Genomic DNA, 185039 nt, shown 5'->3' on the forward strand with positions numbered 1-185039 from the left:
TTCACCCGTCGCCGTCCCCCCCCACTCTTTTTCGGCCCGGCGTTGTTTGATTCACCCCCCCCCGCACGGCCCCGCACCCTTTCCGACCACCGTCCCGTACGGTAAAAGCACGGCAAAACACGCACGTCAAGCGGCTACCCGGACCTCCTGAGCGATTCTTTTCGGACTTTCACGTCCGCCACAGCCCCACGGCTCCGGAAGCCTCATCACCGGCCCTATGCTCTACATATCTGTAGAGAACGGGAGCCGCCGTCGGCGTTCCCGGACTCCCCGCAACCCTCGTACGCACATAAGGGAGTGAACGCCGCGATGGTGTTCAAACGACTGCTCGGCTCGCTCGGCGTGGGCGGACCCACCGTCGACACCGTCCTCACCACCGGGGCCGCCGTTCCCGGCGGCCCCCTGTCCGGCCAGGTCCATCTCAAGGGCGGCAGCGCCGACTTCGACATCGACCACATCGCGCTGGAACTCGTCGCGCGGGTGGAGGACGAGCGCGGGGAGGATGAGGAAGAGCGCTTCGTGGCCTTCGAGCGCTTCACCGTCGGCGGCGGCTTCCGGCTGGCCGAGGGCGAGCAGCTGAGCGTTCCGTTCACGGTCGCGCTGCCCTGGGAGACGCCGGTCACCGAGCTGTACGGGCAGGGCCTGGGCATCGTGCTCGGTGTACGCACGGAGGTGTCGGTCGCCGGGGCCAAGGACAAGGGCGATCTCGACCGGCTCGCGGTGGGCCCGCTGCCGGTGCAGGAGGCGATCCTCGAAGCGTTCGGCCGGCTCGGCTTCGGCTTCGGGTCCGCCGATCTGGAGTACGGCCGCATCGGCGGCACCGGCCAGCAACTCCCCTTCTACCAGGAGATCGAGCTGACCCCGTCGCCGCAGTACGCGCACGCGGTCAACGAGATCGAGGTGACCTTCCTCGCCACCGCCGGCGGCATGGAAGTGGTCCTGGAGGCCGACAGGCGCGGCGGGTTCCTCTCCGGCGGACATGACGCGCTCACCCGGTTCACGGTCGCCCACGACGGCGTCCACCACCAGGACTGGCAGGCCCTGGTCGACGGCTGGCTCCGGCAGTTGGTCGAGCACCGGTCGGCGTACGCGGAAGGCTCCGCGTACGGCCACGGCGACCCGTACGCCGGGCACCATCCCCACCACGGCGACCACCATCACGACGGCGGTCACCGCTCCGGTCCGGGCCTGGGCACGGCCGTCGCGGTGGGCGCGGCAGGTCTCGCGGTCGGCGTCGTCGGAGGCATGGTCGCCGCCGAAGTCGTGGACGAGGTGGGGGACTTCTTCGAGGACGACAACGACGACGAGGACGGGGACGACTGATGTTCGGAATCAGCGAGATCGCGATCATCCTGATCGTGGTGATCGTCCTCCTGGGCGCCAAGAGACTCCCCGAACTGGCCCGCTCCGCAGGCAAGTCGGCCCGCATCCTCAAGGCCGAGGCCAAGGCGATGAAGGAGCCGAAGGGTACCGAGGGGGAAACGGGAGCGCCGCGTGTCATCCGCGGCGAGACCGTGACCCGGCACGAGGCCGGGGACCCCGGGCCCGCTGCGGGGCCGCGCCCCTGAAGCCGCACGGGCGGCACCGGAAGCGGTAGCCGCCCACCCCGTCAGGGGGTGCACGCCTCCGCGATCGACAGGCTGTTCTCGTACAGATGCAGTCGGGCGATCCGGCCTTCCTCGACGGTGAGACGCATCGCGAAGGGGCCCTCGAAGGACTTGCCCGTGGCGCGGACGGTCCCCGAGAGGTGCCCCATCAGGACGGCGTCGGCGCCGTCGACGAGGAAGGTGTCGACGGATGCCCGGGAGTCCTCGGGCACGGTGTACGCCATCAACTCCTCGAACTGGGCCGCGCATTCGGCGGCGGTGGAGCGGGGCCGTATCCATGGGGCCGTGGGGTTCTCCGCGAGCAGCCAGTCGACCTGGTCGGTGAAGAGCGCAGTGAGCCCCTCGGTGTCCCCGGAGAGACGGAGGGCGAGGAACTTCCGGACGGTGGTGCGGGTGGTGTCCGCGAGCGTGCTGTGCGTCATGCGGCCCAGCCTGCCCGCGCGCTGACGGTGCGTCGATTACTCCGGAGGTAAGTGGGGCGGGGACGGAGCGGGCCCGGCGCGTCGGCTATGTCCTGAGGCCGGCGGCGACCGGACGGTGGTCGCTGCCGGTGGCCGGGAGGGTCCAGGCATCGACCGGGGTGATGCCCCGGGCGAGAATGTGGTCGATGCGGGCGAGGGGGAAGGCCGCGGGCCAGCTGAAACCGAAGCCGGTGCCGGCCTTGTCCTTGACCGGCGTCAGCCGGGACGTCAGTGGTGCGAGCCGGCGGTCGGTGGTGGTGCCGTTGAGGTCGCCCAGCAGAAGGATCTTCTTCTGCTGTTCGTGGTCGAGGGCCCGGACGAGAGCGGTGAGGGTGTCATCGCGCCGGGCCGTGGCGAAACCGGATGCGCCGACGCGGACCGAGGGCAGGTGGACCACATAGACGGCGAGGGGGCCCTTCGGTCCCCGGACCAGGGCGCGCAGGGAGCGGCTCCAGCCGGGATCGATGGTGACGCGCCGGGATTCGGTGATGGGGTAGCGGCTCCACAGTGCGACGGTGCCGATGTGCACGAAGTGGGTGAGCCGGCGGTCCAGCACCTTCCGGTAGGCGGGCAGCGTCTCGTCGGTGATCTCCTCCAGGGCCACCAGGTCGGGTTCGGCGGCGAGCAGTGTCCGGGCGGTGGCGCCGGGGTCGGGGTTGGCGGCATTGACGTTGTGGGTCACCACGGTCAGGTTCGGCTCGCCGTCGCCGCGCCCGCCGAGGATCAGCGACCCGAACAGGGCGGACCACACGGCACCGAGCAGGAGGGCGGCCACGACCGCCGGCACGGACCTGCGGTACAGCGCGGCCAGGAGCAGCACCGGTACGGCCAGGCCGGTCCAGGGCAGCACGGTTTCGAGCAGGCTGCCCGGGTTGCCCGGAGCGTCCGGCACGAACGAGTGGCAGACCAGTACGAGCCCCGTCGCCACTGCGACGGCGCTCAGGAGCCGGTCCCCGCGCCACCCCGGGCCGAGCCGGCCGAAACCGGGACCGGGACCGGCGGTCGGTGTCTCGGCGGGATCGGAGAATCCGCCTCCGATGTGTACATCCGGGTAGGGGTCCTCGCGCAGATCTGCCATGGCATGTCCTTCGGAAGGGGGCGGCGTCGACTCACGGGCTGAACGCATCGCCGGTCAGCCGGCCGCGTTGCTCAGGGGCGCCGGACAGGTGCCACCGGGGCCGGTCAGCAGCTCGAAGTGCCACATCTCGTTGCTGTAGACCTGGCACAGGCCGTAGTCGGAGCCGTGGCGTATGAGCCAGTCGTCGGCGTCGGTGGGGCCGATGTCGACCGCCTTCCCGGACACATGTGTCGACTTCTGCGGAGTGTTCACGAATTGCCTCGCCTTCTCGGCGCTCCCGTACTTCTCGATGCCCTCGTCCAGCAGTCGCTGCTGGTGCGCCTTGCTCCGCCATCCCGAGGTGACCCGGAATTCGATGCCGTCCTCGCGGGCGTCCCGGGCCGCTTTCTGCACGGCCTTCAGCAGGCGTTCGTCCAGGCGGGCCACGGCCGGGTAGCCCGTGTCGAAGGGGGTGAGCTCACGGCCGTCCGGGCGATCGCCTCCGCCGGTGCCTTCCGGGGCGGCGGCCCGCGTGCCCGATCCGACGGCGTCCGGCTCGTGCTCCGCGGCGGTGGCCCGCGCGGCCGGTTCGCTCCGGGCCGTCACGCCCCAGATCACGGCCAGCGCCACCACCGCGGCCACGCCGGCTCCTGCCGCCGCCCGGCCGGGGAGGCGCCGCGCCGCCGTGGTGGAGCTGTTCGCGGTGGGGTCGTCGTGCATGGTCGCCTCCGGGCATCTCGTACGGGCGGCGGATGCCGCGAACCGATGCCACGAGTGAACGGCGGACCGTGTTGTCGGGCCGTTTCGATTTCCCGATACATTTTCGATATGCCCGTACTGTTCCCATGGGGGTGGTACGCGTGGGCCGACGACCGGCCGGGTGAGGCGCAGAGCAGGAGAGAGACCGTATGCGGGTGCTGATTGTCGAGGACGAGCTGTATCTCGCCGAGGCGGTACAGGCGGGACTGCGGCTCGAAGCCATCGCCTCCGACATCGCCACGGACGGGGACACCGCCCTGGAGCGCCTCGATGTGAACGAGTACGACGTCGTCGTGCTCGACCGGGACATCCCCGGGACGCACGGGGACGATGTGTGCCGGATCATCGTCGAGCGGCGCCTCGGCTGCCGTGTACTCATGCTGACCGCGGCGGGCCTGATCAACGAGAAGGTCACCGGGTTCGAGATCGGCGCCGACGACTACCTGACGAAACCCTTCGATCTGAAGGAGCTGGTCGTACGTCTGCGCTCGCTTGCCCGCCGGCCCAAGGACGGCACGCCCCCCGTCATCGACTACGCCGGAATCCGGCTGGACCCGTTCCGGCGTGAGGTCTTCCGCGACGGCAGGTACGTGGCACTCACCAGGAAGCAGTTCGCCGTCCTGGAAGTCCTCATGACCGCGCGAGGCGGCGTCGTCAGCGCGGAGACGCTGCTGGAACGGGCCTGGGACGAGAACGCCGACCCGTTCACCAACGCGGTGCGCATCACCATGTCCACGCTCCGCAAACGGCTCGGTGAACCGTCGGCCATCCACACCGTGCCCGGGGTCGGCTACCGTCTCGACGAGCCGGCGGGGCACCACGGGGCGACGGGGCAGAAGCAGTGAGCCGCGGGCCCGCACCCCACCGGTCCGGAGGAGCGGACACGGCCGAGGGCCCGGCCCGGCCCAGGCGGCCGCGGCGGCTGACCGCCAGGATGAAGCTCACCCTCACCTACGCCCTCTTCGTCGTCGTCGCCGGAGCGTTCAGCCTGGTCATGGTCTACCTGGCCATGCGCTTCGTGCCCAACTACCCGCTGGGCGACGTGAACCCGCAGGCCGCGGCCGTCGCCACACGCCCGGACATCCTTCAGGCCCTGGTCAAGGCCTCCGGCGTCACTCTGCTGCTGCTGGCACTGATCGGGCTCGGCGCCGGCTGGCTCATCGCGGGCCGCGTCCTGCGCCCCCTCCAGGACATCACGCGGGCGGCCCGCCGGGCCGCCGACGGCTCCCTGGACCACCGCATCGGACTCACCGGTCCCCGCGACGAGTTCACCGAGCTCTCCGACACCTTCGACGACATGCTCGCCCGCCTGCAGCGATCGTTCGACGCCCAGCAGCGCTTCGCCGCCAACGCCTCGCACGAACTGCGCACCCCGCTCGCCGTCAGCCGCACCATGCTCGACGTGGCCGTCGCCGACCCCGACGGCCAGGACTACCACCGGCTCGTCTCCCGGCTCCGCGAGACCAACCAGCGCGGCATCGACATCACCGACGCCCTGCTGCAGCTCTCCGCCCTCGACAACACCCCGCCGGCCATGGAACGGCTCGACCTCGCCGACATCGCCCGGGGCGCCGTCGACACCGTCCGCGAGGAGGCCGGGACACGCGGCATCGCCCTCTTCGCCGACCCCCGCACGGCCCCGGTCACCGGCAATGGCGTACTGCTGCGCCAGCTCGTCCTGAACCTGCTCCACAACGCCGTACGGCACAACGTGCCCACGGGTGGATCGCTCTCCCTGACCACCGGCCCCGACCCGGCCCGGCCCGGCCGCACGCTCCTGACGGTCACCAACACCGGACCTTCCGTGTCCGACACCGTCGACCGCCTCACCGAGCCGTTCCTGCGCGGCAGCGGCCGCCTGGCCGAGAAGGACCCCACGCGCCGCGGCCACGGTCTCGGCCTGGCGATCGTCTCCAGCATCGTCCGCGCCCACCACGCCGAGCTGGCCCTGACCCCCAATCCCGGCGGGGGACTCACCGTCCGGGTGGCGCTGCCCGGCGTCGGGTAGGGACGAATCCCCGATCCGCAGTCCGGTGCCACACCCCCTCGCGGAACCCCTGCCCTCCGACGGTCGACCCGCCCGTTGTGGATGCCGCATGCCCCGATGCGACCCCGACAGGTGACCGCCGACACCTTCTACGACACCACGGACCCAACCGCGCCAATTGTTGGAACAATACAATCTCTCGCTCCCGACTCAGTCGGCCCCTGCCCTGATTCCGCTTCTTCACGCTGGCATGATCCTCGTGAGGGAAAGTCAGACACTATGTAGCATCCAAACAATTCAAGGGGGCTCGTGTGACCCGTAACGGTCATGTGCTGGTGACGGGCGTCGGTGCGATGACGCCACTGGGAGCCGATGCGCCGTCCTCATGGGCGGGGCTGCTGGACGGTAAGTCGGGGGTGCGTTTCCTGGAGGAGGAGTGGGCCACGGACCTGCCCGTGCATGTTGCGGCCGGGCTCACGGTGGACCCTGCCTCCCTGCTCCCGAGGGTCGAGGCCAGGAAGCTGGACCGCGGCGAGCAGGTCGCCGTCCTCAGCGCGCGCGAGGCTTGGCAGGACGCCGGTGCCCCACAGGTCGAGCCGGAGAGGTTCGCCGTCGTCATCGGTACGGGGACCGGTGGCGTCCTCACCACGCTGGGGCAGGACGACATCTTCGAACGCGCCGGGATTCGCCGGCTGTCGCCGTTCACGGTCCCCATGCTGATGCCCAACGGGCCGGCTGCCTGGGTGAGCATGGACCTGGGCGCGAGGGGAGGCGCCAGGACTCCGGTGAGCGCCTGCTCGTCCGGGGCGGAGGCCCTCGCCCTGGGGCAGGATCTGATCCGCAGCGGGCGGGCGGACGTGGTCGTCGCAGGCGGGGTGGAGGCATGCCTGCACCCCTTCACCATCGCGGCATTCGCCCAGATGAAGGCCCTGTCGACGCAGTCCGCGGACCCGGAGGCCGTGTCCCGCCCGTTCGACGTCAAGCGGTCCGGGTTCGTCATGGGCGAGGGCGCGGCGATGATGGTGCTCGAACGCGCCGAGTTCGCCCGGGCCCGTGGAGCACGCGCCCACGGCACACTGGCCGGCAGTGCCGTGAGTTCGAGCGCGAACCACATCACTGCCTCCGACTCGGAAGGCCAGGCCTTCGCCATGGGGCTGGCGCTGCGCGACGCCGGCCTGGCCCCGGCGGACATCGGGGTCGTGCACGCCCACGCCACCTCGACGGAGTCCGGTGACCTGGCGGAGGCCGAGGCGATCGGCCGGGTGATCGGCAGCCACGCCGCGGTGACGGCGACGAAGTCGATGACAGGTCACATGATGGGGGCGTCCGGAACGGTGGGTGCCATGGCCGCTCTGTTCGCACTCAAGGACGGCACGGTGCCGGCCACGCGCAACCTCGACGAGCTCGACCCCCGCGTGGAACTGGACGTGGTGCGCGGCGAGCGTCGCACCGGTCAGTGGTCCGCCGCGCTGGCCAACTCGTTCGGGTTCGGCGGACACAACGTGAGTCTCGTCCTCACCAGGTGACGACGGGAGCTGGGGTCGGGTTGCCGCCCATCGGTGATGCCGAGCCGTCGCTCCCGACGAACGGTCGAGTCCGCGGTGCACGGGGTCATTGCACGTGTGGCCTCGCCCGTCGCACCGCGCGCCCATGCCGCTCCGGCGGCATCGAGGCCGCGTGGCCGCTCGTCACGGGCGAGCGTTAAAGTGCGATGCGAAGTATGTGCGCGTCCGTCCCGCGTCGGAGCAACCGGCTCAGGATCCACGCCGCGCACGGGAAGGGGACAGAGCCGTGCATGGCGAGTACAAGATGCCCGGCGGCAAGCTTGTCGTCGTGGATCTGGATGTCGAGGAAGGCGTACTGCGCAATGTGCGCGTCGCCGGCGACTTCTTCCTGGAGCCCGACGAGGCGATCCTCTCGATCGACAGGGCCCTGGAAGGTACCCCTTCTTCGACGGACACCGCGGGTCTGGCGGCGCGGATCACGGCAGCTCTGCCGGAGTCGACCGTCATGTTCGGGCTGACCGCGGAGGGCGTCGGCATCGCTGTTCGGCGGGCGCTGGCCCGTGCGACCGAGTGGAGCGACTACGACTGGCAGCTGGTGCACACACAGGCGCAGGCCCCGGCCCTGCACATGGCACTGGACGAGGTCCTCACTGCCGAGGTGGCCGCCGGGCGGCGGGCTCCCACGCTGCGGGTCTGGGAATGGGCCTCGCCCGCCGTGGTCATCGGCAGCTTCCAGTCGCTGCGCAACGAGGTGGACCCCGAAGGGGCGGCGAAGCACGGAATGACCGTGGTACGCCGCATTTCCGGCGGTGGGGCCATGTTCGTGGAGCCCATGAGTACCATCACGTACTCCCTCTCCGTGCCGGAGTCCCTGGTCTCCGGCCTCTCCTTCGCCGACAGCTACGCCTACCTCGACGACTGGGTGCTGGGCGCGCTCGGCGACATGGGCATCAAGGCCTGGTACCAGCCGCTCAACGACATCGCCACCGACGCCGGCAAGATCGCCGGTGCCGCCCAGAAGCGGATGGTGGGCCCCGACGGTGGTCCTGGAGCCGTCCTGCACCACGTGACCATGTCGTACGACATCGACGCCGACAAGATGCTCGAAGTGCTGCGGATCGGCAAGGAGAAGCTCTCCGACAAGGGCACCAGGAGCGCCAAGAAGCGCGTCGACCCGCTGCGCCGTCAGACGGGGCTGGCACGCGAGGCCGTCATCGAGCGGATGATCGACTCCTTCCGCGCTCGGCACGGTCTCACCCCGGGCAGGGTGACGGCCGAGGAGATGGCGCGGGCCGAGGAGCTCGTACGGACGAAGTTCGGCACCGAGGAGTGGACCGCCCGGGTGCCGTGAGCCGGGCCGTGAGCCGGGCCGCAGGGGCCGGGCCTCCCGCGGAGGCCTTTCCGGGAGGTGTCAGGTTTCCGTCGCCGGGAGTTCCTGTTCGGTCCAGATGATCTTGCCTTCGGCCGTGTAGCGGGTGCCCCAGCGGCGGGTGAGCTGGGCGACGAGAAAGAGACCGCGGCCGCCCTCGTCCGTGGTGCGGGCGTGCCTGAGCCGCGGCGAGGTGCTGCTGGCGTCGGAGACCTCGCAGATCAGGACGGACTGGCGCAGCAGCCGGAGCCGGATCGGCCCGGTGGCGTAACGCACCGCGTTGGTGACCAGCTCGCTGACGATCAGTTCGGTCGTCATCTCCAGTTCCTCCAGGCCCCAGCTCCGCAGCAGGCGGCCGGTCCGGGCGCGGACGCCGGCGACGGCGGCCGGGTCGTCGGGGATCTCCCAGGAGGCGACGTGGTCGGCGCCCAGTTCGTGGGTGCGGGCGAGCAGCAGGGCGACGTCGTCGGGCTGGGGCACCGGGACCAGTTGGTCCACGACCGACGCGCACAGGGCGTCGAGCGGCAGACCGCGCTGGGCCAGGGCGCCGCCGAGGCGGGACATCCCGAGTTCGGCGTCGCGGTCGCGGCCCTCGATGAGCCCGTCGGTGTAGAGACCGATCAGGCTTCCCTCCGGGAGGGTGATCTCCGCCGTCTCGAACGGCATCCCGCCCAGGCCCAGCGGGGGTCCGGCGGGCAGTTCGGGGAAGCTGACGCGCCCGTCCGGGGCGACGACGACGGGCGGCGGATGACCTGCGCGCGCCATGGTGCACTGCTGGGTGACGGGGTCGTAGACGGCGTACAGGCAGGTGGCGCCGAGCACGGGGGTGCCGTGCTCCTCGCCCTCGGGTTCCTCGTCGCTCAGGCGGAGCACGAGGTCGTCGAGGTGGGCGAGGAGCTCGTCGGGCGGCAGGTCCATGTCGGCGAGGGTGTGGACGGCGGTGCGGAGCCGGCCCATGGTGGCGGCGGCGCCGATGCCGTGGCCGACGACGTCGCCGACGACGAGGGCGACCCGGGCGCCGGACAGCGGGATCACGTCGAACCAGTCGCCCCCGACCCCGTCCTTGGCGTCCGCCGGGAGGTAGGAGGAGGCCACGTCCAGGGCCATTCCGCCGGGCAGGGTGTGCGGAAGCAGGCTGCGCTGGAGGGTGAGCGCCGCGGTGTGTTCGCGGGTGTAGCGCCGGGCGTTGTCCACGCACACGGCGGCCCTGGCGACCATCTCGCGGGCCGGGAGCACGTCGTCCGGTTCGAAAGGGGCGGGATTCACCGAGCGGATGAAGGTGGTCAGCCCGAGCACGGTGTCCCGGGCCCGCATCGGTACGGAGATGAGGGAGTGGAGCCCGTACTCGCGGATCCTCGCCGCCCTGTCGGGCTGCTCGACCGCCCACATGTGGTCATCGGGGTCGAGAACCGGGATGAGGACGGGTTCGCCGTCGATCAGGAACCGGATGTCGTGCGGCGGGGGCACGGAGTCCACCGGATCACCGACCCGGCGGACCGCCTCCGGGCAGCCCTCGCGCACCGAGCTCATGCCGGCCCGGCGCATCCTCGGCCGACCGGAGCCGGTGACGGTACCGGACCGGGCGAGGTCCTGGCCGGACAGCCCCACGCCCAGGGGCCACGGAGCGGGTTCATCGGGGTTGGCGACCGGCTCCAGCAGGTCGACGACGACGAAGTCGGCGAACCGCGGCACCGCGAAGTCGGCCAGCTCCTGAGCCGTACGCATCACGTCCAGGGTGGAGCCGATGCTGGCTCCGGCGTCGTTGACCAGGGCCAGGCGTTGCTGGGCGTTCCACCGGTCGGTGACGTCCAGCACCATGTAGCACAGGCCGGTGACGCTGCCGTCGCTGTCGGTCAGCGGAAGGTACGAGGTGGAGTAGGCGCGCTTGCGGCGCGGATCGGCCCAGGTCCAGCCGAGGTACTCGTAGTCGATGACGGGGACCCCGGTGTCCAGCACACCGCGCATCAGGGTCTCCAGGGCCTCGGTCTCCAGCCCCGGGAGCACCTCGCTCAGCCGGCGGCCCATCCGGTGCTCGCGCGGTACGCCGCTGAAGCGTTCCAGGGTGTCGTTCATCCAGGTGTAGCGCAGGTTCGGGTTCATCACCGCCATGCCGATCGGCGAACCGCTCAGGAACGCCTCCAGCACGGACTGCCCGACCGTCCACTCCGGCCTGCGTTCGCGTCCGGAGACCAGGAAGCACTCCCGGCCGTCCATGTGGAACGAGGCCGAGACCCGCAGGTCCAGCTCGATCCGGCCGCCGTCGCGCCGCCGTACGTCGGCGACGCCCCGCCACCCCACGCCCGCACGGCACCGCTCGGCGATCCCGGCCACCCGGACCGGGTCCTCGGGCATGGCGAGCAGGAACCCGGCGGGCCGCCCGACCACGTCCGCGGCCCGGTACCCCAGCAGCTCCTGCGCACTGTTCGTCCAGCCGACGACCGTTCCGGTGCCGGAGACCACCGCGGTCGCGTCGTTCGCGGTGTCGTAGGAGTGCCGGGGCGTGCTGGGCGGCGACGGCTCGGCGTCAGGCGCCGGCTGCGGACCTGCACACGCCATACTGGCCACCACCCATCGACTCGTTGTCCATGATCCCGCCTCCCGCGCCGAGGTGCGAGCGACCGGGGCGGGCGTGGACCCGTGCGGGGCGGTCAGCGCCCGCCGGCCGTCGGGGACGGGTCGTACGGGGCCGGGGGCCGGTGCTCGTACCAGCGCCGGTCGGACTCCAGCTGGGCGGCGAGGGAGACCAGCCGTTCCTCGCTGCGGGACGGGCCGAGCAGCTGCGCCCCGACGGGCAGCCCGTCGGCGGTGAACCCGGCCGGTACGTTGACGCCGGGCCAGCCCAGTACGTTCCAGGGCCAGGCGTACGGGCATGCCTCGGTCATCGCCAGGTCGGTGCGCCAGGCGCTCAGCCCGTCGAACCGGCCGATCGGGGGCGGTGGCAGGGCGGTCGTCGGGGTGAGCAGTACGTCGTACCCGGTGTCGCCCCGGGACGTGTGGAAGAACGCGCCGATCCTGCGGTGCTGACGCACCTCGCGCTCCCTGGCCGCCCGTACCACCCGGCCGCCCAGCCGGGTGCCGGTGCGCAGTGCGCTGCGGGTGCGCGGGTCGAGGAGGGCGGGGTCGGGGTGGCGGGCCGCGAGTTCGGCGATCCCGGCGGTGGCGCGGGGGACGAAGCCGAGGCCGATCAGCCCGTACCGGGGCCTTGCCTCCTCGACGTCGTGGCCCAGGCGGGCGAGGGACTCGGCCAGGGCGAGGACGGCCCGGCGCACGTCGGGGTGGGGTGCGGAGCCGGTGAGGGTGAGCGGGGGGCGCCAGGCGAGCGCGATGCGGAGCCGGCCGGGGTCACGGCGGGCGGCGGCCGCGGCGGCGACGGGGGGCGGCCGGTGCGGGTCGTCGGGGTGGGATCCGGCGACCGCGTCGAGCAGCAGCGCGGCGTCGGCGACGGTCCTGGCGAGAGGCCCGTTGACGGTCAGTCCCTGGAAGGCGTCGATGTGCGGGTGGCCGGAGATCCTGCCGCGCTGGGGCTTGATGCCGACGAGATGGGTCCAGGCCGCCGGGATACGGACGGACCCCGCGCCGTCCGAGCCGAGCGCGGCGGGCACGAGTCCGGCCGCGACGGCCGCCGCGGAGCCGCCGGACGAGCCGCCGGGGGTGTGGCCGGTGTGCCACGGGTTGCGGGTGGCGCCGAAGGCGGGGCCCTCGGTGAACGGCCACTGGCCGAGTTCGCAGGAGTTCGTCTTCCCGACGATCACGGCCCCGGCCGCCCGCAGCCGGCGTACGGCCTCGCTGTCCGCGGTCGCGGGGGGCAGTTCGCCGTCGCAGCCGAAGTAGGTCGGCATCCCGAGGACGTCCGTGTCGTCCTTGACGGCGACCGGCACGCCGAGCAGCGGCAGCCGCTCCCCCGCCGCGAGCCGGCGGTCGGCCTCGGCGGCCTCGGCGAGCGCGGCCTCGGCGCGCAGGTGCCTGAAGGCGTTGAGGGTGCCCTGGCTCGCTTCGATACGGGCCAGCGCGGCGGACACCTGCTCGACCGAGGTGGTGCGGCCCTCGGTCAGCTCCCGTGCGCTGTCGGCCAGTCCCGGGGGTCCGGCCGGTCCGGTGGTTTCCACGGCTTCCGTCGAGGACATGGGCCGACCGCCTTCCTCGTATCGGCACGGGCGCGCGAGGCGTCTGTGTGCCTGAAGCATCTGTCCGCCCGAACGAACTTACCGGAGGGTAACGAGTTGTGAGCGGTCCGCTCAACCGTTCGGTGGAATATGGCCGGGCATCGCTCCGGGTGGTATCAGTGCCGCTTGCTACGTTCCCCGGTGGAAACGGGCGGCGAAAGCACTGCTGGAGGGGTACGTGGAAGCGGAGTTCGAGGGCGAGTTCGAGACGCATCTGACGGTGCGGTTCGATCCCCGCGCCGACGAGGCGGAGGAGGGCGCCCGGCTGGCGCGCTGGGCGGAGCGGCACGGCCTGAAGCTCACCCGCATCGTGCTGGACCGCGGTGCCGTGCCGGACCAGCCCATGCTGACCGAGCGGGGCCGCGGTTCGCTCTCCCGGCAGCGGGCCGCCGCCGAGCTCAGGGCGGACGCTCTGCGCGCGGCGGGCTTCCCCGTCGTACGCGTGAAGATCGAGGCCGCCCCCTGGAACGAGGACATACCCCGGACGGCAGGCGAGGCCGCCGCGCTGTCCCCCGACTGCCACTTCGAGCACCACGTGAAACTGCTGCTCTCCGGCGATCGGGACCTCGCCGCCGCCCGGGCCGCGGCCGAACGCCACAGCGCGCACCTGTCGCACAACGCCCGCCGCACCGACGGGCGGGGCCGCCACGAGCGGTTCGTCACCCAGCGCTGCCGTGCGATCGGCCGGTCCGGGGCGCGGGCCCGACTCGACGCGCTGCTGCGCGCGCTCGACGATGCCGGACTCGAAGTACTGGAGACCGAGGAGGAGTTCGTGGTGCACGACGACCATCCGGCGGTGGACGCGGGCTGGATCGTCGAACGGGCCGGGGCTGCGCTGTGAGCACGGGCGACCGCCCCGTTCCCGGGGAGCCGGCCTTCGACGACCCGGCGCTCGCTGCGCGCTGGCGGGCCGCCCGGCGCGCTGTCCAGGACCATCTGCTGTCCGTGATCGCCGGGTCGCCGTGGGGCGAGCAGCTGGTTCTGCGCGGCAGCCTCCCGCTCCAGGCCTGGGTGGGCGCGGCGGCACGGGAGCCGGGCGATCTGGACTGGATCGTGTACGGCCCCTCGACGGATGAATTCGTCGACCGCCTCGATCCCTACCCGTACGTCGACGGGATCGAGGCGGTCCAGCACTGGCCGGAGGCCGCGCACGGAGCGGCCGCTCCCGAGCTGTGGACCGACGAGGACAGCCACGAGACCGCCGGTACCCGGCCCGCGCTCGCGCCCGAGGGGCTCTGCTGGGTCGAGATCGAGAACCCCGACGACATCGATCCGCCCTCCTCCCCCACCGAGGAGGTCGTCGCCGCCCTGACGGCCGGACCGCTGCCGCCCGAGGGGATAAGCGTCGATCCGGACCGGGTCACGTCGGATGGCGTGTGGATGTACCGGGAGTACGAGACGCCCGGCGTGCGGGTCGTCGTCCCCTGGCAGGCCGACGGGCTGCCGCCGGGCGAGCTGCGGATGGACTTCGCCCAGGACGAGCGGATGCCCCGGGCACCGGTGTGGACGGCCTGCCCCCGCGGCGACGGCGGACCGCCGACGCCGGTCCGCACCGCGGACCCGGGGCTCTCGCTCGCCTGGAAGCTGCTGTGGCTCGCCGAGGACCAGGAGGCGGAGGGCCGGTCGGGGGCGAAGGACCTGTACGACGCGGTGCTGCTCGCGGAGTACGACCGGACACGGCTCCCGCCCCGTCTGCTGCACACCGTGCTCGGCCCGCACGCGGAGGGCTTCACGCCCCGGGCGGTGCTGGACTGGCCGGTGGACTGGTCCGCGTTCCACGCCGCGCACCCGTGGGTGGACGACGGTCCGGACCGGTTGCGGGAGAGGCTGGCCGCCGCGCTGCCACGGCTGCTGGAGCGGAGCGCCCCGTGACCGGGCTGCCGGACCGGCCACCGGGACACGGCGGCCGGTCCGGCAGGGGCCGGGCGCGCCCTACGGCTGGACGCTGATCTCGCCGATCCCGGTGCCGAGGGCCGAGCAGTGCGCGGTGGACTGACCGGACTGGCCGGGGGCCAGTGTGACGTGCTCGCCGTCCACGTCCGGGGACCAGCCGCAGACCAGATGCACCCAGAAGGTCTGCGTCGCGCTGCCGTCGTTGCGGCACAGCGCGAAGCCCGTGTAGTCGTCGATCTCGTGCTTTCCGGTGTCGCAGGACAGACCGGGCGGCGTCGCCACGGCCGTCACGGCGGTGGCGACGGTCGCCGGAACGGCGAGTGCGGCGGCCGTCCCCGCCACCACGGCGCCCCGGAGCACGGCCCTGGTCACACTCCTCATCGACAGCTTCATGTCTCCCTGTTCCTCCTCGCTGGTGATGAACCCGGTGCGCCGACAACCGTCCCTCACCACCCATGACCCAAAACGAGGCAAAACATCACACTGTGTATGCGCTGGGGCGGCGTTCTCCGCCGCGCGGCCCATGCGCCCCCGGCGTACGCTCGGAGGAATCCGATGACGTGCGAACGGCCGGCATCGGAGGGCACCTGAACAGGCCCGACGGGTTTCGCGCCCGTCGGTTCTACGAGGGAGGCGACGTGACCGGTCGACACAGCGGCACCCGCCGGGTCGCCTGGACGGCGGTCGTCGTGCTGGCACTCACCGGCGGCAGCGCCCTGGGCGGTGCGGCCCGGGCGGACGACGGGAACGGCATCGAGAAACTCACCGCGCAGCAGATCGCGGACCGTTCGCGCGACGCCCTCCTGAGCGCCCGTTCCCTGCATCTCAGCGTGCGCGGTGACCTCGGCGGCGACCAGCCGTCGATGGCTCTGGAGCTCACCCTGGACCGGGACGGGAACTGCAACGGATCGGTGGATCTCGGCCGCGGCCAGGGCTCGGTCCGGATCGTGAAGCGTGGCGACGAGGTCTGGGTCAAGCCGGACGCGAACTTCTGGAAGAACCAGGTCCCGGGCGATGGTTCGGCCTTCGCCGCGATCCTCCACGGACGGTACATGAAGGGTTCCGCCTCCGACCCGCGGCTGCTCGGCGTGACGAACGGCTGCGATCTGGACACCTTCCAGAAGCTCGTCAGCGACAACGCGAACAATGACCGGGGGACGTTGAACAAGGGCAGGAGGACCACCCTCGACGGGGCTCCGGTGGTGCCGCTGACCAGGATGCGCGACGGGCAGACGCTGATGACGTACGTCGCCGCCACCGGCAAGCCGTACCCCCTGAGGCTCACGGCTCAGGGTGGCGGGGCGGACGCGGTCGTGGGCTTCTCGGCCTTCGACAAGCCGGTGCCCACGACCACGCCTCCGCCGGACCAGACGTACGACATCAGTGCTCTGCTGGGCCGTACGTCCGCTCCGGTGTGACACCGGACCGGCCGCTGAGCGCCACGTACAGCAGCAGCGACGAGGCCAGCCCGACCGCCCAGCCGTAGTCCGCGAGCGGTTTGAGGAACGGGATCAGACCATCGGCCGGGAACGGGCCCTGACCTGGGACGGAGTGGGAGCCCCCGATCGCCAGGACCCCGCCGACGGCGAACGCGACGACGGCCCGCCGGTTCCAGCCGTTCGTGTACCAGTAGCGTCCGCCGGGGCGGTAGAGGTCGGCCAGGTCGAGCACGGTGCGGCGGACGATCCAGTAGTCGGCGATCAGGATGCCCGCGACCGTGCCGAGCAGTCCGCCGACCAGCCCGAGCCAGGTGAAGATGTAGAGCTCGGGGGTCTCGGTGAGCTTCCACGGCATGATCAGGACGCCGACGACGCCCGTGATCAGAGCGCCCGTACGGAAGTTGATGAACCGGGGCGCGAGGTTCGCCAGGTCGTACGCGGGTGACACGACGTTCGCCGCGATGTTCACGGAGACGGTCGCGACCAGCACCGTCACCAGGGCGAAGAGGAGCCCGAAGACGCTGTCGGTCCTCGACACGAGCTGGACCGGGTCCCAGATCGCCTCGCCGTACACCGCCTGCGAACCGGAGGTGACCAGGACCGAGAGGAGGGCGAACAGCGTCATCGTGGTGGGCAGGCCGAGCACCTGGCCCCGGATCTGGGCACGTTGGCCGGCCCCGAAGCGGGTGAAATCGGGAATGTTCAGCGAGAGCGTGGCCCAGAACGCGATCATGCCCATCAGCGAGGGGAAGAAGACCGGCCAGAACTCCTTGCCCCAGCCGAGCTTCGAGGGCTGGTCCAGCAGCGGGCCGAAGCCGCCCGCCTTGACGGCGATCCAGACCAGCAGCACGAGGGCACCGACGATGACGAACGGCGCCGCCCAGTTCTCGAACCGCCGCAGCGCGTCCATCCCCCGGTAGATGATGGCGAGTTCGAGCGCCCAGAAGAGGACGAAGCAGAGCCAGAGCGTCCACGGCTGCCCGCCGATCTCGGACGCCTTCGCCCAGCCGCCGAAGATCTTCCCCAGGAGGGTGAAGATGCCGACGCCGCCGATCCAGGTCTGGATGCCGAACCAGGCACAGGCCACCGCGGCCCGGATCAGCGCGGGCAGATTGGCGCCGCGCAGCCCGAAGGAGGCGCGGGCCAGCACCGGGAAGGGAATGCCGTACTTGGGCCCGGCGTGCCCGGTGAGCAGCATGGGCCCGAGCACGATGAGGTTGGCCAGCGCGATGGTGAACACGGCCTGTTTCCAGTCCATGCCGAGGGCCACCAGGCCGGAGGCGAGCAGCCAGGACGGGATGTTGTGGGCCATGCCCACCCAGAGCGCGGCGAAGTTGTACGTCGTCCAGCGGCGCCGTTCCAGCGGTACGGGCAACAGGTCCTCGTTGACGAACCGGTTGTCGGCGGGAACGGCGCCGGGGGCGAGTTCGACGCGCCCCGAGGGATCGGATATCGGGTCCTGCGGTGGAATCGGTGGGACGGTCGAGGTCATGGCGGCTGGACCCTTCGCTCGGGAACGGTGCCGTGCGGGGCGGGGCGCGGGGTGTACGGGGGGTACGGGGAGGTACGGGGACGGGGGTGCGGACAGCCCGGCGGGGAGGGGACGGGTCAGTCGGACAGGGCGGGGATGATCTGCGCGCCGTAGGCGTCGATCGTCGCCTCCCGCGCGTCGTGCATGTTGTATACGGCGAACTGGTCGACGCCCAGGTCGCGCAGGGCCCGCAGCTTCTCGATGTGCGCCTCGGCGGGGCCCAGCAGGCAGAACCGGTCGACGATCTCGTCCGGCACGAAGTTCGTGTCGGGGTTCCCGGCCCGGCCGTGGTGGCTGTAGTCGTAACCCTGCCGGTCCTTGATGTAGGCGGTCAGGGCCTCGGGGACGAGCCCGGAGTGCGCGCCGTACCGGGAGACGAGGTCCGCGACGTGGTTGCCGACCATGCCGCCGAACCAACGGCACTGCTCGCGGGCGTGGTCGAGGTCGTCGCCCACGTAGGCCGGGGCGGCGACGCAGATCGTCACGGAGTCCGGGTCGCGGCCCGCCTCCGCGGCCGCGTCCCGTACCGCCTTGATCATCCACTCGGTGAGGAACGGGTCGGCGAGCTGGAGGATGAAGCCGTCGGCCTTCTGTCCGGCGAGGGCGAGCGCCTTCGGGCCGTAGGCGCCCATCCAGACGGGCAGTCTGCCGTCCTTCACCCAGGGGATCTGGACCGGCTGCCCGTCGACGGTCGCCTCGCGCCCCTCGGCGAGGTCACGGATGACGTCGATGGCCTCGCCGAGCCGGGCCAGGGTGTTGGGTCTGCGTCCGGCGACGCGCATCGCCGAGTCGCCCCGTCCGATGCCGCAGACGGTGCGGTTGCCGTACATGTCGTTGAGAGTGGCGAAGGTGGAGGCGGTCACCTCCCAGGTGCGGGTGCCGGGGTTGGTGACCATGGGGCCGACGATGAGGTGTTCGGTGTGTTCGAGGATCCGGCTGTAGATGACGAACGGTTCCTGCCAGAGCACCGTCGAGTCGAAGGTCCAGCCGTAGCGGAAGCCGTTGCGTTCGGCGCGGCGCATCAGGCCGACGACGGCCGAGGCGGGCGGGTCGGTCTGGAGGACGAGTCCGAAGTCCATGACGGGTGCTCCTAGTCCAGGTACTGACAGGTGGCGCGCGGGGTGTAGCTGCCGTGTCCGGCCCGGCCGGTGAACTTCCTCGCGTCGATGACGACTTCACCGCGCGAGAGGACCGTTTCGACCTGGCCGGTGATCCGCTTTCCCTCGTACGCCGAGTAGTCGACGTTCATGTGATGGGTCTCGGCGGAGATGGTCTGCTCGGCCGCCGGGTCGTAGATGACGACATCGGCGTCGGCGCCCGGGGCGATGGTGCCCTTCTTCGGGTAGAGGCCGAACATCCGGGCCGGGGAGGCGCAGGCGATCTCGATCCAGCGGCGGCGCGAGATGCGGCCGTCCACGACCGCCTGGTGGAGGAGGTCCATCCGGTTCTCCACACCGGGCATTCCGTTGGGGATCTTGGAGAAGTCGCCCCGGCCCATCTCCTTCTGGCCGGAGAAGCAGAAGGGGCAGTGGTCGGTGGAGACGACCTGGAGTTCGTTGTTCCTGAGCCCCCGCCAGAGCGCTTCCTGGTGTTCCCTGGGCCGCAACGGGGTGGAGCAGACGTACTTGGCGCCCTCGAAGTCCGGCTCGGCGAGGTTGTCGGTGGAGAGGAAGAGGTACTGCGGGCAGGTCTCGCCGAAGACCGGAAGTCCCTTGTGGCGGGCGGCGGCGACCTCGGCGACGGCCTCGTCCGCGGAGACGTGCACGACGTACAGCGGGGAGCCGGCGACGCGGGCGAGCTGGATGGCACGGTGGGTGGCCTCGGCCTCCAGCGCGACCTTGCGCACGTCGCCGTGGTGGCGGGGGTCGGTGCGGCCCTCGGCGAGGGCCTGTTCGACGAGTACGTCGATGGCGATGCCGTTCTCCGCGTGCATCATGATCAGGCCGCCGTTGTGGGAGGCCCGTTGCATGGCGCGCAGGATCTGGCCGTCGTCGCTGTAGAAGACACCGGGATACGCCATGAACAATTTGAAGGAGGTCACGCCCTCCGACACCAGCAGGTCCATCTCCTTGAGCGTGGACTCGTTCACATCGGAGAGGATCATGTGGAAGGCGTAGTCGATGGCGCATGTGCCGTCGGCCTTCGCGTACCAGGCGTCGAGCCCCTCGCGGACCGCGCGGCCCACGGACTGAATGGCGAAGTCGACGATCGTGGTCGTGCCGCCCCAGGCGGCCGCACGCGTGCCGGTCTCGAAGGTGTCGGCGGCATAGGTGCCGCCGAACGGCATCTCCATGTGGGTATGCGCGTCGACACCGCCGGGGATGACGTATTTGCCGGTGGCGTCGATCCTCCGGTCGGCGCTCCAGCTCTCGGCCGCGTCGGTGCCGTGCGCCGCGAGGGCCACGATGCGGCCGCCCTCGATGAGTACGTCGGCATGGATTTCGTCGGACGCGGTGATGACGAGACCACCGTGGATGACGGTGCGGCTCATGTACCCCTCCTCACTGTGGCGGAATGGGTCTACGCACGTAGACAAGATGCGTGGTGAAGAACGTAGAAGCGGGTTACCCACTGTGGCAATACCGCTGCCGCTAACCGCTGAAGACGTTTCTGTTTCATCCGCCCGGCACTCCACCGGCCCACAGCCGCGACGACGACCGGCACGGCGACCGCCACTGGATAACGGAATGATTACGGGTCTGGTCCAAATGTTGGGTACGGTTCATGCGCCCGTCCCGTACCCGGTGCGAATCGATCACCGCCGACGGCCAGCCTCGGACACGCCACCGGACGCCCCCGTTGTCCGGTGTCCACCGACCGATCCCGGAGGATCACGTGTCCCTGTCGCGCTCCGCGCGTACGGTGCTGGCCGCCACCACCGTCGCCGCCGTCGCACTGCCGCTCGCCACCACCGCCGCCCACGCCCAGGGGTCCAAGGCCCCGGCCGCGGCCCCGTACGCCGGTCTGCCGTCCGGCACCAAGCAGGCGAAGACCCTGGTCATCGGCATCGACGGCGCCACCTTCGACGCCTTCTCCCGCGCCGACATTCCGCACATCGAGCAGTTGATGGCCAAGGGGCTGACCGCCCGGAGCAATCTGTACGCCGACCCGATGGCCCCGACCGTCTCCGGCGCCGGCTGGTCGTCCATCGCCACCGGTGTGTGGCCCGACAAGCACAACGTGAAGGACAACAACTTCACGGCCCCGAACTACGGCCGGTACCCCGACTACGCGACCCGGCTGGAGACCGCCGACCCGGCCACGTCCACCCTGGTCGTCGGCACCTGGAGCCCGATCCCCCAGACCGTCTTCGGCGCGAGGACCGATCTGCGGATCGCCGGCGGCAACGACGAGGGCACCACCGCCAAGGCCGCCGACTACCTCGCGCACGGCAACCCCGACTCCACCTTCGTCCACCTCGACGAGGTCGACGGCGCCGGCCACAGCACCGGCTCCGCGAGCGACGCCTACCTCAAGGCCCTGAACACCGCCGACGCCCAGGTCGGCCGGCTGCTCGACGCCGTGACCTCGCGTCCGACGTACGCGAAGGAGGACTGGCTCGTCGTCGTCACCGCCGACCACGGCCACACCCCCACCGGCGGGCACGGCGGCAACACCCCGCTGGAGCGCGGCACGTTCGTGATCGCCCAGGGCAAGGGCATCCGCCCAGGTTCGGTACGCGACGACGTCAAGATCACCGACATCGCGCCCACGGTCCTGCGCCACGAGGGCGTCGCCACCGACCCCGCCTGGAACCTCGACGGCACCTCGCTCGCCGAGCTGAAGCCGGACGCCTTCGACGCACTGCGCCCCGCGCTGCGCACCCCTGTCGACGAGACCGGGCTCCCGGCCGGCACGAAGGGGTGGACGAACACCGCGCCCGAGGGCTGGTCCATCGACAACTCGAAGATGCCGGCCGGCGGCGTCACCGAGTGGCGCGGCTGGTCCTTCGCCACCGACGAGTTCTGGACCAATGCCGAGCGCGGCCAGGGCCGCGAGACCAACGTCCGTGCCCGCGACGTGTTCGCGGTCGCCGACTCCGACGAGTGGGACGACAAGGCGCACGGCGCCGGACAGTTCGACTCCACCCTGGTCAGCCCCGCGTACCGGCTGAACGGCGCGGCCGCGGCGACCGTCTCGTACGCGACGAACTACCGGGTCGACGGTCCGCAGACCGGCGATGTGTACGTCTCCTACGACGGCGGCGCCCCGCAGCTCGTGAAGTCCTACCGGGCCGACAGCAACACCGTCGAGCACCTTGAGCTCGCCGTCCCGGCGGGTGCGAGGACGGCCCGGCTGAGCTTCCGCTACACCGGCACGAACAGCGCCTTCTGGACGGTCGACCAGGTCGCCTTCGAACAGCCCGGCCCGCCCTCGCAGCTCGCCGTCACCTCGCTGGAGGCCGGCACCCGGCTCCTCGGCCGGCCCGGCTCCGACGCGGCCTGGAAGGTCGACGCGAAGGGCGTGGTGAAGACCGCGCAGGGCGAGCCCGTGAAGGGCGCGAAGGTCACGGCCGAGCTGACGGCCGGCGGCAAGGTGCGGAAGCTGACCGGCACGACGAAGAAGGACGGCTCGGTCCGCTTCGGGGCCACGGTGCGCCGCGGCGTCGCCGAGGCCACACTGAAGGTCACCGAGGTGCGCTACCGGCACCTCGCGTACTACGGCGAGCTCGACCCGGTCCACGGCCTGGAGCTGACCCGCCCCACCGGTCACCGGGGCTGACCGGCCGGCCGGGCCCCTGTACCCGCCGGCCGGGGCCCGGCCACCGCTCGGCCCGCCGGCCTCGGCCGGCCCGCCTCAGCCGACCGACCGGAGAGCCTCGGCAAGGATCTTCGCGCCCTCCTCCGCCTCCGGGATGGTCAGCGAGAGCGGTGGTGCGATCCGCAGCACGCTGGTGTCGTGGCCGCCGCCCTTGCCGATGAGCAGACCTCCTTCGCGGGCCGCTTCGAGCACGGCCGCGGCCGCTTCCGGGTTCGCCTCGTCGGTGCCGGGCCTCACCAGCTCGATGCCGATCATCAGGCCCCGGCCGCGCACTTCGCGTACGCACTCGCAACCCGCGCCGATCGCCCGCAGCCGCTCGATCAGCAGACCGCCGACGCGCCGGGCGTTGCCCTGCAGATCGTGTTCGAGGAGGTAGGAGAGGTTGGCGAGACCGGCCGCCATGGTGACCGGGGAACCGCCGAAGGTCGAAATGGAGTTGGCGTCCAGGCAGTTCATGACCTCGGCACGGGCCACGACACCGCCGATCGACATGCCGTTGCCGATGCCCTTGGCGAAGGTGAGGATGTCCGGCGGGCCGTTCTGCCCGTGCGCCTGCCAGCCCCAGAAGTGGTCGCCGGTGCGGCCCCAGCCGGTCTGCACCTCGTCGGAGATCCACAGGACGCCGTGCCGGTCCAGGACCCGGCGGAACGCCGCGTAGAGGCCGTCGGGCGGTGAGGTGAACCCCCCGACGCCCTGGATGGGTTCGGCGATCAGGGCGGCCGGTGTCCGGGTGTGCCCGAGCAGGTCCTCCAGGTCGGCGACGCACGCCTCGGTGAACTCCGCGTCGCCGAGGTGCGCGTAGGGCCCCCGGGTGCGCACCCCGCCGTGCACGTACAGCGTCTGCAGCGGCGACAGACCGGTCGGCGACCAGGCGTTGTTGCCGGTGATGGAGACCGCGGAGAACGACCTGCCGTGGTAGCTGTTGCGCATCGCGAGGATCTGGTTCGACCCGCGGTACGCGGTGGCGAGCAGCAGCGCCGTGTCGTTGGCCTCGGTGCCGGAGGTGGTGAAGAAGACCCGGGCGTCGGGGATGCCGGAGAGCGTGGCGACGCGTTCGGCCAGCTCGACCATGGGCCGGTTGAGATAGAGCGTGGAGCTGTGGATGATGCGGCCGGCCTGCTCGCTGACCGCCTTGGTCACCTCGGGCAGGGCATGGGCGGTCATGGTGGTGAGGATGCCGCCGAAGAAGTCGAGGTAGCGCCTGCCGTCGGCGTCCCAGACGTGCCGGCCCTCGCCGTGGGTGAGCTCCAGCGGGTGCTTGTAGTAGAGCGCCAGCCAGTCGGGGCTGACGGCGAGGTGGCGATGGTGCAGGCTGCTCACGGCTCCACCAGTCCTTCGTACGCGTCGGGGCGGCGGTCCCGGTAGAAGGCCCACTGCTGTCTGACCTCGTCGATGAGCCCGAAGTCGAGGTCGCGGACGAGGAGTTCCTCCTCCTTGTCGCTGGCGACCTCGCCGACGAACTGCCCGCGCGGGTCGACGAAGTAGCTGGTCCCGTAGAAGTCGTTGTCGCCGTACTCCTCCTGGCCGACGCGGTTGATCGCGGCGACGAAGTACTCGTTGGCCACGGCGGACGCGGGCTGCTCCAGCTGCCAGAGATAGCCGGAGAGGCCGCGCGAGGTGGCGGACGGGTTGTAGACCAACTGGGCTCCGTTGAGACCGAGTTGACGCCAGCCCTCGGGGAAGTGCCGGTCGTAGCAGATATAGACGCCGACCTTGCCGACGGCGGTGTCGAAGACCGGCCAGCCGACGTTCCCGGGCTTGAAGTAGTACTTCTCCCAGAACCCCTTGACCTGGGGGATGTGGTGTTTGCGGTACTTGCCGAGATAGGAGCCGTCGGCGTCGATCACGGCGGCGGTGTTGTAGTAGAAGCCGGACTGCTCGACCTCGAAGACCGGCACGACGATCACCATGCCGGTCTCACGGGCGAGTTCCTGCATCCGGCGGACGGTCGGCCCGTCCGGGACGGCCTCGGCCCAGCGGTAGTGCTCGGGTTCCTGTACCTGGCAGAAGTAGGGGGCGTTGAACACCTCCTGGAAGCCGATGATCTTCGCGCCCTGACGGGCGGCCTCGCGCGCATGCTCCTCATGCTTGGCGATCATGGATTCGGTGTCGCCGGTCCAGGTCGCCTGGACGAGTGCGGCGCGAACGACTGGGGACATGAGCTGCTCCTTCGACGCGGCGTCAGAGAGCCTCAACGCGTTTCTACGCCCGTAGACACGTGCGTAGAGGAGAACGTAAGCCCCGTCACACAGCGGGGCAAGACCATCGCCGTGAACCGGCGGAGTCGATCATGTTTCACACCCGTGCGGTCCACACACCCGGCCGGCCGGGTGTGCGGGGGCGGCCGGGGCGCAGCCCGTCGTCTCCACCCGGGGGCCGCCGGCGGTGCCACCAGGACTTCTCCTGCTCGCCATGGCCGCAGTCCGCCACCAGGTCCTCGTCGATCCCCCTGCACCGGCTCCCGGGCCGTCGCTCCCCCGCACCGGTTTGTATTCTCGGCAGGAGCCCCCTTCCGAGCGGCACCTGCGAGAGGAAACACCACCATGACCACCGAGCTGAGCCCCGACGCCCTGTCCGGGCTCCTCGACCGGGCCCGCCAGGACTACCAGGACCTGGCGGATCTGGGCCTCTCGCTCGACCTCACCCGGGGCAAGCCCGCCCCCGAGCAGCTCGACCTCTCCGAGGACCTGCTGAGCCTGCCCGGCGGACGGCACACCTCCGCCGACGGCACCGACGTACGCAACTACGGCGGGCTGCAGGGGCTGCCCGAGCTCCGGGAGATCTTCGCCGGGGTGCTCCAGGTGCCGGCCGACCAGCTGATCGCGGCCGGGAACTCCAGCCTCGAGCTGATGCACGACTGCCTGGTGCATGCACTGCTGAGCGTGGTGCCGGGCGCCGAGTCGCGCTGGGTGGACCAGGAGCGGATCGCGTTCCTGTGTCCGGTGCCCGGCTACGACCGGCACTTCGCGCTCTGCGAGCGCTTCGGGATCGACATGATCCCGGTGCCGATGACCGCCGACGGCCCGGACATGGAGGTCGTGGAGCGGCTCGTGGCCGAGGACCCGACGGTCAAGGGCATCTGGTGCGTGCCGAAGTACAGCAACCCCGACGGCGCCTGCTACAGCGATGCGACCGTGGCCCGGCTCGCCTCGATGGACACCGCCGCTCCCGACTTCCGGATCTTCTGGGACAACGCCTACGCCGCCCACCACCTCACCGACGAACCCGTCGGGATCGCCGATCTGCTGGCCGCCTGCGCCGGGGCCGGCAACCCGGACCGGGCCTTCGTGTTCGGCTCCACCTCGAAGATCACCACGGCGGGCTCGGGCGTCGCGTTCTTCGGCTCGTCGCCCGCGAACCTCCAGTGGCTGCTCGGCAACAACTCCAAGCGTGCGATCGGCCCGGACAAGGTCAACCAGCTGCGGCACGTGCTGTTCCTGCGCGACGCCGACGGGGTGCGGGGCCACATGGAGCGCCAGCGCGCCCTGCTGCAGCCCAAGTTCGAGGCGGTGGCCCGGATCCTGGACGCCGAGCTCGGCTCCACCGGGCTCGCGGCCTGGACCTCGCCCAAGGGCGGGTACTTCGTCACTCTGGAAGTGCCGGACGGCTGCGCCAAGGAGGTCGTACGCCGTGCCGCCGAGGCGGGCATCGTGCTGACCCCGGCCGGTGCCACGCACCCGTACGGCGACGACCCGCGCGACGCGGTCATCCGGATCGCGCCCAGCTACCCGGGGCTCGCGGAGCTGGAGCAGGCGATCGCGGGGCTCGCCGTCTGCGTCAGGCTCGTGGGGTACGAGCAGCGGGCACGCTGAGCATCCCGTCAACTCCCGCCGCCTTTCTTCCCGTCCGGGTGATCTGCGGTATTTCGGGAGGATTCCGGATCGGTCTGGGCAGGCTCCGGGCGACCGAATCCGGAAGGGGATGTGGTGGGACAGTCACGCGAGTACGGGCGCGCCATCAGCGAGGGGCCGACACCGGCCGATGCTGCGGGCGCGCCCGCCTTGCCCTATCCGAGCGGCTGGGCCGCGCTGGCGTTCTCCGAGGAGCTGCGGCCGGGCACCGTGCTCACCCGCCCGCTGGCGGGTCAGGACGTGGTGCTGTACCGGCTGGGCACGGGGGCGGTCCGCGCCGTCCGCCCGTACTGCCCGCATCTGGGCGCCCACCTCGGGCTGGCGAGGGTCGACGGGGACGATCTCGTGTGCCCCTTCCACTTCTTCGCGTTCGGCCCGGACGGCACGTGCGTGCGCACGGGCTATGACACGACGCCGCCGCGGTCGCCGTTGTCGCAGCTGCCGGTGCACGAGGTCAACGGCGCCGTGTTCGTCTGGCGGCATCACGACGGACGTTCTCCGGACTGGTTCATCCCCGACTGGCACAGGATCGGTCACCGGCCCGCGCGGAGCGCGGCCTGGGAGTTGGCCGGCAATGTCCAGGAAGTCATCGAGAACTCGGTGGACCTCGGGCATTTCGCCACCCTGCACGGCTGGGAAAGGGCCGAGATCGGCGGGCCCGTGATCTACGACGACGCCGCTTTCCATGTGTCCATGCGGGCCCACGAGTCGGCACCGCTGCTGGGCAGTTTCGTCGTCGATGTGGACGTGGACGGCTACGGACTCGGCTGTCTGCACGCCGATGTGCACACGCCCCGGCTGGGACTGCGGATGTGCACGATGGTGATGCCGACGGCGATCGCACCCAACCGGATGCAGTTCCGCCAGCTCAACCGCATCTCCTTCGCCGAGCCGGCCAGGCTGCCGGCCCCGCTCGCCCGCATGGTGAGCCGCACCGCCGCCAGGCTGCTGGACCGCGCGGTTTTCCGGTCCAGTTGTGAGTTCACCGCCGCGGACTTCCCGATCTGGCACCACAAGCAGTACCAGCAGCCGCCCCGGCTCGCTCCCGGCGACGGCCCGATCGGCCCCTTCCGGCGCTGGGCCCGGCGGTTCTACCCACCGCAGCCCGGGAAGGACCGCGTGACGCGGCTCGATCACATCGCGCAGGCCGACGGGGCCGAGGTGTCCTGAGAGCCGGTGGCGGACCGCGCTGCGCTTCGGGCAGGATCTCGCGCATGGTTTCGGTATTGCAGAATGTGGCGATCGACTGTGCGGATGCCTATGAGCTGGCCCGGTTCTGGAGTGAGGTGCTCGGTCGTCCGCTGCATCGGGACGACAATCCGGGTGATCCGGAGACCGAGGTGATGCTGCCGGAGGGCCCGCTGCTGCACTTCAACCAGGTGCCGGAACCGAAGACGAGCAAGAACAGGTTTCATCTGTGCCTGCGTCCGAAGACCACGCGCGAGGAGGAGGTCGAGCGGCTGCTGGGCCTCGGGGCCACTCTCGTCGACGATCGCCGGGAACCCGACGGCGCCGGCTGGGCCGTTCTCGCAGACCCGGAGGGCAATGAGTTCTGCGTTCTGCGCAGTGATTCCGACCGTGCGGCGATGTGCTCCTGAGGCTCGCGCGCGCAACGGCCGGAGGTTCCGGGGGGTGCACGCAGTCATGCGCCGATGGCCGCGCATCGCCTCGTGACGCACCGCGGCCTGTGCGGCGCTCCCTCAGGGCGCGCCCGCGATGCCCGCCACCCGCAGCGCGTGGGCGATGTCCCGCTCCGTGGCCGGTGACACCGCTCGGGCCGCATCCAGCAGTCGCGGGACGAGACGGCGCGGATCGCCCGCCGCGATCCGCGCCGCGTCCCGGGGAGTCCGTACGCGGACGAAGGCGCCCAGCAACGCCCGCGCCTGCGCCCCCTGCCCCGCCCGCTCCAGGGCCACCACCGCGTCGGCGATCTCCCCGGCCGGCCTCGCCACCCCCTGGCGCAGCAGTTGCCCGCAGTCCTCGGGGCGTCCCGCGGCGTCCAACGCACCGGCGGCCGCGGCCAGTCCGGCGGGCGGCAGCGAGGACACCTCCCACAGCAGGGTCGCCCAGTCCGCTCCGAGGCCCGCGCGGTGCAGTTCGACGGCGAGCGCCGGCAGCCGCTGCGCGGGCCAGCCGGCCGCCTCGCAGAGCACCGCGTGGGCCTCGCCGCTGCGGCCCGCGGCCCGCAGCCGGCTGAGCCGCTCGACCACCCCCGCCACGGCCCGGCGCGCTTCCGGGTCCGGGGCCGCGGCACGGAAAGGGGGCGCGGACGCGTCGTCGTCGGCCGGGGCGGCGGCGAAGCGGGCTCCGCGCGGAACGGCGGCGGTGGCGGGCAGGACGGGGGCCGTCACGGCCGGGGCGTCGTCGGAGTCATCCACGTCGAGCCCCGCGAACCGGGCACCGCGCGGCTTCCCACGCCCGGGGGCGGCGGACCGAGGGGACTGCGCCGGGACTTCCGGGGCGGGCGCGGCCTCGCCGGCCCCGGCCGGCGACTCCGTACGGAACCAGGTCTTCGGCACCGACACCGCGGCCAGCCGTGCGCGCAGTTCCGAGCAGCGGGCCGTGGCGCGTTCGTGGTCGTCCCTGGCCCAGGCGACCGTCCGAGTGTCGGGGTCGGTCGTGCCGTCGGCACCGGCTGCCCGGAGGCGCCCGGCCGCGTGCTCCTGCTCCCGCAGCATCAGCTCCAGCCGCTCGACGAGCATCTGCCGCCCGCCGGGGCGCCGGTCATGGGCGGCCACCGAAGCGGAGTACAGCTCGGCGCCCCGTACCGACTCGCGTTGCGCGAAGGCCGTACCGCGCACGGCCGCCAGGTCCTGGAGGAGGGACTCCATCACGTCCCAGGGCGGAATCTCGACGCCGTCGAGGCAGGCGCGCATCCCGGCAGGATCGCGCCTGCGGAAGAGGCCGTACCAGCCGCTCCCCTGATCCAGCAGCCCCACGACATCCCGCAGGTACTGTGCGAACTCCCGTACTTCCCCAGCATATTGATGCTCTGTCATTTTCGCCCTCGCCGACGTCGGCCGGAGCCTTCCAGTCCGCGAGCATTCGACATCAGCCGTGTTACGCCACGGCTACGCGGGGTTTTCGGGCGCGATGCGGACCCGATCGGGCCGCCGGGACCCTACCCCGCCAGTGGCACCGCTTCCGGCTCCGGGGCGCAGCGGGTGAGGATCTCGTCCATCGAGAGCCCGAGCGCCCCGGCCAGCGCCGCGACCGTGAAGAAGGCGGGGGTGGGGGCGCGGCCCGTCTCGATCTTGCGCAGCGTCTCGGCCGAGATTCCGGCGCTCGCCGCGATCTCGATCATGCTGCGGCCGCCGCGCGCCTCACGCAGCAGCGCTCCGAGCCGCTCGCCGCGGCGGCGCTCTTCCGGGGTCAGGGGCGTTCGTACCATGCCGTCATTCTAATACCGCCGAGACCGGCATAGTAATTGGCATGGTGCAGCTCAAGGCGGACACATCCGTCGAAGCCATGCGCGAGACCGGCCGGGTCGTCGCCCAGGTCCTGACCGCCGCGCGGCAAGCCGCGACGGTCGGCACTTCCCTGCGCGAACTGGACGAGGTCGCCCGCGAGGTCCTGCGCGAGGCCGGCGCCGGGTCGCCGTTCCTGAACCACCGGCCGCATTTCGCGCCCACCCCCCTTCCCCGCCGTGATCTGCGCGTCGGTCAACGACGCGATCGTGCAGGGCATCCCGACCGACCAGCGGCTGCGCGACGGCGATCTGGTGAGCATCGACGCGGGCGCGACGCTGGGCGGCCGGGCCGGCGACTCGGCGATCAGTTTCACCGTCGGGCGCGCCCGGCCCGCCGACACCCGGCTCGTCGAGACGGTCTACGAGGCGCTGGACGCGGGCATCGCGGCAGCGGTCGTCGGCAATCGGATCGGTGACATCGCGCATGCGATCGGCACGGTCTGCCGCGGTGCGGGATACGGCATCCCGGAGGGCTTCGGCGGCCACGGCGTGGGCCGTTCGATGCACGAGGACCCGGGCGTCCCCAACGAGGGACGACCGGGTCGCGGCATGCCGCTGCGGCACGGGATGGTGCTGGCGATCGAACCGATGCCGATCGGCGGCGGAACGGATGCCTTCCACCCGGACCGGGACGGCTGGACGCTGCGCACGACCGACGGCAGCCGCGCCGCGCACGCCGAGCACACGGTGGCGATCACCGACGACGGCCCGCGCATCCTGACCGCGCCGTGACGCCCCGGTACCGGCTCCGGCCCCGCTCTAGTTGTTCTGGATGAACTGCTTGGCGAGGGCGTCGCCGGCGGTGACGGCCGCACTGTGGCTCTCGATCGGCGACACCTTGGAGTTCTTGAACAGGATGTAGGTGACGCCGGACTCGGCGCCTCCGGTCTCCGGGTCCGGGTCGATGCCGAGGGCCTTGGCGGTGGCGTACGAGGCCTCACCGATGATCTTGTCGGGTCCGGTGTCGCCGACGACCGCGTACTCGACCTTGTTGTTGTAGATGACGGCGACGACGCCACCGCCCTTGATGCCGGCATCGCTGTAGTTCCAGATGCCGCTGATGCTCGGCACGACGACGTACGGCAGCTTCTCGGCGTTCAGCGGCTTTCCGGCGGAGGTCTCGAACGCCGTCCCGTTCTGGAACCACGGGTCGGTGTCCTCGTTGCAGGCGGCGGTGATCTCACCGTCGCAGTCGATGTCCATGTCGGCCTTCCAGAACACGGCACCGTTCTTGCCGCAGACCGGGATGGTCGCCGAAGTCTCCTCGTCCGTCCGGTACTTGCCGTTGGATATCTGCGAACACGAGGTGACCTTGGCCAGCAGATCGGCCGCGCTGACGGAACCCTCCCTGAGGTCCGCCCCGGCGGGGTTCGCGCCCCGGACCGGACCGGCGTGGGCGACAGGGGTCAGGGTGACGGCCGCGAGCAGGGCGGCGCCGGAGGCAGCGAGGGCGAGCGTTCGAGTACGCACAGTGGGGGTGCCCTTCCATTAGGAAACTTTCCTTACCGACGCGCACAACATGGCCCCGGTCGGATGCCGCCGTCAAGACCACGGGGCCGGTTCCCCGTGAACGATCACGGAGAACCGGCCCCGCATGAAGCGCTATTGACTGTTCGTCAGCTCAAGCGGTCGCGCGCCGTCACGGGCGTCCGCTCGGGTTGACGACCATCGCCGAGCCCCCGCCCCGGCGCACCTTCTCCGCGGCCGCCAGCCACCGTCCGTCCGGCAGTCGCTGCACACCCGTGGCCGCTCCGATCTCCGGGTTGAGCTTGAAGGCATGCCCCAGCGACTCCAGTTGCGCCCGGAGCGGGCTGTTCCACAGCTCCGGTTCGAGCTCCGTCGTCGCCGAGTTGCGCTGGCTGGCGCGCGGTGCCGCGATGGCGTCGACCAGCGGGAGTCCCCGGTCGACCGTGCCGATGAGCGACTGGAGCACGGTGGTGATGATCGTGGCGCCTCCCGGCGACCCCAGCGCCAGCACCGGCTCACCGTGCTTCAGCACGATGGTCGGCGAGATGGACGAGCGCGGGCGCTTGCCCGGACCGGGCAGGTTCGGGTCGTGGACGGCGGGGTTGGCGGGCGCGAACGAGAAGTCCGTCAGCTCGTTGTTGAGCAGGAAGCCACGCCCCGGCACGGTGATGCCGCTGCCGCCGGTCTGCTCGATCGTCAGGGTGTACGCGACGACGTTGCCCCACTTGTCGGCCGCGGTCAGATGGGTGGTGTTCTCCCCCTCGTACGTCGTCGGGGCGGCTGTTCCGCCGGCCTCGCAGTCGGCCGGATGGATCGGGTCGCCCGGCGCGAGCGGGCTGGTCAGCACCGCGTCGTCCTTGATCAGGCACTCCCGCGCGTCGGCGAACCGCTGGCTGAGCAGTTCCCGCGTCGGCACGTCCTCGAACGCCGGGTCGCCCACCCAGCGCCCGCGGTCCGCGAAGGCGATCCGGCTCGCCTCGATGTAGCGGTGCAGATACCGCGCCTCGCTCGCCTTCGAAAGGTCCGTGGACTCAAGGATGTTGAGCGCCTCGCCGACACTCGTGCCGCCGGACGAGGAGGGCGCCATGCCGTACACGTCCAGGCCGCGGTAGCCGGTCCTCGTCGGAGCCTGCCGCAGCGCCCGGTAGGACCTCAGGTCCTTCGTGGTGAGGTCACCGGGCCGCACCACCCGGGTGGCGTTCGGGTCGACGGGCGGGTTGCGGACGGTCCGTACGACGTCGTCGGCCAGCTTGCCCCGGTACAGCTCGTCGACACCCTTGCGGCCCACCTCTTCATAGGTGCGCGCCAGGTCGGGATTCTTGAACACGGATCCGACCACCGGCAGTCGGCCGCCGGGGAGGAAGAGCTTCCTGGTCGCCGGGAAGTCGGCGAACCGGGCCTGATTGCCCTCGGTCTGCGAACGGAACGTGCTGTCGACGACGAAGCCGTCCCGGGCCAGCCGCTCGGCCGGCTTCAGCACCTGTCGCAGCGACTTGCTTCCCCAGGTGTCGAGCGCGGTGTCCCAGGTGGCCGGGGTGCCCGGGGTGCCCACAGCCAGGCCGCTGGTCACCGCCTCGTCGAAGGCGAGCGGTTTGCCGTTCTCCAGGAACAGCGAGGAGTCCGCGCTGCGCGGCGCGGTCTCCCGGCCATCGATCGTCTCCACGGTGTGTTTCTTGGCGTTGTAGTAGACGAAGTAGCCGCCTCCGCCGAGCCCCGCCGAATAGGGCTCGGTCACACCGAGCGCCGCCGCGGTCGCCACGGCCGCGTCCACCGCGTTGCCGCCCTTGCGGAGCACCTCGATTCCGGCGGCCGAGGCGTCGGCGTCGACACTGGCCACCGCCCCTCCGTAGCCCACCGCGACAGGTGACTTGGGCGGCGGAGCCGACGGTGGCGCGGACGAGGACGGGGCAGCCGCCCCGACCGTGACGACAGCGGCGAGAACAGCCGACAACGACACATTCCGCGCAACGGAACGTCGCATGCGCACCTCCAGTGCAGGATCGTCCGCGCAGGGTAGCGCCGTGCCGCCCGCCCCGTCAGGACCGCCGTGAAGCCGAGCCCGCACATGCCCGGTGCGGGCCTGCCGCCGAGGCGGTCCCCGCACCGGCGCAGGCTTTTGGCCCGTCGCCGGTGCCCTCGGTCGCCGCTGCCTGCGGGTACGCACGGCCACAGGTCACTTGCGGGCGACGAACCCCCACTGATCGACGGGCTCGGCACCGTCTTCGACCGGGTCGGCACGCCACAGGGAGATGGACCCGAACCCCGGGTCGACCAGCTCCATCCCGTCGGCGCTCGCGAGGATCTCCTCGGGCCGGCGCACCAGGTAGGCCGGAGTGTCTCCGGCCGCGTAGGCCTCCTGGGCCGCCAGTGTCTGCGGGGTGGCGACCGTGTCGCACAGGACCAGGTAGCTTCCTGCCACCGTGCCTGCCATGTAACGGCGCATGAGGTCGATACCGGCCTGGGGCTCGACGTGTCCCAGCGTGGACAGCACCATGACGGCCACGGGCTGTGTCATGTCCAGGGTGCGGGACGCCTCCTGGAGTACTCGCTCGGCTTCCAGCATGTCCGCGTGCACATAGTCCGTGACCCCGTCCGGCGCGCTCGTCAGCAGGGCGCGGGCATGCGCCAGGACCAGCGGGTCGTTGTCGACGTAGACGATGCGTGCCTTCGGCTGGACGCTCTGGGCGACCTCATGGGTGCTGTTCTGGACGGGGAGCCCGGTTCCGATGTCGAGGAACTGGGTGATTCCCGCTTCGTCGGCCAAATACCGCACCGCACGTGCCTGGAAGGCCCGTGACGCACGGGCGAGATCCCTGGTCTGGGGGTAGCTCGCTATGACCTGGTCCCCCAGTTCCTGGTCGACCGGGTAGTGGTCCTTGCCTCCGATCCAGTAGTTCCATACGCGGGCCGAGTGCGGGACGCCGCTGCGGATCCGGGCTTCGAGCTCTGTCTGCTCAGTCATTTCGGTTCTCGTCTCGTAGTGTCTGAAGGGCCGCCGCGGCGGCCGACGCCCCGTGTGATCGCCCCCGTACGTCCCGGACGGACGGAGCGCCGGGTTCAGCTGATCGACAAGGTACCCGAACCGTCGCCGGCCCCGTCCGGCACGTCTCCCCCTTTGGTGCACACCCGAGTTGACCGTGCGTGTGACACCGGCGGGCGCGGGCACGGATCACACCGAGCAGCGGGCCGGTCCGATGACGCCGTCGGTGCCGACCACCTTCACCGCCTCGCCCCGGTCCGCGGTGCGGGCCTGTGCGGCGGTGCAGATCAGCTGCTGGCGGGCGACCTCGGAGAGTGTGGTGACGGCCGTCTTCAACAGGACCAGGACCCCGTCCGGGCCCAGCTCGATGTTCAGATCGACGCGGGCGTAGGGGAGTTCGGTGCGCAGGCCGCTCGCGATCTCGCTCTTGTTCGGTCCCTCGAAGAGCTGGGAGACGGCCCGGCCGGGCCCGCGCCACGCCGTGTCCGTACCGCCCGCCCAGGTGTCTTCCTGCGGCATCTCGATGGGCCGTACGACGGGCATCAGCCGGTTCGCGGACGAGGAGGAGACGAAGTAGAGCAGCGTGCTCTGCTCGCGTCCCGGAGCCACCTCTACGATCGCCGGGTCGCCCACCTCGACGACGTCCGTGGCCCGTATCCCGCACCCGGTCGCCAGCAGGGCGAGGGGCAGCAGGGCGCCGAGGGCGCGTACGCCTCTCATGGCCCCTCCAGCGGCAGTTCCACGGTGAGGACCGCACCGCCCCCGGGCCCGCCCGCGGCGCGCACGGTGCCGCCGTGCAGCCGTACGTTCTCCTGGGTGATCGCCAGTCCGAGTCCGCTGCCGGCCGAGCGGGTACGGGCGGCGTCGGCCTTGTAGAACCGGTCGAAGATGTGGGGCAGCACGGCGGGGTCGATACCGGGGCCGCTGTCCGCGACGTCGACCACCAGCCGGTCCGCCGCGCCGCTCCGCTCGGTGCGCAGCCGTACGGTGACGGGCTCCGCACCGTGCCGCAGGGCGTTGCCGACGAGGTTGGCGATGACGACGTCGAAGCGGCGCGGATCGATCATCGCCCGTGTTCCGTCGGGGAGTTCGGCGCCGACCCGGTCCTCCCAGTGCCTGTTCTGCAGGGTCTTGCGGATCGCCTCGGCGACATCGACCTCGTCCAGGTGGAGGTCCGCGGCCCCGGCGTCGAAGCGGGAGATCTCCATCAGGTCCTCGACGAGGGTGGCGAGCTTGCCCGTCTCGGCGCTGATCAGCCGGACGGCCGCCGCGGTGTCGGGGTTCAGCTGGGCCGCGTCCTCGTCGAGCACCTCGGTGACGGCGAGCATGCCGGCGAGCGGGGTGCGCAGCTCGTGCGAGACGTCGGAGGCGAAGCGCCGGGCCCGCACCTCCGCCTGCCGGAGCTCGGCCACCGACTCCTGCAGCTTCGTCGAGGAGTCGTTGAACGTCCGGGCGAGTCCGGCGAGTTCGTCGGAGCCCCGGACCTCGATCCGGGTGTCGAGCTCGCCCCGGCCGATGCCCGCTGCGGCCCGCCGCAGATCGCGTACCGGGCGCAGCACACTGCGGGCCGCGAGCAGTGCCGGCACCAGTGCGATCAGGAGGGCGGGCAGGGCTCCGTCGCGGGCCGCGGTGACCATGGCTTCGACATTGGCCTCCTCGGTGGCGAGCCGCATCACCGCGTAGAGGACCAGCCCGGTGGGCTGGCCCCCGTCGCCGCGGTCGATGAGGGCGGGCATCCCGACGGTCAGCCAGGGCTCGCCGTCCTTGACGACCCGTTGGAAGGAGCCGTGCGCGCTGCCGCGGGCGGCGGCCTGCAGTTCGGGCGTGATCACCTCGGAGGTGGGCCGGTTCGAGGAGGAGACCCGGATCGTCCCGTACTCGGCGAAGACGACCCAGGGATGCGGCTTGCCCTCATTGGCCAGGCTCCGGCAGGCCCGCCGCAGCTGTTCCTCGTCCACCGGCAGGGTCACGGCCTGGGCGCCGATCCGGTCGCGGAACTGGTCGACGGCCGTGTCCTGGGCCTGCTGGAGGATGGCGGAGCGGGCCTCGCGGTAGGTGAGGGTGGCGGTGGTGGCGGCGCTGATCGCCGCCACCAGGAGGAAGGCGCCGACGAGTCGGGTGCGCAGTCCGAACCGGGCGGCGAAGAGCTTCATCCGAGCGGTCCGAAGCGGTACCCGAAGCCGCGGACGGTCTGGATGTAGCGCGGGCTGCCCGCCACGTCCTCGATCTTCTGCCGCAGCCGCCGTACACAGGCGTCGACCAGGCGGGCGTCCCCGTGGTAGCTGTGCTCCCAGACGTATTCGAGGAGCTGCTGCCTGCTGAAGACCTGCTCGGGCGAGGCCGACAGGTGGAGCAGCAGTTTCAGTTCGGAGGGGGCGAGCAGGACGCGCCGACCGGCCTTGGCGACCGAGAGCCCGGCCCGGTCGACGGCCAGTTCGCCGTGGATCTCGGTGCCGCCGCGTCCGGCCGGTTCGGCGAGCCTGCGCAGTACGGCACGGATCCTGGCCTCGATCACTTCGGTACGGGCCGGCTTGACGATGTAGTCGTCGGCGCCGGCCTCCAGCCCGACGACCACGTCGAAGTCGTCGCCCCGGGCCGTGAGCATGATGATCGGCAGCTGGCTGGTCTCACGTATCCGGCGGCAGACCTGCACGCCGTTCATGGCGGGGAGCATCAGATCGAGGAGGACCAGATCGGGCCGGAACTCCCCCAGCGCGGCCAGCCCCGCCTCACCGCTCTCCACGGCGCGCAGTTCGTGGCCGCGCCGCCGCAGCCCCAGCTCGACCCCTTCCCGTACGGAGGGGTCGTCTTCGATCAGCAACACGCGAGGCATGGCAGCAGTATCCCAGCGATCAAGAAATGGATTCGAATGGGTGAGCGGGCGGGTCCGTCCGGCGGGGTCACGCCCGCCGCAGCCGCTCCCGGCCCGCCTCGATCACGGCGCCGACCTCCCGCAGTCGCAGCGGCCGGGCCAGCAGCGCCACCGTGAGCAGGAGCACGAAGGAGCCCGCGCCCACCGCCGCGAAGTCCCCGAGCCCCGCGCAGCTCCGGGCGGCCAGGTACCCCAGCAGCCCGGCGGGCACGGACGCCGCCACCAGCCGGAGCTGCGCCCACAGCGCGGACGAACGCAGCGGTGAGGTCGCGGCGGCGCCGCCCCGGCCGAGCCTGCGGTGCAGCACGTACGCGGTGGCCGCGAAGCCGGCGAACAGCGCCACGGAGTAGGCGCCGGCCATCCCCGTCACGGCCCAGCGGACCGGCAGCAGGAGGTACGCGGCGGCCGAGAGGCCTGCGTTGAGCGCCGCGATCACCAGATTGAGGAAGAACGGCGTGCGGGTGTCGCTCATGGCGTAGAAGGCCCGGGAGAGCACGTACTGCCCCGAGTAGGCGACGAGTCCCGGCGCGAACGCCATCGTCATGCCCGCCATCACGGCGATGTCCGCGTCGTCCGTGGCCCCGTACCCGTACACCGCTCCCATCACCCACGGCGCCAGCGCGAACAGCAGCGCCACCGCGGGCACCACCACGGCGGCCGAGGTGCGCAGGGCGTACGAGACGTCGCGCCGCAGGCCCGGCAGGTCGTTGTCGGCGGCCGCCCGGCTCATCCGGGGCATCAGCGCGGTGACGAGCGAGACGGTCACGATGCCGTGCGGCACCACCCACAGCTGATAGGCGTAGCTGTACGCGGTGTAGCCGGCGCCGCCCGCCAGTTCCATGTCGGCGGCGCGCTGGCCGATGGTGGTGGAGAGCCGGGTCACCACCCAGTAGGCGATCTGATTGGTCAGTACGAGGGTGACCAGCCAGCCGGCCGCGCGCAGTGGCCGGGTGAGGCCGCTGCCCCGCCAGTCGAACCGGGGCCGCCAGCGGAACTCGGCGGCGCGCAGCGCGGGCACCAGAGCGAGGGTCTGGACGATGATCCCGGCCGTCGTGCCCCAGCCCAGCCACCGGGTCTGTGCCGGGGTGAGCGTGCCGTGGGAGCCCGCCGCGACGGCGAGGTAGATCCCGAACACGGCGATGATGACGATGTTGTTGAGGACCGGGCTCCACATCATCGCGCCGAACCGGCCCCGGGCGTTGAGTACTTGCCCGAGGAGGGTGAACAGCCCGTAGAAGAGGATCTGCGGCAGGCAGTAGCGGGCCAGGGCGACGGTCGTGTCCGCCTGTGCGCCGTGGTAGCCGGGGGCGTAGACCGCGACGATCCACGGGGCGGCGAGGACGGTGATGCCGGTGAGGGCGAGGAGGCCGACGGTGCAGAGGGTGAGCAGCCGGTCGGTGTACGCGGCCCCGCCGTCGGCGTGGTCCTTCGCCGCCCGCACCAGCTCCGGGACGAACACCGCGTTGAGCGCGCCGCCGATGAGCAGGACGTAGAGGATGTTGGGCACGGTGTTGGCGACGTTGTAACCGTCTGCCTCGAGTCCGGTGCCGAGCGCGGCGACGACGACCGCCGAGCGTATGAAGCCGGTCGCCCGGGAGACGACGGAGCCGGCCGCCATGACGGCGCCGTTGCGCAGCACCGAGCGGGGTTTGTCCTCCGCGACCGTCGCGGTGGTCGCTCCGGTGGCCGTCATCGGCGGGCCAGGTACGCCTGGAACGCCCGGTACAGGGTGTTGTTCGTGGCTCCGCCCACCGATGTCTCCCACTCTCCGAGCGTCTCGACGACCTGACCGCCGGTGCCGAGTTTCCAGCGGAGCAGCCCGAAGGGACGGTCGTCGGGGTCAAGGGTGGAGGGTACCCCGCGCATGTCGTGCACATCGGCGCCGAGCCCGTGGGCATCGAGCATCATCCGCCACTGCAGCGCGTTGCTGGGGCGGACCTCGCGACGGTGGTCGGCGGAGGCCCCGGTCTGGTACCAGACCCGCCGGCCGGTGCTGATCATGGTGTGGGCGGCCAGGATCTCGCCCTGGTGGACGGCGAGGTAGAGCCGCATCCGGCCGGGCTGTTCGGCGTTGAGAACGGCGTACTGCCGCTGGTAGTAGGCGAGGGAGCGGCCGAGCCGGAAGCCGTCGCGCTCCTCGGTGATCCGCAGCAGCCGGTGGAACTCGGGGAGCTCGGACTCGCCGCCGATGACGATCCGCACCCCGGACTTCTCGGCCCTGCGGACATTGCGGCGCCATTCCTGGTTGAGCCCCGACCAGAGCCGGCCGGGGGTCCGTCCGGCGAGCGGCACGTGGAAGACATGGCGTGGCTGCGCGTCGGCGTCCTCGCCGGCGTCGCCGCCGCAGCGCTGCCAGCCGCGCGCCCTCAGCCGTTCGGCGACGGCCGCGCCGAGCGGGTCCACCTCGCTCGCCAGCACGTCGGAGAGCTTCCGGCCCGGCCCGGTGGCCGCCTTGAGGCGGCCGGTGTCCCAGCGGCGGTACGCCGGTGAGGGGCCTATCCGTACGGCGAAGGCGCCGGCCCTGCGCAGATGCGCCATGAGCGGACCGAGCCAGTCGTCGAGGTCCGGGTCGGCCCAGTCGGCCACCGGGCCCTCGGGCAGATACGCGAAGTACTTGCGGGTTCCCGGGAATTGCCGGTAGAGCACCAGGGCGGCGCCGGTCAGTTCACCGGATCCGCCGTGCCAGCCGACCATTTCGGAGGTCCAGCGGTCCTTCACCCCGGCCCAGGACGGGTACTGCAGAAAGCTCGCCCCGGGACGGGTGGCCAGGAACGCCCGGTGCTCGGCGGCGGTCAGTCCGCGTATCCGCGGCTCCTGGTCATGGCGGCGGTCTCCGGTCGCGAGCAGCGCTGACATGATTCGTGGCCCTCCCTGGTCCGCCCCGCTGTCGGCTCCGCGGGGCCGCACAGGATGCTCACAGCGGTCCGTGACGGAGCCGAGCGGCGTATGTGACCGGACGGTGACCGTTGTGCTGCGGTACATGTCACACAGGGCATTTCCCGGTTTTCGGCTGATTTGCGGAACCTATCGTCGGATGAACGCCTCTCCCTCGACGAAAAGCAATGCCTTGGAGGTTTTTCCGTTGATCGCTGCACCTCGGTCCGTACGCCGTACCGCTCCGTTCGGCCGCCCGGTCCGGCTCACCCTGATCGCCGGTACCGCGGTGCTCGGTACCGCGCTCACCGCCTGTTCCGGCGCCGCCGCGTCGGACTCGGGCAAGGACTCGGGCAAGGGCAGCGCGGCCGCGCAGGCCGCGGAGGCCAGGATCTCGGTGAACCTGCGGGGCAGCCGGGCCGCCGCGGGGACGCCGGTGAAGGTGACGCTCGCCGACGGGAAGCTGAAGACGGTCACGGTGAGCGCGAAGGGGGGCGAGGCGCTGACCGGCCGGATATCCGCCGACGGCAGGACGTGGACCTCCGACCGGCCGGCCGCGCCCGGCACCGCGTACGGCGTCGAGGCGAAGAACACCGAGGGCGGCAGCGCCGAGGCCGCCTTCACCACCGCCGCCGCGGACAAGGTCAACAAGCTGACACTGGCCCCCGGCAAGAACACCACGGTCGGCATCGCCCAGCCGCTCTCGATCGTCTTCGACAACCCGGTCAAGGACAGGGCGGCGGTCGAGAAGGCCCTGAAGGTCTCCACCTCGAACAACACCGAGGGCTCCTGGGGCTGGCTGCAGGACTACTCCGGCAAGGACCGCGTCGACTGGCGGCCCAAGGAGTACTGGAAGCCCGGTACGAAGGTCACGCTCGACGCCGGTCTCAACGGCATCGACTCGGGCCCGTCCGGCGGCTGGTTCGTACGCGACTACCGGACCACCTTCACGATCGGCGCCGACCAGGTGGTCAAGGTCGACCTCGACCGTCACCGGCTGGCGCTGAGGCGGGACGGGAAGACCGTCATGGACGTGCCCATGTCGGCCGGCACCCCCGGCGGCGAGAAGGCGTCCTGGCGCGGCACCGCCGTGCTGATGGCCAAGGAGGGCACGATCAACATGCGCTCCGAGACGGTCGGCCTCGGCGACGCCTACGACAAGATGGTCGACTCCTCGATGCGGCTGACCTGGTCGGGGATGTACGCCCACGCGGCGCCGTGGAACTCGGCCTACTTCGGGGTGGCCAACCACAGTTCGGGCTGCGTCGGGATGAGCGACGCCAACGCCGCCGCGCTCTACCAGCAGGTGCGGGTCGGCGACCCGTTCGAGATCACCGGCGCGGACGCCAAGGGCACGGTCGCGGAGGGCAACGGATACGGGGCGTGGAACGTGTCGTGGTCCGACTGGCAGGCCAAGAGCGCGCTGTAGCGGGCCCCGAGCCGCGACGGGCAGAGGAAAGCGGCACCTTCGTCGCGCATCTCCACGACGAAGGGCTGCTCGGCCTCGGCAAGCCGGTCGGCAACGCCCCCTGTACCTTCCACGGACGGACGCAGGGCCGGCCGTTCCCCGCAGGCCTGGAGCCGTTCTCCACCGCCTGCGGCGTTCCGGCCGGTCACCGTCCCACCCTGGTGATCGACACCGTCGACCCGCTGTACACCGAGCACGGCCCGACCGGATCACAGCTGACCTTCTCCTCGTCCCCGGCGGACCCGTCGTACGTGTCCGTACCGTTGCGCGAGAAGTGATCACCGGCTGCTGCCGGGCGGGCAATGCTCTGCTGGGACCGCCTCGCGGCGGACCCCGGCTACTGCACTCCCGGCAGCAGCGTTCCTGGTTCGGCCGGTGCGATCTCCACGGCCTTCATCTTCGGATTGCGCCGTTCCCGCTTGGCCACCCAGGTCGCGAACCAGGAGAGCAGCATGCACATCCCGATGTAGATCGGCGAGATCACCATCACCACGGGGATGAAGGGAAGATCGTAGTCGAGGTTGGACGCGATGAGCTTGCCCGCGTGGAGGAATTCCTCGTAGGTGATCAGATAGCCGAGCGAGGTGTCCTTCAGCGCCACGACCAACTGGCTGATGATCGTGGGCAGCATGGCCCGCACCGCCTGCGGGGCCAGTACGAAGGTGGTGACCTGCGTCTTGCGCAGGCCCAGGGCGTACGCCGCCTCGGACTGGCCGCGCTCCACCGAGACGATCCCGGTACGGAACACCTCGGCGAGCACCGAGCCGTTGTACAGGGTCAGACCGGTGACCAGGGCGGGCAGCGGCTGCACCTTCAGCGCCACGAAGATGAAGAAGATCATCACCAGTACGGGCATGGCCCGGAAGAACTCCACGAACACCGTGGCGATCCAGCGCACCGGCCGGTGATCGGAGAGCCGGCCCACGGCGAGGATCGCGCCGAGCAGGAGGGAGAGCACCGCGGCGTACGCGAACGCCTTGAGGGTGTTGCCCAGTCCTCGCAGCAGCAGTTCCTGGATTCCCTTGTACGTGAAGGGGGTCCATTTGGCGCTGGTGAACTGTTCGGTGTCGAAGAGCAGATAGACGACCCAGCCGACCAGGGCGAGGATCAGAACCGTCGAGACGATCCCGTACAGGAGGTGGCGCTTGCGGGTCGCGGGGCCCGGGATGTCGTAGAGCGCCGTGGCGGACGGCGCGGTGCGGGTGGTCATCGGGCGACTCCCCAGCGCTTTTCCATCACGTTGAAGAGCGCACTGATGGACAGGGTGATGATCAGGTAGCCGACGGCGATCCAGACGAAGGTCCAGATGATGCTGTAGCCCAGCTCGTTGAGGGTCTTGTAGGTGCCGAGCAGCTCGGTGACGCTGAACGCCCCGGCGATCGCCGAGTTCTTGGCGAGGGCGATGAGCGTCGAGCCGACCGGCGGGATCACCGAACGGAATGCCTGGGGCAGCACCACGGTGTTCAGCGTCTGGCCGAACGTCATGCCGAGGCTGCGGGCCGCCTCGCCCTGTCCCGTCGGCACGGTGTTGATGCCCGAGCGCAGCACCTCGCAGATGAACGCGGAGGTGTAGCAGCCGAGAGCCAGGACCGCGAAGACCTTGAAGGGAAGGACCAGGCCGAAGCGCGGCAGTCCGAGCAGGACCGCGAAGAAGAGCAGGGTCAGCGGGGTGTTGCGCAGCACCATCACCCAGACCGTGCCGAGCACCCGCAACGAACCGACGGGGGCCACCCGGAAGGAGGCCATGATGAAGCCGAGGAGCAGGGCGAGGATCGAGGAGTAGACGGTCAGTTCGACCGTGCCCAGGAAACCCTTGCCGTAGAGCGAGAAATTCTCGGTGAGTACGTCCATGGTCGATGCCCGCCCTCTCAGGTGGCCGGGTAGCGGTCGATGGGCGGCGGCTTCGGCGCGGGCACCCCGGACAGGCCGAGCGTCGCCTCGAACGCCTTCTTCCAGTTGCCGTTCTTCTCGTTCGCCTCCAGGGCGTCGTTGAGGGCGAACCGCAGCGCGTTGTCGCTGCGCGGGACGCCGATGCCGTACGGCTCCTGGGAGAACGGCTTGCCCACGACCTTCATCTCCTTGGGCGCCTTGGCCGCGAAGCCCAGCAGGATGGCGTCGTCGGTGGTGACGGCGTCGACCTGGTAGGTCAGCAGGTTGTCGACGCAGATCGAGTACGTGTCGTAGGCGACCAGGATCGCCTTCGGGTAGTCGGCGGCGATGCGCTGGTACGGGGTCGACCCGGCGGCCGAGCAGACCGTCTTGCCGGCCAGGTCCTGCGGGCCGTTGATGTCGTGCTCGTCGGTGCGGACGAGGAGACTCTGTCCGGCCATGTAGTAGGGACCGGCGAAGCCGACGAGCTTCTTGCGCATCGCGTTGATGGTGTAGGTGCCGACGTAGTAGTCGATCTGCCCGTTCTGCAGCGCCGTCTCGCGGTTGGCGGAGGCGATCGTCCTGAAGCGGATCGTCTTCGGGTCGAAGCCGAGCGAGGCCGACATCATCTTGGCGATCTCGATGTCGAAGCCGGAGTAGACGCCGGTGGCCGGGTCCTTCTCGCCCAGGTAGGGCTGGTCCTCCTTGGCCCCGACCCGGAGGTAGCCGCGCTTCTTCGCCTTCGTCCAGGTCGGCGAGGCGGGCAGCCGGAATGCGGTGTCGACCTCGTACACCGGCAGTTGCTCGGGCCTGGGGCCCTTCACCGGCGGGCTGCCCTCCTTGCCGCACGCGGTGGCGAGCACGGCCAGCAGGAGGCCGGCGCAGGCGGCCAGAACTCTTCTCGTACGCAACACGGAGCTCCCCGTCAGTGCTTGAGGATCTTGGACAGGAAGTCCTTGGCGCGGTCGCTCTCCGGAGCGGTGAAGAACGCCTCGGGAGTGCGGTCCTCGATGATGCGTCCGTCGGCCATGAACACCACGCGGTTGGCGGCGGAGCGGGCGAAGCCCATCTCGTGCGTGACGACGACCATGGTCATGCCGTCCCGGGCGAGTTGCTGCATGACCTCCAGCACCTCGTTGATCATCTCCGGGTCGAGCGCCGAGGTGGGCTCGTCGAAGAGCAGCGCCTTGGGGTCCATGGCGAGGGCGCGGGCGATGGCGACACGCTGCTGCTGTCCGCCGGAGAGCTGTGCGGGGAACTTGTCGGCCTGCGAGGCCAGTCCGACCCGCTCCAGCAGTTCGCGGGAACGCCGGTCCGCGTCGTCCTTCTTGCGCTTGCGGACCTTGAGCTGGGCGAGCGAGACATTGGCCAGCACGGTCCGGTGTGCGAACAGGTTGAACGACTGGAAGACCATGCCCACTTCGGCCCGGAGCTGGGCGAGGCCCTTCCCCTCCTCGGGGAGAGGTCTGCCGTCGATCGCGATATGGCCGGACTCGATCGTCTCCAGCCGGTTGATGGTCCGGCAGAGCGTCGATTTGCCGGAGCCGGAGGGGCCGATGACCACCACCACCTCCCCGCGGCCGACGGTGAGATTGATGTCCCGCAGTACGTGCAACTGTCCGTAGTACTTGTTGACGTCCCGCAGCTCGATCAACGGATCGACGGCCATACGCTGCCCTACCCACTTTTCGCTGTGTCGAGGTCAGCGCAAACTATCCAGCCGTCAAAGGGACTTCGTCACCGACACGCACAAATGGGGCATAAGGCTTCTTATTCGGTTGTAGTGAAATTCCTACCTCTCGGCCGACTCCGAGTACACCTGGGAGAGTTCGGGGCTGCCCGCCATCGCCCAGTCCAGCCCGGCCTCGACCACATCGATCTCCCGCCCCGAGGCGAGCCGCACCACGGGCTGCCCACTGGGCCGGATCCCCCAGACCGCGCCGGGTACATGACGCACCAGGACTGTCCCGAGGTACAGACCCGCGTCGTTGCCCAGCCAGGGCAGCTCCTCGGGGTCGTCGCGCCAGCGTGGCGGCAACTGGTCGAGAGCCACCAACGAGGCCGGACTGTCGTCGAGTTCGAGCCCGCGCTGCCCCGCCCGGACCCGCAACAGCTCGCACTCGGCGAGGAGCTCGGCCATGCCATCGGGATCGGCCGCGACGGTGGCGGCGAGCCCGGCTCCCCGCACTCCGTCGTGACGCTTGCGCCAGCCGTCCAGGAAGGGGATGTTCATGACCGGATCCCCACGGGGCCGCCGCCGCCCGATCCGGATCGCACCAGGGGGGCGCTCGGCGCGGGTGACCGCCGGCAGTCGGCTCCCGTCGGTGTCAGTTGCCTCACGCTCACCATGATCATCTCCCGCTCGACTCCCACCGGACCCCACCAGGCCGTCACGGCGAAGTGCGACCATCAGCTCACCATGACACAAAACCGGCCCCGGGTCGCTGCACCTCGGGGGTGTGGATCGCGACCCGGGACCGGCGGGCCGGCCGACGGCGGAGACGACCGCACCGTGATCACTCACCCGAATGAACACGCGTACGAGTCACCCTGTGCGTCGTTCTGCATGGCCGGCCGTGAAGCGCGGAGAGGGAGTGCTCCTAGGACGGAGGCATGAGGACCGAGTCGACGAGGTAGACCGTGGCGTTGGCCGTCTTGATGTCTCCACAGACGATCTTCGCGGTGTCGTTGACCTTGAACGACGTGCCCGACCCGGAGGTCTTGAGCGTGGAGCCCTCCAGCGTCTTGAAGCTGCCGTTGGGAAGGTCGTTCGGGGTGATGGTCTTGTCCACGACGTGGTAGGTCAGGACCTTCTTCAGCTGCGCCTTGTCCTTGAGGAGGCCGGCCAGCTGCATCTTGGAGATCTTGTCGAAGGCCGCGTTCGTGGGGGCGAAGACCGTGATGTGCTTCGCGTCGTTGAGCTTGGTGGTGAGCCCGGCATCCTTCAACGCGAGTGCCAGCTTGGTCAGTTTCGGGTTGTTGGCCGCTGCCGTGGCCACGCGTTCCTTGGACATGGCGGTGGCACTGCCCTTGCCGCCGTGCGGCAGTTGGGAGCACCCCGGTCCGAAGGGGCTCGGTGTGCTGGACGGGCTGGACGCCGCGTCACCGGCGAACGCCTGCGGCGCGAACGCACCGAGCGAGAGCGGAAGGGCCACCACAGCGGTGACCGCTGCGGCGCTCGTGCGGATGCGATGTGACCTCATACCGGTCCCTCTTTCCTCTGGGCGGAAATCCGTGGGGTGTCGATGGCGACCCTCATGGGACGAGGACTGTGGCCGACCTGACCGGGGTGTCGTCTGCACCGCTCCGGCATACCTCGTGGACCACCGCATCAACCTTAGACATCACGCAGCGGAAAGCGCACCCGGAGACCTCGCCCATGGCAGGCGCGGCCGTGTACCCCATGGCGGGCACAGGCAGCCGAGCGGGCACGCCCTGGAGGGACGAAGGCCCGATGGGCATTCGACGCCTCTCCCACCGGTGGCCGGCCACTCACCCTCGGTGACCGGTTTGCGATTCTCCGTGGCAAGTCCGGGCGCCGTGTGCCCCGATTCGCGGTTCCGGCCGGAAAAGGGTGGAGGCCGACCGGTCCGGACTGGTAGCTTCACGATCATGTCCAGCCCCGAGTCCGACAGAGGCTAGCCACCGGTCCGCCGGTGGCCGATCCCCCGCGGAATCGCTGCTCTCACGCCGGGTAGGTACCGGTTCGGAGCCGATTCCCACCGGCTGCCGCCGCAGGACCACCGCTGTGTGGGCCGCGCTCTTCCCGTCCTCGCTCACGGACCGCTCTCGATGCGGCCGTGCACGGATTCCCCGGCTCCGGCGCCTGCCGCCGTCGCCGGGTCACGTCCATGAACTCCCCGGACGTTCTTCCGCGTTGCCGCCCGTCGCGACGGGCGGGCGTGGGCCCACACCCCCTGCCTGGTCCATCCATCTGCCGTCCATGGGGTTCCTTCATGCCATTCGCCGTCTACGCGCTCGGGCTCGCCGTCTTCGCCCAGGGCACCTCCGAATTCATGCTCTCCGGTCTGCTCTCGGACATCGCCGCCGACCTGAACGTGTCCATCCCCGCTGCAGGGCTGCTGACCTCGGCCTTCGCGATCGGAATGATCGTCGGGGCGCCGTTGATGGCGCTCTTCAGCCGGAACTGGCCGCGCCGCCGTGCCCTCCTGTTCTTCCTCTGTGTCTTCGCCGCCGTCCATGTCGTCGGCGCGCTCACTCCCGGCTACGGGCTGCTCCTCGCGACCCGGGTCGTCGGGGCGCTGGCCAATGCGGGCTTCTGGGCGGTGGCCCTGGTGACCGCGGTCTCCATGGTCGGGCCCGAGGCCCGGGCACGCGCCACCTCGGTGGTGGTCGGGGGCGTCACCGTCGCCTGTGTGGCCGGAGTGCCGGCCGGTGCGGCGCTGGGCGGGCACTGGGGGTGGCGGTCGGCGTTCTGGGCCGTGGCCCTGGTCTCCGTACCGGCCGTCCTCGTGATCGCCAGGACCGTTCCGGCGGGGCGGCCGGAATCCGCCCCCGCCCCCGCGAGCGTCGAGCTGCGCACCCTGGCCGGTCCGCGGCTGCTGCTGACCCTGCTGACCAGCGCCCTCGTGCAGGGGGCGACGTTCTGCGCGTTCTCCTACGTGGAACCGCTCGCCACCCATGTCACCGGGCTCACCGCGGGCTGGGTCCCCGGGCTGCTGGCACTCTTCGGACTGGGCTCGTTCATCGGCGTCACGGTTGCCGGCCGGCTCGTCGACACCAGGCCGGTCACCTTCACCGCGACCGGTCTGGTGGCGCTGGTCGTCGGCTGGATCGGGCTGGCCATGACCGCGGGCAGCCCGTCGGCGACGGTGGTGCTCGTCCTCGTCCAGGGAATGCTCGCGTTCGGCACCGGTACGGCGCTGATCTCCTGGGTGTTCCGGCTGGCGGCCGAGGCACCGACCCTGTCGGGCTCGTTCGCCACGGCCGCGTTCAATGTGGGCGCCGCGCTCGGCCCCTGGCTGGGCGGCCTGGCGATCGGCGCGGGCTACGGCTTCCGGTCGCCGCTTTGGGTGAGCGCCCTGCTGATGGTCCTGGCCCTGGGCAGCGCCGGGGCGGTCCTGGTGATGGGCCGTGCCTCCGATCGCAGCCGGGACGGCATCGCCGCGGTCTGACGGACCGCGGTGGATGAAGCCCCGCCCGGCGCTGAACGGGCGGGGCCGTCCTGGTCACGGCAAGCAGCCAGCAAGCGGAACAGGGACGGGAAACACGCTATCGGCCGCCACTGACAACGGGCCTCAGATGTCGAGGTCCACGACCACCGGGGCGTGGTCGGACGCGCCCTTGCCCTTGCGCTCCTCGCGGTCCACATAGCTGTCCCCGACCGCCGCGACGAAGGGCGCGTTGCCGTAGACCAGGTCGATCCGCATGCCCTTGTTCTTCGGGAAGCGCAGCTCCCGGTAGTCCCAGAAGGTGTACGGGCGGTCGTACTTGAGCGGGCGCGGCATCACGTCCGACAGCCCTTCCTCGCGCAGTGCGGCGAGGGCGGCGCGCTCGGCGGGGGTGACATGCGTGGCCCCCTCGAACAGCGCCGGGTCCCAGACGTCCTCGTCGGTCGGAGCCACATTGAAGTCGCCCAGGACCGCGAACGGCCGCGAGCCGGCGGCGTCCGCCGCGACGGCCTTCTGCAGGGCCTCGAACCAGCGCAGTTTGTACGCGTAGTGCGCGTGCTCGACCTCGCGGCCGTTGGGCACGTAGACCGACCAGACCCGGACCGGGCCACAGGTCGCGGAGATCGCCCGCGGCTCCTGCACCCCGTCGTAGTCCGGGCCGTCGGGCAGTCCCTCGACCACGTCGGACAGACCGGCCCGGGAGACCAGCGCCACGCCGTTCCACCGGCCGGTGGCGTTGACCGCGGACTCGTAGCCGAGCTCGCGGAGCGCGTCCGCCGGGAACTGTTCGGCGGTGCACTTGGTCTCCTGGATGCACAGCACATCCGTGCCGCTGCTCTCCAGCCAGGCCAGCAGCCTCGGGAGCCGGGCGGTGATCGAATTGACGTTCCAGGTGGCGATGCGCATGTACGTAAACCTAGCGGCTGGCACTGACAGCCGCCGGACGGGCACCGCTCACAGCCCGGTCGAGTCCCCCGGGGCCAGCCGGCCGTGGTCGGCGCCGCCGAGGCTGCCGATCTGGCTGTCGTAGATCGGGCGGGCGAGATCGGTGAGCAGTGCGTCGTGGATGTCGATGGCGCGTCGCGGCCCGACCTCGCGTACGTAGTCGATGACCTCGGAGATCTTGTTCCAGGGGGCCATCACCGGGAGCAGCAGGGTGTCGACCGGCCGGTCGGGGACGGTGAGCGCGTCGCCCGGGTGGAAGAGCGAGCCGTCCACCAGGAAGCCGATGTTGGTGATCCTCGGGATGTCCGGGTGGATGACGGCGTGCAGCTCGCCGTGGACCTGCACGTCGAAGCCCGCCGCGGTGAAGGTGTCGCCGTGGCCGACGGTGTGGACCCGGCCGGGGAAGGCCGCCGTGAGCCGCTCGGCGACGCTGCGCAGCGTCCAGATCTCGGCGGCGGGGTTGGCCTCCATGCCCGCGCGCAGCCGTCCCTCGTCGAAGTGGTCGGGGTGCTCGTGCGTCACCAGCATCGCGTCGGCGCCGACGGCGGCGTCCTGCTCGGAGAAGGCGCCCGGGTCGATGACGAGCGTCCGCCCGTCCTTCTCCAGACGGACGCAGGAGTGCGTCTTCTTGGTCAGTGTCGGGTTCATGGGGTTCACGGCGTCCATGGCTCCCATCCTGCTACGGGCGGGGCCGTGTTTCCTCCTCGATCACGGTCCGGGCGACGGAGAAGGCGGCACCGGCGGCGGGCACACCGCAGTACACGGCGGTCTGCATCAGCACTTCCTTGATCTCGGTGGGGGTGAGGCCGTTGCGCAGGGCGGCCCTGACATGTGCGGCCAGGCTCTCCAGACGGCCGGAGGCGACCAGTGCGGTGAGCGTGACGCAGCTGCGGGTGCGGCGGTCCAGGCCCTCCCGGGTCCACACCTCGCCCCATGCGTAGCGGGTGACCAGCTCCTGGAAGTCCCCGGTGAAGTCGTCGGCGGCGGCCAGGGCCCCGTCCACATGGGCGTCGCCCAGCACCTCGCGGCGCATCTTCAGGCCGGGCTCGTACGGGTCGGGGCGCCCACCGGCCACGGGCTGGGGCTGCGGGGTGGCGGCGGTGATCTCCGCGACGGGCAGCACGGGTGCGGAGAGCTGCGGGGTGGACGGCGGGACGGGGATGGCGGCGAGGGTGTCCTGCCAGGCCGTCGAGAAGTGGGTGAGCAGCAGATCGGTGACGGCTCCGGGCTGCTCGACCGGGGCGAGGTGGGAGGCACCGGGGACGAGGGCGAGCCGGGCGTCCGGTATGCCCGCGACCAGGACGCGGGCGTCGCCCGGGCCGGTGACCCGGTCCTCGGCGCCGACCAGGACGAGGGTCGGGGCGGTGATGCGGGCGAGTTCGCCGCGGATGTCGAAGGCGGCGAGTGCCTCGCAGGCGGCGATGTAGCAGCCGGGGTCGGTGGTGCGGACCATCTGGACGGCCCAGTCGACGATGGCGGGCTGGCCGGCGGCGAACCCGGGGGTGAACCAGCGCTCGGGTGCGGTGCGTGCCATCGGCTCCAGCCCGTTGGTACGCACCACCACCCCGCGCTGACGGAACTCGTCGGCGCTGCCGAACCGGGGCGAGGCGGCGACCAGGGCCAGCGAGGCGACCCGGTGCGGGTGGCGCAGCGCCAGATCGGCGCCGATCGCGCCGCCGATGGAGCAGCCCGCGTATCCGAAGCGCTGGACGCCGAGTCCGTCGAGGGTGGCGAGCAGCCGGTCGGAGAGGTCACCGATGGCGGTGGCGGGGTGGGCGGGGGCGCCGCCGTGCCCGGGGAGGTCGTAACGGAAGACCCTCCAGTGCGGGATGAGCTCCGGTATCTGCCGGTCCCACATGTGCCACGAGGTGCCGAGGGAGGGGCCCAGGACCAGGATCGGCGCGTCCTCGGGCCCGTCAAAGCGGTACTGCAGGGTTTCAGTCGTCGTCTCACTCACCCGCTCACGCTCCCATATCTCACGAGGTCTCACGTCGCCGGGGGAACCCAGCGGTTTCTGACCTTCTCCTGGCGACAGGCCCGGGCACTGCCGGGACCCCGGGGACCAGGTATGTGGTTGCCTGGCGTGTGTCGACGGTGGATCTTCCAGGCGCGCGCCCGCCTCCCGGTCGCTGCACCCCAAGAGCCTGCTCGGTCCCGGCTTCCGGGCAACCCGGTGGCAGCATCACTTGTCGTGGCTTCCCCGCGGCCTGTGAAGCGGTGGCCCGGATGCCGATGGCCGTGCCCGTCGTCGCCTTGTCGAACGTCACGTACCGGGACGAACGTGAGAGCGATGTCGTGTGCCTCCTCGCGCCTCAGGTCAGATGCCACTACCCATCCGCCGCACCGGACCCGCGGGCGGTGCAGACTGTTGCCCACCGGCACGATGTGCACCTGTCAGAGGTGCTCCACGTCGGCGACAGCCTTGCGTATGACGTGCGCGGGCTCTGTGGATCACCTTGCGGGCCCCCTCCGGAGAGGACCGGCAGTCAGTGGCGGCTCCCCGGGAGAGTCACCGTCGTGCCGGACCCGGCTTCAGCGGTCGTGCACATCGAGCGGGTGGCGGAGGCCGACAGTCCGATGGGCCGACGGGCCCTGCCGGAACCCCTCCGGCAGGGCCCGTGCCACGGATCGGCCCGGGCTCGGCCTCCCCGGAGAGCGGCGTTCGTGGATGGCTCCGCCCACGGTCCACGGACCGATGGACGGCCGGGTCGTACCGCCTGGCGTTGGGCCGACCCGGGTCACGCGCCCCGAGGAGTCGCGGCGCGCTTCTCGACGGTCGAGATCAGGGCCTCGACCGTGGCGTCGAAGATCTGCTCGTCCGTCACCTCGGCGAGTTCGCCACTGAGGCCGGTGATGTGGGGGAAGCGCTGCGGGTCGACCAGCCGGTACTCGCGGTTCCACGCGGAGTCGTCGGCCGCGCGGGCGTCCGCGTCGAACAGCAGGAAAGCGGCCTGCTGACCCACGTACGCGAGGAGGGTGTCCCCGATCATGCGGTAGTGGACGGCCGCCTCGGATCCCTCCAGGCCTGCCTCCTGGACGGCACCGAGGATGAGTTCGACGACCCGGAACTCGTTGGAGCGGCGCGTGGTCCGGCTCGCCATGGCGGAACCCACCACCGGGTACTTGAGGGCGACCGCGAGGGAGGCGTCGGCGAGTGCCCGGATGCGGGCCTTCCAGTCGAGGCCGTCGGGGATGGCGTCGAGCGCCTCGCCGAGCATGTGGTCGGCGACCGACAGCAACAGCTCGTCCTTGTCACGGAAGTGCCGGTAGATCGCGGTCGGATCCGCCCCGAGTTCCTCGCCCAAGCGCCGGACGGTGAAGGCGTCCTCGCTTCCTCGGGCGGCAATGCGCAGGCTCGCGTCGATGATCGCACCGGGCGTGAGCTGACTGCCGGCGCGCTTGCTCCGGGCCTTGGCGGCGGGTGACTTCGGCATGGTGCGGCCAGTGTATCGGTTCGGGATCCAGTGGGCGCAACGTTGTTGACAGCTCTGTTGCGCTGTCGTTCACTCCTCCTCAACGAACGCGTCGGGCGGGTCATTCCGCCCTGCTGGAGGTTGAATCGATGGCGCACAGCAGCGAACGGGCCGACACCGTCTTCGTCGGGGGCCAGGTCTTCACCGGAGCGGGCCCCGTCCCGGTGGACGCCGCCGTCGCCGTCAGGGGCGGCAAGATCATCGCCGTCGCCGACGTGGGTACGGTGCGCGCGCTGACCGGTGCCGGTACGGAGGTCGTCGACCTGGAGGGCGGCCTGCTCGTCCCCGGATTCCAGGACGCGCACATCCACCCCGTGATGGGTGGCACCCAGATGCTCGGCTGCGACCAGAGCGAGCAGACCACCGCCGAGGGCTGTCTCGACGTGGTGGCCCAGTACGCCGAGGACCACCCGGACGTGGCCTGGATCCGTGGCGGCGGCTGGTCGATGGACTGCTTCCCGGGCGGCACGCCGACGCGCTCCATGCTCGACGCGGTGGTGCCCGACCGGCCCGTGCTGCTCGTGAACTGCGACGGCCACGGCGCCTGGGTCAACACCCGCGCGCTGGAGATCGCCGGTGTCGACCGGCACACCTCCGACCCGGCCGACGGCCGTATCGAGCGGGAGGCGGACGGCACCCCGGCCGGCACCCTGCACGAGGGCGCGGTGGAGCTGGTGGCCCGTCATGTTCCGGTCGCGACCGAGGACGAGACGTACGCCGGGCTGCTCGCCGCGCAGGAGTACCTGTTCTCACTCGGGGTGACCGGGTGGCAGGACGCCATGATCGGCTCGTTCCACGGCTACCCGGACAACCTGCCCGTCTACCTGCGTGCGGCCCGCGAAGGTTCGCTGCTCGCCCGGGTCGTCGGCGCCCTGTGGTGGGACCGTAACCGCGGAATGGAGCAGCTTCCGGAGCTGGAGGAGCGCCGCCGCACCGGGCAGGCGGGCCGTTTCGCGGCCACCAGCATCAAGATCATGCAGGACGGCGTCGCGGAGAACTTCACCGCCGGGATGCTGGAGCCCTATCTGGACGGCTGCGGCTGCTCAACCGGCAACTCCGGCCTGAGCTTCGTCGAGCCCGGACTGCTGAAGGAAGCGGTGTGTGCGCTCGACCGCTCCGGCTTCCAGGTCCACTTCCACGCGCTCGGCGACCGTGCCGTGCGCGAGGCACTCGACGCGCTCGGCGAGGCCCGTGCAGCCAACGGTGCCAACGACCACCGGCACCACCTGGCCCACCTCCAGGTCGTGCACCCCGATGACATCGCGCGTTTCGCGGAACTGGGCGTCGCCGCGAACATCCAGCCGCTGTGGGCCGCCCACGAACCCCAGATGGACGAGCTGACCATCCCGTTCCTCGGGCCCGAACGCGCCGCCCAGCAGTACCCCTTCGGGGATCTGCGCCGTGCCGGCGCCCACCTCGCCGCCGGCAGCGACTGGTCGGTGAGCAGCCCCAACCCGCTGTGGGGCATCCACGTCGCGGTCAACCGTGCCGCCCCCGCCCAGGAGCTCCCCGAGGGCGAGACCTATCCGCCGTTCTACCCCGAACAGGCACTGACCCTGGCCGAGGCGCTCACCGCGTACACCGCGGGCACCGCCTGGGTGAACCACCTCGACGACGTGACCGGCACGGTCGAGGTGGGCAAGTTCGCCGACCTCGTCGTCCTCGACCGCGACCCTTTCACGCGCCCCGCCGACGAGATCGGCGACGTCCGGGTGCGCCGGACGTACGTCGAAGGCCGCCTCGTGTTCGACGCGAACACGACAGCGCCCACCGCGCCGACCGACTGACGCCCCTCCCCACGCACTTCATCGAGCCCACCCCGGACGGAGACAGACAGTGCCAACGCAGAGTGCAGGATCCAGACGGCCGACACGGATGCGGGCGGTGCGCCGCGTGGCGGGGCCCCTCCTCGCGGCGAGCGCCGTTCTCATCACCAGTGCGTGCAGCGGCACGGCGAACCCGGACAAGGACGCCGACGCCGGCACGTCGTACGAACTGACCGAGCAGACGCCCGCCGCCGCGGGCGACATCGACTCCTTCACCTGGTCCATCTACGCCGAGCCCTCCTCGCTCGACTACGCCTACGCCTACGACTACCCGCCGAACCAGATCCTCGCCAACGTCTGCGAGAGCCTGCTGCGCTGGAACCCGGACCTGACGACGTCGCCGAACCTGGCGTCCTCGTTCACCAATCCGACTCCCACCACGTGGGTCTACAAGATCCGTCCCGGCGTGCGCTTCCACGACGGGACGGTCCTCACCGCGAAGGACGTCGTCGCCTCCCTGCGCCGCCACATGGACCCCGCCGTGGGCAGCGCATGGGAGAACACGTTCCGCAACGTGAAGTCGATCGACATGACCGGGCCGCTGGAAGTCACCGTCAAGCTGACGAAGCCGGACGCGGTCTTCAACCAGGAGATGGCCACCAGCTCGGGAACCGTCGAGTCGGCCGCGACGCTCGCCAAGGCGGGCAAGGACTACGGCAGTCCCAAGGGCGGGGTGAACTGCACGGGCCCGTTCTCGTTCGGGTCCTGGGCGTCGGGCCAGTCGCTCACCCTGAAGAAGTTCGACGGCTACTGGAACACCGAGCTGAAGCCCAAGGCGGGCCAGGTCAAGTTCGTGTTCCTGAGCGACGCGACGACCCGCGTCAACGCCTTCCAGAGCGGTGAGGTGGACGGTGGCTGGATGGTCCCGGCCGACGCCTACGACCAGCTCGGCTCGTCCACGGCCGGCAAGCTCTACTACGGCGTCAACAGCACCGTCGCCGAGGAGATCGTCGGCAACCTCAAGGGCCCGCTCGGTGACACCGAGGTGCGCAAGGCCCTGCTCATGGCCATCGACCGCAAGGGCATCGTCAAGGCCGGCGCCGGCGGGATGGGCGAGGTCGCCGACTCCCTCGTCACCGACAACATGTGGGACCAGGCGCCCCCTGCGGACCGCAAGGCCATCATCGAGGACGTGCCGCACTACCCGTACGACCCGGCGAAGGCCAAGGAGATCGCGGAGAAGGCCGGGGTGAAGGGGGAGCGGATCGTCATCGCGACCAGCCCCCTCGACTCGCAGACCACGATCGTCGCGCAGGCCGTCGAGCAGGCCGCCAAGGCCATCGGCCTCGACCCCGAGATCGAGACGCTGTCGCCGGAGAAGTACTCGACGCTCTTCACCGACGCCGCCGCCCGCAAGGGAATCGACCTCTTCCTGACCTTCTGGTACACGTCGATCACCGACCCGCTGGATGTGTACGGCTCCCTGGAGACCGGCATGTTCACCAACTACGGCGGCTGGTCGAACAAGGAGTTCGACCAGGCGGTCGAGGACGCCGCAGGCACCTACGACCCGGCCGCGCGGGCCGCGGCGGGCGCGAAGGCGCAGAAGATCGCCCTGCGGGAACTGCCCTGGCTGCCCCTGTACACGCAGCCCACGAGCGTCTTCCTCGGCAACCGGATCACCGGCGTCCAGCCGTCGGTCGCCTACCTCTACTACCCGTGGGCTGCCGAGATCGGGGCCAAGAAGTGAGCCGTACGACCGCCCGGGCGCTCGGGGTCCTGAGCCGCCTGGCCGGGATGGCGGCGACCTTGCTGGCCACCTCCTTCCTGGTGTTCTCCTCGCTCTACCTGGCGCCCGGCGACCCGGCGAGCTTCCTCGTGCGCGGGCGCAGCGCCGGCCCCGACGAACTCGCCCAGATCCGCCACAGATACGGCTTCGACGAGCCGTTCTTCGTCCGGTACTGGGACTGGCTGGGCGGCGTACTGCACGGCGACTTCGGCCGCTCCTACGTCTTCCACCAGGACGTCAGCTCGGTCATCTGGTCGCGGCTGCCGGCCACCCTGCTGCTGATCGCCGCCTCCGCCCTGCTGATCGCGGTGGTCGGTGTCGCGGCCGGCATCGTCGGCGCGCTGCGCCGCGGCACACGCACCGACTCGATGCTGATGCTGCTGGTGACGGTGGGGGCCGCGGCCCCCGCCTTCGTCGCCGCGCTGCTGCTGCGGTCACTGTTCGGCGTAAAGCTGGGCTGGTTCCCGACCATCGGCAACGGCACCGGCGTTCTCGACCGGCTGCACCACGTCGTACTGCCGGCGATCGCCCTGTCCGTCACGTTCATGGCGATGGTCACCCGGGTGACCCGCTCGTCGATGCTGGAGGAACTGGGCCGTGAGCACGTCGAGGTCGCGGTCAGCCGCGGCACCCCGCGGTGGACCGTGATCCGGCGGCACGTACTGCGCAACGCCCTCGGCCCGATCGTCACCGTCTCCGCGCTCCTCATCTCCGGAATGCTGGTGAGCACCTCGATCGTGGAGACCGCGTTCGGCATGTCGGGCGTGGGATCCCTGCTGGTGACCTCGGTCAACCAGATGGACTTCCAGGTGGTGCAGGCGATCGTGCTGCTCGTGGTTGCCGCGTTCGTCGTGGTCAACTTCCTGGTGGACCTGGTGCATCCGCTGATCGATCCGCGGGTGGCGGCAGCGGGGAGTGCACGATGAGCGCTCCGATGGCGGGGCTGACCCGCAGACCGGTCGCCAAGCTGCGCTCCATGGGGGGTAGCCGGCTGGAGAACCTGTGCCTGGGCCTTCTCGTCCTGTTCGTGCTGGTCGCAGTGTTCGCACCGTGGCTGTCACCGCAGGACCCGACGTACGGAGAGCTGGGCACGGGGCTCGTCGGCCCGAGCGCCGACCACTGGCTGGGCACCGACCAGGGCGGGCACGACACCTTCTCGGCCCTCGTCGAAGGAAGCCGTACGAGTCTGGTCGGACCCCTGCTGGTGGTACTGGTCTCGACCGTCGCCGGCATCGCCATCGGCCTGTTCTCCGCGTGGCGGGGCGGCTGGGCCGACACCGTGATCGGGCGGCTGCTCGATGTCGTCTTCGCCTTCCCGGCGCTGCTCGTCGCGATTCTCGCGGTGGCGGTCTTCGGCAAGGGGATGACGGCGCCGGTGATCGCCATGTCCGTGGCCTACATGCCGTACACCGCACGCCTGGTGCGCGGCCTCGCGATGCAGGAGCAGGCCAGGCCGTACATCGCGGCCTACCGTGTGCAGGGGCACTCCGCCCTGTACGTCACCGTCCGCAGGCTGCTGCCGAACATCGGCCCGACCGTGCTCGCCCAGTCCACCGTCAACTTCGGCTACGCGCTGCTCGACCTCGCCGCCCTGTCCTTCCTGGGCCTGGGCGTGCAGGCGCCGACACCGGACTGGGGAGCCATGATCAACCAGTCCCAGGCCGCCGTCCTGCGCGGCCAGCCGCTGTCCGCGGTCGTGCCCGCCCTCGCCGTCGTGGTGGTCGTCGTCGCCTTCAACATCGTCGGGGAGAACGTCGGCGACCGGCTCGCAGGGAGGAAGACCTGATGGCGCTGCTGGAGTACGAGAACCTGGGCATCGCCCTGCCCGGCATGGCACGGCCGGTACTCGACGGCATCGACCTGACCGTGTCGGCGGGTGAAATCGTCGCGCTGGTGGGCGAATCCGGTTCCGGGAAGTCGGTCACCGCACGGTCGGCCCTCGGGCTGTTCCCCACCGGGGCCGACATCGACGGCCACGTGCGCGTCGACGGAACGGAGGTGGTGGGCGCCGGCCCGGCAGCCCTACGGTCGATCCGTACCGGCACGGCCTCGATGATCTTCCAGGACCCCCGGGCAGGCATCAACCCGGTCCGCCGCATCGGCGACTTCCTCACCGAGTCGCTGCGCGTCAACAACGGCTGGGACAAGGGCCGCGCCAACGCCCGCGCCGCCGAACTGCTCGCCGCGGTCGGACTCCCGGACCCGGAGCGGCATCTGCGCCAGTACCCGTACGAGCTCTCCGGCGGCATGCTGCAACGCGTCATGATCGCCGGAGCGCTCACCGCCGGGCCCAGGCTGCTGCTCTGCGACGAACCCACCACCGCGCTCGACGTCTCCACCCAGGCCGAGATCATGGCCGTCCTCGGGCGGCTGCAGCGCGAACGCGACCTGGGCATGCTCCTCATCACGCACGACATCGAACTCGCGGCCGCGGTCTGCGACCGCATCTACGTGATGTACGCCGGCCGGATCGTCGAGACCGCTCCCACCGCACAGCTCTTCGAAACACCCCGCCACCCCTACACCGCGGGCCTGCTCGGCTCGTCGCCGCCCCTCCAGGCCCCGGACGGACCGCCCGCCCGGCTCACCCCGATCCCGGGTTCCCCCATGGGACTGCTCGACTCGGCACCCGGCTGCTCCTTCGCGGCGCGCTGCCGCTTTGCCCGGCCCGGAGTCTGCGACCGGACAGCGCCGCGGCTGGAGCGGCACGGCGAGGCGCTGGTCGCCTGCCACCTCGCGGAGGAGTCACTCACCTCCATGGACAACACCGCTACAAGGGAGGGCAGTTGACCGACGAGAACAGCGCCCGCACACTGCTCCGGGTCAGCGGGCTGCGCAAGACCTACCGGACGGGACAGACGGAGGTCGTCGCCGTCGACGGCCTGTCGTTCTCACTGCGGGCCGGCGGCGCCCTCGGCATCGTGGGGGAGTCGGGCTCCGGCAAGACGACCACGGCCCGGATGCTGATCGGCCTCGAACGCCCCGACGCCGGCCAGATCCTCGTCCAGGGTGAACCACTGGCCCCGACCGTACGCGGCAGGGCGGCCCGGCTCGCCCGTGCCAAGGCGGTGCAGATCGTCTTCCAGGACCCGTACCTCTCACTGGACGCACGGATCACCATCGGCGCCACCATCGACGGAGCGCTGCGCCTGCACGGTCTCGCCGACCCCGCCACCCGGGCCGCCAGGATGCGGGAACTCCTCGCCCAGGTGGGCCTCGGAGAGCGGGAGGCGGCGGCCCTGCCGCGCAGACTCTCCGGCGGTCAGCGTCAACGCGCCGCCATCGCACGCGCGCTGGCGGTCGAACCCGCGGTGCTCGTACTGGACGAGGCGGTGTCCGCGCTCGACGTCTCGGTCCAGGCCCAGGTGCTCAACCTCCTGTCGGACATCCGCCGCGACACCGGCATCGGCCTGGTCTTCGTCAGCCACGACCTGGCCGTCGTGCGGTACGTGTGCGACGAGGCGCTCGTCCTGTACCGGGGCCGCACCGTGGAACACCGCCCCGTCGCGGAGCTGCTCTCCGACCCCGGACACCCGTACACACAGCTGCTGCTGGCATCCGTTCCCCGGCCGGACTGGGACCCCGACTCCATCAGCCGACGGCGCAGGGAACTCGTTCCGCCGGCGGCGGGAGGCACGGACTGACGGGCCCGACGCCGTCGACGTCGGACGTCACCTGGTCCTCGTGGCACCCCCAGGTCTCGCCGGGTTCGCAGGAGCGGATGAGGGGGTGCCCCGTGGCCTCGCGGTGCGCGGTGGCGTGCTTGTCGCGGGCGCCAGGCGTTCGAGGACTGAGCCGATCCGGTTCCGCGCCGGACCCGACGGCCGGGGTCGCAAACTGAACTCTCATGGGCGGCTTGATGAAAACTGTTCGATCTTGATCGAGAAGCCGCGACCGTTGGTTAGCGTCCGCTTATATGAAACGTATACGCACAGCGGCCGGGCTCTGTCTGGCGCTGCTGTTCCTCGCACTGGGAGTCGGCACCCAGCCGGCCCTGGCGCATGTCTCGCGCCAGCATGCGGAACTCGTCGTCGCCACCGGGAACAATGTCACCAGCGGCCGTCTCGTCGTCCACCGCGGCCTCGTGTCCCCGGAGCAGGCCGGAGCATGGGCGACCCGGTTGCTCGCGGTCGACTGCCCGGCCACCGGCTCCGGCGTTCCGGGCGACAACGGCGGGGTGCCCGGCGGGGTCGTGATCGAGTTGGCGTGGAGCTGCCACGTCGACGCGCTCGATCTGAGCCCGCTCATCGACAAGGGCGGACTGACCCAGGTCGTCGTCGAGTTCGACGGCACTGCGGTCGACGCCACCGCTGCCACACCACTGGTCGACGCCGAAGGCGCGCACGCCCTGCCCGGCTTCCCGTGGCTCACCGTCGTACTCGCGGCGGCCGTTCTCGCGCTGGTACTCGCCGCGCTGCGACTGCCGGCCCTGCTGCGGTCGTCGCGGACACGCCGCCGGTTCCAGCTCGCCACCACGGGCGCCATCGCTCTGTCCTGCCTCGCTCCGCAGGCGGCTTTCGCCGACGACGCGGCACCGTCCACCGTCATCGTCGAGGGCACCGTCTTCAAGGACGCCGACGGCAACGGCAGGCAAGACAAGGGGGACCGTGCCATGTCCGGCGTCGATGTCACCGACGGCGCCGTGTGGACCACGACCGGCGCCGACGGCTCGTACTCCCTCGCCATCGATCCGAGCCGGCGCGAGAGCGACATCGTCAGCATCGTCTCGCCCGACGGCTATACGCCTGTCCTGCGCAAGGACTACATCCCGCAGTTCTTCCACAAGGTCCCCGAGACCGGAGGCAGGGGCGTCGACTTCGCGCTCGTACCGGACCGCCATGCCTCCGACCCGACCGAGACCTGGGTCATGAACTCCGACCCCGAGGTCAGCAACGTCAGCGACGCCCAGGCGCGCACGGCGCTGCCCCAGTGGACGGGGCAGGTCCAGGCGATGTCCGAGGTCGACGGTGCGACGATGCAGATCGCGACCGGCGACCTCACCGTCACGGACTACGCCGCCGAGCCGCGCCGCCAGGCCGCGTACGACATCTTCAGCAAGGGCCTGGAACAGGGGCGGCTCGGCCACCCCTTCTACCCGGTCATGGGCAACCACGACTTCGGCGGCACGGCCACCTCCCAGGGCTACGCCGGCAGTCTGGAGTACTACCGCCGCAACATGGCCCCGGAGTGGTACAGCTTCGACCGCAACGGCCGCCACATCGTCGTCCTGGAGGACAACTACGACGCAAGCGGACTGAAGCCGCAGCTGGAGTGGCTGCGCAGGGACCTGGCCCGGCACGCGGTCGGCAAGCAGGTGCTCGTCTTCGCGCATCGCTCGCTGTTCACCCAGTGGGGCCCCGGCGCGGGCATGCAGCCGACGATCGACGAGCTGGCCGAGTACGACGTCCGGCTGGTCGCGGCGGGCCACAACCAGCAGGCCGAGTTCCGCCGTGGTGCCTTCGAACGGTCCGTGGAGATCAACAACCAGGGCACCTACGGAATCGACGGCGCCCACCCCGATTACAAGGTGCTGGACTTCAGCGGAATCACGGACGATCCGCACACCCGACGCAACGAGGACACCGGCCATGTCACCGGCGTCCACCGGCAGTTCGACATCGACGACGACAGCGCGCTGGTCAGCCCCGCACCGCGCAGCGTGCACGGCTCGGCAGACGGAGTCCCCGTCGAGGTGTACGCCGAGGACGACGGCCGCACCCCGGCCAGGGCCTCGCTGACCGTACGGGACAGCCGCGGGCACGTCGTGAAGCGGACCGGCCTGCGCTTCGGCCGGGAACCCGGCAGGCCCGGCATCGAGAACTGCTACACCCCACCGGGCGGCAGGCCCGAACCGTGCCCCGACGCACGCGGGGCGTGGACCCGGGCGAGCAGCACACTGCACGGGCTGCGGCCCGGCACGTACTCCGCCAGGACGATCGTGTACGACACCCGGGGCAAGGCGTTTCCCGCGCTCCCCGCACTCGGGAGCACCTTCGACGTCGTACGGCAGTCCGAGCTCTCCGAGCCGAGGGCCGGGCAGAACTGGCTCCGGCAGGGCGGCGACGAGGCCGGGCGGTCCTCGGCCGCCGACGAGCCGGGCCCCGCACTGGATCTGAAGTGGGTCCGGCACACCGGCGAGCAGTTCAACCTGAACGGCTCGGTGGTCGCGGACGGCAAGGTGATCGTCTCGTCCCGCGCGTTCGACTCCCCGTACAGCATGATGCTGGCCTACGACATCGGGTCCGGGCGGGAGATCTGGCGTACCTATCTGGACGGCGACGCCGAATCGGCGCCCACGCTCCACGAGGGACGGGTGTATCTGACGACCGGGGTCGGACGGATCTATGCGCTGGACGTCCGGGACGGTCATGTTGCCTGGGAGTCGATCGACCGTGAGGAGCACCACGGCGACACGGTGCGCCGCTACGGCCGTGCGGGCGGACCGGTCAGTGTCTTCGCACTCACCGGACAGGACCGCACGGTGGCCGTCTACCAGGACTGGGACACCGTCCGCTGCCGTGACGCGAAGACCGGCACCCCTCTGCCCGGCGGCTTCGGTGCCGCCGCCTCCTGGGGGCAGTCCCACAGCACGGCGGTGCGCGAGCCCGGTTCCGACACCGCCTATCTGCACTCCTCGTCGAGCAACACGGTCATCGCCATGGACCTGACGAGCTGCAGGCAGCTGTGGGCCAAGGACACCGCGGGCGACATCGACAGCCACTCGTCGCCCGTGCTCACCGATCCCGCGTCGGGCCCGGCCCAGCTGGTCACCTTCACCGCCTCCGGCGTCCGCGGGCACGACCCGGCGACGGGTGCGGTGACCTGGGAGTCCGGGCTGGGTGGCTCCAGCACCTGCGAGCCGGGCCGCGCCCCGCTCACCAGCCCTGCCGTCCGGGGCGGCATGGCCTACGTGGCGGGACGGGACGGTGTCGTACGCGCCTACGACACGAGCGCGGCCGATCCCTCGAAGCCGGTGTGGGAGACCAAGTCCGGCTATCTGCCCGGGAAGAGTCCGCTGGACGACAAATGGCGTGTCGCCATGGGATGTTCGGCCGGGGACGGTTCGCCGACGACGCATCCGCTGGTGACCGGGGCGCTGGTGTACGTGGGGACGTGGGACGGGCGTCTTCTCGTCCTGGACCGTGCCACCGGCCGGCAGCTCGCCGCGTACAACCTCGGCGCAGGCGTCGCCTCGGCCCTCTCCGTCAGCGGTGACCGGGTATTCGTCCTCACGGACGACGGCACGGTCCACGCGCTGGCCGCGCGCCGGAACTGAGAGGAAGCACCACCGTGCGATCACTCCGCACCGGGGTGCTGCTCCTGCCGGCCGCCGTCCCCGCGCTGCTGTTCGGCAGCGCGGGGACGGCCCAGGCGCACCCCTTCGGCACACCCCCCGTCGTCAGGGTCGAGGCGGCGGGCCCCTCCGCCGTGAACGCGACCTGGTCCGCGCAGCAGGACGACGTCGCCGTCCTGCGCAGGAGCTCAGGCGGCGATGTGACGGGCTATCTGCGCGCACACATCGTCGTACGCCAGGATGGCAGCTCCTGCCCGGTGGACCGGGTGGACGGCATGACGCTCCACTTCTCCTGCCCGCATCCGGTGGACCGGATCACACTGACGGTCACCGCGCTGACGGACACCGATGCCGCCTACCGAACGCTGTCGGTGACCGATGCGGGCAGCGGAGGACTGCACACGGCGAAGGAGCCGACGCGCACACTCGCGCTGAAATCTGATGCACGAGCCGACTCGAACTCTTCTGACGGGAGTTGGACCACTGATCTGAGCTCGCTTCTGGACCGCAGGGTGGCCCTTTGGACGGCGCTGCTCGTGGCGACGGCCGTGGGCGCGCTGCATGCCTGTGCTCCCGGGCACGGCAAGTCGCTGGCCGCCGGATACCTGGTGGGCGGCCGGGGCAGACCGCGGGACGCGGTGTGGCTCGGGGGCGTCGTCGCCGTGATGCACACGCTCTCGGTCACCGTCCTCGCGATCGGCTGGTGGCTGGCGGCGAAGAGTGCGCCGGACATGAAGGCGCTGACGGAATGGCTGCAACTGGCCGCCGCGCTGGTGGTGGCAGGGGTGGGTGCGGGCCTGCTGCGGCGGAATCTGCGTCACCGCGGCCACCGTCACGAGCACGGGCAGGAGCACGGGCACGGTCAGTCGCCCGATGGCCACGATGCGAGTGGGCACGGCCACGGGCACAGCCACGAGATCCCCGACGCCCCCTCGCTGCTCACCTGGCGCGGTCTGGCCCTTCTCGGGGCGTCCGGCGGCCTGTTGCCCTCGCCCTCTGCCTTCCTGGTCCTGCTCACCGGGCTGCTCACGGACAAGGTCGGTTTCGCCCTCGCGATGGTGGCCTCCTTCGGCGCGGGTATGGCCCTCACCCTGACGGGTGTCGGACTGATCGTGCTGCGCGGCCGTGACGCGCTGCTGGACCGTGTCTCCCGTTCTTCGCTGCTGCGCATCTGGGCCCCGAGGATTCCGCTGTTCGCCGCTTCGGCGGTGGTGGCCGGAGGCACGGTGGCCTCGGCGCTCGCGGCGGTACGGCTTCTGGCGCCGTAAAGGGGTTCGCAGGGACCGGCGACCGACCCACGGGCGGAGCCCGGCCGACGGAACCGGCCGATGGAGCGGTACCGGCGGACGGAGATCCTCCACATCCGGCTTCGTCCTCCGGCGCTCCGTGGTCCCGGTCCCGGTCCGAACCGCTCACCGCTCGTCCCCGGTACTCCCGGCCCGGCCGGAGGTCCGTACCGGAAAGAGCGTGGACCAGCGCGCTTCCTCCTCACGCTGCTCCTGCCCCCGTCGCAGCCGCGCCTGGACGGCCAGGCACACCACGGTGGTGGTGCCGGCGACCGCCGGCAGCGCGGCCAGGACCGGAGTGATCGGCATGAGCAGCAGAAACATCGTGAGGGCCGCCGCTCCCCACCCGGTCAGCACGGCGGCCGCGGCCGGCCGCCGGGAGCGCGGCCGGTCCTGGCCCGCCCGCAGGTCGACATAGGCGGGCAGGTACCAGACATTGCCGGCTGCGAGGAGCACGACGACACCGGCCGCCAGAACACCGTGGGACATCGGCAGCACTCTCCTGAGGGCGGGGCTTGCGGGGGCGGGGGTTGCGGGGACGGGGGTTGCGGGGCGGGGCCGGGAGGGTCAGTGCGGTACGGCGGGTTCGAGTTCGAGCGCGGCGATCTCCGGGTGGTGCAGATCCAGGGCCGGCGACTCGCTGCGGATACGGGGCAGGGAGGTGAAGTTGTGCCGGGGCGGAGGGCAGGACGTGGCCCATTCCAGGGAGCGGCCGTATCCCCAGGGATCGTCGACGGTGACCTTCCTGCCGTACTGGCTGGTCTTCCAGACGTTGTAGAAGAAGGGCAGGAAGGACAGCCCCAGCAGGAACGATCCGATGGTGGAGAGGGTGTTGAGAGCGGTGAAACCGTCGGCGGCGAGATAGTCCGCGTACCGGCGCGGCATTCCCTCGGCTCCGAGCCAGTGCTGGACGAGGAACGTGAGGTGGAAACCGACCGTCAGCACCCAGAAAGTGATCTTGCCGAGGCGCTCGTCGAGCATCTTGCCGGTGAACTTCGGCCACCAGAAATGGAATCCGGCGAACATCGCGTACACGACCGTACCGAAGAGCGTGTAGTGGAAATGCGCGACGACGAAGTACGAGTCGGAGACATGGAAGTCGAGTGGCGGTGAGGCCAGGATGACACCGGTGATTCCACCGAAGACGAAGGTGATCAGGAATCCGGTGGTCCACAGCATCGGTGTCTCGAAGGAGAGCGATCCCTTCCACATCGTGCCGATCCAGTTGAAGAACTTCACCCCGGTCGGTACGGCGATCAGGAAGGTCATGAAGGAGAAGAAGGGCAGCAGCACACCACCGGTCACATACATGTGGTGCGCCCAGACGGTGACGGAAAGACCGGCGATGGCGATCGTGGCGGCGACGAGACCGATGTAGCCGAACATCGGCTTCCGGGAGAAGACCGGGACGATCTCGGAGACGATTCCGAAGAACGGCAGGGCCAGTACGTAGACCTCGGGATGACCGAAGAACCAGAAGAGGTGCTGCCACAGCAGCGCGCCCCCGTTGGCGGGATCGAAGATGTGCGAGCCGAATTTACGGTCCATCTCCAGCGCGAAGAGCGCCGCGGCCAGCACCGGGAAGACCAGGAGGATGAGCACGGCGGTCAGCAGCACGTTCCAGGTGAAGATCGACATCCGGAACATGGTCATTCCCGGGGCACGCATGCAGATGATGGTGGTGATGAAGTTGACCGCTCCGAGAATGGAACCGAAGCCGGAGAGCGCCACGCCCATGATCCACATATCGGCGCCGATTCCCGGTGAATGCGTGGCGTCTGACAGCGGGGCGTAGGCGAACCACCCGAAGTCGGCGGCGCCCTGAGGAGTGAGGAACCCCGCGGCGGCGATCAGTGAGCCGAAGAGGAACAGCCAGTACGCCAGCATGTTCAGCCGCGGGAACGCCACATCGGGCGCGCCTATCTGGAGCGGCATGAGCCAGTTGGCGAATCCGGTGAACAGCGGCATCGCGAACAGCAGCAGCATCACCGAACCGTGCATGGTGAATGCCTGGTTGAACTGCTCGTTGGAAATGATCTGTGTCCCGGGACGGGCGAGTTCCGCGCGCATCACGAGAGCCATCGCACCGCCGATGATGAAGAAGACGAACGCGGTGACGAGATAGAGCGTGCCGATCTGCTTGTGGTCGGTCGTGGTGAGCCACGAGACGACGATCCGTCCGCGGGACGGACGGCCCTTCCCGGTGGGGGGCGTGTCGGCGGTGGCGGCTTGGGGGCCGGGGGGCTTGGGCCCCTGTGCGGGGGCGGCTCGATTGCCCTGCGTTTCCATTGCGTCCACCGGACCGTGTCCTCCAGCTCTTGCGGTTCTTCGAGCGCTCCCCGGCCGCACGGGCGGCGGGGAGCGGTCGGAAAGGTCCGGCGAATCACGGGGGGACGGGACCGGACCTTCCCGGCCGCACCATGCTGGCCGCCCGCCTCGAAGCCCTCCAGGGACCGACGGGGTACGTCGCGCCGGGCCGACCGGCCCTACTCGCCGGGGTGTCGGGGAGCCGATCGGCCTCACCGGGCCGAGGGCGAACGGCCGGACCCGCCCTGCGGCTGCCGTAGGCTGACCGTCCGTGGACCGGTCCCAGCCCTGCGGTGATCCGGTGAGCGATTTCCCGGCATACGGCACACGGATCCTGAGAGCGGCGCCCGATGACAGAGACAGCACCCAGGGCCTTGCCCGACTCCCCCTGTGCCGGCCCGGCGGCCTGGCCCCAGCCCAGCCGGCCGGACAGGATGCGAGGTCTGCTGGATGCCGTGATGAGCCTGGGGCGGGGCCTGGAACTGCCCGAGGTGCTCCGTGGGATCGTGGAGGCCGCGGTGACCCTGACCGACGCGGAGTACGGGGCGCTGGGCATCGTCGGGGACGGGGAGAAGCTGCTGGAGTTCCTGCCGGTCGGCATATCGGAGCAGCTCGCCGCCGTGATCGGCCAGACGCCGTGCGGGCGCGGCATCCTCGGTGAACTGATCCGGCATCCGGAACCGCTGCGGCTCACCGATCTCAGCAGCCATCCGCGCAGCTTCGGATTTCCGCCCCACCATCCCCCGATGCGCACCTTCCTCGGGGTACCGGTGCGGGTGCGCGACGAGGTGTTCGGCAACCTCTACCTCACCGAGAAGCGGGGCGGGGTGAGCTTCGACGCCGACGACGAGGCGGTGCTGACCACCCTGTCGATCGCGGCCGGGGTCGCCATCGACAACGCCCGCATGTACGACGAGAGCCGTCGCCGGGAGCGGCGGCTGGAGGCGCTGGGCGAGATCACCCGCACCCTGCTCTCGGGGACGGACGCCGACGAGGTGCTGCACCTGATCGCCGAGCGGGCGATGGAGGTGGCGGGGGCCGACCGGGCCGCGATCCTGCTGCCGACACCCCCCGCGCCCCGCTCCGGGGCTTCGGATGCCTCCGGGGCCGAGGCGCGTCTGACCGTTGCCGTCGCCCACGGCAGGGACTCCGAACGCGTCACGGGGCTGTCCGTACCCGCGCAGGGTTCACTGGCCGGGCTCGCCGCCCGTACCGGGACCCCGGTGCACTGCGCCGATGTGCGTACCGATCCCCGGGCCCACCCGTTCGGAGACGGCGCCGAGGACGGTCTGGGGCCGGTGGTGACGGTGCCTCTGCGGGTCGACGCGGAGACCAGGGGCGCCCTGCGCCTGGGGCGGCCGGTGGACCGGCCGCCGTTCGACGACACCGAGGTCGCGCTCGTCTCGGGCTTCGCCGACCAGGCGGCCATCGCCCTGGAACTGGCCCGCAGACGGGCCGAGTCCGAGGAACTCGCCGTCATGCACGACCGGGACCGGATCGCCCGCGATCTGCACGATCTGGCGATCCAGCGTCTCTTCGCGACCGGGATGACCCTGCAGAGCACCACGCGCGCCATCGCGGACCGGCCGGACGCGGCCGAGCGGGTCAGCCGGGCGGTGGACGATCTGGACACCACGATCCGGATCATCCGGTCCACCATCTTCGATCTGCGGACGGCGGACGGTCCGGGCCGCGGCGGGCTGCGGCACCGGATGGCGGAGACCGCCCGCACGGCGGCCCACGCCCTCGGCTTCCGGCCCTCCCTGCGGATCGACGGACCGGTGGACACCACGGTCCCGGACGAGCTGGCCGAACACGTGGTGGCGGTCGCCGCCGAGGCGGTGTCCAACGCCTCCCGCCATGCCCGTGCCACACGTATCGGCATCGTGCTGTCGGCCGACGACACGGTGACCCTGACCGTCACCGACAACGGCATCGGAATCGGTGTCCGGGACGGCGTCACGACCGCGCCCGGGACAGGAGCCGCGGCCGAGCGTCCCGGAGGGCTGGCCAACATGCGTACGCGGGCGGAACTGTGCGGCGGGACCCTGGCCGTCGAACGGCCGGCGGACGGCGGCACCCGGATCATCTGGAGCGCACCGCTCCACGACTGACGGACGAGGCCGGGGCCTGAGCACCCGTCAGCCCCCGGAGCCTGAGCCCCAGGGGTCTCCCGTCCGGATCACGCCCGGCGTGATCCGGACGGGAGGCACTAGCGGTCCTTGACCCGGCCGACGAGCATCGCCGCCTGGATCCGGCGGCCCACGCCCAGTTTGGCGAGGATCGAGGAGATGCGGTTCTTGACGGTCTTCTCGGCCAGGAAGAGGCGTTCCGCGATCTCGCGGTTGGTGAGACCCTCACCGATGAGATCGAGGATCTGCCGCTCCCTGGGCGTGAGTCCGTCCAGTTCCGATCCCGCCGACGTCTCGGCGGGCGGCCGCTCGGTGCCCCGCAGCCGCTCCATCACGCGGGCGGTCGTCCGCGGATCGAGCATCGAGGTGCCCGAAGCGACCCTGCGTACGGCGGTGATCAGGTCGGCTCCGTTGATCTGCTTGAGCACATACCCCGCCGCGCCCGCCATGATGGCGTCGAACAGCGCCTCGTCGTCGTCGAACGACGTCAGCATCAGGCAGGCGAGTTCGGGCATCAGCGCGCGCAGCTCCCGGCACACCTCGATGCCGGCGTGATCACCGCCCCGGTCGTCGCCGAGGCGTACGTCCAGCACGGCGACCTGCGGTCTGCTGGCCGGTACCCGGGCCAGCGCCTCCCGGGCGTCGGAAGCCTCGCCGACGACCTCGATGTCGTCCTCGGCCTCCAGCAGATCGCGTACGCCGCGCCGGACGACCTCGTGGTCGTCGAGGATGAAGACACGTACGGGGGCCGCGGGCCGGGGCGGATCCGCGCTCGGCGGAGTCGTGCTCGGTGGGGTGTTCGCGAACTCATTCACCACATGCTCGATCGGTTCGGGGAGAGGGCCGGAAACAGTATGTGCCCGTCCGCGGGACAGTCCCCGCCGGGGGGCGACAGCATGGAAAACAGCGCGTGAACAGGGCCGAAAGGCCCTGTGGCCAGGGGCCGGTCAGCGGGTGGGGCGCGGTGCCATACTGACGCCGCCAAGATCGTCCGGGCGCCACGGACATCTCCCTTCCCGGCCACCCCACTGTGCTGCAACGAGGAGCAACCGGCCCATGAACACCCCGAGCGAGGACTACCACGCACTGCTCGCACGGCATGACGCGATGCGGCTGCGGCGACGCATCCTGGCCCCGTCCGGCAGCCGTGCCGGGGAGTGGAGCGCCGAGGCTCCGCAGGCGTACGACGGAACGGCCGACCAGCGGCTGATCGGTGACTCGCTGTCGCTGGTGAACCCGTTGGAGGAGCTGATCGCCGAGCTGTACCGGATCCTGTTCGAGCGGCACCCGTATCTGCGGTCGCTGTTCCCCGAGTCGATGGCCTTCCAGCAGGCCCATCTCGCCGGGATCTTCCGCTATCTGATCGGCAATCTGCACCGTACGGACGAAATGATCGGCGTCTTCGGGCAGTTGGGGCGCGACCACCGCAAGCTCGGTGTGCGCCCCGCGCACTTCGAGGCCTTCGAGGCGGCGCTGATCGAGGCGCTGCGCGTGCGCGCGGGCGCCCGGTGGACCCACGCGCTGGAGCAGGCCTGGCTGCGGATGCTGCGGCTGGCCGTCTCGGCGATGGTCAGGGGCGCGGACGAGGCGATCGCCGAACCGCCCAGCTGGGAGGCGACGGTGACCTCGCACGAGGTGCGCGCCCCCGGGCTCGCGGTGCTGCGGGTACGGCCGCATCAGCCCTATGCCTTCGAGGCCGGGCAGTACGCGTCCCTGGAGTCGCCGCTGCTGGAGCAGGCCTGGCGTCCGTACTACCTGGCCCGCGCCCCGCATCCGGACGGTGAACTGGAGTTCCACGTACGGGCCCGGGGCGCCGACGGGGTGAGCGATGCGCTGGTGCACGGGACGCGGGAGGGCGGCGCCGTACGGCTCAGTGCCCCGCGCGGCGCACTGGCGCTGCCGGACCACCTGCCGGCCGCGGACCTTCTGCTCATCGCCTCCGGTACGGGCTGGGCCCCGATGAAGGCGCTGCTCCAGCGGATCGACGCCGACCGCTCCCGCGCGCACCGGGTACGGCTGCTGCTGGGGCCCGCACTGGAGACGGCGGCGGCCGGGGAGATGTACGACGCGGCGTATCTGGAAGCGTTCCGGCGCAAGCGTCCCTGGCTGACCGTCATCGCGGCCGACACCGCGGGTACCCGCTTCGCGGGTGCCGGACTGCGGGCCCTGAACGGAATACTGCCCCCGCAGCCCGGGGCCGCCGCCCGGCAGCACGCTTTTCTGGCCCTGGACCCCGAGGCCGCCACGACCGGGCCGGTGCAGGCCGTCGCCGCCCGGCTGGCCGCCGCCGGAGTACCGGCCGAGCAGATCCGTCATGACGCCACCGGCGTGGTCGCGGTCACAGAAATGTCTGCCAGTACGACCAGAACCGGATTGCTATCAGCATGACGATGGCCAGACACCAGGTCACCGGCACCACGAGGGGGAACTCCAGCACCGCCGCGACCAGGGCGCGCGGCGCGGGCAGGACGCCGTGGCGCAGATTGTGCACCGTGGTGTGCCAGAACATGAAGACGGTGGCCACCCACACGAGCACGCACCACAGGCAGAGTGCGCCGATCTCGAACAGCGCCTGGGTCATCAGCCACATGCAGAAGCCGGCACCGAACAGCGTGCCGAGGTTCAGTCCCCACCAGTACCAGCGCCGGTAGCGCGCACCCGCGAGCAGGCCCGCGCCGGTCCCCAGCACCGTCCCGAAGGCGACCAGCCCGATGAGCGGATTGGGAAAGCCGAACGCCGACGCCTGCTCGCTGCGCATCACACTGGTGCAGGACACCACGGGGCTCAGCGAGCAGGCGGGTACGAAGCCGGGGTCGGCGAGCAGTTCGTACTTGTCGATCGTGATCACGAACGAGCCGAGCAGCCCGAGCGCGGCGGTGACGACCAGCAGCCACCCGAACCCCCGCCTCGCCCCGGCGCACTCCCGTTCGTCGCCCTCCCCGGACACGTCGGCGCATTCCCGCTCCCCGGCCCCGGAGCCTTCCGCCACCCTCCCCGCACCACACTCCGGCAGCTTCATGCCCGCCCCCGTACGGAACCGTCCGGCCAGACGACCTCCACCCGGATTCCCCGCGCACGCGCGAAGGCGACCAGATGCGCCGTGGCGTCACGTCCGTCGGACGGCGATCCGTCCCACACGGCGAGCACGGTCCGGCAGGTCTCCACCAGCCGTTCATCGGCGCCGACACACGCGTCGCGGTCGGCCGGATCGAAGGGCAACAGCCGTACGTGTTCGGCCAGGACCAGCAGTTCGCCCGCGGCCGACCGGTCCCGCTCGGGCAGTACGGCGGGGACCGCGCCCTGAGCCGGCAGCAGCACCGTCAGCTTCCGCCCGGCCTCCCGGGCGGCCCGCCCGAACACCAACGGCAGCCCCGCCCCGACCCGGACCAGGGCGGCGGCACCTTCCGCCAAGCGGTCCAGCCGCGCTCTCAGTTCGGCTTCCACCAGCTCCAGGGTCCTGTTGCCGAGGTCCCTGTGCCCGACGACTGCGATCACCATGATTCCCTCCTCGCGCACCCGCGGCGTGCGACGCATCGCAGTGAACCCATCGGAGGCCGGGCGCCACTAGGGCCGATCGGCCCTGTCGGCCGGAACCCGGCGGCAGCGTGCCCGGGGCGAACGGCAACTCCCCTCATTCATACGGAATCACGGCAATTTAGGTTAGGCTAAGCTAAGTTCGTGGACAGGGTGCGAGGCGGCGCGGTCGTCGTCAAGTTCGGCGGGAACGCCATGGTGGACGCGAGCCTGAAGCGGTCGTTCGCCCAAGATGTCGTGGAGCTGTGGCGGACGGGCCTGCGCCCGGTCGTCGTGCACGGGGGCGGGCCGCAGATCAGCGCGATGCTGGATCTCCTGGGCCTGGACTCCCGCTTCGAGGCGGGACTACGGGTGACCACTCCGGAGACCATGGACGTGGTGCGCATGGTGCTGAGCGGCCGGGTCCAGCGGGAGCTGGTCGGCCACATCAATGAGCACGGGCCCTTCGCCGTGGGGATGACCGGCGAGGACGCGCACACGATGACGGCGGTGCGGCGGCCGGCCTGGGTGGACGGGCGGCCGGTGGACATCGGCCTCGTCGGCGATGTCGTGGACGTGAACCCGGGCATGGTGCGCACGCTCCTGACGGAGGGGCACATACCGGTGGTCTCCCCCGTGGCGCGCGGCGAGGACGGACAGGTCTACAACGTCAACGCCGATCTCGCGGCGTCGGCCCTGGCCGTGGCACTCGGGGCCGAGCGGCTGGTGATGCTCACCGATGTGGCGGGGCTGTACGCCGACTGGCCGCACAGCACCGAGGTGATCGAGCATCTGACGGCCGATGCGCTGGACGGGATGCTGCCGGGGCTGGCGAGCGGGATGCTGCCGAAGATGGAGGGCTGCCTGCGGGCCGTACGCGGCGGGGTGGGCAGGGCCCAGGTGCTCGACGGGCGCGTACCGCACGCGGTGCTGCGCGGTGTCCTCGGCGAGACCGGCCCCGGCACCACCGTGGTTCCGGGCAGCAGCGCGGACCACTGCGGCAGCACCGCATGACCGCGGCGGCCGGCGCGCACGGGCGGGCCGGCCGTCACAGGGTCTTGGTGAGGATCCGCGCGTTGCGCCGGGGGTCAAGGGACCGCGCCCAGGACGCAGGCACCCGGCGTGCGGTCGTGGGCGCGAAACCGTACCGGAGGAACAGGCCGCCACCGCCGGTCGTCGCCGTGAACAGCGCGCCGAGCGACCGGGCGTGCGCCATGGCCAGCGCGGCCCGCAGGAGCCCGGCCCCCACCCCGCTCCCCTGCCGGTGACCGGCCACGCAGAAGTTGTACAGCACACCCACGGGACCGCGCCCCTCCCCCGGGCCGGCCGGATGCACGCGCAGGCCGACGGAGCCCTCGATGGGCCCGGAGGGGGCCTGCGCCACGAGGAAGTCGGCCGCGTGGGCGGCGTAGAGGGAGACGGGCCGCTCCCGCAGCGCGCCCGAGCGCACGAACGGCCGGGACAGTTCGGCGAGTTCGGCGGCGTCCTCCTCACGGGCCGAGCGTACGCAGTACGCCGGCACGGGGAGCCCGGGCGGCAGCGGGGCGGGGCGCGGCGCGGCCGTGATCAGGACGTTCCCCACCGGGTTCAGTCGGTGGACGCGGCGAGGGACCGGGGGCGCAGGTCGGTCCAGTTGGCCTCGATGTACTCCAGGCACGCCTCCCGGCTGTTCTCGGCGAGAACGGTCGTCCATCCTCCGGGAACCTCTGCGAAGGACGGCCAGAGCGAGTGCTGTCCCTCGTCGTTCACCAGGACCAGGAAGCGGCCTTCGGGGTCGTCGAAAGGGTTGGTGCTCATGTGTCGGTGTCTCCTCGGGCCCGACGGGCCGGTGACGGCCGCGTCGTGACTGTGCGTCGGATCCGGCGGCGGATCGGGGATGGGGGGAGCAAACCACATTAGGTTAGGCTCACCTAATACAGGATGAGCCTAACCTCTCCCCTCCCCTCTCACAAGGAGACCGGTCATGACCTCTCCCGGCCACGGCCCCGCGGCCGACGGGGAAAGCCCCTTCGCGGCGTTCGGGCTGCCCGGCAGGCCCGGCACCGAGGCGTTCTGGGCGGCGGCGCGGACACCCGCGCCGGTGCCCGACGGCGACGGCGGCTGGCGGACCCTGTTCCTGTGGCGCGGGTCCGGGGCCCGCATCGATTTCGAGAGCTGGTCGCAGCCGGTTCCGCTGCGCCGGTGGGCGGACACGGACTGCTGGTACGCCGAAGTGCGCATGCCCGCGCGGCTGCGGGTGACCTACCGGATCGTCGAGGGCGACGCGGCCCACGCGGATCCGTTCAACCCGGTCGGTGCCGGCGCGGACCGGTCCATCGCCGCGGCCCCGGACGCCCCGGCGCAGCCGCACTGGCCCGTCGTCGGCCCCGACGACATCCTGCCCCTGCCGTCGTCCCGGCTCCGCTGGAACAGCGCGCGGCTGGGCGGGCGGCGCACCGTGCGCGTCCACCCGGCGGGCGGCGGCGGGCCGGTGGTCCTGCTGCTCGACGGGGACGACTGGCTGTATCTGCACCCGGCCATGGCCGCGTTCGACTCGGCGGTCGCCGGTGGCGCGATGCCCCCGGTGACGCTCGTCTTCGTTCCGGCCAGGGACCGGGCGGCCGAGTTCGGGTGCGGGCCCGGGCTGTGGGAGGCGGTCCGGGACGAACTCCTGCCGCTGGTTGCGGGATTTGGCGTCCCGGCCGACCTGGACCGGCTGGTGGTGGCCGGGCAGAGCCTGGGCGGACTGAGCGCGCTGTACGCGGCGCTGGAGTTCCCGGACCTGGTCTCTCGGGTCGCTGTCCAGTCGGGGTCCTTCTGGTGGGCTCCCGGCGCCATGGACCTGGCTGACCCCCTGGGCGGCCCGGTCGGCGGCGCCGTCGCCGCGCGGCTGCGCCGGGGCCCCGATCTGTCCGGTCTGCGCTGCGCGTTCGACGTGGGGGAGCACGAGACGCGGATGCTGCCCCACTGCGAGCTGGCGGAGACCCTGACCGAACGGGCCGGCGCGACGGTGCGGGTCTCCCGGTCGCCCTCGGACCACGACCGGGCGGGCTGGCGGCACGCCCTGCTCAGGGATGTCGCCTGGGCCCTGGGCTGAGCGGTTCCGGGGAGGTGTCCGGCCACGTCCCCGGAGCTGCCCGGCGCCTCACCGGGCCACGGCCAGACAGTAACCGGCGTCGCGGGCCAGCAGGTTGCGGTGGGTGTCCTCGGCGGTGACGACGCCCTCGTCCAGGACGAGGACACGGTCGGCGGCGTCCAGCAGGGCCGGGCTGCTGGTGATCACGACGGTGGTGCGGCCGCGGCGCGACTTCGCGACGTTGCGCGCGATGAGCTGCTCGGTGACCGCGTCGACCGCCGTCGTCGGGTTGTGCAGGACCAGTACGTCGGTGTCGGCGGCCAGGGCGCGGGCCAGGGACAGCCGCTGACGCTGCCCGCCGGAGAGGTTCGCCCCGCGGTCGCGGACCACGTGGTCGAGGCCGTCGCGGTGCAGGGCGACGACGTCCGTCAGCATCGACGCCTCGACGGCCTCGGGAATCGTCCGGCTGGTGCCCGACGGATCGATGTTCGTGCGGAGCGTGCCCGCGAAGATCTCGCCGTCGTACGGATTCACCAGCATGTGTTCGCGGACCGCCTCGACCGACAGCTCCGCGATCGGCTGCTCGCCGAGCCGCACCACTCCCTCGTACACGTCCGGCGCGACGTTCACCGCGAGGACCGCCGCGAGGTCGGCCGCCGCGCGCGGCTGATAGACGGCGATCGCGACGAACTCCCCCGCCGCCACCCGGAACTTCAGCCCGCGCAGCGACCCGTGCCGCACACCGTCCACCGCGAGTCCTCCGCCCGGTGCCGGGCGCTGCGATCCCGGGGTCGTCACCGGGGGCGCGGAGAGCACCAGGGCCATCCGCTCGGCCGAGGCGCGCGCCGTCATCACGTACTTGGGCATCTCCGAGAACATCTTGAGCGGCTCGATGATGAACTGCGCCAGGCCCACGGCCATGACCAGTTCCCCGATGGTGATCCGGCCGTCGAAGGCCAGCCAGCCCGCCGTCAGGGAGACGGCGGCGGCGAGGACCGCGTTCAGTGCCAGCGCGGTGCCCGCGTACGCGCCGTTGGCCCGGGCGACGGTGATCGCCTGGCGTTTCGCGTCCGTGCTGACCTTCCGGTACGACCCGAACGCGGCGTGGTTGCCGCCGAAGCCGTGCAGCGGGCGCAGGCCGATGATGAGGTCGGCGACCTTCGCGCCCGCCCGCGCCACCCGGGCCTGCTGTTCGCGGGTACTGGCTCCGATCCGCCTGGACATCACGGCCAGGACCGACAGGATCGCGACGGTCCCCACGATGACCAGCAGGCCGAGCCGGATGTCGGCCAGGCCCAGCGCGATGGCCGCGACCACCACCGCGACCAGCGAGCTGACCAGCAGCGGCACCACCTCGACGATGTCGGCGGTCTGGTCGGCGTCCTCGGTGGCGATGGTCAGCACCTCGCCGGACTTCAGGTCGACGTCCCTGGCCACCGGCTGGAGCCCGCAGGCGGCCACCTGCACCCGCCAGCGGTGCGCCTCGGTCGTGTTGGCCTTCTGCAGGACCCGCATCCCGAACCGCCACGACAGCGACACCGTCGTGATGATCACGGCCAGCGCGCCGATCGACAGGCCTAGCGCGGCCGGGCTGCGGTCCTGCAGCGCGTGCTCGACGATCAGGCCGAGCGCGATGGGGAAGGCGGTCTCCCCCGCCTGGTACAGGCCCATGAGGACGGTGCCCCGGACCATGGCGCCGATGTTGCGGCGCAGCGCGGTGCGCAGGATGTCCGCCCCCGGCCGGGGGCGCTGCGTGTCAGGAGTTCTCATCGAGGTGACGGGCAATCGCTTCCGGGGTTCGCAGGGTGAACAGATCACGGATGGTGATCACGGGACCGTACTCGCGGCGGAGCAGCCCGGTCAGCCGCACCGCCAGCATGGAGTGTCCTCCGAGGGACACGAAGTCGCTCACCGCGCTCACCTCGTCGTCTTCCAGGTCCAGTGCTTCGGCGAAGAACTCGCACACCAGGGTCTCGGTCGCGGTCTCCGGGCCGCGTTCTCCCGCCGTGGTCAGCGCGCCGAGCGGCCTGGCCTCCGGCAGCGCTCTGGTGTCGGCCTTCCCGTTCACGGTGAGCGGGATGCTGTCGACCCGGGCGAAGTGCGTCGGGCGCAGGAAGTCCGGGAGCCCGGCGCCCACTTCGGCGGCGACCCGCGCCAGGTCGGCGCCGTCCAGTACGAGATAGGCGGCCAGCCGGTACGCGCCGTCGACCTGGGGGTCGGGCTGGGCGACCGCGGCGACGAACCGCACCGCCGGGTGCGCCGCGAACACCGCCTCGACCTCGCCGGGTTCGACCCGGTGCCCGCGGATCTTGACCTGCTGGTCGGTACGGCCCAGGTACGTCAGGTTCCCGTCGGGCCGGCGGACCACCAGGTCGCCGGTGCGGTACATCCGTTCGCCGGGTCCGGCGAACGGGCAGGCGACGAAGCGGTGCGCGGTCTGGGCGCTCTGCCCGAGGTAGCCGCGGGCGATGCCGATGCCCGATACGTACAGCTCGCCGGGGACCCCGTCGGGCAGCGGGCGCAGCCACGGGTCCAGCACGTACACCTCGGTGTTGTCGATCGCCACGCCCACCACCGGGTCCTGGCACTCGAAGGTGCCGACGCCGAGGGTGTTGATGGTGTACTCGGTGGGCCCGTACAGGTTGTAGCCGACCGTGCCCTCGGTCCCGGCGAGCCGCTGCCAGAGCGTCGGGGTGACGGCCTCGCCGCCCAGCAGCACCAGCGCCGGCCGCCGTGCCGGGTTGTCCAGCAGGCCCTCGGCCACCAGTTGCTGGGCGTAGGTCGGGGTCACATTGATGACGTCGATGGCGTGCTCACGGCAGTACTCGACCAGGCGGGGGGCGTCGCGGCGCAGTTCCTCGTCGCAGATGTGGACCTCGTGGCCGTCGGCGAGCCACAGCAGTTCCTCCCACGACATGTCGAAGGCGAACGACACGGTGTGCGCGATCCGGAAGACCCGGTTGCCGTGCTCGGCGAGGACCGGTTCGAAGATGCGCCGCTGATGGTTGATCAGCATGTTGGTGAGCCCGGCGTACTCGGTCACCACGCCCTTGGGCTTCCCGGTCGAGCCGGAGGTGTAGATGGTGTACGCGGGGTGCCGCAGGCGGTCCGGGTCGTCGGGCGCGAACGTCACATACGGTTCGGCCTCGGGCAGGGGCCGGTCCAGCTCGATCGGCTCGCCGCCGAGCCGGGGCGACACGGCGCTCACGGTGAGGATCACCTCGGGCCGGGCGTCCGCGACGATGGCCGCGATCCGCTCGTCCGGGTGGTCCAGTTCCAGCGGTACGTACGCGGCGCCGACGCGCAGCACGGCGAACAGCGCCACGATCGAGTCGAGGGAGCGCGGAATCGCCAGACCCACGGTCGCCCCGGGTCCGATGCCCCGGCCGGCGAGCACCCCCGCCAGTTCCCGGCTGCGGTCCCGGAGCCGGGCGAAGGTCATGGCCGAGCCGTGGGCGACGAGCGCGACCCGGTCGGGATCGCGGTCGGCCGCCCGGTCGAAGCGGTCGACGACGGTGTCCGTGCCGATGTCGGTGCGTGCGGCGGGCCCGGGGGCCGGGGCGAGCCCCGGCAGTGCGCCCAGCCGCCCCGTCGACCGGGCGAGGTCCTCCAGTACGCGGAGGTAGTCGTCGAGGAGCCGGCGCGCACCCGCGGGGTCGCCGTCGCGGTGCTCCAGCTTGACCGTGAGCCGCTCGCCGGGCGTGACGACCCAGGTGAACGGGTAGTGCGTGGAGTCGTCGGCCCGCACCGAGGTGATGCCGTGGCGGGTGTTCATCTCGGCGAACGCGTCCAGGTCCAGGAAGTTCTGGAGCACGAACAGGTTGTCGAAGAGGGTGTCGTGCCCACTGGCCCGCTGGATCTCGCCGAGTCCCAGGTGCTCGTGCTCCATGGCCTCGACCCGGGCCGCCTGTACGGCCGACAGGTACGCGCCGGCCGTGTCGTCGGGCCGGGCACGCGTCCACATGGGCACCGTGTTGAGCAGGACACCGACGATACCGGAGTGGCCCTCGCCCTCCCGGCCCGAGACGGTCACACCGAACACGGCGTCACCGCGGCCGGTGCGGGCGCCGAGGAGCAGGCCGAACGCGCCGGTCAGCACCGTGTTCAGGGTGACGCCGTGCACCCTGGCCGCCTCCCGCAGCAGCTCGGACAGTTCGGCGGAGAAGGTGTGCGTGAGTGCGTGCGGCAGTCCGTCCGGGAAGGACGGGGCGGGTCCGGCGAGCAGTGTCGGGCCCGGCAGGCCGGCGAGATGCTCCGCCCAGAAGCGGTTCGACACCTCGGGGTCCCTGGCGTCGAGCGCCCGGACGTACTCCTCGAAGCCCGGTGCGGCGGGGACCGCGACCGGCGGATCGCCCGCCACGACGGCCTCGTACGCCTCGAACAGGTCCCGCAGCACGATCTCGCGGGACCAGCCGTCCCAGAGCAGCAGGTGGTAGCTGAGCAGCAGGCCGTCCCGGCCGTCGGGCAGCCGCACCACGGTCAGCCGGATCAGCGGCGGTTCGCCCGGGTCGAATCCCGACTCGCGGTCCCGGGTGCGCAGTTCCTCGGCCTCGGCGTCGCTCGTCACGGCGACCGTGCGGACGCCGACCCGCCGGCCCGCCCTGAGGACCTGGACCGGGTTCCCGTCGTCGTCGGTGGTGAAACCGGCACCCACGACCGGGTGGCGCGCGATCACGTACGCCATCGCCTCGGCCAGCGCGTCGGGGTCCAGGCGCCGGTCGAAGGTGAACCAGCTCTGCGCGACGTAGTGTCCGGCCTCACCCGCCATCTGGGCCTGGAAGAACAGGCCCCGCTGGAGCGGGCTGACCGGTGCGGTGCGCTCGGCCGTGGCGGAGGTGTCCGCGATGTGCTCCAGGGCGGTGCGCCAGTGCTCGGTGATCTCGTCGGGTATGCCCCCGGCGAGGGTGAAGGCCGCGTGCAGGCTTCCGGTGGTGTCGTCGGTCCAGGCATTGACCTCGACGGCGTACGGGCTGCCCTGGTCGCCGCCGGTGATGGGCAGCGCCCGGGACTCGCTGCCCCGGCCGAGGTAGTTGAACAGCACCTGCGGGCGGCCGCGCAGCAGCGGGGCCGTCTGCGGGTTGAGGTATCTGAGCAGGCCGTAGGCGATGTGCCCGTGCTCGTCCGGCTGGCGTTCGGCGACCTCGCGCGCCGCCGCGACGGGGTCGGTGTGCGCCGTGAGCCGCACCGGTGCGATGGAGGTGAACCAGCCGACGGTACGGGAGTAGTCGTGGTGCTCCAGGGCCGGGACCCGGCCGTGCCGCTCCAGTTCGATCGCGAGGTCGGTGGGTGTGGACTGGATGTGTGTCAGCGCGGTGCGCAGCGCACCGCACAGCAGCTCGGTGAGGCCCACGCCGAGGGCGGCGGGGGCGCTGCGGGTGACGCGGTCGCTCACCTCGGGGGCGAGCACGACCGTGGTCTCGCGCAGGTCCTGGACCTCGGGCAGCAGGGCGGGCGTCTCCAGGGTGGTGATCCAGTGGCCGAGAGCACCGGCCGCCGGGCCGGACCGCACCGCCAGCGCCTCGGCGTACTCGGCGTACGGCGTGGTCGGCGGGGGCAGGGCCGCGCCGCCCAGGGCGGTGGCCAGGTCGTCGAGGAGGATCAGCCAGGACACCGCGTCGACGGCGAAGTGGTGGACGGTGACCACCAGGGTGCGGCTCGCCGCCAGCCAGGAGAACGCGATGACGTCCCCGGACTCGGGGCCGAGCCGTCCGGCGGCCTCGTTCGCCGCGGCGGTGGCGTCGGGGGCGTCCGTCGGTGCGACGGCGGCCTCGCGGGCGGGTCCGGTGCGCAGGGTCCACACACCGTGCTCGACGCGCAGCCGCAGCCGGAGGACCGGGTGGGCGGCCACGAGGGCGTTCGCGGCGCGCCGGACATCGGCGAGGCCGGTGCCCTCGGCCGCCACCACCGCCCTGGCCTGGGCGAACCGGGCGAGTGATCCGCCCAGTTCGCGTTGGCGCAGGATGACCGGGGTGGCCGGCAGCGGGCCGTCCTCGCGGCGGGCCGCTGCGGACGCGACGGGCTGCGGGGTGTGCGTGGCCAGATGCCCGGCGAGCGCGCGCGGCGTCTTCAGCAGGAACACGTCCCGGGGGACGATCCGCAGGCCGAGCGCCCTGGCCCGGTTGATCACGGTGATGGCGACGATGCTGTCGCCCCCGGCGCCGAAGAAGTCGGTGTCGGCGTCGACAAAGACGCCGGGCAGTGTCTCCGCGAAGATGCCGACCAGTGCGGTGAGCGCGGAATCGCTCGTGGCCGCCGGGGTGTCGTCCCGGGCGGCGCGCTCGGTCAGGGCCTTGCGGTCCAGCTTGCCGTTGACCGTCAGCGGCAGGGCGTCGGCCGGCAGCACCCGGCCCGGGACCATGTGCGCGGGCAGCGTGGTGGAGAGCAGGGCGGTGAGGTCGCCGGGCACCCGGCCCACGACGTGTGCGACGAGGTGGTCGCCGCTGTCCGCCACGGTGACGGCGGCGTCGACGACGCCGTCGAGTTCCCGCACGGCGGACTCCACTTCACCGAGCTCGATGCGGAAGCCCTTGAGCTGCACCTGATCGTCGGCCCGGCCGGCGAACTCCAGCTCGCCGTCGAGGGTGCGGCGGGCGAGGTCGCCCGTGTGGTACATCCGGGAGCCGTCGGCCGTGAACGGGTTCGCCACGAAGCGGCCCGCGGTGAGCCCCGGCCGCCCCAGGTAGCCGAGCGACACCTGGTCCCCGGCGACGTAGACGGCACCCACCCGGCCCGGCGGCACCGGCCGGAGCCGGTCGTCGAGCAGATGGGTCACCAGGCCGGGAATCGGAGCGCCGATCGGGCTGGTGTCCCCGCCGGAGCCGAAGTCCTCGTCGGTCAGCACCCGGTGGGTGACATGGACGGTGGTCTCGGTGATGCCGTACATGTTGACCAGCTCGGGCGACCGGGTGCCGTGCCGCTCGACCCAGCCGCGCAGCCGCCCGAGGTCCAGCGCCTCGCCGCCGAAGATGATCCGGCGCAGCGCGGTGACCGGTTCACCGGCGAGCCGGTCGGCCTCGATGAACTGGTGGAACGCCGAGGGGGTCTGGTTGAGCACGGTCACCCCGCGTTCGCGGACCAGCCGGTGGAAGTCGACCGGGGAGCGGGTGAGTCCGTACTCCGGCACCAGCAGTTCGCCGCCGTGCACCAGCGCGCCCCACAGCTCCCAGACCGCGAAGTCGAAGGAGAAGGAGTGGAACTGGACCCATACGTCGTGCGGGCCGAAGTCCATGCCGGGACGGGTGTTGGCGAGGAGCGTCACCACGCTGGAGTGCGGGACGACGACACCCTTGGGCCGGCCTGTCGAGCCGGAGGTGTAGATCACGTACGCGGGGTCGTGCCGGCCGGCCCCGGGCCCGGCGGTGGCGGTGGCCGGGGCGGGCTCGTCGCCCTGGACGAGGACGCGGGCCTCCACGCCCGCTCGGGCCAGCAGGCGAGTGAAGCGGCCTTGCTGTTCACGGTCCACGAGCACGACCTGGGGTGCGGCGTCGGCGAGGATGTACTCCAGCCGCTCGTCCGGGTACGCCAGGTCCAGCGGTACGTACGCGCCGCCCGCGGTGACGACCGCGACCAGGGCGACGACCTGCTCCAGGGAGCGCGGTACGGCGACGGCGACCCGGGTGCCCGGCCCGGCCCCGGCCGCGCGCAGGACCGAGGCCAACTCGTCCTTGGCGTCGGCCAGTTCGCCGTACGTCAGTGACCGGGTGGCGCCGTCGAGGGCGCACTGGGTGACGGCGGTGGCTGCCGGGTCGCGGTCCGCGGCGGCGTCGAACAGCTCGCCCAGGGTCGCCGGGGGGACCGGTTCCGGGCTGCGGCCGGCCTCGGGGGGCAGGAGTTCGTCGACCGGGGTGTCCGGCCGTTCGAGCAGGCCGGCGAGGGTCCGGGTGAAGGTGTCCAGGATCGCCTCGGCGCTCTCCTGGCGCAGCAGCTCCCCGTCGTGGATCAGGTTGAAGCGCGGGCGGCCGTCGGCGGCGCGCTCCACGACCAGCGTCAACGGGTAGTGCGGGGCGCCCTCGTTGACGATGTCGGTGATGACCAGTGCGTCGCCGGGGCCGCGCAGCGCGTCCGCGTCGGTCGCGACGTCGAACACCACCAGGGTGTCGAAGAGCGGGCCGGCGCCGGCCCGGCGGCCGATCCTGGCCAGCGAGACGTGCTGGTGCGCCAGCACCGTGCTCTGGTGTTCCTTCACCGCGGCGAGCAGCTCGCCCGCCGTGGTGTTCGCGGACCAACGGGCCCGTACGGGAACGGTGTTGATGAACAGGCCGACCATGTCGCCGATGCCGGGCACCTCCGCGTCGCGCCCGGAGACCGTGGAGCCGAACACGATGTCCCGGCCGTGCAGGATGCCGCCCAGCGTCAGCGCCCACGCGCTGTGCACGGCCACGCTCAGCGGCACACCGGCCGAGCGGGCGGCGGTGTCGATGTCGAGGGCGGGCTCGGCGGCGGTGTCGGCGAACCGGTCGGAGGGGGTGTGCCCCTCGGCCACCAGCGAGGGGCCGGGCAGACCGGCGAGCTCGTCGTGCCACACCCGGTCGCTCTCGTCCTGGTCACGTCCGGCGAGCCAGGCCACGTAGTCGCGGTAGCCGCCGAGCGGGTACACGCTCCCCGGCGCGTGGTACTCGGCGAGCAGTGCGCGGAGCATCGGCGGCACCGACCAGCCGTCGGCGACGATGTGGTGCACGGTCTGCACCAGGACGTTGCGGCCGGAGCCGGCGCGGATGAGGGTGTACCGCATCAACGGCCCGGTGGCCAGGTCGAATCCGGCGCGGCGGTCCCGCTCGGCGTGGTCGCGGATCTCCTCGTCGGTGAGGCCGGGGCGGTCCAGCGTGGTGAAGGGTGCCTGCGCGCCGCTCTCGATGACGGAGACGACCCGGCCGTCGGCGAGGGCGGTGAACCGGGCGGCCAGGTTGGGGTACAGCGCGAGCAGCCGGGTGGCCGCCGCCGCGAGCCGGTCCGCGTCCACGTCGCCGTCCAGCGTCAGGAGTTGCTGCTCGACGTAGCTGCCGGTCGCGTCGTCGTCGAAGACCGAGTGGAAGTACAGGCCCTCCTGGAGGGGGGTCAGCGGCAGGATCTCGCGCAGCGCCGGGCCGTCCAGGTCGTCGACATCGGACTGGGTGAGCCGCACCAGGGCGAAGTCACTGGGGGTGTGGCCACCTTCTTCGAGGGCGGCCAGGGCGGACAGGGTGGCCCGGAAGTACGCGCCGAGGGTGGTGATGTCCTCGTCGGTGAACATCCCCTCGGGCCAGGAGACGGTGGTGACCAGCTCGTACGCACCGCTCGCGTCGGGTTCGGCGATGGCGTTGAACTCCAGGGCGCGCGGCAGCTTCATCCTCGGGTCGCGTCTCTCACCCAGCTGCCCCGTGGTGCCGGTGAGTTGCCAGTCGCCGGACGCACCCGCGTCGAAACGGCCGAGGTAGTTGAAGAGCACCTGCGGTGCGGGGGCGGTCAGCCCGGTTTCGCTCAGGTAGCGCAGGGCGCCGTAGGAGACGCCGTTGCCGGGTACGGCGGCGAGGTCCTCCTTGACCGCCTTGAGGGCGGCGGCCAGGTACGCGGGGGCGGTGAAGTCGGCTGCCGTGCCGGGGTCGACGGTCACCGGGAACAGGGTGGTGAACCAGCCCACGGTACGGGAGAGTTCCGGCTCGAAGCCGGTCGCGTCCGCCACGTGGCGTCCCTCGCGGCCGTGTCCCTCCAGTTCGATGTGGGCGAAGGTCTGGTCCTGCCCGCGGTCGCGGCGCCACCGGGCGAAGGTGACGGCGAGCGCGGTCAGCAGTACGTCGTTGACGCCCGCATGGAACTGCGCGGGGACCGTGCCGAGCAGCGCGGCGGTGTCCTCGGGGCCCACGGTGACGGTCCGCGTCCGCTCCCGGGCGACGGTGTCGGTCCCGGACGGTGCCCGTCGGCCCAGCGGTGCGTCGGCTCCCGGCAGGGGGCGCTGGAAGTGGGTGCGGTCGCTGTCGAAGGCCGCGCGGCCCAGCAGCTGCGTCCAGCGCCTGAACGACGTTCCCACGGGGGGCAGTTCGACCGGTGCGCCCGAGACGGCCTGGCGCCAGGCCGTGGCCAGGTCGTCCATCAGGATCCGCCAGGAGACACCGTCGATGACGACGTGATGGGCGACCAGGACCAGTTGCCGCGCCTCGCGGCGCCACACGGCGCGCAGCATCACGCCGTTGTCCGGGTCGAGCCCGTCGGTGGCGAGCTCCACGCACTCCGGGAGCGGCCGGTCGCTCTCCTGCCACCCGACGACGGCCTGCCCGGCCTCGGGGATGTCGAAGCTCCAGCGTTCGCCGCGCACCAGTACGGCGCGCAGCATGTCGTGCCGCCCCAGCAGCGCGGCGAGGATCTCGTCGAGCGCGCCGGCGGTCAGCTCCGCCGGTGTGTTCAGCACGACGGACTGCACGAAGCCGTCGATCGCGTCGGTGGTCCGGCCGAGCCACTGCACGATGGGCGATCCCACGACGGGGCCGGTCGCGACGTCGCCGTGGTCCACGGCGGAGACGTCCTCGCGGCTCGCCACCGCGGCCAGTGCCCCGAGGACGCTGTGGGTGAAGATCTGCCGTGCGGTGACGTAGAGACCGGCCTCCCGCAGCGCGCTCAGCAGTGAGATCGCCAGAATGCTGTCTCCGCCGAGCCGGAAGAAGTCCTGGTCGATCCCCGCCTTCTCCAGCCGCAGCACCGTCGCGACGGCCGCGCACACCACCCGCTCGTTGTCGGTGGCGGGGGCCACCGCGGAGCCCGTGCCGGTCTCGGGCTCCGGCAGGGCGCCCCGGTCGAGCTTGCCGTTCGCGGTGAGCGGGAACTCCTTCATCACGACGAGGTGGGCGGGCACCATGTACTCCACCATGTGCCGGGCGGCCCACTCCCTGACCTCGTCAGCCCGCAGCTCCTCGTGGCCGGCGGCCGGGATCACGTACCCCACCAGGTAGGTGCCGCCCGCCGTGTTCTTCTTCGCGACGACGCAGCTGTGCCGTACGCCGGGGTGTTCGGCGAGGCCGGCCTCGACATCCTCGATCTCCAGCCGCATGCCGCGGATCTTGATCTGGTTGTCGGCGCGGCCGAGGAAGTCCAGCGACCCGTCCGGGGCGAATCGCGCCAGGTCACCGGTTCGGTACAGCCGGGACCCGTCGTCGGCGAAGGGGTTCGCCACGAACCGGGACGCCGTCAGGCCGGGCGCGTTGACGTACCCGCGCCCCAGCAGGAGCCCTCCCGCGTACAGTTCGCCGCCGACCCCCACCGGGACCGGGCGCAGCTCGTCGTCCAGGACGTACAGCTGGGTGTTGGGGTTGGCCCTGCCGATCGACGTCGACAGGCGCTCGGCCGCACCCCGGTAGATGACGTGGGAGACGCCGATGGTCGTCTCGGCCGGGCCGTAGCCGTGGTAAAGGGGGATGCCGAGCCGGGTGCGGAATCGCTCGTACAGCTCCGGGGTCAGGACCTCGCCGCCGCACCAGACGTGCCGCAGGCTGTCCAGGCGGCCGGAGTGGCCCGCGATCTCCAGCAGCACGTCCAGCATGGACGAGACCAGGTAGGTGAAGGTGACGCGCTGCTCGGCGATCACGCTCAGCAGGTGGTGCGGGTCGCGTTCGCCGCCGGGCCGCAGGATCACCAGTCTGCCGCCGGAGACCAGCGGCAGGAAGATCTCGTTGATGGAGATGTCGAAGGACAGCGGTGCCTTGAACAGCGAGGCGTCGTCGTGGCCGAAGCCGAGGATCTCGTTCACCTGCCACAACAGGCGTTCGCTGATCGCCTCGTGACGGATCATGGCGCCCTTGGGCCGTCCGGTCGATCCGGAGGTGAAGATCACGTATGCCAGGGCGTCGCCGGGGACGCTCACCTCCGGCGCCTCGGTGGGACAGTCGCCGAACGCCCAGTCGCCGAGGTCGACGGCCACGGCGTCCGGTTCGCCCGCACCGTGTTCGCCGGAGTCGTTGAGCTGGAGCACGACCCGGGCGTCCTCGACGACGGCGGCGCGGCGCGCGGCGGGCCACTGCGGATCGAGCGGCACGAACGCGCACCCGGCCCGGAGCACGGCGAGGAGCCCGATGACCATCTCGGCGCAGCGGCCGAGCGAGATCCCGACGACCTGCTCGGAGCCGAGGCCGCGCTCGCTCAAGCGGTGCGCCAACTGACCCGAATAGTTTGCGACTTGACGGTAGGTCAATGAACGGTGCTCATCGGTGATCGCGACGGCGTCCGGCCTGGCGCGTGCCTGTTCGAGGAACATCTCCATGATGGTCGGGCGGACCCGGTCGGCCCGGTTGTCGTTCCACTCGGCCAGGGCTTCGAGCCTCGCCGCCACGCCGGACGGGCCGATGGTGCCGAGGGGGCGGTCCGGGAAGTCGGCCAGGTCGTCCAGTGCGAGCTGCGCGTCGGCCGGGCCGACGCCGTCGGGGAGGGTGATGCTCCAGCCGTCCGCGACGGGCTCCCAGCCGCCGCACCCGGCACCGCCGTTGTCGACCCATCCGAGGACGTCGGTGAACAGGATGCCGGGGGTGAGGTCCATGCCGTCCGGGCCGAGACCGGTCGCCCAGTACGACAGCCCGATGGCACAGGCCTCGACGATGGCCCGGTCACCGTAGTCGCCGGTTCGCCGGCGCACACCGGCCAGGCGGGCGGGCGAAAGCAGTACACGGGGAACGCTCGGTTCCGTCATCGAAGACTCAGCATCCTTCCAAGGCGAGCAAGTTGCCCAACCCGACTTAGGTTTACCTAACTACCCTCGCGCCAGGCGCGCCACAGACGCGCGTACTGGCCGCCCAGGGCCACCAGCTCCCCGTGCGTTCCCTCCTCCACCACGCGCCCCGCGGACAGCACGGCGATCCGGTCCGCCGCCATCGCCTGGGTCAGCCGGTGCGCCACGAACAGCGTGGTCCGCCCCGAACAGGCGGCCAGCACGGCCCGCTCCAGCTCGGCGGCGCCCTCGCTGCCCGCCTCCGCGGTCGACTCGTCGAGCACCACCACCGGCGCACGGCCCAGCACCAGCCGGGCCAGGGCGATCTGGGCGACCTTGGTGACATCCAGGCGCTCACCGCCCTCGCCGACCGTGGTGTTCAGCCCGTCGGGCAGCAGTCCGACCCACTCGCCCGCGCCGACCGTGCGCAACGCCTCCATCAGCTCGGCATCGCCCGCCCCGGGTGCGGCGAGCCGCAGATCCTCGGCGAGCGGCCCCGAGAACACATGGGTCTCCTGCGTCAGGATGCTCACCAGGGCCCGCGCCCCGGCCTCGTCCAGACCGGCGAGGTCGTGCGGCCCGACGCGTACCGCACCGGACTGCGGGGTCCCGATGCCGGCGATCAGCGCGGCCAGGGTGGACTTGCCGGCGCCCGTCGCCCCCACCAGGGCCAGCGAACCACCGGCCGGGATGGACAGGTTCACGTCCCGCAGGACCGGTTCATCGGTGTCGGGATAGCTGAAGGTCAGCCCCTCCACCGTCACCGGGTGCGGCCCGGCGCCGGCCGGCGCCACCGACACATCGCCCACCAGCCGGTCCTCCGCGGGCTCCCCCAGCACCCCGACCAGACGGGTGAGGCTCGCGCCCGACTTCTGCGCCTCGTCGAAGGTGAACATGATGGCGCCCAGCGGGGTGAACAGCCGGTGGAACATCAGCGGGGCCGCCGAGACCTCGCCCAGGGTGGCGGCGTCGGCCTCCAGCAGGGCGTACCCCACCACCACGATCAGGACCAGTCCGATGAACTCGGCGCGGTTCTCCCTGCCGACGAACCGCCCGAAGAAGCGGAACACGTCGACGCCCAGATCGCGCACCCGCCACGACTCGCGGGTGACCTTCTCGCGTACGGCGTCCTCCAGGCGGTACGCCCGGACCGTGTCGATCCCGTTCAGACCGCTGATCAGCGCCTGGGCGCGATCGGCCTGGGCGGCCCGCTGCTTCCGGTAGAGCGGTGCGGACCGGGGCAGGTACCACCGCAGCGCCAGCCCGTACGCGGGCAGCGCGCCGGCGCCCGCCAGGCCGAGCCGCCAGTCCAGTCCGAACATGCCGGCCGTGGCGATGACGACCAGCACGCCCGCGGAGAACACCGTGGGGACGGCGGACCGGATGCCCTTGGACAGCACGGCCACGTCGTCGCCGACCCGGGACAGCACATCGCCCCGGCCGACCTGTTCGACGCGTGCGCTCGGCATCCCCAGCACGGCGCGGACGGCGCCTTCCCGCAGCCGGGCGAGCAGATCCGCCCCCAGTCGCCCGATCAGGTACGTCGACACCGCGGTGGCGACCGCGCCGAGCAGCGCGGCGGCCACCATCAGTGCCCCGATCGTGACGAGCACCGAGCGCGATCCGCCTTCGGTCACCCCGTCGACCACCCGGCTCAGCAGGAGCACGGGGAGCACCTGGAGCGCCGCCCCGGCCACCGTGGTGAGGAGGGTGGAGGCCGTCAGCCACGGGGCCCGGCGGCAGTGCGCCGCCACCCATCCGGCGGCTTCGCCCCCGGTCGCCGTGCGCAGGGTCGCCGGGGCGACGCGGGTGTCGGTGGTGCTCACACGAAGACCAAATCTCTCCGGGGACGGGGCCGTCCGATCGGCATGTCTAGTCGACCGACTTGACGAGTTCGTCGATCGCGTAGGGCAACGACAGCAGGGTGCCCTGGGACATGGCCGCGCCGACCGCCGGACCCTCGCTGTCCAGCAGGTACGAGACCTTGCCGTTCTTGACGGCGGGCAGGTTGGCGAACAGCTCGAACTTCTTCAGCGCCCGGGTGTCCGTCTTGTCGTTGATGACGAAGATGCGGTCGACGTCGATCAGGTCGATGCGTTCGGGGGACAGCGTGGTGAAGAACTTGCCGTCCGCGATCTCGTCGATCCTGGTCTGGTACTTGAAGCCGGTGCCCGTCACCAGTCGTCCGCGCACATCGGTCGAGGTGAACGGCCCGACGGCATCCTTGTACCAGGACAGCGCCACGGCGGTCTGGTTCGCGAACTCGGGGTGCGCCTTCTTGGCCGCGTCGAGCTTGGTCTGGATGCCCTCGACCAGCCGGGTGCCCTCCTTCTCCTTGCCGAGCGCCTTGGCGATGTGCACCGCGTTGTCCTGCCAGGGCGCGCTGAAGGGCTCCTTCTCACCCTTGGTGCGGCCCACCGTCGGGGCGATCCTGGAGAGCTTGTCGTAGGCGGCCTGGTCGATCTCGGAGTAGACCGCGATGATCAGGTCCGGCCGCAGGGAGGCGATCTTCTCGTAATTGGGGCCCGAGTCACCGTTGTTCATGACGACCTCGGGGCGGGTGTCGCCCCACTTGTCCTTCACCCAGGGCCACTGGGTGTTGATGTCGGGGGACTTGCCCGCCGGGTTCGGGTACTGGTCGACCATGCCGACCGGCTTGATGCCGAGTGCCAGGATGGCCTGGTCGTCCGTGTAGCCCACCGAGACGACGCGCCGGGGGGCCTTGGTGATCTTCGTGGATCCGAACGCGTGCTCCACGGTGACCGGGAACGCGCCGGCGGCCGCGGCCGGGGTGTCGTCGCTCTTCTTGTCCGCCGAGTCGGAACCGCATCCCGCGAGGAGACCGACACCGAGGGCCGTGGCGGACAGCATCGCCGCCACCCGCCGCCAGGGCTTCACAAGCGTCGTTCGATGGAGAAGCATCCGGAATCCCTTGCTTTCACGCTGTCCACTGCACCTCTTAATAAGGGCAGCCAAACCTTACCTTGCACAAGTGAGGGTAGCCTAGCCTAACCAGGCAATTTTCCTCCATGGGGAACGAGTTGGGCCCTCGGCCGCTCCCGTGCCCGGCAGAACCTACGGATCGAGGCGCACGTGCGTACGGCCGATCGGCACGATGAGCGGCCGGTCCCCCACCGGATCGTCGATCACCGCGGCGCGCAGCCCGAACGCCTCGTCCAGCAACTCGGCGGTGATCACATCACGTGGATGCCCCTGCGCCAGGACGGATCCCGCCCGCATCACGATGAGGTTGTCGCTGTAGCGCGTGGCCAGATTGAGGTCGTGGAGCACCATGACCACGGTGCACCCCGACTCGTGCAGATCGTCCACCAGATCGAGTACGTCGATCGCGTGGGCCAGGTCCAGATAGGTGGTCGGCTCGTCCAGCAGCAGCAGGTCGGTGCCCTGGGCCAGGGTCATCGAGATCCAGACGCGCTGGCGCTGCCCGCCGGACAGCGAGTCGACCGGACGGTCCGCCAGTTCCAGGACCCCGGTCATGGCCAGGGCGCGCTCCACCACACCGGCGTCGTCCGAGGACCACTGCCGCAGCCAGCTCTGGTGCGGATGGCGCCCCCTGGCGACCAGATCGGCCACCGTCAGCCCCTCCGGCGCGACCGGCGCCTGCGGCAGCAGGCCGAGCTTCTTCGCCACGTCCCTGGTCCTGAGCCGGCCGATGTCCTCGCCGTCCAGCACGACTGTCCCGTGGTCCGGCTTGAGCAGCCGGGTCAGGGTACGCAACAGGGTGGACTTCCCACAGCCGTTGGGGCCGATGATCGTGGTGATCACCCCCGGGGGGATCGCCACGTCGAGACCGTCGATGACCGTCCGGCCGCCGTACCCGACCGTGACGCCCCTGGCCGCCAGCCGCGGGACCTCCTCGGCCCCGGCCCCGGTCCCCGCCTCGGTGATGAACTGAGTGGCCACAAGCACCTCTTGTCTGGATTCGCCTTGCTGATTCACCGTCTACCTCAGGTTCGCCCGTACCAGCAGATGGACGAGGAACGGGCCGCCGATCGCGGCGGTGACCACACCGACCGGAAGGGTGATCGGCAGCGCCGTGCGCGCGACCAGGTCCGAGCCGATCAGCAGCACCGCCCCCACCAGGCCGGAGGCCACCATCGGCGGCGTCGGGAACCTCGCCAGCCGCATCGCCACCTGCGGCGCCACCAGGGCGACGAACGGAACGGGGCCCGCCGCGCTCACCGCCACCGCGGCCAGCAGGACCGCGCACAGCAGCAGGAGCGCTCGCACCCGCGTGTACCGGACGCCCAGACCTGCGGCGACCTCGTCGCCGAGGTGCATCGGCCTGAACTGGAACGCGGCGGCGGCCATGACGACGAGGAGCACGAGCGTGCACCAGAACGCCACCTCGACCTGGTCCCACGACCGGTCGTCCAGCGAACCGACCAGCCACGCCTGGGCCCTGGCCACGTCCCTGATGTCGGCCGAGACCAGCAGCCAGGTCGTGATCGCCTCCATCACCGCGCTCACCGAGATGCCGATGAGGATGAGCCGGAAGCCGTCGATCCCGCGCCGCCAGGCCAGGAAGTACACCAGCAGCCCCGTGCCGAGGCCGCCCGCGAGCGCCGCCGCGGGCAGGCCCACCGAGCCGACGACCGCCGCGGCGGTCCCGCCCGACACCGTCACCAGGAAGACCGCGACCGCAGTGGCTCCCCCGGTGATGCCCAGGATGTCCGGGCTGGCGAGCGGATTGCGGGCCACGGACTGGGTGACCGCCCCGGACATCCCCAGCGCGGCCCCCACGACGAGGCCGGCCAGGGCGCGCGGCATCCGCAGGTCCATGACCACGAACTCGTCGACCTGTTCGCCCCGGCCGAGGATCGTGGCGATCACCCGGGACAGACCGATGGGGAAGTCCCCGACGCTGATGGAGAGGCAGAACACCAGGAAGGTCGCCGTCAGCAGCAGCAGCGTGACCAGGACGGGCCAGGGCCGCCATACGAACGACACGGGGCCGAACCGTACGCCCGGCGCCACCGATGGGTTCACTTCTTTCCCGTTCACGCGTTCCTGAACTTTCCACGCCACACCAGAATCGCGAAGAACGGGGCGCCGAGAAGGGCGACCACGATTCCCGCGTCCAACTCGCCCGGCCGCACCACCAGACGTCCCACGACGTCGCAGACCAGCAGGACGACGGCGCCGAGCAGACCCGCGTACGGCACCAGCCAGCGGTAGTCCGGGCCGGTCAGATACCGGGCCACGTGGGCCACCATGAGCCCGAGGAACGCGATGGGGCCGCAGGCGGCCGTGGCCGCGCCCGCCAGCAGGGTGATGGCGCAGATGCCGATCGTCCGGCTCAGCGCGATGTTCACGCCCAGCCCCCGCGCCACGTCGTCGCCCAGATTGAGCAGATTGAGGGCCGGCAGGGTGATCAGCGCCAGCAGCAGACCGGCCGCGACGAAGACGGTCACCGGCCCGATGACGTCGAGTCCGACACCGGCCACGGACCCCGCGTTCCAGAACCGCAGCGCGTTCAGCGACTTCTGGTCGGAGAGCGCCACCGCCGTGGTCATCGCCGCCAGGAACACCGTGATCCCCTGCCCGGCCAGGGCGAGCGTCAGCGGATTGCCCGCCCCCCGGCCGATGCTCGCCAGGCCGAAGACGACGATGCCGGCGACCCCCGCCCCCACGAAGGCGAACCAGACGTACTGGAACGGGTCGGCGAAGCCGAACACGGCGATCACCGACACCACGGCGAACGAGGCGCCGGCGTTCACCCCCAGCAGGCCCGTATCGGCGATCGGGTTGCGGGTGTAGCCCTGGATCAGCGAACCGGCGACCCCCAGAGCGGTGCCCGCGACGATCGCGAGCACCGTCCGGGGCACCCGCACGGTCTGCACGATGAGCCGGATCTCGGTGAGCCGCCGGTCGGACTCGGGTGCCGCGAACAGTCCGTGCCAGACCTCGGCGGGACTCAGCGCCCGGGCGCCGACGGCCAGGGACACCGCGGCGGCGACCACGAGGACCGCCACGAGGGCGAGCAGACCCACAAGCCGCCGTCGGCGGGCCCCTGTTGTCCCCCCGGGGGCGGGACGCTCAACTGCAGTCGTGCGCATGACGGCGGTCGTTATCCCTTTGTCCCGGTGCCGTCGGCGACCGGCCGGGCCTCGTCGGAGGCGGACTTGACGCCCCGGTCGAGCAGCGAGTCCAGGATCTCGCCGACCCGTATCGCGGTGTTGGACAGCAGGGACGTCGTGATGCCGTGCGTGTGCTCCGTGCCGCCCTGCAGGTAGATGCCGCAGCGCAGTTCGGGGTCGGTCGAGACGCGGTAGTCGCGCTCGACGCGGACGCGGCCCTCGTCGTCGCGCAGGCAGCGGTCGGCGACCTCGCCGAGCAGGCCGAGGGGATCGGCGGGGCTGTAGCCGGTGGCGAACACCACGACATCGGCGTCCAGTTGCGTCTCCTCGCCCGTCACCAGGGACTTCACGGTGGCGCGTACGCCGTCGGGCGTCTCCTCCACCCCGTTGACCCGGGACACGTTGAGGAAGCGCAGCCGTTCGGTGCCCAGGACCTTCTCCTGGTACATCTGCCGGTACAGGTCGTCGATCAGGTCGATGTCCACCACGGAGTAGTTGGTGTTGCCGTGGTAGGCCATCAGCCGGCTCTTGACGCTGTCGGGCGCGCTGAAGTAGTCGTCGACCGCCCCGGGGTCGAAGATCCGGTTGGCGAAGCTGCTGTCGTCGGCGGGGCTGTAGCCGTAGCGGGAGAAGACCGCGCAGACCTCGGCCCCGGGGAAGCGGCGGTGCAGGTACGCGACGTTCTCGGCGGCGCTCTGTCCGGCGCCCACGACCACGAACCGCCGGGGCGGGGCGCCCTCCAGCCCGTCGACCTTGTGCAGCAGATCGGAGTTGTGCCAGACGCGGTCACCGCGCTCGACGCCCGCGGGCATGAGGGGGCGCAACCCGGTGCCGATGACGAGGTTGCGGGCCCGGTGGACCTCCAGCCCCTCCTCCGACCGGACGGTCACGTCCAGGTACTCCACGGCACCGTCGTGGACGAAGGGCGTCACGGAGACGACCTCGTGGCCGTAGGAGACCATGTCGTCGACCTTGGCCGCGGCCCACTCGAAGTAGTCGTGGAACTCCACCCGCAGCGGGAAGAGGTTCTTGTGGTTGATGAAGTCGATCAGCCGGTCCTTGCTCTGCAGATAGCAGAGGAAGCTGAACTCGCTGGCCGGGTTCCGGAGCGTCACCAGGTCCTTGAGGAAGGAGACCTGCATGGTCGCGTCGTCGATCAGCATGCCGCGGTGCCAGCCGAATCCCGGCTGCTGCTCGAAGAAGTGAGCGGTGACCGGCTCCTGCCTGCCGACGCCTGAGTTGTGCTCGCTCAGCGCGATCGCCATGGCCACATTGGAGGGGCCGAAGCCGACCCCGATCAGGTCGTGGACCAGTGGTGCGTCGCCAGGAAGAACCTGTGACATGTCACTCCCATCGTGCGGGAAAGTCGCCTGTCAGGCGTAGGGAAGGAACGAGAGGCGGGCACGCCGACGGAGTCGCCCACCAAACTTAGGTGAGCCTAAGCTAATCATGCGGGGTTGTCGATAGGGCAATCCGGCACCGACGCACTGACGGACCGTCAAACGCAGCCCGAAATAACCCTGTTGCAAACTAAGGTAAGCCTTGCTTTACTTGCTGCCGGTCTATCCCTGCCCTGAGGAGGAACCCCATGCGGGTCGTCATGTTCGGTTACCAGACCTGGGGCCACCGCACCCTGCAAGCCCTCCTGGACTCCGAGCACCAGGTGGTTCTGGTCGTGACGCACCCCAAGAGCGAGCACGCGTACGAGAAGATCTGGAGCGACTCCGTCGCCGATCTCGCCGAGGAGCACGGCGTCCCGGTGCTGATCCGCAACCGCCCTGACGACGAGGAGCTGTTCGAGCGCCTCAAGGCGGCCGACCCGGACATCATCGTGGCCAACAACTGGCGGACGTGGATCCCGCCGCGGATCTTCGGCCTCCCGCGCCACGGCACACTGAACGTGCACGATTCGCTGCTGCCGAAGTACGCCGGTTTCTCCCCGCTGATCTGGGCCCTGATCAACGGCGAGTCCGAAGTGGGCGTCACCGCGCACATGATGGACGACGAGCTCGACGCCGGCGACATCGTCCGCCAGGAGGCGGTACCGGTCGGTCCGGCGGACACCGCCACCGACCTCTTCCACAAGACCGTCGGTCTCATCGCCCCGGTCACCATCGGCGCACTCGACCTGATCGCCGGCGGGCAGACGGAGTTCACCGAGCAGGACCGCTCCCTGGCGAGCTTCTTCCACAAGCGGTCCGCCGAGGACATCCGCATCGACTGGAACTGGCCGGCACAGGACCTCGAACGTCTGGTCCGCGCCCAGTCCGAGCCGTACCCCAGCGCCTTCACCTTCCACAGGGGCAGGCGTCTGGAGGTCCTCGCCGCGGTGGTGTCCCAGAACCGCTACGGCGGTACGCCCGGCCGCATCTTCTACCGCGAGGGCGAAGGCGTGGTGATCGTCGCCGGAGCCGACGCCCGTACCGGCCGCAACCACGGCCTGGCCCTCACCCGCGTACGTACCGAGGACGGCCGGGAGATGCCCGCGACGGAGTACTTCACCTCCATGGGCGGCTACCTGACCGACCGCCCCTGACGCACCGTCGCCCTCCTGGTCCCGGGGTAGCCCCTGACCCGGCCGGGACCGGTCGGGTCAGGGAGTCGCGGCGGACACGACGTAGACGACGGGGTTCATCGGATCGGTCATGTTCACCGTGATGTCCTGGGTGGGCCTGGGGTTCTTGTTGGTGTGCCTGGTACCCGCCCATTCGACCCCGGGGCCGAACTTCCAGCCCGAGATCTCCTGGTCGCGGGCGCCGATGGTCACCTTGCCGGTCTCCAGGTCGGAGCGCCCGCTGCCCATCCGGCCCAGGAAGCGGTCCAGCCCGGCGGAGGTGGTGCGGAACTCCACGTACAGACGGCTGGCCTTCCAGTTGTTGGTCTCGTAGTACTGCACGTCCAGGGAGTTGCCGGGCATCGGCAGCTCGAAGATCCGGCGCTGCATCCGGGACGGCCAGCCCTCCCGGAGCCCCTGCGCGGAGGCCTCGGCCTCCTTGTTCTGACCGGAGCGGCGGCTCTGCCCGGCGGAGATCAGCAGATAGCCGGCCGGGATGCCGATGAGCAGCACGATGATGGTCGCCGTGATCAGCCGGCGGCGGATCATCCGGCGCCGGTCCTGCGGCGGCCGGCCGTCGTCGGGCGGCGAGGACTGACGCGGCAGGACGGGGTGCTCGGCGGCGGTCATGTGTCTGGGGATCCCTAGGATGTGCGGGTGTTGCGCGTATTACGGATGGTGCTCGCGGCCTGGTCGTAGATCTGGGCGTACCGCTCGTACCGCTCGACGCGGCGGCGGTTGGTACGGCGGAATCTGCGGGCCACCAGCCGGGCCAGGTCCGCGGCGCCGACCATACCCGCCTCCGGGCCGAGCTGTGCCTTGGCGATCCGGGCCTCGGGCCGGTAGCCGCGGCCGGTGAGATGGCGCTTGAAGGCGTCCCTGGCGGGGCCGATGAGCAGATCGTCGGCGGCGCTGACACCGCCCCCGATGACGAAGCAGGAGGGGTCGAGCGCGGCGGCCAGGTTGGCGATGCCCACGCCGAGCCACTGGCCGATGTCCTGGAGCAGCTCGACGCACATCGCGTCGCCCTCGCGGGCCAGTTCGGTGATGAGCGGCCCGGTGATGTCGGGGATGTTTCCCTTGACCCGCTCGATGATTCCGTGGGCCACCGGGGAGTCGGCGGCGGCCAGCTCCTTGGCCTCCCGGACGAGCGCGTTGCCGGAGCTGTACTGCTCCCAGCAGCCGCGGTTCCCGCACGGGCAGCGGTGGCCGCCGGGCACCACCTGCATGTGGCCGAACTCACCGGCGACGCCGTACTTGCCGCGCTTGACCTGGCCGTCCTCCAGGATCGCGCCGCCGATGCCGGTGCCGAGCGTGATCATGACGAGGTGGTCCTCGCCGCGGCCGGCCCCGAAGCGCCACTCGGCCCAGGCGGCGGTGTTGGCGTCGTTGTCGACCATGACGGGGACGACGAGGCGGGAGGCGAGGGCGTCGCGCAGGGGTTCGTCGCGCCAGGCGAGGTGCGGGGCGAAGAGCACCTTGGAGCGGTCCGCGTCGACCCAGCCGGCCGCGCCGATCCCGACGGCGTGCACGTCGTGCCGGTCGGAGAGGTCCAGGACCAGCTCGACGATGGTGTCCTCGACGACCTTGGGGCTCTTGGACTTGTCCGGCGTCTCGGTGCGCAGCTGCTCCAGGATGTTGCCGTCCGCGTCGACGACGCCCGCCATCACCTTCGTACCGCCGATGTCGATGCCGACGGTGGGTACCCGCGGGGCCGTGAGGTGCGAGCGCCGCTCCCGGGTGCCCACGGTCCGCAGGACGGTGGCGCGGGCGGAGCCGCGGTGTGTGAAGTCGCGGTACGTGCTCATCGTCCCTGCGGGGTCTGGGGGAGCCGGGGGCGGTGCTCCCGGCGGCGGACTGCGCCCGTCGGCCTCGATTCTGCCACTGCCCGGACACCGGGGCTGGCGGACCGGTGGGTACGGGGCCGCTGCCGGCCCGGGCTACTCGGGCTTGCCGGGGGCCGGGTGACCGCCGAGACGGGTCGGTGCGGGGGCCCGTTCCAGCTCGTGGCTGAGCTCCTCCAGCTCGCTGCCGCCCGCCATCTGGCGGGTCAGCTCGTCCAGCGTGACGCTCGCCCTGGTGTGGCTGCCGGACATCGCGCCCCGCTTCAGCAGCACGAAACGGTCACCGACCAGATACGCGTGGTGCGGGTTGTGCGTGATGAGGACCACGCCGAGACCCGCGTCGCGGGCGGCCGCGACGTACTTCAGCACGACCCCGGACTGCTTGACGCCGAGCGCGGCGGTGGGCTCGTCCAGGACGAGGACCTTGGCGCCGAAGTAGACGGCCCGGGCGATGGCGACGCACTGGCGCTCGCCGCCGGAGAGGGTGCCGATCGGCTGGTCGACGTCGCGCAGGTCGATGCCCATGCGCAGCAGCTCGGAGCGGGTGGTCTCGCGCATCAGCCGTACGTCGAGGCGCTTGAAGGGGCCGGAGCCGGTGGTCGGCTCGGAGCCGAGGAAGAAGTTGCGCCAGACCGGCATCAGCGGGACGACGGCCAGGTCCTGGTAGACCGTGGCGATGCCGCGGTCCAGGGCGTCGCGCGGATTGGCGAGGGTGGTCTCCTCGCCGTCGATGAGGAAGGTCCCGGCGTCGTGCCGGTGCAGCCCCGCGATGATCTTGATCAGGGTGGACTTGCCGGCGCCGTTGTCGCCGAGGACGCAGGAGATCTCTCCCGCGTGGACCTCCAGCGAGACGTCCGTCAGTGCCTTGATGTTGCCGTAGTACTTGCTGACGTGGTCCAGCTCGACGAGTGCCCGGTGGGGCGCCTCCTGGCCGGCCGGTGCCTTGGGGGCCGTCATTTCGTCGCCTCCGCGCGCTTGCGTACCCATGCGTTGAGCAGGGTGGCCAGGAGCAGCATGGCTCCGAGGAAGAACTTGAACCAGTCCGGGTTCCACTCCGCGTACACGATGCCCTTGCTGGTCATGCCGAAGATGAAGGCACCGACCGCGGAGCCGATCGCGGAGCCGTAGCCACCGGTGATCAGACAGCCGCCGATGACGGCCGCGATGATGTAGATCAGTTCGTTGCCGACGCCCTCGCCGGACTGCACCACGTCGAACGAGAACAGCAGGTGCTGGCCGGAGACCCAGGCGGCGAAGGCGACCCCGAGGTAGAGCCCGATCTTGGTGCGGATCACGGGGACGCCGACCGCGCGGGCCGCGTCGGCCTCGCCGCCGACGGCGAAGATCCAGTTCCCGAAGCGGGTGCGGAGCAGGATCCAGGTGGCGATCGCGACGAGTACGGCCCACCACAGGATGGTGACCTTGAACTCGACGCCGCCGACGGTCCACTGCGAGGCGAAGACCTTGCGGGCCGAGTCGAAGCCCTCCATGTCCCCGATGGACTTGGTGGACACGGTTCCGCTGATCAGCTTGGTGAAGCCCAGATTGAGGCCGGTCAGCATCAGGAACGTACCGAGCGTGATGATGAAGCTCGGCAGTTTGGTGCGGGTCAGCATGAAGCCGTTGAACGCCCCGATGGCCAGGGTGACCAGCAGTGACACGAAGACGCCGACCCAGACGTTGGCGGTCATCTGATAGCTGAACATCGACGAGATCAGCGCGGAGCTGGTGACCAGCACACCGGCGGAGAGGTCGAACTCGCCGCCGATCATCAGCAGCGCCACCGGCGCGGCCATGATCCCGATCGTCGAGGCCGCGTACAGCACCGTGCCGAGGCTGGAGGCGCGCAGGAAGCTGTCGGCGACGACCGAGAAGAAGATGAAGACGGCCGCGGCACCGACCACCGAGCCGAGTTCGGGGCGGCCGAGCAGTCTGCGCAGCGGTGAGGTGCGCATCAGCCGCTCGTCGGCCCCGGCCGGGGCCGACGGTCCGGCGATCGTGCTCATCGGGTCCCCCGCTTCGTGTACTGGGCGAGTTCGGCGGCGTCCTTCGAGGTGATGATCTGCGGTCCGGTGAGGACCGGGCGGCCGCCACCGAGCACATTGCCGTTGTAGCGGTAGAGCCAGAGCAGGTCCACCGCCTCGTACCCCTGGAGGTAGGGCTGCTGGTCGACCGCGAAGCCGAGGGTCTTGTCCTGGAGGGCCGTGGCGACCTTCGCGTTCAGGTCGAAGGTGTCGATCTCGGCCTCGCTGCCCGCGGTCTTCTTCGCCTTGACGGCGGCGTCCGCGAACGGGGCGCCGAGAGTGACGACCGCGTCGATGTTCTTGTCGGCCTGGAGCTTGGCCTCGATGGACGCCTGGACGTCGGGCATGTTGGTGCCCTCGACGTACAGGTTCTGCAGCTGTCCGTGGAAGGTCTTCTTCGCTCCGGCGCAGCGCTGCTCGTGACCGACGTTGCCCTGCTCGTGCAGGATGCAGAGCGCCTTCTTGCGGCCCCGTGCGTTGAGCTCCTCGCCGACCGCCTCGCCCGCGATGGACTCGTCCTGGCCGATGTGGGTGAGCGCGCCGAACCGCTTGGACTCCGCGGAGCCCGAGTTCACCGTGATCACCGGGATTCCGGCCTTGACGGCCTTGGCCACGACGTCCTTCATGGCGTCGGGCTTGGCGAGGGTGACGACCAGCCCGTCGACCTTCTGGTCGATGGCGGCCTGCACGAGCTGGGCCTGCTGCTGCGCCTCGTCGTTGTGCGAGTACAGGAACTTGATGTTGTCCTTGACGGCCGCCTGCTCGGCACCGCGCTGGACGATGTCCCAGAAGGTGTCCCCGTCGCCCGAGTGGGTGACCATGGCGAAGGTCCAGCGGGGTGTGTCCACCGCGGCCCGGCCCTCGGCGGCGCGGGCCGCGCGTTCCTCCGCCCGCTTGCCACCGGTGCTGCTGCATCCCACGAGGGAGACCCCGAGCACCGCCGCAAGCACGGCGCCCATCGCACGTACCCCTGTCCGAACCCTTGCCACGACGCCGTGCCCTTCTTGTGCTGCTCGCTGTGCTGCTTGGAGTGGCCGGCGATGGTGCACACCCGGCCCGGCTGGCCAAGTATCCCCGAGCGGTCGGCGGCGCCGCCCGGCAGGGGCGGGACGCGTGTGTCGGCACCGGGGCGTACGGGACGCCGACGGGTGCGTGCGGCCGTCGTCAGCGTACGAGCAGCTGGAAGTCGAAGCTGTAGCGCGAGGCCCGGTAGATGTGGGAGCCGAACTCGACGGCCCGTCCGGTGTCGTCGAAGGTGGTGCGCTCCATCGTCAGCAGGGCGGCGCCCTCCGTCTCGGCGAGCCCGGCCGCCTCGTCGGCGGTGGCGAGCCGGGCCCCGACGGTCTGGCGGGCGCTGTGCAGGGTGATCCCGGCGCCGCGCAGCAGCCGGTACAGGCCGGTGGCCTCCAGCCGTTCGGTGTCCAGGTCGACGATCCCGGGCGGCAGGTGGTTGCGCAGCAGGGCCAGCGGCTCGCCGTGGGCGTACCGCAGCCGCTCGACGAGGTGTACGCCGCTGCCTTCGGCGACCGCCAGGGCTTCGGCCGTCCCGGGCCCGGCGGGTTCGACGGTGTTGCGCAGGACGCGGGTCGTGGGGTGCCCGCCCGCGGCCTCCAGATCGTCGTAGAGGCTGCTCAGTTCGAGCGGGCGCCGGACCGTGCTGTGCACGACCTGGGTGCCGACGCCGCGGCGTCGGACCATCAGCCCCTTGTCGACCAGCGACTGGATGGCCTGGCGGACCGTGGGCCGGGACAGTCCGAGCCGGGCCGCGAGCTCGATCTCGTTGCCGAGGAGGCTGCCGGGGGCGAGCCGGCCCTCCTCGACGGCCGCCTCCAGCTGCTGGGCCAGCTGGAAGTAGAGAGGGATCGGGCTGGTGCGGTCCACGCCGAGTTCAAGTGCGGCGGGGTCGGTGGTGGGTTTGGACACGCGTGGAGGGTAACCCTCACGTCAGAACCTCCGGTAGTCCGGTCGTCCTGTTGTCCGGACAGCAGGACCAACGAACAAGCCACACATTGTCCTGACATATGGTTGACAGCGCAGCCGCTGGGCGGCACGTTGGGGTCCATGCGCATCGGACTCATCGGCACCGGCCGGATCGGTTCCTTCCACGCGGGCGTGCTGGCCCGCCATCCCGAGGTGGACGCCCTGGTGGTGACGGACACCGACGCGGCGCGGGCCGCCGAGGTGGCGCACCGCACCGGCGCGACGGCCGTGCCGGGCGCCGCCGAGGTGTTCGGCGCGGGGGTGGACGCGGTGGTGATCGCCTCGGCCACCTCGGCGCACGCGGAGCTGATCGGCCGGGCGGCGCGGGCGGGTATCCCGGCGTTCTGCGAGAAGCCGATCGCCCTGGACCTGCCGGGGACCCTGGGCGCGCTGCGCGAGGTCGACCGGGCGGGGAGCGTGCTCCAGCTGGGCTTCATGCGCCGGTTCGACGCGGGCTACCGGGCGGCCCGCGACGCCGTGCGGGCCGGTGCGCTGGGCAGGCTGCACACCGTGCGGGCGGTGACGATGGACCCCGCCCCGCCCCCCGCCGCGTACCTCCCGCTCTCCGGCGGGCTGTACCGGGACTGCCTGGTCCATGACTTCGACATGCTGCGGTGGGTGACGGGCCGCGAGGTGACGGAGGTGTACGCCGCCGGGTCGGACGCCGGGCCCGGGATGTTCCGGGCGGCGGGCGACGTCGACACGGCGGCGGTCCTGCTGACCCTCGACGACGGCACCCTGGCCACCGCGGCGGCCACCCGCTGCAACGGCGCCGGTTACGACGTACGGATGGAGCTGGCGGGCGAGCTGGACCAGATCACGGTCGGCCTGGACGGCCGCACACCGGTCACCTCGGCCGAGCCCCAGGGCCCGTCGGCCCCCGCCAGCCCCTGGCCCGGTTTCCTGGAGCGGTTCACCCCGGCGTACGAGGCCGAACTGGACGCGTTCGTACGGGTGGTGCGGGGCGAGCTGCCCAATCCGTGCGACGGCCGGGAGGCGTGGTTCGCGCTGCTGGTCGCGGAGGCGTGCGAGGTGTCCCGCCGGGAGCGCCGCCCCGTGACGGTCGCGGAGATCACCGAGGGCGCGGCGCAGCCCGTCGCCTGACCGGCGACGGGCCCGGCGCCCGGTTCAGGCGGACGGCGCCGTCCGCGGGTCACGTCCGGTCATGACGGAGTCCGCCGGCTCACCAGCGGACGGGCAGCCCGCGCACGCCGCGCATCAGCATCCCGGGAATCCAGTCCAGCTCCCCGGCCGCCGCGTCCGGCGCGAGGGAGGGGCACCGCTCCAGCAGCGTACGGATCGCGATCCGGCCCTCCATCCGGGCCAGCGGCGCACCCACGCAGAAGTGGACGCCGTGACCGAAGGCCAGGTGCCCCTGGGTGTCGCGGCGGATGTCGAAGGTGTCCGGTTCCGGGTAGCGTCCGCGGTCCCGGTCGGCGCCCGCCAGGGACACCAGGACCGGGGCCCCCGCCGGAATGACCCGCCGGCCGATCTCGACCTGCTCACGGGGATAGCGGAACGTGGCGTTCTCCACCGGACCGTCGTAGCGCAGCATCTCCTCGACCGCGCCGCCGATCAGTTCCGGGTCGTCCCGCAGGGCCGCCAGCTGGTCGGGGTGGTCGAGCAGCGCCCGTACCCCGTTGGCGATCAGGTTGACCGTGGTCTCGTGTCCGGCGACCAGCAGCAGGAAGGCCATGCCCACCAGTTCGTCGGGCGAGAGACCGTCGCCCTCCTCGTCGCGCGTCCTGACCAGGGCGCCCATCAGGTCCTCGCCGGGCGAGCAGCGCTTGTCCTCGATGAGTTCGCGGAGGTACTCGTTCATGGCGCGCACCGCCTCGAACTCCTGCTCCGGCGAGGCGGGGGTGATGACACCGCGCGACAGCCGGCGGAAGGCGCCGCGGTCCAGGTCCGGGACACCGATCAGCTCGCAGATGACGGTCATCGGCAGCGGGAAGGCGAGCGCGTCGACGAGATCGGCGCGCCCGGCGGGCACCATCGCGTCCAGGAGCTCGTCGGTGATCTGCTGGACCCGCGGGCGCAGGGCCTCGACCCGGCGGGCGGTGAACTCCCGGGCGACGAGCTTGCGCAGCCGGGTGTGGTGGGGCGCGTCCAGCTCCAGCATGTTGAGGAAGATGGGGTCGCTCTCGACGGGGGCGCCCGGCAGGCCCCGCCAGTCCTTGGCGAACCGCGGGTCCGCGAGGGTCGCGCGGGCCTCGTCGTATCCCACCACCAGCCAGACGCGCTCGAACTCCTCGGTGCGCACGGTGTGCACCGGGCCCGCGGCGCGCAGCTTCTCGTAGTACGGATACGGGTTCGCGGTGAAGTCCGCGAACGCGCTCAGATCGACATCGACCTCGGCACGGCCACTGGCATCGGACATGGGATCGCCCCTCCCGGTCTGGCTGCTGCCCGGCCCGGCCGCTCCGGACCCGGCCGGTTCAGCCTATGTCGCCGGCTCCGCGCCGTCGTCGTCGAGCAGGCCCGCGTCGTGCACCAACAGCGCGATCTGGACACGGTTGTTGAAGCCGAACCTGGCCAGGATCCGGGAGACCTGCGTCTTCACGGTCGCCACGCTGAGATAGAGCGTCGCGGCGATCTCGGCGTTGGAACGGCCGCGCGCGACGGAGAGCGCGACCTCGCGTTCCCGCTCGGCGAGCGCGGCGATCCGCTGTCGTGCCCGGCCGGCCCGGTCCGCCCGGTCGTCGCGGGGGCCGGTCCCGGCCGCGCGGGCCATCAGCTGACGCGTCACCGCCGGCGAGAGCACCGGATCACCGGCCGCGACCCGTCGTACCGAGTCGAGGATCTGCGCCGGCGCGGTGTCCTTCAGTACGAATCCGGCCGCCCCGGCGCGGATGGCCCGCAGCACCTGTTCATCGGCGTGGAACGTCGTCAGGACGACGACCTCGGGGGCGTCGGGGCGGGCGCGCAGGGACTCGGTCGCGGTCAACCCGTCCATGCCCGGCATCCGGATGTCCATCAGCACCACGTCGGGGCGCAGCCGGTCGACGAGCTCCGCGACCTCCGTGCCGTCCGCCCCCTCCCCCACGATGTCGATGTCGTCGGCGCCGCCGAGCATCAGGGCCAGGCCGGCCCGTACGAGCGGGTCGTCGTCGACGACGAGCAGCCGGACGGGCCGGGCCGCGGGGTCCATCGGGGTGGGGGCGGTCATGACGACAACCGTAGCCAGCCCGGGACGACCGACGTGCCGGGACCGTCGTTCCGGGGGCCGGTGCGAGGCTCAGGCCGGCCACGGCAGCGAGGCCCGGACGCGGAAGCCGCCGTCCGGCCGCGGGCCGTGGTCGAGGCTGCCCCCGGCGAGGGTGGCGCGCTCCGTGAGGCCGATGAGGCCCTGGCCGGAACCGGGGACCTGCTCGAAGGGTTCGGTGGGCGCCGGATTGCACACCTCGACGGTGAGCCCCTCGCCCCGGACGCCGGTGACCGTGACGGTGACCTCGGCGCCGGGTGCGTGCTTGCGGGCGTTGGTCAGGCCTTCCTGGGCGATGCGGTAGACGGTGCGGCCGGTGGCGGCGGGGACCGTGTCGGAGTCGACGACGCGGTTGTCGAGGACGACCTTCATGCCGGCCGTCCGGGACTCGGAGATCAGCGACTCCAGGGTGGCGAGGGTGGGCTGCGGCCGGTCGCCGTCGCTCTCGCCGGGGCTGCGCAGGACTCCGATGATCTCGCGGAGGTCCTGGAGTGCCTCGTGCGCGCTGTCCCGGATGACCCCGGCCGCGCGGGCCACCTCGGCGGTGGGTGCGTCGGGGCGGAATTCGAGGGCGCCTGCGTGGACGCTGAGCAGGGTCAGCCGGTGGGCGAGGACGTCGTGCATCTCGCGGGCGATGGCCTCGCGGGCCAGCCGCTGCGCCTGTTCGGCGCGGAGCTCCGCCTCGGTCTCGGCCCGGCGGGCACGCTCGCGCAGGGTGACGACGAGCTGGCGCCTGGACCGTACGACCATCCCCCAGCTGATCACCAGCAGGGGCAGCAGCACTCCGACGACCGTGGCCCCGGTGAACGAGGTGTCCGGATCGGGGCGCAGATACGGCTGTACGGGGGCGAGGACCAGGGCGAGCGCCCCGATGGCCGCCACGGGCCGGAACGGGCGGTGCACCGCCACACCGAACAGTGCGACGAGCATGGCCCCCGCCGAGACCGGCTCGACCGCGGCGACCAGGACCAGGGTCACCGCGACGCCCACCGGCCACCGCCGCCGCACCCACAGGGCACAGCAGGCCAGCGCCCCGATCACGGCATCGGCGAACAGGACGCCGTCGGGGGTGGTGGGGTCGGCCTCGATCGCGGCCGCCGCGAGCATGGCGATCAGGGCCGCGCAGAGGAAGGCGGTGAGGTCGACGACCCAGTCCCGCACGGTGCGCCGGGAGCGGCCGCGCCGGTCGCCGGGCAGCTCGGGGTCGGCCATCGCCGAGGGCAGCAGCCAGCGGTACTCCGTACGCGTCATGCCACAAAACTACCCAGGGCGGGCGGATGACCCCGGCCACCCGGACGCGTCCAGCGACCAAAGTCCCGGAACACGAGACTTTCGGACGGGCGGGGCCGGGAGGCCGCCGGCCGGTTCAGGGAGCGGCCGGAGTCACCGCACGGCGGCCCCAGGCGGTACCGGCCAGGACGAGCACCGCACCGGCCGCGCCGAGCACGCCGAGCCGTTCGCCGCCGATCGCGATGCCCACGGCGGCGGCCCACAGCGGCTCCGTGCCGAGCAGCAGGCTGACCCGGGACGGCGAGGTGCGGCGTACCGACCACATCTGCACGAAGAAGGCGAAGAGCGTGCAGAAGACGGAGAGGAAGAGCAGCCCGCCCCACTCCCGGACGCCGAATCCCGCGGCCACGGTCCACGGCGCCTCCCCCGTGCCGGGCAGGGCCGCGAGCACGGCGAAGACGGCGACCGAGCTGCCGAGCTGGACCGTGGTCAGCGACAGCGAATCGGCCCCCTGCACCGACTTGATGCGGGCCATCAGCAGCACATGGACGGTACGGGCGAGGGCGGCGACCAGCATCAGCAGGTCGCCGACGGACGGGGTGGTGAATCCGCCGCCCTGGGTCAGCAGCACCACACCGGCGACGGAGAGCGCCGCGGCGGCGAGGAAGGCCCTGGGCGGCCGGACGCGGGTCACGGCGGCCTCGGCGAGCGGGGTGAAGATCATGGTGAGGCTGATGATGAGCCCGGCGTTGGTCGCCGAGGTGTGCACGACGCCGTACGTCTCCACGAGGAAGATCGCGCTGAGGACGAGCCCCAGCAGTCCGGCGCCCCGCCACTGCGCCGCGCCGAGCGCCCGCAGCCTGCGCCGGCCGGCCACCACCAGCACCGGCAGCACGACGGCGAACCGCAGCACGAGGACGGCGAGGACGGTCTGGGCGGTGGTGATGCCCTTGGCCGCCAGATAGCTGGAACCCCACACGGCCGCGACGAGCAGCACGGGCAGATCGGTGAGCCAGGCACGGCGGGACGGGGCGAGGACGGGCACGGCGATCGAGGACACCTGGCGGGTACTCCTGGCTCTCCACAAGGACGATGCGGAGACCTCGACGGCTCGCACGGGGAATGATCACCGTACCGGCGTCACCCCGTCCGGAACAGCCCTCTCAGCCGTCGAGGGGGGAAGCTCCCGAACCGTGCCGGTCCCCCGGGCCGGCAGGTGCGGGTCGAGGCGCCGCCCGGGGTCTCGCGCGCCCCGTCCGTCCTCCGGGAGGAGACGGCCGCCCCGCTTCGGCGTCCGATTCCCGCCGGTGACGGCCTGGCGGAAGGACTTTCCTTGTCCGTACCGAGGCGCACGGCGCATGCCGAAGCGCCCGGCGGAACATCACCGACCTGCGAGGACTCCATCATGAGCACCACCATCACCGGCACGGCCCGGACCGCACTCGTCACCGGGGGCAGCCGGGGCATCGGCGCCGCGACCGCCCTGCGGCTCGCCCGGGACGGCGTCGATGTGGCACTGACGTACGTACAGGACGAGGCGGCCGCTCTGACGGTCGTCGAGAAGGTCCGCTCGTACGGCCGACGCGGCATCGCCCTGCGGGTGGACTCGGCCGACCCGGAGGCGGTCCCGGCGGCCGTGGCGGGGGCGGCGGACGCGCTCGGCCGGCTGGACATCCTGGTCAACAACGCGGGCATCGGTGTCCTCGGGCCCATCGACACCCTCACCCCCGCCGACGTGGACCGGGTGCTCGCGGTCAATGTGCGGGCGGTGTTCCTGGCCTGCCGCGCGGCGGCGGGGCTGATGGAGCACGGCGGCCGCATCGTCTCCGTCGGCACGGCCCTGAGCCGGTACGTGGGCGGTCCCGGCTCCACCCTCTACGCGATGAGCAAGTCGGCGCTGGCCGGTCTCACCAAGCCGCTCGCCCGTGAGCTCGGTCCGCGCGGCATCACGGTCAATCTGGTGCAGCCGGGCCCGGTCGACACGGATCTCAACCCGGCCGACGGCCCGTTCGCCGACGGCCAGCGCTCGGCGACCGCCCTGGACCGGTTCGGCACCACGGACGAAGTGGCCTCGCTCATCGCCTACTTGGCCAGTGACGAGGCGGCGTACATCACCGGCACTGAGGTGACGGTGGACGGCGGCCACGCGGCCTGACCGGCCCTTTCGCGCTCCCGGCGGTGTGCGGGGTCACCGCGGGCGCGGGGTCACCGCGGGCGCGGGGTGACCTCCGCCATCCGGGACCAGCCCTCGCCCGGCACCTCGACGTTGATGATCTCCGGGGTCTCGGCGACGAGATCCGCCATGAGGTCCATGGCCGAGGCGAAGTGCTCGGACTTCACATGGGCCGCACCGGCCTCGGCGGAGGCGAAGGCCTCGAGGAGGACGAACTGGTCGGGGTTCTCGACGCTGTACGACCACTCGAAGAAGACGTTGCCCGGCTCCTGCCGGGTGGCGAGGGTGAAGGGCTCGACGGCCGGGAGCCAGTTGTCGCGCTCTTCGCTGCGGACGGTGAACTTGACGGCGATGAAGATCATGCGCCAAGGGTCGCATATGCCCTGGAGCAGGACCCATCGGGCACACCCGGACGGCGTCGGACCCGGCCCCGGACTCCTGGTCCGGACCGGGTCCGATACGGCCGGGAGACCGGGGTCTTTCGTTCGGATCGGGCCGGATCGGGGAGCGGGACCCGGTGCGTGCGCTCGCAAGGCGGAGGAGGGAGTCGGGGCGGAGCCCCGGCGAGTGACGACAACGCGGAGGGGGATCCCCCCGGCCCTCAATGCCTTGAGGGAGTGCGCGCCAGGTCCCGCGAGCCCGGCGTGATCCGAACGGGAGGCCCTAGCCTCCCAGCTCGCGGTGGCGGGCCGTCAGCCGTGCGGCGCCCTCCTCGGTCGGCGAGCCGAACAGCCGCAGCCGGGAGATCCCGCCGTCCGGGAAGATGTCGATCCGGATGTGCGTGGCCCGGACCGCCTCCGGCAGGACGAAGCGGTGGTCGGTATCGGGCTGCAGCCGGGTCCGGGGCAGCACCTCGGTCCAGTCGCCGTTCTCGCCGTCACAGGCAAAGAGGCTCGCCCAGCCCGCCGCGTTGCCCTTCAGATACGCGGTGTCGATCTCGACGGCGCGGATCTCGGCCTGCTCGACGAGCCGGTAGCGGATCCAGTCGTTGCCCCGGTCGCGCCGGCGGCGGGTCTCCCAGCCGTCGTCCATCTTGCGGGACCTGCCCGGCTGGATGGTGTTGGTGGCCGGGGAGTAGAAACGGTCGGAGGCGTCCTCCACCGTGCCGCCGTTCTCCAGTGCGACCAGGTCGAAGGTGCCGAGGGCGGCCAGCCAGGCGGGGTCGGGGGTGACCTCGCCGTACACCCGGAGGCGGGCTATTCCGCCGTCGGGGTGCTGGTTGACCCGCAGATGGGTGATGCGCTGCTCGGCCGCGACCACGAAGCCGTTGGCCGCGTGTCCGCCAACCGCCGTGCGGGGTATGAGCGTTGTCCACTTGACCTCGGGCGCAAGGAGTTCCTCGGGCGACGGGGAGCCGGGCACGCAGGCCGCCTCGACGGAGACCGCCTGCGGGTAGTTGCCGCGGAAGTGGGCGGTGTCCACGATGATGCCGCGGACGATACCGGGCACGCCGAGCCGTACCAGCGCCCAGTCGTGGTCCTCGTCCGCCGGGTGCGGCACGTCCGCGCTCGCACCGCGGCGGCGGCGGGTCTCCCAGCCGTCCATGATCTTGCCCTTGTGGCCGAAGCGCTCGGGGTCGAACTCGGCGGGCTCCGGCTTGAGCAGATTCTCGCGCTCGGCGAAGAACTCGTCGTTGGCGGCGATCACACCCGCGCCGAGCCGCCGGTCGGCGAGGTCGACGAGGCCGGTGAAGGGGAAGTCGGCGGTGCGGTAGTCGGCGTACGGGTCACCGCCGCCGTACGGGCTCGCGTCACCGGTGAAGCGCTCGGTCGCCGTCATGGTCACTGGTTCCTTTCGAGGAGTCGGCCGGTGGGTCCGGCGACCGCGCCGTCGGCCGCTATCCGTTCGCCCCGCAGCCACGTCGACTTCACGACGCCGTACAGGGTCTTTCCGGCGTACGCGGTGACCTGGTTGCGGTGGAAGAGCTCGGCGGGGTCGACGGTGAACGTGTCGTCGGGGGCGAGCACCGCGAAGTCCGCGTCGCGGCCGGCCTCGATGGCGCCCTTCCGGGTGAGCCCGGCCAGTTCGGCGGGGGCGGCGGACATCCAGCGGACGACGTCGTCGAGCGAGTGTCCGCGCTTCCTGGCCTCGGTCCAGATGGCGGGCAGCCCCAGCTGGAGGGAGGAGATCCCGCCCCAGGCGGAGGCGAAGTCCGGCGTCTTGAGGTCGGTGGTGCACGGCGAGTGGTCGGAGACGATGCAGTCGATCGTCCCGTCGGCCAGCCCCTCCCACAGCGTGTCCTGGTTGGCGGCCTCGCGGATCGGCGGGCAGCACTTGAACTCCGTGGCGCCGTCCGGGACCTCCTCGGCGGTGAGGGTGAGGAAGTGCGGGCAGGACTCCACCGAGATCCGTACGCCCTCACGCTTGGCGGCCGCGATCATCGGCAGGGCGTCGCTGGAGGACAGATGCAGGACGTGGACGCGGGCGTTCAGCCGCCTGGCGTGCGCGATCAGGCCCTCGATCGCGGTGTTCTCGGCGTCGCGCGGCCGGGAGGCGAGGAAGTCGGCGTACGCGGGGCCGCTGCGCTGCGGGGCGGAGGCCAGGTGGCGCGGGTCCTCGGCGTGCACGATCAGCAGCCCGCCGAATCCGGCGATCTCCGCCATGGAGCGGGCCAGCTGCTCCTGGTCGAGCTCCGGGAACTCCTCCACGCCGGAGGGCGAGAGGAAGCACTTGAAGCCGAACACCCCGGCCTCGTACAGCGGCCGCAGGTCCTTGACGTTGGACGGGATCGCACCGCCCCAGAAGCCGGTGTCGATGTGCGCCTTGGGGGCGGCCACCTGCTGCTTGGTGCGCAGATGGTCGACGGTGGTGGTCGGCGGGAGGGAGTTGAGCGGCATGTCGAGCAGGGTGGTGATGCCGCCCGCCGCCGCCGCGCGGGTGGCGGTGAAGAAGCCTTCCCACTCCGTGCGGCCCGGGTCGTTCACATGGACATGTGTGTCCACCAGTCCGGGCAGCAGGACGTCGTCACCGAAGTCCTCCAGCCGGGCGCCGTCCGGCACCTCGGCGTCGTACGGCAGGACGGCGTCGATTCTCCCGTCGGCGACGGCCACCGCTGCGGGGCGCGTCCCGTCCGGGGTGACCACACGCGTCGAGCGCAGTACCAGTTTCACGTCCGCACCGGACACCCGTGCTCCTCACTTCGGACTTTCGAACGCTGACGAATTCAACGAACTGTTGAAGGAGTCTTCACTCGTGATTCGGGCCCGTCAAGACCCCACTCTCCTCGCCGGACGCCCTGCGGGCCACCCCGCCTCGACAACTGGAGATTTCCACAAAGTAAAAGACCTATTTCGGAGAGCGGAACGTAACATGGGACCAGTGCGGCCCCGCAGAACTGCCCCGCCGACTGCCGACACCGGGACAAACGGGCTCTGACCGGCCAGGACGCCGCACCCGGAGCAGTGCGCCGACCGGGAACCGCCCGGTAGGCTGCTGGGTGCCTCGCCGGGCGGGGCACCAGCTCTTCCGCCTCGAAAGGACCGTTGACGTGCCGCCGTCCCACGCCAGCACATCCGACTCCAAGCCCGCCGCGTCCAGCGGTGGTGTGCAGTCCCTTGAGCGTGCCTTCGATCTGCTGGAGCGGATGGCGGACGCGGGGGGTGAGGTCGGACTGAGCGAACTCTCCGCGAGCAGCGGGCTGCCGCTGCCGACCATTCACCGCCTGATGCGCACGCTGGTGCTCTGCGGATACGTGCGCCAGCAGCCCAACCGTCGCTACGCGCTGGGCCCGCGGCTGATCCGGCTCGGCGAGTCCGCGTCCCGGCTCCTGGGAACCTGGGCCCGCCCCTACCTCGCCCGCCTGGTCGAGGAGACCGGCGAGACCGCGAACATGGCGCTGCTCGACGGCGACGAGATCGTGTACGTGGCGCAGGTGCCGTCCAAGCACTCGATGCGCATGTTCACCGAGGTGGGCCGCCGGGTGCTCCCGCACTCCACCGGGGTCGGCAAGGCACTGCTGGCGCACACGCCCCCGGAGGAGGTGCGCGCCCTGCTCGCCCGTACCGGAATGCCGGCCGCCACCGAGAAGACGATCACCACTCCCGAGGGCTTCCTCGAAGCGCTGGAGCAGGTCCGCCGGGTCGGTTACGCGGTCGACGACAACGAACAGGAGATCGGGGTCCGCTGCCTGGCGGTCTCCGTCCCGAACTCCCCCACCTCGGCGGCGATCTCGATCTCCGGTCCGGCGGGCCGGGTGACGGACGCGGCGACCGAGCGGATCGTGCCGATCCTCCAGCAGGCCGCGAAGGAACTCTCCGACGCGCTGGCGAGCAGCGGCTCCACCGGCTGAGACAACGGGAGAGGGGGTGGGTGGCCGGTGCCACCCACCCCCTCTCCCGTTCTCAGACCGGTTCGGGCGCCGTCAGGCGGCCGTCGTCCATCCGGACCGTGCGGTCCGCCCGGTCCAGATGGGTCAGGTCGTGGGTGACCAGCACCGTCGCCGTGGACCGTTCCCGGGTCAGCGCGACCAGCAGGTCCAGCACCGCCGCGCCGCGTTCGTGATCGAGCGCGCTGGTCGGTTCGTCGACCAGCAGCACCGCCGGGTCGTTCATCAGGGCGCGCGCGATGTTGATCCGCTGCCGCTGTCCGCCCGACAGCTGGTGCGGTCTGCGTCCGGCGTGGTCCGCGAGGCCGACCGCGTCCAGCAGTTCCATCGCCCGGCCGCGGGCCGCCCGTACCGCGCCGCCCGAGAGGTGCGTCATCACCTGGAGCTGTTCGGCCGCCGTGAGCGACGGCAGCAGATTGGGCTGCTGGAAGACGATGCCGATCTGCTCCCGGCGCAGCTGTGCCTGCTGCGCGCGGCCCAGGCCCGTGGTGTCCCTGCCGGCGACGACCACCCGGCCCTCGTCCGGGGCCACCAGGGTCGCCGCCACCGCGAGCAGGCTGGACTTGCCGGAGCCGGAGGGCCCCACGACCGCGGTGAGCGTCCCCGCGGGCACGTCCAGCGAGATCCGGTCGAGGGCGGTGAGCCGTCCGTCGCCGTCCGGGTAGGTGAGGGTGACGTCGGCGAGGGTGAGGGTCATCGGGCACTCCCGAGTGCGGTGAGCGGGTCGACGGCGGTGATCCGCCGGATGGACAGGGCCGCCCCGAGCGCACCGAGGACGATCATGACGGCGGCCGGGACCAGGACGGTCGCGGCGTCGAGGACGAACGGCACGGCCCCGCCGCTGATCAGGGCGCCGAGTCCGGAGGCGAGCGCGGTGCCCACGCCCGTACCGATGGCGAGCATCACGACGGCCTGCCCGAGTGCGTCGCGCAGCAGGTACGCGGTGGAGGCGCCGAGCGCCTTGAGCACGGCGACGTCGCCGCTGCGCTGGATCGTCCAGACGGTGAAGAAGGCGCCGATGACCAGGGCGGAGATGGCGAACAGGAAGCCGCGCATCAGCTGGAGCGAGCCGTTCTCGGCCTGGTAGGAGCCGATGGCGGTGAGCGAGTCGGCGAGGGAGAGCGTGCTGGTGCCGGCGGCCTTGTCGCCCGCGCCGAGATCGGCGCCGTCGGTGGTGGTCAGGGCGATCACCGTGGCGTGCCGGGCCCGGCCCTCCCCGTCGCCGCCGAACCGCTGCCAGTCGTCGAGCGAGGTCCACACGACGGGCGTGTGGCTGTACGAGGCGTCGCCCGCGACGGCCGCGACGGTGACCTCGGTGGAGCCGAGCCGCAGCCGGTCACCGGTCCCGATCGCCAGGTCCTCGGCGGCCTGCCCGGACAGCACCACCTTCCCCGGTCCGACCCGCGCACCATCGGTGGGCGCCAGGCCCCCGCCGGGCTCGACCCCGAACGCGGACACCGCCGCGGTGTGCCCGCCCCGGACGGCGGCGGCGTTGAGCGTACGGATGCCGAGCGGTTCCGCACCGCTCACACCGGGCCGCTCCGCCCAGCTCTTCCAGGCGCTCTCCTCGACGGACGAGTCGGTGAAGGACACCGACCGGCCGTCGGGCGGGGCGGCGAACGCCAGATGGTCGGCGTTCAGCCCGGTGACGGCCGAGGTGTTCTCCCGGGCCAGACCGGCGGTGAGTCCGGACAACAGGCCCACGAGCAGCGTGATCAGCACCACGACCGTGCCCATGAGCGCGAACCGGCCCTTGGCGAACCGGAGATCTCTCCATGCGACGAACATGCCCCCAGCCTCGTCGTCGGGGCCGCCGGAAACATCGCTCGGCGGTGGGGCCCGACATCAACCTTTCGATTGACCGGCCCCCGCCGGCCCGCGTCTACGCTGGACGAATCATGGATACCCGCGCCCACCCCCCGGTCACCGCCGCGCTGCGGCTGTGCCTGCACGCGCTGCTGGTGGGGCTGCTCGCCCTCGCGGCGGTGCGGGCCGTCGCCGAAGGCACGCACCCCAGGGCCGTCGTCGTGGTCAGCGGTGTGATGGCCACCCTGTACGCGGCGGGCGCGCTCGCCCCCGCCGTACAGCCGCGCACCCGCGCCGCCGCCCTGTGGCTGGCGGCGCTCGGCGCCGTGTGGCTGGCACTGCTCGTCCTGTCGCCGGACAGCCTGTGGGTGGCCTTCCCGCTCTACTTCCTGCAACTGCATCTGCTGCCGACCCGCTGGGCGCTGCCGGTGGTCGCCGCCACCGCCCTCGCCGCCATCGCGGGCTTCGTGCTGCACGGCCAGGCCGTCAACCCGGGCACCTTCATCGGGCCGCTGCTCGGGGCGGCGGTCGCGGTCGCGACGGTCCTCGGGTACGAGGCGCTGTTCCGGGAGAGCGAACGGCGCCGGGAGCTCATCGTGGAGCTGATGTCGACGCGGGCGGAGCTGGCCGAGGCGGAACGCACCGCGGGCACACTGGCCGAACGCGAGCGCCTGGCCCGTGAGATCCACGACACCCTCGCCCAGGGCCTGTCCAGCATCCAGCTGCTGCTGCGCGCCGCCGAGCGGACCCTGGAGGCCGACGCCCCCGCCACCGCGCACGTCCGCCGGGCCCGCGAGGCCGCCCAGGACAATCTCGCCGAGGCCCGCCGCTTCGTACGCGCCCTGTCACCCCCGGACCTGGAGAACGGCTCCCTCGCGGGAGCCCTGGAGCGCCTCTCGTCCCGCACGACCGGCCCCGGCCTCACGGTGCAGTTCGCGGTGAGCGGCACGCCGGTGGAGCTGCCCACGCCGTACGAGGTGGCGCTGTTGCGCACCGCCCAGTCGGCACTGGCCAACACGGTGCGGCACGCCGGGGCCCGGCGCGCGGAGATCACCCTCAGCTTCATGGACACCTCGGTGTCGCTGGACGTCGTCGACGACGGCCGGGGATTCACCCCTGGCCCCGGGCCGGTCGTCGCGGACCGGGAGACCGGAGGCTTCGGACTGCCCGCGATGCGTGCGCGGGCCCGTTCGCTGGGCGGCACCCTCAGTGTCGAGTCGTCCCCGGGTCAGGGCGCCGCCGTCGCCCTGACCCTTCCCCTCCCGATCCCCGACGGCCGGCCAGGACAGGACGCCGCATGACCACCCCCGCCGACACCCCCATCAGGCTGCTGCTCGCCGACGACCATCCGGTGGTGCGGGCGGGGCTGCGGGCCGTGCTCGACTCCGAACCCGGCTTCCGGGTGGTCGCCGAGGCGGCCACCGCCGAGCAGGCCGTCGCGCTCGCCGCGGCCGGCGGCTTCGACGTCGTCCTGATGGACCTGCAGTTCGGCGCGGGCATGCACGGCTCGCAGGCCACCGCCGCCATCACGGCCCGGCCGGACGCGCCCCGGGTCCTGATCCTCACCACGTACGACTCGGACGCCGACATCCTGGCCGCCGTCGAGGCGGGCGCCGCCGGCTATCTGCTGAAGGACGCCCCGCCGGAGGAACTGGCGGCGGCGGTACGCACGGCCGCGGCCGGCCGCTCGGCACTCGCACCGGCTGTCGCCCACCGGCTGATGGACCGCATGCGGACGCCCGCGGAGGCCCTGACCAAGCGCGAGCTGGAGGTCCTGCAACTGGTCGGCGAGGGGCTGTCGAACCTCCAGATCAGCAAGCGGCTCTTCCTCAGCCAGGCGACCGTGAAGTCCCACCTGGTGCACATCTACGCCAAGCTGGGCGTGGACTCCCGCACCTCGGCGGTCGCGGCGGCGACGGCCCGTAGGCTGATCCGCCGCTGAACCCGGCCTCCGTCCGCCGTTCAGCCGCGCGGCGGCTCACCGAAGAGATCGACGGCGACCCGCACGTCCCTGAGCGCCGAGGCCAGGGCGCTCACCGAGCCGATCGCCCCCGCGATCAGCAGCAGGGAACGGCGCAGGCGTGGAATCTCGGGCACACCGCCCACCGCCATCGCGTTCAGTGCGGCCAGTTCGTCCTCGGCGATCCCCCGGTCCGGGAATTCGCCCGGATGCCCGGCCAGCTCGCGACGGAGCCGGGAGACGGCCGTGCGCAGCTCGGTCACCCTCGGATCCTCACCGCTGCCGGTTACTCGCGTCTGCCCCACGCTTCGCAACAAAGCACTCCCCCTCGCACATCCTTGTGCCGGTGTTCCGACCGGTCCCCACACCGTGGTCAAGTCACCGGGCGTGCGCGCAAGTTAACGCCATGACAGGTACCGGGCGCCACTCCGCGGACAGGATTCGGGGCTCCCGTAAGGGTGATGTGCTTGTAGCCCGGTGGACGCCGCTGCCGCTCCCACCCCCCTCCGCCCGCTCGAACGAAGGGTGCGTTTCCGGTGGCTGCTGGGGTATCCAGGCCGCATGACTCCGACAACACCCACCCCCGAGGTCGCCGGACTGCTGCTCGCCGCGGGCGGCGGACGGCGGCTCGGTGGCCGCCCCAAGGCACTGCTCGCGCACCGCGGCCGCCCACTGGTCGAACACGCGGTGCGCGTCCTGCGGGACGGCGGCTGCAGCCCCGTCCACGTGGTCCTGGGCGCCGCCGCGGACGAGGTACAGGCCCGCGCCGACCTCGGCGGCTGCACGGTGACCGTCAACCCGGACTGGACCGAGGGCATGGGCTCGTCACTGCGGGCCGGGCTCGGGGCGCTGGCAGGCACGGGGGCGGACGCGGCGCTCGTCCTCCTGGTCGACCAGCCCGGAATCGGCGCGGATGCGGTGGCCCGGGTGCGTTCGGCGTACCGCTCCCGGACCGGCATCGCGGCCGCCGCGTACGGCGGGGAACGCGGCCATCCGGTGCTGTTCGGGGCGGATCTGTGGGCGGAGATCGCGGCGGGGGCGGTGGGCGACCAGGGCGCCCGCGCCTATCTGCGGGCGCACCGCGATGCGATCACGCTCGTCGAGTGTTCCGATGTGGCTCAGGCATACGACATCGACACGGTGGAGGACCTGAAACACCTCGGGTGACCGCACTGGCACGCTGCGCCAGCAACGCACCACTTCTGTCGACCCGGAGAATCTCGATATCAACAAACCATTGAACTTCCACCATGAGGAAACTACTATCCACTGGTCAGAAGCCCTCTGCACCCCAGACGGCGTCCACACCCGTATCCCGGAGCCCCGGCACCCCGTGCCATTTCGGCGACCCGGCGGCCGTGAGACGCCGCCCCGCACCGCCCGCTGAAGGAGTGACAGCTCATGTCCGCACCAGCGCCGTCCCCGCTGGCCATCGTCGATGCCGAGCCCCTGCCCCGGCAGGACGAGGTCCTGACCGACGCGGCCCTCGCGTTCGTGGCCGAGCTGCACCGGCAGTTCACGCCCCGCCGTGACGAGCTGCTCGCCCGCCGCGGCGAGCGCCGCGCCGAGATCGCCCGTACGTCCACGCTGGATTTCCTGCCCGAGACGGCGGCGATCCGCGCGGACGACTCCTGGAAGGTCGCCCCGGCCCCGGCCGCGCTGAACGACCGCCGGGTGGAGATCACCGGTCCGACCGACCGCAAGATGACCATCAACGCCCTGAACTCGGGCGCGAGGGTCTGGCTCGCCGACTTCGAGGACGCGTCCGCCCCCACGTGGGAGAACGTCGTCCTCGGCCAGCTCAACCTGATCGACGCGTACACCCGCAGCATCGACTTCACCGACCCCGGGTCCGGCAAGTCGTACGCCCTGAAGCCCGCCGAGGAACTCGCCACCGTCGTCACCCGCCCCCGCGGCTGGCACCTGAACGAGCGTCACCTCCAGCTCGACGGCACCCCGGTGCCCGGCGCGCTGGTCGACTTCGGCCTCTACTTCTTCCACAACGCCCAGCGCCTCATCGATCTCGGCAAGGGCCCGTACTTCTATCTCCCGAAGACGGAGTCGCACCTGGAGGCCCGCCTCTGGAACGACATCTTCGTCTTCGCCCAGGACTACGTCGGCATCCCCCAGGGCACGGTCCGCGCGACCGTCCTGATCGAGACGATCACCGCCGCTTACGAGATGGAGGAGATCCTCTACGAGCTCCGCGACCACGCCTCCGGACTGAACGCGGGACGCTGGGACTACCTCTTCTCCATCGTCAAGAACTTCCGTGACGGCGGCTCCAAATTCGTCCTGCCGGACCGCAACGCCGTGACAATGACCGCCCCGTTCATGCGGGCGTACACCGAACTCCTCGTCCGCACCTGCCACAAGCGCGGCGCGCACGCCATCGGCGGGATGGCCGCCTTCATCCCGTCCCGCCGCGACGCCGAGGTCAACAAGGTCGCCTTCGAGAAGGTCAAGGCCGACAAGGACCGCGAGGCCCACGACGGCTTCGACGGCTCCTGGGTCGCCCACCCCGACCTGGTCCCGATCGCCATGGCCTCGTTCGACGCGGTCCTCGGTGAAAAGCCGAACCAGAAGGAGCGCCTGCGCGAGGACGTCTCGGTGGCCGCCGGTGACCTGATCGCCATCGACACCCTGGACGCCAGGCCCACCTACGAGGGCCTGCGCAACGCCGTCGCGGTCGGCATCCGCTACATCGAGGCCTGGCTGCGCGGCATGGGCGCGGTCGCCATCTTCAACCTGATGGAGGACGCGGCCACCGCGGAGATCTCCCGCTCGCAGATCTGGCAGTGGATCAACGCGGACGTGGTCTTCGAGAACGGCGAGCACGCCACGACCGAGCTGGCCCGCAAGGTCGCCGCCGAGGAACTCGCCGCGATCCGGGCCGAGGTCGGCGACGAGGCCTTCGCCGCCGGCAAGTGGCAGCAGGCCCACGACCTCCTGCTCCAGGTCTCCCTGGACCAGGACTACGCGGACTTCCTGACACTGCCCGCGTACGAGCAGCTGGGCTGACCGCCGCTCCGCCCGGACCCGAAGGCCTGAGCCCCCGGCACCGCACAGCGCCGGGGGCTCGGGCGCGCGGCCGTCAGGCGGTCGCCGCCTCCATGTCCGCCTTGACGGCCGACTGGTCGAGCGAGGTGAGCACGGACTGGGGATCGCCGCCCTTCAGCACCGCCTGGCCCACATCGGTGCGGATCGTGCCCCGGACGGAGGGCCAGGAACGCATGTTGACCGGTGCGAACTGGGCGTTCGACAGTTGCTCGATGAACGGCGAGAGCGGCTGCTCGGCGGGCTTCCCGGTCGCCGCGTCGGAGGCGGAGTACGTCACGGGCAGCGCGGACTGGCTCCCGCCGTAGGTCAGGGCCGACTTCCCGCTGTAGAGGAACGAGAGGAAGGTGCCGCACTCCTTGCGGTGGTCGTTGCGCCGGAAGGCCATCAGCCAGTCGCTGATCCCCACCGGAGGGGCGGCCCCGCCGTCCTTCTTGGGGAACGCGGCGTGCGCATAAGGGAGTTCGGCCCGGTCGGCCGCGCCCATCAGCATGGGGTGGGCGATCATCATGCCGATCTCGCCCCGCAGGAACTGGGCGTACGCGTCGGTCCGGTTGAGCTTCACGGGGTCGGCACCGGCCAGCCCACCGGCGACCAGCTCGTCCCGCAGCCAGGTCAGGGCCTCGGTGTTCTCCGGCTTCACGAATTCGTACTCCGCGAGCTCCCCCGTGTAGCCGCCGCCGGCCGCGAGCAGCCAGGACAGGGCCTCGTCCTCGGCCGCCTCGGGGCCGAACTGGAGCCCGTACGGCGTCTTCACGCCGATCGCCTTCAGCGCCTGGGCCGCCGCCCGCAACTCGTCCCACGACGTGGGGGCACCGCTGACACGCGCCCGCCGGAAGAGCTCCTTGTTGTAGAAGAGCCGGGGCGTGCTGGCCAGGAACGGAATGCCGTAGGTGGCGTCGTCGACCGTGCCCGCGTCGGTGAAGGACCGGATGAAGTCAGCCTGGGTGGCGATGTCGAACAGCTGGGTCATGTTGTAGAGACGGCCGTCCTCGGCGTACGGCGCGAAGACGTTCGACTGAGCGATGTCGGGCGCCCGGCCCTCCTCCACCCGCTGCGCGAGCGTCTTGTCGATCTTGGTGTAGGGAACCCGCTCCAGCTCGACCGTGATCCCGGCGTGCTGCTTCTCGAAAGCGGCGACGACATCGTCCCACTGGTCGCCGAGCGAGGCGCCGATGCTCTTGTCGTAACTGGCCACGAGCAGGTGGAGCTTCACGTCCTTGCTCGTCGAGCAGCCGGTGAGCCCGAGCGCGGCCGTGGTGCCGGCGAGGCCGGCCGTCTGAAGAAGGAACTGCCGCCGACGCACCGCTCTTGCCACCTCTTGCTAGTCCATCACATGCACTTGTGGCAGATTCTGCCACATGGGCACTAACTGCCTGATGGACGCGGTGACTCCAGGGCATAACCTGATCCGCATGCAAGGTGGCTCGTTGACGGAGCGGCGCAAGGCCGCGACCCGACTGGATATCGCCCGTACGGCGGCGGCGCTCTTCGTGGAGCACGGCCTGCGGGGCACGCGCGCCGAGGACATCGCGCGGGCCGCGGGTGTCGCCCCGCGCACCTTCTACCGCTATTTCGCCACCAAGGAGGAGGCCATCACCCCGCTGCTCGCCGTCGGCGCCCGGCAGTGGGTGGAGGCGGTACGGGACGCCCCGGGCACCCTGCCGGTACCGGACGCGCTGCGGCACGCGGCGGCCTGCGCGCTGACCCCGGCGCCCGGCGACAGTGCGGCCTCGGAGTCCCTGGAGTGGGTGCGGTCGCTGCTGAGGATGGCGGCGGACAGCCCGGCCCTCCAGTCGGTGTGGAACGACGCCTGCCACGACGCGGACGCCACCCTGGCAAGGGTGCTCGCGGCACGCGCCGGGCTCCCGGACGAGGCGGTCTCGCTGGAGATCCGGCTGACGGCCGGGGTGGCCGGGGCCGCGGTGCGGGCCGCGGTGGAGACCTGGGCGGCCGGTGACGCCCCGGCGACGGGGCCCCAGGGACCGGCGGCACTGGCGGAACGCTGCCTGGCCTCGGCAAAGGGCGCGCTGCGGGGCGCCTGACCCCGGACGCCGTGCGACCGGCTCACGGTGCCCGGCGGGGCTCCGCGAACCGGTCGGCCGTCCCGGACCTGCTACTTCAGGCCGGTGTCCAGCGCGTTCATCAGGGTGCCCTGTGACGTGTCACCGGACATCTCCCAGACCATCACGCCCAGCAGCCCCCTGGACTTCACATAGGCGGTCTTCTTGCCGATGGACCAGGTGTCGTCGAAGGACCACCACTGATTGCCGGTGTAGCCGTACGTCGACACCGACTGCTCGTCGTGATGGACGGTCATCGTCGGGTAGGCGCCGATGAGGTTGGCGTAGCCGCGGGTGCCGGCCTCCTCGGCGAACTGGCCCGGTGCGGCGCCGCCCGCGCTCTGCCATTCACCGGCGGCCCCGCCGTCGACGACGTTCTGCCAGCCCCGGCCGTAGAACGGGATGCCGAGGGTCAGCTTGCGGGGCTCGACGCCCGCGTCGGTGTACGCCTTGATGGCGATGTCGGCGCTGAAGTGGAAGTCGTAGGGGTCCTGTTCGTCCGTGTAGAGGTTGGCCTGGTGGCCGGTGCGGTTCGGCTCCCAGGAGTTGTCGCTGCCGGAGCCGTGGAAGTCGTAGCCCTGGACGTTCGCCACGTCGAGGGAGTCGAAGACCTTGGCCAGGTCCCAGCCGTCGCCGATCTTCTGCGGGTCGGCGGGGGTGAAGGCGGTGAGCAGGCGGTGACCGCCGCCGAGGGCGTCCATCTGCTTGCGGAACTCGGCGAGCAGCAGGGTCAGATTGCCCTTGTCGTCGGGCGAGTAGTGGTTGCCGGGGTGCCCGGTGCCGGTACCCGGCCATTCCCAGTCGACGTCGAAGCCGTCGAAGATCCCGGCGGCGGTGCCGGGGCCGCCCGCGCCGTTGTACTCGGGCAGGTTGCCCTTGATGTACATGTCGATGCAGGAGGAGACGAACTTCTTGCGGGAGGCGTCGGTGGCCGCCACGTCGGAGAAGTACTTGGAGTACGTCCAGCCGCCGAGCGAGACCACGATCTTCAGGTTCGGGTGGAGCTTCTTCAGCTTCTTCAACTGGTTGAAGTTTCCGCGCAGTTTGGCCCAGCCGTCGTCCGCGACACCGTCCACGGACTGGGCCGCGCTGAACGGGCGTGCGTAGTCGGCGTCGGCGTCACCGGCGCCGGTGCCCTGCTCGGGGTCCTGCGGGTCGGCGGTGGTGCCCTTGGTGACCCCGTTCAGGCAGGTGAGGTTGTTGGGGTCGATGTTGGCGAAGGCGTAGTTGACGATGTCGAGCTTGCCGGCGGCGCCCGAGTCATGGAGGTTCTTGACGAAGTACTGGCGGCCGTAGATACCCCACTGGACGAAGTAGCCGACCTTGGCGTAGTTGCCCGCGCCGACGATGTCGTCGGTCTTCACCGTGAGGGCGTTGCCGGCCGGGGAGGCGTTGTCCGCCGCGTCACGGGCCTTGACGGTGAAGGTGTACGAGGTCGACGGCGAGAGCCCGCCGATGGTGGCGGTGGTGGTGGTCCCGGAGACGGTGGTGGCCGGTGCCCCGTCCCGGTAGATGTCGTACGCGGCCACGCGCTGGTTGTCCGTCGCGGCGGTCCAGGCCAGGGTGACGGACGAGGAGTCGGTCGCGGTGGCGTGCAGCGAGCCCGGCGCGGTGGGCGGGGAGGTGTCGGTGGCCGGGTCGACGGTGGTGACGGCCAGCGGTGCGCTTTCGGCGGAGGTGTTGCCCCGGGTGTCCTTGGCCCGGACCGTGAAGGAGTAGGCGGTGGCCGGGGTGAGGCCGGTGACCGTGGCGGAGGTCGTCGCGGTGGCCGAGCCCACCACCTTGCCGCCGGCCAGGATGTCGTACGAAGCCACGGGGAAGTCGCCGGCCGCGGCCGCCGTCCAGGACAGCGACGCGGTGCGGGCGGTGACGTCGGTCTGCTTCAGCCCGCCGGGCGCGCCCGGGGGCACGTCCGCGGAGCCGTCGCACTTGTCTCCGTTGATCCGGCACCCGGTCGGCGCCGTGATCGGCCCGGTCGCGACGAACCAGAAGCTGTACGGCTCGGTGGTGCTGTGCGCGGCGACCGTACCGTTGTAGTGGGCGTTGACCGCGGTGATGTGGCTGCCCTGAGTGGTGACGGTGCCGTTGTACGAGGTGTCGATCGCGACCCCGGCCGGCAGGTCGAATTCGAGACTCCAGCCGGTCACCGCGGTGTCGGTGTCGTTGTGCAGGACGTAAGTCCCTTTCCACCACGACCCGTTGTCGGCCGAGGTGAAGGTGGCAGTCAGCTTGCCCGCCGCGTGCGCGGGTGCGGCCTGCAAGGAGAGCAGCGCGAGGAGCAGCCCGAGAACGGCGACGAGGGCGGTCGCCGTTCTCCGTCTGAGTGTCATGTGCTCGAACATGGTTTTCTCCCTTGGGGCAGGGACCGGTGAGGCGGTCCTGGGGGGAGCGGGATTCCTTGGTGCCATGGAGCACAGGGGAAACTAAGAGGTCTGGACCAACTCGTCAATAGGTACAGACCAATCCCGCGCAAAGTCTGCCCGCGCACCCCCCGACCGCCCGCCCCCTCGCCCGGCGGGCCCGTCAGCCGCCGAGGACGACCGTGCGCTGGGCGGAGAAGTCGCCCCACTTCCCGTCGGGCAGCTTGGCGCGGATCTTCATCGAGTAACGGGTGCCGCGCGGGTCGTCGACGGTGAGGCGGTAGCTCGCCCGGCCCGCGGGCGGGGTGGCCCCCCACACGATCGTGGTGGTCAGCCGGCCGCCGATGAAGAGCTGGTACGCGGGGATCCCGCCGCCCGTCTCCGGCTGCTCCCAGTCCAGGTCGATGGCGTACTCCTTGCCCTGGACGCGGTTGGTGATCCGCAGGTCGGTGGGGGCGGTGCTCGCCGGTGCGCCCGGGGCGGAGGCGGTGGTGAGGTCGATGGCGTTGCTGTCCGGCGAGGAGGTGTCGGCGGCGTCGCGGGCGCGGACGGTGAAGGTGTAGACGGTGCCGGGGCGCAGTCCGGTCAGATGTGCCGTGGTCCGCGTGCCGGGCACGCTGTGGATCCGGGAGTCCTCCTGGTAGATGTCGTACGAGGTGACGCCGATGTCGTCCGTCGAGCCGCCCCAGGAGAGGTTCACCGCCCGGCTGCCGTCCACCGTGCCGTGCAGCCTCACCGGGCGGGTCGGCGCCTCGTGGTCGGCGGGAGTCGGCGCGGGGGTGGTCACGCTCACGGCGGCGCTCGGCGCGGAGAGGTTCCCGGCGGCGTCGCGGGCGCGGACGGTGAAGGTGTAGGCGGTCGACGCGGTCAGCCCGCCGACGTCGATCATCACCTTGGCCGCCGGGACGGACCGGACCCGTTTCCCCTCGCGGTAGACCTCGTACCCGGTGACCGCCCTGTCGTCGGTGGCCCGCTCCCACATGACGTGCACGGAGGTGGCGCTGCTCGCCTGCGCCGTCACATGGCCCGGCACCGTCGGCTTGCCGGTATCGGCCTCGGGGGCGGAATCACAGGCGGAGAGCGCGGCGACGAGCAGGGCGGCGGAACAGGCCAACGCGGCGGTTGCGTGGGGGCGTTGCACGGTCGTGCCTTCCATCCGGCAGCAATGGTCCAGACCTGTATCGCATGGCGCGGGGGTCTCCGACAAGAGGGTGGAGCGGAAGCTTCCGCAATGTGCCGATGTGCGTCGGCGGTTCGCCGGCGAGGATCCGATGTGCCGTACGGTCGGGTGATGTTGTGCATACGAGGCGTGGTGCTGCCGGAGCGCGAGGAACGCACGTTCTGGATCGACGGTGACGTGCTCCGCGCGGGTCCGCCGCCCGGCGGCCTCGCCGGGCGGGACGCCAGGACGGTCGTCGACGGCGGCTGGCTGCTGCCCGGGCTCGTCGATGTGCATACGCATCCGGGTGCTCTGGAGCCCGGCTCGCCGTTCGACGAGGACTTGCTGCGCAGGCAGTTGGGCGAGCACCGGGACGCCGGGGTGCTCGCGGTGCGCACCCCCGGCACCTCTCAGCGGATGCCCGCATGGGTGGCGAAGGACCCGGAGCTGCCCCATGTGACGTCGGCGGGGCGGTGGCTGGCCACGCCCGGACGGTTCTTCCCCGGTTTCGGACGCGATGTGAGCGAGGCCGGGCTGGTACGGGCGGCCGTGGAGGAGGCGGCCGCGTCGTCCGGGTGGTGCAAGGTCATCGGCGACTGGGCCGCCGACGAACCGGCCGTGCCGCTGCCGCTGTTGACCTCGGTGGTGGAGGCGGTGCACGCGGCGGGCGGGAAGGTGGCGGTGCACTGCCAGACCGCCGAGGGCACCCGTAACGCCGTACTGGCGGGCGCCGACAGCCTGGAGCACGGGATGCATCTCGACCCGGCCCTGCTGGACCGGATGGCCGCGCAGGGCACGGCGTTCGTGCCGACGCTGAGCGTGTTCGGCGCGAAGGAGGACGCGATGCGGGCACGGGAGCCGAGCGCGCGCCGTGATCTGTGGCTGGCCGGCTGGGACACCATGCTCGACAATGTGCGCGCGGCCCACGAGGCACGGGTGACGGTGCTGGCGGGGACGGACTCCTTCCCCTGCGGGACGGTCGCGGGCGAGATGGAATGGCTGGTACGGGCCGGTCTGCCGGTCCATGCGGCACTCGGTGCCGCGTCCTGGACGGCACGGGCCTGGCTCGGGCTGCCGGGCCTCGTGGACGGAGCACCCGCCGATGTCGTCGCGTACGCCACCGACCCGGCCCTCGACCCGGGCGTGCTGAATCACCCGAGCCGGATCATGCTCCGGGGACGCGTCGTGCGGTGAGCGCGGCGCGCGATGAACGATGTGTCCGGTGAGCGATGAGTTCGGGGTGCGGAAGGAGTCAGCACTGCATGGACACACATACCGAGACCATTCCCGTGATCGATCTCGAACCCGCGGCGCGGCGGATCGCCGACCTGCTCGACGGCATCGACGAACAGCAGCTGGACGGTCCGACGCCCTGCCCCGACTACGCGGTACGCGAACTGCTCGCCCACGTGGCCGGGCTGAGCACGGCATTCCGTGACGCGGCGCGCAAGAACTTCGGCCCGATGACCGACACCGCTCCGGACGCGAAGCTTCCGGTCCTTCCCGACAACTGGCGCGAAGCGCTGCCGCCGCTGCTGGAAGAGCTGGTGGCGGCCTGGCGCGATCCTGCCGCCCGGCAGGGGATGACCAGGGCGGGTGGCGTGGATCTGCCGGGCGAGGTGGCGCTGCTGGTCGTGCTGGACGAACTGGTGATCCACGGCTGGGACCTGGCCCGGTCGACCGGTCAGAGGTACGAGGCGGACGAGGCGAGCCTGCGCGTCGCGCTGGACGTGCTGACCCCCGGTGACGGCAAGCCGCGGGCCGAGACCGTCTTCGGCCCGCCGGTTCCGGTGCCGGACGACGCACCCCTCGTCGACCGGGCCGTCGCGATGAGCGGCCGCCGACCGGACTGGAAGCCGGGCGACTGAGCCGAGACACGCGCACGGAGGGGCGTCGGGGCGGCGCACCTCCGCGTGGTGGCGGCCGGGCCGAATCGGGCGCGGGTCAGCTCAGTTCCCGGGCTGCCTCGCGTGCCTGTTGCCGCAGCCGTTCGTCGGCCGGGGCCATCCCCGGCCCCGGGCCCGGGGCCCGCACCCGCAGGTCCTGTTCGGCCAGGGCGGTCAGACGGCGGTGATGGTCCGGGCCGAGGGCGGCGGGTCCGAGTGCGACGAGGACCTCCAGCGCGGTCACCGGGTCGTCGTCCCGCTCCGCGGCGTCCAGGAGCAGGGCGGCCGTACGGGGGCCGTCGAGGCACTCGGGCGCGATCGCGCGGAGGGCGAGCACCACCGACGGAACCTGCACCCGGTCGTCGAGCAGCCCCTGAAGCGCGGGAACCAGCGGCCGGGCCGTCCCACCGATGCGGGCCGCCGCTCCCGCGGCGCGGCCGAGCGTCCAGCGCATCCACGCCGGCTCCGCCTCCGCGAGCACTCCGGCCAGCACCGGCACCGCTTCCTCCGGGTCGCCGGTGATCCGCCACAGGGCCGCGGCGATCTCCACGTCGGCGTCCAGCTGTGGGGAGTTGCGCCCGCCCTCGGCACCGCTGAGCGCGGACCGCAGCGCGGGCACCAGGCCCGCCGCCTCCGGGCCCAGCTCCGCGGCGAGACGCGCGGCCTCCCGCACCGCCGCATCGCCGGGGGCGAGCCGGTCGGCGACGGCCGCCGACAGCGGGCCCGTCCCGCCGGTCAGCTCGCGCACCGCCACCGCCGCGGCGAGCCGGCCGTCCACCGGGCCGTTGCGGACCGCCGCGGTCAGGAGCTCCGCGGTCGTCTCCCGGTGCTCCGGCGGGCAGATGGCGACCAGCGCCTGCGGCACGGCCTTCGGGGCGCCGGGCAGCGCGGACCGCAGCTCGGGCAGGGCGGCCGACGCCCGGCTCCCCCACGCACCGAGCAGCAGGGCCAGCCGGATGACCTCTCCGGTGTCGGGGCCGTCCGCCCCCAGCCGGGCACGGATCGCGTCCAGCAACGCCGCGTCGTACGGGAACGACGTCCCGGCCTCGCCTGCGCCCAGGAAGCCGCACGCCGCACCGAGCGCGCGTGGGCGCCGCCCCAGCTCACGGGCGAGCAGCGGCGCGGCGCGGTCCGGGGCCACGGCGACCAGCACCTCCAGTGCGCGGTCCGCCGGATCACCCTCTCCCCCGGCGAGCCGGACCAGCGCCGGGACAGCCGCCGCGGCCCGGGCGCCCAGCTTCGCGAGCAGCGCGTACGCCGCGGGCACACCGGCCGGATCGGCGGTCAGCGCCTCCACGGCCCCGGCCAGCCGCTCCGGCGCGCTGCGCGACAGCAGGCACGCCGTCTCGGCCGCCCACAGCGCCTCCGTCCGCGCCTCGGGGACCGCACTGCGCAGGGCGGCATCGAGCAGGGTGTACGCGGCATCGCGGTCCGCGTCGGTGTCGCGGCGCAGCAGTGTCTCGACGACGTACTGCAGGGGCTCGTTGCGCTCCAGGTCGAGCCGGTCCTCGACGAGCTCGTTCGCGGGCAGGAGGGACAGCATCGCCCCGTGGTGCGCGGGCCCCCAGGGCAGTCCGCCGTCCACGCAGGCCAGCAGCGCTGCGATCCGTACCTCGCCGGGCTCGTGCGCTCCGATGGCCTCGGTCGCGTCGGCGGCCGTACCCGACGGGTCCAGATGCGCCATGGCGCCGAGGAGTTCGGCCCGTACCCCGGGATCCGTCTCGGTCATCCCGCGCAGGCGGAGCACCGGCAGCACCTGCCCGGCCGCGCCGGTCATCGCGGCGGCCCAGGCCGCGGCCCGCCGGAGCCCCGGATCCTCGGCGTCGGCCTTCGCGAGAATCAGCGGCAGCTGGCCGGTGACGGCCGCCCGGCAGGCCGCTTCGTCGCTGTCGCCCTCGTCCGCCCCGTTCTCGGCGATCCCGCCGAGCAGCACCAGCAGGTCCTCCGTGCGGTACCCCGCCGCGGCCAGCCTCGCGAGGTAGGGAACGGCGTGGACCGTGGCCCCGTAGACCGAGCCCTGGTGCAGGATGCTGCCGTACAGCTCGGAGACCGCCTCGGCCGCGGCCTCCTCGCTCTCCCCGGCGAGCGCCCGCAGGCAGTCGGGGACATCGGCCGCGCTTCCGTAGGCATGGTGCAGACCGGCCCACGGCTGGGCGTCGACGTCGGCGAAGAACCGTGTGAGATCCATGCGGCGGATCATGGCACTTGGCACTGACAACGTACCCGGCCACCGGACTTCGGCCCTGCGGTCATCCGCCCTCAGCTGGTGAAGAACTCCGTGATCTGGTGGGCGACCTGGTCGGGGTGGATCTCGTGCACCCGGTGGCCGCCCCCGATGGTGATCAGCCGGCAGTCCGGGACGAGCGAGGCCATGTCCTGCAACCGCCCCTGGGGCATGGTGGATTCCGGGCCGCCCGAGATGATCAGCGTCGGCGCGACGATCTCGCCGAGGCCGGCCGCCCACTCGGGGTCGGGGTCGGCGATCTCGGCCCGGATCGGAGCGACGACGGCCGGGTCGTAGTCCACCGGCCCCTCCGGCTCGGCGGCGGGCCTCGACTCGCTCGGGAACGGCGGCGGGGTCTCCACCAGCACCAGCCGCTCCACCCGGTCCGCATGTTCCTGGGCGAGCAGATGGGCGACCACGCCGCCCATGGAGTGGCCGACCAGACCGACCCGGTCGAGTTCGCACTCGTCCAGGAAGCCGAGTACGTCGTCGCGCATCAGCTCGCAGGAGTACTCGTCCGGCCAGTCGCTCTCGCCGTGACCGCGCAGGTCGAGGGCGTACACCCGCCATTCCTCGCCGAGCAGGACGGCGGCCGCCTCCCAGCTCGCGGCGGAGCCGCCGAGGCCGTGCAACAGGACGACGGGCGAGCCGAAGGGGTCGCCCCAGGTCCGGTACGACAGCCGTACGTCACCGACATCCACTACTGACTGATCTTCCATGCCCATGACGCTACAGGCGCGTGGGCACCCGGCGCGCATCCGGCGGCGGCTACCACTTCCGGGCCGGTCAAACCTGTGACCGGCGGGCGCGGGAAGCGTCCGCCCCGCTGCCGCGCACGCCGGTGCACATGCCGTATGACCTGCGCTTTCACTGCTGCTCGAAGACCGGCCCGAACCCGTGACCCGCTCGTCGGCGACCCCGTTGGGGCTGGCGGACGGCTCACGCCGACGTGGGCCGGAGCACGGAGGAGTAATTCGCATGATGAAGAAGATGATGCTGGCCGCGATGGTGCTGACCGCCGGTCTCGGACTGGCCGTGAGCCCCGCCGCCCAAGCCGCGCAGAGCCCCGTCGCCGCACAGGCCGCGAAGGCGCCCGCGGCGGTCTGCACCGTCAACGACAACGGGGTGAACTTCCGCGGCGGACCGGGCACCGAGTACCCGGTCCTGGGCCAGGTGAACCGGGGTCAGAACCTCGACGCCCGTGGCCAGCAGGGCAACTGGGTCATGGGTGACCTGTGGGGCGGCCCCACGGGCGTCTGGATCCACGTGGCCTACCTCAACTGCTGAGGCCGCCCCTGCCCGTACCTCGCCACTCGTCGCGGACCCGCGTCCGTCCCGTACCGGCCCCGCATCGCGCCTTCGGCGCGGTGCGGGGCTGTCGCGTTCCGGGAGAACTTCTCAACTCCCCCGTGCCGGAGGGGTGTACGGCCCTCTTCCACTCTGATAGGAAAGCTTCCTAACAGACCGATGGAACGAAGAACTCCCCTTGGAGGACTGGTGCACGCTCCCCATAAGCGCGCCGCACGTCGCAGTACCCGCCCCGTGCGCATCACGGTCATCGCGGTCGGACTGGCCCTCACGGCGATTCCCGTCGCCGCCTACGCCGGTAGCCCCACGCACCAGGCGGCACAGCAGCCGGCGGCAGCGGCCACCAGGGCCGCCGCCGCCACCGGGCTGGACGATCCGGCGAAGAAGGAGATCGCCATGAAACTGGTCTCCAGCGCCGAGAACTCCTCCCTCGACTGGAAGTCCCAGTACAAGTACATCGAGGACATCGACGACGACCGCGGCTACACCGCGGGCATCATCGGTTTCTGCTCCGGCACCGGCGACATGCTCGACCTCGTCGAGCTGTACACCGAGCGCAAGCCCGGCAACGTCCTCGCGAAGTACCTCCCCGCGCTGCGGAAGGTCAACGGCACCCCCTCGCACAGCGGTCTCGACCCGAACTTCACCAAGGACTGGGTGAAGGCCGCGTCCGACTCGGCGTTCCAGCAGGCGCAGAACGACGAGCGGGACCGGGTGTACTTCAACCCGGCCGTCAAGCAGGGCAAGGCCGACGGCATCGGCACGCTGGGCCAGTTCGCGTACTACGACGCCATCGTCATGCACGGCGACGGTGACGACAGCACCGGCTTCGGTGCCATCCGCAAGCGGGCCCTCTCCAAGGCGAAGCCGCCGTCCCAGGGCGGCAACGAGGTCACGTACCTCAACGCCTTCCTCGACGCCCGCGTCTGGGCGATGAAGCAGGAGGAGGCCCACGAGGACACCAGCCGGGTGGACACCGCCCAGCGGGTCTTCCTGAAGAAGGGCAACCTGAACCTGGACCCGCCGCTCGACTGGAAGGTGTACGGCGACAGCTACCACATCGGCTGACACGAGTGGTGGAACGCCGAGGCCGGTCCCGTCGCGCTGCGGCTCATGCGGGACCGGCCGTCCGGGGTGTCCGGCGTGAAGCGGCCTCCGTGGTACGACGGCCGCCGCTTCACACGCGCGTGGTCAGTGCAGTGCCGGGGAGGATCCGGCGCGGGTGGACGCGATCTCGTCGCCCGGTTCCATCGGCGCCGTCACGACGTCCGCATCCCGGCCGCTGCCGATGTGGTTGAACAGGAGGTTCAGGATCACGGCCGCCACACAGCCGGTCGAGATGCCCGAGTCCAGGATGATCTTCGCGGTCTCCGGGAACGAGTGGTAGAACTCCGGAGCGGCGATCGGGATGAGGCCGATGGCCAGGGACACGGCCACGATCAGGACGTTGTTGTCCTTCTCCAGGTTGGCCTTGACCAGGGTCTGGATGCCGCTCGCCGCGACCGAGCCGAAGAGCACCACGCCCGCGCCGCCGAGGACGGGTCGCGGTACGACCGCGATCAGCGAGGCCGCCATCGGGCACAGACCCATCAGGACGAGGAAGCCGCCGCCCGTCGCGACGACATACCGGCTGCGGATCTTCGTCATGGCGACGAGGCCGATGTTCTGGGCGAACGCGCTGCACATGAAGCCGTTGAAGATCGGGCTGATCGCCGAGCCGAGCGTGTCGGCGCGCAGACCGGCCGCGATGGTCTTCTCGTCGGCGGGGCGGTCCACGATCTCACCGAGTGCCAGCATGTCGGCGGTGGACTCGGTCATCGAAACGACCATGACGACGCACAGCGAGACGATCGCCGCGGCGGCGAACTGCGGGGCGCCGAAGTGGAACGGCGTGGGGAAGCCGATGATCGCCGCGTCGCCGATCGGACTGAAGTCCGTGACGCCGAACGGGATCGCTATGAGCGTGCCGATGATCAGGCCGAGGAGTACGGCGACCTGCTTGACGAAGCCGGTGGTGAAGCGCCGCAGCAGGAGGACGACGACGAGGGTGATGCCCGCGAGGGCGAGGTAGGGCGTCGAGCCGTAGTCCTTCGCCGCCGGGTTGGGCCCCTGGGCCCAGCCGAAGGCGACCGGCATCAGCGAGACGCCGATGAGGGTGATGACCGTGCCGGTCACGACGGGCGGGAAGAAGCGCACCAGCTTGCTGAAGAAGGGGGCTGCTATGAACCCGAGGGCGCCGGCCACAATCACCGCCCCGAAGATGACGGGCAGCGCGTCCTTCTTGTCGTCGGTCGAGTTGACGACCGCGATCATGGGGGCGACGCCGGCGAAGGTGACGCCGTTGACGAACGGCAGTCGGGCGCCGATCTTCCAGATGCCGAGCGTCTGGAGGAAGGTGGCGAGGCCCGCGGTGAAGAGACAGGCGCCGGTCAGGAAGGTGAGTTCCTTGGGCGACAGGCCCACGGCCGCGCCCACGATCAGGGGCGGCGCGACGACGCCGGCGTACATGGCGGCGACGTGCTGGAGGCCGGTGGTCGCCATCTTCAGCGGCGGCAGCTTCTCGTCAACAGGGTGCTTGCCCGCCGGGCTCTCGGTCCGCCCCTTCGATTCCTCGTCGGGGGCGGTGCCTTGCTTGGTGAACCTGGGCTTGGTGGCCACTGCGGCTCCTCCGGTTGTTTTCCAGTGCCTGGGCGGCACTCGCTTCAGGGAGGTGGTGCGTCGTGCAGGGACTTGCCGGTATTCGGTTGTGGTTACTGCGCCCAGGTAGTGCTGACCGCCCCGGGACCGTGAAGCTTTGGGCCACGACCCGGGGCGGCACCTGAACAGCCCGCTCGGCTGCTCAAGTCCGGTCGGGGGCCGTCCCCCCCGACCGGAGTTCATTGGGCTGTCAGCCCTCGGCGACGATCCGCGCGAGGCGCTGCGCCTCCTGACGCGCATCGCGGGCGATGGCGTCCTCGTCGGCGTGCAACAGCCGTCCGTCCTCCACGACCGGCTTCCCGCCCACGAGGGAGAGCGTGACCGGGGCCGCCGCGCCGAAGACGATGGCGGTCACCGGGTCGGCGATCGAGGAGTGCCCGATGCCGTCGATCTTCCAGAGGACCAGGTCGGCGAGCTTGCCGGGTTCCAGGGAGCCGATCTCGGCGGCGCGCCCCAGGACCCTGGCCCCGCCGGCGGTGCCGAGCCTGAGCGCCTGGCGGGCGTTCAGGGCGGCCTCGCGGTGGGCACCGAGGCGGTTGATGAGCAGCGCGTTGCGCAGTTCGGTGTGCAGTTCGCCGGACTCGTTGGACGCGGTGCCGTCCACGCCGAGGCCGACGGGTACGCCGGCCCTCAGCATGTCCGGGACGCGGGCGATGCCCGCGGCGAGGCGTGCGTTGGACGACGGACAGTGCGCGACACCCGTGCCCGTACGGGCGAAGGCGGCGATGTCGGAGTCGTTCATGTGGACGCAGTGCGCCATCCACACGTCCTCGCCGAGCCAGCCCGTCGATTCGAAGTAGTCGGTCGGGCCCATGCCGAACAGCTCGTGGCAGAACTTCTCCTCCTCGACCGTCTCGCTGCCGTGGGTGTGCAGCCTGACTCCGAGGCGGCGCGCCAACTCGGCGCCCTGCTTCATGAGCTCGGTGGAGACGGAGAAGGGGGAGCAGGGCGCGACGGCCACCTGGGTCATCGCCCCGAAGGAGGCGTCGTGGTGCGTGCGGACGGTCGCCTCGGTGCCGGCGAGCGCGCCGTCGAGGGTCTCCACGGCGAAGTCCGGCGGCAGCCCGCCGTCCTTGACGCTGCGGTCCATGGACCCTCGGGCGAGGGTGAACCGTACGCCCATGTCACGGGCGGCCCCGATGATGGCACCGGACAGGTCTCCGGAACCCTGCGGGTAGACGTAGTGGTGGTCCATGGCGGTGGTGACGCCGCCGCGGGCCATCATGGCGAGCGAGCCCCGGGCTGCGGCGCGGACCATCGGTTCGTCGATGCGGGCCCACGTCGGGTAGAGGGCGACCAGCCAGTCGAACAGGTTGTGGTCGGTGGCCAGGCCGCGGGTGATCCACTGGTAGAAGTGGTGGTGCGTGTTGACCAGGCCCGGGGTGACCAGATGCCCGGTGCCGTCGATGCGGCGTACGACGTTCTCCAGGCCCTCGGGGGCCCGGCCGGCGCCGATGGATTCGATCCTGTCGCCGGCGACGACGAGGTGACCGGAGGCGTACTCGGTGTCGTGGGCGTCGACCGTGGCGATGGCCACGTTCTCGATGACGATGCGGGATACGGGGTCTGCCGAAGGTGCCATGGGGCTTCCTTCCGGGGTGAGTGGCGATACGGGCACGGCAGGACCCTAGGAGGATTTGAGTGCCGCGGCGGAGGTGCCGCCACGGGTGCCGAGATGGTGGAAGAACAGGTTCAGCGACACGGCCACCAGGGCGCCCGCGCTGATGCCGGAGCCGAGCACGGTCTGCGCCCAGGCCGGGAAGTCGGCGTAGAAGGTGGGCGCGGCGAGCGGGATGATGCCCGCGCCGAGCGAGACGGCCACCAGGATGATGTTGGAGCTGTCGTCGAGGCCGGCCTCCGACAGCGTACGGATGCCGCTGACCGCGATGGAGCCGAAGAGGACGATGCCCGCACCGCCGAGGACCGGCATCGGCACCGTGGAGACCACCGCGCCGAGCACCGGGAAGACGCCGAGGACCAGGAGTGCGCCTCCCGCCGCAGCGACGACGTAGCGACTGCGGACCTTGGTCAGTGAGACGACGCCGACGTTCTGGGCGAAGGCGGAGGTGGGGAAGCCGCCGAAGACGGGCCCGAGGAGGGTGGCGATGCCGTCGGTGCGCAGGCCCCGGGTGATGGTCCTGCCGTCGGTCTCGCGCTCGCAGATCTCGCCGATGGCGAGCATTCCGGCGCTGGACTCCGTCATCAGGACGAGCGTCACCAGGCAGAGCGAGATGACCGCGGCGGGCTGGAACTCGGGCGCGCCGAACGCGAAGGGTGTCGGCAGCGCGGCGACCGGGGCCGAGCCGAGCGCCCCGAAGTCCGCCATGCCGAACGGGATCGCCGCCAGGGTTCCGATCAACAGGCCGAGAAGCAGGGCGACTTGCTTGACGAAGCCGCGGCCGAAGCGCTGGATCAGCAGGATGACGGCGAGTGTGAAGGCGGCGAGTGCCAGGTACTTCATGTCCCCGAAGTCGGCGGCGGTCCGGTCGCCGCCCTGCGCCCAGGCGACCGGTACCGGCATCAGTGTCACCCCGATGAGGGTGATGACGACGCCCGTGACGAGCGGCGGGAAGAAGCGCAGGAGCTTGCCGAAGAACGGACCGATGGCGAGACAGAAGACACCCGCGACCATCACCGCGCCGTAGATGGCGGGGAGCTGGTCGCCCGTGGCGTTGGTCTCGGCGATGGCGAGCATCGGTGCGATTCCGGCCGAGGAGGCGGCGTTGACGAAGGGCAGCCGGTTGCCGACGAAGCCCTTGACCCCGAGGGTCTGCAGGAGGGTGGCCACACCGGCGATGAGCAGACTCGCGGCGATGAGCCGGGTCTGTCCCGCGGTGTCGAGGCGGACGGCCTGGCCGATGATGAGCGGGGGCGTGACCACACCCGCGTACATGGCGGCGATGTGCTGGAGCGCGGCGGGGACGAGCCGCGAGGGGTGGAGCTTCTGGTCGACCGGGTGGACCTCGGGTCCTTCCGGTGCGGTGGAACACGGGCCTTCTGCCGGCCCTTTTGCAGGCGTTGCCATGGCTGGTTGTTCCCTCCGGTGTGGCGCATCCCCGCCGACTGCGGGCGGCGGGGATGCGCGCCCCGCGTCAGAGGTTGGTCATGTCGACCGGGATGTGCGGCTCGCAGCCGTCGCGCAGGATGGTGGCCTCGATCAGGCCGTAGGGGCGGTCGGCGGCGTAGTACACGGCGCCGTCCTTGGCTTCGTTCTCCAGGCCGAAGGCGGAGAGGTCCTGCCGGAAGTGGTGCTTGTTGGGGGCGGAGAAGCGGATCTCGTCGATCTCGCTGCGGTTGTTGATGACCCGCGAACCCATCTGGTACAGCGTCTGCTGGAGCGAGAGCGAGTACGTCTCCACGAAGGCGTGCAGGATGTGCTTCCTGGCCTGCTCGTAGGACTTCTCCCACTGCGGCATGCGCTGCTCGTCACTGGTCCAGTTGTGCCGCCACCACGTCGACAGGGACGTGGCCAGGATCCGGTCGTAGTCCTCCTGGAGCGTCGTGTACTTGTCCTTGATGTAGCCCCAGAACTCGGAGTTCGTGGAGTTCATCACGGTCAGGTCCTTGAGCCCGGACAGGACTTCGAACTTCCCCTCCCCGTCGCCTTCGGCGGAGTACGTGATCTGCGCGAGGCGGGTCTCCTGCCCCTTGCGTACGAAGGAGTGCTTGACCTCGTCGGCGCCGATGAACTTGGAGTTGCCGTCGGAGCCGGCGATCCGCTCCCAGGAGTACTCCTCGATGCGGATGCGCGCGCGGTGGATCGAGGGCTGGCTGTCCACGAAGTGCCGGGCGAGGTGGATGCCGTACTGCTCGGCCGACTCGATGCCGTATTCCTTGGCGAACGCGAAGCAGGTGTTCTTCGTGGTGTCCGTCGGGAGGCAGTTGGCGTTCGAGCCGTTGTAGTGGACGTCGTCCAGGTCGCCGGAGAGGGCGACGGAGACGTTGAGGTCCTTGATGTGGTGGGTGTCGCCGTCCCTCGTGATCTTTACGACGCGGTTCTCTGCTTTGCCGTACTGGTTCTGGCCGAGAATCGTGGGCATGTCTGCTAGCTCCCTCGGTATACGGAGTAGCCGAACGGGTTGAGCAGCAGCGGTACGTGATAGTGCTCGCCCGGTACGACGGCGAAGGTGATCGCCACTTCCGGGAAGAACGCACCGCTGTCCCTTACGCGGGGGGCGTCCTGCTGCGCCTCGGCTTGCTTCTTGGCTGCGAAGTACGCCTCGGTCTCGAAGTCGAGACGTACATGGGTGGTGCCCTCCGGCAGAGCCGGCAGGTCCTTGCATCGCCCGTCCGCGTCGGTGGCGGATCCGCCGAGCGTCGCCCAGGGCGCGCCGGCGCCACTGCGGGCGGCGAGCGTGATGGCGACGGCCGCGGCGGGGCGGCCGATGCTGGTGTCCAGGATGTGGGTGGACACCGATGCGGTGGTGTCGGTGCTCAAGACCGTCACTCTCCTTCGGTTACGAGGCGGGTCAGCCGGATGCGGTTGATCTTGCCCAGCTCGGTGCGCACGATCCCGCGCTCCTGCTCGGGCGAGTTCCCGATCCGGGACTTCACCGCGTCGCGCATCTGCTCACCGGTGGCTCCGGTGGCGCAGATCAGGAAGACATGTCCGAACCGCTCCTGGTAGGCCAGGTTCAGTTCGAGCATCTCGGCCTTGAGTTCCTCGGTGGCGCCCGCCATCCCCCGCTGTTCGCGGGAGGAGGTCGGGTCTCCGGGCTTCGGGCGGCCGATCGGCGGGTGACCGGCCATCGCATCGGCCAGATCCTCCGGCGTCAGTGCGGCCGTGGCGGCGTCACTGGCGAGGAGGAGGGCTTCCGCGGTGGCGTACGGGCGTCGGGAGAGGATCGCTCTTCCCCATGCCGCACTGGCACACACCTCGTGCAACGCGGTGGTGGCCTCGCCGTCCGCCAGGGTGTTGAACCGGGCGAGGCCCGGCGTGGAGCTCGAAGTCACGGGAGCCTCCGTGGCTGTGTTTCGCTGTGCGTTCTTCGCTTCGCGTCGGTCGGGCTGCGGATAGCTAACGCCCTCCACAACACCACGTCAACACTTTGTTGAAATTACGCGAATGTAAAAAGCCGTCGTCCGGTTCCCCGGACGACGGCCCCGCACGGCCTTCCACCGCGTTCGCTCGGCTACGGCCTCAACTACTCGCCTTTGGCGGCATTTTCCCTGTTCAGGTAGTTGTAGACGGTGAAGCGGCTGACCCCCAGCGCACCCGCCACCGTCTCCACACCGTGCCGCACCGAGAAGGCACCACGTGCCTCCAGCGTCCGCACCACCGACTGCTTGGTCCTGCGGTCGAGCTCGGCGAGCGGCATCCCGTGCCGGCGCTCCATGGCGGCCAGGATGTGATCGAGCGACTCCGAGAGCTGGGGCAGCCGTACGGCTATGACGTCCTCGCCCTCCCAGGCCAGCACGACGTCGTCGGCCTGGGCCTGCTCGGGCCCGAGCAGCTCGGCACCCATGGCGTCGACGAGCGGCTTGACCGCGGTGACGAGCGGGTGGTCCGCCGGTTCGGTCACTGGGAGCCCTCCCCGATCACATTGACCTGGAGGGACACCCGGGTGGCACCCGATGCCAGGGCCCGGCGGAGCAATGAGTCCACCGCGGTGAGCACCTCGTCCGCGCCGCCCTCCGCGGTGTTGCCGAAGGGGCCGACGTCCACGGCGTCCAGGTCGGCCGACTGGATGACCTCGCGGGCCACGACCGCGTGGGCGGGCGCCTCGTCGAGATCGAAGGGCTCGGTGGTGAACTCCACTCTCAAGCGCACTGTGCCTCCCTCATGCGTTCGCCACGTGGCGGTGAAACCCGCGGCTCGCGCCTGACCCTAACGGACCTGCGCCGGGGCCGTCGGGCGTCGGATCGGCCCTCAGTGCCCGGCCGGGCGCGCACTCGGATACGGCAGTACGCAGACGGCGACCGGGGCGGAGTACGCCTGACCGGTGCGGGTCAGTCCGCCGTCGCGGGCGTCGACCCGGAAGGCGGTCACCGTGCTCGACCGCTGGTTGGCCGCGAAGAGCAGTTTCCCGTCGGGCGAGAAGGCGATCTGCCGGGGGAAGTCGCCGCCGACGGGCACGGTGCCGAGCAGCCGCAGCGCCGCCCCGTCGTCCTCGACGGCGTAGCGCGTGAGGCTGTTGTGCCCCCGGTTGGCGAGGTAGGCGAAGCGGCCGTCGGCGGTGACCAGGAACTGCGCGGGGTAGCTCGTTCCCGTCCCGGTGCCGGTGGGCTGCGGGGCGCCCGGGGAGAGTGTGCCGGTGGCCGGGTCGTAGCCGCAGACGACCGCGGTGTTGTCGACCTCGCAGGCCAGGTAGGCGAAGCGGCCGCCGGGGTGAAAGGTGATGTGGCGGGGACCGGCCCCCGGGCGCAGCGCCGCGTGGGAGACCAGGCCGAGCGTGCCGCGCTTCTCGTCGAGCCGGTACGTGTACACGGTGTCGTTGCCGAGGTCCACGGCGAGGACGTGGCCGCCGTCGGGGGTGGTGACGATCTGGTGGGCGTGCGGCCCGTCCTGGCCGGGTCCGGGCGGCGGGGTGGTGTGGGCGATCAGGTCGGTGCGCTCCCCCAGCGATCCGTCGCCCCTGACGCGGTGCACCGCGACGCTGCCCGAGGTGTAGTTCGCGCTGAGCAGCCACCTTCCGGTGGGGTGCACGGACAGGTGGGTGGGCCCGGCGCCGCCCGTGCCGCGCGTTCCGAGCACCCGGTGGCCGCCGTCCGGCGTCAGGGCCACCGCCGTGACACCGCCCGGGTCCTGTTCGTCGACCGCGTAGACGGTGGCGCCGGAGGGGTGCGCGGCCAGGTACGAGGGGTTGGCCACGCCCGTGATCACGGGGCCGGCGGTCATCGCCCCGGTGACCGGGTCGTAGGCCGCCGTCCCGATACCCGTGCCGCCGCCCTCGGCCGAGGTGTGCGTACCGATCAGCAGCCGCGGGGTGGTGCGCGGGCGCGGACCGACCGCGGGCGCCCGGTCCGGCGCGGACCGCGGGGAGCCGGGCGCCGCGGGGGCCGTCGAGAGGGCGGCTCCGGCGAGCAGCGCCCCCAGGACGGTCCGCCGGCTGGTGGCGTGGTTCATGCGGGGCACCTCGTACGGGTTCGGCGGCATCGGACGCACCGGCAACCCTCGCGCGCTCCGGACCCCGTCCGCAACCGGCCTATTTGCGGGCCCACCTTGCGCAACCCGCGCGAAAGGCCCGGGACCGAATTCCGGGCACCCCCTTGACAGCTTCCGCAGCTCCGGGCAATCTTCCGTTACGTAGAAACTAACTTCCGCAATACGGAAGGAGCGCCGAACCCTCATGGGCTACCCGGACCAGCGCTTCGATGTGAACCTTTCGATCCTCTTCACGGAACTCCCGCTCCTGGAGCGTCCCGCGGCAGCCGCCGCGGCCGGCTTCACGGCGGTCGAGCTGTGGTGGCCCTGGATCGAGACCCCCACCCCTCCGCAGGCCGAACTCGACGCGCTCAAGAAGGCGCTCGACGACGCGGGCACACAGTTGGTGGGACTGAACTTCTACGCCGGACAGCTGCCCGGCCCCGACCGCGGCGCGCTCTCCGTGCCGGGCACGGAGTCGGACCGCTTCCGCGTCAATATCGATGTGGCGGCCGGATTCGCCGCCTCGGTCGGCTGCAAGGCGCTCAACGCGCTGTACGGCAACCGCGTCGACGGCGTGGACCCGGCCGCGCAGGACGAACTCGCCCTGGAGAATCTGGTGCTCGCCGCCCGCGCGGCCGACCGGATCGGGGCGGTGCTCCTGATCGAGACCCTCAACAAGCCGGAATCGCCGCGCTACCCCCTGGTGAGCGCGCCGGCCGGGATCGAGATCGTCGACAAGGTCAACGCGGCGACCGGACTCGGGAACGCGAAGTTCCTGCTGGACCTGTACCACCTGTCGATGAACGGCGAGGACCTCGGCGAGGTCATCACGGCCTGCGCCGGGAGGACCGGCCACGTCCAGATCGCCGACAACCCGGGGCGCGGCGCCCCCGGCACCGGCACGCTCCCGCTGGAGCAGCTCCTCGACGAGCTGACGAAGGCCGGTTACGACGGCTGGGTCGGCCTGGAGTACAAGCCGGGCGACCGGCCGAGCGCCGAGGCCTTCGAGTGGCTCCCGGCCACCGCGCGGGCCGCCCGCTGAGGGCGGCGAACTCCCCCTCGTACACACGCTTATCGGAAGGCACCCTCATGAGCAACAACCTCCCCAAGGTTGCGTGGATCGGACTCGGCATCATGGGCTCGCCCATGTCCGAGAACCTGATCAAGGCCGGGTACGACGTCACCGGTCACACCCTGGAGCAGGCCAAGATCGACCGGCTGGTCGCGGCCGGCGGCACCGGCGCGGGTTCGATCGCCGAGGCGGTCCGGGACGCCGATGTCGTCATCACGATGGTGCCCGCCTCCCCGCAGGTCGAGGCCATCGCCTACGGCCCCGACGGCATCCTGGAGAACGCGAAGCCCGGCGCGCTGCTGATCGACATGTCGTCGATCACCCCGCAGACCTCCGTGGACCTGGCGAAGAACGCGAAGGACAAGGACATCCGGGTGCTCGACGCCCCGGTCTCCGGCGGTGAGGCCGGTGCCGTCGAGGCGGTGCTGTCGATCATGGTCGGCGGCGAGCAGGCCGACTTCGACGCGGCCCGGCCGATCCTCCAGGCCCTCGGCAGGACCATCGTGCTGTGCGGTCCGCACGGCTCCGGCCAGACGGTGAAGGCCGCCAACCAGCTGATCGTCGCGGTCAACATCCAGGCATGCGCCGAGGCCGTCGTCTTCCTGGAGAAGTCCGGCGTGGACCTCTCCGCCGCGCTGGACGTCCTCAACGGCGGACTGGCCGGCTCGACCGTCCTGACCCGCAAGAAGGACAACTTCCTCAAGCGGGACTTCGCGCCGGGCTTCCGGATCGACCTGCATCACAAGGACATGGGCATCGTCACGGACGCCGCCCGCAACGTCGGTGCCGCGCTGCCCGTCGGCGCCGTGGTCGCCCAGCTCGTCGCCTCGCTGCGCGCGCAGGGCGACGGCGGCCTGGACCACTCGGCACTGCTGCGCTCGGTCGAGCGCCTGTCGGGGCAGCCCGTCCAGGCCTGACCGGCCCGGCACCCCCAGAGACTTCCGGACGGCGTCGGCGCTGACACCTGTCCTGTCGCGCCCAGGCGTCGGCGCCGTCCGGAACACCACTCACCAAATTCAACAAACTGTTGACGCCGGGTTCGGGGCGTACTTACGCTCCTGGAGCCCCGAGCCGTCGCAGTCCAGCAGCTCAGCAGCTCCCGTACGGAAGGTCGCTCCGACACCATGACGCAGCGTGTGCTTACGACCGAGTCAGGCGCCCCGGTCGCCGACAACCAGAACTCCGCCACCGCCGGCGTCGGTGGCCCGATCCTCCTCCAGGACCAGCACCTGCTGGAGAAGCTGGCCCGCTTCAACCGGGAGCGCATTCCGGAGCGCGTGGTCCACGCCCGCGGCTCCGGCGCGTACGGCTACTTCGAGGTCACCGACGACATCACCGCCTTCACCCGGGCCGGCTTCCTCTCCGAGGTCGGCAAGCGCACCGAGACGTTCATCCGCTTCTCCACCGTCGCCGACTCGCTGGGCGGCGCGGACGCGGTGCGCGACCCGCGCGGCTTCGCCCTCAAGTTCTACACGGACGAGGGCAATTACGACCTGGTCGGCAACAACACCCCGGTGTTCTTCATCAAGGACCCGATCAAGTTCCCCGACTTCATCCACTCGCAGAAGCGCGACCCCTTCACGGGCCGTCAGGAGCCGGACAACGTCTGGGACTTCTGGGCCCACGCCCCCGAAGCCACCCACCAGGTCACCTGGCTGATGGGTGACCGCGGCATCCCCGCCTCGTACCGTCACATGAACGGCTACGGCTCGCACACCTACCAGTGGACGAACGCCGAGGGCGAGGCCTTCTTCGTCAAGTACCACTTCAAGACGAACCAGGGCGTGCGCTCCCTCTCCAGCGAGCAGGCCGCGGAACTCGCGGGCAAGGACGGCAACTCGCACCAGACGGACCTGCTCCAGGCCATCGAGCGCGGGGTGAACCCGTCCTGGACCCTGTACGTGCAGGTCATGCCGGCCGCCGAGGCCGCGGGCTACCGCTTCAACCCCTTCGACCTGACGAAGGTGTGGCCGCACAGCGACTACCCGCTCCAGCGGGTGGGCCGGCTGGTCCTGGACCGCAACCCGGACAATGTCTTCGCCGAGGTCGAGCAGGCCGCGTTCTCCCCCAACAACTTCGTTCCCGGCATCGGTCCTTCGCCGGACAAGATGCTCCAGGGCCGGCTGTTCGCCTACGCGGACGCGCACCGCTACCGGCTGGGCGTCAACCACACCCAGCTCCCGGTGAACGCGCCGCGCACCGCGGTCGTCGACAACTACGGCCGCGACGGGCTGCACGCCACCCGCAACGGCTCGCGCCACGACAAGAACTACGAGCCCAACTCGTACGCGGGCCCCGCCCAGACCGACGCGGCGCTGTCCGCCCCGCTCGCGATCCACGGCTGGACCGGCACCCACGCCGCGCCCGCCCACACCAAGGACGACGACTTCTTCCAGGCGGGCGAGCTGTACCGGCTCATGTCCGAGGAGGAGAAGGGGCGTCTGGTCGCCAACATCGCCGGGGGCCTTTCCCAGGTGACCCGCGACGACGTGATCGAGAAGAATCTCGCGCACTTCCACGCCGCCGACGCCGACTACGGCAAGCGCGTGGAGGAGGCGGTCCGCGCCCTGCGCGAGGACTGAACCTCCCTCTGAGCCCTGCTCGCGCCGCGCACCCGGATGAGGGGTGTCGCGCGGCGCGGGCAGGACGAGGCCGCGGCGGTCGTGCGACGCCAGTGCGGTGGTGAGGGCCGGGTGTGCCTCCTCGTCCTCTGACCAGAAGAGGACGAGCTCTCCCGGCCCGATCGCCGCCGCCGCGGCCCCTGTCATTCCCGTCGGCCAGGGCGTGGAGCACGGATACGGACCCGTGCTCCGCGCCCTTCCCGGCGCTCCGGGCCCGTCACCCGGCCAGCAGGTCGTCCAGCGCGGCCTGCGCCGCGAGGGTGCTCGGGTGCTCCTCGCCCAGGACGCTCGCACGGTCCGCCCGAACCGCGCGCATCGCCTCGACGGCGGCGGCCACGTCCCCGAGCTGCGCGGTGACCAGGGCCCGTCCGTACGAGGTCGTGATCACCTCGGCGTGCAGGGGATTGCGGTAGCGCGCGAGCCGGTCCCGGTGGAGGTCGTCCAGCTCCGTCAGAGCGGTGGCGGGATCGCCCAGCTCGGCCTTCAGCATGGCCATGTTGTAACGGGAGATCAGCACAGTCGGATGGTCCGCGCCATTGACGCGCCGCTGGTCCTCGATCAGCGTCTCGTGCAGGGCCAACGCGCCGACGGGGTCCCCCAACTCCCAGGTGTAGCGGGCGATGTTCAGCCGCACCACCAGTGTGTTGGGGTGGTCCTCGCCACGGATGCGCGCCACGTCCGGAAGCAGGGACCGGTACGCGTCGAGCGACTCCTGGCGCCGTCCCGCCTCTCCCAGGAACTTGCAGATGTTCATCCGGCTGAAGACGACCTGCGGGTGCTCCGCGCCGAAGACGGCCAGCCGGTCGCGCAGCAGCTCGTCATGGAGGGCGAGCGCCTGGAGGGGGCGTCCGAGGACGCCGTGCCAGTACGCGACGTAGTGGCGGCTCTCCAGGACGTCCTGGTCCGTCGCACCGAGGACCCGTCGCTGGTGCTCCAGCAACTCCTCGTGCAGCCGCAGTCCGCCTGTCATGTCGCCGCCCCGGCCGGTCCAGTACGCGAGGTGATGCCGGGTGGCCAGGGTGCGCCGGTCGTCCGGGCCCAGGACCCGCGTCTGATCGGCGAGCACCTCGCGGTGCAGCTCGACCGCCGTGCGGAAGTCGCCGGTCTCGCCGGTCGCGTACGCGATCCGGTGCCGGGTCTCCAGCACGCCCGGGTCGTCCTCGGCCAGCACCCGCCGCTGGTCCTCCAGCAGTTCCTGGTGCAGTTCCCTGGAGCGCCGGTAGGAACCGGCCTTCCCCGTCCAGTAGGCGGCCCGCCCCCGTGCCCGGAGCACGAGGAGGGAGTCCGCCCCGAGCCGCTCCGCCAGGCGCTCCGCCCAGGCGGTCCACCGGTCGCGGTTGACCGTGGGCTCGGCGGCGGCACGCTGCTCCAGGCAGTCGAGCAGCCGCTCGTACAGGGCCGGTTCACGGATCGCGGCCTGCCACAGATGTTCCGGTTCGGCCTGTTCCGCGTAGGCGTGCGACGGGTCCTGGGGCGTGTGCCGGTCCATGGGAGCCATGATCTCCAACGCCCGGCACAACGCGCGATGGCCGCGGACCACATCGAGCGTCTCGGACAGGTACTCGACCAGGGTCTGGTGGTACGCCCCGAGCAGTTCGGCTCCCCCGGGAAGGTGTGCCCGCACGATCAGGCCCGGCAGCAGGTCCAGGATCTGGTCGAGCGCGCCCTCGCCATCCGGTCCGCCCAGGTCACCGGCCGCCCGGGCCAGCAGGGCCCGGGGCAGCTCGGCGCCGAGTCCGGAGGCCGCGAGTACGGCGAGAACGGCGTCGACCCACTCGCCCCGGCCCTGGGGCGCCGCGTCCCGGACCGGCAGGAGCACCCCCGCGTAGAGCTCCTGGTACGACACGCTGCCGGTGCGGGCCAGCGGGCCGAAGTCCGCGAGCAGGCGGGTGATCTCCCAGTTGCCGGCCGCCTGGCGGAGGATCTCCCGCCGAGTGTCAGCGGAATGGCTGTGGGCCTTCAGGTACGCGCTGAGCTGCCGCTCCCCCGCCACCGGCCGGACCGGCTCTCGGTGCCAGCCGTCCGGCAGACGCACCCCGTCCCGGCTGGTGACCACGAGGCCGAACCACGACGGGGCCGAGTCGCCGAGCGTGGCCAGCTCGCGCAGGACGCCGGCCCGGTTCGTGGGATGGACCTGGTCGAGTCCGTCCACGATCACCCGGACCGGCTCGCGCGGCTCCAGCAGGCCGAGCGGGCCGGCGATCCCGAACTCCGCGGTGCGCAGGGAACCCTGGTCGTCCGAGGACGCCTGCGCCCGGTACGTCCTCTCGGCCTCCGCGAAACCCGGCAGGTACTGGCGCAGCTGACCGGCGAGCTGTGTCATCGAGAGGCCGGAGCTCCAGGCCGGGTCCGAGAGCCGGACGACCGCGCAGACGGCCGGGGCCCCCTGCTCCTCAACCAGGCGAGCAGTGCGGTGCGTTGAGGAACTGACGGTGCCCGCCGTTCGTCCTGGCGGTGGAGCGACGGTGCGTACGTGGGCAGCACGGACGCGGAGTGGCGGGAGACGCATGGCTGAGCTGGTCATGGTGCACGGCATCGGTCCCGAGGACGAGACCGAGGAACAGCTGAGGACGGAGTGGGTGGGCGCGCTGACGCGCACCCTGCGCGCCCACGGCTGTCAGGAGCAGGCCGACCGACTCGACGAGGGATCGACATCGGTGGCCATGGCCCATTACCGCGGTCTCTTCGCGCCCTACGTCCCGCAGGACGACTGGGACGTGCCGTTCCCCGAAGGGATGGCGCTCACCGGCGGAGCGGTCGGCGAGAACATCATGGACAACATCCAGCGGCACGCCTCGGACCCGGCGGACAGCGCCGAAGCCGCCCGCGACCTGGCCGAACTGCGCGTGGAGGCCGGCCCCGAGCAGGGTCCGTACGCCCCGGTCAGGCTGGTCGTCGCCATGCTGGGGAGGCTCGGCCCGGTCGCCCGCTCCGGTTTCGCCGCGCTCAGCAGCACCGGCGTCTTCCATCTGGGTCAGGTGGCCGCCTACCTCGACGACGAGTCGGTACGCGAACGGGCGATCGAGTCGGTCCTGTCCCGGGTGACGGCGGACACCAGGGCGGTGATGGCGCACTCGCTCGGCACGGTCGTCGCCTACGAGGCCCTGCACCGGCTCGGCCGGCCGCTGCCGCTGCTCGTCACCTTCGGTTCGCCCCTGGGTCTGCGCTCGATCATCCGGGAACGGCTGCGTCCCCAGCCGCTGCGCACCCCGGACGGGCTCGAACGCTGGGTGAATGTCGCCGACCGCGACGACTACATCGTCTCCACCCTCCGGCTCAGGACGCTGTTCCCGGAGACGGATGACGTGCTGGAGCGCACGCACCTGGTGAAGAACGCCAACGTCGATCCCCATGCCGCGCTGGAATATCTCAAGCACTGGGAGACGGTGGCACCTCTCGCTCGGGTGCTCTGACCGCTCCGGGGGCGCGGTGTGCCCGTGGTCCCCGCCCCGGGAGCCCGGGGCGGGGACCACGGACCGGTCGGCGGGCCGTCAGGACGCCGCGAGCGGGCGGATCGCGGTCGGCGCGTGGGACGGCTCCGTCGCGATGTCCTCGAACTCGTTGACGGACGCGATGTCCGTTCCGCTCATCGCGATGTTCGTGACGCGCTCCAGGATCGCCTCGACCACCACCGGCACCCGGAACTCCGCGGCCAGCTTCTTCGCCTCCTCGAAGGCCGGCAGCAGCCGGTCCGGCTCGGTGACGCGGATCGCCTTGCAGCCCAGTCCCTCGACGACCTTGACGTGGTCGACGCCGTAGACGCCGATCTCCGGCGAGTTGAGGTTCTCGAACTCCAGATTGACCTGGAAGTCGATGTCGAAGTTGCGCTGGGCCTGGCGGATCAGCCCCAGGTAGGAGTTGTTCACCAGGACGTGGACGTACGGGATGCGGTGCTGCGCGCCGACCGCCAGCTCCTCCAGCATGAACTGGAAGTCGTAGTCGCCCGAGAGCGCGACGACGGAGCCGTCCGGGTCGGCCGTGGCGACGCCCAGCGCGGCCGGGATGGTCCAGCCGAGCGGGCCCGCCTGGCCGCAGTTGATCCAGTGGCGCGGCCGGTACACGTGCAGCATCTGCGCGCCGGCGATCTGGGACAGGCCGATCGTGGTGACGTACCGGGTCTCGGGGCCGAACGCCCGGTTCATCTCCTCGTACACCCGCTGCGGCTTCAGCGGCACGTTGTCGAAGTGGGTGCGCCGCTGGAGGGTCGCCCTGCGCTCCTGCGTGGACGCGGCCCACTCGGAGCGGTCCTTGAGCCGGCCGGCCGCCTTCAGCTCGCGCGCCACCTCGACGAACAGCTCCAGCGCCGCCTTGGCGTCGGAGGCGATGCCGAGGTCGGGGGCGAAGATCTTGCCGATCTGGGTGGGCTCGATGTCCACGTGGACGAAGGTGCGGCCCTGTGTGTAGACGTCCAGCCTGCCGGTGTGGCGGTTGGCCCAGCGGTTGCCGATGCCGAGGACGAAGTCGGACTCCAGGAAGTTCGCGTTGCCGTAGCGGTGCGAGGTCTGCAGGCCGACCATGCCCGCGTTCAGCTCGTGGTCGTCGGCGATGATGCCCCAGCCCATCAGGGTCGGGACGACCGGGACGCCGGTCAGTTCGGCGAACTCGACGAGGAGTCCGGATGCGTCGGCGTTGATGATGCCGCCGCCCGCGACGAGCAGCGGACGCTCGGAGGCGTTCAGCATCTCCAGGGCCCGCTCGATCTGCTTGCGGGTCGCGGCGGGCTTGTGCACCGGCAGCGGCTCGTACAGGTCGGGGTCGAACTCGATCTCGGTGAGCTGGACGTCGATGGGCAGATCGATGAGGACCGGGCCGGGACGGCCGGTGCGCATCAGGTGGAAGGCCCGCTGGAAGATGCCGGGGACCTGGGCGGCTTCGAGGACGGTCGTCGCGGCCTTGGTGACGGGCGCCGCGATCGAGGCGATGTCGACCGCCTGGAAGTCCTCCTTGTGGAGCACGGCGGTCGGGGCCTGGCCGGTGATGCAGAGGATCGGGATGGAGTCGGCGATGGCGGAGTACAGGCCGGTGATCATGTCGGTGCCGGCCGGTCCCGAGGTACCGATGCAGACGCCGATGTTCCCCGGGCGTGCCCGGGTGTATCCCTCCGCCATGTGGGAGGCGCCCTCGACGTGACGGGCGAGCGTGTGATGAACCCCGCCGGAGGCCTTGAGGGCCGCGTAGAAGGGGTTGATCGCCGCGCCCGGCACACCGAACGCGTTGCTGACGCCTTCGCGCTTGAGGATCTCAACTGCCGCTCGGGCAGCGGTCATTCGAGGCATTGAGTGCTCCTGCTCGGACCTGGTGGATTCGGGCTCTGTCGCGCCACCTGAGAGCGCCAATTCCGTATTACGGAAATTTGATTCTGTTATACGGAAGTCAATCTAAAGCGAGCCCCGGCGACCGTCAAGAGACGGCGCACCCGGCCGCCGGTCGGGCCCTGGTGCGCGCGCCGGTCCACGAAGTACGCCAACTCCCTCCCCGGGACCTCCCGCTTGGTGGACGATGGGGGTTTGGAGCGGAGCCGGAGGGCGATCATGGTGGAGTCGGTGCCGGTACGCTGCCCGGCCTGCGGCCGCGACCACGCGTACAGCCCGCCTTCCTACCCCTGCCCGTGCGGGGCGCCGACCGCCCCGCCCGTGCTGCGCGGCGCCCCGCTCGCCCCGGTCACCCACCGCACCTGGAACGACGACTGGGTGGCGGTGCGCTGTCCCGCCTGCGGGCGGCTGGACCAGTGGCCGCAGCCGGAGCTGTGCTGCCCGTGCGGCACGGTGCTGCGCGTCCCGGTCCGGCCCGCGGCGGACGGCGGCGGCCCCGCACCCGAGGACGGCTCCCGGCCCGCCGGACCCTCGCACATCCCGCTGCCGCGCACGGCACCGGCGCCCCGGCCCGCGTTCCCGGCCGTCGCCATCCACAGCACGGGCGACGCGCTCGCGACCGCGGCCCGCTATCTGAGCTGGCTGGGCTACCACGACGTGGTGCGGCCCCCGGAGCCCTCGCCCGCCCGGATAGACCTGCGGGCCGCCGGGCTGGTGGCCCGGGTCGACACGGCCACCCGCCCGACCACCCCGCGCGATGTCGAGTGCCTCTGGCTCCACGCGCTCAGCGCCTCGGTCACCGGCGTCCTCTTCTCGCTCCCGGGGTACGCGCCGGACGCCGCGGCGCGCGCGGACGGTCTGGGCATGCCGCTCTTCGCGCTGGATCCGGCGGGAACGCCGCGGCCGGTCAACAGCCCGGCCGACGAGCTGCTCAGCACCGGCGCCTGAGCGGCGCCCCGGAGCGACATACTGGCCGTATGCGCATCCGTACCGCCCGCCGCACCGACCTTCCGCTGCTCCAGGACATCGAGCGCGCCGCCGGCGAACCGTTCCGCACCCTGGGCATGTCCGTGATCGCGGACGACGACCCGCCGCCGCTCGGCCTGCTGGAGGAGTACCGCCGGGGCGGCCGCGCCTGGGTGGCCGCGGACCCCGAGGACCACCCGGTCGGCTATCTGATCGCGGACCGGGTCGACGGCGCGGCCCACATCGAGCAGGTCTCCGTGCATCCGTCCGCCGCACGGCGCGGCATCGGCAGCACGCTCATCGACCACCTCGCCGGCTGGGCGGGCGAACAGGGGCTGGGCGCGCTGACGCTCACGACCTTCTCCCACGTCCCCTGGAACGCGGCGTACTACGCCCGCCTCGGCTTCCGCACCCTCGACGAATCCGAACTCACCGACGGGCTGCGGAAGATCAGGGCGCAGGAGGCCGAACACGGCCTGGACCACTGGCCGAGGGTCTGCATGCGACGCGAAGTCCCGCACACCGGGCACCCCCGGCAGCTCACCGGAGCCGACCGGCAACAGTGAGTGCAATCGGTCACGTTCGGGCCAGGGGGCCACAAATGTTCGGCCGCTGTCAGTGGCGGGCCTTAAGGTTGTGGTCATGGCTTTAACTCCACGGCACACCCCATCCCGTACCCGGCCGCGCACGTCCCGGCCGGTACCCCCGTCCGCCGCCCGGGCGAACGAGGCGATACGGGCGTTCGTGGACGCGCAGGCCGGCCAGGACTGGTCCTCCGTGGAGTCCGCCGCCTACGAGGTGCTGCTGCTCGAATGGGCGGCCGCGACCCGGGGCGCCACCGGCGACATCATCGAGGCCGCCTGACGACGCCCGGGGCGATCGGGTCCTACTGCCCGTAGCCCTCCCGCAGTTCGATCTTCCGGACCTTCCCGCTGACCGTCATCGGGAAGGCCTCCAGGATCCGCAGCTGCCGGGGGATCTTGTAGTGCGCCAGCTGCTCGCGGCAGAAGGCCGTCACCTCGTCCAGGGTCGGCGGGTCCGCCGCGTCCCTCGGGATGACACAGGCCAGGATCTCCTCACCGTAGGTGTCGTCCGGTACGCCCACCACCTGCACATCGGCGATCTTCGGGTGGCCGTAGAGGAATTCCTCGATCTCCCGCGGATAGACGTTCTCGCCACCGCGGATGATCATGTCCTTGATCCGGCCGACTATCTGTACGTATCCGTCCTCGCGCATCACCGCGAGGTCGCCGGTGTGCATCCAGCGGCCGGCGTCCAAGACCTCGGCGGTCCGCTCCGGCTGCTCCCAGTAGCCCAGCATCACGCTGTAGCCACGGGTGCGGAGTTCGCCCGGCACGCCGCGCTCCAGGGTCACCCCGGTCACCGGGTCGACGACCTTGACCTCGATGTGCGGCATCACGCGGCCGACGGTGCCGGTGCGGCGCTCCAGGTCGTCGTCGCGGCGGGTCTGGGTGGAGACCGGCGAGGTCTCCGTCATGCCGTAGCAGATCGACACCTCGTCCATGTGCATCTCGGCGACGACCCGCTTCATCACCTCGACCGGGCAGGGCGATCCGGCCATGATGCCGGTGCGCAGCGAGGAGAGGTCGTACGCGGCGAAGTCGGGGAGGTTCAGTTCCGCGATGAACATGGTCGGGACGCCGTAGAGCGAGGTGCAGCGCTCCTGCTGCACGGCGGCGAGCACGGTGGCGGCCTCGAAGGCGGGGGCCGGGATCACGATGCAGGCACCGTGCGAGGTGGCGCCCAGGTTCCCCATGACCATGCCGAAGCAGTGGTAGAAGGGGACGGGCAGACAGATCCGGTCCTGTTCCGTGTAGGCGACCTGCTCCCCCACGAAGTACCCGTTGTTGAGGATGTTGTGGTGGGAGAGGGTGGCGCCCTTGGGGAAGCCGGTGGTGCCGGAGGTGTACTGGATGTTGATCGGGTCGTCGCAGGACAGTTCGGCTTCCCGCGCGGCGAGCTGTTCCCGCGTCACCGATCCGGCGGCGGCCAGCAGTTCCTCCCAGGACGGGTCGCCGATGTAGTGCACGGCGCGCAGCGCGGGGCAGTCGGCGCGGACCTGGCCGACCAGGGCGCGGTAGTCGCTGGTGCGGTGCGCGAGCGAGGAGACCAGGAGCGAGATCCCGGCCTGCTTCAGTACGTACGCCAGCTCGTGCGACCGGTACGCCGGGTTGATGTTGACCATCACGGCTCCGATGCGGGCGGTGGCGTACTGCACGAGCACCCACTCCGGGCAGTTGACCGCCCAGATGCCGACCCGGTCCCCCTTGGCCACGCCCGATGCCATCAGGGCGCGGGCCAGCTCGTCGACCGCCGTACCGAATTCGGTGTAGGTCCAGCGCCGCCCCGACGCGACGTCCACGAGCGCCTCGCGGTCGCCGAACGCCTCGATCGCGCGGTCCAGATTGCGTCCGATGGTGTCGCCGAGCAGGGGCGTGGTGCCGGTGCCGTGCGCGTAGGAGAGCTCGCTCATCGCAGATCACCCTCGTCGTACTCGGTGCCGGCGCCCTGGGCGGTGCGCTCGCGCAGTTCGATGCGGCGGATCTTGCCGGAGACGGTCTTGGGCAGCTCGGCGAACTCCAGTTTGCGGACCCGCTTGTACGGGGCGAGGACCGACCGGGAGTGCTCGAACAGCGCCTTCGCCGTGTCCGGGCCGGGCTCCCAGCCCTCCGCGAGCACGATGTACGCCTTGGGGACGGCGAGCCGGACCGGGTCGGGGGCGGGGACGACGGCGGCCTCGGCGACCGCCTCGTGCTCCAGCAGGGCGCTCTCCAGCTCGAACGGCGAGATCTTGTAGTCGGAGGCCTTGAACACGTCGTCGGCGCGGCCGACATAGGTGATGTAGCCGTCCGCGTCGCGCGAGCCGATGTCGCCGGTGCGGTAGTAGCCGCCGGCCATGGCCTCGGCCGTGCGGTCCGGGTCGCCGTGGTAGCCGGTCATCAGGCCGACCGGGCGGCCGGACAGATCGAGGGAGATCTCGCCCTCGGCCGCGCCGGGCTCACCGGTGACCGGGTCCAGGAGCTCGACCTTGAAGCCGGGGCTGGGCCGCCCCATCGAACCGGCCTTCAGCAGCTGGCCCGGGGTGTTGGCGACCTGGACGGCGGTCTCGGTCTGGCCGAAGCCGTCCCGGATGGTGACCCCCCAGGTGCGCCGCACCGTCTCGATGACCTCCGGGTTCAGCGGCTCACCGGCCGCGACGACCTCGCGCGGCGGGGTCTTCAGCTGGGAGAGGTCGGCCTGGATCAGCATCCGCCAGACGGTGGGCGGGGCACAGAAGCTGGTGACGCCCGAGCGGTCCATCTCGGCCATCAGCCGGCCCGCGTCGAAGCGGGTGTAGTTGAAGATGAAGACGGTCGCCTCGGCGCTCCAGGGCGCGAAGAGGTTCGACCAGGCGTGCTTGGCCCAGCCGGGCGAGGAGATGTTGAGGTGGACGTCCCCGGGCTTGAGGCCGATCCAGTACATCGTCGACAAGTGGCCCACGGGGTAGGAGACATGGGTGTGCTCGACGAGCTTGGGGCTGGCGGTCGTGCCGGAGGTGAAGTAGAGCATCAGCGGCTCGTCGGCGTCGGTCTCCCGGTCCGCCGCGAAGGTCTCCGGCTGCTCGTCGGCCCCGGCGTACGACAGCCAGCCGGGCACCTCCGCGCCGACGGCGAACCGGGAGTAGCCGCCGGGCACCTCGTCGAACTTCGCGGCGTCGGTGTCCCGGACCAGGACGTGCCGGACGCGGCCGCGCTCCACCCGGTCGCGCAGGTCGACCGGGCCGAGCAGCGGGGTGGCGGGGATGACCACGGCGCGCAGCTTCATCGCGGCGAGGGCGGTCTCCCACAGCTCGACCTGGTTGCCGAGCATGACGAGGATGCGGTCCCCGGCGCGCACGCCCTGGGCGCGCAGCCAGTTCGCGGCCTGGTTGGACCGGGCGGACATCCGGGCGAAGGAGACCTCGGTGCGGCCGCCGTCCTCCTCCACGATGTGCAGGGCGGTGCGGTCGTTGTTCTCCGCGATGACGTCGAACCAGTCGAGTGCCCAGTTGAAATGGTCGGTCCTGGGCCAGCTGAAGCCCTCGTAGGCCGCGTGGTAGTCCTCGCGGTGCTTCAGCAGAAAGTCCCGGGCGGCCCGGAACGTCTCCGTCGCGCTGGTTGCCGACATGTGCCCTCCTCATTGCGGACCGGACCGGTCACTTAACATCATGTAAACAGTGACCCAGGTCTCACCACCCCCGAACGGGGGTGCTGCGAGGGGAGCCGGGCAGGGAGGCGTCAGGGTGCCGGAATCCGTCGATGCGGTCGAGATGCAGACAGCGCTATTGCGGCTGCGCCGGACCAGTGGGCTGCCGGTGGCCTTCGGCGGGCTGCTCGCCGATGCCCGGCATGCCCGGATCGCCGAGCTGAACGGGGCGCAGACCACCGCCCTGCGCGGGCTCGTCATCTCGGCGGGCAGCGGGCTCGGCGGCAAGGCGATCGCGCTGTCCCGGCCGTGCGCGGTGACCGACTACCACTCCTCGCGCCACATCAGCCACGAGTACGACCTGGCGGTCGCGGCGGAGGGCCTGCGCTCGGTGGTCGCGGTCCCCGTCGTGGTGCGGCGCAAGGTGCGCGGGGTGGTGTACGGGGCGCTGCGCGAGCCGATCACGCTCGGGGACCGTACGTTCGACGCGGCGGTCGCCGCCGCCCGCGATGTGGAGCAGGCCCTGGTGGTGCGGGACGAGGTGCAGCAGCTGCTGGCGGTGACCCGGGATCAGGTCACCGATCCGAGGGCGGCACCGGAGGCGTGGGAGGACGTCCGCGAGGCCCACCGCGAGCTGCGGGCCCTGGTCCCGAAGGTCGTCGACCCGGCGTTGCGGGACGAGCTGCTCGCGGTGTGCGGGCGGCTCGCCTCGGCGGCCGGGACCCGTTCGCCGAAGCCCTGCGAGGTGCAGCTGGCACCGCGCGAGCTGGATGTGCTGGCCTGCGTGGCGGCGGGAGCGACGAACGCGGTGGCGGCGGAGCGGCTCGGGGTGCGGCCGGAGACGGTGAAGGGCTATCTGCGTTCGGCGATGCGCAAGCTGGGGGCGCACACCCGCCTGGAGGCGGTGGTGGCGGCCCGGCGCGCGGGGCTGCTGCCGTAGTAGGGCCTCTCGCTCCTCCCCGAAGGTCGGTGGGGGCTCACTCCCCGAAGTCGACGAAGGCCGCGAACCGGATGTCGTGGCCGTCGGTGCCTCCTGCTGCCGTCCCCATGACCGAGAGCATCCGTACGGCCTCCTCCGTGACCGCGTCGCGCTCCGCCCGGCCGAGCCCGCCCAGCGGCTGCACGGTGAGCGACACCGACCCGGGACCCGGGCGTCCGTCGCCGTCGCCCAGCCGCCAGACCGCCGCGAGGAACCCGTCGACGAGCACCGTGCCGTACGCCTGGTTGCCGTTGCCGTTGCGCCCGTGGAACCGCGGCGGGATCACGCGGGTGCGGTCGGCGTGGCCGAGCAGCACATTGTCGAACTCGGGCAGGAAGCGCGGCGGGGCCGGGGTGTCCTCGTCCGGGCGCGGCGCGTCCGGCAGGTCGAAGAGTTCGGCCCCGTTCTCGTCCCGGAAGGTGACCAGCTCCGGCCGCAGCCGCTCGAACACCTCCCGCAGCCGGGTCAGCCCGGCCCACGTCTGCATGTCCTTCACCGAGGCCGGCCCGAAGGCAGCGAGATAGCGCAGCACCGCGGCGTCGGGCGCGGGAACCGGCGCGGACGGGGCGCCCAGCCAGTGCTCGGCGGTGGTCAGCGCGACCCGGCCGCTCCTCCCCCACACCCCGCGCGGGGTCACCTGGACCAGCGGCAGCAGGCAGCGGGCGGCCACGCCCAGGGCCTGCGGGTCGGCGTCCGGCCACTCGGCGAGCAGCTCCTCGCGGATCTCCTTGGGCGTGCGGGGCCGCTCCTCGACGAAGGTCCTGCTCATCGAGGTGAGCCGGTCCAGGTCCACCCCGACCAGCCCCCTGCGGAAGATGTTGAGCTCCCGGTCGCGCGCCGCCTGGACGAGCGGACGCAGGGTGAGCGCGTCGGCGGCGGTGTGCGTATGGATGGTGGACCGCAGCGTGACGATACGGACCACCTCGCGGGACTCCATCAGCCCGGCGAGCTCCGCCGGATCGAAGCCGTCGAGGCGGGCGCAGAGCTGGTAGTAGGGCGGCTTGGTGTTCTGTGCCTGGAGGCCGACCAGGTGCTCCACGGCGTCCTTCGCGGACATCGCGGTCCGGCGCAGCAGCAGCTGGCGCTCCAGCGTGGCGCGGTTCAGGGCGCGGCGGGAGAGCACGGCGGGTGCGGCGGGGTTCCTGGTGACGGCCATGGACGCACGCTACGTGCCGTCGCGGACAGCTTCGGTCCGCATCGGGAATCGGGCCCGGTCCGTACCGGGAGTCGGGCCCCGGTCGTTTCGGGAATCGGGCCCGGTCCGTACGCCCCGCCATGCCGCCGTGGCGCGGGACCCGGGATCGCGGGGCGACCGCCCGCATCATGGGGCGGTGATCAGCGTCCTGTTCGCCGTCCTCACCGCGCTCAGCAACGGCACCGCCTCCGTGCTCCAGCGCCGGGCCGCCCGCACCGTCCCCGAGAGCGAGGCGATGCGTCTGTCGCTGATCGGGCATCTGCTGCGCCAGCGGATGTGGCTCGCCGGGATCGGCCTGGTGGTGGTCGCGGCCGTCTGCCAGGCCGTGGCGCTGGCCACCGGACCGATCGCCGTGGTCCAGCCGATCTTCGTCATCGAACTGCCCGCCACCCTGCTGATGGCGGCGTTCGTGATGCGCGTCCGGCTGCCCCGGCGGGTCTGGTACGGGGTGGTGGCCGTGACCGTCGGGCTGGCCCTGGGCATGGCCTCGGCGGCCCCCGGCGGCGGCAGCACCTCCGTGCAGTGGGCGGCCTGGGTCCCCGCGCTGATCCTGACCGGACTCTTCGAGGCCGCTCTGATCGCCGCGGCCCTGAAGAGCCGCGGCAACACCCGGGGCGCGCTGCTCGGCCTCGCCGCCGCCTGCGGGTACGCCCTGACGGCGGCGCTCATGAAGGACGCCATGGCACGGCTCGAAGGGGGCGGTGGAGCGGTGGCACTGATGACGTCCTGGCAGCTCTACGCCACCGCGGCGGCCGGCGTGGGCGCGCTGTTCCTGCTCCAGAACGCCCTCCAGGCGGGCACACTGGTCGCCGTCCAGCCGATGCTGACCCTCGGGGACGCGCTGATCAGCGTGGCGTACGGGGTGACGCTGTTCGGCGAGGAGCTGCGTACCGGCTGGTGGGTGCTGCCCGAGCTGGTCGCGCTCGTCCTCATCGCGGCCGGCTGCGTGGAACTGGCCCGTTCCCCGCTGGCGGCCGGGAACGCCGCCCCGCCCGCACGCCGGGTCAGGTGAGCCGGCCCGGTCCGGGTAGGGGTGACTTGCTCCCGACCGGGTCGCGCCACCCCTCGCTCGACGCTATTCTCCGGTCGAGCCATGTGTGGCGTACGGGCAAGGGGCCCGGTTCTTCTTCTGGGGGTCGGTGTGGTTTCTGGTCGTGTGGTGCGGTTCGACGGAGCTCGGGGATACGGCTTCATCGCGCCCGAACACGGGGGTGAGGACGTCTTCCTCCATGTGAACGACATGCTGATCCCCGAGTCCTACGTACACACGGGTACGGCGGTCGAGTTCGAGATCGAGGACGGTGACCGCGGGCTGAAGGCGTCGTCCGTCCGGCTCGCCGAAGGGCCCGACGGGAAGCCACTGACCCCTCCGAGGACCATCACCGTTTCCGGAGGACCGGACGACGACACCCTGTGCGATGTGCTCAGCGCGGCCGAGTACACCAGGGACGTGACCGACGTGCTGCTGGAGTCCGCACCGTCGCTGACGGGTGCGCAGATCCTCCAGATCCGGCGCGGGCTGCTGCAGTTCGCCAAGAACCACGGCTGGACCGAGGGCTGAGCACCCCGGGGGTACTGAGGCTCCGGAGCCGGGCCGGCCGCCTGTTCAGCCGCTCGGCTCCCGCACCACCAGCGGGGTGCCGAGGACCTGGTGTCCGCCGCTGGCCAGCATGCGCACCTCGCCCCGGTCGCTGATCTCCGCGCGCACGATTCCGGTCTCGTCCTCGTAGATCGGGAAGCCGCCGGCTCCCGACTGTTCCGTGCGCCGGACGGTCACCGTGTCGTCCTCCACGGCGGACGCCTGAAATACCAACTGGTAGCTCTCCGGGTAATCCATGGCCGTTCTCCGATGCGGATGGGGCGGGGCATGTTCCTCCCGCACCTTCCATGGTCCCCCCGACCGGCCCTCGGCGCCCGAGCAGCGGCCCACGGCTGCGGACTCATGCCCGGCCCACTTATCCTGAACCCATACGGGCGGTTCAACAGCACTCGGGTGCATACCGCATGAATAGCCCCCTTTCTCCCGAGTCGTGTGCGCGGCATGCACGCCCGGGATCCCCGAGACCGGGAAGGGACACACCATGATGGATGCCGACAGGGGAGACGATGTCTACCAGCCCCAGCAGCCGGAGGCCTCGGACCTCGCCGAGCAGCTCGACGTCCAGGACACCCTGGACAACCGGGGGCTGACCGACGCACTCGACGAGGGCTACTCCCCGCCCGAGCGCCCATGGGCGGTGGAGGACCGGGGCACCACCGCCGCCGAACAGCACGACGGCGAGTCGCTGGACGGCCGCCTGGCCCGTGAACTCCCCGACTCCCCCGAAGCCGACGGGAACGGCGACGGCGTGGGGGATCTGCCCGGCGGTGACGGCGAGCTCTGGGACGCGGAGGTCGGTACGGTGCGCGCCGGCCGGCTCACCCGGCAGCTGGACATCGACGAGCCGGACACCATGGCGGGCGAGGACGTCGGGATCGACGGGGCCGGCGCATCCGCCGAGGAGGCGGCCATGCACGTGGTGTCGGACGGCCAGGTCTGAGACGACGGACCCCGGCACCGGTCGCACGGCCCCGCGCGAACCGCCCCGCCCCGCCCGAACCATGACTTCCGAGGTAATCGACGCCTTTGACTCCGTCGGACATCGTGTTCCTCACGAGCCCACGAGGGCCCGGCCCGAAGGCCGGGACGCGAGGAGAGGAACAGCCCGATGACCGCATACGAGAACGCCGTGCAGCAGTACTTCGCCGCCTGGAACGCGACCGCCTCCGAGGAGCTGGAGAAGGCCGTCGCCGCCGCCTTCACCGAGGACGCCACGTACACCGACCCGCTGGCCGATGTGAGCGGTCACGAGGAGCTCGCGGCTGTGATCGGCGGCGTCCACCAGCAGTTCCCCGGCTTCGAGTTCCGGATCACCGGCGCGCCGGACGGGCACCACGACCTCGTGCGCTTCAGCTGGGAACTGGTCTCCACCGCCGACGGTTCGGCGCCCGTCGCCGGGTCGGACGTGGCCACCCTCGCCGAGGACGGACGCATCTCCTCGGTCAGCGGCTTCCTCGACCGGGTCCCCGGCGCCTGAAGGTCCGCCGGGATGCCTGGGGCGGGACCCGGCACCACCCGCCTCAGGCCGGCTCGTCGAGGAACCTGCCGCCCTCCAGAAGGGTCTTGAGCGTCGAGAGGATCGCCACCCAGCCGCCGCTGACGCCCTCCAGCATCCTGCTGTCGGGGCTGTCGAACCCGTCATGGGTGAGCGTCAGTTTGATTCCCAGCTCGGGTTCCTCGGCCGGCTCGATGTCGAAGGCGACCTTCGACCGTTCCTGCACGGCCCTGTCCCACTCCTCGTCCGAGGCGAAGTCGAACATCTGGCGGTGCATGGGCTGGAGGGTGTGCCAGGTGTACGAGAGCCGCCTGCCGGGCTCCGCCTCCAGGACCCGCTGGCCGACCTCCTCGAACTCGCCGTCCGGGTCCATCTTCCAGCGGACCGGTGCGCCGGGTTCCCAGGTCGATTCGGGGCCGTAACCGCCCATGTAGATCTTGATGAGCTCGGCGTCGGTCAGCGCGTGGTAGAGCTTCTCGGCACTGGTCTGGATGTAGAGGGCGTAGACGAACTCGGGCCTGTCCATGACGGTTCCTTCCTACGGGGTGTCGGCGAAACCCGCTCCGGCCGGTGACCGCGACGCCCGTGACTGCGCCGGGACTGCCGACAGCCCGGGCGCCGGCTCCAGCGGGCGGTCGGTGAAGAACCGGGCCGCGAGGTCCGCGACGTCGTCCGGGCGCTCCAGGACCACCCAGTGGTCGGACTCCCCGATCGTGAGGAATCTGCTTCCCTCGATCGTGGCGGCGAACGCCCGCTGCCGCTCGGGCGAGGTCACCGTGTCGTGCTCGCCCGCGAAGACCAGGGCCGGCACGCCGGTCAGTCCGCCGGAGAAGTCCGGCCGGTGGCACAGCGCCCGGTGCAGCGACTGCGCGGCGTGCGGGGAATGGGTGAGGGCGTACAGGAACGAGCGCCGCACATAGCGCCGCGCCAACTCACCTCGGTGGACCGTGCGTTCGGGGTCCTGGCACATCAGCACCCCGGCGGCCAGGCCGGCCAGCCCCTCCAGGTCGCCGGTCTCCAGCCGGTCGACGGCGCGGCTCCACCGCACCCGCTGCTCCTCGGTGATGTGGGCGGGGACTCCGCCCAGCATCAGCCGGGCGATCCGGCCGGGATGCTGCCGCGCGCAGCCGAATGCGATCGAGGTGCCGTAGGAGAAACCGAAGAGGTTGGCCCTCGGCACGTTCAGATCGTCGATGATCCCGGTGACGGCTGCGTGCAGGACGTCGTCGCCCGCACCGGGCGGCAGCGGGTCCGCGCCGCCCATGCCGGGCAGGTCGGCGGTGACCACGGAGGCGAGCGGCCCCAGGTGGTCGTCCATCTGCGGCCAGCCGTACATCCCCTGGAGCGCGCCGCCGAGAACGATGACCGGCTCGGTGTGCGGCGAGGGCTGCGTCAGGACCCGGTAGCCGTAGCGCAGCCCGTCCACCGACAGGGTCCGGATGATCTCGTCGGCCATGGTTCGGTGCCTCTTGGTTTCCGGGTCAGGCCCTGGTGAGAACGAGTGCGGCGTTGTGTCCGCCGAAACCGAGGGAGGTCTTGACGGCCGCGTCGAACGCTCCCGGCCGGGCCTCCTTGCTCACCACTTCGATGGGGATCGCGGGGTCGGGGGCGTCGAGGTTCACGGTGGGCGGTACGAGCCGGTGCTGGAGCGCCAGCACGGTCAGCGCGGTCTCGATGCCGCCGGCGGCGCCCAGGGTGTGTCCGGTCATCGCCTTCGTCGAGGTGACCAGGGGGTGCTCGCCGAGGACCCGGCGCAGCATGGTCGCCTCGATGAGGTCGTTGGAGATTGTCGAGGTGCCGTGGGCGTTGACATGGCCGATGTCCCGGGCTCCGACCCCGGCGTCCGCGAGCGCGGAGCGCAATGCCCGTTCGATGCCCAGGCCCTCGGGGTCGGGTGCGACGGCGGAGTAGGCGTCGCTGGAGGCGCCGTATCCCGCGATGTGCGCGCGGACGGTGGCGCCGCGGGCCCGGGCGTGCTCCGGCCGTTCCAGCACCAGGAGGCCGGCGCCCTCGCCCACGACGAAGCCGTCCCGGTGCGTGTCGAACGGGCGGCAGGCCGCCTCGGGGTCGTCGCGCCGGGTGGAGACGGCCTTGAGCTGGCAGGCGCTGGCGATCAGCAGCCGGGAGCAGACCGATTCGGCGCCGCCCGCGACGACGATGTCGCAGGCCCCGGTGCGGAGCATCTGATGGGCGGTGCCGATGGCGACGGTGCCGGAGGAGCAGGCGGTGGAGACGGCCTGGCTCGGGCCGAGGGCGCCGAGGTCGGTGGCGACACTGCTGGCCGCGCCGTTGACGACGGTGAGCGGGGCGAGTTTCGGGGAGACCCGGCGCGCGCCGCGCTCGGTGAGGAGGGTGTGCTGTTCGTCGTAGAACGGCAGTCCGCCGTGGGCGGAGCCGATGACGACGGCGACCCGTCCGCCGTCCCAGACCGAGGGGTCGAGTCCTGCGTCGGCGACGGCCTCGCGGGCCGCGATGACGGCCAGTTGCGAGAAGCGGTCCATCAGCCGCGCGGTCGCCACCCCGAGCAGCGCCCGCGGGTCGAGGCCGGTGATGGTGTACATGAAGTCGCAGGGCAGGCCGTGGAGTTCGGGCCGGTGCGGGACCGACGGCGCGGTCGACGCCTCACAGACCGTGCGCCAGCTCGCCTCGGCCCCGGTGCCCGCGGCGGTGACCATGCCGATCCCGGTGACGGCGGCGGCGAACGGCTCGGCGCGGTACGGGCGGCCCGTCACGCGGCGGCCTTGCGGTGCACCGCGTCGACGAGCTGGCCGACGGTGTCCCGCGAGCTCAGCTGGACGTCGTCCAGATCGACGCCCATCCGGTCCTCGATGAGCAGCCGCAGTTCCTCCAGCGCCAGTGAATCCAGGCTGAGGTGACGGAGCGACACCTCGGGCCGGATGGCGAGCGGATCGGTGCCGAAGTTCGCCACCAGCAAGGTGTTGATCTCATCTGCCGTGCTCATGCGGCGCTCCTGCGCTCTCGTACGCGGTGACGCCCTGCCGCGTGAGGTGTGAGTGCCATCGGGGGACGCCGGCTGGTCCGGAGGAACCATATATACGCCTTCGCGAAGGTGATTCCGATCCGCGTTCCCCCGTGCGGTGGGCGGACGTCCAGGTGTGCGAATTCAGTGGTTCTCGGCGGCCCGACGCGCCTCCCGCCGCCGATGACCGGCCCGTACACTCCGCGATCATGACGATCGACATGACCCGGACCGACGGGCCCGCGCTCTTCCCGACGATGTCCACCATGCGCGCGATGCGCCGCCTGAAGCCGGAACCGGTGCCGGACGAGACGCTGGAGCAGCTCATACAGGCCGCCGTCTGGGGTCCCAGCGGCGGCAACATGCAGTGTTACGAGTACGTGGTGGTGACCGACCGCGAGGTGATGGCGGGTCTGGCGCCGCTGTGGAAGCGGTGCGTGGACGCCTACCTGGCGACGACCGGGAAGTACGCGCCCGGGGGAATGGACGACGCGGCGTACGGCCGGATGGTCGCCGCGATCGAGTACCAGCGCGACCACTTCGCCGACACCCCGGCGCTGATCGTGCCCTGCTACCGGTTCCCGGAGCCGCGCCTGGACGAGGAGGGGCTGCTGGCCTCCGCGCAGGCACTCGGCCCGGCCGCGACCGAGCACATGATGAACACCCGGGCGCGCTTCCAGGCTCTCGCCGAGGGCTCCTGCGTCTATCCCGGCGTACAGAACATCCTGCTCGCCGCACGGGCCCTGGGGCTCGCCGCGAACATCACCATCTGGCACCTGATGCTGGAGCAGGAGTGGAAGGAAGCGCTCGGCATCCCCGAGGACATGCACACCTATGCCGCCATTCCGGTCGGGTGGCCGCTGGGCAACTTCGGCCCGGTGCGGCGCCGCCCGGTGGCGGACGTCGTCCACCGCGACCGCTGGTAGCCCCGGGACCCGTCGGCGGCCCGTCCGTCCACCGGGCGGGCCGTCGTCTCGCACCTCAACTCCGTTGGAGTGAAAGGGGGTTCGACACGCCACAGGAGGTGATTGTCATGCCCCGAACAGACGGATACCCTGAGCGGGCTTCGCGGCCCCCGGACCCACCCCACTCGGGTCCGGGGGCCGCCCTTCTCTCTCCGCCCCCCACCGAGCAGGAGCAGGTATGCCCAGCCGCGCCGCCGCCCACACAAAGGGCCGCGCATCCGTCCTGGCGGCCCTCACCGCCACCGTCCTCACCGTGACCGGCTCGCCGGCCCTCGCCGCCGCGGACGGCGGCCACCCGATGAACCGGGCGTTCGCGCGGGCCGCCGCGGAGTTCGACGTGCCGCGCGATCTGCTCGCCGCCGTCGGTTACGGCGAGACCCGGCTCGACGGTCACTCCGGGCGCCCCAGCCAGGCCAACGGCTACGGCGTGATGCACCTGGTGAGCAACCCCACGAACCGGTCCCTGGAACAGGCGGCGGCCCTCACCGGCAAGCCCCTCGCCGAGCTCCGCACCGACACCGCGGCCAATATCCTGGGCGGCGCCGCGGTGCTGCGCAGCTACGCGGACAAGCTCGGCCTCGACGCCCGGGACCGCGACGACATCGACGCCTGGTACCCGGCCGTCGCCCAGTACGGCGGCGCGCAGGGGACGACCGCGGCCCTGTACGCCGACACCGTGTACACCTTCCTGGCCGACGGACTGAAGGCGGTCGTCCCGGGCGGCGAGCGGATCTCGGTGACGAGCCGTCCGGTCTCCCCGCACAAGGGGGCGCTCTCCGCCGCCGACGTACGCACCCAGAGCCCGGACTACCCCTCGGCGCTGTGGGTCCCCGCCAACGCGAGCAACTACGCGAAGGGCCGCTCGGCGAAGATCGACAAGGTGATCGTCCATGTCACGCAGGGCTCGTACGCGGGCTCCATCAGCTGGTTCCAGAACCCGGCCTCGGAGGTGAGCGCCCATTACGTGGTGCGCTCCTCCGACGGCGAGATCACCCAGATGGTGCGCGACAGCGACACCGCGTACCACGCCAGGAGCGCCAACGCCTCGGCGCTCGGCATCGAGCACGAGGGGTTCATCGACGACCCGTCCTGGTTCACGGACACGATGTACCGGTCGTCGGCGGCACTGACCAAGCACCTGTGCGACCGCTACGGGATCCCGAAGGACCGGGCGCACATCATCGGGCACAGCGAGGCACCTGGCAACGACCACACCGACCCGGGGCCCTACTGGGACTGGACCCGCTACATGCAGCTGGTCGGCGGGGACACCGGCGGCGGGGAAGGCGCCGACGGGGTGAGCTTCACCTCGTACGCGACCCAGCAGAGCGGCTCGTCGGGCGCCCAGGTCAAGGCGGTCCAGCAGCTGCTGAACGAGCAGGGCTACGACGCCGGCGCGGTGGACGGCAGCTTCGGCCCGGCCACGAGGACCGCGGTGACGGCGTACCAGTCGGCGCGCGGGCTGAGCGCCGACGGCGTGGTGGGGGCCAGGACCTGGACCGCGCTGCTCTCGGCCGGTACGACGCCGAGCCTCCAGCAGGGCGCTTCGGGCGACGGGGTGAAGCGGCTGCAGCGCTCGCTGACCGCGGCGCTCGGCTCGACGGTGGGAATCGACGGCAGCTTCGGCCCGGCGACCGCGACCGCGGTGCGCGACTACCAGACGGGCCGCGGGCTGACGGCCGACGGCATCGTGGGACCGGACACCTGGACGGCACTGCAGACGGGGCGCTGACCGGCCGTCCCCACGAGCGGGGCGGGCGCGCAAGGACCGCACCGCCCCGCTCCGGGGAGCCATGTCACGTTCAGGTAACCTGCCGGAAACCCTTGACGTTTCTCCTGGCGCGTTCTTAACCTCACTGCGTAGTTCGCATTCCTTGCAGTTCACGTGCTGCGGCGCTTTCCGCAGTGTTTTGACAGGCACAGACATAGACCACCTGTCGGTGGTTTCGTCATGCCTGTTTTTTTGTGCTCCCCGTGCCGCCGATGGGTCTTCCTCGAAGGCGGATTCATGGCACAACGTCCGAGCGTCAAAGGCGTCGGCGACGTCGTTGCGCTCATCGATGGGCTGGGAAAGATCACCGGCCGGGCGCAGGTCATCTGGTTTCTCGTGTTCGGCGGGCTGTTCCTCGACGCCTATTCGAACGCCGCGCTGAGCGCCGGTCTGGGGCCGATGACGTCCCAGATGGAGCTCACCAGCACCCAGGTCTCGATCCTCACGGCCACCGCTCCGGCCCTGGCGATCATCTTCAACCCGGTCGGCGGCTGGCTGGCCACCCGGATCGGCCGCGTGCCCCCGCTGCTCATCGCCAAGGTGTTCGCCATCGCGGGCGCCCTGCTGGCCGCCTTCGCCGGTGATTTCACCGTCGTCTGGCTCGGCCGGGTCCTGGTGGGTGTCGCGTACGGCATCGACTTCGCCGTGGCCATGGCGCTGCTCGCCGAGTACACCCCCGCGAAGCTGGGCGGCCGGCTGAACCTGTGGCAGGCCGTCTGGTACGTCGCCACCACCAGCAACCTCGCGCTCGCCCTGGTCTTCTTCAACCTGGACGTCGGCGCGGACATCTGGCGCTGGTCGGTCGGCTCGGCCGCGGTCGTCGCCGCCGCCCTGCTGCTGGGTCAGTGGCTGATGCTGCGGGAGAGCCCCACCTGGCTGGCGAGCAAGGGCCGGCTGGACGAGGCCGTCGTCAACCTGGAGAAGATCTACCGGATCGAGGCCGTCGCCGGGAAGCCCGACGAGGCGACCCGCGCCGCCACCGAGGCGCCCGCCATCGGCTTCCGCCAGGCCGGGCTGCTCTTCAAGGGCGAGTACCTGCCGCGCACGGTCCTCTCCTCGGTGATCTCGCTCGGGCAGTCGATGCAGTACTTCGCGGTCGGCTGGTACCTCCCGCTGATCAGCCTGACGATCTTCGGCGAGAGCTTCGAGAAGGCGACGATCGGCTCGATGGTCTTCAACGCCTTCGGTATCGCCGGCGGGCTCCTCTCCGCCTACTTCGGCCGCCGGCTGGGACTGCGGCTCAGCTCCGCCGCCGGGTTCGCCGGTGTCTTCGTGGCACTGCTCGCGATGGGGCTGACCTTCGAGAAGGTGCCCACGGCCGTGGCGTTCCTGCTGCCGGTGCTGTTCATCCTCTGCCACTCCGCGGGCCCCGGTGCCAACGGCAAGTCCATCGCCGCGCTCTCGTACAGCAGCGACGTCCGGGCGCTCGGCACCGGTGTCACCGGGATGGTCGGCAGCTTCGGCAGTGTCGTCGGGCTGTACGTCTTCCCGCAGATCAAGGACTCTTTGGGGCTCGCCGACACCTTCCTGGTGCTCTCCGTCGTGCCGCTGCTCGGCCTGATCACCTGCCTGGCGATCAAGTGGGACCCGACGAAGGCCGCCTCCCCCGACGAGGCCGCCGGCCAGGACCGGGCCGCCGTCGCCGCGCAGACGGGTCCCTCCGAATCCGCGGAGTCCCTGACCGCGCGCTGACCGGCCGCCGGGCCTGTCGCACCACACGATGGTCCCCTCCCCTCTCTCCCCCTCCGCACAGCTCGCTCGCGATGCTCGCAATGAAAGGGCTGCAATGACGCAGACGCTCCCCGGCGCCGCCCCACGGCGCGGTGTGCTGTCCATCGACGAGGGCACCACCGGCACCCGGGCCGGAGTCGTCCTCGACTCCGGCGCCGCCCACGAGGTGTTCTACCGGTCGATCAAGGTCAGCCATCCGGACGACCTCTCGGTCGAGCAGGACCCGATGGAGATCTGGTCCGCCACCGTCGAGGTGGCGCGCCGGGCCGTCGGCCGGGCCCGCGAGGAGGGCATCGGGATCACCGCGGTGGCACTCTCCACCCAGCGGGCGACCGCGATGCTGTGGGACCGGGTGACCGGGCGGCCGCTGCTGCCCGCGGTGGTGTGGCAGGACCGGCGGTACGCGGCCGAGCTCACCGCGTACGAAACCGAGTGGGACGCCGCCCTGCTGGCCCGCCAGGGCCGGCCGGTCGGCGCCCGCGCACCGTTCCTCTGGGCCGCCCGGCAGATCGCCGCGCACCCGGAGGTGGCCGCCGCGCACCGCGAGGGCCGGCTGCTCTTCGGCACCGTCGACACCTGGCTGATCTGGCGGCTCACCGGCGGCGCCGTGCACGCCACGACGCCGACGAACGCCGCCTCCACCGGTGGCTACCTGCTGGAGCGGCACGCCTGGGACGAGGAGTGGATCGGCCACCTCGGCTTCCCGCTCGACCTGCTCCCGGAGCTCCGCTCCGACGACGCCGGATTCGGTACGACCGACCCGGCCGCCCTCGGGATCGCCGTCCCGCTGGCCGCCTCCATGGGCGACCAGCACGCCGCGCTCGTCGCACTCGGCGGCCTCGCCGCCGGGCAGGGCATGTGCGTGTACGGGACCGGGGCCTTCGTCGACGCGGCGACCGGCACCACGCCCGCCCTGCCCCGGCCGGACATCTCCGGGGTGCTCGCCCAGCCCGGCCGGCGGCAGGGCGACATCAGCCACTACAGCCTGGAGGCGTACACCTCCACGGCGGGTTCGGCGCTGCGCTGGCTCTGCGACGACCTGGGGCTGTTCGCGTCGCCGAAGGAGCTCGGTGAGGAGGCGGGCCGGGTCCCCACCCGGCCGGGCCGCACCCCGCGTTTCGTCCCGGCGCTCGCCGGGGTCCGTACGCCGGTCTGGCACCCGGAGGCCACCGCCTCCCTCACCGGGCTCACCCTCGCCACCACCCGCGCCGATCTCGCCCGCGCCGTCCTCGACGGGATCGCGCACTCGGTGTGCGACCTGATCGACGGGGTCGCCGACACGATGGGCACACCGTTCACCCGCCTCCGGGTCGGCGGCGGTGTCTCGGGCAGCGACCCGCTGATGCGGATCCAGGCCGACCTGACCGGTCTGCCGCTGGAGCGGGTCTCCGACTCCGCCACCGCCAGCCTGCGGGGCACCGCGTATCTCGCCGGTGTCGCGCAGGGCCTGTGGTCCTCGCTCGAAGAGGTCGTCGAGGCGCAGCCGCTCGGCCGGATCTTCGAGCCCTCGATCACGGCGGCCGAGCGCACCGCGCAGCGGTCCGCCTGGCGCGACGTGCTCATCGCCCACCTGAACGACCCCGCCCTGCTCCCCCTGACGGACCCCGAACCTCGCACCCCCCACTGACGGCCCCCCGACCGTCACCCGGCGGCCGGTACCGACCACACGGCCGCCGCACCGAAACACCAGGAGTTGATGTTGTGATCACCATGCCCGCCCGGAAGCCGCGGCGCAGCGCCGCGGCGACCCGCCGAACGCCCCTGCTGCTCGACCGTGCGGCCCTCAAGCGCCGGCTGGCCGACGACACGTACGACGTGCTCGTCATAGGCGGCGGCATCACCGGGGCGTACGCCGTGCTCGACGCGGCCTCGCGCGGGCTGCGCGCGGCGCTGGTCGAGAAGGACGACTTCGCCTCCGGTACGTCGTCGAAGTCCTCGAAGATGGTGCACGGCGGCCTGCGCTACATCGAGCAGGGCAATGTCAACCTGGTCCGCCACTCGCTCCTGGAGCGGCACCGCTTCCGCAAGAACGCCCCGCACCTGGTGCACCGGCTGCCGTTCCTCTTCCCGATCCTGGAGAAGGAGGGCATCTTCGACGCCCGCCTCGCCAAGGGCTTCGAGGGTCTGCTGTGGACGTACGACCTGGTCGGCGGCTGGCGGATCGGCAAGCTGCACCAGCGGCTCACCGTCCCCGAGGTCCTCGCGCAGGCGCCGACGCTGCGTGCGGAGAACCTCAAGGGCGGGCTGATGTACTTCGACGCCCGCACCGACGACGCCCGCCTCGTCCTCACCATCGTGCGGACCGCCGCCGCGCTCGGTGCGACGGTCCTCAACGGCGCCAGGGCCGAGGGTCTGCTGATGCAGGCGGGCAAGGTGGCCGGCGCCCGGGTCTCGGCGGACGGCGACAGCTTCGACATCCGGGCGCGGGCCGTCGTCAACGCCACCGGCGTCTGGACCGATGAGCTCGACGCGAAGGCGGACGACGGCCACAAGCCGCAGGTCAGGCCCGCCAAGGGCGTCCACATCGTGGTGCCGTGGGACAAGGTGCGGATCAACTGCACGGTCACCGTGCCGATCCCCGGCCGGGCCCGCCGCGCGACCTGCACCCGCTGGGGCAACAGCGTCGTGCTCGGCACCACCGACGAGGACTACCAGGGCTCCCCCGACGATGTGCACTGCACCCGGGAGGAGATGGACTTCCTGCTGGAGGGCGCCAACACCGCCTTCGAGGGGAAGCTCACCCCGGACGACGTGGTCGGCTCCATCGGCGGTCTGCGCCCGCTGGTCGGCGGCAAGGAGGGCGCGACCCTCGACATGCGCCGCGACCACCACATCACCATCGGCCGCACCGGGATGGTGACGGTGACCGGCGGCAAGCTCACCACCAGCCGGCACATGGGCGAGCTCGTCATCGACAAGGTGATGACCGTCCTCGGCCGCAAGGGCAGGAGCCGCACCACCGACCTCCCGCTGCTCGGCGGTGCCGGTTACGACGCCGAGGCCGTCGCGGCCTCCGGTGGCATCGCCGCGCACCTCGGCGAGCGCTTCGGCACCGAGGCCCGTTTCGTCGGCGACCTGATCCAGGACGACCCGTCGCTGGCCGAGCCGATCGTCGCGGGACTCCCGTACACCAAGGCGGAGGTCGTCTACGCGGCCCGCGCCGAACTGGCCCGCTCGGTCGACGACGTGCTCTCCCGCCGGATGCGCGCCCGGCTGTTCGCCCGGGACGCGTCCGCCGACGCCGCCGGGGCCGTGGGCGCGATCCTCGGCCGGGAACTGAACCTCACTCAGGCCGAGGTGGAGCGTTCGGTCTCCGAGTACCTCGCAGCCGTCCGTCACGAAAAGTCCGTACTCCTCGAAGGGGCAGCAGCATGATCAGCCGTCAGACCATCACCCACCCGTTCAACCGGGGCAACTACACGATCGGCGCCCCCAGCTTCGCCAAGTGGGCGCAGAACACCCCGATCGGGGACGGCGAGGCCGCCCTCCAGGTGAACCCGGTCGAGGTGCCCGAGAGCGTGATCGAGGCGCTGCGCGAGGCGGCGCACGCGGTGCACACCGCCCGCGAGGAGGTGGTCACCCGGACCCGTGACTGGTGGGCCGGCTCGATGATCGGCGAGACCGAGGGCCGTCCCGCGACGCCGGACGCCGTGATCGTCGAGGCGGCCGACGCCGACCAGGTCGCGGCCGTGCTGCGGATCTGCCACGAGGCCGGCATCCCGGTCACGCCGTCCGCCGGCCGCTCCAATGTCACCGGTGCGGCGCTCCCCGTCTTCGGCGGCGTCGTCCTGGATGTCTGCGGGCTGAACCGGATCACCGGCTTCGACGCCGAGTCGAACGTCGTGGACGTCCAGGCCGGCATGTTCGGCGACCTCTTCGAGAAGCAGCTCCAGGAGGAGTACGGCGTCACCACCGGCCACTGGCCGTCCGCGTTCGCCGTCTCGACGGTCGGCGGCTGGATCGCCTGCCGCGGCGCCGGTCAGCTCTCCACCCGCTACGGCAAGATCGAGGACATGGTCGTCGGCGTGGACGTGGTGCACGCCGACGGCACCCGGGCCACGTACGGCGACTACGCGCGCGCCGCGGTCGGCCCGGACCTGCGCCAGTTGTTCGTCGGCTCCGAGGGCACCCTCGGCGTCATCGTCTCGGCCCGGCTGCGGGTGCACCCGCTGCCGGAGTACGCCGACGCCGTGGCGTACGGCTTCAAGACCTTCGCCGAGGGCCTGGACGCCTGCCGCAGGATCATGCAGCGCGGTGCGACCCCGGCCGTCCTGCGGCTGTACGACACCCTGGAGTCGGGCACCCACTTCGGCCACCCGGAGACCAACCTCCTGCTCGTCGCCGACGAGGGCGACCCGGCCATCGTCGACGCCTCGATCAAGGTGGCGGCCGAGGTCTGCGAGGAGTACGGCCCCGAGCTGGACAGCAAGGCGGTCTTCGAACGCTGGCTGGACGAGCGGATGCTGGTCGGCAAGTCCGCCGACGGCTTCAAGCCCGGCCCCGGCTTCGTCGCCGACACCCTGGAGATGGCCGCGTCCTGGACCGACCTCCCGGTGATCTACGACGAGGTGGTCGCCGCGATCCAGTCGGTGCCCGGCACCCTGGCGGCCTCGGCCCACCAGTCCCACGCCTACACCGACGGCGCCTGCGTCTACTTCTCGCTGCGCGGCGACGTGGCTCCCGAGTCGCGCCGCGACTGGTACCGCTCGGTGTGGGACGCGGCCAACGCCGTGCTGATCGAGCACGCGGCGGCGCTCAGCCACCACCACGGCTGCGGTCTGCTGCGCGGCCCCTACCTGGAGGAATCCCTCGGGGCGGGCTTCGCGACCTTCGTCGCGGTGAAGAAGGCCCTGGACCCGGCCGGCATTCTCAACCCTGGCAAACTGGGCCTTCCCAGCCGATTCGGTACGTCTCCGCTGAACTGACTCCAGGTCCTCCGTCTGGGTCATGCCGGACCCCGCGACCCCGGCATGACCCGCACGAGAGGCCCCTGGCCGGCAGCAGCCACGAACCCCTTCCTCCCCAGGCAGGCCCTTGCCATGACCCCTTCCCCCTCCCGGTCCGGTGCCCCGCTCGACCCCCGGCTCACCGCGGCGTTCGCCGAGGTGCCGGTCGTCGCGTCGGTCGTCGGGACCCAGCCGCTGCGGCAGTTCCTGACCGCACCGGCCAAGGTGTGCATCCTCGCCTCGTTCGCGGTGGGGCAGTTGCCCCAGGTCGTGCCGGCGCTGGGCCGGGCGGGGAAGACCGTGTTCGTCAACGTGGACAGCAGCCCCGGTCTGGCCCAGGACCGGGGCGCGCTGGAGTTCATCAGGAACATGGGCGCGCACGGCGTGGTCAGCACCCGGCTCTCCCTCATAGAGAAGGGCCGCCCGCTCGGCCTGCTGACGATGATGAAGGTGTTCGTCACCGACCGGTCCAATCTGCGCCGCTCCACGGACGCGATCTCGCGCGGGGCGCCGGACCTGGTCGAGATCATGCCCGCCCCGATCATCGGCCGGATGAGCGCGCAGGCACAGCGCGCGATGTCCCCGTCGGTGGCCGCGGGCTTCGTGGAGAGCCCCGCGGACGTCGCGCTGGCACTGGCCCTCGGGTCGGCCGCCGCCGCCACGTCCGACCCCCGCCTCTGGACTCTGCGCCGGGACCAGCTGCCGCCGGTCCCGCCCTCCGCTCCGAAGAGGCCCGTCCCACCCCAGGAGTAACCCCCCATGACGTATGTGGTCATAGCCCGCTACCGCACCAGGGCCGGTGAGGAGAACACCGTCCTGCCCCTGCTCGACACGATGGCCGCCGCCTCCCGCGAGGAGCCCGGCAACCTCGCCTACCGGGTCCACCAGGGCACCGAGGACCCGCGCGCGATCGTGCTGTACGAGGAGTACGCCTCCGAGGCCGACTTCACCGCGCACTGCGCCACCCCGCACTTCCAGGAGATCGTGCTCGGCAAGGTCGTGCCGCTGCTGGAGAGCCGGGACGTGCTGCGCTGCGCGCCGCGTCCGGAGGTGACGGCGTGAAGACCCGTGCGGTGGTGCTGCGCGGGATATCGACGGCCCGCCCGTACTCCGGGACCCGTCCGGTCGAGGTGGAGGAGCTGGAGCTGGGCGCCCCTCGCGAGGGCGAGGTGCTGGTCCGGATCGCGGCCGCCTCGCTCTGCCACTCGGACCTCTCGGTGGTCAACGGCGACCGGGTCCGCCCGCTGCCGATGGCCCTGGGCCACGAGGCGGTGGGCGTGGTCCAGGAGACCGGACCGGGTGTCGGGCGGGTCTCCCCCGGCGACCATGTCGCGCTGGTCTTCGTGCCGAGCTGCGGCTTCTGCGGCGACTGCGCACAGGGCCGGCCGGCCCTGTGCGCGCAGGCCGCGGCGGCCAACGGCTCGGGGGCGCTGCTGCACGGCCCGTCGCTGCTGACCGACGCCGCCGGCAACCCGGTCCACCACCAGCTGGGCGTGTCCGCGTTCTCCGAACACGCGGTGCTGGCCCAGGAGTCGGTGGTGCCGATCCCCAAGGACGTTCCGTTCACCGTGGCGTCGATGTTCGGCTGCGCGGTGCTGACGGGCGCGGGCGCGGTGATCAACACGGCGGCCCTGCGTCCGGGGCAGTCGACGGTGGTCTACGGCCTGGGCGGGGTGGGCCTCTCCGCGGTGCTGGGTGCCCGCGCCGCGGGGGCGTATCCGATCGTCGCGGTCGACCCGGTCCAGGAGAAGCGCGAGCTGGCTCTCCGGCTGGGTGCGACGCATGCCTGCGCCCCCGATGACGCGCTGCGACAGATCCGTGAACTCACCTCCGGTGGCGCCGAGCTGGCGGTTGAGGCGGTGGGCAGTCCGAAGGTGATGGCGCAGTGCCTGTCGGCCGTGGCACGGGGCGGCAAGGTCGTCTCGGTGGGCCTGCCCGCACCGGACCGGGTGCTGGAGGTACCGGCCCTGGCGTTCGCGGGCGAGGGCAAGTCGCTGCTGGGCTCGTACATGGGTGACGCGGTGCCGCGCCGCGACATCCCGAGGTTCCTGGACCTGTGGCGGGCGGGTCTGATGCCGGTGGAGCAGATGCACACGGGCACGCTGCCGCTGAGCGACATCAACGCGGCGATGGAGGAGCTGGCTTCGGGCCGGGCGATCCGTCAGGTCATCGACACCTCGGGGATGCTGAACGGCTGACGCCCCGGGCCGTGAAACGGCCGGTGGCGCCCCTGGATGCCCGAGGGGCGCCGCCGGCCGTCGGCCGTCAGCTGTCGGCCTCCTCGGTCTCCGGCGCGGACGCGGGCGTGAAGTGCAGGGTGATCCTGCGCCGGCCGATGCGCCATCCCCGCTCACCGCGCACGATCACGTCCTCGTAGGTCACGCTTCCGCACTGACCGTCGGCACCGGCACCGATCCCCTTGGACCGCGCGTGGACCCGGCCGTCCCCGGCCTCGGTCAGGACGATGTTGGTGACATGGTGGCCCACGGGTGCGCCGGGCTTGCCCGCCCGCGCCCTCGCCATGTCCCGGAAGGCGGCCAGCCCGTGCACCTCCCCGTGCCCGAGGTTCGAGGTTTCGTAGACGATGTCGTCGGTGAACAGCTCGTCCAGCCGGTCCAGTTCGTCGTTGTCGACCAAGTGCCCGTGCAGGGCGAGCAGTTCGGAGATGTCCAGACGGTCCTCGACACTGAGCGTCATCGCCGGTCCTTTCGTGAGAGCTCTCGCGACGGTGCGGCAGTTATACGGGGAGGGCTCCCCGTACGACCCGGCACAGCACCGGTCGCACACCGTCGTGGCCCGGGGAGTTCATTCCGCTGGAGCAACCGCGGCACGGTCGTAACGAAGCAGCACGACCCCGTTGCCGAACTCCCGGCTCCCGGCCGGACGGAGGCCGGTCCGCACCGCCGAGGCCGGAAAGAGGGGTTTGCCCCGGCCGATGAGGACCGGATGGACGTAGACGCGGTACTCGTCGACCAGATCGAGCCGCATGAAGGTCGCGGCGAGATCGGCGCCCCCGAGACACAGGTCCCCGCCGGGCTGCGCCTTCAGTGCCCTGATCTCCTCCGCGTCGACCTCCCGCCTGATCGTGGTGTTCCAGTCGGCCCGTTCCAGGGTCCGGGAGAACACGATCTTGGGCATGTCCCGCCAGATGCCGGCGAAGTCCGCCACGGTTTCGGTGGCGGAGGGATCGGAGTCGGCGGTCGGCCAGAAGTCCGCCATGAGCTGATGGGTCACCCGGCCCTCCAGGAAGCCGCCCATGGCCCTGAGCTGCTCGTTGAAGTGACGGTGCAGTTCGTCGTCGACCAGGTGCCAGTCGATCTCGCGGTCCGGCCCCTCGATGAAGCCGTCGAGGGACACCTGGGACATCAGGACGATCTTCCTCATCGCAATCCTCTTTGCCGGAGGCGTCGCGCCACACGGTCGCCCGGCGCCAGAACAGTTGACGCCTCGGCCGCGCACCTGGCAACGAATGACACACCTCGTGGGCACTCCACGGCACAGCTCCGCGCGGCACGGCAGGACCGGCATACGGTGATTCGGTCGAAGCGGCATCGCTGCGGCCGGTGCGTTCCCACGGCCCGGAAAGAGGTTCGGTATGAGAGTCGGTACGGCCCGTTCGGCCGCGGTCCAGTGGGTCACCGAGCATGCCCGGCCCGGTCCCGGCTTCCGCGGCGCCTATTTCAGCGGCTCCACGGTGGGCCTGCCGGACGACGCCGGGCTGTCCCCGTTCTCGGACGTGGACGTGGTGGTCGTCACCGCCGCACCGGACCCGCCGGCCGGGCCGGGCAAGTTCCGTTTCCGGGGTGTGCTGCTGGAGGTCAGCCATCTGCCGTGGGAGGAGCTCGCCTCGGCTGACGGGGTGCTCTCCTCGTACCATCTGGCGGGGAGCTTCCGCCGGGACACGGTCATCGAAGACCCGACGGGCCGGCTGCGCGAACTGCGGGCGGACGTCTCGCGCCGGTTCGCCGAGCGGCGCTGGGTGCACCGCAGGTGCCTGGACGCCGAGCGCCGGATCGAGACCCGCCTCGCCGCCTTCGACGCCTCCGCGCCGTTCCATGAACAGGTGATGTCCTGGCTGTTCCCCACCGGGGTCACCACCCATGTCCTGCTGGCCGCCGCGCTGCGCAACCCCACGGTCCGGCTGCGGTACCCGGCGGCCCGTGAGGTCCTCGACGCGTACGGGCAGGGGCAGCTGTACCCCGAGCTGCTGGAACTGCTCGGGTGCGCAGGGCTGTCCGCGCCCAGGACGGGGCACCACCTGGACGAGCTGGCCCGCACCTTCGACGCGGCCGCGGAGGTCGCCCGTACGCCGTTCTTCTTCAGTGGCGACATCACCGCCGGGGCGCGGCCGATCGCCATCGACGGCAGCCGGCACCTCATCGAGCGGGGCGACCACCGCGAAGCGGTGTTCTGGATCATCGCGACCTTCGCGCGCTGTCACACCGTACTGGCCGTGGACGCCCCCGAACTGCACCGCGCACGGCTCCCGGCCTTCCAGGAGGCCGTCGCCGATCTCGGCATCACGTCCACCGATGACCTGCTCCGCCGGGGCGAGGAGGTCATCGCCTTCCTTCCCGGACTCCGGCGGACCGCCGGACGGCTCCTGGCGGCCAACACGGACATCACCGGCACCACCGGATGACGCGGGCGGCGGACACCGGGCGGCGGCACACCTCAGTAGTGGCCCGTCCTGCCGTCCAGGATCTCTCTGATGGCGTCCAGGTGGCCCGCGTGCCGGGCGGTCTCCTCGATCATGTGGAGCAGGATCCAGCGCAGGCTCGCGCCCGAGGCCTCGAAGTCCGGGTGCCGGCCCACGTCGTCGAGCGAGCCTGCCGCGATGATCTCGTTCGACGTCGCGACCTGCCGGTCGTAGTCGTCCAGCAGCTTCGCGAGCGGAACGCCCTCGACCATCATGCCGGCGTCCTTCGGCCCGTCGAAGATGGGCCCCACCGCCGGGCGGCCCATCAGGACGACCTCGAACCAGAGGTGCTCGGCCCAGCGGAGGTGCGACATGACACCCGCCATCGTCATGAGCGGCGAGGACGGCAGGACGGAGCGGTGCGCGTCCGCCTCCGAGAGTTCCTCGCACTTCCAGCGGGCGGTCGCGCGTTGCGTGTCGAGCCAGCCGGCGAGCTGGGTCCGCTCGTCCGCGTCGTAGGCGGGGCGCTCGCGGGAGGGGTACAGGGAGGGCGACATGGTCATCGAAATTACCCGAGGCGAGGTCACACCTCACAACACTTTTCGGCCGATGCGACGCCGGACTCCCCTCCACCCGGGCCGGTCGCCCTGATACCTTGACCGGCATGTTCCTCCCCCTTGCGTAGGGCCCCGCACTGACCGCACCCCGCTTCCACCGGGTGCGGCACTCCGGTGTCCCCGCATGCCCGCAGCGCCCTCTTCGCGCTGCCCCCACGAGGAACGTACCGATGCTCTCGCCCTCACCCGTGCCTTCACGCACGCCTTCGTACGCCACTGTCCTGCGTACCCGTCACGCCGCCCGCACCTTCGGTTCCGCCCTGCTGGGGCGGCTCTCGTACGGGATGGTCTCCCTCTCCCTGATGCTGGCGGTGAAAGCCGCCACCGGCTCGTACTCCGTCGCCGGTGCCGTCATGGCCCTGTACGGGGCGGCCAGTGTCCTCGTCTCCCCCGCCCGTGCCGCGCTGATCGACCGGCACGGGCCGCGCCGGGCCCTGCCGCCGATGGCCGGGGTCTACGCGGTACTGCTCGCCGCCCTCGCGTACGCCACCTGGCGGCCGGGGGCCCCGGCGTTCCTGCTGGGGGCGTTGGCCGCCGCTGCGGGGGTCTGTACACCACCGCTGGGGCCGGTGATGCGGACCCTGTGGAGCGGTCTCGTCGCCGACCGGGAGCTGTTGCGGCGCGCCTACAGTCTGGACGGTGTCGCCGAGGAACTCCTCTTCGTCAGTGGTCCGTTGCTGGTGGGGGTGGTGGTGAGGTGCGCCTCGCCCGCGGCCGGGATCGCGGTCAGCGCCGCGCTGATCCTCGTGGGCACCTTGGCGCTGGTGTCGTCACCGGCGGTCCGCGGTGCGGGCGTGGCGCCGTCGGACGACAAGGCCGCCGGACCGGATGACCCGCAGGTCGGACGGCGGCTGCTCGGCGTCGTCGGACTGCGGCACGCGGTGCTGGTGACGGCGGCCGTGGGCCTGTGCCTGGGGGGCCTGGACCTGCTGGTGGTGGCATTCACCGAGCAGCGCCACCAGGGCACGGCGGCCGTGTCGTGGGTGCTCGCCGCGCTCTCGGCCGGAAGCGCGGTCGGGGGGCTCGCCCACGGCGCCGTCCCCTGGCGGGCGTCGAACCGGGCGCGGCTCCCGCTGCTGGCCGCCGGACTGGGCGCCGCCGTGGTCGGGGCCGGGCTGTCGCCCGGTGTGTACGTGCTGGCCGCGTTCGCCGCGGTGGCCGGGCTGTTCGTCGCGCCGGCGCTGACCACCGCGTACCTCATCGCGGACGAGTCCGTGGGCGCGGGCAGCCGCACACAGGCGGGGGCCTGGGTGAACACCGCGGTCAACGCGGGGTCGTCGGTGGGCGCCGCGGCGGTGGGTCTGCTGGTGGACCGGCTCCCGCCGGCCGTCTGCTTCGCGGTCGCGGCGGTGCCCGCGCTGTTGTGTGCGGCCGTGGTGGCGCGGGGTGCGACGGCGCGCGGTCCGGTGGACAGTGGCGAGACGGCTCGCGGCGCGGTCAGCCGTTCGTGACCGGGCGGTCCGGCGTTCCCCGGCCGCCCGGTGTCCGCCAGTCCTCCCAGACCGCGGCCAGCTCCGCCTCGATCGCGGGTGCCACCGTGTCCAGCAGCCGTATCTGCGCCCCCGGCCCCGCCAGTGCCATGCGGTACGGGTGGGGCCGGCCGCCCGGATCGGCGCCGAGGGCCGTGACCGAGCCGATGACGCGGTTGGGGCCCAGGATTCCGGGGAGTTCACGCATCTCCGGGTCCATGAGGTCCAGGTCCTCGACCAGCAGCTCGCAGCCGTCGTACGAGGCCCGTGTCATCGCCCTGACCCCGCCGCCCCGCTCCCCGGACCGCCCCAGGACCAGGGTGTCGCGCCACAGCATCCGCGCACCGGCCGCCAGCGAGACCTCCATGGAGCGCTCGACCCGGGCCCCCGAGGAGATCACGAACGGCCGGGCGTCCCAGTGCAGTTCGCCGCCCTCCGCCACATCGACGCGGGCCCGCCACCGCGACGTGCCGCCGCGGTGGTCGTACGCCACCAGGCCGGACGGCTCGACCAGCTCCAGCCGGGCGCCGGGGCCGACCGAGATGTCCAGCAGCAGATCGTCGCCCGCGAGCAGGCCCGCCCGGGTGCCGACCAGAGCGATCCGCAGACGGTCGGCGGACGGCAGCAGGGGCCGGGGCGCGAGGAAGGAGCCCAGGCGCAGTTCGCGCGCGAGGTGGCGGCCCGGACCGTCGCGCTCCACGGCGACGACGGTGGGCTCGGCGGATTCCTCGGTCACGAGTCGTCGTGGCTGTGGCTGTGGGGCGCCATCGGGCCAGGGTCGGTGGGGACATGGGTGCCCGAGCGGTGACGTTCGAGCATCTCCCTCACCCAGTTGGCCAGCCGGGCGACCGAGACCGGGTCGTTCTTGGAGAGCGCGAGGACCGGCAGACCGTCGCGCGCGCTCGACGCGTCGGCGACCATCGCGTCCACGTCGACCTCCACATGGGGCGCGAGGTCGGTCTTGTTGATGATCAGGAGGTCGGCGCCGGTGATGCCGGGGCCGCCCTTGCGGGCGACGTCGCCGCCGCCCGCGACATCGATGCAGAACAGCTGGGCGTCGGCGAGGGCCGGGCTGAAGGTGGCGGTGAGGTTGTCGCCGCCGCTCTCGACGAGCACCAGGTCGAGCGGGCCGTACGCCTCCTCCAGGTCCTCCACGGCATCGAGGTTGGCGCTGATGTCGTCCCGGATCGCGGTGTGCGGGCAGGCGCCGGTCTCGACGGCCCGGATGCGCTCGGTGGGCAGCACACCGGCCGAGCGGAGGAAACGGGCGTCCTCGTCGGTGTAGATGTCGTTGGTGACGACGCCCATGGCGAGTTCGCCGGCCAGTTCGCGGCACAGGGTGGCGAGGATCGAGCTCTTGCCGGTGCCGACCGGGCCGGCGACGCCGAGGCGCAGAGCGCGCGGCTGGTGGGGATGCCGGTCGGGCGTGGAGTCGAGGTGCTGGTCAGGCAAGGAAGAGTCTCCGTTCTCGTCGTGCGTGTTCGAGCGCCCACTGTTCGGTGAGCGGGGGTGTGCGGGCGGGCAGTTCCGCCGGGGTGCGTACCGCGAGCGCCTCGGCCACCGCGGCCGCCGCGTGCGGCTCGGCGTCGAGGATCCAGGCGACCGGGTCCAGCGGGTCGCCGGGCAGCAGTTTGAGCGCCGCCGAGGTGATGGTCTGGAGTTCGTCGTAGACGACGCCCCGCGCCAGCTCCTCCTCCGACACCTTCATGACGGCCCCGAGTGCGCCGAGTGCCACCGGACGCAGCGGACGGGGGCGGACCCCGGTCAGCGCGGTGACCGCCGGGTGGCCGGGGGCCAGCCGGCGCGCCAGCCGCTGTACGCCGCGTCCGAGCGTCGCCGATGCCTCGCGCAGGGGTGCGGCCGGGGTCCGGGCGGCGAGGGCCTGTTGTACGGGGCCGTACTCCACCGGGTCCCGGCCGGCGGCCCGCAGGGCGAGTACGGCGGCGGCGGCCTCGGTGACGGCCGCGGTGTGCAGCCGGGCCCTCAGCAGGGCGGGGATCCGGTCGCGGGTGAGACCCGCCGCGACGGCCGGTTCGAGTCCCGCGCTGTAGGTGTACGCGCCGACCGGGAGCCGTCCGTCGGCGAGCAGCAGGGGTGCCAGGCCGGCCATCAGAACATGGAGTACCGCTGGGCCAGCGGCAGTTCGGTGGCGGGGGCGGGCTCCACGAGCTCTCCGTCGATCCGGATGGCGAAGGTCTCCGGGTCGACCTCGATGTCCGGGAGCGCCGTGTTGTTCGGCAGGTCCGCCTTGGTGAGGTGGCGGGTGGGCCGTACCGCGACCAGTTCCCTGACCAGACCGAGGCGTTCGGCGAGTCCGTCGGCCAGGGCCGACGGGGCGACGAAGCTGACCGAGAGATGCGGGGCGGCCTCGGCGGCGGCGGTGGGGCGCAGGAGGACGGGCTGCGTGGTGGGGATCGCGGCGTTGGCGTCGCCGAGCGGTGCGTACACCACCATGCCGCCCTTGATCACGGCTGCGGGCCGGATGCCGAAGAAGGCGGGGTCCCACAGCACGAGGTCGGCGAGCTTCCCCGGTTCGACGGAACCGACGACATGGTCGATGCCGTGGGCGACCGCCGGGCAGATCGTGTACTTGGCGATGTAGCGGCGGGCGCGTTCGTTGTCGGCGGGCAGTTCGCTGCCCCGGTCCCCGAAGCGCTGCTTCATCGTGTGCGCGACCTGCCAGGTGCGGCAGATGACCTCGCCGATGCGGCCCATGGCCTGGGCGTCCGAGGAGGTGATGGAGAGCGCGCCGATGTCGTGCAGGACGTCCTCGGCGGCGATCGTGGTGGCGCGGATGCGGGACTCGGCGAAGGCGAGGTCCTCGGGGACGCGCGGGTTGAGGTGATGGCAGACCATCAGCATGTCGAGGTGTTCGGCGACGGTGTTGACGGTGTGCGGGAGCGTGGGGTTGGTGGACGCCGGGAGGATGTTGGGGTGGGAGGCGACGGTGATGATGTCGGGTGCGTGGCCGCCGCCCGCGCCTTCGGCGTGGAAGACGTGGATGCCGCGTCCGCCGATGGCGTCCAGGGTTCCCTCGACGTAGCCGGCCTCGTTGAGGCTGTCGGCGTGCAGGGCGACCTGGAGGCCGTGTTCGTCGGCGGCCTTGAGTGCCGCGTCGATGGCGGCGGGGGTGGCGCCCCAGTCCTCGTGGACCTTGTAGCCGCCCGCTCCGCCGAGTGCCGCCTCGCGCAGGGCCTCCTCGCCGACGGTGGAGCCCTTGGCGAACAGCATGACGTTGAGCGGGACCCGGTCCAGGGACCGGTGCATCATCGCGAGGTTCCAGGCACCCGGGGTGACCGTGGTGGCCTTGGATCCCTCGGTGGCGCCGGTGCCGCCGCCGATGACGGTGGTGGTGCCGGTGGCGAGCGCCTCGTGGAGGGTCTCCGGCATGAGGAAGTGGACGTGGGTGTCGATGGCTCCGGCGGTGAGGATGCGGCCCTCGCCGGAGACGACGTCGGTGCCGGGTCCGATCACCAGGCCCGGGTGGACGCCGTCGCTGATGTCGGGGTTGCCGGAGCGGCCGAGAGCGACGATCCGTCCGGACCGGACACCGACGTCGGTCTTGACGATGCCCCAGTGGTCCAGGACGACGACGTTGGTGATGACGAGGTCGAGGGCGCCGTCGGCGCGTGCGGCGGTGGACTGGGCCATGGATTCGCGGATGGACTTGCCGCCGCCGAAGACGGCCTCGTCGCCGCCGAAGCAGCGGTCCTCCTCGACCTCGATCCAGAGGTCGGTGTCGGCGAGGCGGACGCGGTCGCCGGCGGTGGGGCCGTAGAGCGACGCGTAGGCGTCACGGGTAATTCGTGCCATGTCACATGCCATCCGTTCCTGCGGCCCGGGAGTCGTCCGTTCGCGCCGCCTCCGGGTCGTCCGTTCGCCCGGCCCGGGTGCCCGGGACGACGATGCCGGGCACCTTCCGGCGGCCTCCCAGTTCGACGAGGGTGACCTCGGCGCCGACTCCGGGCTCGAAGCGCAGCGAAGTACCGGAAGGAATGTCGAGCCGGAATCCCGCGGTCAGGGCACGGTCGAAAGAAAGTGCGGGATTCGCGTCGGGGAAATGCAGATGCGAGCCGATTTGAATGGGCCGGTCACCGTCGTTCACCACGGTCACATGCAATTGCGTACGGGTGTCATTGATTTTCAGTTCGCCGGACCCGGTCCGGATCTCCCCGGGGATCACGGGATCGGCGAGGTGATCGTGACGAGCTTGCGCCCGTCCGGGAAGGTTGCCTCGACCTGGACGTCACGCAGCATCTCGGGCACACCTTCCAGCACGTCAGCACGGGTGAGGACATTCCTCCCCGCGGTCATCAGGTCGGTGACGCGGGCGCCCTCGCGGGCGCGTTCCATGGCCCAGCAGGAGAGCAGTGCGACCGCCTCGGGGTAGTTGAGCCGTACGCCCCGGTCCCGCCTGTCGCGAGCGACCATTCCGGCGACGCTCAGCAGCAATTTCTCCGTGTCGGACGGAGTGAGAAACATTGGGAAACCTCCATGGCGGCATTCCCCGGAATTCCCGGAATCGCCTCGGCCACGCTCCTCTTATAAGCCTGCCGGCCTCGCCGTGGCAACTTGCGCCGTGCCGCGATAAGTCCCTTTCTGGCCTTATCGACCACCATATACGGGCAAAGTAGACAAATTTTGTGCATCAAGAAACGGTAAAGAGAGGCGGCCGCACACTCCTGTCGGGTTGGGACCGCACAAGTGTCGGTAGCC

158 protein-coding genes and 2 pseudogenes are annotated in these 185039 nt (G+C 71.5%); 65 read left to right on the top strand and 95 right to left on the bottom strand.

Going from position 1 to position 185039, the window contains the following annotated elements:
• Positions 1–309 precede the first annotated feature (309 nt).
• Both ACWCPY_RS15870 and ACWCPY_RS15875 read left to right on the top strand, forming a co-directional pair.
• Positions 310–1323, top strand: a complete 1014-nt coding sequence (locus ACWCPY_RS15870) for a sporulation protein (RefSeq protein WP_451265238.1) — start codon at positions 310–312, stop codon at positions 1321–1323.
• Positions 1323–1568 carry a twin-arginine translocase TatA/TatE family subunit gene (locus tag ACWCPY_RS15875; protein WP_362454252.1) on the top strand — a complete coding sequence of 82 codons (246 nt, stop codon included), beginning with the start codon at positions 1323–1325 and terminating at the stop codon, positions 1566–1568. The genes ACWCPY_RS15870 and ACWCPY_RS15875 overlap by 1 nt, the downstream gene beginning before the upstream one ends.
• Positions 1569–1609: 41 nt before the next feature.
• Here the strand turns inward: ACWCPY_RS15875 and ACWCPY_RS15880 are convergent, their stop codons facing one another.
• The 3 genes from ACWCPY_RS15880 to ACWCPY_RS15890 form a co-directional block, all read right to left on the bottom strand.
• Positions 1610–2029, bottom strand: coding sequence for a nuclear transport factor 2 family protein (locus tag ACWCPY_RS15880; protein WP_451265240.1), 420 nt, complete (start codon positions 2027–2029; stop codon positions 1610–1612).
• Positions 2030–2114: 85 nt separating this feature from the next.
• Positions 2115–3146, bottom strand: coding sequence for an endonuclease/exonuclease/phosphatase family protein (locus ACWCPY_RS15885; protein WP_451265242.1), 1032 nt, complete (start codon positions 3144–3146; stop codon positions 2115–2117).
• A 54-nt stretch (positions 3147–3200) separates the two neighbouring features.
• Positions 3201–3845: a M15 family metallopeptidase gene (locus ACWCPY_RS15890; protein WP_451265244.1), complete on the bottom strand. Its 645-nt coding sequence runs from the start codon at positions 3843–3845 to the stop codon at positions 3201–3203.
• Between the two features lie 188 nt (positions 3846–4033).
• On the opposite strand from ACWCPY_RS15890, the gene ACWCPY_RS15895 reads away from it, so the two are divergent.
• From ACWCPY_RS15895 to ACWCPY_RS15910, 4 genes are all read left to right on the top strand, one after another.
• On the top strand, positions 4034–4729 hold the full coding sequence (locus ACWCPY_RS15895; RefSeq protein ID WP_451265246.1) for a response regulator transcription factor: 696 nt from the start codon (positions 4034–4036) through the stop codon (positions 4727–4729).
• An 89-nt stretch (positions 4730–4818) separates the two neighbouring features.
• Positions 4819–5892, top strand: coding sequence for a sensor histidine kinase (locus tag ACWCPY_RS15900; protein ID WP_451265248.1), 1074 nt, complete (start codon positions 4819–4821; stop codon positions 5890–5892).
• Between the two features lie 290 nt (positions 5893–6182).
• Entirely contained in the window at positions 6183–7397 is a 1215-nt protein-coding gene (locus ACWCPY_RS15905; protein WP_451265250.1) for a beta-ketoacyl-[acyl-carrier-protein] synthase family protein, read from the top strand.
• A gap of 265 nt (positions 7398–7662) precedes the next feature.
• A complete protein-coding gene (locus ACWCPY_RS15910) occupies positions 7663–8727 on the top strand; it encodes a lipoate--protein ligase family protein (RefSeq protein ID WP_451265252.1) in 1065 nt (354 codons plus the stop codon).
• A gap of 60 nt (positions 8728–8787) precedes the next feature.
• Here ACWCPY_RS15910 and ACWCPY_RS15915 read toward each other — a convergent pair whose 3' ends face one another.
• Both ACWCPY_RS15915 and ACWCPY_RS15920 read right to left on the bottom strand, forming a co-directional pair.
• On the bottom strand, positions 8788–11301 hold the full coding sequence (locus tag ACWCPY_RS15915; RefSeq protein WP_451265254.1) for a SpoIIE family protein phosphatase: 2514 nt from the start codon (positions 11299–11301) through the stop codon (positions 8788–8790).
• Between the two features lie 92 nt (positions 11302–11393).
• Positions 11394–12869 (bottom strand): amidase, encoded by a 1476-nt coding sequence (locus ACWCPY_RS15920; RefSeq protein ID WP_451265256.1) that lies wholly within the window; start codon positions 12867–12869, stop codon positions 11394–11396.
• Positions 12870–13086: 217 nt separating this feature from the next.
• Between ACWCPY_RS15920 and ACWCPY_RS15925 the strand changes: the two genes are divergently transcribed.
• Together ACWCPY_RS15925 and ACWCPY_RS15930 are read left to right on the top strand one after the other, a co-directional pair.
• Positions 13087–13749, top strand: coding sequence for a hypothetical protein (locus ACWCPY_RS15925; RefSeq protein WP_451265258.1), 663 nt, complete (start codon positions 13087–13089; stop codon positions 13747–13749).
• Positions 13746–14780 carry a nucleotidyl transferase AbiEii/AbiGii toxin family protein gene (locus ACWCPY_RS15930; protein WP_451265260.1) on the top strand — a complete coding sequence of 345 codons (1035 nt, stop codon included), beginning with the start codon at positions 13746–13748 and terminating at the stop codon, positions 14778–14780. The genes ACWCPY_RS15925 and ACWCPY_RS15930 overlap by 4 nt, the downstream gene beginning before the upstream one ends.
• 60 nt (positions 14781–14840) lie before the next feature.
• Here the strand turns inward: ACWCPY_RS15930 and ACWCPY_RS15935 are convergent, their stop codons facing one another.
• Positions 14841–15194, bottom strand: a complete 354-nt coding sequence (locus ACWCPY_RS15935; protein WP_451265262.1) for a hypothetical protein — start codon at positions 15192–15194, stop codon at positions 14841–14843.
• Positions 15195–15439: 245 nt separating this feature from the next.
• On the opposite strand from ACWCPY_RS15935, the gene ACWCPY_RS15940 reads away from it, so the two are divergent.
• The gene (locus tag ACWCPY_RS15940; protein WP_451265264.1) at positions 15440–16219 is read left to right on the top strand and encodes a hypothetical protein; all 780 of its coding nucleotides are present in this window, start codon (positions 15440–15442) and stop codon (positions 16217–16219) included.
• Here the strand turns inward: ACWCPY_RS15940 and ACWCPY_RS15945 are convergent.
• From ACWCPY_RS15945 to hydA, 3 genes are all read right to left on the bottom strand, one after another.
• Positions 16182–17732, bottom strand: coding sequence for an NCS1 family nucleobase:cation symporter-1 (locus ACWCPY_RS15945; protein ID WP_451265266.1), 1551 nt, complete (start codon positions 17730–17732; stop codon positions 16182–16184). The genes ACWCPY_RS15940 and ACWCPY_RS15945 overlap by 38 nt on opposite strands.
• Positions 17733–17848: 116 nt before the next feature.
• On the bottom strand, positions 17849–18850 hold the full coding sequence (locus ACWCPY_RS15950; RefSeq protein ID WP_329814326.1) for a TIGR03842 family LLM class F420-dependent oxidoreductase: 1002 nt from the start codon (positions 18848–18850) through the stop codon (positions 17849–17851).
• Positions 18851–18861: 11 nt separating this feature from the next.
• Positions 18862–20262, bottom strand: coding sequence for a dihydropyrimidinase (hydA, locus tag ACWCPY_RS15955; protein ID WP_451265268.1), 1401 nt, complete (start codon positions 20260–20262; stop codon positions 18862–18864).
• A 344-nt stretch (positions 20263–20606) separates the two neighbouring features.
• On the opposite strand from hydA, the gene ACWCPY_RS15960 reads away from it, so the two are divergent.
• Positions 20607–22493, top strand: a complete 1887-nt coding sequence (locus ACWCPY_RS15960; protein ID WP_451265270.1) for an alkaline phosphatase family protein — start codon at positions 20607–20609, stop codon at positions 22491–22493.
• Positions 22494–22568: 75 nt separating this feature from the next.
• On the opposite strand, the gene ACWCPY_RS15965 is transcribed toward ACWCPY_RS15960, so the two are convergent.
• Both ACWCPY_RS15965 and ACWCPY_RS15970 read right to left on the bottom strand, forming a co-directional pair.
• Complete coding sequence (locus ACWCPY_RS15965; protein ID WP_451265272.1) at positions 22569–23852, bottom strand: aspartate aminotransferase family protein; 1284 nt, start codon at positions 23850–23852, stop codon at positions 22569–22571.
• On the bottom strand, positions 23849–24691 hold the full coding sequence (locus tag ACWCPY_RS15970; RefSeq protein WP_072486071.1) for a nitrilase-related carbon-nitrogen hydrolase: 843 nt from the start codon (positions 24689–24691) through the stop codon (positions 23849–23851). Before ACWCPY_RS15970 ends, ACWCPY_RS15965 begins: the two co-directional genes overlap by 4 nt.
• Before the next feature lie 384 nt (positions 24692–25075).
• Here ACWCPY_RS15970 and ACWCPY_RS15975 point away from each other — a divergent pair, with 384 nt between their 5' ends.
• From ACWCPY_RS15975 to ACWCPY_RS15985, 3 genes are all read left to right on the top strand, one after another.
• On the top strand, positions 25076–26344 hold the full coding sequence (locus tag ACWCPY_RS15975) for an aminotransferase class I/II-fold pyridoxal phosphate-dependent enzyme (protein ID WP_451265274.1): 1269 nt from the start codon (positions 25076–25078) through the stop codon (positions 26342–26344).
• Between the two features lie 114 nt (positions 26345–26458).
• Entirely contained in the window at positions 26459–27553 is a 1095-nt protein-coding gene (locus ACWCPY_RS15980; RefSeq protein ID WP_451265276.1) for a Rieske 2Fe-2S domain-containing protein, read from the top strand.
• A gap of 44 nt (positions 27554–27597) precedes the next feature.
• A complete protein-coding gene (locus tag ACWCPY_RS15985; RefSeq protein ID WP_451265278.1) occupies positions 27598–27981 on the top strand; it encodes a VOC family protein in 384 nt (127 codons plus the stop codon).
• 102 nt (positions 27982–28083) lie between these two features.
• Here the strand turns inward: ACWCPY_RS15985 and ACWCPY_RS15990 are convergent, their stop codons facing one another.
• On the bottom strand, positions 28084–29382 hold the full coding sequence (locus tag ACWCPY_RS15990; protein WP_451265280.1) for a hypothetical protein: 1299 nt from the start codon (positions 29380–29382) through the stop codon (positions 28084–28086).
• A 122-nt stretch (positions 29383–29504) separates the two neighbouring features.
• Positions 29505–29774: a helix-turn-helix domain-containing protein gene (locus tag ACWCPY_RS15995; protein WP_072486073.1), complete on the bottom strand. Its 270-nt coding sequence runs from the start codon at positions 29772–29774 to the stop codon at positions 29505–29507.
• 41 nt (positions 29775–29815) lie between these two features.
• Here ACWCPY_RS15995 and map point away from each other — a divergent pair.
• Positions 29816–30584 (top strand): annotated as a pseudogene (map, locus tag ACWCPY_RS16000) (type I methionyl aminopeptidase).
• Positions 30585–30611: 27 nt separating this feature from the next.
• Here the strand turns inward: map and ACWCPY_RS16005 are convergent.
• From ACWCPY_RS16005 to ACWCPY_RS16040, 8 genes are all read right to left on the bottom strand, one after another.
• Positions 30612–31322 (bottom strand): glycoside hydrolase family 75 protein, encoded by a 711-nt coding sequence (locus tag ACWCPY_RS16005; protein ID WP_451265282.1) that lies wholly within the window; start codon positions 31320–31322, stop codon positions 30612–30614.
• A gap of 169 nt (positions 31323–31491) precedes the next feature.
• A complete protein-coding gene (gene ggt, locus ACWCPY_RS16010) occupies positions 31492–33300 on the bottom strand; it encodes a gamma-glutamyltransferase (RefSeq protein ID WP_451265284.1) in 1809 nt (602 codons plus the stop codon).
• Positions 33301–33492: 192 nt separating this feature from the next.
• On the bottom strand, positions 33493–34281 hold the full coding sequence (locus ACWCPY_RS16015) for an SAM-dependent methyltransferase (protein WP_451265286.1): 789 nt from the start codon (positions 34279–34281) through the stop codon (positions 33493–33495).
• Positions 34282–34488: 207 nt separating this feature from the next.
• Entirely contained in the window at positions 34489–35019 is a 531-nt protein-coding gene (locus tag ACWCPY_RS16020; RefSeq protein WP_451265288.1) for a hypothetical protein, read from the bottom strand.
• Positions 35016–36452 (bottom strand): ATP-binding protein, encoded by a 1437-nt coding sequence (locus ACWCPY_RS16025; protein ID WP_451265289.1) that lies wholly within the window; start codon positions 36450–36452, stop codon positions 35016–35018. Before ACWCPY_RS16025 ends, ACWCPY_RS16020 begins: the two co-directional genes overlap by 4 nt.
• Complete coding sequence (locus ACWCPY_RS16030; RefSeq protein WP_451265290.1) at positions 36449–37132, bottom strand: response regulator; 684 nt, start codon at positions 37130–37132, stop codon at positions 36449–36451. The genes ACWCPY_RS16025 and ACWCPY_RS16030 overlap by 4 nt, the downstream gene beginning before the upstream one ends.
• 67 nt (positions 37133–37199) lie before the next feature.
• Positions 37200–38864: a murein biosynthesis integral membrane protein MurJ gene (gene murJ / locus ACWCPY_RS16035; protein WP_451265292.1), complete on the bottom strand. Its 1665-nt coding sequence runs from the start codon at positions 38862–38864 to the stop codon at positions 37200–37202.
• Positions 38861–40027 (bottom strand): lipid II:glycine glycyltransferase FemX, encoded by a 1167-nt coding sequence (locus tag ACWCPY_RS16040; RefSeq protein ID WP_451265294.1) that lies wholly within the window; start codon positions 40025–40027, stop codon positions 38861–38863. The genes murJ and ACWCPY_RS16040 overlap by 4 nt, the downstream gene beginning before the upstream one ends.
• Before the next feature lie 226 nt (positions 40028–40253).
• On the opposite strand from ACWCPY_RS16040, the gene ACWCPY_RS16045 reads away from it, so the two are divergent.
• Together ACWCPY_RS16045 and ACWCPY_RS16050 are read left to right on the top strand one after the other, a co-directional pair.
• On the top strand, positions 40254–41474 hold the full coding sequence (locus ACWCPY_RS16045; RefSeq protein ID WP_451265296.1) for an Ig-like domain-containing protein: 1221 nt from the start codon (positions 40254–40256) through the stop codon (positions 41472–41474).
• A 26-nt stretch (positions 41475–41500) separates the two neighbouring features.
• Positions 41501–41791, top strand: a pseudogene (locus tag ACWCPY_RS16050) (acyl esterase); the annotation flags it as partial.
• Between the two features lie 59 nt (positions 41792–41850).
• Here the strand turns inward: ACWCPY_RS16050 and ACWCPY_RS16055 are convergent.
• The 6 genes from ACWCPY_RS16055 to ACWCPY_RS16080 all read right to left on the bottom strand — a co-directional run bounded on the left by ACWCPY_RS16055 (position 41851) and on the right by ACWCPY_RS16080 (position 46585).
• Positions 41851–42723, bottom strand: coding sequence for an amino acid ABC transporter permease (locus ACWCPY_RS16055; RefSeq protein ID WP_451265298.1), 873 nt, complete (start codon positions 42721–42723; stop codon positions 41851–41853).
• Positions 42720–43364, bottom strand: a complete 645-nt coding sequence (locus ACWCPY_RS16060) for an amino acid ABC transporter permease (RefSeq protein WP_329819890.1) — start codon at positions 43362–43364, stop codon at positions 42720–42722. Before ACWCPY_RS16060 ends, ACWCPY_RS16055 begins: the two co-directional genes overlap by 4 nt.
• 17 nt (positions 43365–43381) lie before the next feature.
• Positions 43382–44293: a glutamate ABC transporter substrate-binding protein gene (locus ACWCPY_RS16065; protein WP_451265300.1), complete on the bottom strand. Its 912-nt coding sequence runs from the start codon at positions 44291–44293 to the stop codon at positions 43382–43384.
• Between the two features lie 14 nt (positions 44294–44307).
• Positions 44308–45051 carry an amino acid ABC transporter ATP-binding protein gene (locus ACWCPY_RS16070; protein ID WP_329819889.1) on the bottom strand — a complete coding sequence of 248 codons (744 nt, stop codon included), beginning with the start codon at positions 45049–45051 and terminating at the stop codon, positions 44308–44310.
• A 123-nt stretch (positions 45052–45174) separates the two neighbouring features.
• Positions 45175–45615, bottom strand: a complete 441-nt coding sequence (locus ACWCPY_RS16075; RefSeq protein ID WP_451265303.1) for a DUF6278 family protein — start codon at positions 45613–45615, stop codon at positions 45175–45177.
• Between the two features lie 367 nt (positions 45616–45982).
• The gene (locus tag ACWCPY_RS16080; RefSeq protein ID WP_451265305.1) at positions 45983–46585 is read right to left on the bottom strand and encodes a fasciclin domain-containing protein; all 603 of its coding nucleotides are present in this window, start codon (positions 46583–46585) and stop codon (positions 45983–45985) included.
• A gap of 753 nt (positions 46586–47338) precedes the next feature.
• Between ACWCPY_RS16080 and ACWCPY_RS16085 the strand changes: the two genes are divergently transcribed.
• Positions 47339–48517: a Cmx/CmrA family chloramphenicol efflux MFS transporter gene (locus tag ACWCPY_RS16085; RefSeq protein WP_451265307.1), complete on the top strand. Its 1179-nt coding sequence runs from the start codon at positions 47339–47341 to the stop codon at positions 48515–48517.
• A 123-nt stretch (positions 48518–48640) separates the two neighbouring features.
• On the opposite strand, the gene ACWCPY_RS16090 is transcribed toward ACWCPY_RS16085, so the two are convergent.
• The 4 genes from ACWCPY_RS16090 to ACWCPY_RS16105 form a co-directional block, all read right to left on the bottom strand.
• Positions 48641–49420 carry an exodeoxyribonuclease III gene (locus ACWCPY_RS16090; protein WP_451265309.1) on the bottom strand — a complete coding sequence of 260 codons (780 nt, stop codon included), beginning with the start codon at positions 49418–49420 and terminating at the stop codon, positions 48641–48643.
• A 48-nt stretch (positions 49421–49468) separates the two neighbouring features.
• On the bottom strand, positions 49469–50125 hold the full coding sequence (locus ACWCPY_RS16095; RefSeq protein ID WP_451265311.1) for an MBL fold metallo-hydrolase: 657 nt from the start codon (positions 50123–50125) through the stop codon (positions 49469–49471).
• A gap of 13 nt (positions 50126–50138) precedes the next feature.
• On the bottom strand, positions 50139–51416 hold the full coding sequence (gene pcaDC / locus ACWCPY_RS16100) for a bifunctional 3-oxoadipate enol-lactonase/4-carboxymuconolactone decarboxylase PcaDC (protein WP_451265313.1): 1278 nt from the start codon (positions 51414–51416) through the stop codon (positions 50139–50141).
• Positions 51417–52197: 781 nt separating this feature from the next.
• Entirely contained in the window at positions 52198–52893 is a 696-nt protein-coding gene (locus tag ACWCPY_RS16105) for a TetR/AcrR family transcriptional regulator (RefSeq protein WP_451265315.1), read from the bottom strand.
• Between the two features lie 128 nt (positions 52894–53021).
• Between ACWCPY_RS16105 and ACWCPY_RS16110 the strand changes: the two genes are divergently transcribed.
• The 8 genes from ACWCPY_RS16110 to ACWCPY_RS16145 all read left to right on the top strand — a co-directional run bounded on the left by ACWCPY_RS16110 (position 53022) and on the right by ACWCPY_RS16145 (position 65049).
• Complete coding sequence (locus tag ACWCPY_RS16110; protein WP_451265317.1) at positions 53022–54719, top strand: amidohydrolase; 1698 nt, start codon at positions 53022–53024, stop codon at positions 54717–54719.
• A 106-nt stretch (positions 54720–54825) separates the two neighbouring features.
• The gene (locus ACWCPY_RS16115) at positions 54826–56448 is read left to right on the top strand and encodes an ABC transporter substrate-binding protein (protein ID WP_451265319.1); all 1623 of its coding nucleotides are present in this window, start codon (positions 54826–54828) and stop codon (positions 56446–56448) included.
• Positions 56445–57413 carry an ABC transporter permease gene (locus tag ACWCPY_RS16120; RefSeq protein WP_451265321.1) on the top strand — a complete coding sequence of 323 codons (969 nt, stop codon included), beginning with the start codon at positions 56445–56447 and terminating at the stop codon, positions 57411–57413. Before ACWCPY_RS16115 ends, ACWCPY_RS16120 begins: the two co-directional genes overlap by 4 nt.
• Positions 57410–58273, top strand: a complete 864-nt coding sequence (locus tag ACWCPY_RS16125) for an ABC transporter permease (RefSeq protein ID WP_451265323.1) — start codon at positions 57410–57412, stop codon at positions 58271–58273. Before ACWCPY_RS16120 ends, ACWCPY_RS16125 begins: the two co-directional genes overlap by 4 nt.
• Complete coding sequence (locus ACWCPY_RS16130; RefSeq protein WP_451265325.1) at positions 58273–59277, top strand: ABC transporter ATP-binding protein; 1005 nt, start codon at positions 58273–58275, stop codon at positions 59275–59277. The genes ACWCPY_RS16125 and ACWCPY_RS16130 overlap by 1 nt, the downstream gene beginning before the upstream one ends.
• Complete coding sequence (locus ACWCPY_RS16135) at positions 59274–60131, top strand: ABC transporter ATP-binding protein (protein WP_451265327.1); 858 nt, start codon at positions 59274–59276, stop codon at positions 60129–60131. Before ACWCPY_RS16130 ends, ACWCPY_RS16135 begins: the two co-directional genes overlap by 4 nt.
• A 272-nt stretch (positions 60132–60403) precedes the next feature.
• The gene (locus ACWCPY_RS16140) at positions 60404–63763 is read left to right on the top strand and encodes an outer membrane protein assembly factor BamB family protein (RefSeq protein WP_451265329.1); all 3360 of its coding nucleotides are present in this window, start codon (positions 60404–60406) and stop codon (positions 63761–63763) included.
• A 14-nt stretch (positions 63764–63777) separates the two neighbouring features.
• A complete protein-coding gene (locus ACWCPY_RS16145; protein WP_451265331.1) occupies positions 63778–65049 on the top strand; it encodes a nickel/cobalt transporter in 1272 nt (423 codons plus the stop codon).
• Between the two features lie 144 nt (positions 65050–65193).
• Here ACWCPY_RS16145 and ACWCPY_RS16150 read toward each other — a convergent pair whose 3' ends face one another.
• Together ACWCPY_RS16150 and ctaD are read right to left on the bottom strand one after the other, a co-directional pair.
• Positions 65194–65556 carry a hypothetical protein gene (locus tag ACWCPY_RS16150; RefSeq protein ID WP_451265333.1) on the bottom strand — a complete coding sequence of 121 codons (363 nt, stop codon included), beginning with the start codon at positions 65554–65556 and terminating at the stop codon, positions 65194–65196.
• 78 nt (positions 65557–65634) lie between these two features.
• Positions 65635–67356 (bottom strand): aa3-type cytochrome oxidase subunit I, encoded by a 1722-nt coding sequence (gene ctaD, locus ACWCPY_RS16155; RefSeq protein ID WP_451265518.1) that lies wholly within the window; start codon positions 67354–67356, stop codon positions 65635–65637.
• Positions 67357–67808: 452 nt separating this feature from the next.
• On the opposite strand from ctaD, the gene ACWCPY_RS16160 reads away from it, so the two are divergent.
• A complete protein-coding gene (locus tag ACWCPY_RS16160; protein WP_451265335.1) occupies positions 67809–69488 on the top strand; it encodes a sensor histidine kinase in 1680 nt (559 codons plus the stop codon).
• Between the two features lie 98 nt (positions 69489–69586).
• Here ACWCPY_RS16160 and ACWCPY_RS16165 read toward each other — a convergent pair whose 3' ends face one another.
• Positions 69587–70237, bottom strand: a complete 651-nt coding sequence (locus ACWCPY_RS16165; RefSeq protein ID WP_451265520.1) for a response regulator — start codon at positions 70235–70237, stop codon at positions 69587–69589.
• 325 nt (positions 70238–70562) lie between these two features.
• Between ACWCPY_RS16165 and ACWCPY_RS16170 the strand changes: the two genes are divergently transcribed.
• A complete protein-coding gene (locus tag ACWCPY_RS16170; protein WP_451265337.1) occupies positions 70563–71894 on the top strand; it encodes a globin domain-containing protein in 1332 nt (443 codons plus the stop codon).
• Here ACWCPY_RS16170 and ACWCPY_RS16175 read toward each other — a convergent pair.
• Positions 71845–72525, bottom strand: coding sequence for a vitamin K epoxide reductase family protein (locus ACWCPY_RS16175; RefSeq protein ID WP_451265339.1), 681 nt, complete (start codon positions 72523–72525; stop codon positions 71845–71847). The two genes, ACWCPY_RS16170 and ACWCPY_RS16175, sit on opposite strands and share 50 nt — an antisense overlap.
• On the bottom strand, positions 72522–73001 hold the full coding sequence (locus ACWCPY_RS16180) for a hypothetical protein (protein WP_362452097.1): 480 nt from the start codon (positions 72999–73001) through the stop codon (positions 72522–72524). Before ACWCPY_RS16180 ends, ACWCPY_RS16175 begins: the two co-directional genes overlap by 4 nt.
• Positions 73002–73184: 183 nt before the next feature.
• Here ACWCPY_RS16180 and argB point away from each other — a divergent pair, with 183 nt between their 5' ends.
• Positions 73185–74033, top strand: coding sequence for an acetylglutamate kinase (gene argB, locus ACWCPY_RS16185; RefSeq protein ID WP_451265341.1), 849 nt, complete (start codon positions 73185–73187; stop codon positions 74031–74033).
• A gap of 34 nt (positions 74034–74067) precedes the next feature.
• On the opposite strand, the gene ACWCPY_RS16190 is transcribed toward argB, so the two are convergent.
• Together ACWCPY_RS16190 and ACWCPY_RS16195 are read right to left on the bottom strand one after the other, a co-directional pair.
• Positions 74068–74589, bottom strand: a complete 522-nt coding sequence (locus ACWCPY_RS16190; RefSeq protein WP_451265522.1) for a GNAT family N-acetyltransferase — start codon at positions 74587–74589, stop codon at positions 74068–74070.
• Positions 74590–74606: 17 nt separating this feature from the next.
• Positions 74607–74816, bottom strand: a complete 210-nt coding sequence (locus ACWCPY_RS16195) for an MbtH family protein (RefSeq protein ID WP_451265343.1) — start codon at positions 74814–74816, stop codon at positions 74607–74609.
• A gap of 166 nt (positions 74817–74982) precedes the next feature.
• Between ACWCPY_RS16195 and ACWCPY_RS16200 the strand changes: the two genes are divergently transcribed.
• Positions 74983–76095, top strand: a complete 1113-nt coding sequence (locus tag ACWCPY_RS16200) for an alpha/beta hydrolase-fold protein (RefSeq protein WP_451265345.1) — start codon at positions 74983–74985, stop codon at positions 76093–76095.
• 48 nt (positions 76096–76143) lie between these two features.
• Here the strand turns inward: ACWCPY_RS16200 and ACWCPY_RS16205 are convergent, their stop codons facing one another.
• The 8 genes from ACWCPY_RS16205 to ACWCPY_RS16240 all read right to left on the bottom strand — a co-directional run bounded on the left by ACWCPY_RS16205 (position 76144) and on the right by ACWCPY_RS16240 (position 96182).
• Positions 76144–77844, bottom strand: a complete 1701-nt coding sequence (locus ACWCPY_RS16205) for an ABC transporter ATP-binding protein (protein WP_451265347.1) — start codon at positions 77842–77844, stop codon at positions 76144–76146.
• Positions 77831–88720, bottom strand: a complete 10890-nt coding sequence (locus ACWCPY_RS16210; protein WP_451265349.1) for an amino acid adenylation domain-containing protein — start codon at positions 88718–88720, stop codon at positions 77831–77833. The genes ACWCPY_RS16205 and ACWCPY_RS16210 overlap by 14 nt, the downstream gene beginning before the upstream one ends.
• Before the next feature lie 56 nt (positions 88721–88776).
• Entirely contained in the window at positions 88777–90564 is a 1788-nt protein-coding gene (locus tag ACWCPY_RS16215) for an ABC transporter ATP-binding protein (protein ID WP_451265351.1), read from the bottom strand.
• A 46-nt stretch (positions 90565–90610) separates the two neighbouring features.
• Complete coding sequence (locus ACWCPY_RS16220) at positions 90611–91660, bottom strand: iron-siderophore ABC transporter substrate-binding protein (protein ID WP_451265353.1); 1050 nt, start codon at positions 91658–91660, stop codon at positions 90611–90613.
• Positions 91661–91813: 153 nt separating this feature from the next.
• Complete coding sequence (locus ACWCPY_RS16225) at positions 91814–92662, bottom strand: ABC transporter ATP-binding protein (RefSeq protein ID WP_451265355.1); 849 nt, start codon at positions 92660–92662, stop codon at positions 91814–91816.
• Positions 92663–92701: 39 nt separating this feature from the next.
• Complete coding sequence (locus ACWCPY_RS16230; protein ID WP_451265357.1) at positions 92702–93787, bottom strand: FecCD family ABC transporter permease; 1086 nt, start codon at positions 93785–93787, stop codon at positions 92702–92704.
• Positions 93760–94818 carry a FecCD family ABC transporter permease gene (locus ACWCPY_RS16235; protein ID WP_451265359.1) on the bottom strand — a complete coding sequence of 353 codons (1059 nt, stop codon included), beginning with the start codon at positions 94816–94818 and terminating at the stop codon, positions 93760–93762. The genes ACWCPY_RS16230 and ACWCPY_RS16235 overlap by 28 nt, the downstream gene beginning before the upstream one ends.
• A gap of 11 nt (positions 94819–94829) precedes the next feature.
• Entirely contained in the window at positions 94830–96182 is a 1353-nt protein-coding gene (locus ACWCPY_RS16240) for a lysine N(6)-hydroxylase/L-ornithine N(5)-oxygenase family protein (protein ID WP_451265361.1), read from the bottom strand.
• Between the two features lie 245 nt (positions 96183–96427).
• On the opposite strand from ACWCPY_RS16240, the gene ACWCPY_RS16245 reads away from it, so the two are divergent.
• Complete coding sequence (locus ACWCPY_RS16245) at positions 96428–97375, top strand: methionyl-tRNA formyltransferase (RefSeq protein ID WP_451265363.1); 948 nt, start codon at positions 96428–96430, stop codon at positions 97373–97375.
• Between the two features lie 57 nt (positions 97376–97432).
• Here ACWCPY_RS16245 and ACWCPY_RS16250 read toward each other — a convergent pair whose 3' ends face one another.
• The 6 genes from ACWCPY_RS16250 to ACWCPY_RS16275 form a co-directional block, all read right to left on the bottom strand.
• On the bottom strand, positions 97433–98023 hold the full coding sequence (locus ACWCPY_RS16250; protein WP_451265365.1) for a hypothetical protein: 591 nt from the start codon (positions 98021–98023) through the stop codon (positions 97433–97435).
• A 14-nt stretch (positions 98024–98037) separates the two neighbouring features.
• Positions 98038–99201, bottom strand: a complete 1164-nt coding sequence (locus ACWCPY_RS16255; RefSeq protein ID WP_072486134.1) for an ROK family glucokinase — start codon at positions 99199–99201, stop codon at positions 98038–98040.
• A 132-nt stretch (positions 99202–99333) separates the two neighbouring features.
• Complete coding sequence (locus tag ACWCPY_RS16260) at positions 99334–100194, bottom strand: ATP-binding cassette domain-containing protein (protein WP_451265367.1); 861 nt, start codon at positions 100192–100194, stop codon at positions 99334–99336.
• Positions 100191–101243, bottom strand: coding sequence for an ABC transporter permease (locus ACWCPY_RS16265; RefSeq protein ID WP_451265369.1), 1053 nt, complete (start codon positions 101241–101243; stop codon positions 100191–100193). The genes ACWCPY_RS16260 and ACWCPY_RS16265 overlap by 4 nt, the downstream gene beginning before the upstream one ends.
• The gene (locus ACWCPY_RS16270; RefSeq protein ID WP_451265371.1) at positions 101240–102250 is read right to left on the bottom strand and encodes a sugar ABC transporter substrate-binding protein; all 1011 of its coding nucleotides are present in this window, start codon (positions 102248–102250) and stop codon (positions 101240–101242) included. Before ACWCPY_RS16270 ends, ACWCPY_RS16265 begins: the two co-directional genes overlap by 4 nt.
• Before the next feature lie 175 nt (positions 102251–102425).
• On the bottom strand, positions 102426–103184 hold the full coding sequence (locus ACWCPY_RS16275; protein WP_451265373.1) for a GntR family transcriptional regulator: 759 nt from the start codon (positions 103182–103184) through the stop codon (positions 102426–102428).
• Between the two features lie 138 nt (positions 103185–103322).
• Here ACWCPY_RS16275 and ACWCPY_RS16280 point away from each other — a divergent pair, with 138 nt between their 5' ends.
• Positions 103323–104345, top strand: coding sequence for a Gfo/Idh/MocA family protein (locus ACWCPY_RS16280; protein ID WP_451265375.1), 1023 nt, complete (start codon positions 103323–103325; stop codon positions 104343–104345).
• 79 nt (positions 104346–104424) lie between these two features.
• Here ACWCPY_RS16280 and ACWCPY_RS16285 read toward each other — a convergent pair whose 3' ends face one another.
• The 4 genes from ACWCPY_RS16285 to ACWCPY_RS16300 all read right to left on the bottom strand — a co-directional run bounded on the left by ACWCPY_RS16285 (position 104425) and on the right by ACWCPY_RS16300 (position 108736).
• Positions 104425–105621 (bottom strand): cytochrome P450 family protein, encoded by a 1197-nt coding sequence (locus ACWCPY_RS16285; protein WP_451265377.1) that lies wholly within the window; start codon positions 105619–105621, stop codon positions 104425–104427.
• 63 nt (positions 105622–105684) lie between these two features.
• A complete protein-coding gene (locus ACWCPY_RS16290) occupies positions 105685–106410 on the bottom strand; it encodes a response regulator (protein WP_451265379.1) in 726 nt (241 codons plus the stop codon).
• 69 nt (positions 106411–106479) lie between these two features.
• Complete coding sequence (locus ACWCPY_RS16295; protein WP_451265381.1) at positions 106480–107697, bottom strand: sensor histidine kinase; 1218 nt, start codon at positions 107695–107697, stop codon at positions 106480–106482.
• Positions 107698–107812: 115 nt separating this feature from the next.
• Positions 107813–108736 (bottom strand): DMT family transporter, encoded by a 924-nt coding sequence (locus ACWCPY_RS16300; protein WP_451265383.1) that lies wholly within the window; start codon positions 108734–108736, stop codon positions 107813–107815.
• Between the two features lie 345 nt (positions 108737–109081).
• On the opposite strand from ACWCPY_RS16300, the gene ACWCPY_RS16305 reads away from it, so the two are divergent.
• A complete protein-coding gene (locus ACWCPY_RS16305) occupies positions 109082–109831 on the top strand; it encodes an SDR family NAD(P)-dependent oxidoreductase (RefSeq protein ID WP_451265385.1) in 750 nt (249 codons plus the stop codon).
• Between the two features lie 50 nt (positions 109832–109881).
• Here the strand turns inward: ACWCPY_RS16305 and ACWCPY_RS16310 are convergent, their stop codons facing one another.
• The 3 genes from ACWCPY_RS16310 to allB form a co-directional block, all read right to left on the bottom strand.
• The gene (locus ACWCPY_RS16310) at positions 109882–110211 is read right to left on the bottom strand and encodes a putative quinol monooxygenase (protein WP_451265387.1); all 330 of its coding nucleotides are present in this window, start codon (positions 110209–110211) and stop codon (positions 109882–109884) included.
• A gap of 301 nt (positions 110212–110512) precedes the next feature.
• Positions 110513–111628, bottom strand: coding sequence for an allantoicase (gene alc, locus ACWCPY_RS16315; protein ID WP_451265389.1), 1116 nt, complete (start codon positions 111626–111628; stop codon positions 110513–110515).
• Positions 111629–111630: 2 nt separating this feature from the next.
• Complete coding sequence (gene allB / locus ACWCPY_RS16320) at positions 111631–112974, bottom strand: allantoinase AllB (RefSeq protein ID WP_451265391.1); 1344 nt, start codon at positions 112972–112974, stop codon at positions 111631–111633.
• A gap of 362 nt (positions 112975–113336) precedes the next feature.
• Between allB and ACWCPY_RS16325 the strand changes: the two genes are divergently transcribed.
• Positions 113337–114137, top strand: coding sequence for an IclR family transcriptional regulator (locus ACWCPY_RS16325; RefSeq protein WP_451265393.1), 801 nt, complete (start codon positions 113337–113339; stop codon positions 114135–114137).
• A gap of 52 nt (positions 114138–114189) precedes the next feature.
• On the opposite strand, the gene ACWCPY_RS16330 is transcribed toward ACWCPY_RS16325, so the two are convergent.
• The gene (locus tag ACWCPY_RS16330) at positions 114190–114870 is read right to left on the bottom strand and encodes an ABC transporter ATP-binding protein (RefSeq protein ID WP_451265395.1); all 681 of its coding nucleotides are present in this window, start codon (positions 114868–114870) and stop codon (positions 114190–114192) included.
• Positions 114867–115961, bottom strand: coding sequence for an ABC transporter permease (locus tag ACWCPY_RS16335; protein ID WP_451265397.1), 1095 nt, complete (start codon positions 115959–115961; stop codon positions 114867–114869). Before ACWCPY_RS16335 ends, ACWCPY_RS16330 begins: the two co-directional genes overlap by 4 nt.
• A 110-nt stretch (positions 115962–116071) precedes the next feature.
• On the opposite strand from ACWCPY_RS16335, the gene ACWCPY_RS16340 reads away from it, so the two are divergent.
• Positions 116072–117280, top strand: a complete 1209-nt coding sequence (locus ACWCPY_RS16340) for a sensor histidine kinase (RefSeq protein ID WP_451265399.1) — start codon at positions 116072–116074, stop codon at positions 117278–117280.
• Positions 117277–117921 (top strand): response regulator, encoded by a 645-nt coding sequence (locus ACWCPY_RS16345; RefSeq protein WP_451265401.1) that lies wholly within the window; start codon positions 117277–117279, stop codon positions 117919–117921. The genes ACWCPY_RS16340 and ACWCPY_RS16345 overlap by 4 nt, the downstream gene beginning before the upstream one ends.
• Before the next feature lie 20 nt (positions 117922–117941).
• On the opposite strand, the gene ACWCPY_RS16350 is transcribed toward ACWCPY_RS16345, so the two are convergent.
• A complete protein-coding gene (locus ACWCPY_RS16350; protein ID WP_072486150.1) occupies positions 117942–118244 on the bottom strand; it encodes a DUF5955 family protein in 303 nt (100 codons plus the stop codon).
• Between the two features lie 256 nt (positions 118245–118500).
• Between ACWCPY_RS16350 and ACWCPY_RS16355 the strand changes: the two genes are divergently transcribed.
• Positions 118501–119106, top strand: coding sequence for a nucleotidyltransferase family protein (locus tag ACWCPY_RS16355; protein WP_451265403.1), 606 nt, complete (start codon positions 118501–118503; stop codon positions 119104–119106).
• A gap of 234 nt (positions 119107–119340) precedes the next feature.
• Complete coding sequence (aceB, locus tag ACWCPY_RS16360; RefSeq protein ID WP_451265405.1) at positions 119341–120960, top strand: malate synthase A; 1620 nt, start codon at positions 119341–119343, stop codon at positions 120958–120960.
• A 73-nt stretch (positions 120961–121033) separates the two neighbouring features.
• Here the strand turns inward: aceB and ACWCPY_RS16365 are convergent, their stop codons facing one another.
• Positions 121034–122302: an ABC transporter substrate-binding protein gene (locus tag ACWCPY_RS16365; RefSeq protein ID WP_451265407.1), complete on the bottom strand. Its 1269-nt coding sequence runs from the start codon at positions 122300–122302 to the stop codon at positions 121034–121036.
• Positions 122303–122375: 73 nt separating this feature from the next.
• On the opposite strand from ACWCPY_RS16365, the gene ACWCPY_RS16370 reads away from it, so the two are divergent.
• Positions 122376–123041, top strand: coding sequence for a TetR/AcrR family transcriptional regulator (locus ACWCPY_RS16370; RefSeq protein WP_451265524.1), 666 nt, complete (start codon positions 122376–122378; stop codon positions 123039–123041).
• Between the two features lie 71 nt (positions 123042–123112).
• On the opposite strand, the gene ACWCPY_RS16375 is transcribed toward ACWCPY_RS16370, so the two are convergent.
• Both ACWCPY_RS16375 and ACWCPY_RS16380 read right to left on the bottom strand, forming a co-directional pair.
• Positions 123113–125401 (bottom strand): glycosyl hydrolase family 18 protein, encoded by a 2289-nt coding sequence (locus tag ACWCPY_RS16375; protein ID WP_451265409.1) that lies wholly within the window; start codon positions 125399–125401, stop codon positions 123113–123115.
• 181 nt (positions 125402–125582) lie between these two features.
• Entirely contained in the window at positions 125583–126575 is a 993-nt protein-coding gene (locus tag ACWCPY_RS16380; protein WP_451265411.1) for a fibronectin type III domain-containing protein, read from the bottom strand.
• Between the two features lie 135 nt (positions 126576–126710).
• Here ACWCPY_RS16380 and ACWCPY_RS16385 point away from each other — a divergent pair, with 135 nt between their 5' ends.
• The gene (locus ACWCPY_RS16385; protein WP_451265413.1) at positions 126711–127772 is read left to right on the top strand and encodes an amidohydrolase family protein; all 1062 of its coding nucleotides are present in this window, start codon (positions 126711–126713) and stop codon (positions 127770–127772) included.
• A gap of 68 nt (positions 127773–127840) precedes the next feature.
• On the top strand, positions 127841–128446 hold the full coding sequence (locus ACWCPY_RS16390; RefSeq protein ID WP_451265415.1) for a TIGR03086 family metal-binding protein: 606 nt from the start codon (positions 127841–127843) through the stop codon (positions 128444–128446).
• A 76-nt stretch (positions 128447–128522) separates the two neighbouring features.
• On the opposite strand, the gene ACWCPY_RS16395 is transcribed toward ACWCPY_RS16390, so the two are convergent.
• Together ACWCPY_RS16395 and ACWCPY_RS16400 are read right to left on the bottom strand one after the other, a co-directional pair.
• Positions 128523–130652: a hypothetical protein gene (locus ACWCPY_RS16395; RefSeq protein ID WP_451265417.1), complete on the bottom strand. Its 2130-nt coding sequence runs from the start codon at positions 130650–130652 to the stop codon at positions 128523–128525.
• Between the two features lie 71 nt (positions 130653–130723).
• The gene (locus tag ACWCPY_RS16400) at positions 130724–131407 is read right to left on the bottom strand and encodes an alpha/beta fold hydrolase (RefSeq protein ID WP_451265419.1); all 684 of its coding nucleotides are present in this window, start codon (positions 131405–131407) and stop codon (positions 130724–130726) included.
• Between the two features lie 259 nt (positions 131408–131666).
• Here ACWCPY_RS16400 and ACWCPY_RS16405 point away from each other — a divergent pair, with 259 nt between their 5' ends.
• Together ACWCPY_RS16405 and ACWCPY_RS16410 are read left to right on the top strand one after the other, a co-directional pair.
• The gene (locus ACWCPY_RS16405; RefSeq protein ID WP_362452016.1) at positions 131667–131975 is read left to right on the top strand and encodes an SH3 domain-containing protein; all 309 of its coding nucleotides are present in this window, start codon (positions 131667–131669) and stop codon (positions 131973–131975) included.
• A 210-nt stretch (positions 131976–132185) separates the two neighbouring features.
• The gene (locus ACWCPY_RS16410; protein WP_451265421.1) at positions 132186–133064 is read left to right on the top strand and encodes a chitosanase; all 879 of its coding nucleotides are present in this window, start codon (positions 132186–132188) and stop codon (positions 133062–133064) included.
• Positions 133065–133187: 123 nt separating this feature from the next.
• Here the strand turns inward: ACWCPY_RS16410 and ACWCPY_RS16415 are convergent, their stop codons facing one another.
• The 9 genes from ACWCPY_RS16415 to ACWCPY_RS16455 form a co-directional block, all read right to left on the bottom strand.
• On the bottom strand, positions 133188–134654 hold the full coding sequence (locus ACWCPY_RS16415) for a nucleobase:cation symporter-2 family protein (protein WP_451265423.1): 1467 nt from the start codon (positions 134652–134654) through the stop codon (positions 133188–133190).
• Between the two features lie 229 nt (positions 134655–134883).
• A complete protein-coding gene (locus ACWCPY_RS16420; protein ID WP_451265425.1) occupies positions 134884–136275 on the bottom strand; it encodes an 8-oxoguanine deaminase in 1392 nt (463 codons plus the stop codon).
• Positions 136276–136320: 45 nt separating this feature from the next.
• The gene (locus tag ACWCPY_RS16425) at positions 136321–137718 is read right to left on the bottom strand and encodes a nucleobase:cation symporter-2 family protein (protein ID WP_451265427.1); all 1398 of its coding nucleotides are present in this window, start codon (positions 137716–137718) and stop codon (positions 136321–136323) included.
• A 67-nt stretch (positions 137719–137785) separates the two neighbouring features.
• Entirely contained in the window at positions 137786–138733 is a 948-nt protein-coding gene (gene pucL / locus ACWCPY_RS16430) for a factor-independent urate hydroxylase (protein ID WP_451265429.1), read from the bottom strand.
• Positions 138734–138738: 5 nt separating this feature from the next.
• Positions 138739–139131 carry a hydroxyisourate hydrolase gene (gene uraH / locus ACWCPY_RS16435; RefSeq protein WP_329819811.1) on the bottom strand — a complete coding sequence of 131 codons (393 nt, stop codon included), beginning with the start codon at positions 139129–139131 and terminating at the stop codon, positions 138739–138741.
• A gap of 5 nt (positions 139132–139136) precedes the next feature.
• The gene (gene uraD / locus ACWCPY_RS16440; RefSeq protein ID WP_451265431.1) at positions 139137–139646 is read right to left on the bottom strand and encodes a 2-oxo-4-hydroxy-4-carboxy-5-ureidoimidazoline decarboxylase; all 510 of its coding nucleotides are present in this window, start codon (positions 139644–139646) and stop codon (positions 139137–139139) included.
• A gap of 191 nt (positions 139647–139837) precedes the next feature.
• Positions 139838–140215: a helix-turn-helix domain-containing protein gene (locus ACWCPY_RS16445; protein ID WP_451265433.1), complete on the bottom strand. Its 378-nt coding sequence runs from the start codon at positions 140213–140215 to the stop codon at positions 139838–139840.
• Positions 140212–140463: a hypothetical protein gene (locus tag ACWCPY_RS16450; protein WP_451265435.1), complete on the bottom strand. Its 252-nt coding sequence runs from the start codon at positions 140461–140463 to the stop codon at positions 140212–140214. Before ACWCPY_RS16450 ends, ACWCPY_RS16445 begins: the two co-directional genes overlap by 4 nt.
• A 99-nt stretch (positions 140464–140562) precedes the next feature.
• The gene (locus tag ACWCPY_RS16455) at positions 140563–141759 is read right to left on the bottom strand and encodes a lactonase family protein (RefSeq protein ID WP_451265437.1); all 1197 of its coding nucleotides are present in this window, start codon (positions 141757–141759) and stop codon (positions 140563–140565) included.
• Between the two features lie 223 nt (positions 141760–141982).
• Here ACWCPY_RS16455 and ACWCPY_RS16460 point away from each other — a divergent pair, with 223 nt between their 5' ends.
• The 3 genes from ACWCPY_RS16460 (at position 141983) to ACWCPY_RS16470 (ending at position 145434) form a co-directional block, all read left to right on the top strand.
• Positions 141983–142822, top strand: a complete 840-nt coding sequence (locus tag ACWCPY_RS16460; protein ID WP_451265439.1) for a TIM barrel protein — start codon at positions 141983–141985, stop codon at positions 142820–142822.
• 47 nt (positions 142823–142869) lie between these two features.
• Positions 142870–143769, top strand: a complete 900-nt coding sequence (locus tag ACWCPY_RS16465; RefSeq protein ID WP_451265441.1) for a 2-hydroxy-3-oxopropionate reductase — start codon at positions 142870–142872, stop codon at positions 143767–143769.
• Positions 143770–143976: 207 nt separating this feature from the next.
• Entirely contained in the window at positions 143977–145434 is a 1458-nt protein-coding gene (locus ACWCPY_RS16470; protein ID WP_451265443.1) for a catalase, read from the top strand.
• Between the two features lie 256 nt (positions 145435–145690).
• Here the strand turns inward: ACWCPY_RS16470 and ACWCPY_RS16475 are convergent, their stop codons facing one another.
• Positions 145691–147796: a tetratricopeptide repeat protein gene (locus ACWCPY_RS16475; protein WP_451265445.1), complete on the bottom strand. Its 2106-nt coding sequence runs from the start codon at positions 147794–147796 to the stop codon at positions 145691–145693.
• Positions 147797–147980: 184 nt separating this feature from the next.
• Here ACWCPY_RS16475 and ACWCPY_RS16480 point away from each other — a divergent pair, with 184 nt between their 5' ends.
• Positions 147981–148886, top strand: a complete 906-nt coding sequence (locus ACWCPY_RS16480) for a hypothetical protein (protein WP_451265447.1) — start codon at positions 147981–147983, stop codon at positions 148884–148886.
• Positions 148887–148964: 78 nt separating this feature from the next.
• Here ACWCPY_RS16480 and gcl read toward each other — a convergent pair whose 3' ends face one another.
• The gene (gene gcl, locus ACWCPY_RS16485) at positions 148965–150740 is read right to left on the bottom strand and encodes a glyoxylate carboligase (RefSeq protein WP_451265449.1); all 1776 of its coding nucleotides are present in this window, start codon (positions 150738–150740) and stop codon (positions 148965–148967) included.
• Positions 150741–151007: 267 nt separating this feature from the next.
• On the opposite strand from gcl, the gene ACWCPY_RS16490 reads away from it, so the two are divergent.
• The 3 genes from ACWCPY_RS16490 to ACWCPY_RS16500 all read left to right on the top strand — a co-directional run bounded on the left by ACWCPY_RS16490 (position 151008) and on the right by ACWCPY_RS16500 (position 152615).
• Positions 151008–151733, top strand: a complete 726-nt coding sequence (locus tag ACWCPY_RS16490; RefSeq protein ID WP_451265526.1) for a hypothetical protein — start codon at positions 151008–151010, stop codon at positions 151731–151733.
• A 29-nt stretch (positions 151734–151762) separates the two neighbouring features.
• Entirely contained in the window at positions 151763–152317 is a 555-nt protein-coding gene (locus ACWCPY_RS16495) for a GNAT family N-acetyltransferase (protein WP_451265451.1), read from the top strand.
• A 76-nt stretch (positions 152318–152393) separates the two neighbouring features.
• Positions 152394–152615 carry a hypothetical protein gene (locus ACWCPY_RS16500; protein WP_451265453.1) on the top strand — a complete coding sequence of 74 codons (222 nt, stop codon included), beginning with the start codon at positions 152394–152396 and terminating at the stop codon, positions 152613–152615.
• Between the two features lie 22 nt (positions 152616–152637).
• Here ACWCPY_RS16500 and ACWCPY_RS16505 read toward each other — a convergent pair whose 3' ends face one another.
• Positions 152638–154245, bottom strand: a complete 1608-nt coding sequence (locus tag ACWCPY_RS16505; RefSeq protein ID WP_451265455.1) for an AMP-binding protein — start codon at positions 154243–154245, stop codon at positions 152638–152640.
• Positions 154242–155918, bottom strand: coding sequence for an AMP-binding protein (locus ACWCPY_RS16510; protein WP_451265457.1), 1677 nt, complete (start codon positions 155916–155918; stop codon positions 154242–154244). Before ACWCPY_RS16510 ends, ACWCPY_RS16505 begins: the two co-directional genes overlap by 4 nt.
• A 115-nt stretch (positions 155919–156033) precedes the next feature.
• Between ACWCPY_RS16510 and ACWCPY_RS16515 the strand changes: the two genes are divergently transcribed.
• The gene (locus ACWCPY_RS16515) at positions 156034–156876 is read left to right on the top strand and encodes a response regulator transcription factor (protein ID WP_451265459.1); all 843 of its coding nucleotides are present in this window, start codon (positions 156034–156036) and stop codon (positions 156874–156876) included.
• 37 nt (positions 156877–156913) lie between these two features.
• Here ACWCPY_RS16515 and ACWCPY_RS16520 read toward each other — a convergent pair whose 3' ends face one another.
• Positions 156914–158071, bottom strand: a complete 1158-nt coding sequence (locus tag ACWCPY_RS16520; RefSeq protein WP_451265461.1) for a winged helix DNA-binding domain-containing protein — start codon at positions 158069–158071, stop codon at positions 156914–156916.
• Between the two features lie 175 nt (positions 158072–158246).
• Here ACWCPY_RS16520 and ACWCPY_RS16525 point away from each other — a divergent pair, with 175 nt between their 5' ends.
• Positions 158247–159122 (top strand): DMT family transporter, encoded by an 876-nt coding sequence (locus ACWCPY_RS16525; protein ID WP_451265463.1) that lies wholly within the window; start codon positions 158247–158249, stop codon positions 159120–159122.
• A gap of 129 nt (positions 159123–159251) precedes the next feature.
• Positions 159252–159671, top strand: coding sequence for a cold-shock protein (locus ACWCPY_RS16530; RefSeq protein WP_451265465.1), 420 nt, complete (start codon positions 159252–159254; stop codon positions 159669–159671).
• Positions 159672–159716: 45 nt separating this feature from the next.
• Here ACWCPY_RS16530 and ACWCPY_RS16535 read toward each other — a convergent pair whose 3' ends face one another.
• Complete coding sequence (locus ACWCPY_RS16535; protein WP_093541995.1) at positions 159717–159947, bottom strand: DUF6296 family protein; 231 nt, start codon at positions 159945–159947, stop codon at positions 159717–159719.
• Positions 159948–160191: 244 nt separating this feature from the next.
• Between ACWCPY_RS16535 and ACWCPY_RS16540 the strand changes: the two genes are divergently transcribed.
• Both ACWCPY_RS16540 and ACWCPY_RS16545 read left to right on the top strand, forming a co-directional pair.
• A complete protein-coding gene (locus ACWCPY_RS16540) occupies positions 160192–160650 on the top strand; it encodes a DUF5709 domain-containing protein (RefSeq protein WP_451265467.1) in 459 nt (152 codons plus the stop codon).
• 168 nt (positions 160651–160818) lie between these two features.
• Positions 160819–161187: a nuclear transport factor 2 family protein gene (locus ACWCPY_RS16545; protein ID WP_451265469.1), complete on the top strand. Its 369-nt coding sequence runs from the start codon at positions 160819–160821 to the stop codon at positions 161185–161187.
• Between the two features lie 43 nt (positions 161188–161230).
• On the opposite strand, the gene ACWCPY_RS16550 is transcribed toward ACWCPY_RS16545, so the two are convergent.
• The 4 genes from ACWCPY_RS16550 to ACWCPY_RS16565 are packed head-to-tail and all read right to left on the bottom strand — an operon-like array spanning position 161231 to position 164167.
• Positions 161231–161731 (bottom strand): SRPBCC family protein, encoded by a 501-nt coding sequence (locus tag ACWCPY_RS16550; RefSeq protein WP_451265471.1) that lies wholly within the window; start codon positions 161729–161731, stop codon positions 161231–161233.
• Positions 161732–161743: 12 nt separating this feature from the next.
• Complete coding sequence (locus tag ACWCPY_RS16555; protein ID WP_451265473.1) at positions 161744–162661, bottom strand: alpha/beta fold hydrolase; 918 nt, start codon at positions 162659–162661, stop codon at positions 161744–161746.
• A 25-nt stretch (positions 162662–162686) separates the two neighbouring features.
• A complete protein-coding gene (locus tag ACWCPY_RS16560) occupies positions 162687–163937 on the bottom strand; it encodes a beta-ketoacyl-[acyl-carrier-protein] synthase family protein (protein ID WP_451265475.1) in 1251 nt (416 codons plus the stop codon).
• Entirely contained in the window at positions 163934–164167 is a 234-nt protein-coding gene (locus ACWCPY_RS16565) for an acyl carrier protein (RefSeq protein WP_403770685.1), read from the bottom strand. Before ACWCPY_RS16565 ends, ACWCPY_RS16560 begins: the two co-directional genes overlap by 4 nt.
• A 227-nt stretch (positions 164168–164394) precedes the next feature.
• Here ACWCPY_RS16565 and ACWCPY_RS16570 point away from each other — a divergent pair, with 227 nt between their 5' ends.
• The 9 genes from ACWCPY_RS16570 to ACWCPY_RS16610 all read left to right on the top strand — a co-directional run bounded on the left by ACWCPY_RS16570 (position 164395) and on the right by ACWCPY_RS16610 (position 175796).
• Positions 164395–165111: a nitroreductase family protein gene (locus ACWCPY_RS16570; RefSeq protein ID WP_451265478.1), complete on the top strand. Its 717-nt coding sequence runs from the start codon at positions 164395–164397 to the stop codon at positions 165109–165111.
• A gap of 217 nt (positions 165112–165328) precedes the next feature.
• On the top strand, positions 165329–166882 hold the full coding sequence (locus ACWCPY_RS16575) for a peptidoglycan recognition protein family protein (RefSeq protein ID WP_451265480.1): 1554 nt from the start codon (positions 165329–165331) through the stop codon (positions 166880–166882).
• A 276-nt stretch (positions 166883–167158) separates the two neighbouring features.
• Positions 167159–168613, top strand: coding sequence for an MFS transporter (locus tag ACWCPY_RS16580; RefSeq protein ID WP_451265482.1), 1455 nt, complete (start codon positions 167159–167161; stop codon positions 168611–168613).
• Positions 168614–168707: 94 nt separating this feature from the next.
• Positions 168708–170279, top strand: a complete 1572-nt coding sequence (locus ACWCPY_RS16585; protein ID WP_451265484.1) for an FGGY family carbohydrate kinase — start codon at positions 168708–168710, stop codon at positions 170277–170279.
• A 74-nt stretch (positions 170280–170353) separates the two neighbouring features.
• Positions 170354–172027, top strand: coding sequence for an FAD-dependent oxidoreductase (locus tag ACWCPY_RS16590; protein ID WP_451265486.1), 1674 nt, complete (start codon positions 170354–170356; stop codon positions 172025–172027).
• Positions 172024–173577: an FAD-binding oxidoreductase gene (locus ACWCPY_RS16595; protein WP_451265488.1), complete on the top strand. Its 1554-nt coding sequence runs from the start codon at positions 172024–172026 to the stop codon at positions 173575–173577. Before ACWCPY_RS16590 ends, ACWCPY_RS16595 begins: the two co-directional genes overlap by 4 nt.
• A 114-nt stretch (positions 173578–173691) precedes the next feature.
• Entirely contained in the window at positions 173692–174351 is a 660-nt protein-coding gene (locus ACWCPY_RS16600; protein ID WP_451265490.1) for a glycerol-3-phosphate responsive antiterminator, read from the top strand.
• Between the two features lie 6 nt (positions 174352–174357).
• A complete protein-coding gene (locus tag ACWCPY_RS16605) occupies positions 174358–174660 on the top strand; it encodes a putative quinol monooxygenase (protein ID WP_451265492.1) in 303 nt (100 codons plus the stop codon).
• Positions 174657–175796 carry a zinc-binding dehydrogenase gene (locus ACWCPY_RS16610; RefSeq protein ID WP_451265494.1) on the top strand — a complete coding sequence of 380 codons (1140 nt, stop codon included), beginning with the start codon at positions 174657–174659 and terminating at the stop codon, positions 175794–175796. The genes ACWCPY_RS16605 and ACWCPY_RS16610 overlap by 4 nt, the downstream gene beginning before the upstream one ends.
• Positions 175797–175863: 67 nt before the next feature.
• Here ACWCPY_RS16610 and ACWCPY_RS16615 read toward each other — a convergent pair whose 3' ends face one another.
• Together ACWCPY_RS16615 and ACWCPY_RS16620 are read right to left on the bottom strand one after the other, a co-directional pair.
• Complete coding sequence (locus ACWCPY_RS16615) at positions 175864–176295, bottom strand: nuclear transport factor 2 family protein (protein WP_451265496.1); 432 nt, start codon at positions 176293–176295, stop codon at positions 175864–175866.
• 108 nt (positions 176296–176403) lie between these two features.
• Complete coding sequence (locus ACWCPY_RS16620) at positions 176404–176982, bottom strand: dihydrofolate reductase family protein (RefSeq protein WP_451265498.1); 579 nt, start codon at positions 176980–176982, stop codon at positions 176404–176406.
• A 211-nt stretch (positions 176983–177193) separates the two neighbouring features.
• Between ACWCPY_RS16620 and ACWCPY_RS16625 the strand changes: the two genes are divergently transcribed.
• Positions 177194–178240 carry a hypothetical protein gene (locus ACWCPY_RS16625; protein WP_451265500.1) on the top strand — a complete coding sequence of 349 codons (1047 nt, stop codon included), beginning with the start codon at positions 177194–177196 and terminating at the stop codon, positions 178238–178240.
• A gap of 32 nt (positions 178241–178272) precedes the next feature.
• Here ACWCPY_RS16625 and ACWCPY_RS16630 read toward each other — a convergent pair whose 3' ends face one another.
• Positions 178273–178800 (bottom strand): DinB family protein, encoded by a 528-nt coding sequence (locus ACWCPY_RS16630; protein WP_451265502.1) that lies wholly within the window; start codon positions 178798–178800, stop codon positions 178273–178275.
• Positions 178801–179024: 224 nt separating this feature from the next.
• Between ACWCPY_RS16630 and ACWCPY_RS16635 the strand changes: the two genes are divergently transcribed.
• The gene (locus tag ACWCPY_RS16635; protein ID WP_451265504.1) at positions 179025–180305 is read left to right on the top strand and encodes an MFS transporter; all 1281 of its coding nucleotides are present in this window, start codon (positions 179025–179027) and stop codon (positions 180303–180305) included.
• Here the strand turns inward: ACWCPY_RS16635 and ACWCPY_RS16640 are convergent.
• The 6 genes from ACWCPY_RS16640 to ACWCPY_RS16665 are packed head-to-tail and all read right to left on the bottom strand — an operon-like array spanning position 180292 to position 184805.
• Positions 180292–181059 (bottom strand): urease accessory protein UreD, encoded by a 768-nt coding sequence (locus ACWCPY_RS16640; RefSeq protein WP_451265506.1) that lies wholly within the window; start codon positions 181057–181059, stop codon positions 180292–180294. The two genes, ACWCPY_RS16635 and ACWCPY_RS16640, sit on opposite strands and share 14 nt — an antisense overlap.
• On the bottom strand, positions 181056–181775 hold the full coding sequence (ureG, locus tag ACWCPY_RS16645; protein ID WP_451265508.1) for an urease accessory protein UreG: 720 nt from the start codon (positions 181773–181775) through the stop codon (positions 181056–181058). The genes ACWCPY_RS16640 and ureG overlap by 4 nt, the downstream gene beginning before the upstream one ends.
• Positions 181768–182433: an urease accessory protein UreF gene (locus tag ACWCPY_RS16650; RefSeq protein WP_451265510.1), complete on the bottom strand. Its 666-nt coding sequence runs from the start codon at positions 182431–182433 to the stop codon at positions 181768–181770. Before ACWCPY_RS16650 ends, ureG begins: the two co-directional genes overlap by 8 nt.
• Entirely contained in the window at positions 182433–184136 is a 1704-nt protein-coding gene (locus tag ACWCPY_RS16655; RefSeq protein ID WP_451265512.1) for an urease subunit alpha, read from the bottom strand. Before ACWCPY_RS16655 ends, ACWCPY_RS16650 begins: the two co-directional genes overlap by 1 nt.
• Before the next feature lies 1 nt (position 184137).
• The gene (gene ureB / locus ACWCPY_RS16660) at positions 184138–184506 is read right to left on the bottom strand and encodes an urease subunit beta (RefSeq protein WP_451265514.1); all 369 of its coding nucleotides are present in this window, start codon (positions 184504–184506) and stop codon (positions 184138–184140) included.
• On the bottom strand, positions 184503–184805 hold the full coding sequence (locus tag ACWCPY_RS16665) for an urease subunit gamma (RefSeq protein WP_451265516.1): 303 nt from the start codon (positions 184803–184805) through the stop codon (positions 184503–184505). The genes ureB and ACWCPY_RS16665 overlap by 4 nt, the downstream gene beginning before the upstream one ends.
• Between the last annotated feature and the right edge of the window lie 234 nt (positions 184806–185039).

The organism is Streptomyces sp. NPDC002403 (assembly GCF_053593015.1).

Coding starts and splice junctions, on each gene's coding strand:
- ACWCPY_RS16240 (WP_451265361.1), bottom strand. CDS start 96,182: ATGTCACAGGTTCTTCCTGGCGACGCACCACTGGTCCACGACCTGATC.
- ACWCPY_RS15990 (WP_451265280.1), bottom strand. CDS start 29,382: ATGACAGAGCATCAATATGCTGGGGAAGTACGGGAGTTCGCACAGTAC.
- ACWCPY_RS16295 (WP_451265381.1), bottom strand. CDS start 107,697: ATGACGCGTACGGAGTACCGCTGGCTGCTGCCCTCGGCGATGGCCGAC.
- ACWCPY_RS16545 (WP_451265469.1), top strand. CDS start 160,819: ATGACCGCATACGAGAACGCCGTGCAGCAGTACTTCGCCGCCTGGAAC.
- ACWCPY_RS16405 (WP_362452016.1), top strand. CDS start 131,667: ATGATGAAGAAGATGATGCTGGCCGCGATGGTGCTGACCGCCGGTCTC.
- ACWCPY_RS15895 (WP_451265246.1), top strand. CDS start 4,034: ATGCGGGTGCTGATTGTCGAGGACGAGCTGTATCTCGCCGAGGCGGTA.
- ACWCPY_RS16395 (WP_451265417.1), bottom strand. CDS start 130,652: ATGGATCTCACACGGTTCTTCGCCGACGTCGACGCCCAGCCGTGGGCC.
- ACWCPY_RS16150 (WP_451265333.1), bottom strand. CDS start 65,556: ATGTCCCACGGTGTTCTGGCGGCCGGTGTCGTCGTGCTCCTCGCAGCC.
- gcl (WP_451265449.1), bottom strand. CDS start 150,740: ATGACCGCTGCCCGAGCGGCAGTTGAGATCCTCAAGCGCGAAGGCGTC.
- ACWCPY_RS16475 (WP_451265445.1), bottom strand. CDS start 147,796: ATGACACAGCTCGCCGGTCAGCTGCGCCAGTACCTGCCGGGTTTCGCG.
- ACWCPY_RS16080 (WP_451265305.1), bottom strand. CDS start 46,585: ATGAGGTCACATCGCATCCGCACGAGCGCCGCAGCGGTCACCGCTGTG.
- ACWCPY_RS16455 (WP_451265437.1), bottom strand. CDS start 141,759: ATGAACCACGCCACCAGCCGGCGGACCGTCCTGGGGGCGCTGCTCGCC.
- ACWCPY_RS16265 (WP_451265369.1), bottom strand. CDS start 101,243: ATGAGCACGATCGCCGGACCGTCGGCCCCGGCCGGGGCCGACGAGCGG.
- hydA (WP_451265268.1), bottom strand. CDS start 20,262: ATGAGCCGCACCGTCATCCACGGTGGTCTCGTCATCACCGCGTCCGAC.
- ggt (WP_451265284.1), bottom strand. CDS start 33,300: ATGCGACGTTCCGTTGCGCGGAATGTGTCGTTGTCGGCTGTTCTCGCC.
- ACWCPY_RS16030 (WP_451265290.1), bottom strand. CDS start 37,132: ATGCCTCGCGTGTTGCTGATCGAAGACGACCCCTCCGTACGGGAAGGG.
- ACWCPY_RS16390 (WP_451265415.1), top strand. CDS start 127,841: ATGGACACACATACCGAGACCATTCCCGTGATCGATCTCGAACCCGCG.
- ACWCPY_RS16245 (WP_451265363.1), top strand. CDS start 96,428: ATGCGGGTCGTCATGTTCGGTTACCAGACCTGGGGCCACCGCACCCTG.
- ctaD (WP_451265518.1), bottom strand. CDS start 67,356: ATGGAAACGCAGGGCAATCGAGCCGCCCCCGCACAGGGGCCCAAGCCC.
- murJ (WP_451265292.1), bottom strand. CDS start 38,864: ATGACGGCCACCGGAGCGACCACCGCGACGGTCGCGGAGGACAAACCC.
- ACWCPY_RS16620 (WP_451265498.1), bottom strand. CDS start 176,982: ATGAGGAAGATCGTCCTGATGTCCCAGGTGTCCCTCGACGGCTTCATC.
- ACWCPY_RS15870 (WP_451265238.1), top strand. CDS start 310: ATGGTGTTCAAACGACTGCTCGGCTCGCTCGGCGTGGGCGGACCCACC.
- ACWCPY_RS16470 (WP_451265443.1), top strand. CDS start 143,977: ATGACGCAGCGTGTGCTTACGACCGAGTCAGGCGCCCCGGTCGCCGAC.
- ACWCPY_RS16345 (WP_451265401.1), top strand. CDS start 117,277: ATGACCACCCCCGCCGACACCCCCATCAGGCTGCTGCTCGCCGACGAC.
- ACWCPY_RS16575 (WP_451265480.1), top strand. CDS start 165,329: ATGCCCAGCCGCGCCGCCGCCCACACAAAGGGCCGCGCATCCGTCCTG.
- ACWCPY_RS16055 (WP_451265298.1), bottom strand. CDS start 42,723: ATGACCACCCGCACCGCGCCGTCCGCCACGGCGCTCTACGACATCCCG.
- ACWCPY_RS16585 (WP_451265484.1), top strand. CDS start 168,708: ATGACGCAGACGCTCCCCGGCGCCGCCCCACGGCGCGGTGTGCTGTCC.
- ACWCPY_RS15935 (WP_451265262.1), bottom strand. CDS start 15,194: ATGAAGCTGTCGATGAGGAGTGTGACCAGGGCCGTGCTCCGGGGCGCC.
- ACWCPY_RS16600 (WP_451265490.1), top strand. CDS start 173,692: ATGACCCCTTCCCCCTCCCGGTCCGGTGCCCCGCTCGACCCCCGGCTC.
- ACWCPY_RS16580 (WP_451265482.1), top strand. CDS start 167,159: ATGGCACAACGTCCGAGCGTCAAAGGCGTCGGCGACGTCGTTGCGCTC.
- ACWCPY_RS16160 (WP_451265335.1), top strand. CDS start 67,809: ATGCGAGGTCTGCTGGATGCCGTGATGAGCCTGGGGCGGGGCCTGGAA.
- ACWCPY_RS16385 (WP_451265413.1), top strand. CDS start 126,711: ATGTTGTGCATACGAGGCGTGGTGCTGCCGGAGCGCGAGGAACGCACG.
- alc (WP_451265389.1), bottom strand. CDS start 111,628: ATGACGGCGACCGAGCGCTTCACCGGTGACGCGAGCCCGTACGGCGGC.
- ACWCPY_RS15900 (WP_451265248.1), top strand. CDS start 4,819: ATGAAGCTCACCCTCACCTACGCCCTCTTCGTCGTCGTCGCCGGAGCG.
- ACWCPY_RS16605 (WP_451265492.1), top strand. CDS start 174,358: ATGACGTATGTGGTCATAGCCCGCTACCGCACCAGGGCCGGTGAGGAG.
- ACWCPY_RS16630 (WP_451265502.1), bottom strand. CDS start 178,800: ATGACCATGTCGCCCTCCCTGTACCCCTCCCGCGAGCGCCCCGCCTAC.
- ACWCPY_RS16355 (WP_451265403.1), top strand. CDS start 118,501: ATGACTCCGACAACACCCACCCCCGAGGTCGCCGGACTGCTGCTCGCC.
- ACWCPY_RS16510 (WP_451265457.1), bottom strand. CDS start 155,918: ATGTCGGCAACCAGCGCGACGGAGACGTTCCGGGCCGCCCGGGACTTT.
- ACWCPY_RS16260 (WP_451265367.1), bottom strand. CDS start 100,194: ATGACGGCCCCCAAGGCACCGGCCGGCCAGGAGGCGCCCCACCGGGCA.
- ACWCPY_RS16195 (WP_451265343.1), bottom strand. CDS start 74,816: ATGAGCACCAACCCTTTCGACGACCCCGAAGGCCGCTTCCTGGTCCTG.
- ACWCPY_RS16335 (WP_451265397.1), bottom strand. CDS start 115,961: ATGTTCGTCGCATGGAGAGATCTCCGGTTCGCCAAGGGCCGGTTCGCG.
- ACWCPY_RS16425 (WP_451265427.1), bottom strand. CDS start 137,718: ATGGCAACGCCTGCAAAAGGGCCGGCAGAAGGCCCGTGTTCCACCGCA.
- ACWCPY_RS15915 (WP_451265254.1), bottom strand. CDS start 11,301: ATGGCGTGTGCAGGTCCGCAGCCGGCGCCTGACGCCGAGCCGTCGCCG.
- ACWCPY_RS16500 (WP_451265453.1), top strand. CDS start 152,394: ATGGCTTTAACTCCACGGCACACCCCATCCCGTACCCGGCCGCGCACG.
- ACWCPY_RS16130 (WP_451265325.1), top strand. CDS start 58,273: ATGGCGCTGCTGGAGTACGAGAACCTGGGCATCGCCCTGCCCGGCATG.
- ACWCPY_RS16090 (WP_451265309.1), bottom strand. CDS start 49,420: ATGCGCATCGCCACCTGGAACGTCAATTCGATCACCGCCCGGCTCCCG.
- ACWCPY_RS16175 (WP_451265339.1), bottom strand. CDS start 72,525: ATGAAGCTGCCGGAGTGTGGTGCGGGGAGGGTGGCGGAAGGCTCCGGG.
- ACWCPY_RS16635 (WP_451265504.1), top strand. CDS start 179,025: ATGCTCTCGCCCTCACCCGTGCCTTCACGCACGCCTTCGTACGCCACT.
- ACWCPY_RS16020 (WP_451265288.1), bottom strand. CDS start 35,019: ATGAGAGGCGTACGCGCCCTCGGCGCCCTGCTGCCCCTCGCCCTGCTG.
- ACWCPY_RS16465 (WP_451265441.1), top strand. CDS start 142,870: ATGAGCAACAACCTCCCCAAGGTTGCGTGGATCGGACTCGGCATCATG.
- ACWCPY_RS16250 (WP_451265365.1), bottom strand. CDS start 98,023: ATGACCGCCGCCGAGCACCCCGTCCTGCCGCGTCAGTCCTCGCCGCCC.
- ACWCPY_RS16075 (WP_451265303.1), bottom strand. CDS start 45,615: ATGAACATCCCCTTCCTGGACGGCTGGCGCAAGCGTCACGACGGAGTG.
- ACWCPY_RS15880 (WP_451265240.1), bottom strand. CDS start 2,029: ATGACGCACAGCACGCTCGCGGACACCACCCGCACCACCGTCCGGAAG.
- ACWCPY_RS16540 (WP_451265467.1), top strand. CDS start 160,192: ATGATGGATGCCGACAGGGGAGACGATGTCTACCAGCCCCAGCAGCCG.
- ACWCPY_RS16495 (WP_451265451.1), top strand. CDS start 151,763: ATGCGCATCCGTACCGCCCGCCGCACCGACCTTCCGCTGCTCCAGGAC.
- ACWCPY_RS16220 (WP_451265353.1), bottom strand. CDS start 91,660: ATGCTTCTCCATCGAACGACGCTTGTGAAGCCCTGGCGGCGGGTGGCG.
- ACWCPY_RS16555 (WP_451265473.1), bottom strand. CDS start 162,661: ATGGCCGACGAGATCATCCGGACCCTGTCGGTGGACGGGCTGCGCTAC.
- ACWCPY_RS15975 (WP_451265274.1), top strand. CDS start 25,076: ATGACCACCGAGCTGAGCCCCGACGCCCTGTCCGGGCTCCTCGACCGG.
- ACWCPY_RS16400 (WP_451265419.1), bottom strand. CDS start 131,407: ATGGAAGATCAGTCAGTAGTGGATGTCGGTGACGTACGGCTGTCGTAC.
- ACWCPY_RS15950 (WP_329814326.1), bottom strand. CDS start 18,850: ATGGACTTCGGACTCGTCCTCCAGACCGACCCGCCCGCCTCGGCCGTC.
- ACWCPY_RS16255 (WP_072486134.1), bottom strand. CDS start 99,201: ATGAGCACGTACCGCGACTTCACACACCGCGGCTCCGCCCGCGCCACC.
- ACWCPY_RS15945 (WP_451265266.1), bottom strand. CDS start 17,732: ATGACCTCGACCGTCCCACCGATTCCACCGCAGGACCCGATATCCGAT.
- pucL (WP_451265429.1), bottom strand. CDS start 138,733: ATGCCCACGATTCTCGGCCAGAACCAGTACGGCAAAGCAGAGAACCGC.
- ACWCPY_RS16625 (WP_451265500.1), top strand. CDS start 177,194: ATGAGAGTCGGTACGGCCCGTTCGGCCGCGGTCCAGTGGGTCACCGAG.
- ACWCPY_RS16595 (WP_451265488.1), top strand. CDS start 172,024: ATGATCAGCCGTCAGACCATCACCCACCCGTTCAACCGGGGCAACTAC.
- ACWCPY_RS16460 (WP_451265439.1), top strand. CDS start 141,983: ATGGGCTACCCGGACCAGCGCTTCGATGTGAACCTTTCGATCCTCTTC.
- ACWCPY_RS16550 (WP_451265471.1), bottom strand. CDS start 161,731: ATGGACAGGCCCGAGTTCGTCTACGCCCTCTACATCCAGACCAGTGCC.
- ACWCPY_RS16210 (WP_451265349.1), bottom strand. CDS start 88,720: ATGACGGAACCGAGCGTTCCCCGTGTACTGCTTTCGCCCGCCCGCCTG.
- ACWCPY_RS16085 (WP_451265307.1), top strand. CDS start 47,339: ATGCCATTCGCCGTCTACGCGCTCGGGCTCGCCGTCTTCGCCCAGGGC.
- ACWCPY_RS16025 (WP_451265289.1), bottom strand. CDS start 36,452: ATGAAGCTCTTCGCCGCCCGGTTCGGACTGCGCACCCGACTCGTCGGC.
- ACWCPY_RS16060 (WP_329819890.1), bottom strand. CDS start 43,364: ATGGACGTACTCACCGAGAATTTCTCGCTCTACGGCAAGGGTTTCCTG.
- ACWCPY_RS16015 (WP_451265286.1), bottom strand. CDS start 34,281: ATGACTGAGCAGACAGAGCTCGAAGCCCGGATCCGCAGCGGCGTCCCG.
- ACWCPY_RS16340 (WP_451265399.1), top strand. CDS start 116,072: ATGGATACCCGCGCCCACCCCCCGGTCACCGCCGCGCTGCGGCTGTGC.
- ACWCPY_RS16290 (WP_451265379.1), bottom strand. CDS start 106,410: ATGACCGCCCCCACCCCGATGGACCCCGCGGCCCGGCCCGTCCGGCTG.
- ACWCPY_RS16565 (WP_403770685.1), bottom strand. CDS start 164,167: ATGAGCACGGCAGATGAGATCAACACCTTGCTGGTGGCGAACTTCGGC.
- aceB (WP_451265405.1), top strand. CDS start 119,341: ATGTCCGCACCAGCGCCGTCCCCGCTGGCCATCGTCGATGCCGAGCCC.
- ACWCPY_RS15875 (WP_362454252.1), top strand. CDS start 1,323: ATGTTCGGAATCAGCGAGATCGCGATCATCCTGATCGTGGTGATCGTC.
- ACWCPY_RS16570 (WP_451265478.1), top strand. CDS start 164,395: ATGACGATCGACATGACCCGGACCGACGGGCCCGCGCTCTTCCCGACG.
- ACWCPY_RS16655 (WP_451265512.1), bottom strand. CDS start 184,136: ATGGCACGAATTACCCGTGACGCCTACGCGTCGCTCTACGGCCCCACC.
- ACWCPY_RS16505 (WP_451265455.1), bottom strand. CDS start 154,245: ATGAGCGAGCTCTCCTACGCGCACGGCACCGGCACCACGCCCCTGCTC.
- ACWCPY_RS16170 (WP_451265337.1), top strand. CDS start 70,563: ATGAACACCCCGAGCGAGGACTACCACGCACTGCTCGCACGGCATGAC.
- ACWCPY_RS16235 (WP_451265359.1), bottom strand. CDS start 94,818: ATGCGCACGACTGCAGTTGAGCGTCCCGCCCCCGGGGGGACAACAGGG.
- ACWCPY_RS16095 (WP_451265311.1), bottom strand. CDS start 50,125: ATGGACGCCGTGAACCCCATGAACCCGACACTGACCAAGAAGACGCAC.
- ACWCPY_RS16375 (WP_451265409.1), bottom strand. CDS start 125,401: ATGTTCGAGCACATGACACTCAGACGGAGAACGGCGACCGCCCTCGTC.
- ACWCPY_RS15985 (WP_451265278.1), top strand. CDS start 27,598: ATGGTTTCGGTATTGCAGAATGTGGCGATCGACTGTGCGGATGCCTAT.
- ACWCPY_RS15995 (WP_072486073.1), bottom strand. CDS start 29,774: ATGGTACGAACGCCCCTGACCCCGGAAGAGCGCCGCCGCGGCGAGCGG.
- ACWCPY_RS16330 (WP_451265395.1), bottom strand. CDS start 114,870: ATGACCCTCACCCTCGCCGACGTCACCCTCACCTACCCGGACGGCGAC.
- ACWCPY_RS16650 (WP_451265510.1), bottom strand. CDS start 182,433: ATGGCCGGCCTGGCACCCCTGCTGCTCGCCGACGGACGGCTCCCGGTC.
- ACWCPY_RS16040 (WP_451265294.1), bottom strand. CDS start 40,027: ATGTCAGCGCTGCTCGCGACCGGAGACCGCCGCCATGACCAGGAGCCG.
- ACWCPY_RS16380 (WP_451265411.1), bottom strand. CDS start 126,575: ATGGAAGGCACGACCGTGCAACGCCCCCACGCAACCGCCGCGTTGGCC.
- ACWCPY_RS16665 (WP_451265516.1), bottom strand. CDS start 184,805: ATGTTTCTCACTCCGTCCGACACGGAGAAATTGCTGCTGAGCGTCGCC.
- ACWCPY_RS16280 (WP_451265375.1), top strand. CDS start 103,323: ATGCGCATCGGACTCATCGGCACCGGCCGGATCGGTTCCTTCCACGCG.
- ACWCPY_RS16070 (WP_329819889.1), bottom strand. CDS start 45,051: ATGGCCGTCGATCCGTTGATCGAGCTGCGGGACGTCAACAAGTACTAC.
- ACWCPY_RS16285 (WP_451265377.1), bottom strand. CDS start 105,621: ATGTCCGATGCCAGTGGCCGTGCCGAGGTCGATGTCGATCTGAGCGCG.
- ACWCPY_RS15920 (WP_451265256.1), bottom strand. CDS start 12,869: ATGTCCTCGACGGAAGCCGTGGAAACCACCGGACCGGCCGGACCCCCG.
- ACWCPY_RS15970 (WP_072486071.1), bottom strand. CDS start 24,691: ATGTCCCCAGTCGTTCGCGCCGCACTCGTCCAGGCGACCTGGACCGGC.
- ACWCPY_RS16305 (WP_451265385.1), top strand. CDS start 109,082: ATGAGCACCACCATCACCGGCACGGCCCGGACCGCACTCGTCACCGGG.
- ACWCPY_RS16110 (WP_451265317.1), top strand. CDS start 53,022: ATGGCGCACAGCAGCGAACGGGCCGACACCGTCTTCGTCGGGGGCCAG.
- ACWCPY_RS16105 (WP_451265315.1), bottom strand. CDS start 52,893: ATGCCGAAGTCACCCGCCGCCAAGGCCCGGAGCAAGCGCGCCGGCAGT.
- ACWCPY_RS16480 (WP_451265447.1), top strand. CDS start 147,981: ATGGCTGAGCTGGTCATGGTGCACGGCATCGGTCCCGAGGACGAGACC.
- ACWCPY_RS16205 (WP_451265347.1), bottom strand. CDS start 77,844: ATGAGAACTCCTGACACGCAGCGCCCCCGGCCGGGGGCGGACATCCTG.
- ACWCPY_RS16140 (WP_451265329.1), top strand. CDS start 60,404: ATGAAACGTATACGCACAGCGGCCGGGCTCTGTCTGGCGCTGCTGTTC.
- ACWCPY_RS16535 (WP_093541995.1), bottom strand. CDS start 159,947: ATGGATTACCCGGAGAGCTACCAGTTGGTATTTCAGGCGTCCGCCGTG.
- ACWCPY_RS15890 (WP_451265244.1), bottom strand. CDS start 3,845: ATGCACGACGACCCCACCGCGAACAGCTCCACCACGGCGGCGCGGCGC.
- ACWCPY_RS16370 (WP_451265524.1), top strand. CDS start 122,376: ATGGACGCGGTGACTCCAGGGCATAACCTGATCCGCATGCAAGGTGGC.
- ACWCPY_RS16200 (WP_451265345.1), top strand. CDS start 74,983: ATGACCTCTCCCGGCCACGGCCCCGCGGCCGACGGGGAAAGCCCCTTC.
- ACWCPY_RS16310 (WP_451265387.1), bottom strand. CDS start 110,211: ATGATCTTCATCGCCGTCAAGTTCACCGTCCGCAGCGAAGAGCGCGAC.
- ACWCPY_RS15885 (WP_451265242.1), bottom strand. CDS start 3,146: ATGGCAGATCTGCGCGAGGACCCCTACCCGGATGTACACATCGGAGGC.
- ACWCPY_RS16520 (WP_451265461.1), bottom strand. CDS start 158,071: ATGGCCGTCACCAGGAACCCCGCCGCACCCGCCGTGCTCTCCCGCCGC.
- ACWCPY_RS16615 (WP_451265496.1), bottom strand. CDS start 176,295: ATGACGCTCAGTGTCGAGGACCGTCTGGACATCTCCGAACTGCTCGCC.
- ACWCPY_RS16420 (WP_451265425.1), bottom strand. CDS start 136,275: ATGGCACCTTCGGCAGACCCCGTATCCCGCATCGTCATCGAGAACGTG.
- ACWCPY_RS16125 (WP_451265323.1), top strand. CDS start 57,410: ATGAGCGCTCCGATGGCGGGGCTGACCCGCAGACCGGTCGCCAAGCTG.